We start from the raw sequence: 230,215 nt of genomic DNA, 5'->3' as shown, positions 1-230,215 counted from the left end.
CCCCAAGCGCGGCTTCGGCCCGCCGATGGCCCGCTGGCTGGCCGGTCCGTTGCGCGACTGGGCGGAGGCCCTGCTGGATCCGCAGCTGCTGCGCAACCAGGGCTGCTTCGATGTGGCACGCGTGCGTGGTGTCTGGGAGGCGTTCCTGCGGGGCGAGCGCAAGTGGCACACACACCTGTGGAACGTGCTGATGTTCCAGGCGTGGCACCAGCACTGGCACGGTGGTCGCGGGCGCTGAGCCGTTCCTGCATCGCGTGCGGCGGGTTCAATCTGCGCGGCGCAGGGCGGATGCCCTTGCGTACGAATGTCCTCCGGCGCCGGCCGTTGGCCGTCACCTCCCCCTTTACTTCGTACGCAAGGGCCTCCGCCCTGCGTTCGGAGTTCGTCGGCGCCTCATTGAAGGCAGATTGTTCGCAGCCTTACCCACCGCAAGCCGAGCCTCGTCGGGGCGGGCAGGGGGTTGGGCAAAGTAAAGGAGGAGGGGACGGCCAACGGCCGGCGCCGGGGGACATTTGCCCAGGCCCCTGCCTGTCTCGGCGGGGCCCGTCAGTTCGCGGGGAATCGGGACGAAGACATGCGTGCGGCGGGTTCAATCTGCGCGGCGCAGGGCGGATGCCCTTGCGTACGAATGTCCCCCGGCGCCGGCCGTTGGCCGTCACCTCCTCCTTTACTTCGTACGCAAGGGCCTCCGCCCTGCGTTCGGAGTTTGTCGGCGCTTCCTTGAAAGGCGGCCGCGCGTGCTGCGCTCTCCTCACCGCACGCCGAGCCTCGTCGGGGCGGGCAGGGGTCTGGGCAAAGTAAAGGAGGAGGGGACGGCCAACGGCCGGCGCCGGGGGACATTTGCCCAGGCCCCTGCCTGTCCCGGCGGGGCCCTTCAGTTCGCGGCGAATCAGGACGAAGACACGCTTGTGGCGGATGCATTCTGCGCGGCGCAGGACGGATGCCCTTGCGTACGAATGTCCTCCGGCGCCTCGTTGAGAGGCTGCCGCGCGTGCTGCGCTCTCCTCACCGCACGCCGAGCCTCGTCGGGGCGGGCAGGGGTCTGGGCAAAGTAAAGGAGGAGGGGACGGCCAACGGCCGGCGCCGGGGGACATTTGCCCAGACCCCTGCCCGCCCCGGCGGGGCCCTTCAGCCTGCAGAGACGTCGCACGAAGACGCGCTTCGGTATCGAAACGACAAGCAAAAAAAGACCCGGCAGAGGGAGGGATCTGCCGGGTCCGGATTGCGTGGGGGGAGGGACCCACGCAATGAGCGTTGCGTCGCGTCAGTGGTTGTTCGCGTCCGCCGTTGATTCGTTGTAGCCCTGCACCAGCTCGGACCAGGCCTTGCTGGCCTGCAGGCCGAGACCGACCACGTCCTGCTGGGCCTGGCCCAGCCGCTGCAGGTTGTCCTGCCACAGCTGCGCGCCCTTGGAGAGCGTCCCGGCCGCATCCTCGCCGCGGGCCAGTTCACCCAGCCAGCCGCCGGTCGCAGTCAGGTTGCGCTCCATCACCTTCAGCTGCACGCCGAACATGCTTTCCGCGTTCTCCAACGCCAACCGGTTCGCACGCGTTGCCGCGGCGGCGAGCTGGCGGGTGGCATCACTGAAGCGATCGCTGAAGGCGGCGGCCATGGGGGCGTCAGGGAGTGGCTTGATGCATTGCAGCATACGCCCTTGATGCGGCAATGCAACAAAAATAACAAAGGCGCCCAGGGCGCCTTTGAAACACCTTTCAGATCAATGGGTTGATCAGGCAGTTGGGCCGCGGTAACGGCACCCCGACGTGCAGGTTTCGTGCACAGTGATCTCGCTCAGCGCGGGCAGGCCGGGCTTGAGCTCGTTCCAGATCCACACCGCCAGGTTCTCGCTGGTCGGGTTCTCCAGGCCGGGGATGTCGTTGAGGTAGTGATGGTCCAGGCGGTCGTAGATCGGCTGGAAGGCCGCCTTCACGTCACCGAAATCCATGATCCAGCCGGTCTGCGCACCCGGCTCGCCCTCGACCTTCAGTTCCACCCGGAACGAGTGGCCGTGCAGGCGCGCGCACTTGTGCCCCGGCGGTACGTTGGGGAGGCGGTGCGCCGCCTCGAGCATGAAGACTTTGAAGATTTCCATGGCGCAATTGTACGCCGCAGGTGGCCGGCCATCCTGAGCGGATGCCGGGCTTTCGTGAAGAAACTCTTTCCATCCGGATGAAGAGATGATAGTTTCTCTTATATCCGTATGAAGAGATGTTATTGGCCGGACCCGGGCCAGGCATGGACTACTGCGGAACTTCATCGCCCTTACCACCTCCCCCACATCGTCATGCCCAAGCACACCCTGCTCGTGGCGGCCCTGGCCGTCGCTCTGGCCGCGCCTTTGTCTGCCGCCGCCGAAACCTCCGCCGACGCCAGTGGCGAAGCCAGCACCCTGGCCGCCGTGCGTGTCACCGGTTCCAACATCAAGCGCACCGATACCGAGGCCTCCAACCCGGTGCAGGTGATCGGCCGCCAGCAGCTGGAACAGACCGGCAAGGCTACCGTGGCAGATGTGCTGCGTTCGATCTCGGCCAACACCGGCAACGCCAGCAACGAAACCACCAACAACGGCTGGGCCTCCGGCTCGGCCGGCATCGGTCTGCGCGGCCTGTCGCAGAAGAACACGCTGGTGCTGCTCAACGGCCGCCGCCTGGCCAACTACGGCTTCCCGGCCGGTGGCCTGTCCGATACGTTCGTTGATCTCAACGCGCTGCCGCTGGTCGCGGTCGAGCGCATCGAAGTGCTCAAGGACGGCGCCTCGGCGGTGTACGGTTCCGACGCCGTGGCCGGCGTGGTCAACATCATCACCCGGCAGAACTTCGAAGGCGCCGAGATCGGCGGCAGCTTCGGCGGTGCCGACCAGGGCGGCCTGCACGAGCAGAACCTGAAGTTCGTCGGCGGCCTTGGTGATCTCGACACCGATGGCTACAACATCCTCTTCAGCCTGCAGGGTTACAACCGCGAACGTCTGGACCAGGACGAACGCAACCTGACCAGGAGCGGCATCTACACCGACAAGCCCGGTGGCCGCTGGAACGGCTGGTCGGCCAAGGGCGCGCGCTACCTGGTCAACGGCGTGTCGGTGCCGATGCTCGACGCCAACGGCAACTGCCCGGTCGGTACCACCCGCGTCGCCAGCGCGCCGATCGACGGCCTGGCCGGCGACACCTGCGGCTTCAACCAGGCCCCGTTCACCACGCTGATCCCCTCGACCAAGCGCTACCAGGCCTATGCCAACGGTACCTTCCGCCTGAACGACAACGTCGAAGCCTTCGGCGAAGTGCTGTACAGCCAGATCAAGAGTGCCGCATGGTTCGGCAGCAGCCCGTTCTTCACCCTGGAGAGCGGCCGCTTCGCATTGAACGCAAACAGTGGCCTGGCCGAACCGGTGTCGTCGCTGCTGCCGGCCAACAATCCGTACAACCCGTACGGCCGTGCGATCCCGATCGAATACACCTTCTTCGACCTCGGCGGCACGATCAAGACCAACCGTTCCACCGCCTATCGCGGCGTGTTCGGCCTGCGTGGCACCACTGCGAACTGGGACTGGGAAGTGGCTGCATTCGGCGCACGCAGCAGCGAGCGTGAGAGCGTGTCCGGCGGCTTCGCCAATCGCTGGGCGCTGGCCGATGCGCTGGCCACCGGCAGCTACAACCTGCTGAATCCGGCGGCCACGCCGCAGCCGGTACGTGATTCGATCAACATCGCCACGCTGCGTCCGGCCGAGTCCAAGCTGCAGGGCGTCGACGCCAAGATTTCCGGCAGCCTGGGCCACACCTGGGCTGGCGAGATCGGCTTCGCCGCCGGTGCCGAGTGGCGCCGCGAGAAGCTCGATTCCAACAACCCGTGGCAGATCGATGCCGGCCTGCAGGTGCGCCCGGCCATCGCCGAAGTACATGGCCAGCGCCAGGTCAGTGCCGCCTACGCCGAAGTGAACGTGCCGCTGGCCTCGACCCTGGAACTGTCCGCCGCCGCGCGTGCCGATCACTACGATGATTTCGGCGATGCGTTCTCGCCGAAGATCGGCCTGCGCTGGCAGCCGCTCGATTTCCTGCTGGTGCGTGCCTCGGCGTCGAAGGGCTTCCGTGCACCGTCGCTGTCGGAGAACTCCAACAGCACCAGCATCGCTTACGGCAGCGTGGCCGACCCGCGTGATCCGGACGTGCCGGGCTCGCGCCAGAATCCGACCTTCTTCACCGTTGGCAACAACGCACTGAAGCCCGAGCGCACCAAGAGCGTGAACTTCGGCGTGGTGCTGTCGCCATGGGCCAACACCAACCTGAGCGTGGACTACTACCGCATCCAGCTGGACAACCTGGTCGGCACCAACAACACCCAGACTCTGGTCAACGACAACGTGGCCGGCGCCGTGCAGCGCGACGAGCGCGGCAAGCTGCAGGCCGTCTACAACCGCTACCAGAACCTGAGCGAGCTGAAGACATCAGGCATCGACGTCGAGCTGCGCCAGCGCATCCCGACCGCTGCGCTCGGCGACTTCACCGTGTCCTCCGCCTACACCCACGTGCGCGACTACCGTCGCCCGACCGTGGTCGGCGGCCCGCTGGTCGACTACGCCGGCAGCAACCTCGGCGCGACCCTGCCCAAGGACAAGGCCACCACCACCCTGGACTGGAAATACGGCGACTTCAACGCCGCGGTGACCTGGTACTACACCAGCAGCTACCGCCAGGAGGCCAGCACCGCCGCCAAGGCCGTGCAGCAGCGCGTCGGCAGCTACAGCCAGTACGACCTGTACCTGGCCTACACCGGCATCGACAAGCTGACGGTGTACGCCAAGGTGCAGAACCTGGCCGACAAGACGCCGCCGTACGATGCCTCGTTCCCGGGCATCCGCGCGCCGTACGACTTCAGCCAGTACGACCTGCGCGGCCGCTACTTCACGCTGGGCTTCGACTACCGCTTCTGATCCACCCGCTGCGACCGGTCTCCCCAAGGGACCGGTCGCGCGACCGCCTGCCGTTGTGTTCCAGGGGAGTCACTGTGTCCTTGCATCGTCGTGCCGTTCTTCCGTTGCTGCTTGCCGCCGCCACCGCACTGTTCCAGCCGCAGCCGGTACAGGCACAGAGCACCTACTTCTTTCCGCAGGCTGCCGATGCAGCGGCGTTCGATACCGCCGTGCCCACGCCGGAGCAGTTCCTCGGCTATCCGATCGGCAGCCGTTACACCCGGCACGACCAGCTGGTGGCGTACTTCCAGGAACTGGCCCGGCGCTCGGACAGGATCAGCGTGCGCGAGATCGGCCGCAGCTATGAGGGCCGCCCGCTGTTGATCGCCACTGTCACTGCCGCAGGCAACCACGCGCGGTTGGAACAGATCCGCCAGCAGCACGCGACCCTGGCCGATCCGGCGCAGCCGCGCAGTGCGGCGGGCGACAGCCCGGTGGTGGTGTGGCTGGGATACAGCGTGCATGGCAACGAGACCTCCAGTGCCGAGGCGGCGATGCTGACGGCTTACTACCTGGTGGCCAACCGCAGCGCCGAAACCCAGCAGTGGCTGCAGCAGGCGGTGGTGCTGTTCGACCCGGCGCAGAATCCGGACGGTCGCGATCGTGCCGCCAACTGGCACAACGCGTGGGCCTCCGATCCGGCCTCGGCCGACCCGGCCGACAAGGAACACGTTGAGCCGTTCCCGCAGGGCCGCACCAACCACTACTTCACCGATCTCAACCGCGACTGGCTGGCGCTGACCCAGCAGGACTCGCGGCCGAAGGTGGAGGTGTTCCACCAGTGGTACCCGAACGTGCAGATCGACTTCCACGAAATGGGCAAGGACAGCACCTACTACTTCGAGCCCTCGCCGAAGAGCATGCACAGTCCGCTGATTCCCGCGGCGTCGTACGAATTCAACAAGACCCTGGCCAGGTACCACGCGCAGGCGCTGGATGCGCTGGGCTCGCTGTACTACACCGGCGAGAACTTCGACAACTTCTCGCCGGTATACGGCTCGACCTACCCGGACTTCCATGGTGCCGTCGGCGTGACCGTCGAACAGGCCAGCTCGCGCGGCCGCGTGCAGGAATCGGTGAATGGCCTGCTGACGTTCCCGTTCACCATCCGCAACCAGGTCGCCACCGGGCTGGGCACGGTGCGTGGCGCAGTGACCGAGCGCAGCGGCCTGTTCGACCTGCAGAAGCAGTTCTTCCAGAGCGCGCTGAAGCAGGCCGCACAGCAGCCGGTGAAGAGCTTCGTGTTCGGTGATGCGCATGACCCGGCCCTGACCCGTCGCCTGCTGGAACTGTTGCTGCTGCATCGCGTCGAGGTGCGCGCGCTGGATCGTGCCGTCACTGTCGATGGCCAGCGCTTCGATGCCGGCAGCGCCTACGTTGTGCCGGTCCAACAGGCGCAGTTCCGCCTGGTGCATTCGATCTTTGCCGAGACGCCGCCGATCAAGGGTGATGTGTTCTACGGCAGCACCAGCTATGCAATCGCACCGGCCTACGGCGTGGCCTTCGCCGGTAGCCGCAGCCGTATCGAAGGCGGTGCACGCGTGACCGCGCTGCCGGCGGCTCAGGGCGCGGTGCTGGGTAGCCAGGCCGGATTTGCCTACGCGATCGACTGGCGCGACTACAACGCCGGGCGCGCGCTGGCTGCACTGCAGGGCAAGGGCGTGAGCGCACGTGCGGCATTCCGGCCGTTCACCACCGCGACCGCGCAGGGCGAGGTCAGCTTCGCCGCCGGCAGCCTGGTGATTCCGGTGATCGGGCAATCGCTGCAGGGCGCAGCGCTGCTTGAGGCAGTGACGTCGGCCGCGCGCGAGGCGGGTGTGCAGGTGCACGCATTGCCCAGCGGCCGCAGCCGCGAAGGCATCGACCTCGGCAGTGACGGCGTCAAGGCGCTGCGCAAGCCCACGGTCGCGCTGGTGATGGGCGAGGGCGTGGCTGCCACCGAGATCGGTTCGGCGTGGTTCCTGCTCGACCAGCAGCTGCACCTGCCTGCCAGCAAGCTGGACCCGCAGCAGCTGGGCAAGGTGCCGCTGGACCGCTACACCACGATCGTGCTGTCCGGCGGCACCTACACCGGCATCGATGCCACGGCGGTGGCCGCACTGAAGCGCTGGGTGCAGGCCGGAGGTTCACTGGTGACCTACGGCAGCGCCTCGAAGTGGGCGATCGAACAGAAGCTGGCCGACGGCGAGAAGCTCGGAAAGGAAGAAGAGACTGCCGACGAGAGCCGCCGTGCGTTCGGCGACCAGCGCGACATCGCCGCGATCGAGCGGGTCAGCGGCAACATCCTCAGTGCCGACGTGGATACCAGCCATCCGTTGGCGTTCGGCGTGCCGCGCCGGCAACTGGCGATCAACAAGGAAAACACGGTGACGCTGCAGCCGAGTGCGAACCCGTTCTCGACGGTGGTACGCATCGACGCGCCGCCGCGGGTGAACGGTTACTTGTCCGAGCGCAACCGCACGCGGGTGGCGGGCAGCGCGTGGCTGCTGGTGTCGGCGCAGGGGCAGGGTAACGTGGTGCTGTTCGCCGATGATCCGGCGCATCGCAAGTACTGGCATGGCACGGACCGGCTGCTGATCAACGCGATCTTCTTCGGGAATCTGGTGAATCCGAGTAAAGCGCGGGGTTGAGGGTTTGCGCGCCTTGATTGATGCGTGTGGGGGAGGCGGGGCGGGCTGCGCAGGACACGCCGTAAAGCCGTCCTTGGGGGCTCGATGGCGCCATCCTTGGCGCCAACGGTCCTGCGCAGCCCGCCCGGCCTCCCCAAGACAGTTTCCAGCGGGCGCGGACGCGTCAGACCCCAAGGCGGGAGCGAGGGCAAAAGCAAAAGCAAAGCCAGGAATTGCGACTTCGGCTTTTGCCTTTGAATTTGAATTTGAATTTGAATTTGATCTTTCTTCTCCCGGCTACCCGGCGGGAGAAGAAGGCGCAGGCAATGCTTGAAGCGGATGGGCATGGGGCCAGCGCAAAACCGTGAGGCGCATGGATGCGCCGACCGAGCCCCCATGGATGGGTTTACGGCGTGTTTTGCGCTGGCCCCATGCCCATCCGCCCTCAGCGCAACACACCGCCAGCTTCTACTCACGGTAGCCAGCAACAAAAAAAGGACGGCGCGTCAGCGCCGTCCCTCGGTAAGAAGCCCCGCGCAGCGGGAAGCGCCATCCATGTCAGCTGGGATCAGCCGGCGCGACCGCCGCCGTTGCCACCCTGGCCGCGGCCACGGCCGCCACCATTGCCGCCACCGCCACGACGCTGGCCCTGACCCGCGCCCGCACCGGCACGCTGCTGGCCATTGCCACCGCCCTCGCGGCGGCCACCACCGGCCTTCTTCGGGCCAGCATGCGCATGGCGCGGCGCATCGCCGTGCGGACGGCGCGCGTGGCTCTTGCGCGGTGCGCGCTCACCGGTATCGTGCTCGGCCTTGCCCGGCGCACTGTTGCCCCAGCGGATCGGCGTCTGCAGCTCGAAGCCCGGCACATCGCGGATGTCCATGTCGCGGCCCAGCAGGCGCACGATCGCGCGCAGCAGCTTCACTTCATCCTGCGCCACCAGCGAAATCGCCTGGCCGGTCGCGCCGTTGCGGCCGGTGCGGCCGATGCGGTGCACGTAGTCCTCGGCCACCATCGGCAGGTCGAAGTTGATCACCTTCGGCAGCTCGTTGATGTCGATGCCGCGCGCGGCGATGTCGGTGGCCACCAGCACGGTCACGCGGCCGGCCTTGAAGTCACCCAGCGCACGCAGGCGCTGGCCCTGGCTCTTGTTGCCGTGGATGGCCGCCGTCTTGATGCCCGACTTTTCCAGGAACGTGGCCAGCTTGTCGCTGCCATGCTTGGTGCGGGCGAACACCAGGGTCTGTTCGCGGCTGTCCTGCGCCAGCAGGTGCAGCAGCAGGTCGCGCTTGCGGCCGGCGTCGACCGGATGCACGCGGTGGGTGATGGTTTCGGCCACGGTGTTCTTCGGCGTTACCTGGATCTGTTCCGGGTTGCGCATGAACTCCAGCGCCAGCTGGCGGATGTTGTCCTCGAAGGTGGCCGAGAACAGCAGGGTCTGGCGGTTCTGCTTCGGCAGCTTGGCCAGGATGCGCTTGATCGACGGCAGGAAGCCCATGTCGAGCATGCGGTCGGCTTCGTCCAGGATCAGCACTTCAATGCCGGACAGGTCGACGCTGCGACGCTCAAGGTGGTCGATCAGGCGGCCCGGGCAGGCCACCAGCAGGTCCACGCCACGGCGCAGGATGTCCAGCTGGTTGCCCATGCCGACGCCGCCGTAGATGCAGGCGCTGGGGATGCGCAGGTACTTGCTGTAGCCACGCAGGCTGTCATGCACCTGGGTGGCCAGCTCGCGGGTGGGGGCCAGGATCAGCGCGCGTGGCTTGCGCGGGCCGGCACGTACCTCCTGCGAGGCGGTGCCCAGGTGCTGCAGCAGCGGCAGGCCGAACGCGGCGGTCTTGCCGGTGCCGGTCTGTGCGCCGGCCAGCAGGTCGCGACCGGCCAGCGCCAGCGGGATCGCCTGCTGCTGGATCGGGGTCGGGTTTTCGTAGCCCTGCTCGGCGAGCGCGCGCAGCAGGAAGGGCGCCAGGCCCAGCGATTCAAAAGACATTGAGTTTGCTCCAAGTACAAGAAACGCCTGTCCGAGCGGACAGACGGGGGCAGATCAAACTGATCGGCTGACTCGGAGCGTTCCCGTGAACCGCGCTGCGAGAATTGGGTGCAGCCGGCACGAAGCGCAGGCTGGAATGCGTGACGAACGGCGTCGGAGTGGGGGCGGGCGAAGAGGGCGGACCCTGGTCGCCGGCGATCCCGGAGGGAAACGGACGGCCGCTGCAGACTCTGCAAGTCTAAACGATGTTCGAGACTTCGCGCAAAAAGGCCTGTTCAGGTAGGGGGTGTCTGCAGGGCTTGCAGCCCTGCACCCGCGGGGCCAGAGCCACGTCAACGTCAAAAGCTGGCTTCCTGAGGGTTGGCGGGGGGGGGGGGCCGGTTGAGGGGGGCGCCGTAAACCCATCCATGGGGGCTTGGTCGCGGCATCCATGCCGCTCACACCCCCTCAACCGGACCCACCCCGCCTTCGACAGTTTGCTGCGGTCTGTCGGAAATGCTCTTGGGGCCAGATCCGTTTTCCGGAGGAAAACGGATCTGGCCCCGGAATTTCATTCGATATCTGACAGATGTGCCGACCAACGGTCGGCACCCACCAACAGCCGCCGCGGGGATCTGTCGGGGGTGGGGCGGTGTGGGCGGGCAGGACCGTTGGCGCCATGGGCCCGAGGCATGCCTCGGGCGGGTTGGGCAGGACGCCCAACCCCGGTCTTGCCGTGTGCGCAGGACAGCGCACACGAGCAAGGCGCCATCGAGCCCCCATGGACGGGTTTACGGCGTGTCCTGCCCACCCACACCGCCCCGCCCAACCAGTAGAAAGCCAGAGCCGCTTTTGACGTTGCCGTTGCTGTTGCATTGAGCAGGTGCAGGGCTGCAAGCCCTGCCGAACCCCCCACTACGGTAGGGTGGGCCGATGCCGCGCTGCAGCTTGGCGTCGCCGCAGATTTGATTACACTTGAAACTTGTTTGCCCACGACTCCGGACACCCACCCATGAAGCTTGGTTCTTTGAAGGAAGGCGGCCGCGACGGCACCCTGATCGTCGTCTCGCGTGACCTGCGCCACGGCGTGCGCGCCACCGGCATTGCCGCCACCCTGCAGCAGGCCCTGGAGGACTGGAGCCACATCGCACCGCGCCTGAACGCCCTGTACGAATCGCTCAATGCCGGCGATGCCGATGGCGTGTTCGACCTCGACCCGCAGGCACTGGCCGCGCCGATGCCGCGCGCCTATGAGTTCGTCGATGGCAGCGCCTACCTGCCGCACGTCGAGCGCGTGCGCCGTGCCCGTGGCGCCGAGGTGCCGGAGAGCTTCTACACCGATCCACTGATGTACCAGGCCACCAGCGCCGGCTTCTACGGCCCGCGCGATGCGGTCAAGGTGGTCAGCGAGGACTACGGCATCGACCTGGAAGCGGAGATCGTGGTGATCACCGACGACGTGCCGATGGCGGCGACCCCGGAACAGGCAGCCGGTCATATCCAGTTGGTCGGCCTGGTCAACGATGTCTCGCTGCGCAACCTGATCCCGGGCGAGCTGGCCAAGGGTTTCGGCTTCCTGCAGTCCAAGCCGCGCTCGGCGCTGTCGCCAGTGTTCGTCACCCCTGACGAGCTGGGCGCCGCGTGGCAGGACAGCAAGGTGCACCTGCCGCTGCTGACCCACATCAACGGCCAGTGGTTCGGTGCGCCGGAAGCGGGCGTGGACATGCAGTTCAATTTCGCCCAGCTGGTTTCGCATGCGGCCAAGACCCGTCCGCTGGTCGCCGGCACCATCGTCGGCTCGGGCACCATCGCCAACGAGGACACCAGCAAGGGTGCGTCGTGCTTCGCCGAGCAGCGCGTGGTCGAAACCCTGCGCGACGGCAAGCCGAGCACGCCGTTCATGTCGTTCGGCGACGTGGTCCGCATCGAGATGCTCGATGCCGCCGGTAACAGCATCTTCGGTGCGATCGAGCAGCGCATCGAACAGGCGGCCAGGCCCTGAGCATGGAGGCGGCCATGGAGATCCCGGTCGACGACGGCATCGTGCTGTACACCTACTGGCGATCCAGCGCCGCCTACCGCGTGCGCATCGGCCTGGAGCTGAAGGGCCTGGCCTGGGAGGCCCGGCCGGTGCATCTGGTGCGCGACGGTGGCGAGCAGCACCGGGATGCCTATCGGGCGCTCAACCCGCAGCAGCAGGTGCCAACCCTGCTGCATGAGGGGCATGTGCTGACCCAGTCGCTGGCGATCCTCGAATACCTGGACGAGCGCTTTCCGCAGGTACCGCTGCTGCCGGCCGACGCCGCCGGCCGCGCGCGGGTGCGGGCGCTGGCCCAGCTGGTGGCCTGCGACATCCACCCGATCAACAACCTGCGGGTGATGCAGTACCTGGAGCGCGATCTGCAGGTGCCGGCCGATGCGCGCACGCAGTGGACCCTGCACTGGATCGCCGAGGGCTTCGCGGCGATGGAAGCCCTGCTGGTCAACAGCCGTGACACCGGCGCCTTCTGCCATGGTGACCGTCCCGGCCTGGCCGATATCTGCCTGCTGCCGCAGCTGTACAACGCCCACCGCTTCGGCCTGGACCTGGCACCGTACCCGACCCTGCGCCGCATCGAAGCGGCCTGCCAGGCAGTGGATGCCTTCGACCGCGCACGCCCGGAAAACCAGCCCGACGCCGCCTGAAAAAAAGGGGACGGAGGGGATTAAGTCGTATATGCACTTACGACTTAATCCCCTCCGTCCCCTTTCTGCCGCAAGCGGGCCAGGTCATCGCGGAACACCCGGTAGGCTTCCTCGCGGCGCGCATCGTCGGTCTGCCGCAACACCCATGCCGGGTGCACCGTGGCGTAGCCGCGCGTGCCGTCCTCGAGGGTGTGCCAGCGTCCGCGGTCGCGCGAGAGGTCGAAACCACGACCGAATACCGAGGCTGCGGCTGTCGCGCCCAGGCACACGATCACCTGGGGCCGCACGCGTGCGATCTCACCCATCAGCCAGGGGCGGCAGGCCTGGATGTGGCGGCTTTCCGGCCGCTTGTGCAGCCGCACCTTGCCGCGCCGCTCATGGTGGAAGTGCTTCACCGCGTTGGTGAGGTACAGCTGGGCGCGATCGATTCCCAGTTCCGCCAGTGCGCGGTCCAGCACCTGGCCGGCAGGTCCTGCGAACGGCTGCCCGCGCAGATCCTCGGTATCACCGGGCTGCTCGCCGATCACCATCACCCGCGCATCGGCAGGCCCCTGCCCGAACACGGTCTGCGTGGCCTGCTCCCATAGCGGGCACTGGCGGCAGGCACTGGCCTGTCCGCGCAGATTGTCCAGGCTGCTGGCATCGGCTGCCGGCGCCGCAGCGTTCGCACGCGGGGAAATCCTGCGTTGCGGTGCCTGTGCCGGCCGGTCATGCATTTCCTGCACGCGGTCGGCCGCGTCGCGCACCAGGCGTGGCAGCAACTGTGCTTCAGGCAGGTGGCGCCAGTACTTTGCCGGCATCTCCTGCATCATCATCCGTGTGTTGAGCCGCGCCGGATTGAAGATGCTGGCGTAGTAGGTCTGCCACAGCGACTCGCGTGCATCCTCGGCCGGGGCATCTTCGCGCCGTGCACCGGGGCCGAAGGCAAGCGCCTGCCCATCCCAGGCGACGCTGCGCGAAGGGGTCAGGATCGCCCAGCGCATGCCGGTGAAGCGGCGCGCGAAGAACGGCGCGACCCGGTCGACGATGTGGTGCTGCGGCTCGAACCAGGCGATGAACGCATCAGGCTGGCCAGGTACCTCGCGGAAGCGCACGAATGCCTTCATCTTGTGCGTGTCACGGCGGACGGCCTGGGCGAGGGCTGTCGCGCGCAGGACATCGGCGTCGGCGGGGTTGCCCAGCACTGATCGTTCGCCATGGGCGATGCGCCACAGCAGGCGATACAGCACGGCCAGGCGCTGGGGATCGCGATGGCACAGGCAGGTGGCCGCCAGCTCCAGGAAGTCACGTGGAACGTTGGGTGCACCGGCCTCGGCAAGCATCGGCGCCTGCTGCACGGCCGGCGCATCCAGCAGCGATGTGTCGCTCCCTTCCAGCCAGTCCAGCTGCGGCGGGGCAACGCCGCGCAGCAACGCTTCGCGCGCAGCATCGCGCCAGGCCTGCAGCGACCACGGCGGATCCACCAGCAGCGACCAGCGCTGCGCGTCAGGACGCAGACGGGGCATCGAAAAGCGAACCCTGGCGCGGCGGCGGGGCCAGCTGCGCGCGCAGCGCCGCCGGATCATCCAGTGCTTTGCGCGGGTGATGGTCGGCCAGCAGCACGAACGGCAGCAGCTTGCTCATCGGTGCCTTCAGGCGCGCGATGTCGGCCACGCGCAGCCGCCCGTGGCGGCGTGCCATCAGCACGCGCTTGACGTTGCGCACGCCAAGGCCGGGCACGCGCAGCAGCATTTCCTTCGGTGCCCGGTTCAGATCGACCGGAAAGCGCTCGGGATGGCGGATCGCCCAGGCCATCTTGGGGTCGATATCCAGGTCGAGCATGCCGTCCTGGGTGGTATCGGTAATCTCCTCCACACCGTAACCGTAGAAGCGCAGCAGCCAGTCTGCCTGGTAAAGGCGATGTTCGCGCTGCAGCGGTGGCGGCTGCAGTGGCAGCTGCCGGCTGGCGTCCGGAATCGGGCTGAACGCGGAGTAGTAGACCCGGCGCATGCGGTAGTTGCCGTACAGACTGTCGGCGCTGGCCAGGATCTGCTGGTCGTTTGCCCCGTCCGCGCCGACGATCATCTGGGTGCTCTGCCCGGCCGGGGCGAAACGGGGAGGGCGCGGGCGAGCGCTGCGGCTGGCCGTCGGCGCCACCGCTGCGGGGGACTTGCGAGCCTCCTTGGCTTCCTCGATGCGCCAGCGCAGTTCGCCCATCGCGCCACGGATCGAGTGCACCGTCTTCTCTGGTGCCAAGGCGCTCAGGCCGGCTTCGGTCGGCAGTTCCACGTTGATGGACAGGCGGTCCGCATAGCGCCCGGCACTGGCCAGCAGTTCCGGCGAGGCCTCGGGAATGGTCTTGAGGTGGATGTAGCCGGCGTAGCGGTGTTCTTCGCGCAGCTGCCGGGCCACTTCCACCATCTGCTCCATGGTGTAGTCCGCATTGCGGATGATGCCGCTGGACAGGAACAGGCCCTCGATGTAGTTGCGCTTGTAGAAGTCCAGGGTGAGCGTGACCACCTCGTCCACGCTGAAACGCGCGCGGGCCACGTTGCTGGAGACCCGGTTCACGCAATAGGCGCAGTCGTAAATGCAGAAGTTGGTCAGCAGGATCTTCAGCAACGAAACGCAGCGGCCATCGGGCGTGTAGCTGTGGCAGATGCCCATGCCCTCGGTACTGCCGATACCGCCACTGGCGCGCGAATCGCGTTTGCCCGAGCCGCTGGAGGCGCAGGACGCGTCGTATTTGGCGGCGTCGGCCAGAATGGCCAGCTTGCGGATGGTTTCCATTGAGGAAACCTACGGATGAGGGGTCTCATTGGATGAGACCGCCCATGAACGCTTCAGAAAAAAGGGGACGGAGGGGATTAAGTCGCAAATGCACTTACGACTTAATCCCCTCCGTCCCCTTTTTCGTGGGGTCAGAAGCCGTGGGTGATGCTGGGTGCGCCGGCCGAGAAATCGGCGTACGGGTCGTGCTCGCCGCTGCTGCCTTCGGACAAACGGAACTTCAGGGCCAGGCCATCGCGCGAGTCGGCCGCGCGCAGCGCTTCCTCCTGCTCGATGATGCCCGCCTTGGCCAGCCGGAACAGGCACTGGTCGAAGCTCTCCATGCCTTCTTCCAGCGAGCCTTCCATCGCCGCCTTGATCTCGTGCACCTGGCCGCGACGCAGCAGGTCGCGGATCATCGGCGTGTTGATCAGCACCTCGGTGGCCGGCAGGCGACGGCCCTCCTTGTTCTTCACCAGGCGCTGGCTGATCACCGCACGCAGGTTCAGCGCCAGGTTCATCAGCACGTTCTTGTGCGCGCTTTCCGGGAAGAAGTTGAGGATGCGCTCGATGGTCTGGTCGGCGTTGTTGGAGTGCAGGGTGGCCAGGCACAGGTGCCCGGTCTCGGCGAAGGCGATCGCCGCCTCCATCGTTTCCGCATCCAGGATTTCGCCGATCAGGATCACGTCCGGCGCTTCACGCATCGCGTTCTTCAGCGCGTTGTGGAAGGCGTGGGTGTCCAGGCCGACCTCGCGCTGGTTGACGATCGACATCTTGTGCTTGTGCAGGTACTCGATCGGATCCTCGATGGTGAGGATGTGACCGGTGGTGGTGCTGTTGCGGTGGTCGATCATCGACGCCAGCGAGGTGGACTTGCCGGAACCGGTGGACCCCACCACCAGCACCAGCCCGCGCGGGGTCATGATGACGTCCTTCAGCACCTGCGGCAGGTTCAGCTCCTCGATGCTCGGGATACGGCTGCGGATGGCGCGGATGACCATGCCGACCTCGCCCCGCTGCTTGAACACGTTGACGCGGAAGCGCCCGGCATCGGGCAGGGCGATGGCCATGTTGAGCTCCAGCTCGCGCTCGAACTGCGGCACCTGGCCTTCGTCCATCAGCGAGTAGGCGATTTTCTTGACCATGCCCGGCGGCAGGCCGGTGTTGCCCAGCGGATAGAGCTTCCCCTCGATCTTGATGTAGACCGGTGCCCCGGTGGTCAGAAACATGTCCGAAGCGTTCTTTTCGGTCATCAGCTTCAGGAAGTAGCCGATATCCATTGCGAATTTTCCCCAACGAAACGGCCGACGCCCGTTGCCAGCACGGTGTCGGCTTGACGACAATGGCCGTGAACCGACAACCGGTACGGCCTCCCCAATGAAACGACTTAGCTTCGCACGAATGCGCCATGGCCTGTATGTGATGGCGTTTGCATTCGCACTGTCTGCCCCCGCCTGGGCGCAGGACGCCGCCCTGGAACTGGCGCAGGCCCGGCAGGCGGTCGACAAGGCCACCCAGGCCGACGCCGACCAGTACGCCCCGGACCTGATCGGTCTGGCCCGGCAGGGGCTGGAGCAGGCCCAGCGCGCCGCCGGCGACCGCCGCGAACGGAAGAACGCCCCGGCGATGGCCCTGCGCGCCGCCGCCGATGCCGACCTGGCACGCGTCCGCAGCGAGGAAGCCACCGTCACCGCGCAGCTGCAGCTGCGCCGCAACGAGGTCAACCAGCTGCAACGCCAGCTGTCGACCGGGGAGGACCGCCGGTGAAGCCGATGACCGCCGCAACCCTGGCCGCGCTGCTGGCGCTGCCGACCCTGGCCGTGGCCGCCGACAACCCGATGGTGGCGCAGCTGAGCCAGCGCCTGATGGCCATCCAGGCCAACCCGGACACCGCTGAGCTGGGCGCCTTCGAGCGCATGCAGGCCCAGCAGGCCATCGCGACCCTGGACAAGGCCAAGCGCCGTGACCAGGAGCTGGCCACCTACCTGGCCGAGCGCCGGGTGGAGATTGCCGAGACGGCCGTGCGCACGGCGATGGCCGCGCGCGAGGTCGACCGCCTGGAGCGCACCCGCAGCGACCTGCTGATCGAGGCCAGCCGCCGCGACGCTGCCCGCGCCCGTCAGGAAGCCGAGCAGCTGCGCATGCAGGCGCAGATGCAGGCCGAGGAGGCCGAACGCCTGCGCCAGGCCGCCGAGGCCGAAACCCTGGCCCGCCAGGACGCCGAAAACGCCCTGACCAGCGTGGCCGGCAAGCAGCAGCAGCGGCTCAGCGCTGCCCAGCAGAACGCCGCCAAGCTGGCCCGTGAGGAGGCCGAGCTGGTCTCCGGGCAGAAACTGCCGGGTTCGAAGTTCGATGGGCGAGGCGAAGTCTTCACCTTCAATGGCGACGCGTTCGCTGCAGGTGCCTCCAGCCTGTCCGGTGGGGCCCGCAACCAGGCCAAGGCGCTGGCCGAGTACCTGAACATCGGCAAGAAGGGCCGCCTGCGCATCGAGGCCTACGACAATGCCAACGGCGTGGGTCAGAAGCGGGCCGAAGCGCTGCGCGACGCCCTGGTCGCGGCTGGTGTCGCCAGCAACCGGATCCAGGTCAGCGGCAAGAAGGCAGCCTCCACCCGGGCCCGTTCGGCCGAGGTCATCATCGCCCCGTAATGCATTGATATTGTTTGTTTTTCGTTGCAATGAGCATTCAGCCTGAACCCCGCCCCGGCGGGGTTCGGTCTTTTTGACGCAGGGGTCTTGTACCCCGCCCTGAGCAGGCGTAGGGTCAATCGTCCGGGACGCAATGCCGCGGACCGGACGATGGGAGGGCCGGGCCGATGCAAGCAGGGCGCGAACCGCAGCAGATCGACGTGCGCAGGCCAGTGCCGCAGGTCGTTGCAGGCGTCCAGGTGGCCATCGGCCGGCGCTCCTCCATGAACAACGCCCCGTGCCTTGTGGCCGGGGCGTTCGTGTATCTGTCGAAGGAGGTCCATCATGTTTGAAGATCAGCCCCAGAGCGAGATCGACGCCCGTCGCGCGCGTGATCCGGAGTTCAGGGCACTCCATGACCAGCACCGCAAATTGAACAAGAAGTGCATGGACGCGGAGTTGGGTGTACTCCCGATCGATGATGTCACCCTGGGTCGCATGAAGCGTGAGAAGCTGCTGGCCAAGCAACGCCTTCTGCGAATGTACAAAACACCGCTCCCAACGACGTCCCCCACGCTTTGACGCACCCCGTCGCGCCCGGAACGGCGTGACCCGGCCATCGATGGCCCCGCCGGGCGACCCCGCCCCGGCATCGCGGCACCGCCGATGAGGCGGCCGCGCCAAGGCACCACAGGCGGTGGTGCCTTGGCCAGCAGGCACAACTCACCGATGCGGGCGGTACCGGTCTCCTCGTCGATCCGGGGCCGCCCGCATCCCTTCATGGGGCAGGCGGGCGGCATGCCTGCACCGACCTGACATTCAGCGCCATCCGTCGGATAATCATCGGTCCGGCCCTGCGTGGCGCGAATCGAAAGTCCTCCGAATGCCCATCCATTCTTCCGTCCTCGAACTCATCGGCCAGACCCCGATCGTCAAGGCCCAGCGCCTGGACACCGGCGTCTGCGAGCTCTACCTGAAGCTGGAGAGCGCCAACCCGGGCGGATCGATCAAGGATCGCATCGGCCTGTCGATGATCGAGGCGGCGGAGCAGCGTGGCGACCTGAAGCCGGGCGCGACCCTGGTTGAAGGTACCGCCGGCAACACCGGCCTGGGCCTGGCGCTGGTGGCACAGCAGAAGGGCTACAAGCTGATCCTCGTCGTTCCCGACAAGATGAGCCGCGAGAAAATCTTCAACCTGAAGGCGATGGGCGCTGAAGTGCGCCTGACCCGTTCAGACGTCGCCAAGGGCCATCCGGAGTACTACCAGGACCTGGCCAAGACCATCGCCGAGCAGACCCCGGGCGCCTACTTCATCAACCAGTTCGGCAACCCGGACAACCCGGCCGCGCATGAGTTCGGCACCGGCCCGGAAATCCTCGAGCAGATGGGCGGTGACCTCGACGCCATCGTGTTCGGCTGCGGCAGCTCCGGCACCATGACCGGCCTGTCGCGCGCGTTCGCCAAGCTGTCGCCGAAGACCGAGCTGGTGCTGGCCGATCCGGTCGGCTCGATCCTGGCCGAATACATCAACGACGGCGTGCTCAACGACAAGTCGGGCAGCTGGCTGGTGGAAGGCATCGGCGAGGACTTCCTGCCCTCGATCTCCGACTTCAGCCGCGTCAAGAAGGCTTATGCGATCAGCGATGCCGAGAGCTTCCACACCGCGCGCGAGCTGCTGGGCAAGGAAGGCATCCTGGGCGGTTCGTCCACCGGCACCCTGCTGGCGGCGGCGCTGAAGTACTGCAAGGAGCAGACCACGCCGAAGAGGGTGCTGGTGCTGGTCTGCGATACCGGCAACAAGTACCTGTCGAAGATGTACAACGACTACTGGATGCTGGACAACGGCTTCCTGCAGCGCCCGCAGCACGGCGACCTGCGCGACCTGATCCTGCGCCCGTACGGCCAGCGCGACACCGTGGTGATCGGCCCGAACGACCTGCTGACCACCGCCTACCAGCGCATGAAGCTGTACGACGTCTCGCAGCTGCCGGTGATGGACGGCGAGAAGCTGGTCGGCATCGTCGACGAAAGCGACGTGCTGCTGCATGTCTATGGCGACGAGGCGCGCTTCCGCGACACCGTGGCCACCGCGATGGTCAGCAAGCTGGACCGGCTGGACGTGAAGTCGCCGATCGAGGCCCTGCTGCCAGTGTTCGACCGCGGCCAGGTGGCGATCGTGATGGACGGCGACGCCTTCCTCGGCCTGATCACCCGCATCGACCTGCTGAATTATCTGCGTCGGCGCGTTCAGTAAGGCGTTTATCGCCGCAGATCGCTGCTGAATCCCGGTTTATCCGCGTCAAAGCTCGTTAAGGCCGCGCTGATAGACTCCCGCTCCTTCGACGGCGCCGGTCATCGGCGCCAATCAGGAAACGACATGTCCAACGCTTCTTCCCCGGACCGCGCGCTGGCCCTGGCCACGCTGGCCATCCACGGCGGCCAGTCGCCCGACCCCAGCACCGGCGCGGTGATGCCACCGATCTACGCCACTTCGACCTATGCCCAGTCCAGCCCGGGCGAGCATCAGGGCTTCGAGTACTCGCGTACCCACAACCCGACCCGGTTCGCCTATGAGCGCTGCGTGGCCTCGCTGGAAGGCGGTACCCGCGGCTTTGCCTTCGCTTCGGGCATGGCGGCCAGCTCGACCGTGATCGAGCTGCTCGACGCTGGCAGCCACGTGGTGGCGATGGACGACATCTACGGCGGCAGCTTCCGCCTGTTCGAGCGCGTGCGTCGCCGCACCGCCGGGCTGGACTTCAGCTTCGTCGACCTCACCGATCTGGCGGCATTCGAAGCCTCCATCACGTCGAAGACGAAGATGGTCTGGATCGAGACCCCGACCAACCCGATGCTGAAGATCGTCGACATCGCCGCGGTCGCCGCCATCGCCAAGCGCCATGGCCTGATCGTAGTGGTCGACAACACCTTCGCCTCGCCGATGCTGCAGCGTCCGCTGGAACTGGGTGCGGACCTGGTCCTGCATTCGGCCACCAAGTATCTCAATGGCCACTCGGACATGGTCGGTGGCATGGTCGTGGTCGGCGACAACGCCGAACTGGCCGAGCAGATGGCCTTCCTGCAGAACTCGGTGGGGGGCGTGCAGGGCCCCTTCGACAGCTTCCTGGCCCTGCGCGGCCTGAAGACCCTGCCGCTGCGCATGAAGGCACACTGCGCCAACGCGCTGGCGCTGGCCCAATGGCTGGAAAAGCACCCGGCGGTGGAGAAGGTGATCTACCCGGGCCTGGCCTCGCACCCGCAGCATGAACTGGCCGGCAAGCAGATGGCCGGCTACGGCGGCATCGTCTCGATCGTGCTCAAGGGCGGGTTCGAGGCGGCCAAGCGCTTCTGCGAGAAGACCGAACTGTTCACCCTGGCCGAGTCGCTGGGCGGTGTTGAAAGCCTGGTCAACCATCCGGCGGTGATGACCCATGCCTCGATTCCGGTCGCGCGCCGCGAACAGCTGGGCATCAGCGATGCGCTGGTGCGGCTGAGCGTGGGCGTGGAGGAGCTGGGGGATCTGCAGGTGGATCTGGAGAGGGCGCTGGCGTGAGCAGTCGCTTGGAAAAGAGATCTTCCGGGCTGACGCCCTATGCAACTGCCCGGCGGCGGCCATTGGCGGGCTTCCTGCGTTCGCCCTTGGAGCACCGTCAACTCATCTTCCGTCTGATCCAGCGTGAGATCGTGGGCCGCTATCGCGGTTCCTTCGCCGGCCTGGCCTGGTCGTTCATCACGCCATTGATCATGCTGGTCCTGTACACGTTCGTGTTCTCCATCGTGTTCAAGGCAAAGTGGAAGGACTTTGATACCAGCGGTGGCTTTGCCTTGATCCTCTTTTCCGGACTGATCGTGCACGGCGTGGTAGCCGAATGCATCAATCGCTCCCCGGCATTGATCACGAGCAATGCCAACTACGTGAAGAAGGTTGTGTTTCCGCTGGAAGTCTACGCGTGGGTGACGCTCGGTTCGGCGGTTTTCCATGCGTTCGTCAGTTGGATCGTGCTGACCATTGCCCAGTTGTGCATGGGCGTTGCGCTGCCCTGGACCGTGATCCTGTTCCCCGTGGTGATGCTGCCGCTGTTGCTCGGTTGCCTTGGCGTTTCCTGGTTCCTTGCCGCGATCGGCGTCTACTTCCGAGACGTGGCACAGATTACCGGCACGCTTGCGACGCTGCTGCTGTTCCTTTCTCCCGTGTTCTACGCGCTTGATTCGATTCCTGAACGCTATCGTCCCCTGATCCAGGCCAATCCCCTGACGGGTGTCCTGGAGGCGGCACGCAAGGTATTGATGTTCGGTGACATCCCGTCTCCTGCGTACTTCGGGATCGGCCTGCTGGTGGGCCTGCTCATGGCCATGGCTGGTTACGCTTTCTTCCAGAAATCTAGAGATGGATTTGCCGATGTCATCTGATCCGGTCGTTCTCAAGATCGACGGCGTTTCCAAGCACTATCAGGTCTACGGCTCGCCCCAGGACCGGTTGAAGGACGCCCTTTTTTCGCGCGCTGCGCGTGTCGTGGGAAGCCGAGGCAAATCCTATGGCCGCCAGTTCAGTGCGCTGAAGGATGTTTCATTCGAGATTCGCAAGGGTGAAACGGTCGGCATCATCGGACGCAACGGGTCGGGCAAGTCCACGCTGCTGCAGCTGCTGAGCGGTACGCTGGCGCCATCGGAAGGCCAGATCCTGGTCGACGGAAGGGTTGCGGCACTGCTGGAGCTTGGGGCGGGCTTCAATCCTGATTTCACCGGCCGCGAGAACGTGTTCTTCAACGGTGCCCTGCTGGGACTTTCGGACGAGCAGCTGCGCAGCAAGTACGACTCCATTGTCGAATTCGCCGATATCGGCGAGTTCATCGACCAGCCGGTGAAGACATACTCCAGCGGCATGTTCGTGCGGCTGGCCTTCGCCGTGATCGCGCACGTGGAAGCTGACATTCTGGTCATCGACGAGGCACTGAGTGTCGGCGACGCGTTCTTCGTGCAGAAGTGCATGCGATTCCTCCGTTCCTTCATGCAGAACGGCACGGTGGTCTTTGTATCCCATGACACCGCCGCCGTCATCAATCTCTGCGACCGAGTGGTCTGGTTGTCGCACGGGAAGATCGTTGCAGATGGCGCCCCCAAGGAAGTCACCGCCAAGTATCTGGAAGATCTCTACGCGGTGGAGATGGCCGCTGCTGGTCCTGCTGCGGTGGCCGTTGACGCTCCCGAAAGTGACGCGCAACCGGCAGCTGCTGGTGCGACCGCCATCGAACCGGACCACGCAGGCATGGCGCCCCGTGATTTCCGCCAGGATCTGATCAACGCCAGTGAGCATCGGCAGGAAATCCGGGTCTTTGAGTTCAATGCAAACAAGGGGTTCGGACAAGGCGGGGCGCAGGTCGAGTTCGCTGCCTTTGTTGACGTGGATGGCAACCCGCTGTCCTGGGTGGTGGGTGGAGAGCCGGTCCGGCTGCAGATCCGCTGCCGTGTGAACCAGGTGTTGAGCTCGCCCATCATCGGTTTTGAGGTGTACGACCGCCTGGGGCAGACCCTGTTCGCGGACAACACGTATGTCGCCTCCATCGATCCCCCTCCCGGCGCTCAAGCGGGGCAGGTACTGGTGGCTTCCTTTGATTTCCGGATGCCTGTCCTGCGCGAGGGTGACTACACCATGAGTGCAGCCATCGCAGACGGCAATCAGCATCACCATGTCCAGCACCATTGGCTGCATGACGCGCTTGCCTTCCATGTTCATGCACGTGGCATCTGCCTTGGATTGTTCGGCGCACCCATGCAGCGCGTGCGCCTTGTAGTCGAGCAACAAGATCTGGTATCCGGGTGACCGGCTTCAGCAGCAATCATGTATTGAGGTGACCCATGGCAACCCAGCTTGACGAGCACGTAGAAGATCTCGCATTCACCGGCGAACGGTTCATGCCCGAAGTGGCCGGTCAGATCGCCTTCGAACATCTCCATCGCTATCACTTCGCCGCCAGGTTCTGTGCCGGCAAGCAGGTGGTGGACGTGGCCTGTGGCGAAGGTTATGGCAGCCAGATCCTGTCTGGCGTTGCGGACTCGGTGACCGGCATAGATATCTCGGCCGAGGCCGTCGCCCATGCGGCTGGCCGCTACGGGTCCGATCGCTTGCGCTTCGTCGAGGCGTCTGCTGCCTTGCTGCCATTGGAGGACGACTCCGTTGACGTGGTGGTGAGTTTCGAGACCATCGAGCACCACGACCAGCATGAGGAAATGCTGTCGGAGATCCGGCGCGTTCTACGTCCGGGTGGGATGCTGATCATGTCCAGTCCGAACAAGCAGCACTATTCGATCGACCCGGGCTACGAAAACCCCTATCACGTGAAGGAGTTGTTCCGTCACGAGTTGATCGAACTCATCCAGCGCTACTTCCCGCAGCAGCAGGTGTATTCGCAGCGCGTCGTCTACGGTTCCCTGTTGGTCGCTGACGGTCCGGCGGCCTTCGATTCAATCCTGGGCACCGGCCCTGAAACCAGTGAATGGGCCGAAGGCCTCAGCCGCCCGCTCTACGACCTGGTGGTTGCGACGGATGGGGTGCTGCCTGTGCAGTCGTCCTCGTTCTTCGAACTGAAGGTTCATGGAATGGATGCCGGCGCCTTCTACGGGGTGCACTTGCCTGAGCGCGTCCAGAACGCGGATATCGAAGTCCTGCAGCTTCGCGCCAAGGTCGAGGAACTCGAGGCCCAGGCCCAGTCCCATCTTTCCCATCGGGAAGCCGCTTCCCTGGAGGCGGCGGAGGAACTGCGGCGGACGCGCGAAGCGCATCTGGCCGAGATCGAGCGGCTTCGTGACAGCCGCAACGAGGTGCTGTCCTCGATCTCCGTGCTGGGTTCGCTGGTCGATGATGTTCGCCGCGAAGGCGGTCATGATCGGCTGGCCCAGGAACGCAGGCTGGAAAGCCTGCAGAATGCGCTGGATCAGAATCGAGCGCTGGTTGCTGAAGCAGCCAGCAGCCAGTCGATCGACAACGGTCAATTCAAGGCTCAGCTGGCCGAACTCCGCCAGCAGTTGATTCAGGCCGTTGCCACCGAGGAAAGGGTCCGCTCCCTCGAGCGCATGCTTTCCGAGTCCCAGGAGATGGTGTTGGGGCATATCAATGCCAACGGCAGCCTGCGCGAAGAAATGTCCGCTCTGCGTGCGGAAATCGACCGGACCATGGCCGAACGGGATGAGGCAAGGCAGTCCGTGCAGCAGCTGCAGTTGGCCGTAACCGAGCAGCGCGTCATCAGCGAGCACCGCGAACGGGATGTGGAACTGCTTAAGGCGTCACGGAGTTGGCGTTACACTGCATGGCTCAGGAAACTGTCAGGAAGTGCCAGGAGGCACCTGTAAGCGATGCATCAGGGTCAGAAGATGGGAAAACTGGGGGCAGTTGCACGCCGCATGTACATGGCGGTGCCGGGCTGGAATGCGCGGCTTGCACTGAAGGATTTCCTGTTCCGGAACTTCAGCTTCGCCTTTGCCAATACAAATGCCTACCGCCGATGGAAAACCTTCGGCGCAGGGCAGGAATTTGCTGTTGTCACGGCGGGCGCGCAGCAGCCGCCAGCCGCTGCCGCTCCGATCGTTGCCGAAGGCGTGAAGGTGTCCTCCGTGGCGCGTATCTACGCAGACGCCTTCGACGTCGCTGCAGGCGTGCGCGGGTCTGAGTACGTGGAGCTGGCGCCTGCGCTACAGCCACCGACCAGCCTCCGCTTCAAGACGATCGCGTTCTACCTGCCGCAGTTTCACCCCTTCGCCGAAAACGACGCATGGTGGGGCAGGGGCTTCACCGAGTGGACCAATGTGAGCAAGGCCGTGCCACAGTTCCAGGGGCATCGCCAGCCGCACCTGCCCGGTGAACTGGGTTTCTATGACCTGCGCTTGATCGATGTGCTCAAGCGCCAGGCCGAGCTTGCCAAGCTGTACGGCGTTCACGGCTTCTGCTTCCACCATTACTGGTTCTCCGGTCATCGACTGATGGAGCGGCCGGTGGACCAGCTGCTCGCGCATCCGGAGATTGACCTGCCGTTCTGCATCTGCTGGGCCAACGAGAATTGGACCCGGCGCTGGGATGGGCATGAAAACGATGTGCTGATTGGTCAGAACTACACGGCTGACAACGACATCGCGTTCATTCGTGATGCGATGCCGTACCTGTCTGATCCGCGGTATATCCGCATCGATGGTCGGCCGTTGCTCATCATCTACCGGCCATCGCTGCTTCCCGATGCCCGCAAGTCGCTGGATGTCTGGCGCGGCTATGCGCGTGAGCAGGGCCTTGGCGAGCTGTTCATCGCCATGGTCCAGTTCGACGTCGATGATCCGCGCACGTACGGCTTCGATGCAGCCCTCGAGTTCCCGCCGCACAAGGTGGCGCGTGGCCTGTCCAGCATCAACCACACGCTGGACATCGCCAACCCGCGTTATGAAGGCTACGTGGTCGACTACCGCGAGATGGCCGAACGTTCCAGGAACTGGCCGGAAGAAGACTATCCGCTGTTCAAGGGGGTTACGCCACGCTGGGACAATGAAGCGCGAAAGCCGGGGCGCGGCTACACGTTCGCCCATTCCTCGCCGAGCGAGTACCAGCGCTGGCTGGAATCGGCGGGCGAGTTCGCACTGGCCAAACCTGTGCGTGGCGAGAGCGTGGTCTTCATCAACGCCTGGAACGAGTGGGCCGAAGGCGCCCATCTGGAACCGGACCGTTACTACGGTTATGCCTTCCTGCAGGCGACGCGCAATGTCACCGCCGGCACGGCGAAGCCGCGTGTCGCACTGATTTCCCATGATGCGCACCCGCATGGCGCGCAGTACCTCGCGCTCAACATGGCACGCAAGATGACGGCCGGCCTGGGACTGGACGTGCATGTCGTGCTGCTCGAAGACGGCCGCCTGCACAGCCAGTTCGCCGAGTGCTCCACGGTCCACCTGCTGGGCGACCGGGATCCAGCGGTGCTGGCCAATGAACTACGCCAGCTGGGCGTGCGCTCGGTGCTTGCCAATACGGCGGTCAGCGGCCGCATCGTGCAGGCGTTGGGTGATGCAGGTCTTACCGTGGTGTCGATGATCCACGAGCTGCCGGGTGTCATCCAGAGCTACGGCCTGCAGCCTGCACTGGCGGACATTTCCCGTGTGGCCAAGCGCATCGTCGTCGCCTCGGACGCAGTACGCGAAGGTTTGCAGCCCTTCCTCGACCCGGCAGGGCAGGCCAAGGTAACCAAGCTGCCGCAGGGGCTGTTTGCAGCCAACCGCCATCGCGGGAAGCGCAATCGAGACGCTGCGCGCGCAGCGCTGCGGCAGCGCTTGGGTCTCAAATCCACGGACAGGATCGTGTTGTCGGTGGGCTACGCCGATGCGCGTAAGGGTGTCGACCTGCTGGCCGAGGCGTTCACCAGCGCATTCGCCCAGCGACCTGATGTCCACGTCGTTTGGGTCGGTCACCGTGAAGAGGCTGCGTGTGAGGCCGCGGAAAAGGTGCTCCGCCGCCATGGCATGCTGGAGCGGTTCCACTTCGCCGGTCTCGACTTTGACACCGATGACTACTACGCAGGCGCTGACATCTACGCGCTCGCGTCGCGGGAAGATCCTTTCCCATCCGTCGTGCTGGAGGCCTTGTCTGTCGAGCTGCCGGTCGTCGCATTCGCAGGCACGGGGGGCGGTGCGGACCTCGTGGCCCAGCACCAGGCGGGCGTGGTCGTGCCGGCACTGGACGCCGTCGCCTATGGCGGCGCCTTGGCGCGTCTGATCGATGAGGATTCGGTGCGAGCAACGGCAGGCGAAGCCGGACGACGCCTTGTCAATGCCGACTTCTCCTTCCGCAGCTACCTGCTGGACTTGCTGGATCTGGCCGGGCATCGCATTCCGCGTGTCTCGGTGGTAGTGCCGAACTACAACTACGCCCACTACCTGGAAGAGCGTCTGGCGTCGGTGTACGGGCAGGACTTCCCCCTGTATGAGGTCATCATCCTGGATGACGCCTCATCGGATGGGAGCCTGGCAGAACTCGAACGCCTCTGGCCAACATTTGATCCGGAGCCGCGCCTTGAGGCGTCGTCGGACAACAGCGGGTCGGTCTTCCGCCAGTGGATGAAGGGCGTGAGCCTGGCGCGCGGCGAGTACGTCTGGATCGCCGAGGCCGACGATCTTTCCAAGCCAGCATTCCTGCGCTCGCTGGTGGACCTGCTCGAGTCCAACCCCCGCTCGGTGATGGCGTTCTCGCAGTCGGAACAGATCGACGAGTTCGGCGAGGTGATGGCTGGCGACTATCTGGAATACACCAATGATCTCTCGCGTGATCGCTGGCGCAGCAGCTATTCGGCGATGGGTTCCGAAGAAGTTGAAGCCGGTCTGGCTGTTAAGAACACCCTGCCCAACGTCAGCGCGGTGCTGTTCCGTCGCGAGGCGCTGCTGCGCGTGATGCAGGAGCACATCGAAGAGATCACTCAGTATCGGATCGCGGGCGACTGGCTGGTCTACCTGCTATTGCTGCGCGATGGCGGCCTCAGCTTCAATGCGGAATCGCTCAACCAGCACCGCCGCCATGGCAACAGCGTGACCATCGGCTCCAAAGCGCAGGGTCACCTGGATGAAATCCGCAGCCTGCATGCCCACGCCCAGCGGCTTTTCCCGTTGAGCGCAGCCACGCGGAGCGCGGCCGCGGCATACGAAGACAAGCTGCGCACCCACTTCGGGTTGCGGAACCATTCAGCTGGGACGGAGTGATTGCATGAGCGCGTTGGTCATCGGTGGCAATGGTTTCATCGGTTCACGACTCGTCGCCGCGCTGCGTACGCGTGGTGAAGAGACGGCGGTGCTGGATCGCTTCCCTGCCCGCACGGACATGGACTGGGCTGGTGTGCGCTACTTTCAGGGCGATTTCCACGACGCTGATGTACTGGAGCAGGCGCTGCAGGATGTCGATTCCGTGTACCACCTCGCCAGCTGCACTGTGCCGAGCACTGCTGATGCTGATCCGATCGCTGATATCGAAGGCAATCTAATCGGTACCCACCGTTTGCTGGAGGCAATGCGCGTACGGGGCGTGCGTAGGCTCTGCTACTTTTCCTCTGGAGGAACGGTGTATGGCAACCCCGACACCCTTCCCGTTCCCGAAACGCACGCGCTGCGACCGATTTCCTCCTACGGCATCGTAAAGGTCGCCATCGAGCACTATCTGACGATGTTCCAACGTCAGGGTTGGCTGGATCCGGTGATCATCCGTCCCTCAAATCCCTACGGGCCAGGGCAGTCCACGCGCGGGATCCAGGGCGCAGTGGCTGTATTCCTGGGACGCGCGCTGGCAGGATTGCCAGTCGAGATATGGGGTGACGGGGAAACCGTCCGAGACTACGTGTTCATCGACGACCTCATCGATCTTGCGCTGTTGGCAACGGAGTCCGGAAGGACAGGAGTATTCAACGCGGCCTCTGGTAATGGCATCAGTCTGAACGAGCTCTGCGCGGCAATTCGGGTAGCTTCGGGCAGGGCATTGCCTGTGCAGTACAAGCCTGGTCGCACGTTTGATGTGCGATCCATTGTTCTCGACGTCCAGCGCGCCAAGCAGTTGCTGGGCTGGACACCAAAGATCGCGCTGGCGGAGGGGTTGATCCTCGCCTGGCGAAGCATGCAGGACGCGACGGGCAGCTAGATTCGCTTGAATCTCCGCGACGGCGTCGCACGGAGACGCAGGTGAATGTGCCCAGCAAGCAGTCGTGTGGCTTCATCGAACACAACTCAGTGTGAACTGAATCTGGCCTCCAGTCCTCGTATCGCTCGTCTGCAAGTGCGATTCCCTCCCCAACTGCAGTCTTGACGAGCGAGTCTGCGGAATTTTTCGAGTATCGGCACAAAGGAATGAGCAGAACAGCGTCCTCCCAAACGAGTCACTTCCCGCTGATAGTGGCTATCTGCGCCGCCCTCGGACTATTCGTGTACGTGGCGACTGCCATGATTTCACCTCTCAACGGCGAGGATTTCGCATTGACGCGGGATATGGCCGGCGTTGCGCCGATGGATCGTTTCGGCTGGATCATTGAACGTTCGTCGGCACAGATTACGCAGTGGAACGCACGGCTTGGAGAACAGCTCGCAATCCTCTGGCTGAGCGTACCTCGAATCTACTTCGTCCTGGCGACGACAGCCTCGCTGCTGTTCTTCTGTGCCGTGGTTGCCGTGTATGGGCGCAGGCAAACGGATCGCGATTCGTTCCTGCATGGCTCAATCTACGCGCTGGCGATGCTCTGGTTGTTCTGGCCGGGTTACGAAGTTTTTTTCTGGACGACGGCCCAAGCGGCCTACTTCCAGCCGATGATTCTCACCCTTCTGTTGATGTCCTTTTACTTTACCGCCGAGGCGACGCAGAAGCTTGGTGAATCGAACCTCCGCTGTCTTGTTGCGGTCGTACTGGCGTGCCTTGTTGGCCTTTCGTTCGAGAACGTACCGCCTGCGCTGGGTGCGGGAATGGGGCTGGTACTTCTGCTGAGCGGAAGGGCTCGCTGGCGAATACGCGCAATTGTTCCCATCATCGCACTCGCCGCTGCGTGGGGAGTGTTGATGCTGGCGCCCTCCACAGCAATCCGTCGTGCCGCATACGCAGCCATGTATCCAGCCAACCTCGGTGTTGGTCACGTGCTTGAGCGGTCCCATAGTGTTTTTGGCACGTTGGTGAGTACAGGCTGGCTGCTCGTGTTGGCAGGGACGGCGGCTAGCGTTTACCTGTGGCGCGTGCACGCATGGCGGCAGCAGGTGGTGCTGGCGTGGACGGTGTCCTCTCTCACTGTGCTCAGTGTCATTGCCGCGCCCTACACGGAGCCTCGTGCCTTTATTGTTCCGTGGGCAATCTGGTACATGCTCGTTGTCGCCGCTGTCATTCGACTGGTGTCGATCAGTTGGTTCCGCTCGGGTGCAGCGATTGTAGCCGTTGCCAGTCTTTACCTTCCGCTGCAGGCGAATCTCTCATATGTTGAGTTTGCGCGCAGCCTGGAAGAGCGAGATTCCTACATACGAATCATGTCTAGGACCGAGCGCTGCCAGCAAGGCATTGATGTCGGGCATGCTACTAAAGCATATTCTTATAAGTATCTGAACAGTCGCGAAGCCTGGTTCGTCGCAAATCCTGCTTACGTAAGCGCCTACTACGGTTGCAAGGTGCTGCCGCAATGAGCAGTCGCCGATGGATGCCATTCCTGCGATATGCGGTCACTGGTGGCCTGAATACTGCCGTGCACTGGATGATATTTGTGCTTCTGGTATGGCTGGGTAACCCACAGTCCATCTCCAACCTCTGCGCGTTCCTGGTGGCGGTCACATTGTCTTTCTTCCTGAATGCTCAGTGGACATTCAAGACCCGGACCAGCATCAAGCGATATGTGGTGATGGTTCTGACAATGGGGACGCTCAGCTTCGTTCTGGGTGCCGTCGCAGATGCGCTCTCACTGCATCCGATCGTTACAATGGTCGGGTTTTCTGCCGTAAGCTTGGTGATTGGTTACCTTATTGCAAAGTTCATTGTTTTCCGGGAGGTCCCTTGAAAATCAGTCTTGTCATACCGGTCTTCAATGAACAAGAGGCCATCCCCATCTTTTACCGGGCGGTGCAGATGCTGCCTGGACTTGAGGGGCATGATCTCGAGCTTGTTTTTGTAAATGACGGCAGCTCCGATGGAACCGAGTCGGTCATCACTGCGCTGGCGGCGGCGGATCCCAAAGTCACGCTGATCAATTTCTCGCGTAATTTCGGTAAAGAACCAGCATTGCTGGCTGGCATACACGCAGCGCGTGGCGATGTCGTCATCCCGATGGATGTCGATCTCCAGGATCCACTGGAGTTGCTTCCCGCCATGGTCGAAAAGTTCAAGGCAGGTGCCGATGTTGTACTCGCACGGCGCGTTGATCGCGGTAGCGATGGCTTCCTCAAGCGAAACAGTGCCAACTGGTTCTACAAATTGATCAATGCGATTTCAGAAAGTCCTGTAGAGGCAAACGTTGGTGACTTCCGCCTGATGTCCAGGCCTGTCGTTGAAGCGATCAAGCAACTGCCCGAGAACCGGCTGTTCATGAAGGGCTTGTTGAGTTGGGTTGGCTTTTCAACCGACTTTGTCGACTACTCACGACCCGAGCGCTCTGCCGGTGTCTCGAAGTTCAATGGTTGGAAGCTGTGGAATTTTGCGCTTGAGGGAATCACCTCGTTCAGTAGCGCGCCGTTGCGCGTGTGGACGTACGTCGGCAGCACGATTGGATTTTTCTCGATTGCCTACGGGGTCTGGATTGTGATCGACAAGCTGCTGCATGGGAACGCAGTGCAGGGTTACTCCTCTTTGATTGCAGCCATTCTCTTTCTCGGTGCCGTCCAGTTGATTGGAATTGGCGTCCTCGGTGAGTACATCGGGCGTATCTATTCCGAGGTGAAGCGTCGTCCCCGCTACATCGTCCGCAGCACAGTGCAGCATGAGAAGAAGGACTGAACGGATGGAGGCTGGCGCGTACCGTATGTGGGTAGCGGGACTGTTGGTGAGCCTGGTCGGAATAGCCGGGTGCTCAGAACAGGTGCCCGAGGTGACAGTTCCGGCCGGGATGGTCCACGGCGAGCGGGCAAGCCCCTCCGCCGTCATCCAAAAGCCGCATGTCGCGCAGGGCTGCAATCTTGAGACCGTCAATGGGCAGCCCGTCGCCTCGTTACCGGTCCAGGCGTCAAACGGTCAGATTGCATTGAGTGGTTGGGTCGCGGGCCAGATCGATGATCGTGGCGAGCTGGTCGGCGAGACTTCGCTGGTGTTTTCTGCGGGTCCCGGAACCACGGAAATTAACGTCGCCGGAGCAGATGTTCATCACCGTGAGGATGTTGCGCGTTCTCTCGGAGAGCCTGCGTTGTCCGCGGCAGGATTCGAAGCTCTCCTAGATGGATCAAAGCTGTCGCCGGGCACATACGCCCTCACGCTGAAGCGAGGCTCTTACGTATGTGCCCAACCATTCAGTCTGCAGAGGGGCAATTGAAGTCTGATCCTGCACGCTCCGCGGGCCACTTCCTGCACAGCGGATTCACTTGTTTTATGAGGTTCGCGTGAGCCTGCCCCCGCGCAGCTTGTCGTACAGACGTTGGCCAGGTACTTCCACGAAGTAATATGTGAAAGCTGCCGTCACTACCACGCAGGCGAGCGTGACCAAAGCTGCAGTGGCAAATGCGAGTCCACCGTGTCCGATGTGCGCATCTATTTGCGCGTAGATGCCATGCATCTGCAGGAGTTGGATCAGCGGGAACTGCACCAGATAGGTGCTGTAGCTTACAAGGCCAAGCCAGCGGGTTACCTTGTTGTCGAGCCATCGCGGGAAACCCGCTATCGACATGCCGACCATCAAGGGCGCTGCAATCGAAAGCAGAACTTCTTCTGGCAGGCCGAACGGTGCGTGCAAGGAATAGATGGTGCATGCCAGCAGCGCCAGGAAAGCAACACCTACGGCTTGGCGCTGCATTGCATTGCGTGCTGTCGGCATGCCGGCACGGCTGAGATGTAGGATAAGGAGGCCGAGAACGAAATATTGGCTGTGGACCAGTACGTTGAGTGATGCGAACTCGTTCAGTTGGCCATCAAAGCTGTCCTGCAGGTAGCGCTTTGAAAGTACTGCAATCGGGCATAGCACTACCCACGCGAGTGCTGCCGACTTGACTGTCCTGATGGTCGAAAGCAGCAGCGGGAACATGAAGTAGAAAAGCCATTCGATACCGATGGACCAACCGCCGCCGACGAGGCCGCTCTGCTTGCCTGGTACAAGCGTAAACAGGAAGCTTCCTGACAGCATGAAGTCGAGCAGAGGTGGCATCGGTTGATCCATGGCCAGCCGAAAAGCCACGCCTGTGAGGATCATGAAGTAAAACAGCGGAGCGATTCGGAAGAATCTTTTCTGGTAGAAGACCTTGATCGCATGCGTGAATAGTAGGCATGACCGATAGCAAACGCGCTCAGCACGAAGAACACGCGGACGAAGAAGTCCATCCTTCCGGTAATGGCCGCAGCCGTCTCATTGATCGGGATGCCCGAAAGATAGAGGACATGAAACATGACCACGCCGAGCGCCGCCAATCCGCGGAGGACGTCCGGCCCGTGGATGCGGTCTTGCATCTGATTGTTCATAGTAAGAAGTGAACCCGTGAAGGAGAAAAGGGCCGGCTGAACTTCAGCCGGCCCTTGGATGGCGAAAGGCCTCTGCGCTGAGTCGTCAGAGCGCCTTTTCCAGCTCCGGCAGGATCCCAAACAGATCGCCCACCAGACCGATATCGGCGATCTCGAAGATTGGCGAATCCGGATCCTTGTTGATCGCCACGATCGTGCCGGCATCCTTGATGCCGGTCAGGTGCTGGATGGCGCCACTGATGCCGACGGCCACGTAAAGTTCCGGCGCGATGATCTTGCCGGTCTGGCCGACCTGCAGGTCGCTGGGCACGTAGCCGGCATCAACCGCAGCGCGCGAGGCACCGACGGCGGCACCGAGCTTGTCGGCCAGCTGGAAGATGACCTTGAAGTTCTCTTCCGAACCGACACCACGGCCACCGGAGACCACGCGCTTGGCGCTCTGCAGGTCCGGGCGGTCGCTGGCACCAGCGGCGAGGCCGACGAAGCGGGTGTGGGTCGGCAGGGCAGCATCGACGCTGGCCGCTTCGATGGTGGCGCTGCCGCCCTGGGCGGCTTCCGGCCACGAGGCGGCACGCACGGTGGCGACCACGATCTGGTCGGCCGGGGCTTCCACGGTGATGATCGCGTTGCCGGCGTAGATCGGGCGCTTGAAGGTGTGGCTGCCTTCAACGCTCATCAGGTCGGAAACCTGGTTGACGCCCAGCAGGGCGGCCACGCACGGCATGAGGTCCTTGCCGAAGGTGGTCGACGGGCCGAACACGTGGGTGTAACCCTTGGCCAGCTGCGCGATCTGCGGTGCCAGCACCTGGGCGATGGCCTGCGCGTTGGCAGCGTTGGCCAAGGTCAGGACCTTGGCGACGCCAGCGATCTTCGCGGCCTCCGCAGCCACGGCAGCCGGATCGGCGGCCAGCACCAGCACGTCGATGCTGGCACCGCTGATGGCGGCGGCAGCGCTGACGGTCTTGGCGGTAGCGGCGTTGAGCTTGCCGTCGTGGTGCTCGGCGATGACGAGAATCCTGCTCATTACAGCAACCCCTTCTGCTTGAGTGCGGCAACCAGTTCGGCCGCGTCCTTGACCATCACACCCTTGCTGCGCTTGGACGGCGCGGCGTACTGGGTGGTCTTGAAGGTGTCGGCGGCTTCAACGCCGAGGTCGGCCAGCTGCAGGGTCTCCAGCGGCTTGGCCTTGGCCTTCATGATGTCCGGCAGCTTGATGAAGCGCGGCTCGTTCAGGCGCAGGTCGGTGGTGACCACGGCCGGCAGATCGACTTCCAGCGTTTCCAGGCCGGCGTCGACTTCGCGGGTCACCGTGGCCTTGCCGTCGGCAATGTCCAGCTTGCTGGCGAAGGTCGCCTGCGGGCGCCCCCACAGCGTGGCCAGCATCTGGCCGGTCTGGTTGGCGTCGTCGTCGATCGCCTGCTTGCCCAGGATCACCAGGTCCGGCTGTTCCTTCTCGATCAGCTTGAGCAGGGTGCGCGCGGCGGTCAGCGGCTGGATGGCCTGGTCGGTGACCACATGGACGGCGCGGTTGGCGCCCATGGCCAGGCCGTTGCGCAGGTGCGCCTGGGCATCGGCCGGGGCGATGGTGGCGACCACGACCTCGCTGGCGATGCCCTTGTCGCGCAGGCGCAGGGCCTCTTCCAGGGCGATTTCATCGAAGGGGTTGGGGGACAGCTTGACGCCGTCGGTGACCACGCCGGAACCGTCCGGCTTGACCTGAATGCGGACGTTGTAGTCCACCACGCGCTTGTACGCGACGAGGATTTTCATCTGGTACGGGGTCCTTCAATAACGGAGAGAACGTCCGGTCCTCGCACAGCAACCGGTTCGGGGGTGGGACCCCGATTCTAGCTGGCTTGAGGGGACCATGCGAATGCGTATGGTCTTGTAGTGATGCTGCGCCGCCGCATAGCTTTGGCGTGAAGGCAGCTTTCTGATGTCATGTTCACGTCATGCAGGCAGTCGTGAAGGTTTCCCCGATGTATCCTGTCCCGCTATGTCGGGCACCGTGGGTGCCTGTGGACGTCATCATTGAACAGGAGATCAGGTAGTGCCCACATGGCTTGTCACCGGCGGTGCCGGCTTTATCGGCGGAAATTTCGTCCTCGAGGCAGTTGCCCGTGGCATCAAGGTCATCAACCTCGACGCCCTGACCTACGCCGGCAACCTGAAGACCCTGTCCAGCCTGGACGGCAACCCGAACCACGTGTTCGTGCAGGGTGACATCGGCGACAGTGCGCTGGTTGCCCGCCTGCTGGCCGAGCACCAGCCCGATGCGGTGCTGAACTTCGCCGCCGAAAGCCACGTCGACCGTTCGATCGATGGCCCTGGCGCCTTCATCCAGACCAATGTCGTCGGCACCCTCGGCCTGCTTGAGGCAGTGCGCGAATACTGGAAGGCGTTGCCGCCCGAGCAGGGCGCGGCGTTCCGCTTCCTGCATGTCTCCACCGACGAGGTGTACGGCACCTTGGGCGAGACCGGCAAGTTCAGCGAAACCACCCCGTATGCCCCGAATTCGCCGTACTCGGCGTCGAAAGCGGCTTCGGACCACTTGGTGCGTGCGTTCCACCACACCTACGGGCTGCCGGTGCTGACCACCAACTGCTCCAACAACTACGGTCCGTACCACTTCCCCGAGAAGCTGATCCCGCTGGTGATCGCCAAGGCGCTGGCTGGCGAACCGCTGCCGGTGTACGGCGATGGCAAGCAGGTGCGCGACTGGCTGTTCGTGTCCGACCACTGCGAAGCGATCCGCACCGTGTTGGCCAAGGGCCAGGTGGGCGAGACCTATAACGTCGGCGGCAATTCGGAAAAGCAGAACATTGAAGTGGTGCAGGCGATCTGCGCACTGCTGGACCAGCGCCGTCCGCGCGAAGACGGCCAGCCGCGCAGCAGCCAGATTACCTACGTCACCGACCGCCCCGGTCATGACCGCCGCTATGCGATCGATGCCTCGAAGCTGAAGAACGATCTGGGCTGGGAACCGGCCTACACCTTCGAACAGGGCATCACCTTCACCGTTGACTGGTACCTGGACAACCAGGAATGGGTCAACGGCGTGCTGGACGGCAGCTACCGTCTGCAGCGCATCGGCACCGCAGCCTGAATCCAGGAGATTTCATGACCCAGCGTAAAGGCATCATCCTGGCCGGGGGCTCCGGCACCCGGCTGTATCCGATCACCAAGGGCGTCAGCAAGCAGCTGCTGCCGGTGTACGACAAGCCGATGATCTATTACCCGCTCAGCGTGCTGATGCTGGCGGGCATCCGCGAGGTGCTGATCATCAACACCCCGCACGAGCAGGCGCTGTTCCAGCAGCTGCTGGGCGACGGCTCGCAGTGGGGCATGGACATCCAGTACGCGGTGCAGCCGAGCCCCGATGGCCTGGCCCAGGCCTACCTGATCGGCCGTGATTTCGTCGCCGGCAAGCCGAGCTGCCTGGTGCTGGGCGACAACATCTTCCACGGCCACGGTCTGCGAGAAGTGCTGCGCAACGCCGACCAGCGCGAGCAGGGCGCGACCGTATTCGGCTACTGGGTCAACGACCCGGAGCGCTACGGCGTGGCCGAGTTCGACAAGGACGGCAAGGTCATCGATCTTGTCGAGAAGCCGGAGAATCCGCGGTCGAACTATGCGGTTACCGGCCTGTATTTCTATGACGGCAATGCCAGCGACTATGCGGCCGAGCTCAAGCCGTCGCCGCGTGGCGAGCTGGAGATCACCGATCTGAACCAGCGCTACCTGCGCGAGGGCCATCTGCATCTTGAGGCGCTCGGCCGTGGTTACGCCTGGCTCGATACCGGCACCCATCAGTCGCTGCTTGAGGCGTCCAACTTCATCGAGACCATCCAGACCCGTCAGGGCCTGCAGGTGTGCTGCCCGGAAGAAATCGCGTTCGGCAAGGGCTGGATCAACGCCGAGCAGCTGGAAGCACTGGCTGCGCCGCTGATCAAGAATGGCTACGGCCAGTACCTGCACAAGCTCGCCCTGCGTGGAGTCGTTCCGTGAAAGTGATTGAAACCAAGTTGCCCGGCTGCGTGGTGATCGAGCCGGCGGTGTTCGGCGATGCCCGCGGTTATTTCTTCGAAACCTGGAACGCCGAGCGCTTCGCCGCGCTGGGCCTGCCGGACCGTTTCGTGCAGAGCAACGTGTCGACCTCTGCGCAGGGCGTGCTGCGCGGCCTGCATTACCAATGGCCGCGGCCGCAGGGCAAGCTGGTCAGCGTGCTGGAAGGTGAGGTCTATGACGTGGCCGTGGATATCCGCCGCGGTTCGCCGACCTTCGGCCAGTGGGAAGCGGTGGTGCTGAGCGCGGAGAACAAGAAGCAGTTCTGGATTCCGGAGGGCTTTGCCCATGGCTTTGCCGTGTTGTCCGAGCGTGCGGTGTTCAGCTACCTGTGCACCGAGGTTTATCTGAAGGACTTCGATGCCGGCGTGCGCTGGAATGACGCAGGCATTGCCGTGGACTGGCCGGTCAGCGCACCGACCCTGTCAGCCAAGGACGAGAATGCACCGTTCCTGAAGGACATTGCTGAAGATCGCCTGCCGGTCTACGTGCCATGACCGTGCTGGTGTTCGGTGGCAACGGGCAGGTGGGCCAGGAGTTGCTGCGCGCGCTGGCGCCGCTGGGGAAGGTGATTGCAACCACGCGCAGCGGCCAACTGCCCGACGGAAGTAGCTGCGAAACGGCCGATTTCGGCCAGCCCGACAGCCTGCCGCCATTGCTGGACCGCGTGCAGCCGTCGCTGGTGGTCAATGCGGCCGCCTATACCGCAGTTGATCGTGCGGAGCAGGAGGTCGAAGCTGCCTTCGCTGCCAATGCGCAGGCGCCGGGCGTGATCGCGCGCTGGTGTGCGGCGCATGGCGTGCCGTTCGTGCATTACTCCACCGACTACGTGTTCGACGGCCAGGGCAGCGCGCCCTACCGCGAGGACGAGCCGACCGCACCGCTGGGCGTGTATGGCACCAGCAAGCGCGATGGCGAGGACGCGGTGCGTGCGGCCGGTGGCCGCCATCTGATTTTCCGCACGGCGTGGGTGTATGCATCGCACGGCGCGAACTTCCTGCGCACGATGTTGCGTGTGGGTGCAGAGCGTGACGTATTGCGTGTGGTGGCTGACCAGATCGGTACGCCGACGCCGGCGGCGCTGATCGCCGATGTCACCGCGCAGGCACTGCAGCATCCTGGACAGTTGTCGGGTACCTGGCACCTGACCGCCAGCGGCCAGACCAGCTGGCATGGCTTTGCCGAGGCCATATTTGCCGAGGCGTTGGCCAGCGGCGTGTTGGCCAAGGTGCCGACGGTCGAGGCGATTCCCACTTCCGAGTATCCGACCCCGGCCAAGCGCCCGGCCTGGTCGGTGCTGGACAACCGCAAGCTGCAGCAGGATTTCGGCGTCGTGCTGCCGAGCTGGCAGGATGGCCTGAAGCGGGTGATGGCGGAGCTGGCCTGACGGCCGTAGCGCCGGGCCATGCCCGGCGACGCAGCGCTGCCGGGCCGATCAGGGACGGGTCAGAGCCCGCTGCGCAGCAACGGGATCCGACCCCGGGCAAACCTCAGCGGCGCCCGTAGGTATCCTCGAAGCGCACGATGTCATCCTCGCCCAGGTAGCTGCCGGACTGCACTTCGATCAGTTCCAGCGGCAGCTTGCCCGGGTTGCGCAGGCGGTGGGTCACGCCCAGCGGAATATAGGTGCTCTGGTTCTCGCTGAGCAGGATCACCTCGTCACCACGGGTCACTTCAGCGGTGCCGCTGACCACGATCCAGTGTTCGGCGCGATGGTGATGCATCTGCAGGCTCAGCGTGCCGCCGGGCTTGACCGTGATCCGCTTGACCTGGAAGCGCTCGCCGTTGTCGATCGAATCGTAGGCACCCCACGGGCGATAGACCTTGCGGTGCCAGGTGGCCTCGCTGCGGCCCTCGGCCTTCAGCTGCGCCACTACGGTCTTGACCTCCTGCATGCGATCGGCCTTGCCGACCAGCACCGCGTCGTCGGTTTCCACCACCACCACGTCATCCAGCCCGACCAGCGCCACCAGGCGCTGTGCGTAGGCATAGGTGTTGCGGCAGTCGATGGCGATAACGTCGCCCTGGTGGGCGTTGCCATCGCCGTCCTGCTGCGAGACATCGCGCAGCGCGGTCCACGAGCCGACATCGTTCCAGCCGGCATCCAGTGGAATCACCACGGCATCGGCGGTCTTCTCCATCACCGCATAGTCGATCGAATCGGACGGAACGGCAGTGAAGGCCTCCTTGTCCAGGCGGGTGAAATCGGCATCGCGACGCGCCTGCTGCCAGGCCTGGCGGCTGCCGGCGAGCATGGCGGGCTGGAAGCGTTCCAGCTCCTGCAGGTAGCGCGAGGCCTTGAACAGGAACATGCCGCTGTTCCAGTAGTACTGGCCGCTGCTGACGTAGCGGGTGGCGGTGCCCAGGTCGGGCTTCTCGACGAAGCGCTCGACCGCGCGCAGGCCCTGGCCATCGGCGGCCTTGATATAGCCGTAGCCGGTTTCCGGGCCGGTCGGCACGATGCCGAAGGTCACCAGCTTTCCGGCTTCGGCGGCAGCGGCGGCGGCCTGGACGGCGCTGCGGAATGCAGTCTCGTTGTTGATCACATGATCGGAGGGCAGCACCAGCAGCAGCGCGTCGCCGCCGTCGCGGGTGGCTTCCAGCGCGGCCACCGCGATCGCCGGTGCCGTGTTGCGGCCGACCGGCTCAAGGATGATCGCGGCTGGCTCGGCGCCAACCTGCTGCAGCTGCTCGGCGGCTACGAAGCGATGCTCTTCGTTGGCGATCACCAGCGGTCCACGCGCGGCGATCGGCGCCACGCGCTTCCAGGTGGCCTGCAGCATCGTCAGTTCGCCCGCCAACGACAGGAACTGCTTTGGGTACGCCTCGCGCGACAGCGGCCACAGGCGGGTACCGGATCCACCGGACAGGATGACGGGCTGGATGCTGCTCATGCGTTCCTCGGTTACTGCTGGATGAGGCGGGAGATGTCGTCGGTACGTGCCTGCATCAGTGCGGCATCGCCCCGGGCTTCAACATTCAGGCGCAGCAGCGGCTCGGTGTTGGAGCTGCGCAGGTTGAAGCGCCAGTCGCCGAAGTCGGCGCTGATGCCATCGGTGTGGTCCAGCGTGGGCGACTGCGCTGCGAAGTGCTCCATCACGCGTGCGACGGCGGCCTTGGCATCGCTGACCTTGAAATTGATTTCGCCGCTGCACGGGTAGGCAGCCATGCGGTCTTCGACCCAGTCGGCCAGCGAGCGCCCGCTTTCGGAAACCAGCTGGGCGATCAGCAGCCACGGAATCATGCCCGAGTCGGCATAGGCGAACTCGCGGAAATAGTGGTGGGCGCTCATCTCGCCACCGTACACCGCGTCTTCGGCGCGCATCTTTTCCTTGATGAAAGCGTGGCCGCTCTTGCACTGCACCGGTACGCCGCCGGCCTGTTCGACCATGTCCACGGTGTTCCAGACCAGGCGCGGGTCGTGCACGACCTTGCCGCCGGGATTGCGCGCCAGGATTGCCTTGGCCAGCAGGCCGACCAGGTAGTAGCCCTCGATGAAGCGGCCGGTATGGTCGAAGAAGAAGCAACGGTCGAAGTCACCGTCCCAGGCAATGCCGAAATCGGCACCGTGTTCGCGCACGGCGTCGGCGGTGGCGGCGCGGTTCTCCGGCAGCAGCGGGTTGGGAATGCCGTTGGGGAAGCTGCCGTCCGGCTCGTGGCAGATGCGGATGAACTCGAACGGCAGGTGCGGCGACAGCAGGTCGACGATGGCCCCGGCACCGCCGTTGCCAGCGTTGACCACCAGCTTCAGCGGTCGCAGCTTGCCAGCGTCGACATAGCTCAGCAGGTGCTGGATGTACGCGCTCTTGTCGTGCTGCGCGCTCTGCGCGGCACGCGGCGGCTGTGCCGCGGACGTATCGGCGGCAACCGCATCGGAAATCGCGAACAGGCCAGTATCGGAGCTGATCGGTCGTGCGTTTTCCTTGACCAGCTTCATGCCGTTGTAGTCCATCGGATTATGGCTGGCGGTGACCATCACACCGCCGGCCGCGCCCAGGTGGTCGGTCTGGAAATACACCTCTTCCGTGCCACACAGGCCGATGTCGATCACCTCGCGCCCGGTACCGCGCAGACCTGCGGCCAGTGCATCCTGCAGCGCGGGGCTGGTCAGGCGCACGTCATGGCCCAGCACCACCGGGCCCGGCGCAAGCTGCGCCGCCAGGGCAACGCCGATGCGGCGGGCCAGATCTTCGTTCAGTTCTTCCGGCACGCGGCCGCGGATGTCATAGGCCTTGAAGGCGGGCAGGGGCATTGATCAGGATCCTTGGGTGGCTCAGCACGCGATTGTAGTACCTGTCTTGTATGGGAAGCGTTTCCATGCCGCAACGCCACGTGACCGCCTGCCCTGCTGGCCTAGAATGGTGTGATTACATCAACGAAGTGAGGGCGTAGATGAGCAATCCGGCAACGACCGGCGGAAAGCGCGGCAAGCGCTTCGCCAGTGCGACGGAGGCCCTGCAGGGGGTGGTCGCCGATGGGCAGACCCTGGCCGTGGGCGGCTTTGGCCTGTGTGGCATTCCCGAGGCGCTGATCGCTGCGCTGCGCGACAGTGGCGTCAAGGGCCTGACCGTGATCTCCAACAATGCCGGTGTCGATGGCTTCGGACTGGGCCAGCTGCTGGAAACCCGGCAGATCAAGAAAATGATTTCGTCCTACGTGGGCGAGAACAAGGAATTCGAACGGCAGTTTCTGGCTGGTGAGCTGGAGCTGGAGTTCAACCCGCAGGGCACACTGGCCGAGCGCCTGCGTGCCGGTGGTGCGGGTATTCCGGCATTCTTCACTGCCACCGGCTATGGCACGGTGGTTGCCGAGGGCAAGGAAACCCGCGAGTTCGACGGCAAGCACTACGTGATGGAGACGGCGCTGCGCGCCGATGTGGCACTGGTCAAGGCCTGGAAGGCCGACGAGGCCGGCAACCTGGTGTTCCGCAAGACCGCACGCAACTTCAACCCGGCCTGTGCGATGGCCGGCAAGGTCTGCATCGTGGAAGTGGAGGAGGTGGTGCCGGTCGGTGCCATCGACCCGGACCAGGTGCACCTGCCAGGCATCTATGTGCACCGCATCGTGCACAACGCGCATCCTGAGAAGCGAATCGAACAGCGCACCATCCGCGCGGAGGGCAACTGACATGGCGTGGACCCGTGACGAGATGGCGGCACGCGCCGCCCAGGAGCTGATCGATGGCGCCTACGTCAACCTGGGCATCGGCCTGCCGACGCTGGTTGCCAATCACATTCCCGAAGGCGTGGATGTGTGGCTGCAGTCGGAGAACGGCCTGCTCGGCATCGGCCCGTTCCCGACCGACGCTGAAGTCGACGCGGACCTGATCAATGCCGGCAAGCAGACGGTTACGGCGCGTGCCGGTGCCAGCTACTTCGGCAGCCACGACAGCTTCGCGATGATCCGCGGTGGCCATGTGAACCTGGCCATCCTTGGCGCCATGCAGGTCACCGACAAGGGTGACCTGGCCAACTGGATGGTGCCCGGCAAGATGGTCAAGGGCATGGGCGGGGCAATGGACCTGGTCGCCGGCGTGCAGCGCGTTGTGGTGCTGATGGAGCACACTGCCAAGAACGGCGAGCACAAGATCCTGGCCGAATGCACGCTGCCGTTGACCGGCGTGGGCGTGGTCGACCGCATCATCACCGATCTGGCGGTGTTCGACGTGACCGAAAAGGGCCTGTTGCTGGTGGAGGCCGCGCCGGGTGTCAGCGATGAAGAGCTGAAGGAAAAGACCGGCGTCGCGTTCCGGCGTTGAGGACAACGATGTTGCCGCGCAGCGCCAGCCTCAGGGTTGGCGTTGTGGGCCTCCGACGACGTAGCCGGCGTTGGCAACAAGGTCCGGCAGCAACTGCATGACCGGATCAAGTGCATCGTCGTTGTCCAGCTCACTGGGATAGCAGTGCGCATCCAGCAGTGACCGCAACGCCGACGCCCGCAGCCACATCGTGCCTGCTGTCTGCGGCGTAGGGGTGTCGGCCATCCCCAGCCGCGCCGCCCAGCGGAGATGACGGCGTGTAACGGCGACGGCCTCCGGAGTGGATGCCGCGAACATGCCCAGCGCAGGTTGCTCATCGAACTGTTGAAGCACAGCGTCGAGATCCGCCGTTCCTGGTAGCTGCGGTCTTGCCTCGCCGCTTCCGCGGAGGTCCAGCCAGCAGGCCAGCAACGATGGATCCGGACCAAAAGCCTCCAGGACCTGCACGATGCTGGACAGGGCATTGCCCGCATGGCCGATGATATCGACCGCAGCGTCATGAGGGCGCTGCGCCATTGGAATGAAAACACGGTAGCTCACGCCCAGGCCGCTGGCGGCCTCGCAAGCTGTAGCGATCAGCCCGGGATCATCAATGAGAATCAGCAGGCAGGCCCGCAGGGGGCCGGCGGGCGAAGCCGGGGACAGCGCTTGGCGCGTCGCGTCAAGCCAGGCATGCCCAAGCCGGGCATCCGGTTCCAGCACCGCGCCTTCGGCCCATTCGTTCCAGGCATTGATGAAGACCATGCGTTGGCGCGCAGGCGCCAGGGCCAGGCGTTCATGGATCGTGGTGCGCAACCAGTCGCGGTAGCCACGGGGTGAGGCGTGCAGGTACACGCGGCCGCGGCCGGAACGACGCGCCTCGTTGTCCCAGCCCGGGTTCACGCCAGGATAGAGCGGATAATCCGGCAGTGGCCGCGCTGCGATTTCTGCAGCCAGTTCGCGCCAGTCGCGTACATCGCCATTGAAGGCAGGATTGAGCAGCCACTGCTGTGCCGACAACGAGCGCGGGTTACTCATGTTCGGCGGGAATTCGACGGCGGCATCAAAGCCGATATCGCGCGGATCCGGTCGCTCGAAGCCTTGGACGTAGGCCAGGTGGATCTCGCCCACGCCGTTGTCGCGGCACCAGCGGCGCCAGCGCTCGGCAGTCGCCCGGGCGTCGGGCAGCAGGTTCGGGCGATAGACCAGCAGCATCGGCCGACCCTCGACCTTCAATGCACGGCGGTCGCGCAGGTAGGGCGCGACATGTGCGATGAAGGCCAGATCGTCCTCTGCGCTGTGCTGCTGGCCGATCAGGATGTCGTCGTCGCGGCCGTCCCAGCGTCGTGCCCAGTTCTCGTTGGCCCAGCACAGGCAGAACGGCAGGTCGATGCTGTCATCGGCCAGCCATTGACGCAGCGGGTCCTCCATCAGGGTGCGGCCGCTGAACCAATAGTAGTAGAAGCAGAATGCGCCGATGCCGTACTCCGCAGCCAAGCGTGCCTGGTCACGCATCACCTGCGGGTTGCGCAGGTCATAAAAGCCGAGGTCGGCCGGCAGGCGGGGTTGGATGTGACCCTCGAACTGCGGCAGGGCGCGGGTGACGTTGCGCCACTCGGTAAAGCCCTTGCCCCACCAGGCGTCGTTCTCCGGGAAGGTATGGAACTGCGGCAGGTAGAAAGCGACCAGCGTCGCCGGCATGGGTGACGGCAATGCTCCCTCACGCCATGGCACGTGGCCGATCGCCGGTTCATCGGCACGCCAGCGCAGCTGGGCACTGGCGCGCGCGCCCCCCTCATCCTGCTGCCCCTTGGGGGGCGGCGGCACCCAGTCGCCATGCCGTGCCAACAGCCGGGTGCGCAACCGGTCGCGCTGCGCCTGCGGCAACGGCAAGGCCCGGAACACGGCGCGCAGCAACGGGAACAGCGACTGGCGCAGGCTCATCGGGCGAGGCCTCGCGACAGCGGGCGGTAGGACGGAATCAGCATCTGGGCAACGGTCATGGCGCCATTTTCGGTGCTGGCGGCCATGACGGCAAACGGCGGCGTGCTAGCGTGTGACCATGCTGTTCCCCCACGACCTGCCCGATGCCGATGTCCTGCACCTGCCGGGATGGCTGGCTGCGGCCGAGGCCGACCAGCTCCTGTATTCGCTGCAGGCCGAAGTGCCCTGGGAAACCCATCGCATCCGCATGTTCGGCAACTGGGCGGACTCGCCGCGGCTGAGCTGCTGGATCGGCGACCCGCAGGCCCGCTATCGCTATTCCGGTGCCGAGTTCGTGCCGCGCCCCTGGCCGCCGGTGTTGCAGGCCATGCGCGGGCGCCTGGAAGCCGAAGGCCACGGCCGCTTCAACAGCGTGCTGCTGAACCGCTACCGCGGTGGCGGTGACTACATGGGCTGGCACAGCGATGACGAGCCGGAGCTGGGTCCGGCCCCGGTGATCGCTTCGCTGAGCCTGGGCGCGGCGCGCCGATTCCTGCTGCGACGCCGCGACGACCCGGCACGCAAGGCTGAATTCGTGCTGGGCCACGGCGACCTGCTGCTGATGGCCGGACAGACCCAGCGCTTCTACCAGCACGCGCTGCCGAAGATGGCGCGGGTGCACGGCGAGCGGATCAACCTGACCTTCCGTTGGATTTCGCCGCGTTGACGAAGAAGGGGTCAGGTCCCTTTCCGGCCGGAAAGGGACCTGACCCCGTAACCACATGCCCGGCGAATGCTGCGATCAGCGCGCAACGGTCGGCTGGTCGGCCTGCCCGCTCTGCAGCGTCCAGCCCACCACGTCCTGCGCCAGCTGCTGCAGGCCACGCTCGAACGCGGCGGTCACCGCCGGTACGTCGGTGCTGCCGACCGGCTGCGCCTGGCGGAAGGTGCGGTCAGCGACCACACGCTGGTCGGCGACATGGATCAGCTTGGCGTTGACCTCAATCACCACGGTCGGCGTGGCCTGGCCCTGGTAATCCGATTCGAAGCGGCGCACATCGGTGGACAGCTTGTAGTCGGCGCGGATGCCGGCGGTGCTGCGGGCCACGCCGCGGATGCGGCCGGAATCCTCGAAGCCACGCAGCAGGGTGTCTTCGATCATGTCGGTGGCCGGTTGCGCCCAGCTGGCACCCTTGTAGATCTCAAGCTGCGACGGTGTCGGCCGCACATTGATGCGCGGGCTGTCGACCATGCGCGCGGCGCTGGGCTTGGCCAGTACCAGCTGCCAGCTGGCCTGCGGCCACGCCGGGTCCGCCTTGACCTGCACGGACGGCGAGTACAGCGTCACCGCGGTTTTCTCGCTGCTGCCGAGGATGGAGCAGCCCCCCAGCAGGGTGACCATCGAAGCGGCCAGCAGCAGGCGCGGAAGGGTGGTCGGGCTCATTTGGGTTCGAACTCCTTCGGTGCGTCGCGGCCCAGCAGGTAGCGCGCGGGGTTGTTCTCGAGGCGGTCGCTGACCCGGCGCAGGTCGCGGATCAGGCCGCGCAGTTCGGTCAGCGTCGGGCCCAGCTGGCCGAGGCCATCGTTGGCGAAGCTGTTGATCGCGGCGCGGTTCTCGCCAAGGATCGAATCGGCGTTGCCGGCGGCCGAGTCGAGCTTGGCCAGGGTCGCGTCGAGCTTGTCGATGATGCCGGGCAGCTGCTGCACCAGGTTCCTGTCCAGGCGCTCGATGGTGCCGTTGGTGGTCTTCAGCGTGGTGTCCAGGCTGCGGGCGGCATCGCGCGCGCTGAGCAGCAGCGCCTGCGTGCCCTGGTCACGGTCGGCCAGGCCGCCGCTGATCGTCTCCAGGTTGGCCAGCGTCGCGTTGATCGAGGCCACGTTGCGGTCGCTGAGGATCTGGTCCATGCGCTCGACGATGCGGTTGGCGACGTCGGTGATGTTCTGCAGCGCAGAGGGCGTGGTCGGGATGATCGGTGCCGGGTCCTTGTTGACCGTGGTCAGCGCCGGCGACTGCGGCGTGCCGCCGCTGAGCTGGATGATCGACGGGCCGGTCAGGCTGGTGATCGCCAGCTTGGCGCGGGTATCGGTCTTGACCGGCGTGTTGGAGTTCAGGCGGATGCGCGCGACTACCTGGCGCGGGTCGTCCGGCACCAGGTTCAGTTCGGTGATCGAGCCCACCGCGATGCCGTTGTACTGCACCGGGCTGCCCACCGACAGGCCGGTCACCGCTTCGCGGAACACCACGCGGTACTCCTGCCAGGTACGGTCGGAGGAGTATTTGGCGGCCCACAGGCCGAAGGCCAGCAGGGCCAGGCCGGTGATCAGGGTGAACGCGCCGATCAGCACGTAGTTGGCTTTGGTTTCCATGGCTCAGGCACTCTCGATCTGTTCGCCACGCGCGGCGCGCGCGCGGGGTCCGTGGAAGTATTCCTGGATCCACGGATGATCCAGTTTCTCGATGTCAGGCAAGGGTGCGTTGGCCACCACCCTGCGGTCGGCGATCACCGCGACCCGGTCGCAGATCGCGTACAGCGTGTCCAGGTCGTGGGTGATCAGGAACACGGTCAGCCCCAGCGCTTCCTGCAGGGTCTTGATCAGGCGGTCGAACGCGGCCGCGCCGATCGGGTCGAGCCCGGCGGTGGGTTCGTCCAGGAACAGCAGCGGTGGATCCAGCGCCAGCGCACGGGCCAGGCCGGCGCGCTTGCGCATGCCGCCGGACAGCTGCGAGGGCAGCTTGTTGATCGCATCGGCGGGCAGGCCGGCCAGTTTCACTTTCAGCAGCGCCAGTTCGTAGTGCCAGCGCTCGGGCAGCTCGCGATGGTGTTCCTTCAGCGGCACCTGCACGTTCTCGCCCACGGTCAGCGAGGAGAACAGGGCGCCGTCCTGGAACAACACGCCGGTGTTGCGCTCGATGTGCAGCCGGCTCTCGGCGTCGTCGGCACGCGCGTCGCGGCCGAGTACTTCGATCTGCCCGGCATCGGGCACGCGCAGGCCGAGGATCGAGCGCATCAGCACCGATTTGCCGGTACCGGAGCCGCCGACCACGCCCAGGATTTCGCCGCGGCGCACATCCAGATCCAGGTCTTCGTGCACGGTCTGGCTGCCGAAGCGGTTGACCAGGCCACGCACGCGGATGGCCAGTTCGTGGCCCTGGTCGTCGCGCATGTCGATGGAGTCGGGGAGGGCGGATGTGCTCATGTCACCAGTCCATGTGCATGAACCACAACGCCGCGAAGGCGTCGATGATGATCACCAGCGAGATCGTCTGCACCACGCTGGAGGTGGTGCGCTCGCCGACCGACTGCGCGGTGCCCTCGACCTTCAGTCCTTCCAGGCAGCCGATCAGGCCGATCACCAGCGCGAACACGGGTGCCTTGGACAGGCCGACCAGCAGGTGCCGCACTTCCATCGTCTCGTGCATGCGCGCGATGTACATCTGCGGCGGGATGTCGAGGTCGAACGCGCCGACGGTGATGCCGCCGGCCAGGCCCGCGATCATCGCGATGAAGGTCAGCAAGGGCAGGGTGACCAGCAGCGCCAGCAGTCGCGGCAGCACCAGCAGGTCGACCGGGTCCAGGCCCAGCGTGCGCATTGCATCGATCTCCTCGCGTGCCTTCATCGCACCAATCTGCGCGGTGAACGCACTGGCGGTGCGGCCGGCCAGCACGATCGCGGTCAGCAGTACCGCGAACTCGCGCAGGAAGGCGATGTTGACCAGCTCGACCACGTAGATCTCGGCGCCGAAGTCGCGCAGGATGGTCGAGCCGAGGAATGCGATCACCGCACCCACCAGGTAGGACAGCAGCGCCACCAGCGGTACCGCATCCAGCCCCACCTGCTCCATCTGGTGCACGGTGGCGGTCAGCCGGAAGCGGCGGGGTTCCTTGACCAGCCGGGCCGCCTTGACCAGGTTCTCGCCGAGGAAACTGCACAGCGCCTTGATGTTGTGGCCAGTGGCGTGGACGCTGACACCCAGCCGTTCCAGCGCGGCCAGCACGCCGAAATCCCGCTTGGGCTTGGGGCGGTCGTCGGCCACTTCCTCGATGGTGCACACCAGCGCCTGGTGGTCCGCGCGGAACTGCAGTGCGTCTTCGTGCAGATCGGCACGGTGGGCCACGCGCAGCACCTGCAGCACGCCGGCCGAATCCAGCTGCTCGATGCCGGTGGCATCGATGCCGGTCAGCTTGTCGGGAACGCCGTGCAGGACCTCGGCCGCGGCCAGCGCGGTCTTCAAGGTCCAGGTGCCGGACAGGTGGATCAGGCCCGGGTCATGGGCATCCTGTTCGAGCTGGGGGGCGAGGTTCGGGGTGACGTGGGCCATTCGGGTCGCAGCATAACCGTTCTGTATCGGGCTTCGCGTCGAACTCGGATGAATTTCTCCGGTGGGCCCCAGCGTAGGTAATACTACGGCGCATGTCCGCAGACGCTCACACGATCCCCACGCCCCAGGCCACCTACGCACAGCGCGTGGCCTTTGTTTCCGAGATCGCCGGACGCCTGCACAGCTATGGCACCACGGCCCAGCGCCTGGAAACGGCGGTGGTGGCACTGGCCCGCCAGCTCGATCTGGATTGTGAACCGTGGTCGAATCCCACCGGTATCATCCTCAGCTTCAGCGATCCGGCGCAGGCGATCGGCTCCAGCGACATCACCCGCGTGATCCGCCTGGCGCCCGGTGAGAACGACCTGCACAAGCTCAGCGTCGCCGACCATATCGCCGAAGAAGTGTCCAACGGGCGGATGAGCATCGCCCAAGGCCATACCGCGCTGCGCCAGCTGGACAAGGATCCGGGCCGGCGCGGCAAGCTGCGCACCATCCTGTCATTCACCCTCGGCGCGGCCGGCGTGGCCGGCATGTGGAAGCTGCCGTGGCTGGACATCGCCACCGCCGGTGTCATCGGCCTGATGATCGGCCTGCTCGGCATGGTCACCGACCGCCGCCCGGCCACCCGCGAAGCGGCCGAGGCGCTGGCGGCGCTGCTGGCCGGCATGGTCGCCACCCTGGTGGCGTCCTTCATTGGCGCGCTCAACCTCAATACGGTGATCATCGCCTCGCTGGTGGTGCTGCTGCCCGGCATGTCACTGACCAATGCGGTCAATGAGCTGGCCAGCCAGCACTGGGTGTCGGGCACCGCGCGCTTTGCCGGCGCGCTGACCACCATCATGAAGCTCAGCGTCGGCGCGATGATCGCGGTGACCCTGGCCGACGTGCTCGGGCTGGATCCGGTGATCCGCGCCACGCGGCCGCAGGGGCCGTGGGTGGAGTGGGGTTCGCTGCTGACCGCGGCCTTTGCGTTCGCGATGCTGTTCAAGGCCAACCGGCGCGATTACCCGTGGGTGATCGCCGCCTCGGTGGCCGGTTATGCGATCTCCAAGTTCGGCGGCCATGCCTGGGGGGCGCCGGCCGGCATCTTCCTGTCGGCGATGCTGCTGACCGCGGGCGGCAATCTGTTCGGTCGCCTGGTCGGGCGTCCGGGCGCGATCATCCGCCTGCCCGGCATCATCATGATGGTGCCCGGCAGCACCAGCCTGCGCGGCGTGCTGACCCTGGTCCAGCAACAGGATGTCGGCGCCGGCCAGAGCGTGTTCCTCACCGTGCTCAACGTGGTGATGGCGCTGGTCGCCGGCCTGCTGTTCGGCAACCTGCTGATGCCCGCTCGCAAGACCCTGTGATGATGTCGGTGTGTGTGGACCCCGGTCCACACACCGGAGAATGAAAAACGCCGGCGTCCGCCGGCGTTTTCATTCCAACCTGATCCCGGCCTCAGGCCTTCTTGATCAGGAAATCTTCCGGCTTCTTGTTGCCCTTGGCGGTCAGTTCAGCCATCCAGCGCGGCTGCTTGCCACGGCCAGTCCAGGTTTCCTTCGGATTGGCCGGATTGCGGTACTTCGGTGCAACCTTGCCCAGCTTGCGGCCGGCGGTCTTCGACGGGGCCTTGGCGGCCGGGGCGGCCTTGCGGGCACGCGTGGCCGGGGCGCTGCCGAACAGTTCTTCGATGGTGTAACCCTCGGTCTTGGCCAGCTTGGTCAGCTGGGCCCGGACCTTGGTGATCGGCCGGCGCTTGGCGACGATGGTCTGCTGCTTCTTGGCGGTACGGATCAGGGCGCCCAGCTCGCGTGCTGACAGGCCGGTCAGGTCAATGCTCATTTACGGTTACTCCGGAAACTAATGTGTGGACGGGACAAGCCAGTCCATGGCGTCGGCGGACAGAATAGAGATGAATTAATCACAGCACAAATGCAGGCGGGTCATGGCGTGGCGGCATGCAGACGCCGTCGCGGTGATTTTGACCGGATTATGTCCGCTGCAATATCGGGGAAGGGCGCGGGCAAAAAAAAAGACCGGGGCAGGCCCCGGTCTTTTCCTGATCAGCCCTGCAGACGCTGCAGCAGGGAGGCCTTGTCCAGGTTCTCCGCGTCGCTGGCGCGGCGCGAGCGGTACTCGTAGGTGCCAGCGGCCAGGCCGCGTTCGCTGACCACCACGCGATGCGGAATACCGATCAGCTCCATGTCGGCGAACATCGCGCCCGGGCGCAGGCCGCGGTCGTCGAGTGCAGCGTCCAGGCCCGCGTCGCGCAGCTCCTGCAGCAGGTTGGCAGCGGCGTCGGCCACGGCCGCATCGCCCTTCGGGTTGATCACACACACCACCACCTGCCACGGCGCCATCGCGTCCGGCCAGATGATGCCGGCATCGTCATGGTTCTGTTCGATCGCGGCAGCCACCACGCGCGAGATGCCGATGCCGTAGCACCCCATCGCCATCACCGCGGCCTTGCCGTTCTCGTCCAGCACGGTGGCATCCAGCGCTTCGGCGTACTTGCGGCCGAGCTGGAACACATGGCCGACTTCGATGCCACGTGCGATCTTCAGTTCACCGCCGTCCACGGCACGGTCGCCGGCACGCACATTGCGGATGTCGGCCACTTCCGGTTCCGGCAGGTCGCGGCCCCAGTTGACGCCGGCCAGGTGGAAACCGGCTTCGTTGGCGCCGACGACGAAGTCGGCCATCGCCGCCACTTCGCGATCGGCGACCACGCGGATGGCCTTGGCCGGGGCGACCGGGCCAAGGAAGCCCGGCACGCTGCCCAGGTGCTCGGCGATTTCCGCCTCGCTGGCGAAGCGCTGCTCGTCCAGGCCGGCGACCTTGGCCAGCTTGATCTCGTTGACCTCATGGTCGCCACGCACCAGCGCCAGCACGAACTGCTGTGCCTTGCCTTCGCCGGCGATCAGCGCCACCGACTTCACCGTGCGCTGCAGGTCGATGCCGAGCAGCGCCGCGACGTCCTCGCAGGTCTTCTGGGTGGGGGTATCCACCTTGCGCATCGTTTCGGTGGCGGCCGCACGCGGCGCCGGATCGGCGGCAATCGCCGCTTCCATGTTGGCTGCGTAGTCCGAGCCGGTGGAGAACACCAGCGCGTCCTCGCCGGAATCGGCGATGACGTGGAATTCCTGCGACGCATCACCGCCGATGGCACCGGAGTCCGCCTGCACCATGCGGAAATCCAGGCCGAGGCGGGTGAAGATGCGGCTGTAGGCCGACTTCATGTTCTCGTATTCGCGCACCAGGCACTCATCGTGCAGGTGGAACGAATAGGCGTCCTTCATCAGGAACTCGCGCGAACGCATCACGCCGAAGCGCGGGCGGATCTCGTCGCGGAACTTGGTCTGCACCTGGTAGAAGTTCACCGGCAGCTGCTTGTAGCTGGACAGCTCGCTGCGCGCGAAGTCGCAGGCGGCTTCTTCGGCGGTCGGGCTGTAGCAGAACACCTGGTCCTTGCGGTCCTTGATCTTCAGCAGCTGCGGGCCGAACTTCTGCCAGCGGCCGGTCTGCTCCCACAGTTCCTTCGGCTGGATGGTCGGGATCTGGAATTCCACGGCACCGGCCCGGTCCATTTCCTCGCGCACGATGCGCTCGACCTTGCGCAGCACGCGCAGGCCCAGCGGCGACCAGGTATACAGGCCCGATGCCAGCTTGCGGATCATGCCCGCGCGCAGCATCAGCCGATGGCTGGTCAGCTCGGCGTCGCTGGGGGTTTCCTTGGTGGTGTGCAGATGGAACTGGGAGAGGCGCATCGTCGGCTTCGGATAACGGCAGAGACCTCTATTCTGCCAGCCCGGCCGGGGGGAGGGGTATCGGCAGGGCTGCGCCCTGCACCTGCGGGTAGTGCCGGCCGCTGGCCGGCAACAGCAACAGCAAAAACGGGTTTCCTGGGAGATGGCGGGGTGGGTCCGGCGGCAGGGGACGCCGTAAACCCATCCCTGGGGGCTTGGTCGCGGCATCCATGCCGCTCACACCCCTGCCGCCGGACCCACCCCGCCTTCGACAGTTTCCTGCGAGCTGTCGGAATGGCTCCTGGGGTCAGATCCGTTTTCCGCAGGAAAACGGATCTGACCCCGAATTCAATTCGAGATCTGACAGATTTCATCCACGTATGGCGTGGATCTACCACCGTCACCGGGAAACTGTCGAAGGCGGGGCGGTGTCGGATTGCGGGGTGTCCGCGGCATGGATGCCGCGGCCAAGCCCCCATGGACGGGTTTACGGCGTCCCCGCAATCCGACACCGCCCCGCCATTCCACGGAATGCCCGCTTTTGACGTTGCCGTTGCTTGCAGCCTCTGCAGGTGCAGGGCGCAGCCCTGCCGATACCCTTAACCGGCCGGTGGGCAGTACGCCTTGATGGCGGCCTCCGCCAATCCCCTCTGCGCGGTGTGCTGCTCCGGAGTCAACGGGGTATCGGCCTTGCCATCACCATCGGTGTCCTGCATCACCTGGCCACCACCGTCCAGCAGGGCCAGGTTGGCCCGGGCCGTGCTGCACTGCCCGGGGACCGGCGCGGCCGGGGTCTCGGTGCTGGCTGCGGCCTGCGGGGTGCGGGCCTGCTCGCGGGTCTCGAACTTCTTGCCCGCCGGCGGGGTCTCCGAATACTGGGTTACGCCATGGGCGTCCTTCCATTTGTAGACGGGGCCGGCCAAGGCGTTGGCACTGGCCAACAGCAGCAGGCATCCAAGGCAGGACAGGGCACGCATGGCAGACTCCACGGAATGGGCGCAGAACGCCGATTGCAGCATTGGCGCCGACCGCTGGCAAGTCGATTAAACTGGATTCCATGGACCCGATCACACCGCCGCCGCGCTCGCGCACGATTTACCTGCTGCCCAACCTGTTCACCACCGCCGGCCTGTTCGCCGGTTTCTACGCGATCATCGCCGCGGCCAACGGGGATTTCGTCAATGCCAGCATCGCCGTGTTCGTGGCGGCGGTGATGGATGGCCTGGACGGGCGCGTGGCGCGCCTGACCGGTACCAGCAGCGAATTCGGCGTGCAGTACGACTCGCTGGCCGACCTGGTCAGCTTCGGCATGGCCCCGGCGCTGGTGATGTACCACTGGTCGCTGTCGTGGCTGAAGTTCGACGATCCGCTGCTCGGCCGCGTCGGCTGGGCCGTGGCCTTCCTGTATGCGGCCTGCGCGGCGCTGCGCCTGGCCCGCTTCAATACCCAGGTGGCGGTGGTCGACAAGCGCTGGTTCGTCGGCCTGGCCAGCCCGGCAGCAGCGGGCCTGATGATGTCCTTCGTCTGGGCGTTCGCCGATGGCAACCTGGGCTGGGACGGCAACCAGCTGCGGTACGTGGCGCTGGCGGTGACGATCATCGCTGCGCTGCTGATGGTCAGCCGCATCCGCTTCTGGAGCTTCAAGGGGGGCGCTGCCAAAGGCACCCGTTCGGACCGCGTGCCGTTCCTGGTGCTGGCACTGGTGCCGGTGGCGATCGCGATTGCGGTCATCGACCTGCCGCGCGTGCTGTTCGCGGTCGGCATCCTGTACGCCTTGTCCGGCCCGGTGATGTGGGCCGTGCAGCGCCTGCGCAAGAAGCCCGAGGCCGCGTGAGCCAGGACCTGCCCGTGCTGTGGTCACCGGCCCAGCAGGCCTGGCTGCAGGCCATGGGCTACACCGTCTATCACGATGGCCAGCTGGCTGCCGAGCTGGATGCCGCGCTGCAGTTGAGCGTGGCCGAAGCCGAGGCCAGCGTCGCCCTGCCGGAACCGGTGCGGGCCCCCGTGCCGTCGCGCGAACAGCATGCCGGGGTGGCGCCCGCAGCCCGCCCGGAACGCCCGGCACCGCCGCGCCGCGAAACGCCGGTCAGTGCCCCGGATACCGTGCCGGCGGCCGAGCGCCCGATGCCCAGCGGCAACGCGCGCCAGCCGGTGGTCCGCCTGCCGGATCGCCTGCAGATCGCGCTGCTGCGTGCGTCCGGCTGCAACCCAAACGACCCGGCTACGCAGCGGTTGATGGACAGCTGGCCGCTGGACCAGCTGCGCCACGACCCGGCCGCCAAGCGTGCGCTGTGGCCGCAGCTGCGTGCCCTGCGCAAGCGGGGCACGCCATGAGCGCGGTCACCCGGCCCGGCCCGGTCAGCCTGCGTGCGCTGCGCGAGAGCGACCTCAATGCGGTGATGGCGATCGAACTGCGCGGCTACCCTTTTCCCTGGACCCGCGGCATCTTCATCGACTGCCTGCGTGCCGGCTATCCCGGCCTGGCGATGGAGCGCGATGGCCTGCTGGTCGGCTATGGCGTGCTCAGCATCGCCGCCGATGAAGCGCACGTGCTGAACATCTGCATCGATCCGCTGGCACAGTCGCGCGGGCTGGGTCGCCAGCTTCTGCGCGCGCTGGTGCAGCTGGCTGCCGACCGTGGCGCACAGCGCGTCTTCCTGGAAGTGCGTCCGTCCAATACGCCGGCGCTGGCGCTGTATCACAGCGAAGGATTCAACGAGATCGGCCGCCGCCCGCGCTACTACCCGGCTGCACAGGGCCGCGAGGATGCGGTCGTGATGGCGATCGAACTGGTCGACGGCGATCTGCAGGAAATGCCGCCGCTGTAACGCAGACGGGTTGCCGGCCAGCGGCCGGCACTACCGATGCGTCGCTCACGCCAGCCGCAACGCCAGCACACCGCCGACGATGAGCACCGCTGCCAGCCAGCGCGTGCGCGGAACCCGCTCGCGCAGCAGGAACACCGAGATCAGCAGCGCGAACAGGATCGAGGATTCGCGCAGCGCCGAGATCATTGCCACCGGCGCCTGGGTCATGGCCCACAACGCCATCGCATACGAGGCGGTGGTGCCGACGCCACCGGCCAGTCCCAGCGGCCAATGCTGCCGCGCATAGTCCAGTACCGCGCCGCCGCGCGTATACAACGCCCACAGCGGCAGCGGGATGCCCGACAGCAGGAACAACCACAACGTGTAGCTGAGCGCGCTGCCGGACTGGCGCGCACCCTGCGCATCGACCAGCGTGTAGGTGGCGATCATCGCCGCAGTCAGCAGCGGCAGGCGCAGCTGGCCGCCACGCGCCCCCAGTGCCATGCACAGGATGCCGGTGCTCACCAGCACCACGCCCAGCCACGCTGCGGCGGGCAATGGCTCACCGAGCAGGGTGCCGGCCAGTGCGACCAGGATCGGCGCGCTGCCACGCATCAGCGGGTAGGCCAGGCTCATGTCGACCTGCTGGTAACAACGCGCGACCAGCCCGTAGTAGGTCACCTGCAGCAGCACCGACGCAGCCAGCCAGGGCCAGCTGTGCGCGGCCGGGAAGGGCAGGAAGGGCAGGGCGGCGGCCGACAGCAACGCGGCACTGCCGGTCACCAGCACGGTACCGAGGAACTTGTCCGGGCCGCGCTTGACGATCGCATTCCAGCTGGCATGCAGCGCCGCGGCAGCGAGGACGAGCAGGAAGATGGAAAGCGGCATCCGCCGATGATGCCATGCGGGGCAAATGGAAACGCCGGGCATCGCCCGGCGTTTCCGATTCCGCTTCGGTGGGTGCCAACCTCTCCCGCCGCGGCAGGTGCCAACCCCCCCCTGCCGTGGCAGGTGCCAACCTCCCCTGTCGTGGTAGGTGCCAACCTTGGTTGGCACGCACCAGAGCGCGGCGTTACAGCTTCGCGCGCTGCTCGCGCAGGCCGGCCAGCTGGGTGTTCCAGTCGACCAGGCGCACGCGCTCCTGATCGACCACCGCCGGTGGCACCTTGTCGGTGAACCTGGCCAGCTTGGTTTCGCTCTTTTCCTGCTCGCCTTCCACGCGCTTGATCTCCTTGTCCAGGCGCGCGCGCTCGGCATCGAGATCGACCAGGCCTTCCAGCGGCACCAGCAGCTTCAGCTCGCCCACGATCGCGGCGGCCGCCGGCGGTGCGCTTTCGCCCTCGGCCAGCCACTGGATGCTGTCCAGCTTCAGCAGGAACGACAGCGAGGCGCTGAAGCGTTCGATGCGCACGCGGTCCTGCTCCAGGCCGGCCTGCAGGCGCAGCGGCACCTGCCTGGACGGCGCGACGTTCAATTCGCTGCGCACGCGACGCACCGCACTGATCACCGCCTTCAGCCATTCCACGTCGGCCTCGGCCTGGGCGAAATCACCGGCGAATTCGGCGGCGGTCGGATACGGGCGCAGCGACAGCGTGGTTTCGGCCAGGCCCAGGCGCGGGGCCAGCTGCTGCCACAGCTGTTCGGTGATGAACGGGGTGAGTGGGTGCAGCAGGCGCAGCAGCGCTTCCAGCACGTACAGCAGGGTGTGGCGGGTGCTTTCGGCATCAGCCGCGTCGGCACCGTTCAGTGCCGGCTTGCTCAGCTCCAGGAACCAGTCGCAGAACGCGTTCCAGGCGAACTCGTACAGGCACTGCGCCAGCAGGTCGAAGCGGTACGCGGCGAAATGGCCCTGCGCTTCGGCGGTGGTGGCGGCCAGGCGCGAAAGGATCCAGCGCTCGGCATCGGTGCGCGGGGTCGGCACGCCGGTGAACGCCGCACCTTCGGTGTTCATCAGCGCGAAGCGGCTGGCGTTCCACAGCTTGTTGCAGAAGTTCTTGTAGCCCTCGGCGCGGTTCATGTCGAACTTGATGTCGCGGCCGTGGGTGGCCAGCGCGGCGATGGTGAAGCGCAGCGCATCGGCACCGTGGGCAGCAATGCCGTCCGGGAATTCCTTGCGGGTGGCCTTCTCGATCTTCTCCACCATCTTCGGCTGCATCAGGCCGCCGGTGCGCTTGGCGACCAGGTCGTCGATGGTGATGCCGTCGATGATGTCCAGCGGGTCGAGCACGTTGCCCTTGCTCTTGGACATCTTCTGGCCCTGGCCGTCGCGGATCAGGCCGGTGAAGTACACGTCCTTGAACGGGATCTTCCCGACCAGGTTGTCGGTGGCCATGATCATGCGCGCCACCCAGAAGAAGATGATGTCGAAGCCGGTGATCAGCACCGACGACGGCAGGTAACGGTCGAAGCCGCGCTCGGCCATGGCCTGTTCGTTCGGCCAGCCCAGGGTGGAGAACGGCCACAGCTGCGAGGAGAACCAGGTCTCCAGCACGTCGCTTTCCTGGTTCAGCACCACCTCGCTGCCCAGGTTGTGCTTGGCCCGCACTTCCTCTTCGCTGCGACCGACGTAGCAGCTGCCGGTGGCGGCATCGAACCACGCCGGGATGCGGTGGCCCCACCACAGCTGGCGGCTGATGCACCAGTCCTGGATGTTGTTCATCCAGTGGCGGTAGGTGTTGATCCAGTTCGGCGGCACGAAGGCAATGCTTCCGTCCTCGACCAGGTCCAGGCCACGCTTGGCCAGGTCGTCCATCTTCACGAACCACTGGTCGGTCAGGTACGGCTCGATCACCTGGCCGGTTCGGTCGCCACGCGGCACCTGCAGCTTGTGCGCCTTGGTCTCGACCAGGATGCCCAGGTCTTCCAGCTCGGCCAGCACGGCCTTGCGTGCTTCATAGCGGTCCAGGCCCCGGAAGCGTTCCGGCGCGTTCTCGTTCAGCGCCGCCACCGGGGTGAACAGGTTGATCATCGGCAGGCTGTGGCGCACGCCCACTTCATAGTCGTTGAAGTCGTGCGCCGGGGTGACCTTGACCACGCCGGTGCCGAACGCGCGGTCCACGTAGTCGTCGGCGATCACCGGCACGCGCCGGCCGGTCAACGGCAGCACCACGTTCCTGCCGATCAGGTGCGCGTAACGCTCGTCTTCCGGGTGCACCATCACCGCGGTATCGCCCAGCAGGGTTTCCGGGCGGGTGGTGGCAACGACCAGGTAGTCGCGGGTTTCGCGCAGGGTTTCCACGCCGTCGGCATCGCGCTCGACGTGTTCGTAGCTCAGGCCGTCATCCAGCGTGTAGGCGATCGACCACAGGAAGCCGTCCTCCTCGGCGCTCTCCACTTCCAGGTCGGAAATGGCGGTCTTCAGCACCGGGTCCCAGTTGACCAGGCGCTGGCCGCGGTAGATCAGGCCCTGCTCGTACCAGCGCACGAAGGCCTCGTTGACCGCCGCCGATGGCTGCGGGTCCATGGTGAAAGTGCTGCGCGACCAGTCGGCGGAGGTGCCGAGGCGGCGCATCTGGCGTTCGATGGTGTCGCCGGACTGCTGCTTCCACTCCCAGACCTTGCCGATGAAGCCTTCGCGGCCCAGCGAATCGCGGGTCTCGCCCTTGCCTTCCAGCGCCAGGTTGCGGCTGACCACCATTTCGGTGGCGATGCCGGCATGGTCGGTACCGACCTGCCACAGCGTGTCGTAGCCGCGCATGCGGTGGTAGCGCACCAGCGCATCCATCAGGGTCTGCTGGAAGGCATGGCCCATGTGCAGGGTGCCGGTCACGTTCGGCGGTGGCAGCAGGATGGTGTACGGCTCGCCCGTGCCGGACGGCTTGAAGTGGCCGGCCTTCTCCCAGGCCTCGTAGAGGTCGGTCTCGAAGGACGTCGGGTCGTAGCTGGAGGCGAGTTGGGTCATGCGGGGGAACCGGTAATCAAGGCGGAAGGGAGATCAGCGCGACCCGAGGGCGCGGCGGATCTTCTGGTCGGTGTGGTACTGGCTGACCGCGTAGGCGGCCCAGATGGCGGCGGGCAGCCAGCCGATCAGGGTGATCTGCAGGATCAGGCAGACGATCCCGGCCAGCGGCCGGCCGATGGTGAAGAAGGACAGCCAGGGAAGAATCAGGGCGATCAGCAGGCGCATCAAGGGGTCCTCGCCGGGCTCACATGTCGTGCTTGTTGAGGTCGTAACCGGCGGCCTTGTACTGGCGCCAGCGCTCGCGCAGCGGTTCGCGCGCTTCCGGATCGGCCGGGACCACTTCCAGCACACGCTCGCACTGGCCCAGCCAGGGCTCATCGCGCAGGTTGATCACCAGCGGGCGTGCCGGCGCGTCGGTGCCGGGTACGGCGATCAGCACCAGGGCCTCTTCCTCGTCCATGTCTTCGCCGGCAATCTGGTGCGGGATGTAGGCATCGTTGTCGAACGCCCACAGCAGCTCGTCCAGTTCCTCGGCCTGGGCCTGGTCACGGGCCAGCACCAGGGTGAACAGCCCGGCGTCGTTGGCCTTGCGCGCCAGTTCGCAGACCAGGCGCAACGGCTCGGTCAGGAAGCGGGGCTTGGCGATCAGGTAGAAGTCGGCGCGGGGCATGGCAGGGTCCGGGTCAGGCAAGGGCCCGGCAGTGCCGGGCGAGGCCCCGGCCGGCGTCTGCCGGCCAGGGTCGGGTACGGCATCAGGCGCGGGCGACCTGGTCCAGCAGCCACTGGCTCAGCAGGCCGACCGGGCGGCCGGTGGCCATGCCACGCTTGCCTTCATCGCTGGCGACGCCGGCGATGTCCAGGTGGGCCCAGCGCTGGCCTTCGGTGAAGCGCGACAGGAAGCAGCCGGCGGTGATCGCGCCGGCCCAGCGGCCGCCGATGTTGTAGACGTCGGCGAAGGTCGAATCCAGCATCGGCTGGTACTCGTCCCACAGCGGCAGGCGCCAGGCGCGGTCGAACACGTGCTCGCCGGCGGCCAGCAGCTCGTTGGCCAGGTCGTCGTGCTTGCTCATCAGGCCGGCGGTCTGGTGGCCCAGGGCGACCATGCAGGCACCGGTCAGGGTGGCGACGTCGACCAGCGCGGCCGGCTCGAAGCGCTGTGCGTAGGTCAGCGCGTCGCACAGGATCAGGCGGCCTTCGGCGTCGGTGTTGCCGACTTCGATGGTCTTGCCCGACATCGAGGTGATCACGTCGGAAGGACGGTAGGCGTTGCCGTCGATGGCGTTTTCCACCGCCGGCACCACCACCACCAGGTTCAGCGGCAGCTTGGCCTTGACCGCCGCGACGAAGGTGCCGATGACGTTGGCGCCGCCGCACATGTCGTACTTCATCTCTTCGATGCCGCCCTGGGTCTTCAGGTTGACGCCACCGGTATCGAAGGTGATGCCCTTGCCGACCAGCACGTAGGGCTTGGCGTCGCCGCCATTGTTCCACTTCAGCACGACCAGGCGCGGGCGGTTGGCCGAACCGCGGGCCACGGCCAGCAGCGAGCCCATGCCCAGCGCTTCCATCTGGTGCTCGTCGAGGATCTCGGCTTCGGCACCCTCGTGCTCGCCGGCGAACTTCACGCCCACGTCGGCCAGATAGGCCGGGGTGCAATAGTTCGGCGGCAGGTTGCCCAGCTCGCGGGCGAACTCGACACCGGCGGCGATGGCCTGGCCCTGGGCCAGGGCCTGGGCGTCGTCACCGGCGATGGCCAGCTGGGCCAGGCCGGCGTCGTCGGCCTTCTTCTTGCCCAGGGTGGCGGTGTAGCGGTAGGCAGCGTGATCGGCGGCGATCACCGCCTGGCGGATCGCCCAGGCCGCGTCGCGGTCCTTGATGGCCACTTCGGACAGGGTGAACAGCGCGCTGCGGGCGGCGCCGGCCTTCAGCGCGCGCACCGCGTCGCCCACGGCCTTCAGGTACTGCGGCACGCCGAAGCGGGCGGCGTCGCCGAGGCCGACCACCAGCACGCGCGGCGCGGTCGCGCCCGGCAGGTCGTGCAGCAGGGTGGTCGCGCCGGTCTTGCCGGACAGGTCGCCACGCTGGGCCAGGGCGGCCAGGCGGCCACCGCTGGCGGCGTCCAGGGCCTGCGCGGCCGGGGTCAGGGTATGGTCGGCATACGCGCCGACCACCAGGCAATCAACGGTGGCGGCGGCCGGAGCAACGTGGTTCAGGGTGAATTCGAGGGCCATTGAGCAGATTCCATTGGCGAGTCCGTACAATCGCAGGCCGTTTACGCCCAGACAGTAGACTGGGCGGCACCGCGAACGAACCCCAGAGTTTAAACCACCGCCCCATGTTGAAGCTCGACCGATACCTGCTGGGCGATTTCGTCCAGAGTTTCCTGGCTACCCTGATCGTCCTGCTGGTGGTCAGCGTGGGCGGCGTGCTGGTGGACATCCTCGGCAACATCGCCGACGGACGCCTGCCGGCCAAGCTGCTGTTCTCCCAGCTGGGCCTGCAGTTCATCGCCTACCTGCCGCTGATCCTGCCGCTGGCGCTGATGCTGGGCCTGCTGCTGGCCGTGGCCCGGCTCTACCGCGACTCGGAGATGGCGGTCATCACCGCCATTGGCGTGGGGCCCAAGCGGCTGCTGCGGCCACTGCTGATGCTGGTGGTGCCGGTGGTGCTGCTGGTCGGCGCCTGCTCGCTGTGGCTGGGCCCGTGGGCCGGCCGGATGGCCGAGCAGATGATCATCGAGGCCAACCGCAGCGTGCTGATGGCCGGCCTGGAGCCGGGCCGCTTCACCCCGCTGCCCAATGGCGGCGTGGTGTACCTGTCCTCGATCTCGCCCGATGGCACCCAGCTGGGCAAGGTGTTCCTGCAGCGCCAGAAGGATGACCGCCTGGAAGTGGTGTCCGCCAATGGTGGCCGCATGTTCTTCGAGGGCACCCGCCAGCGCTTCCTGGAGCTGGATGATGGCCACCAGGTGGAAGGCCCGGTGGCCGGCGCGCTGGATTACCGGCTGGCGACCTTTGCCCGCAACGACGTGGCCCTGCCCGACGGTGCACAGACCCGCACCGAGGACGACCCGGAACTGATGCCGACCCTGCAGCTGATCGGCGATGAGCGCCCCCGGGCGCAGGCGCAGCTGCACCGCCGCCTGGCACCGCCGCTGATCGCGCTGGCCTTCGCCCTGCTGACCGTGCCGCTGGGTCGCAGCTCGCCGCGCCAGCAGCGCTACGGCCGCATGATGCTGGCCCTGATGGCCTACATGGTGGGCACCAACCTGATGTTCATCGGCAGTGGCTGGATCGCCAACGGCAAGATTCCGGCCGCGCTCGGCCTGTGGTGGTTGACCGTGCCGCTGCTGGCGCTGGCGATCTGGATGTATGCACGTGATGGCCGCCTGGGCCGCTCGAAGGGAGCCCGCGCATGAGGCTGCGCCCGATGCGTTTCGATCTGTACCTGGGCCAGTCGGTGTTCACCACGGTGCTGCTGACCTGGGCGGTGCTGGTCGGCCTGGACGTGGTGATGGCGTTCTCCGGCGAGTTCAAGGACATCGGCAAGAACGGCTACACCCTGGGCCATGCCGCCGCCTGGGTGCTGTACACGGTGCCGCGCCGCGCCTACACGATGTTCCCGACCGCCGCGGTGATCGGCGCGCTGATGGGCCTGGGCCAGCTGGCCGCGACCTCGGAGCTGACCGCCCTGCGTGCGCTGGGCCTGTCGCGCAAGCGCCTGAGCGTGTCGGTGGCGATCGCGCTGTCGCTGCTGACCGCAGTGATGGTGCTCAGCGCCGAGACGCTGGGCCCGTGGGGACAGGACCGTGCCGATGCATTGAAGGCCAGTGCCAAGTGGGGGCGGGACATCTCCACCACCCGCTACTCCGGCCTATGGGCACGCGAAGGCGACACCTTCCTCAACGCCCAGAGCGGCGAGGAACAGCTGGTGGGCGACAAGGGCACGCGGCTGATCCTGCGTGACGTGCGGCTGTACCGGATCGCCGAAGACGGCAATATCGCCTCGTTGACCCATGCCGCCACCGCCGAGCACGACAAGGACGGTTGGGTGCTGACCGGGGTGCGTCGCGACACCTTCGGCGAGCGCTCGGCCACCCGCCAGGAAGTGGCGCGTGAGCCGTGGAACTCGAAGCTGGATCCGGCGGCGCTGGCCACCGGCATCGCCAAGCCGCGAAACCTCAGCGTGGCCGAGCTGAGCACCAGCATTGCCTACCGCCATCGCAACGGGCTGGATGCGCGTGATTTCGAGGATGTGTACTGGAGCCGCTGGTTCTACCCGGTGAACGTGCTGGCGCTGTGCTTGGCCGCGGTGCCGTTCGCGTTCGGGTCGCTGCGTAGCGGCGGCATGGGCAAGCGCCTGTTCCTGGGCATCCTGTTTGCACTGGGCTTCTGGCTGCTGCAGCTGTTCTTCGGCCGCATGGCCGGTGCGCTGAAGTTCGATTACCGCATTGCCTATGCGCTGCCGCCGATCGTGATGCTGGCCGTGTCCGGACTGTTGTTCCGGCGCAAGTCGGGCTGATTCTGGTAGCGCGGGGCCATGCCCGGCGCTACCGGGGCAATCCACCGCTTCGGCATCCGTGCCAGGACCACCAGCATCCCGGCCCAGCGTGCTGGATTCTGTAGAGCCGAGCCCATGCTCGGCTGCTTTTTGCGCACCGCCTGCCAGCCGAGCATGGGCTCGGCTCTACAGATCGTGCATCACCGCTTGGGCATGCGCACCAGGCGGGTGCCGCTGGCGCGGTCGTGCCAGGTCAGGCGTTGGCGGTCGACCCAGGCCCACCAGAATCCCAGGCCGCCCAGCAGCAGCGACAGCGTCCCCACCGCGAAGCGCAGCCACAGCTGGCCGTGCCGCAACGGCGTGCCATCGCGCGACTGCAGTTTCAGCCGCCACGGCCGCATGCCCAGCGTCTGTCCGCCACGGCGCCAGCTGGCCGTGGCATACCACCCCGTGATCGCCCAGCACACCGCCCACAGCAGCCACTGCCAAGCGCTGAACGGTGCGATGTTCTCGCGCTGCGCGTGGCCGCTGAAGGTGTAGGCGAGGGTGAACAGCGTGCCGGCCAGCATCCACAGCGCCAGCACCGGCAGCGCGTCGTAGGCCATCGCCAGCATGCGCCAGGGCAGCAGCGCGCGCGGACGGGGCGTTTCGGTAGCGGCCGCAGGGGCCGTGTCGGTGGCAGGGCGGGACATGCGCCGAGCATACGCAAAGCTGGCCGTGCCCGCAGTGGCCCTCGTATCCTGCATGCATGGCCCTTGTTTCCACCCCCGCCGAACGCCGCCAGCTGGTCCAGCAACTGCCCGAGCTGCGCGCCGACGACAGTGTGCGCATCCAGCGCTTCCTCGATGCGATCTGGGCCGAGAACGGCCTGGCCCGCGCCACCCTGGACAGCTACCGGCGCGACCTGGAAGGGCTGGCGCGCTGGATGGATGGACGCGACGGTGGCCTGGCCGGCATCGAACGTCCCGGGCTGTTCGACTACCTGGCCTGGCGCACCCGCCACGGCTGGTCGCCGCGCAGCAACGCGCGCCTGCTGTCGGCGCTGCGGGCGTTCTTCGCCGATGGCGTGCGCCGTGGCGAACGCAGCGAAGACCCCAGTGCGCTGCTCGACCCCCCGAAGCTGCCGCGGCTGTTGCCCAAGGCGCTGGCCGAGAGCCAGATCGATGCGCTGCTGGCGGCACCGGACATCGACAGCCCGCTGGGCCTGCGCGACCGCGCCATGCTGGAACTGATGTATGCCGCCGGCCTGCGCGTGAGCGAGCTGGTGCTGCTGCCGGCCACGGCGGTCAACCTGCGCCAGGGCGTGTTGCGGGTCACCGGCAAGGGCAGCAAGGAACGGCTGGTGCCGCTGGGCGAGGAATCGCAGCACTGGCTGGAGCGTTACCTGCAGCAGTCGCGCCCGCTGCTGGTCGGCAAGGGCAAGGTGCATGCCCTGGCGGATGGTCAGACCCCGTTGTTCATCGAGCCGACGTTGCATGCGCTGACCCGGCAGGCGTTCTGGCACCTGGTCAAGCGCCATGCGCAGGTGGCCGGCATCGACGCGGCGCGGATCAGCCCGCATGGCTTGCGCCACAGCTTCGCCACCCATCTGCTCAACCGCGGTGCCGACCTGCGCGCGCTGCAGATGCTGCTCGGCCACAGTTCCTTGTCGACCACCCAGATCTACACCCTGGTAGCGCGCGAGCATCTGCAGAAGCTGCACGCCCGCCACCATCCGCGCGGCTGAGCGCCGGGCTGAATCGCTGCCCGGGGCCGTGCCGGGCGTCGCGGCCCGGTACCGGCGGCTGTGTCAGAATCCGGGGTCTTCTTCTGCTGCGGATCGCTCCATGCTCCGATTTGCCATCGCCGCCGTGTTCGGTGCGCTCAGCCTGACCGCCTGCGCCCAGCCGGCTCCGCCGGCCGCCAAGGCGCCTGTTGCCGCTGCGGCCAAGGCCAGCCCGGCCGCCAACGCGCCGGCCGACCAGGCGGTACGTGCCGCGTTGACCGCGCTCAATCCGGGTTTCCAGGTCGATTACATCGGTGCCGCGCCGTTCCCCGGCTTCCGCGAGGTCGTCGTTTCCGGCCAGCTGCTGTACGTGTCCGATGACGGTCGCTACCTGTTCCAGTCGCAGCCTTACGACACCCGCGCCAAGGGTCCGGCCAACAGCGAGGGCCTGCTTGGTTACCGCCGCGGCCTGCTGGCCAAGGCCAACCACGGCGATCGCATCGTGTTCGCCGCGCCGAACGCCAAGTACACCATCAGCGTGTTCACCGACATCGAGTGTGGTTACTGCCGCAAGCTGCACCAGGACATCGCCGAACTCAACCGCAACGGCATCACCGTCGAGTACCTGGCGTTTCCGCGCATGGGCCTGGGCAGCAAGGACTACACCGACATGATCTCGGTCTGGTGTGCAGCGGATCGTCGCCAGGCCCTGACCAACGCCAAGCGCGGTGGCAGCGTGCCGGCCAGGAACTGCACCAACCCGGTGGCGATGCAGTACGCGCTGGGCCAGCAGCTGGGCGTGAATGGAACGCCGGCGATCTTCGCGCCGGATGGCACCCAGCTGGGCGGCTACCTGCCGCCGGCGCAGCTGCGTGCCGCGCTGGAGAAGCTGTCGGCCAAGCGCTGATCGCCGCTGGTCTTTTTCTGTAGAGCCGAGCCCATGCTCGGCTGCGGAAACAGCAGCCGAGCATGGGCTCGGCTCTACAGGCAGGAAGCCGGGGATGCGTGTCGCATCCCCGGCTTTTTGCTTACTTCAGGCCATCACTGACCGCCTTGGTCAGCGTGCCCTGCGCATCGTCACCGCTGAACTCCCAGACGAACGCGCCGCCCAGGCCCTGGGTCTTCACGTAACCCATCTTGCGGGTGATGTTGGCCGGGGTGTCGAAGCTCCACAGCGTGCTGCCGTTGTAGATCCAGGTGGCACCGGCGGTGTTGTCGGTGTAGCCCGGCCACGCCAGGTTCTTCAGCACCTTCCAGTCCTCGATGCCGGCTTCATACGTACCCGGGGCGGCGCCGGTCGCGGTCTGGTACAGGCCGTTGTTGGCGTTGGCCACACCCGTCCAGCCACGCCCGTAGTAGCCAATGCCCAGGTTGAGCTTGGCGGCGGGCACGCCACGGCTGATGAAGGCCTCGATGGCGTCGTTGCTGTTGTACAGCTTCTGGTCGCCGGTGGACGGATCATTCGGCGAATCGAACAGCGCCGACTGGTGATTGGTCTTCGCATCCCACGCGCCGTGGAAGTCGTAGGTCATCACGTTGATGTAGTCCAGGTACGGGTGGTATGCGGCCGGATCGGTGACACGGATCTTGTCGATGCCGGCACCCACCGCCACCGTCAGCAACAGGCCCGGACGCACCGCATCGAGTTGGCGGCGGAACTCGGCCATCAGCGCGGTGAAGTTGGCGTTGTCTTCCGGCTTGCCGCATTCGATGCCACAGGCCACCGGGTATTCCCAGTCGATGTCGATGCCGTCGAACACGCCCAGCGCGGCACCGGCACCGCCGGCACCGTCGGTCACCGGCAGGTTGCCCTTGATGTAGGCGTCGATGCACGAGGCGACGAAGGCCTGGCGGTTTTCCGGGCGCGCTGCGCTGGAGAAGCCGCGCGACCAGGTCCAGCCACCCAGCGAGATCAGCACCTTCATGCCCGGGTATTTGGCCTTGAGCTGCTTGAGCTGGTTCCAGTTGCCGCGCAGCGGCTGGTCCCAGGTATCAGCGCTGCCGCTGACACTCTCGGCGGCACTGAAGGCCTTGGTGTAGTCGGCGAAAGCATCGCCACCGGCACCGCTGTTCGGATCCGACGGCTGGGTGATGCCGACTTCGCATCGGTTGTTGCGCACGTTGCCGAACGCGTAGTTGATGTGGGTCAGGCGTGCGGCCGAGCCGCTGCTGTCGATGTTCTTGACCCGGTAGTTGCGGCCGTAGATGCCCCACTGGGTGAAGTAACCGATGACCCGCTTGCCGGTGGTGCCGCCGTCACCGGCCAGCGTGGTGGCGCTGATTTCGGTGCCCTGCGCCGACGTGTTGCCGGCGTTGTCGCGCGCCCGCACGCGGTAACGGTAGGTGGTCGATGCGGTCAGCCCGCCATCCACATAGCTGGCGCTGGACGGCGAACCGACCAGGCTGCCGTTGCGGTACACGTCATAGCCGGCCAGGCCACTGCCGCCGGTGTTGTCGGTGGACGGGCTCCAGCTGAGCGCGATGCTGTTGGCGGTACGGGTGCCGACCGCCAGCCCGCCCGGCACGCTCGGTGCGGTGGTGTCGCCACCGGCGGCGTTGACGGTGATGGTGATGGTCGGGGTGCTGGTGGTGGCGTTGTTGTTGTCGGTCGCGACCGCACGCAGGGTATGGCTGCCGGCGCTGGCATTGGCCCAGCTGGCCGCATACGGCGCACCGGTGGCCACGCCCAGCGAGCTGCCGTCGCGGAAGAACTCGACCTTGGCGACGCTGCCGTCCGGGTCACTGGCGGTAGCGGTCACGTTGACCGTGCTGCCGGCGCTGAAGGTGGCGCCGTTGGCCGGCGAGGTCAGGCTGACCACCGGCGGCTGGTTGCTGCCGCTGCCATCGCAGGCACCAAGGTTGGTGTAGTAGGGCGCACCGGCCGGATGGTCCGGCGGCGCGTTCCAGATGTCCTGGTTCGCCCGATAGAGGACGCCTCCTTTCTGCAGGGTATCGCCGGCCCGGTAGATCCTGGCCTGGTCCCACTGGGCCACGCCGGCACAGCTGGCAGCCTGCGCCAGGCCGGGCAGGGCGGCGGTACCGGCGGCCAGGGCAAGCAGCCAGGCCAGGTGGCGGGGACGACAGCTTCGGGTCGAACGTTCGGCACTGCGCACAATCGGGTCGTACATGGGTAAGTCTCCGATCAAAGGGCGCGCGGGCCCCGATGGCGCCGCGCGTGACGCAGGTCCGGGCGTCGCCCGGGAAGGCGACGGAGGGGGCGGACGGGGTACCTGGGGGGCCGGGGAGAGAGTCCGGCGCCAGGTGGGGACAACGTTGTCATCAATCGCGTGGTCAATCCGTGAGCAAGCGCATGGTTCCGGGATTCGGGCGGAGAGCGGCGCTGCGCGCGGTCGGCGGCCATCGGCGGAGCCCCTCGTGGCTGGTCGGGCGCGAATTCATGGGTTTGGCCGGGTGGGTGGGGTCAGGCGGGGACGCCGTGAACCCGTCCCTGGGGGCTTGGCCGCGGCATCCATGCCGCGGACACCCCGCCTGACCCCACCCACCCGGCCTCTGACAGGTTCCTGCGCAGCCAGCCACGAAAGACAGAACAAAAAATCAAAATCAAAAGCAGAAGCCGGTCGCTGCGCTCTCCAATGCCTGATTTCTGATGTTCCCTGGTTGCCGGCCAGCGGCCGGCACTACCGCAGAGCCTCCACGCATGGCGTGGATCCACCGCACATCGCGGGAAACTGTCGGGGGCGGGGTGGTGGGGGCCAGCAGGACCGTTGGCGCCATGGATGGCGCCATCGAGCCCCCATGGACGGGTTTACGGCGTGTCCTGCTGGCCCCCACCACCCCGCCATCCCACGGGAACCCAGCTTTTGCTTGGGCCATTGCCGTTGCCATTGCCGTTGCCGCTGCCCTGGCCTCGGCGGGTGCCGGGCGCCGCCCGGCCAGAGCCCATCCCCCGCTTCCGGTACAATGTCGGGCCCGTTTCCCAACTACGGTTCCCCGGACATGATGGTCCTCGAGGGCGCGCCCGCCCTGTCGCCGTTCCGCCGCGAACGTCTTGAATCCCGCCTGCAGTCCATCGCTCCCTCCCTGCGCATCAGCGGTGCCTGGCACGTCTACTTCGTGCAGCCCGAAGGCAGCGCCGCCCCCGACCTGACCACCCTGTGCCGCATCCTCGAAGCGGCGCCGCAGGCCGAAGCCGTGGCCGACGGCGCGGTCAGCCGCATCGTGGTGCCGCGCCTGGGCACGCTGTCGCCATGGTCGAGCAAGGCCACCGAACTGGTCCGCGGTGCCGGCCAGCCGGTCAGCCGGGTCGAGCGTGGCCTGCGCATCGACGTGCAGGGCTGGCCGGCCGATGCCGCCGCCCAGCAGGCGCTGGTCAAGGCGCTGCACGACCCGATGACGCAGTCGGTGCTGGAGACCGTGGAACAGGGCCAGGCGCTGTTCTCGGCACCGGCCCGGGGTGAACTGGAGCGCGTGCCGGTGGACCAGCTGGAGGCCGCCAACCAGCGCCTCGGCCTGGCCATGGCCCAGGACGAGATCGACTACCTGCGCGAGCGTTTCACTGCGCTGGGCCGGTCGCCGTCGGACGTGGAACTGATGATGTTCGCGCAGGCCAATTCCGAGCACTGCCGCCACAAGATCTTCAACGCCAGCTGGACCATCGACGGCCAGGAGCAGGACCGCTCGCTGTTCCGGATGATCAAGAACACCCACCAGCAGACCCCGCAGCACACGCTCAGCGCGTACAGCGACAACGCTGCGGTGATCGAAGGCCATCCGGCCTCGCGCTATCGCCCCGATCCGGCCAGTGGCGAATACCGCCGCGAGCCGCAGGTGCCCAGCGCGTTCCAGATCAAGGTGGAAACGCACAACCATCCGACCGCGATCGCGCCGTTCCCGGGTGCCTCGACCGGTGCCGGTGGCGAGATCCGCGACGAGGGCGCGACCGGCCGTGGCGGCAAGCCGAAGGCGGGCCTGACCGGCTTCTCGGTCTCGCACCTGCGCATCCCCGAGCTGCCGCAGCCGTGGGAAGCGCCGCGCGCGCTGAACCCGCGCATGGCGCCGGCGCTGGAAATCATGACTGATGGCCCGCTCGGCGGCGCTGCGTTCAACAACGAATTCGGCCGCCCGAACCTGCTCGGTTACTTCCGCAGCTTCGAGCTGCCCGAAGGCGCCGATCTGGTGCGGGCGTACGACAAGCCGATCATGCTGGCCGGCGGCCTCGGCGCGATCGATCGCGTGCAGGTCGACAAGATCCCGCTGCAGGCCGGTGATGCGGTCATCGTGCTCGGCGGGCCGGCGATGCTGATCGGCCTGGGCGGTGGCGCCGCCAGTTCAGTGGCGTCCGGCGAGAGTGCCGAGGACCTGGACTTCGCCAGCGTGCAGCGCGACAACCCGGAAATGGAGCGCCGCTGCCAGGAGGTCATCGACCGCTGCGTGGCGATGGGCGCCAACAACCCGATCAAGTTCTTCCACGACGTCGGCGCCGGTGGCCTGTCCAACGCCATCCCCGAACTGCTGCACGACTCGAACGTCGGTGGTGTCATCGACCTGGGCAAGGTGCCCACCGATGATCCGTCGCTGTCGCCGATGCAGCTGTGGTGCAACGAGTCGCAGGAACGCTACGTGCTGGGCGTGGCCCAGGAGCGCCTGGCCGAGTTCGCCGCGCTGTGTGCCCGCGAGCGCTGCCCGTTCGCCGCCGTTGGCGTGGCCACCGCCGAGGAACATCTGGTGGTGGCCTACGGTGCCGCGCCGGGCCACACCCCGCCCGATGCACCGATCGACCTGCCGATGGACGTGCTGTTCGGCAAGCCGCCGAAGATGCACCGCGACACAGCGCACCCGCCGGCGCCGCGCTGGCCGGCGCTGAAGACCGGCGGCCTGGACCTGCAGGAAGCGGGCCTGCGCGTGCTCGCGCACCCGACCGTCGCCTCGAAGAACTTCCTGGTCACCATCGGTGATCGCAGCGTCGGCGGCCTGACCGCGCGCGAACAGATGGTCGGACCGTGGCAGCTGCCGGTGGCTGACGTGGCGATCACCCTGGCCGACTTCGATGGCGTGGCCGGCGAAGCGATGTCGATCGGCGAGCGCACCCCGCTGGCCCTGCTCGACGCCGCTGCGTCGGCACGCATGGCGGTGGGCGAAGCGCTGACCAACCTGTGTGCGGCCCCGGTCGATGCGCTGGATGAAATCAAGCTGTCGGCGAACTGGATGGCCGCGGCCGGCCATCCGGGCGAAGACGCACTGCTGTACGACGCGGTGAAGGCGGTGGGCATGGAACTGTGCCCGCAGCTGGACATCAGCATCCCGGTGGGCAAGGACTCGCTGTCGATGCAGGCGCAGTGGCACGACCAGGGCGAAGCGCACAAGAGCGTGTCGCCGGTGTCGCTGGTGATCTCGGCGTTCGCGCCGGTCGCCGACGTGCGCAAGCAGCTGACCCCGCTGCTCGACCGCGACGTGGACAGCGAGCTGTGGCTGATCGGCCTGGGTGCCGGCAAGCAGCGCCTGGGCGGTTCGATCCTGGCCCAGGTGCACGCCGACCATGGCGACCTGCCGGCCTTCGCCGGTGCCGCTCCGGACCTGGACGATCCGCAGCGCCTGCGTGGCTTCTTCGAGCTGATCCGCGATGCGCGCCAGTCCGGCCTGCTGCTGGCCTACCACGACCGCAGCGACGGTGGTGCCTTCGCCGCGCTGTGCGAAATGGCCTTCACTTCGCGCCTTGGCCTGGACATCACGCTCGATGCCTGGGGCGATGATCCGTTCCGCAGCCTGTTCAACGAAGAACTGGGTGCGGTGGTGCAGATCGCGCGCGAAGACCGCGCTGCGTTCGCCGACCTGGTCGAACGCCACGCACTGACCGAATGCGCACAGCGCATCGCCAAGCCGACCACCGCGCCGGTGGTGCGCGTGTCGCTGGGTGGCGAGAACCTGGCCGAATGGCGTTGGGACGCACTGTTCGACGCCTGGTGGTCGGTCACCCACGCGATGCAGAAGCGCCGCGACAACCCGGCCAACGCCGATGCCGAGCGCGAGGTCGCCCGTGCCTTCAACGCACCGGGCCTGAAGCCCAAGCTCAGCTTCGACCTGAACGAGGATGTGGCGGCACCGTTCATCAGCACCGGTGCGCGTCCGCGCGTGGCGGTGCTGCGCGAGCAGGGCGTCAACGGCCAGATCGAAATGGCCAACGCCTTCGAACGTGCCGGCTTCCGCGCCTTCGACGTGCACATGAGCGACCTGATCGAAGGCCGCGTGGTGCTGCAGGACTTCACCGGCCTGGTCGCCTGCGGCGGCTTCAGCTACGGCGATGTGCTCGGTGCCGGCCGTGGCTGGGCCACCTCGATCCTGGAGCGCAGTGCGCTGCGTGATGCCTTCGCCGCGTTCTTCGCGCGCGAAGACAGCTTCGCGCTGGGCGTGTGCAACGGCTGCCAGATGATGAGCCAGCTCAAGGGCATCATCCCGGGTGCCGGGCACTGGCCGCAGTTCCGCCGCAATGCCAGCGAGCAGTTCGAAGCCCGCACCGCGCTGCTGGAAGTGGTGGAATCGCCGTCGATCCTGCTGCGTGGCATGGCCGGCTCGCGCCTGCCGGTAGCGGTAGCGCACGGCGAAGGCCAGGCCGTGTTCGACAACGCCGTCGACCAGGCTGCCGCCCGCGTCTCGCTGCGCTACATCGATGGCCATGGCAACGTCGCCAGCCAGTACCCGCTGAACCCGAACGGTTCGCCGGACGGCATCACCGGCCTGACCAGCACCGACGGTCGCGTCACCATCATGATGCCGCACCCGGAGCGCACCCCGCGCGCGCTCAACCTGAGCTGGGCACCGGCTGAATGGCAGGGTGATTCGCCGTGGATGCGCATGTTCCGCAACGCGCGGGTGTGGTGCGGCTGATCGCATCGTTCCGCGCAGGCCGCAATGCCATCGCGTATGGAAAAACCCGCCGCCTTGTCGGCGGGTTTTCTTTGTGTGCGTGAAATTGCTGATCTGGCCGCTAGTTACATCCGTTTTCATGCGCCAGCAGTTCGTCACGTATGTCTAACAAAATGCCTTTATAAACACGTGAAATAGTGAACTGCTTCACGGCAATAGGATTTGTCGTGTCAAAGTCTTGACGATCTGCAAAGTTGCCGTTAACACTTGAACCCCGTTTCAGAATCATTCATTTCGCAGTAACCGGTTGGCGCACGCGCTCGGTTTTCTGTCGCTGCGCGCCGTTCGGCAATACCCCGCAGTAAATCACGCGAATAAACGCCCCTAGGGGACGTTGGGCCGGAAAGCCCAGCGGTGGCGTTGCTTTGCCCAAAACCAGTCCAATCAGGAGCCGTACCGATGAATCGGATTTATCGCAAGGTCTGGAACAAAGCACTGGGTCAGTTGGTGGTGGCCTCGGAACTGGCCTCCTCCGACAGCAGCAGTGGCGGGGTCGTCGACCAGCGCCGCGATGCGACACAGGCCACGCCCGCACTGCTGGCGGTGGCACTGGGCCTGGTATTGGGGTTGGGCATGAGCGGCAGCGCGACGGCACAGTCGGTGCAGATCGGCGGCAGCGCCACCTGCGTTGCATTCAGCGGCAAGCTGCTGGAAAAGTGCCTGATCGAAGGCTCGGCCACGGCCAAGGGCAGCAACGCGGTGGCGATCGGCAGCAACAGCAATGCCAGCGCCGCCAACAGCGTGGCGCTGGGCGCTGGCTCCAAGGCCACGCGGGCCAATACCGTGTCCATCGGCGATGCTGGCAAGGAGCGCCAGATCACCAACGTGGCTGCTGGTACGCAGGGCACCGATGCGGTGAACAAGGCGCAACTGGACGCGCAGGCGCGCGCCACGCAGGCCGCGCTGGCTGATGTCGCCGCCGATGGAAACCGCTATTTCAAGGCCGACGGCGCAGGCGATGACAGCGACGCGGCGAAGATCGAGGGGGAGGGCGCAGTCGCGGCCGGCGCCGGTGCACAGGCGCTGGCCAACGCCACCACCGCCATCGGGACCCAGGCCATTGCCGCCGGTCTCGGCGCCAGTGCCTTCGGCCAGGGCGCCCTGGCCATCGGCGATGCCAGCGTGGTGGTCGGGCAGAGCGCGGCCGCGTTCGGGCTTGGCGATACGGCCGTCGGCGCCAGCGCGTACGCAGCCAGCGAGAACGGCGCGGCCACCGCACTCGGTGCGTTGTCCGAAGCCACTGCCGATGGCGCAACGGCCGTCGGCGGTGGTGCCGTGGCGATGGGCCCGGGCAGCACCGCACTGGGCCGCGGCGCTACCGCCGCCAACGAAGCGTCGATCGCGGTGGGTGCGTTCAGCACCGCCGTCGGTGAATACAGCACCGCGCTGGGTTCGAACGCCGCTGCGGTTGCCACCGGCAGCGTGGCGCTGGGCGCCGGCTCGCTGGCCGACCGCGTCGATACCGTCTCTGTCGGCGCCGCCGACTACGGCCTGACCCGGCAGATCACCAGCGTCGCTGCGGGTACTGAAGATACCGACGCGGTCAACGTCGGCCAGTTGAAGGGCGTCGCCGCCGTGGCCGATGCCACCGCCAAGCGTTTCCAGGCCACTGGCAGCAGCAACAGTGATGCGGGTGCATTGGCCGAGGGCGACGAGGCGCTGGCGGCTGGCGAGGCCGCCAATGCGATCGGCAAGGGTGCGACGGCCGTGGGCGCCGGTGCGACCGCCGTCGCGCAGAACGCCACCGCCGTTGGCAACAACGCGCTGGCCTCGGGCCAGAACAGTGCCGCGTTCGGCAACAACGCGCAGGCCAACGGCCCAGGCAGTGTCGCCGTGGGGGGGGCTGCGGTGGATGCCGATGGCAATCCGCTGATCACCAGTGGCGGCGTGCCGGTGGAAACCGGCGCCACCAGTGCCGGTGTCGGTGGTACTGCGGTGGGTGCGAGTGCCGAGGCCGGCGGTTTCGCCGCGTCTGCCTTTGGCGTGGGCGCATATGCCGCCGGCGCGCAGTCGTCCGCGTTCGGTGCGGTTGCCAATGCCATCGGTGATTACTCCACCGCGCTGGGTACGCAGAGCAATGCCACCGGCACCAGCAGCGTGGCCATCGGCGGCCCGGCCGATCTGATTCCAGGCCTGGGCTTCTTCGTGCAGACCCAGGCCAGCGGCGAAGCGTCGACCGCCGTCGGCGCCGGCGCCATCGCCAGCGGTGATCGTGCGGTGGCCAACGGCAGCCTGACCGAAGCGTCCGGCGCCGAAGCGACTGCGGTCGGCTACTTCGCCTACGCACCGGGCGAGAACGCCAGCGCGCTCGGCGCGCAGACCTGGGCCAGCGGCGCGCAGAGCACCGCCGTGGGCTACTACGCCACCGCACGCGGAGCCAACAGCGTTGCGCTCGGCGCCAACTCCGAAGCGGTGCGTGCCAACAGCGTGGCCGTGGGCAGTGCCGGCAACGAACGGCAGATCACCAGCGTCGCCGCGGGCAGTGAAGCCACCGATGCAGTGAACAAGGCGCAGCTCGACGCGGTGGCCAGCACCGCCGACAGCACCGCGCGCTTCTTCCAGGCCCAGCCGGAAGCAGGCAGCGATGCCGGTGCATTGGCCGAGGGCGAAGGTGCGGTTGCGGCGGGTTCGTCGAGCAATGCGATCGGCGCTGGCGCGATTGCACAGGGCGCAGCAGCCTCGGCCATCGGTGACGACGCCGTGGCGGTGGGTCGCAACAGCAACGCCACCGGCAACGGCGGTGTTGCCATCGGTGGCCTCGGCCAGGCCTACGACGAGTACAACCAGCCGATCATCGGTGCCGACGGTACGGCACAGCAGGTCGGCACCACTGCCGTTGCCGACGCCACGGCGGTCGGCAGTGGTGCGCAGGCGACCGGCGCTGCCAGCAGTGCGTTCGGCAACGCCGCCAGGGCCAGCGGAGACAACAGCTTCGCGGCTGGCGGCAAGTCGCGTGCGGCCGGCAGCTACGCGGTTGCGGTTGGCGACAGCGCCTTCGCCAGCAGTGACGACAGCACCGCCGTCGGTGGCTACAGCTGGGCTACCGCAAGCGGGGCGAGTGCGTTCGGTTCCGGCGCCTGGGCAACGGCCACCAATGCCTCGGCATTCGGCAACGCGGCCTGGGCCAGTGGCAGTGGTGCGACCTCCATCGGTTACAACAGCTGGGCCAACGGCACCAGCTCCACCGCCGTCGGTCGCGGCGCATTCGGTTATGGCGACAACAGCGTGGCGCTGGGCTTCCAGGCGCTGGGCAACAGCCTCAACAGCATCGCCATCGGCACCAACACGGTGGCCGGTGGTGAAAGCGCGATCGCGCTCGGTGCCGGCAGCAACGCCAGCGCCAGCAACGCCGTCGCACTGGGCGCCGGCTCGGTCGCCAACCGCGCCCGCAGCGTTTCGGTCGGCAGCACCGGTAACGAACGCCAGGTGACCAACGTCGCCGCCGGTACCCAGGCCACCGACGCGGTGAACAAGGCGCAGCTGGATGCCGTGGCGGGCGCGGCAGCCACCACCAGCCGCTTCTTCCAGGCCAGCGGCAACGGCGGTGATGTGGCCGGTGCACTGGTGGACGGTGACAACGCGCTGGCCGCCGGTGATGCGGCCAACGCCATCGGCAACGGGGCCACCGCACTCGGCAGTGGCGCCAACGCGCTGGCCAGCAATGCGCAGGCACTGGGCGTCAACGCCCTGGCCAGCGCCGCCAACGCCAGCGCGGTCGGTGCAAATGCACAGGCGACCGCTGAATACGCAACCGCGCAGGGTGCGGAAAGCGAGGCCAGTGGCGAGCAGAGTGCGGCGTTCGGTGCGGCCAGCATCGCCAGCGGTGCTGGCAGCACCGCCACCGGCGTGCTGTCCGAAGCCTCCGGCGAGGAGGCAGTGGCGGTGGGGTACTTCAGCAATGCCAGTGGCAGCGGCGCCACCGCGGTCGGCAGCGAGAGTGTCGCCAGTGGCACCGCGTCGGCAGCGTTCGGCATCGGTGCCGAGGCGACCGGCGGCTACAGCACCGCCATCGGTGGCTATGCACAGGCCTCGGCCTTCAATGCCACGGCCTTCGGCAACTTCGCCAATGCCTCCGGCTCCAACAGCGTGGCGCTGGGCGGTGATTCGGAAGCCTCCGGTGCCTACAGCACCGCCACTGGCCAGGGCAGCCTGGCCACCGGCACCAACAGCGTCGCCGTCGGCGGATCGCTGTTCGGCGTGCTGGCCACCGAAGCATCGGGCAACTACTCCACCGCCGTCGGTGGCGGCGCCTGGTCCGGTGGCATCAACAGCACCGCGCTGGGCAACGCCGCCGAATCGCGCGCTGCCAACAGCGTGGCGCTGGGTGCCGATTCGATCGCCGACCGCGACAACACCGTGTCGGTCGGCGGCGGTGGCAACACCCGCCAGATCACCAACGTGGCTGATGGCACGCAGGGCAATGATGCGGTCAACAAGAACCAGCTCGACGCCGTAGCCGCCGCAGCGGAAAAGACCAGCAGGCAGTTCCAGGCCAGCGGCAACGCCGATGGCGAAACAGGGGCACTGGTCGAGGGCGACAACGCGCTGGCGGCCGGCGATGCGGCCAACGCCATCGGCAACGGGGCCACCGCGCTGGGCAGCGGTGCCAACGCGCTGGCGGCCAACGCCACGGCCGTGGGCATCGATGCATTGGCCACCGGCAACAATGCGGCGGCGCTGGGCAGCACAGCGCAGGCCAGCGGTGAAGACAGCCTTGCGCTCGGTACCGGTGCCAGCGCCAGCGAGCTCGGCGCCAGCGCGGTCGGTGCGCGTGCACAGGCCAGTGGTGCGTACAGCACGGCAACCGGCACCGAATCCAACGCCAGCGGCACGCAGGCACTGGCCAGCGGTTTCCGTAGTGCCGCCTCTGCCGATGGCACCACTGCCGTCGGTGGCTATGCCGAGGCCAGTGGACGCCTCGGCACCGCATTGGGCTACGGCTCGGCGGCCAGTGGTGCCAACACGACCGCCGTCGGCTTCGGTGCTGCTGCGGCCGGTACCGGTGCCGTGGCGGTGGGTCAGTCCAGCGAGGCCAGCGGCGAGGAGAGCGTGGCCATCGGTGGCAGCACCTTCTTCGGCCTGATCCCGTCGCGTGCCAGTGGCACCGGTGCGGCGGCGTTCGGCGCCGGCGCATGGGCGACCGAAGACTACGCCACGGCAATCGGCTGGAACTCGTGGGCCGCCGGCAGCAATGCCACGGCCCTGGGCGCCAACGCCACCGCCAACGGCAGCAACAGTGTCGCCCTCGGTGCCGGCTCCAAGGCCGACCGTGACAATACCGTGGCCGTCGGCAAGGCCGGTGGCGAACGCCAGGTGACCCATGTGGCAGCCGGTACCGAAGCCACCGACGCGGTGAACAAGGGCCAGCTGGATGCCGTTGCCAGCGTCGCCGACAAGACCAGCCGCCAGTTCCAGGCCAGCGGCAACGCCGATGGCGAGGCCGGTGCCCTGGTGGGCGGTGACAACGCCTTGGCCGCCGGCAACGCGTCCAACGCCATCGGCAACGGTGCCACCGCGCTGGGCAGTGGCGCCAACGCGATGGCCGCCAACGCCACGGCGGTAGGCGCCGACGCCCTGGCGACCGGCAGCAACGCGGCGGCACTGGGTACCAACGCACAGGCCAGTGGTGTCGACAGCGTGGCCGTGGGCAGCGCTGCCAGCGCCAGTGAACTCGGCGCCAGCGCTACCGGCGCCGGCGCCCAGGCCAAGGGCGCCTACAGCACCGCCAGCGGCGCGCAGGCCACGGCCAGCGGCACGCAGTCGCAGGCCAGCGGTTTCCGCGCCACTGCCTCGGCCGATGGCGCCTCGGCGCTGGGCAGCTACGCCGAAGCCAGTGGTCGACTGGGTACTGCGGTGGGTTACGGCAGCAAGGCCACCGGTGCGAACGCTACCGCGGTGGGTGTCAGTGCCAACGCTTCGGCCGCCGGCAGCATCGCACTGGGCGCAGGCTCGGTGGCTGATCGTGCCAACACCGTGTCGGTCGGCAGTGCCAGCAGTGATCGACAGATCACCCGTGTCGCCGCCGGTACCGAGCGCACCGATGCAGTCAATCGTGGCCAGCTCGATGCGGTCGCGGCGACCGCCGATGGCACCGCACGCTACGTCAAGGCCAGCGGCGCGGGTACCGCCAGTGCCAGCGGCAGCGATGCCGCAGCGATCGGTTCGGCCGCCAGCGCCAGCGGCGCACGCAGCAATGCGCTGGGTGCCAATGCGATGGCCATCGGCAACGGTGCGCTTGCACTGGGCAACAGTGCCGGCGCGTCCGGTGCGAACTCGGTGGCACTGGGTGCGGGCTCGCGTGCGCTCGATGCCAACGTGGTGTCGGTCGGTGGTGGCAACGGCACCGATGGCCCGGCCGCGCGCCGCATCGTCAATGTGGCCGACGGCCGCATCGCCGCCGGCAGCAGCGACGCGGTCACCGGCTCGCAGCTCAACGTCACCAACCAGCGCGTGGGCGCCGTGGAAACCCGTGTCGGTGATTTCGACTCGCGCATCGCCACGGTCGAGACCACGGCGGCCAGCGCCGTCGGCTATGACGACGCCAGCCGTGACCGCCTGACCCTGTCCGGCTTCCAGGGCACCACCATCGACAACGTCGGCGCGGGCAACATCGCCGCCGGCAGCCGCCAGGCGATCAATGGCGGTCAGCTGTTCCAGTCGCTCAGTGATGCCGCCAGCTTCCTCGGCGGTGGTGCCAGCGTCGGCATGCAGGGCGTGTTCGTGGCACCGAACTACGTGATCCAGGGCGCCACCTACAGCAACGTCGGCGATGCGCTGGGCGCGCTGGACCGCAAGGTCAGTGAGATTGACCGTCGTACTGCCGGTGGCACGCGAGCAGGCGCGTCCAGCCTGCGCGCAATGAGTGCTTCGCTGGATGAAAGCCCGCTGGCCAGCGTGGCCGACGCACCGGCAACGGCCGATGCCGCGCCGGCCAGTACCGCACGCGTGCAGGGCACGCCGACGGTGGCCGCGGCGGGGGCGGGCATTCCGGTCGGCACCCCGGCTACCGGCTTCAACGCCGTGGCCATGGGCGATGGCGCGGTAGCCAGCGGCGCTTCGTCCACGGCCATCGGCCAGGGCGCCAGTGCCACGGCGGCAAATGCCGTGGCGCTGGGCCAGGGCTCGGTTGCCGATCGTGCCAACACGGTCTCGGTGGGCAGCGAAGGCAACGAACGCCAGGTCACCAACGTCGCCGCGGGCACCACCGCCACCGACGCCGTCAACAAGGGCCAGCTGGATCGTGGCATGGCGACGGCGAACAGCTACACCGACAGTCGCGTCCAGGCCGTTGTCGACAGCTTCGACGTGTTCAAGGGCGAGATCGACGGACGCCTGCGCCACATGGACCGCCGCATCGACCGCCAGGGCGCGATGAGCGCAGCGATGCTCAACATGGCTACCAGTGCCGCCGGTATCCGCACCCAGAACCGTGTCGGCGTCGGCATCGGTTTCCAGGGTGGCGAGTCGGCGTTGTCGCTGGGTTACCAGCGTGCGATCAGCGATCGCGCCACGGTCACCTTCGGCGGCGCCTTCAGCAGTGACGACAGTTCGGTCGGCGTCGGTGCCGGCTTCGGCTGGTAAGCCACTCCATCGCGCCGGCGGCCACCCACGCCGGCGCCGTACCTGCAGTGAGGGCCTGGGGGGAGGTCACGGCAATCCCGGCTGGGCCGGCCGGGAGTCGTCAAGGAATGATGGCCGCAGTGTTGGTTCGATCCATGACCCAGAAGAGGAATTCGACGTGATCAAGAAGCAGAACCTTCGCATCAATGTGCTTGCCGCCGCCGTGCTGTCGATGACGGCGGTCGGTGCCGTCCACGCCGCCGGGTTGCCGACCCGTGAACCGGTGCGCCAGGCCAGCACCGCCCAGCCGGGTACCGAGCGCATCATCGTCAAGTACCGGGCCGGCGCTGCTGCCGCCACCGACCGCTCGGCGAAGCTGTCCACCGTGCAGTCCGCACTGACCCGTGCCAGTCTCTCCGGCGGCACGTCACGCGCCAGCACGCTCGGCCCGCAGGTGGTCCGCAAGCTGTCTACCGGTGCGGACCTCATCCGTGTGCAGGGCCGCCTGGCACCGGCCGAACTGCAGCGCGTGCTGAAGGAACTGAAGGCCGATCCGTCGGTGCAGTACGCCGAAGCCGACGTGAAGCTGCGCCGCAGCGAACTGCGTGCCGGCAACGTGCAGCCGGCGCTGGTGCCGAACGATCCCTTCTACCAGCAGAACCAGTGGCATCTGCACAATGCGGTCGGCGGCATCAACGCACCGGCGGCGTGGGATGTCTCGCAGGGCGAGGGCATCGTGGTGGCAGTGATCGACACCGGCGTCCTGCCGCAGCATCCGGACCTGGTCGGAAACCTGCTGGAAGGCTACGACTTCATCAGCGATGCGGAGACCTCGCGGCGCCCGACCAACGATCGCGTGCCGGGTGCGCAGGACTACGGTGATTGGGTCGAGAACGACAACGAGTGCTATGACGGCTCGCTGGCCGACGACAGTTCCTGGCACGGCACCCACGTCGCCGGCACCGTGGCCGAGCAGACCAACAACGGCGTCGGCATGGCCGGTGTCGCCTACAAGGCCAAGGTGCTGCCGGTCCGCGTGCTGGGCAAGTGCGGCGGCTACCTGTCCGACATCGCTGATGCGGTGACCTGGGCCTCCGGCGGTACCGTCACCGGCATCCCGGCCAACACCAATCCGGCCGAGATCATCAACATGAGCCTGGGGGGCGGTGGTTCCTGCGCCAGCACCTACCAGGACGCGATCAACGGCGCGATCTCGCGCGGTACCACGGTGGTGGTGGCTGCCGGCAATGAAGCCGACAACGCGTCCAAGTACCAGCCGGCCAGCTGCGAAGGCGTGGTGACCGTGGGTGCCACCCGCATCACCGGTGGCATCACCTACTACTCCAACTATGGAGCCCGCGTGGACCTGTCCGGTCCGGGCGGTGGCGGCAGTGTCGACGGCAACCCGGGCGGCTACATCTGGCAGACCGGCTCCAATGCGGCCACCACGCCGGAATCGGGCACGCCGGGCTACATGGGCATGGGCGGTACCTCGATGGCCTCGCCGCATGTGGCCGCCGTTGCGGCACTGGTGCAGAGCGCACTGATCGCCAAGGGCAAGGATCCGTTGACCCCGGCCGCGATGCGTACCCTGCTGAAGGAAACGGCGCGTCCGTTCCCGGTCGCCATCCCGGCGGCGACCCCGATCGGTACCGGCATCCTCGATGCCAAGGCCGCGCTGGCCAAGGCACTGGAAGAACCGTGCACCGAGAACTGCGGGCCGGTGGCCACGCCGCTGACCAACAAGGCCGCAGTCGGCGGCCTGAACGGTGCTGCCGGCAGCAGCAAGCTGTACAGCTTCGAAGCCGTCGCCGGAAAGCAGCTCAGCGTGATCACCTACGGTGGCACCGGCAACGTCTCGGTCTACATTGCCCAGGGGCGTGAGCCGAGCGCCAGCGACAACGACGGCAAGTCGACCCGTCCCGGCACGTCCGAAACGGTGCGGGTGAACAAGCCGGTGGCGGGCACCTACTACATCAAGGTGGTGGGCGAAGCGGCATACAACGGCGTGAGCATTCTCGCCACGCAGTAATCACCTCGTGTCGTAGTTGAACGGCCGACGCCCGTCACCCTGTGTGACGGGCTTCGTCTTTTTACGAAAGGTGGCCGCAGGGCGGCGGAAATCACGGCTTAACTGCTAAAGTCGGGCCGATTGACAGGAGAGTCACGTGAACGCGCTCGCTGCAACCGTTACCGACGACGCCGAAGGCCGCATCCTGGATGCGTTGCTGGCGCGCGGCCGGCTCAAGGAAGGAGACCTGGCACGCGCGCGGCCGTTGCATGCCGAGGCCGGCGGCAGTCTGCTGGGCCTGCTGGTGCGCCTGGGCCTGGTGTCTGAACGCGACCAGGCACAGGCCAGCGCTGAGGTGCTGGGCCTGCCGCTGCTGGAGGGCAAGCAGGTGCCGGAGGCCCCGCCGCAGGCGCTGGCCGAGGGACTTCCGCTGTCGCTGCGCTTCCTGAAGCAGTTCCATGTGTGCCCGCTGGAGTTGGATGAACACGGGGTGCGGCTGTGGCTGGCCGATGCCCACGACGCCTATCCACAGCAGGCCGTGCAGTTGGCCCTTGGGGTCCCGGTGACACCGGTGCTGGGCATGCGCGCGGAGATCGATGACCTGGTCGAGCGCTGGTTCGGCCAGGGCCGCAGCGCGATGGGCGCGATCGTGGAAACCGCGGATGGCGAGGGCGGTGCGGTCGACGACATCGAGCACCTGCGCGACCTTGCGTCGGAAGCACCGGTGATCCGCCTGGTCAACCTGGTGATCCAGCGTGCGGTGGAGCTGCGCGCTTCGGATATCCATGTCGAACCGTTCGAGAGCCGGTTGAAGGTCCGCTACCGCGTCGATGGCGTGCTGGTGGAGGGCGAAAGCCCGCCGGCCAACCTCACCGCCGCGGTGATCAGCCGCATCAAGATCATGGCCCGGCTCAACATCGCCGAGCGCCGCCTGCCGCAGGACGGCCGCATCATGCTGCGCGTGCAGGGCAAGGAGCTGGACCTGCGCGTGAGCACGGTACCGACCGCGCATGGCGAAAGCGTGGTGATGCGCCTGCTGGACCGCGAAACGGTGGTGTTCGATTTCCACCGGCTCGGCTTCACCGATGCCTTCCTGCCGCAGTTCCGCAAGGTGCTGGAACAGCCGCATGGCATCCTGCTGGTCACCGGCCCGACCGGCTCGGGCAAGACCACCACGCTGTACACCGCGCTGAGCCAGCTCAACACCGCCGACGTCAAGATCATCACGGTCGAAGACCCGGTGGAATACCAGATAGAAGGCATCAACCAGATCCAGGCCAAGCCGCAGATCGGCCTCGACTTCGCCAATGCCCTGCGCAGCATCGTGCGCCAGGATCCGGACATCATCATGATCGGTGAAATGCGCGACCTGGAAACCGCGCGCATCGCCATCCAGTCGGCGCTGACCGGCCACCTGGTGCTGTCCACCCTGCATACCAACAACGCAGCCGGTGGCATCACCCGCCTGCTCGACATGGGCGTGGAGGACTACCTGCTCACGTCCACCATCAACGGCATCCTGGCCCAGCGCCTGGTACGCCGGCTGGAGCCGACCCACGCCGAGCGCTACGAAGCCTCGCCGGAAGAGATCGAGCGGTTCGAACTGCGCCGCCTGCAGCCGGAAGGGCCGATCCACCTGTACCGCCCGAAGCCGTCTGCGCTGGCGCCGACCGGCTACCTGGGGCGTACCACCATCATGGAATTCCTGGTGATGAACGATGCGCTGCGCCGTGCGGTGATGCGCCGCGATGGCATGGGCGAGATCGAGCGCATCGCCCGCGAGGCCGGCATGCGCACCATGTACGAGGATGGCCTGTCCAAGGCGTTGAGCGGGCAGACCACCATCGAGGAAGTGCTGCGCGTGACCGAGGAAAGCTGATGCGTGCAGGACGCCGGGGCTGACATGCCGAACTATCGCTACAAGGCGCTCAATCCGCATGGCGAGGTCTTCGATGGGCAGATGGAAGCGGCCAGCGAGGCCGAGCTGATCGCGCGCCTGCAGGACCAGGGCCACCTGCCGATGGAGACGCAGCTGGCCGACGCCGGCGCGATCGGCGGCAGCAGCTGGCGCAACCTGCTGCAGCAGCGCCCGCTGCAGGGGGCCGCGCTGCTGCAGTTCACCCAGCAGTTGGCGACCCTGCTCGGTGCTGGCCAGCCGCTGGACCGCGCGCTGTCGATCCTGCTGGGGTTGCCCGAGGACGAACGATCGCGCCGCGCGATCACCGACATCCGCGACGTGGTGCGCGGTGGCGCACCGCTGTCCACCGCGCTGGAGCGCCAGCATGGGCTGTTCTCGCGCCTGTACGTGAACATGGTGCGCGCCGGCGAAGCCGGTGGCAGCCTGCATGAAACCCTGCAACGCCTGGCCGACTACCTCGAGCGCAGCCGCGCGCTGCAGGGCAAGGTCATCAACGCGCTGGTCTACCCGGCGATCCTGCTGGTGGTGGTCGGTGGCGCGCTTTTGTTCCTGCTCGGCTACGTGGTGCCGCAGTTCGCGCAGATGTACGAAAGCCTGGACGTGGCGCTGCCGTGGTTCACCAACGCGGTACTGCAGCTGGGCCTGTTCGTGCGTGACTGGTGGGTGCTGCTGCTGGTGGTGCCCGGCGTGCTGGTGCTGTTCTTCGAGCGCAAGGCGCGGCAACCGGCGTTCCGGTTGGCGCTGGATGGCTGGCTGCTGCAGCGGCGTGGCATCGGTCGCCTCATCGGCGAGCTGGAAACCGCCCGGCTGGCGCGCACGCTGGGCACACTGCTGCGCAACGGCGTCCCCTTGCTGGGGGCACTGGGCATCGCGCGCAACGTGCTGGGCAACCGCGCCCTGGCCGCTGACGTCGAAACGGCCGCCGATGAAGTGAAGAACGGCGCCGGCCTGTCGCTGGCCCTGTCGCGCGGCAAGCGGTTCCCGCGCCTGGCGCTGCAGATGATCCAGGTCGGCGAGGAATCCGGCGCACTCGATACCATGCTGCTCAAGGCCGCCGACACCTTCGAACAGGACAGCGCCCGGCGCATCGACCGCATGCTGGCGGCGATGGTGCCGGCGATCACCCTGGTGCTGGCCTCGGTGGTCGGCGCGGTGATCGTGGCCGTGCTGGTGCCGCTGTATGACCTGACCAATGCCATCGGTTGACGATGGCACTCCCTGCAACCCCGACACTCCGCAACTGAAAGGACCGTCCATGATTGCCCGTCGCCGACCGATCCGCCTTTCCTTCACCGCCGCGCGCAACCAGTCGGGCATGAGCCTGCTGGAAATCATCATCGTCATCGTGCTGATCGGCGCGGTGCTGACCCTGGTCGCCAGCCGCGTGCTGGGCGGCGCCGACCGTGGCAAGGCCAACATCGCCAAGGCGCAGGTGCAGACCGTCGCCTCCAAGATCGACAACTACCAGATCGACACCGGCAAGCTGCCGGCCACGCTCAACGACCTGGTGACGGCGCCGGCCGGTGTCGGCGGCTGGCTCGGCCCGTACGCCAAGCCCGCCGACCTGAATGACCCGTGGGGCCACGCACTGGAGTACCGGACGCCGGGCGAAGGCCAGCCGTATGAGCTGGTCAGCCTGGGCAAGGATGGCAAGGCTGGCGGCAGCAGCGTCGACGCTGACATCCGCTACCAGCCGTAACCGCGCATGACGCACTTCCTGCCGCGCCGGTTGCCACGCCCGCGCCTGCACGGCAGGCGCGCGGCTGGACTGTCGTTGCTGGAAATGCTGCTGGTGATCGCATTGATCGCGGCGATCGGCCTGATCACCGCCGCCGGCCTGTCGCGCGGGTTCGCCGGCATGCAGCTGCGCAGCGCCGGCAAGGACATCGCCAGCCAGCTGCGCATGGTGCGCGCGCAGGCGATCGCCCGCGGCGAACCGCAGCGCTTCGTGATCGAACCGGCACGGCGCCGCTGGGAGGGGGCCAACCAGCGCCACGGTGAGGTGCCGGCACAGCTGCAGGTGCAGTTCGAAGGTGCCGCACAGCTGGCCACCGCGGCGGGGCAGGGCGTGATCGAGTTCCATCCCGATGGTGGCTCCAGCGGCGGCCGTATCCGGTTGCAGCGCGACGGTGCCGAATGGCGCGTCGACGTCGGCTGGCTGACCGGCGAGGTCCGCTCCGGCCCCTGGCGGGCGCAATGAAGCGGCGCGCGCGTGGCTTCACCCTGCTGGAAGTGATCATCGCTTTCGCCCTGCTGGGCCTGGTGTTGACCCTGCTGCTGGGCAGCCTGTCCGGTGGCGCGAAGCAGGTACGTGACGCCGAGCTGCGCACGCGTGCGGTGCTGCATGCACAGTCGTTGCTGGCCCAGGCCGGTGTCGACGCGCCGCTGCAGGTGGGCAGCCAGCAGGGTGACTGGGAACAGGGGCGCTATCACTGGGAGCTGCAGGTCCAGCCGTGGGTCGAGCCACGCGCCGGCAACGTCGTGCAGGCCACGTCAGCGGGCACCCCATGGCTGGCCGAGCTGCAGCTGCGGGTGCGCTGGGGCGACAGCGAGCGCGAACAACTGCACTGGCGCAGCCTGCGCCTGTTGCCGCCCGACCTGGAGAACGCGCGATGAAGCGGCGCGCCGCGGGCTTCACCTTGGTCGAAGTGATGCTGGCCACCGTGCTGCTGGCCGGCGGCCTGGCACTGGCCTTTGCCAGCGTGCGCTCGGCGATGGCGGTCAGCCAGCGCGGCGAGCAGATCGCCGCTGAAAGCGAACGCATGCGCGCGGTCGAGTCGTTGCTGCGCAGGCAGCTGGCGGGTGCACTGCGCACCCCGCTGGAGGCCCCGGACCCCACCCGCGAACCCATCTTCTTCCAGGGCGAGGAGCAACGCATGCTGTTCGCCGCCGACCTGCCCGGTTACCTCGGCCGTGGCGGCCCCTACCTGCACGCGCTGCAGGTGGACGGACGCGGTGGCCAACAGCGCCTGCTACTGGACCTCGTGCTGCTGCAGGAAGGCGAGCGCATCGCCGAGAATCCGCCGCGCCCGCCGGAGGTGCTGGTGGACAACCTGAAGTCGGTGCAGCTGCGCTATCGCGGCATCGATGCCGGCACCGGGCAGGTGACCGACTGGCTGCCGCGCTGGGATGACACCCGCCGCCTGCCGATGCTGGTGGAAATCCAGATCGTGCCATCCCGGGGCGCGCCGTGGCCGCCACTGGTGGTGGCGCTGCGTGCCGGTGGCAGTGGAGGCACGCGATGAGCCGTCAGCGCGGGGCGGCATTGGTGCTGGTGCTGTGGCTGATCGCATTGATGACGGCGCTGGTCGGTGCGTTCGCGCTGAGCGCACGGGTCGAGCACCTGCAGCAGCGCGTGCTGGATGACGATGCACGCGGGCAGGAACGTGCGCGCGCCGGCCTCGAATATGCCCTCCTGCGTCTGTCAGCCGATCCGCAACGGGCGCCCTGGCGTGCCGATGGCCGTACCTACCGCTGGCAGTTCGACGACGCCAGCATCGAGATCAAGGTGCTGGACGAGAACGGCAAGATCAACCTGAACCTGGCCGACGCCGCACTGCTGACCGCCTTCCTCAAGGCGCTGGGCGAAGACGATGCACAGGCCCGGCAGTTGGCCGGCGCCATCATCGACTGGCGCGACGAGGACAGCCTGCTGCAACCGGGCGGTGGCGCCGAAGCGCCGGACTACGCCGCAGCCGGATTGCCCTACGGCCCACGCAACAAGCGCTTCGAGACCCTGGGCGAGCTGCAGCGGGTCCTGGGCATGCGCGGACCCCTGTACCGGGCGATGCTGCCGCACCTGACCCTCTACAGCCGCCAGGCACGGCCGGATCCGCAGTTCGCCAGCGCGCCGGTGCTGACCGCGCTGGGCCTGGATGCGGACAGCGTGATGGCGCAGCGCGCACAGCAGGAGCGTGATGCAGATTCCGCTGGCGGCACGACAACGCTTGCCAGCAGCAGCGGCACCTATAGTATCGAGTCCGGTGCCATCGACGGCAGTGGACGCAGGTCGGTGTTGCAGGCAGTGGTACGCAGTGGCTCGGGCGGGGTTCCCGGGCGGACTTACACAGTGCTTCGCTGGGAGCAGGGAATGACAGCAAGATGACGGCGTGGCAGGACAGTCTGCGGCAGGTGCAGGGCCGGATCGGCCCGGGCGCCGGCCGTTTCCTGCGCTGGTGGCGGCAGTCGCTGCTGGCCTGGGTGCCGGTGCGCTGGCAATGGGCATTGGGCTGGGGCCAGGCACGCCTGCTGCTGCAGCACGAGGGCGACCAGCTGCAGGTCTGGCGTGAAGCCGGCGAACGCCGCGAAGCGGTGGCGCGCCTGCCGTGGCCGCTGTCGCCGGTGGAGCTGGACCGCGTGCTGGAGCCTCGCCTGCGTACTCTGCCGCGGGTGTGGCTGCTGCCGGCGACGGACGTCCTGCGGCGTAGCCTGCGCCTGCCCGCTGCAGCGGCCGACCGCCTGCGCGCCGTGGTCGGTTTCGAGATCGACCGGCAGACCCCGTTCGAATCATCCCAGGTCAGTTATGACGTGCGTGAGCTCGGCGCGGGCGGCGAAGGCCAGCTGCAGGTCGAACTGGTGGCGTGGCCATTGCGGCAGCTGGACGCATGGCGCACCAGTGTGGGCCCATGGGCCGATGCGCTGGCGGGCGTCGATGCCATCGATGCGCAGGGCAACGTGCTGCAGGTGAACCTGCTGCCGCCCGCACAGCGCCAACTGCGGCCAGACCCGATGCGACGCTGGAACCTGCTGCTGGCAGTGGCTGCCGTCGTGATGCTGGTACTGGCCGCGGTGCAGCTGCTCGACAACCGCCAGGCCGCCGCCGATGAGCTGCGTGCACAGGTCGAGCGCAGCGCGCGCAGTGCGCGAGGTGTGGCCAGCGAACGCGCGCAGCTGCAGGCGCTGATCGATGGCGCCGCATTCCTGGAGAAGCAGCGCAGCCAGCGCGCCGGCACCGTTGAAATCTGGAACGAACTGACCCGGCGCCTGCCGGAAGGTACCTACCTGGAAAAGCTGGCGATCGAGAACAACAACCTGCAGCTGATCGGCCTGAGCCGCGAGGCGTCGCAGCTGGTGCAGCTGCTGCAGGACGCACCGCAGTGGCGCAAGGTCAACCTGACCGGGGTGCTGCAGGCCGATGGCGCGGCCAGTGGCCGCGACCGCTTCACCATGACCGCCGAACTGCAGCCGTTGCCGGCCGCCGCACCAACCCCGGAGGCGGCCGATGCCGATGCCAAGCGCACGCCGTGACCGCTGGCTGGCGCTGGCACTGCTGCTGGCAGTGCTGGGCCTGGCCTATCTGCTGCTGGTGCACCCCTGGTTCACCCAGCCGCTGCGTGCGATCGATGCCGATGTCGCCGCCCTGCGCGAACGCGAGTCGCGCGTGCAGGCGCAGCTGCAGCAGCAGCCGCAGATCGAACAGCGCCTTCGCGCTACCCGCGAGGCACTGCAGCAGCGGCCAGGCTTCCTGCGCGAAGCCACTGCCGAAGCTGCCGCCGCTGCATTGGGCGCCCGGCTGCAGGATGCGGTGGCGATGGCCAGCCCGGGCAACCGCAGCTGCACCATCAGCAACCGCACGCCGCTGACCGACAACCGGCGCGACGCCGAGTTCGTGCGCGTCGCCATGCAGGTGCGCCTGCGCTGCGGGGTGGCCGAACTGGCCACCGTGCTGCACAGCCTGGAAACCGGCAGCCCACGCCTGTTCGTCGACAACCTCAACCTGATCGCGCAGCGCTTCCAGCAATCACCGAACGAATCGGGGCTGGGCCTGGACGTGTCCTTCGAGCTGGCCGGCTATCTGCTGCCGGGCGCTGCCGCCGATGGCACGGTTCCGGCGCCCGCTGCGACACCGGCACCGTCCGCGTCGCCGGCCGAGGCCGCACCTGCGCCGCAGCCGGCGCCCCCGTCCGAAGGGCAGGAGGTGGCCGATGAAGCTTGAGCAGATCAGCCTGCCTACCGGCTTCCTGCTGGCGCTGGCCGGTTGGGCGGCCGCCGTCTGGCTGGCGACCGGCTTCGGGCTGGGCAGCCAGCTGCCGGGTGCCGGCGGTGATGCCGACGCCGCGCCATCGCTGCCATCGCTGCCGCCGCTGGCGGCCGAGCGCATGGCCAGCGCCGACAGCTACAGCGCGATCGGTGAGCGCCCGTTGTTCGCCGAAGACCGCAGGCCGCGGCCTTATCTGCTGGGTGGCAGCGAACCGGCGGCCAGCGCCGCGTTGCGCCTCACCGGTGTGCTGCTGACCGGCGATTTCGGCATGGCCACGTTCACCACCGAACAGAACCGCTCGCTGCGCCTGCGCCTCAACGGCGAAGCCGTGGATGGCTGGCAGCTGGTGGCGCTGCAGCCGCGCCAGGCGACGGTGATCGGCCCCGGTGGCAACCAGGTCCTGGAACTGGCGGTGTTCAACGGCCAGGGCGGTGAGCCGCCGACGGTGCTGCGCGGTGCCAACGGCGCACCGCCTGCAGGTGCGATCGTGGTGCCGCCCTCGGCGGGCGCTCCGCCGGCGCCGCCACCGGCCGCGGCAATCCCATCGCCGTCGCCCGCTGGCAATGCACCAGCGCCTGCGGCGGCCGCTGCAACAACCCCACCGGCCAACAACAACGGTCCCAGTGAAGCGCAGATGCAGGCCATCCGCGAACGCATCCAGGCCCGCCGCCGCCAGCTGCAGCAACAGCAGCAACAACCGTCGCCGCCCCCGGGCGATGGCACCAACCGATAGAGTGAATGCATGAACCTGCGTTTTCTTCCCTGGTCCTTTGCCCTCGCGCTGCTGGTCGGCTGCAGTACGGTGTCCGCGCCGCACGTGCAGCGCAACGGCAATCTGTCGCCCAGCGCCGACGCCGGCCAGGCGGCCGATGTCGCTGCCGATGCCGCCCGTGAAAGCCAGGGGGCACCGCAGGCGGTGATCCGCCGCGGCACCGGCACCATGATCAACCGCGAGGCCGCGCGTGCGCCGGCACCGGCGCTGCACGGTGCCAGTACCGGCGAGGCGACCTTCAACTTCGAAGGCGAATCGCTGCATGCGGTGGTCAAGGCCATCCTTGGTGACATGCTTGGCCAGAACTACGTGATCGCGCCAGGCGTGCAGGGCACGGTCACCCTTGCCACGCCCAAGCCGGTATCGCCGGCGCAGGCACTGAACCTGCTGGAGATGGTGCTGGGCTGGAACAACGCGCGGATGGTCTACAGCGGTGGGCGCTACAACATCGTCGCCGCCGACCAGGCGCTGGCCGGCACGGTCGCGCCAAGCACGGCACCCGCGGCCAGCGCGCGCGGCTTCGAAGTCCGCGTGGTCCCGCTGCAGTTCATCTCCGCCACCGAAATGAAGAAGGTGCTGGAGCCGTACGCGCGCCCCAACGCCATCGTCAACGTGGACAGTGGCCGCAACGTGATCACCCTGGGGGGTACCCGCGCGGAACTGGAAAACTACCTGCGCACCGTCGAGATCTTCGACGTCGACTGGTTGTCGGGCATGTCGGTGGGCGTGTTCCCGATCCAGTCGGGCAAGGCCGAGCAGGTCGCGGCCGACCTGGAAAAGGTGTTCGGCGAAGAGAGCAAGACGCCCAGCGCCGGCATGTTCCGTTTCCTGCCGCTGGAGAATGCCAACGCCGTGTTGGTGATCACGCCGCAGGTGCGCTACCTGGACCAGATCCAGCAGTGGCTGGATCGTATCGACACCGCTGGTGGCAGCGCCCGCCTGTTCTCCTACGAGCTGCGCTACATCAAGGCGCGCGACCTGGCCGAGCGCCTCAGCGAGGCCTTCGCCAGCAGTGGCAACCGCGGCGGCTCCAGCCCGGCCTCGCTGGCACCGGGCGCCATTCCGTCGCAGCTAGGCGGCGACGGCGACCGTGGCATGGACAACAGCAGCAGCAACCTGGGTTCGACGCTGGGCGGAACCAGTGGTAGTGGCAGTGGCAGCAGCAATGGCAGCCTGAACCTGCCGCAGCGCCAGCCCGGCAACGTCAGTGTCAGCCTGGAAGTGGAGGGCGACCGCGTCGGCGTGTCGGCGGTGGAGGAAACCAACACCCTGCTGGTGCGCTCGACGCCGCAGGCGTGGCGCTCGATCCGCGAGGTGATCGAGAAGCTGGACGTGATGCCGCTGCAGGTACACATCGAAGCCCAGGTGGCCGAGGTCTCGCTGGATGGCGACCTGAAGTACGGCGTGAACTGGTTCTTTGACAATGCCGTGGCCGGGCGTGCCCTGACGGGCGCATTGGGCGGCGTGACCCTGCCGGCGGCAGCGGGTGGCTCGTGGAGCAGCTTCGCCGGTGCCGCAACGGGCGGCGAAGGCCTGGGCTGGGCATTCACCGGCCACAATGGCGCGGCGGTGGTAAGTGCGCTGGACAAGGTCACGGATGTACGCCTGCTGCAGACGCCTTCGGTGTTCGTGCGCAACAACGCCGAGGCCACGCTCAACGTGGGCGACAAGGTGCCGATCAACACCACCACGGTGAACACCGGCGTGGGCACCAGCACCTACAGCTCGGTGCAGTACATCGACACCGGCGTGATCCTGAAGGTGCGCCCGCGCGTGACCCGCGATGGCACGGTGTTCCTGGATATCGTGCAGGAAGTGAGCAGCGCCTCGAACGTGCCCGACAACTGCAATCCGACCGAGCGCAACTGCAACCCGCGAATTTCCACAAAGAAGCTGTCGACCGAAGCGGCGGTGCAGAGCGGCGACACCATCATGCTGGCTGGCCTGATCACGGATTCGGGCACCGATGGCAGCAGCGGCATTCCCGGCCTGAGCCGTATTCCGGTAGTTGGCGCGCTGTTCGGGCAGAAGAGCCGCTCCAGCCGCCGTTCCGAGGTGATCGTGCTGCTGACCCCGAGCATCGTGCGCAACAGCCTGGAATCGCGCAACCTGACCGACGAGTACAGCAAGCGCTTCCGCGCGATGGAGCCGCTGAACCAGCCGCGCGCGAAGAAGTAAGGGGTTACGGCCGGGCGGCGCCCGGCACCCGCCGAGGCCGGAGCAACGGCAACGGCCAAAGCGAAAGCAACAGCAACAGCAACAGCAGCAGCGGGTTTACTGAGGGAGGGTGGGTCGGGGTGGGGTGGCAGGACACGCCGTAAACCCGTCCCTGGGGGCTCGATGGCGCCATCCATGGCGCCAACGGTCCTGCCACCCCACGCCGACCCACCTCTGACAGACTCCCGCGGCTGTTGGTAGGTGTCGACCTTGGTCGACACGGTGGATCCGCGCCATGCGTGGATGACTGTCTGTCAGATTTCGAAATCAGAAAATGGGGTCAGATCCGTTTTCCTCTGGAAAACGGATCTGACCCCAGGCTTTGCCGACAGATCGCAGAAATCTGTCGAAGGCGGGGTGGGTCTGGTTGCGGGGGCGTGAGCCGCATGGATGCGGCGACCGAGCTTACATGGACGTACTTGCAACGTCCCCCGCAACCGGACCCACCCCGCCATCCCACGGATAGCCGGCTTCTGCTGTTGCTTCGGCTTCGGCTCCAGCTCCAGCCTCCGCGGGTGCCGGGTGCAACCCGGCCGATACCCTCCCGGTGCTACGCTGTGGCCACCGACAACCACGGAGGCGGGATGGGGGCGATCGTGTTGTTGCCGCTGTGCGTGGACGATGCCGCACTCGACCGCTGCCTGGCCGCGCTGGATGCCGGCACGGCGCCAGGGACCGCGGTCTGGTTGGCCGATGACGCACAGACCGGGCCACGCGCGCAGGCGGTGGTGGAACACTGGCTGGCGCATACGCCGCTGCAGGCCGAGTACACCCGGCGCGCGCGGCCACTGGGCGAAGTCGCCCATCTGGACGAGATGCTGCGCGCCTGCGATGGCCTGGACGTGGCCGTGCTGGCGCCGGACAGCGTGCCATCACCCGGCTGGTTGCAGCAGTTGCAGGATGCCTTCGCCCGCGATGCCGCGATCGCCACCGCAACCCCCTGGTGCAATGCCGGCGAGACCGCCGCGTGGCCACGGCTGGGCGAGATCAATCCCGAGCCGCAGGACCCGGTCCTGCTGGCGCACACCTGCGCGACGCTGCCGACGCTGCACCCGGAGCTGCCATCGGCGGTCACCCACGCGGTGCTGGTGCGCGGCAACGCGCGCCGTCGCGCCGGCGGCCTGGACGTGGACAGCTACGCTGGCTGGAACGCGGCACTGGTCGACCTCAGCCTGCGCATGGCCGGCCTTGGCTGGCGCAACGTGCTGTGCGAGACCGCCTTCGTCAGCCGGGCAGGGGAGGCGGTCAGCCGCGATGGCGATCTGGAGGCCCTGGCCGCGCGCTGGCCGGCCTGGGTACCGCGGCTGGCCGATTTCCTGATGCACGACCCGCTGCACGGGCTGCGCGCCGACCTGCAGCAGCGCATGCGGCAGGCGATAATGCCGAAGGAACAGGGCGACCTGTTCGTCCCGTCCGCGCCGGAGCCACCCGTTTGAATGTTGCCATCGCCGCCATCGTCGTCACTTACCAGAGTGGGAGCACCATCGATGCCTGCCTCTCGCGCCTGCGCCAGGCGCAGGATGTGGCCGAGATCCGGGTGATCGACAATGGTTCGCTGGATGGCACCCTAGACATCGTGCAGCGGCATGCCAGCCACGATCCACGCGTGCGCTTCGTCGGCAACCCGGACAATCCCGGCTTCGCCGCCGCCAACAACCAGGGCGTGGCCGACTCGCACAGCCCGTGGCTGGCCTTCATCAACCCGGACCTGATGGTCGAGCCGGACACGCTGGCCGAACTGCGCTCCCGCGCCGAAGCGCTGGGCGACTGCCTGCTGGGCGTTGAACAGGTGGACGAGCATGGCCATGCCGACGAGGCGGTGCGCCGCCGCGACCCGGATTTCCTGAGGATGCTGCGTTCGCCCGGCAAGGGCTCGAAGCTGGCGGTTCCGCGTGAGCCGCACCAGGCACTGCAGCGGGTGCCGGCACTATCCGGCGCACTGCTGATGATGCCGCGCGCGCTGTTCGACCGTATCGGTGGCTGGGACGCGGGCTATCGCCTGCACGCCGAGGACCTGGACCTGTGCCGGCGCGCGCGCGAAGCCGGCGCGGTGGTAGCGATCGCCAACGACCTGCAGGTTACCCATGTGCGCGGTGTCTCCAGCCGCTCGCGGCCGTTCTTCGTGGAATGGCACAAGCACAGGGGGCTGTGGCGCTACTTCCAGAAGTTCGAGGCCAGGCAGCGTTCGCTGCCGGTGCGCGCGGCGGTATGGGCTGCGATCTGGGCGCATGCGCTGATGCTGGTGCCGCGCCTGCTGCGCAGGTCGTTGTAGAGCCGAGCCCACGCTCGGCTGCATGGATAGGGGCATCCACGCGTGGTGTGGCTCCACTCGCCGCGCCCACGGTTCACTCCGCCGGGCGCATAATCCGCCCCATGCCTATCATCCAGTCCCTGCTCGACACCGACCTGTACAAGTTCACCATGATGCAGGCGGTGCTCCACCAGCACCCCGGCGCCCAGGTGCAGTACCGGTTCAAGTGCCGCACCCCCGGCATCGACCTGGCAAGCTACATCGCCCAGATCGATGAGGAAATCGACCACCTGTGCAGCCTGCGTTTCAGCGACGCGGAACTGGACTACATGCGCGGCCTGCGCTTCGTGAAGCCGGACTTCGCCGATTTCCTAGGCCTGTTCCATCTGGACCGCAAGTACATCCAGCTGCGTGCGTCGACGGCCGTGCCCGGTGAGATCGAGCTGGACATCACCGGCCCGTGGCTGCACACCATCCTGTTCGAAGTGCCGCTGCTGGCGATCATCAACGAAGTCTGGTTCCGCAACACCACCACGGCCGACTTCGCCGAAGGCGAGCGCCGCCTGCAGGCCAAGGCCGCGCTGCTGCGCGATACCCCCGGTTTCGAGCACTGCCGCATCGCCGACTACGGCAGCCGCCGCCGCTACTCGCGTGACTGGCATGCCCGCCTGCTGCCGCTGCTGCGCGACGCGCTCGGCCCGCAGCTGGTCGGTACCAGCAACGTCCACTTCGCGCGCCTGTATGGCATGACCCCGCACGGCACCATGGCCCACGAGTACCTGCAGGCGTTCCAGGCGCTCGGCCCGCGCCTGCGTGATTCGCAGGTGGCAGCACTGGAATCGTGGGCGCGCGAGTACCGCGGCGATCTTGGCATCGCGCTGTCCGACGTGGTCGGCCTGGACGCGTTCCTGCGCGACTTCGACATGTATTTCTGCAAGCTGTTCGACGGTGTGCGCCATGACTCCGGCGATCCGTTCGACTGGGGCGACCGCATGCTGGCGCATTTCCAGCAGCGCCGGGTCGATCCGCGCAGCAAGGTGCTGGTGTTCAGCGATGGGCTCGACATCGCCAAGGTGATGCGGCTGTACGACTACTTCCGCGGTCGCTGCCAGGTCGCGTTCGGCGTTGGCACCCACCTGACCAATGACCTAGGCCCGACGCCGCTCAACATCGTCATCAAGATGGTCCGCTGCAACGGCCAGCCGGTGGCCAAGCTCAGCGATTCGCCGGGCAAGAGCATGTGCGACGACCCGGGTTACCTGGCCTACCTGCGCCAGGTGTTCGAATTGCCGCAGCCGGAGTAATACCGGCCTGCAGGGCTTACAGGTAGTCGACGACCACCAGGTAGGCGCCCTGCAGCGGCTGCTGCTTCGAAGCCTGCACGCTGTAGCGCTCGGAGAAGGCGATATCGCCGGCGCGCATCGCGCTGGCCGACACCGACAGCTTCTGGCCCTGGCGCTTGCCGTCACGCAGCGTCGCCGCCTGGCCATCGGCCAGTGCCGTCACGGCCACCGTCGAGCCCTTGGCCGACGGTGGGCAGGCCGCCAGGCTCAGCTCACCCTGGGACAGGTTCGTCGTGCAGCCCGGCTCGGCGATACGGCCGCTGAAACGGATGCTGCCGCTGCTGGCCTGGGCCAGCGCACTGACGGACATCAGGGCCACGCACAGCAGAATGGAGTTCCTCATGACACGTTCTCTGGTTCGGTGTGTCCTAGTTAGCGACAGGATCGATCAACCTTTAATAGGACGATTCCGAATCTGCTAGGGCCATCACCAAGAAAGAGTGATGCGCATCAAAGAAGCCAAATTCCCCCTGAAAAATGCCTGTTTCCGCGCGTGCCGAACGCGTCGCGCAATGCGACATCCCCAGTCGTTTGTAGCGTGACCGCGCCCCGCGTCAAAACCCCCGCACCCCGAGGCTGTGATTCGCCTAACACGTCACATTTAAGGCGTCAATGAATTGGCGTTCAGAAAAATAATGAGACTTTCATCACAGTTGTGCCTATACTTGCGTCACGGATTCAGGGAGAGGTATGTCCGAGTCCGGCCACAGGTGAGACGCAAGGATGGGTCTTGTTAGCCCGGCAGTGCTCCTTGCTTCCTCCTCTACTTCTCATCTCTTCAGTAGGGTTAGGTAAAAGCGAATGCACAAGATGAACCTCATTGCCGCTCTGATGCTGGCCGCCGCTCCGCTGGCCGCCAACGCCGCCGACGGCACCATCACCTTCAATGGCAAGGTGACCGACAAGACCTGCACCATCTCGACCCCGGGCGGCAAGGACTTCGCCGTGACCCTGCCGACCGTGTCCAAGAACACCCTGGCCACCGCCGGTGCCGTTGCGGGCCGTACCCCGTTCGCCATCAACCTGACCAAGTGCAGCGCCGGCAACGTCGCCACCTACTTCGAGCCGGGTTCGACCGTCGACTTCAACAGCGGCCGCCTGGTCAACCAGGCCTCGGCCAACGCTGCCACCAACGTGCAGCTGCAGCTGCTGGGCTCGAACAACCAGTTCCTGCCGATCAAGGCTGCCGGCGCTGGCCTGGCGCAGACCAACTCGCAGTGGGTCACCGTCGGCACCGACGGCTCGGCCGATCTGAACTACTACGCTGAGTACTACGCCACTGCCGCCGCCACCCCGGGCGACGTCACCAGCAGCGTCAAGTACACGATCATCTACAACTGATCGTCGTCGTACCCGCACTGGCCGGCGTACGCGCCGGCCAGTGCTTCGCGGCCCCTGGCCACACCCCTCGAGCGTAGTACTTCCGATGAAAGCAATCTTTCCCCGGGCGCTGCTGCTGGCAGCGTTCACGCTGCCCTTCTGCCAGAACGCTCTGGCCGGCGTGGTGGTCAACGGCACGCGAGTGATCTATCCGGCGCAGGCGCGCGAAGTGACCGTGCAGGTCGACAACGTGGGCGATTCGCCGGCGCTGGTCCAGGCCTGGATCGACAGCGGCGACGCCAACCAGACCGCCGACAACAGCGACGCCCCGTTTGTACTGACGCCGCCGATCGCGCGTGTCGAGCCGGGCCGCAGCCAGGCGCTGCGCGTGATCTTCTCCGGTGCGCAGCTGCCGACCGACCGTGAGTCGGTGTTCTGGCTCAACGTGCTGGATGTGCCGCCGTCGCCCGACAACGCCGACAGCGGCGACCAGAATTACCTGCAGGTCGCGTTCCGTTCGCGCCTGAAACTGTTCTACCGGCCGCAGGGCCTGAAGGGCGTCGCCAACGACGCGCCGGCAGCGTTGCGCTGGACCCGCACGGGCGATCGCCTGCGGGTGGAAAACCCCAGCCCCTTCCACGTCACGCTGGCCGAAGTGCATGCCGTGACCGGCAGCAGCGAGAAGACCGTCGAGGACAAGGGCGCCATGGTCGCGCCGAAGCAGAGCCTGGAGTTCACCGCACCGGCGGGCTCCGACCAGGTGCGCTTCATCACCATCAACGATTACGGCGGTCGGGTGGAGCACACGGTCCGCCTCGGCAGTACCGGGGGCTGAACGCGCCGCGCCGGCCATGGGCCTGCGCATCCCGCCACCGCCGCCGTGCGGCGAATTGAAGGAATGTCAGTGTGATCGGAAACAGATTGACATTGTCGATCCACCAGGCGATCTGCCTGCTGGTTGCTGGCGTGGCCTGCCCAGGATGGGCGATGGCTGCGCCGGCCAATCTCGGCGAACAGGCGCTGATGGCGCAGAGCGGTGCGGCCAATGCGCGTGCACCCGAGTCGGCCCAGTTCAACTCCAGCTTCCTCTCCGGCCAGGCCAAGCAGGTCGACCTGGCCTCCTTCACCAATGGCAACCCGATGGTGGCTGGCACCTACCGTGTCGACGTCTACGTCAACGGTGGCTGGCAGGGCCGTCGCGATCTGCAGTTCAAGGCCGATGAGCAGGGCCGCGTCGACGCCTGCCTGCCGCTGCCGATGCTGGAAGAAATGGGTGTGGACAGCGAGGCCGTGCTGCTGCAGCAGGACCCGACGCTGCCGACCGACACGAACAGCTGCGTGCCGGTACAGCGGCGCATGGCCAATGCCTATGGCATCTATGACAGCGGCAACCTGCGCTACGACCTCAGCATCCCGCAGGTGTTCCTGCGCCGTGAGGCGCGCGGCTACGTCAATCCGTCGCTGTGGGACCGCGGCATCAACGCTGGCTTCGTCGGCTACAGCTTCAACGCCATCGACAGCGACAGCCGTGTTGAAGGGGGGCAGCGCAATCGCAGCGCCTACCTCGGCCTCAACGCCGGCCTGAACTTGGGAGGCTGGCAGTTCCGCCACGATTCCAACCTGACCTGGTCCGAAGGCAACGGCCGCCACTGGCAGAGCATTGCCACCTATGCGCAGCGCGGCATCCCGCAGGTGCGCGGCATGCTCACCATTGGTGAGGCCTACACCACGGGCGAGCTGTTCGATTCGATCGGCTACCGGGGTGCCAGCCTGGCCAGCGACGACCGCATGCTGCCCGATTCGCTGCGCGGTTACGCGCCGGTCGTGCGCGGTATTGCCGAAACCAACGCGCGCATCGAAGTGCGCCAGAACCAGCAGCTGATCTACTCCTCCACCGTATCGCCGGGCAGCTTCGTCATCGACGACCTGTACCCGACCGGCTACGGCGGCGACCTGGAAGTGAGCGTGATCGAGGCCGACGGCCGCCGCCGCGAATTCAAGGTGCCGTTCGGTTCTGTGCCGCAGATGCTGCGCGAAGGCGTGTCGCGCTACTCGCTGACCGCCGGCCAGGTGCGCAACAAGCTGCTGGCCGATGAGCCGTGGCTGGTGCAGGGTACCTACCAGCGTGGCATCGGCAACCAGTTGACCCTGTACGGCGGCAGCGCGCTGAGCGAAGGCTACCTGTCGCTGCTGTACGGTGTCGGCCTGTCCACGCGCGTCGGTGCCTTCGCTGCCGACGTCACCCATGCACGGACCTCGTTCGACCACTACGGCAGCCATACCGGCGCCAGTGTGCGGCTGAGCTACAGCAACATGATCGGCGAGACCGGGACCAACCTGACCCTGGCCGCCTACCGCTACTCCACTGAAGGCTTCTACAGCCTGCAGGACGCGCTGTATGGCCGTGATTCGGACAAGCGCGGCATCGATCCGACCACCCGTGGCCGTCAGCGCAGCCAGTTCCAGGTAACGCTGAACCAGCCGCTGGGCCGACGTGGCGGTGCGCTGTACGTGACCGGCTCGGTGCGTGACTTCTACGACCGTTCCGGCACCTCCAAGCAGTACCAGGTGGGCTACAACAACGCCTGGCGCTCGGTGAACTACGGCTTCTCGGCGCTGCGCACCGAAGAAGGCGTGCTCGGCCGTTCCGATACCCAGTACCTGCTGTCGATGAGCGTGCCGCTGGGCCGGGGCACCCACCCGGTGTCGTTCAGCGCCGACCTTGGCGCGCGCGACCGCGGTGGCTACGACAACAGCCGCGTCGGCATCACCGGTTCGGCCGGCGTCGACAACAACTTCAGCTACGGCGTGGCCCTGTCCGATTCCCGCGAGGGTGGCACCACTGCGGTCGGCAATGCCGAGTACCGCAGCCGCTACTCGGCGTTGAACGCCACCTACAGCCACTCGCGTGATTTCCGCCAGGCGTCGGTCGGTGCCAACGGCAGCGTGGTCGTGCATCCGGGCGGCTTCACCTTCACCCCGCAGCGCGGCGACACCATGGTGCTGGTCGAAGCGCCGGGCGCGCGCGATGCGATCGTCAGCAACGCGCCGGGCCTGCGCGTCGATGGCCGCGGCTACGCCGTGGTGCCGTACGTGTCGCCGTACCGCCTCAACACCGTCACCCTCGATCCGCAGGGCATGGCCCACGACGTCGAACTGGAAAGCACCAGCCAGTCCATCGCGCCGTTCGCCGGTGCCATCAGCTACCTGCGCTTCGACACCCGCAAGGGCAACGCGCTGCTGATCCAGGTGCGCAACGCCGATGGCCGCAGCATGCCGTTCGGTGCGCAGGTCAAGGACGAACAGGGCCAGCCGGTCGGCATGGTCAGCCAGGGCGGCCGCCTGTACGTGCGCAGCGAGAAGAACCAGGGCCAGTTGCAGGTCGAGTGGGGCGCCGGTGCCGACCAGCGCTGCACCATTGATTACCAGGTACCGGCGGGCGCCGATGCGTCCAAGACCGGCTTCATCCCGCTGGAGGCAGCATGCCGATGATTTCTTCCCGTGGCCGCCAGGCGCTGGCCGCGCTGGCCGTACTGGGCGGCGTGCTGCTGGCGCAGCAGGCCAGCGCCGCCTGCCGCATCCAGAACAGCTGGTTCATCGCCCAGGACGTGACCATGGACATGGGCCAGATCGTGATCCTGCCCAGCACCCCGGTCGGCGGCGTGATCAAGGAAATCAGTGAACCGATCACCCAGCAGAACAGCGTTGCCCGCTGCGATTCCTGGACTGGCGGTCGTTCGATCGGTGAGTACGTCAACGCAGCGCAGAAGCGCCCCGTGGCCGGCTTCTCGAACGTCTATGAAACCGATGTGGCAGGCGTCGGCATCCGCCTGTACCGCGATTCGGGTGCGATCCAGACCTACTACCCGCACTCGATCAACTTCGGTGGCGGTTCCGTGGTCAGCCTCATCGGTGGCCAGTTCCGCATCCAGCTGATCAAGACCGCTGCGCAGACCGGTTCGGGCGTGATCGCGCCGAACGGCCGCTTCACCAACTACTACTTCGACGGCGATGGCCCCGGGCGCCCGGTACTGACCTCGACGTTCAAGGGCTCGGGCACCACCGTGGTCAGTCCGACCTGTGAAGTGCAGGCCGGCAGCCGCAACATTGCCGTCGATTTCGGCAGCGTGCCCAACACCACCTTCACTGGTGTCGGCTCCAAGGCCGTTGATCGCGACTTCGAGATCCGCCTGAACTGCCAGGGCAGCAACGTTGCCGCCTACCAGAGCAAGATCGGCATCCGCCTCGATGCCGACCAGGACAGCTCGAACATGCCGGGCGTGCTGAAGCTGAGCGCGGCCAGCAACAGTGCCACCCGCATCGGCATCCAGATGGTCCAGCGCGATGGCAGCACCGAGCGTGAAGTGCGCTTCGGCCAGACCATCAACGTTGGCACCACCGCGCCGGGTACCAGCGTCATGGCGCTGCCGCTGCGCGCGCGCTACGTGCAGACCCAGGCCGGTACGGTGGGCGCGGGTGTCGCAAACGGCCAGGCCACGTTCACCATCCAGTACGAGTAAGGCCGCCCCGGCGGCTGCCCCTGCTGCGTTCCGCCGCAACGTCGCCCGGCTCACGGGCGGCGTTGACTGCGTCTTGATCCTGCAACGATGAAGATCGATGCCACGACGCGCATACAGACGCCTTAGTGTGATGTATGTCGCGAATTTGGAGTTTCCTCATGAGGTGACCGTCTCCTGCCTGCGGGTGCTGGACGGCAACGCCGAAAGGATCCAGACGTGGCTACTGCTGCTTGCCCCCTTCCGCGCCGGCTTTCGGGAGCGCTCCGGTGAAGGTCCTGTCGGTGTTCGGCACGCGACCGGAAGCCATCAAGATGGGGCCGCTGGTGCGCGCCCTGGCACACGCTGCGGATATCGAATCGGTGGTCTGCATCACCGGGCAGCACCGGGCGATGCTCGACCAGGTGATGGCGCTGTTCGAGATCACCGCCGACCATGACCTCGATGTCATGGTGCCCAACCAGACCCTCAATGGCCTGTGTTCCAGGCTGTTCGAACGGCTTGACGCGCTCTACACGCAGGTCCGGCCCGACTACGTGCTGGTGCATGGCGATACCACCACGGCGATGACCGCGGCCCTGGCCGCGTTCCATCACCGCATCCCGATCGGCCATGTCGAGGCCGGCCTGCGCACCGGCGACATCCACCGGCCGTGGCCGGAGGAGATGAACCGGCGGGTGATCGATGTGGTCGGCCATCAGTTGTATGCACCCACTCCCGGCTCGCGCGCCAACCTGGCCCGTGAGCACCTGGGCGGGCAGATCCTGGTCACCGGCAACACCGTCATCGATGCCCTGCAGCAGACCGTGCAGCGGCTGGATGCCGATCCGGCACTGCGTGCGCAGGCCGACGAACCCTTCCATATGCTCGACCCCGGCCGCCGGCTGCTGCTGGTCACCGGCCATCGCCGCGAGAGTTTCGGCCAGGGCTTCGAGGACATCTGCCGTGCGCTGGCCGAGCTGGCACGGCGGCCGGACCTGCAGGTGCTGTACCCGGTGCACCTCAACCCGAACGTGCAGGGCCCGGTCAATGCCCACCTCGGCAACCTCGACAACGTGCACCTGGTGCCACCGCAGGATTACCTGCGCTTCGTGCGCCTGATGCAGCGCGCCGACGTCATCCTCACCGACTCCGGTGGCGTGCAGGAAGAAGCCCCGGCGCTGGCCAAACCGGTGCTGGTGATGCGCGATGTCACCGAACGGCCGGAGGCGGTCGAAGCCGGTGTGGTCACGCTGGTCGGCACCACGCCCTCGCGCATCGTCGATGCGGTCAACGCGGTGTTGGCACGCCCCCCGCAGCCGGCCCGCTTCGACCCCGATGCCAGCCCCTACGGGGATGGCCGCGCCAGCGCCCGCATCGTCGCCGCCCTGCGCGGTGCGCCCCTTCCCGAATTCTCGCCCGGCGTCCGCAGCAGCGGCGCCGTCCACCCCATCCACGCGAAGTGACGCCATGACCCAGACCGGCCGCTCTTCCCTGTTTGCATCCGCCGCTGCGTTCGTCCTGTCGGGCGTGGTTGGCAGTGCCCATGCCGCCGACAGCGTCGCCGGCCAGTTCACCGAATGGAGCAGCGACAGCACGGTGAACCGGCAGATGACCCTGCGCGAACTCGGTTTCCGCCAGCCACTGGTGCTGAGCGGGCAGGAGAGCCAGCGCGAGGTCTACCTGCCGGTGCCGGCCGGTGTGGCCACCCGCGACGCGCAGCTGCAGCTGGATGGGCGCTATGTGCGCGGCCACGCCGGGCGCACCTCGGGCCTGTGGTCGGTCGATGGCGACCCGATCGCGGCGCGTTCGATCACCGATGCCCAGGGCGATGCCAGCCAGCTGCTGGCCATCGATGGCGAACCCCGCCAGAGCGGCTTCGTACGGGTCGGCGTCGGCTGGTGGTCGATCGTGTCCGATTACCAGTGCGCCGACCAGAGCGCGCCGGCCAATGTGCTGCGGCTGTCGCCGGACTCGCGTTTCAGCTACCGCTTCGACGGCCGCGCCGTGGATACCGTTGCCAAGGCGTGGGGGGCGCTGCCACCGCGGGTGCGCCTGCTGGTGGATGGCAAGGCGCTGCAGGCACCGGCCTACGATGCGGCCTGGCGCATCGGTACCGCGTTGCAGGCCGGGGGCAAACAGGTGCAGGTGGTGGCCCTGCCCAAGGTCGGTGACAGCGTTGACCTCGCCGGTATCAGCATCCCGGCCAGCCTGCAGGGCGTGCCGGCCTACGCCGCGCTGGCCACGGGTGAGCGCGCGCATGCGATCAGGGATCTGGCCGAAGTCGGCGCGCTGCTGTCATTGCGGGACAGCGGGCCGTTGGCCGCCGATGTGATGATCGGCAGCGATGCACTGCGCGCCGGCGTGCGTGCGGCGCTGGATGCGCTGGCCGTACAGGTCGGTGCGGCGGGGGCCGATGCGGGCACCGCGTTCGCCGCGTGGCGCGGTACCGACATGGGCGGCCTGGAAAAGCCCGCCGCCAACGCGTCGGTCAGCGTGGTGGCCGTGGCCGGGCGTCCGACGCTGGTGGTCGACCCGGCGGCGGCGGGCAAGGTCGCCGGGCTGCTCGCCGAGCAGTGGCGCAGCTATGCACTGGGCCGCAGCCTGCAGGTCAGCGCAGCGGGCACGCCCAGACTGGATGGTGACCAGGTACTGCTGAGCCGGCTCGGCAACATCGCCGGCACCATGGATGTGGTGACCCGCGCCGACCGCAGCGCCAGCTTCGACCTCGGCGCACTGTCGGCCGATGGCCGCCTGCCCGAGCAGGTGGTGATCGATGTCTCGGCGGCCCCCAACGCGGCCGGGCAGGGCGCGGTCGCCACGATCTACCTCAACGATTACCTGCTGGGTGGCAAGGTGCTGTCGGCCAACGGCCAGCCGCAACGGCTGGTGGCCAAGGTGCCGGCCTACGCGCTGTCGGCACGCAACGAGATCCGTGTCAGCTTCCTGCGCCAGCCGGCGCGTCCCTACTGCCACGATCCGGCCACGGGCTATCCGGTCTCGATCCTGCCCAGCAGCCACCTGACCCTGGCCAAGCGTTCGCTGGGCAGTGACTTCGTGGGTGCCAGCAGCCAGCTGTCGCGCGGCAACCAGGTGTTCGTGCCCGGCACCTGGCTGCAGGATGCGCCGGCCTCGCTGGGCAAGGTCATCGCGGTGACCAGCGCAGTGGGCGCATCGCCGGAGGCATCGGAACTGAAGGTGGTCGAAGCCGGTGCCGTGGTCAGCCCGGGCGCGCCGTGGCTGGCGTTCGGCGTGGCGCCATCCGGTGTCGATATGGCCGGCCTGAAGGATGGCCACCTGCTGATCGGCGGCAAGCCGCAACCGCTGTTGGATGTGAGCGGGCTGGATCGTGCCGCGGTGGTGCAGGTGGGGTCGTCCGGTGGCCAGCTGGGCGTTGTTTACAGCGACCTCGGTGCGCAGTCACCGCCGTTCGGCGCCCCATTCCGTTTGCTGCGGGGCGATCTCGCCGTGCTCGACGGCAGTGATGCCGTGCGCGAATTCGACCGCCAGGATCCCTACGGCACGCGTATCGCGCAGGACGGCAACCCGCAATCGAAGTGGGAACGGCACATGGTCTGGCTGCTGCTGGTCGGCGTGATCGTGTTCGCGCTGCTGGCCGCCCGCGTCACCCAGGTGCGTCGCCGCAAGTCCGCCAACACAGGGCACTGATCCACCGTGGACGGTCTGTTCTGGAACATCCAGCTGGCCAACTACTACGCCGCCCTGGAAACCACGGCGGCGGCGGTGGCCGTGCTGATCCTGATCTCCAGCCTCGATGACCTGTTCATCGATGTCTGGTACTGGGTACGCGAGAGCTGGCGCGCGCTCACGATCAAGCGCCGCGATGCCTACCGGCCGCTGACCCAGGACGACCTGCTGCAGCGCCCGCAGCAGCCGCTGGCGATCATGGTGCCGGCGTGGATGGAGTACGACGTCATCGCGCAGATGGTGGAGAACATGATCAACGTGCTCGATTACCGCGAGTACGTCGTGTTCGTCGGCACCTATCCCAACGACCAGCAGACCATCGATGAGGTCGAGCGCATGCGCCGCCGCTACAAGCGCCTGCGCCGCGTGGAAGTGCCGCACGACGGGCCGACCAGCAAGGCCGACTGCCTGAACTGGCTGATCCTGGCGATCTTCGACTACGAGAAGCGCCACGACATCGAGTTCGCCGGGGTGATCCTGCACGATAGCGAGGACGTGCTGCATCCGATGGAACTGCGCTTCTACAACTACCTGCTGCCGCGCAAGGACATGATCCAGCTGCCGGTCACCTCGCTGGACCGCGAGTGGTATGAGCTGGTTGCCGGTGTCTACATGGACGAATTCGCCGAATGGCACGCCAAGGATTTGGTCGTGCGTGAAAGTGTTTCCGGCATGGTGCCATCGGCGGGCGTCGGTACCTGCTTCTCGCGGCGCGCGCTGCTGGCGCTGAGCGCGCAGACCGACAACCAGCCCTTCAACACCGACAGCCTCACCGAGGATTATGACGTCGGTGCGCGGCTGGCGGCGATGGGCATGCAGTCGATCTTCGCCCGCTTCCCGGTGCAGTTCCGCGTGCGTCGCCCGTCCTGGTTCGGCTGGGGGCCGGTGCGCGAGCGCACCCAGCAGATGGCGCTGTGCGTGCGCGAGTACTTCCCCGACAACTTCCGTGCCTCGTACCGGCAGAAGGCGCGCTGGGTGCTGGGCATCGGCCTGCAGAGCTGGGAGTCGCTGGGCTGGCGCGGCTCGCTGGCCACCAAGTACCTGCTGGCGCGCGACCGCAAGGGCATCATCACCTCGTTCGTCAGCATCATTGCCTACCTCATCTTCCTGCAGCTGCTGCTGTTCTGGCTGCTGAAGATGTCCGGGGTGTGGACGATGCAGTTTCCCAGCGTGTTCCAGGCCGGCACCTGGCAGATGACGGTGGCGCTGCTGACCACCGCAGCGCTGGCCACCCGCGTCGTGCAGCGCTTCTATTTCGTCAACCGGCTGTACGGCTGGGAGCATGCCTTGATGTCGATCCCGCGGATGGTGGTCGGCAACATGATCAACTTCATGGCCACCGCCCGCGCGTGGAAGGTGTTCCTGGCCTACCTGCTGTTCGGCAAGCGCATGGTCTGGGACAAGACCATGCACGACTTCCCGGACGCGGCGCAGCTGGTGCAGACGCGCAAGCAGCTCGGCGAACTGTTGACCACCTGGCAGGCGGTGGAGCCGGAGCGCCTGCAGCAGGCACTGGAGCAGCAGCAGGACGGCCGGCAGCAGCCGCTGGGCCGCATCCTGCTCACCCAGGGGTGGCTGGATGATGAAACGCTGGCCGAGGCGATCGCCTTCCAGGGCGACCTGCCTCGTGCGGTGATTGACGTGGACTACCTGCGCGCCTGCCACTTCCCGGTCAGTGCCGATGCCTGCGTGCAATGGCGCATGTTGCCGCTGCCACCGCGCCAGCAGGGCACCCTGCGGCTGGCCGTGGCCAGCCCATTGCCCGAAGAAGCGTTGGCACTGCTGAAGCAGGAAACCCGCAGCGAGCACATCGAACAGAGCATTGCCCGCGAAAGCGAAATCAACGCAGGCCTGCGCCTGATCGGCGGCGACCGGCACTGGCAGCTGGACAACGTGCCCCTGCTGGGCGACCTGCTGGTGGAGATGCGCCTGATCGACCACGCGCGCTTCGAGATCGCATTGGACGCGTACAAGCCGCAGCGCGACGGCCGCATCGGCGATTACCTGGTCAAGCAGGGCATCACCACCGAAGACGCCGTGGCCCAGGCCATGCAGGAACAGCGCCGGCGTGCGGCGGCGCTGCAGTCGCCGCCTCCCGGAGCCTTGCCAGCATGAAGACCACGCTGCTGTCCTCCGTCATTGCCGTGGCACTGGCCACGGCGGCCGCGCCGGTGCTGGCCCAGGCCGATGCAGCACTGCCGTTGTCCGGTGCGGCCTACCGCGTCGCCGAGCAGGCGTTTGCCGCCTATGAGCGCGGTGACTACCCGGCGGCTTACCGGCAGTCCACCGAAGCGATCCGGCTGCGCCCGGACGTGGTGCGGCTGCGCCTGTTGCAGATCTATGCGCTGCAGAAACTGGGGCGGGGTGCCGAGGCCGAGCAGCAGGCACGTCGTGCACTGGATGCGGGATTGAAGGATCCGGCGTTGCCGGCGCTGGCCGCTGCCACCGCTGCGCGCAGCACGCCTCCGGATGCCAGGAGCGGGCGCGCACCCTCCCCACCGCGCGTGGCTGGCAGCGGCGCAGACCGCGCCAGGCAGCAGGCCTACGCGCTGGCCACCGAGGCCTACGCCGCTTATGACGCCGGGCGGATGGGAGAGGCAGCCAGCAAGGCCGAGCAGGCCTTCCGGCAGCAGCCAACGCAGGGCGCCTGGGCGATGCTGTGGGTGGCCGCGCTGGAAGCACAGCAGCAGCCCGAACAGGCCGACGCCGCCATTGCCACCGCGCTGCAGCTGGGCGCGCCGAATGTCGAGGCATTGCGCGCACGGCGCGTGGCGCTGGATCGACAGCGCGCGCTGCTGCAGGCCCAGCAGGCGTACCGGTCGCTGTCCACGCAGGATGATGCCGCGGCCGTTGCGCAGGCACGTGCCGCTGTCGAGCTGGCACCGGAGGTGGCGACGTACCGGTTGCTGCTGATTACCGCGCAGCTGCAGCAGGGGCAGCTGGCCGACGCCGAGCGCAGTGCCGACCAGGCGTTGCAGGCCGACGGCCAGGATCTCAATGCGCGGGTGATGCGCGGCTACCTGCGCCAGCGCCAGGGCAACAGCCTGCTCGCCAACGAGGACTTCGACGCCGCGCTCGCCATGCCGGGCTCAACGACGCAGCAGCGCAACGTGCGCCTGCTGGCGGTGGATGCGGCCCTGGCCGCTGGGGATCGCGCACGTGCGGCTGCACTGCTGGCGCCGCTGCGTGCGGCATTGCCAGCAGATGCCAGCGATGCACGCGCGCAGCAGCTGCTGCAGCAGGGCATCGAGCAGCGCGCCAAGGCGGTCCGTTCCAGTCGCGAGCGTCCGCGTTTGAGCGCGCAGACCTATCCGGCGCCGTTCCAGCACTGCCAGTCTGGCGACAGCGGCAACCGTTGCGAGTTGATGCCGGCCGACCTGCAGGGCGACGGTGGTGCCGCACAGCGTGCCTACGCGGCCTACGCGCGCCGGGACTATGCCGAGGCCATCGGTGAGGCGCGGCAGGCCGTGCAGCTCGCACCGGACGACGCGAGCCTGCACGGCCTGCTGACCACCACGCTGGCGGCAGGCAACCGCAGCCAGCAGGACGAAGCACGGCAGCGCCTGGATGCGGCGCTGGCACAGCGCCCTGACGATGCGGAGGCGCTGATGCAGCGCGGCTACCTCAACCAGAAGGCGCACGAGCCGGCGCGCGCACTGGCCGACTTCCGTGCCGCCGAGGCCACTGGCAGGGCACCAAAGGGCGTGGTGCTTGACCAGGCCTACGCCAGCGCGGCCAACGGCGATCACCCGCAGGCGGTGACCCTGCTGCGGACGGCCATTGATCGTGCCGATGCCGGCGAGCTGCCACTGGATGCGCACCAGCGCTACAACGTGCGCAATGCCATCGCCAACTATTCGCGCGAGTGGGGCGTGATCGCCTCGGCCGGCTTCCGTGGCGCGCGCCAGGCGGCGACCAATGTCGGCGGCGCGGCGATCAGTACGCCGGGTGATTCGGTGTTCAGCACGCTTGAAGCGTTCTGGCGCCCGCCGGCTTTCAATGACCAGCACGGCACGCTGGAGCTTTACGCGCGGCTGCTCAACACCCTGTACGACGAGGGTGGCACCTACGAGTCGATCCGCGCCGTGGACCCGTGCACCGGCGAATCGACGCCCGATGCACGCGCGCGCGCCGAACGGCTCAGCCGCTCGCGTTCCACCACCGGCTGGCCGTCCACCATCGCCTCGTTCGGCCTGCGCTACGCCTTCGGCCAGACCGGCCTGAGCGCCGGCATCGAGCGTCGCCAGTTCCTCGGCAGCGCCACCCGCACGGGCGATGTCTACCCCGCTTCGGCGGCCGTGCAATGCAGCCTGCAGCTGGCCCGCAACCCGCCACTGGAAGCCAGCACACTGGCCCGCTACCGCCTGGCCAGCGGTTCCGGTGGCTGGATGTCCTACCTGACCTACGGCTATTACCAGGGCACCGACCTGCGCACCGACGTGAATCAGTGGTGGATGGTCAGTGGCTACGCGCAGGGCGGTTACACGTGGGATGACAACAGCGCGCATTTCACCCTCGACGCACTCGATGCCAATGGCACGCCGGTGCGCCGGGTGGGCGATGCCAACGGGCGCCTGCATCGCGAACAGTGGTTCGCTGCCGGTGAACTGCGTGCCGGCCGCAGCTTCCGCTTTGGTGCCGGGCAGACCCACTGGGTGGTCACGCCGTATGTGGTGGTGGGGGCGGACTGGCTCGACCAGCGCTCGCGCGTGCGCGACATCCGCTACCCGCTGTTCCCGGCGCAGTCGTTCGCGCTCAACGATACGCAGCGCAGCTGGTCACTCGGCGCAGGGCCGGGCGTGGGCGTGCGCTACTGGTTCCGCGAAGACCACTACAACACGCCGCGTTCCTACCTGGACCTGACCGTGCAGTACCGCTTCGCGATCGGCGGCGGTGATACGCAGCGCGCCAAGGGCCTGTTCGCCACCGCCATCCTCTCCTACTGAGGCAGGCCCCAACGTCGTCGCAGCGCCGCGGCCTGCGGCGTGTCCTGGGTCAGCCACGGCTCCAGTGCATAGACCAGCACGTGCTGCGCACCGCTGTCGTGCGCCCACGCCAGCTGCCGCTGGATGCGCGCGGCATCTGCGGTTTCGCCCTTGAACGCGCTGCCGTCGGCGGGGCCGCCGGGCAGTTCGCGGAACAGTTCGACGATCGCATCGAAACCGATGCCCTGTGCCCGGAAATGGCCGAGCAGCGGTTGCAGCTGCTGCACGTTGCCGGCGCCGGCCACCCCCACGCCGTCCTGCACCATCGGCCGCAGCGCGGCCCGTGCCAGCACCGCCTGCCACAGCGCGACCAGGTCGCCGTCGGTCTGCAGACGGCTGAAGTAGCAGGAGATCGCACAGTCACCGCCGCGCGCGCTGGCGGCCTGCGCCAGCCCGTGCAGCCACTGCGCCAGCCATTGCTGGCGGGCCGGATCGGCCCAGTGGAACTGCTCCAGCTCGTAGGGCAGGTACCAGCCGCCGAAGGCGGGCTGCTGCGCCCACGGCGCCTGTGCCAACCAGCTGCGCGCGTGCGCCAGGCTGTCGGCCAGGAACGCCTGCAGCGTGGCGTCGTCGGCGCCGATGGCCTGCCACCAGCGTTGCTGGAAGGGCAGGCCAACGCGGATGCGGATGTCGTTCTCGCTGGCCGCGGTGAACAGCTGCTGCAGGCTGCTGTCCGGCAGCGACCAGTCGCCATCGCTGCCACCGACGATGCCGGTCCACTGCAGCACCAGCTGCCGGCAGCCCAGCGCGTGGGCAAGCTTCAACGAACGTTGCCAGTCGGCCGGGCCCCACTGCAGATGGCTGCGCCAGGGCTGCAGGAAGGTGCCATCCACCTGCACCGGCAGCGAACAGCCGGGCAGGGTGGCGAGCGTAGCGGCCAACGGCGCCAGCACTGCCGCGCGCAGCAACCGGCGGCGCAACGGCGAAGACGGATCCGTGGGAAGGTCGGGCCGAACCATGCCCGCATCATCCCAGAGCACCGTGGGTGGGAGGTGAACCCCGCGCCGGGTGGTGCCGGCCGCTGGCCGGCATCGTGCCCCGGGTGGCAGGTGAATCACCATCCGGTAGTGCCGGCCGCTGGCCGGCATCGCGCCCCGATTATTCCAACGCGTAGCGCAGCGCGAACAGCACCGCCACCAGCCACACCGCCGGATGCACTTCGCGCCAGCGGCCGGTGCCGGCCTTCAGCGCCGCATACGCGATGAAGCCAAACGCCAGGCCATTAGCGATGGAGTAGGTGAACGGCATCGCCAGGGCACACAGTGCGGCCGGCACCGATTCGGTCAGGTCGCTCCAGTCCACGTCCACCAGTTCGCGCAGCATCAGGCCGGCCACGAACAGCAGCGCCGGTGCGGTGGCATAGCCGGGCACCATCGCCGCCAGCGGCGAGAACAGCAGTGCGGCCAGGAACAGTGCCGACACCACCAGTGCAGTCAGGCCGGTGCGGCCGCCCACCTGCACGCCCGAGGCGCTTTCAGCGAACGCGGTAGTGCTGCTGGTGCCCAGCAGCGAACCGGCCACGATCGCCGTGCTGTCGGCCAGCAGCGCGCGGCCGAAACGCTTCTGCGCGCCCGGCAGTTTCAGCAGTCCGGCGCGACCGACCACGCCATACAGGGTGCCGGTGGCATCGAACACTTCCACCAGCACGAACACCAGCACCACCTGCAGCAACACGGCGATCGGCGCGCCACCGTTGTGGTGCAGCAGGCCCGGCAGGTCCAGCTGCAGGAAGGTCGGCGCCAGGCTCGGCGGCAGCGAGACCAGGCCCTGGTACTGCACGTCGCCCAATGCCCAGCCCGCGCCGGTCACCGCCAGGATCCCGATCAGGATCGCGCCACGGATACGGCGCGCTTCCAGCACCGCGATCAGCAGGAAGCCGGCCAGTGCCAGCAGCGGCGGCGCCGTATTCAACGGGCCCAGCGCCACCAGCGTGTCTTCATTGCCGACGATCACGCCGGACTTCTGCAGCGCGATGATCGCCAGGAACAGGCCGATGCCGGCCACGATCGCCGAGCGCAGCGACGAAGGAATGCCCGACACCAGCCACGCCCGCACACCGGTCAGCGACAGCACCAGGAACACCAGGCCGGAGATGAATACCGCGCCCAGTGCCTGCTGCCACGGCAGGCCGGCGGCACCGACCACGGTGAAGGCGAAGAACGCGTTCAGGCCCATGCCCGGTGCCATGCCGACCGGGAAGTTGGCCGCCAGTGCCATCACCGCCGAACCCAGCGCCGCGGCCAGGCAGGTGGCCACGAACACCGCACCCGCATCCATGCCGGTGGTGCCGAGGATTTCCGGGTTGACGAAGACGATGTAGGACATCGTCAGGAAGGTGGTGACACCGGCCAGCAGCTCGGTACGCACGGTGGTGCCGTGCTGCTGCAGCTGGAACAGGCGCTCGAACAGGGACATGGGGCTTCTCGCGACAATAAGGTGTCACGACCAACGGTCGTGACCTACCCGAATGCAGAACGGCCGCGCAGAGCGCGGCCGTTCTTCCTTTCTTACTTCAGCGCCTTGAAGCGCAGGCGCTTCGGCGCGGCATCGTCGCCCATGCGACGCTTCTTGTCTTCCTCGTACTCGCGGTAGTTGCCCTGGAAGAACTCCACGTGCGAGTCGCCTTCGAAAGCGATGATGTGCGTGGCGATGCGGTCCAGGAACCAGCGGTCGTGCGAGATCACGAAGGTGTTGCCCGGGAACTCCAGCAGCGCGTCTTCCAGCGCACGCAGCGTTTCGATGTCCAGGTCGTTGGACGGTTCGTCGAGCAGCAGCACGTTGCCGCCCTGCAGCAGGGTCTTGGCCATGTGCAGGCGGCCACGCTCACCACCGGACAGCGAGCCGACCATCTTCTGCTGGTCCTGGCCCTTGAAGTTGAAGCGGCCGATGTAGGCGCGCGACTGGATCTCGATGCCGTTGATGTTGAGGATGTCCAGGCCACCGGCGATTTCCTGGAAGACGTTGTGGTTGCCTTCCAGCTTGTCGCGGCTCTGGTCCACGTAGGACAGCTGCACGGTCGGGCCGATCACGATCTCGCCCGAATCCGGCTTCTCCTGGCCGGTGATCATCTTGAACAGCGTCGACTTGCCGGCGCCGTTCGGGCCGATGATGCCGACGATCGCGCCCGGCGGAATCAGCATCGACAGGTTGTCGATCAGCAGGCGGTCGCCGAACTTCTTGGAGACGTTCTTGAACTCCATCACCATGTTGCCCAGGCGCTCGCCCGGCGGGATGAAGATTTCGTTGGTCTCGTTGCGCTTCTGGTAATCCTGCGACTGCAGCTCTTCCAGGCGGGCCAGACGGGCCTTGCCCTTGGAGCGGCCGCCCTTGGCGTTCTGGCGCGACCACTCCAGTTCCTTCTGGATCGCCTTCTGGCGGGCCTTTTCCTGGTTCTCTTCCTGCTTCAGGCGCTCATCCTTCTGCACCAGCCATTCGGTGTAGTTGCCCTTCCACGGAATGCCGCGGCCGCGGTCCAGTTCCAGGATCCACTCGGCGGCGTTGTCCAGGAAGTAGCGATCGTGGGTGACCGCCACCACGGTGCCGGTATAGCGCGCCAGGAACTGTTCCAGCCATTCCACCGACTCGGCGTCGAGGTGGTTGGTCGGTTCGTCGAGCAGCAGCATGTCCGGCTTCTGCAGCAGCAGGCGGCACAGTGCGACGCGGCGCTTTTCACCGCCGGACAGGTTGGCGATCTTGGCATCCCACGGCGGCAGGCGCAGCGCATCGGCAGCCACGTCCAGCTGGTTTTCCAGGGTGTGCGCGTCGCCGGCGGCCAGGATCGCCTCGAGGCGCTCCTGTTCCTTGGCCAGCGCGTCGAAGTCGGCGCCTTCCTCGGCGTAGGCGGCGTACACCGCCTCCAGCGCGGCCTGGGCCTGCAGCACTTCGCCCACGCCTTCCTCGACCGACTCGCGCACGGTCTTGTTCGGGTCCAGTTCCGGTTCCTGCGCCAGGTAACCGACCTTGATGCCGGGCTGCGGGCGGGCTTCACCCTCGAAATCGGTGTCCACGCCGGCCATGATCTTCAGCACGGTGGACTTGCCGGCGCCGTTCAGGCCCAGCAGGCCGATCTTCGCGCCCGGGAAGAAGGACAGGGAAATGTCCTTGATGATCTGCCGCTTGGGCGGGACCACCTTGGACACGCGGTTCATGGTGTAGATGTATTGCGAGGACATGCGGTCTCCGTAGGCGCGGCCCTGCGCCCGACCCGTCACGGGAACATCCCGTTGCGGCAGCGGGCACAGACTGGAATGGAATACCGCCAATTATAGCCGGAACCGGTTCCGGCCCGCGCCCGGCCGGAGCCGCGCAGGCTGGCCGTGGCCTGAATACTCCGTCACAGTCCTGCAGCGGGAAGCGTTTCCAGCCGGAAACGGTTCAGATCGGTTGCGCAATATGGGCTCACCACCCACCCAAGCAGAGGTCTGACATGCGCATCAATCGAGTAATGGCCGGCGCCGTGGCCTCTGTGCTGGCGCTGGGCGCCGTGACCCCGGCCTTCGCCGACAACGACCATCGCCGCGACCACGACCGCCGCGAGTGGCGCGAGGATCGCCGTGAGTGGCGCCAGGACCGCCGCGACTGGGAGCGCGACCGCCGCGAGGCCCGGCGCGACTGGGAACGCGACCGCCGCGACTGGCACCGTGACCATGATCGCTACTACCGCCCGGCACCGCCGCGCGTGGTCTATCGCCCGGCCTATGGCCCGGGCTATGGCTGGAAGGTCGGCCACCGCTACCGCGACTACTACCGCGGCCCGGTCTACGTGGTGAACGACTACCCGCGCTACAACCTGCGCCGCCCGCCGTACGGCCATCAGTGGATCCGGGATGATCGCGGCAACATGCTGCTGGTGGCCATCGCCACCGGTGTGATCGCCCAGTACGTGCTCAGTCGCTGAGGATCGCGGCCGGGGTCGGATCCCTTTCCAACGGAAAGGACTCTGACCCCACAACTATCGATCGAAACCATACGGGGCCGGATTCCTTCGGGGATGCCGGCCCCGTCCGTTTCGGCCCCAGCGGGCCAGTGCGGAGCTACAATCGAGGGCTGAGCCGTACCCCTTTTCCCTGCCTGCTGGAGTACCCGATGTTCCCGCGTGACGTCCGCATCGAATCCTACGATCCCGAACTGGCCAAGGCCATCGCCGCTGAGACCCAGCGCCAGGAAGACCACGTCGAGCTGATCGCCAGCGAGAACTACACCAGCCCGGCGGTGATGGAAGCCCAGGGCAGCCAGCTGACCAACAAGTACGCCGAAGGCTACCCGGGCAAGCGCTACTACGGTGGCTGCGAATACGTGGACATCGCCGAGCAGCTGGCGATCGACCGCCTGAAGCAGCTGTTCGATGCGGACTATGCCAACGTGCAGCCGCACAGCGGTTCGCAGGCCAACCAGGCCGTGTACTTCGCCCTGCTGCAGCCGGGTGACACCATCCTCGGCATGAGCCTGGCCCACGGTGGCCACCTCACCCACGGCGCCAAGGTCAATGCCTCGGGCAAGCTGTTCAACGCCGTGCAGTACGGCGTCAACGACCAGGGCCTGATCGATTACGACGAAGTCGAGCGCCTGGCCCTGGAGCACAAGCCGAAGATGGTCGTGGCCGGCTTCTCGGCCTACTCGCAGGTGATCGACTGGGCGCGCTTCCGCGCCATCGCCGACAAGGTCGGCGCCTACCTGTTCGTCGACATGGCCCACGTCGCCGGCCTGGTCGCCGCAGGCGTCTACCCGAGCCCGCTGGAACACGCCCACGTGGTCACCTCCACCACCCACAAGACCCTGCGCGGCCCGCGCGGCGGCATCATCATCGCCAAGGGCGCCGACGAAGACCTGGTCAAGAAGCTGCAGTCGATCGTGTTCCCGGGCATCCAGGGCGGTCCGCTGATGCACGTCATCGCCGGCAAGGCCGTGGCCTTCAAGGAAGCGCTGGAGCCGGGCTTCAAGGCCTACCAGCAGCAGGTGGTGAAGAACGCCCAGGCGATGGCCAGCACGCTGATCGCGCGTGGCTACAAGATCGTCTCCGGCGGCACCCAGAACCACCTGATGCTGGTGGACATGATCGGCAAGGACGTGTCCGGCAAGGACGCGGAAGCCGCGCTGGGCAAGGCCCACATCACCGTCAACAAGAACTCGGTGCCGAACGACCCGCGTTCGCCGTTCGTGACCTCGGGCCTGCGCCTGGGCACCCCGGCGGTGACCACCCGCGGTTACGTCGAGCAGGATTGCGTCGACCTGGCCAACTGGATCGCCGACGTGCTCGACGCACCGAACGATGACGCGGTCATCGCCCGCGTGCGCGACGCCGTCAGCGCGCAGTGCCGCAAGTACCCGGTCTACGGCTGATCGGAGAGTGGGGTCGGAGCCCTTCCTGGCGGAAAGGGATCCGACCCCGCCACCCAGTCGACGCCGGGGTCCGATCCCTTCCCGCAGGGAAGGGCTCTGACCCCGGCATCGGAGTAACCGCGCATGGATGAGCGCCACCTCAAGTACCTGTACACCGCGCTGGCGGTGCTGTTTGGCCTGCCCAGCCTGGTGATGGGCGGCGCGGCGGCGACGATGCTGCTGCTGATGGGGCTGGGCCAGTTCGGTCATGGCACGCTGGCCTCGGTGACGGTGATGCCGCTGTGGGGCCTGGCCGGCATTGCCGGCTGCCTGGCCTGGTTGTGGCTCAGCGCGGGTTTTCTGCTGCAGGGGCGTGCCGGGCTGCACGTGCACCGCCTCTGGTGGTGGATGCTGCTGGCGGGCGGTCTCGCCGCCTTGCCCCCGCTGGGGCTGGCGCTGTGGTGGGGCATCGCCGTGCATGCCGAAGGCATCGGCTTGTTGCTGCTGGGCCCGTCGATGCTGGTGCCGGCTGCGATGCTGGTGTGGATCAAACGCCGCGCATGACGTGGCCCATGGAAGGAAATCGAACGCATGGATGAGCGTCTGCACAAACGCTGGATGGCGATCGCCGGCCTGCTGGTGGGCCTGCCCACCGTGGCAGCAGGCGGCACGGGTGCCGTGCTGGGGCTGATGGTCGTATGGGACGGCAAGTACCTGACGGGCGACGAGCACACGTGGTTGCTGCTGTGGTCGTCGGCTGGAATCATCGGCCTGCTGTCGTGGTTGTGGCTGAGCGGCCTGTTCCTGTGGCGCGGTGTTGCCGGCCTGCGCCAATCACCGGTTGTCGCCTGGGTCGGCCTTGCGCTGGGGGTGCTGGCCGCGTTGGCCGTGGTCGCCGCCGCGTTGTACTTCACCTTCAAGCATGGGGAAATCTCGACCCTGGCCTTCCTTGGGTTCGGCCCGCCGCTGCTGGTGATGGCCGGGCACCTGGCGTGGCTGCGCTGGGCACGCGCGGCCCCGGTGCCGTCGGCACCTGGTTGAACGTCTGGTCCTGCTGACCTCACTGGACGCTCTGGTTGGCCGAAATGCAGGTACTTCCGCGCAGGCAGCATTTGCCGCTGCGCCCTTTCTCAGGTACCTTTGCGACGCTGCCATGACCGTGGCAATAGGTACTTTCCTGAGCCAGGCGTTCCATGCACTGCCCCTTCTGCCAACATGCCGATACCCGGGTCATCGACTCGCGCGTCTCTGAAGACGGCGCGACGATCCGTCGTCGGCGTGAATGTGAAGCCTGCGGCGAGCGCTTCAGCACCCTGGAAACGGTCGAACTGAAGCTGCCGGCCATCGTCAAGAGCGATGGCACCCGCGAGGCGTTCGACCAGCGCAAGGTCCGCGCTGGCTTCGACCGCGCGCTGCAGAAGCGTGCGGTGGCCGAAGACAAGATCGAAGCAGCGGTGCGTGCGGTGGTTCACCAGCTGCGCATCAGCGGCGAGCGCGAAGTGCCCTCGATCAAGGTCGGCGAGTTCGTGATGAACGAACTGCGCAAGCTCGATCATGTCGGCTACGTGCGCTTCGCTTCGGTCTACCGCAGCTTCGAGGACGTGGCCGATTTCCGCGAGGAGATCGAGAAGCTCGAGCGCGACCTGCCGTCCAGTACCGAACAGCTGCAGCTGCTGGGCGATGTGATCGCCCTGACCAAGAAGAAGAAGGGCTGACTGCCTCTGCCTTGGGGGTGCCAACCTTGGTTGGCACCGATGGCCGCATTCACTGGTGGGTGCCAACCGTTGGTTGGCACTGACGGCATGGATCAACACCGGCGGCGTTACCATGGCTGCATGACCACTTCGTTCTCCGTCCTCGACCACCTGCACATGGCCAACGCGCTGCGCCTGGCCGAGCGTGCCGCCTATACCACCCGCCCCAACCCGATGGTCGGCTGCGTGATCGCCCACGGCGAACGCGTGGTCGGGCAGGGCTGGCACCAGCGCGCCGGTGGCCCGCATGCGGAAGTGTTCGCCCTGCGCGAGGCCGGCAGCGAAGCACGCGGTGCCACCGCCTACGTCACCCTGGAACCCTGCGCCCACTACGGGCGCACGCCACCGTGTGCGCTGGCCTTGATCGAAGCCGGCGTGTCGCGCGTGGTCGCGGCGATGCGTGATCCGTTCCCGAAGGTCGATGGCGGTGGGTTCGATCTGCTGCGCAATGCCGGCATCGAGGTCGCCGAAGGGCTGATGGCGGCGCAGGCGCGGGAGCTCAACAAGGGCTTCCTGTCGCGCGTGGAGCGCAATCGGCCGTGGTTGCGGGTGAAGCTGGCCGCCAGCCTGGATGGCCGTACCGCGATGGCCGATGGCAGCTCCAAGTGGATCACCGGGCCGGCCGCGCGCGAGGATGTGCAGCACTGGCGCGCGCGCGCCGGTGCGATCCTGACCGGCGCCGACACGGTGCTGGCCGACGACCCGATGCTGACCGTGCGCCTGGCCGATACCGAAGTGATGGCACCACTGCGTGTGGTGCTGGATTCGCGCCTGCGCTCGCTCGAATGCAGCCGCGTGCGCGAGGGCGGGGCACCGACGCTGTACCTGCACGCTGCGGCGGTGAGCGCACCGGACGCGGCCGACGCCGAATTCGCCAGCGTGCCCAGCGCAGAGGGGCGGTTGGACCTGGGCGCGGTGCTGGCGCTGCTGGCCGAGCGCGGCATCAACGAAGTGCACACCGAAGCCGGCGCGACACTGGCCGGTGCGCTGCTGCGCGGTGGCTGGGTCGATGAGCTTCTGCTCTATCAGGCGCCCACGCTGCTGGGCGACAACGGCCGCCCGCTGCTGGCTGGCCTCGGCATTGATGCCATGGACCAGCAGCGTCGCCTGCGCGTGGTTGACCAGCGCCAGGTCGGCGAGGACAACAGGCTGCTGCTGCGCCCATGAAGGAATGACGCAGAGCAGGGGCTACGCCCATGGCGTCAGGCCGCTTCGTCGTCTTCTTCGCCGACCGGGCACTGGCCCTTCCACTGCTGCTTCCACAGCACATGCAGGTCGCGGCAGTACGCGCCGAGCGCCTCGCCCGGCAGTTGCCTCGCCTTGAACCGCAACTGGCGACGCGTAAAACCGTCGTCGTACTCATCCGGCAGTACCAGCACGGCACACTGATCGTGGTACATCGGGAAATCGCGGCAGTGGTCGTCATTGCTCATCCACGCATCCAGGTGCCTGTCGCTCAGCTGGGTTGACTCGAAGGCGACCGAGGGTTGGACGACGATGATCTTCGTGGCTTTGAACTTGGACGCTTCGGCCTGCCAGCACACCATCAGCGCCAGCAACATGAGCGCGGTCGACGTCATACGGTATTTCATGCGGTTGCCCCCGGGGGAAGAGGGCAACAGCATTGACCATGCAGGCCGCGCAGGGCCATGCAAGGGTTCTGAAAATGCAGTTGCCCTTGCCGTCGGCAACGCTGGGCAGCGCGTAGGCTCGGCGTTACATCCCGCTCACGCGCATTCGTCGGTCCACATCATCTCGGCGATCGGGCGCAGTGCCTTGCATTCCTGCGTCATGTCTTCGGCTGACTTCACCTTCGCCTTGGCCTTCAGTTCCTCGGTCATGGCATCCACGCCACTGATCTGGTCCGGCGCGATCTTCGCCACGCAGGCGCGGTGCTGCTGCAGCAGCAGGTCACAGCCGGGTACGCCGGTCACCTTCGGTGCGCTGGCCGCCTGCGCGTCCTGCATCCAGTCCTCGAACGGTGCCAGCGCGCCGGTCACGGTACCCACCAGATCGTCGAAGTTGCCGCTGTACCAGTAGCCGTTGTCCTTGGCCGGGTACAGGGTGAAGGTGCCGCTGACCGGCACGCGCGCACCGCTCTGCAGCGCCTGGGTGTAGGCGTCGGTGAACTGCTTGCGCGCGGCCGGGCTGGCGTCGGCTGCAAGGCTGGCGGCGAACAGCGGGCGCACCTTGCCGAGGTCGGGCACCTGGCAGCTGAAAGTGATGCGCGCCAGCTTCTGGTCTTCCACGTACTCGTTGTCTTCAATCACGCTCTTGCTGGCGCGGCACTTCGAATCACGCAGGGCCTTGGCATACAGCGCTTCGGTGGCGGCCGCGTCGGCCTTTGCGCCGGTGCTGGCTAGTACGACCTGCCACGGTTCGGCCAGCGCCTTGGCCAGCGCACCCGGGTTCGGGGTCACCGCGTCCTGGCCTTCGAACGCCGGCTTCAGCGCATCGTTGAGCGCGCGGGTCGCCGCGGCGTCATCTTCCAGCAGCACGCGTGCGTACAGGTCGAAAGCCTGTTCGGGCGTCAGCGTGGCGGGGGCTGCGCCGGCCAGCAGCGGGGCCGCCAGCAGGGCGCTGGCCAGCAGGGTACGCAAGGGAGTCTTCATGACGGTGTTTCCTGTTCCAGAGGCGCGCAAGCGTAGCGCATCTTTGCGCAGGCCCGATGGTGCCCTGTGGCCGCCTGCCGGCGCGCGCGGGCCCAAAAAAAAACGGGCCCCTTGCGGGGCCCGTTCGATCGCACGACGAGGAGCGATCGGTAAATCAGAAGCTGGCGCGGACGCCGACCGAGTACTGGGTGACGTCGCGGTAGCCGGCGATCTCGCCCACTACACCCCAGGTCTTGGTGAAGTTGACCTGGCCGCCGACGGTACCGACCCAGGTGCCCTTGTAGTTGTTGCCGCCATCCATGTAACCGGCCTTGGCCCAGGCTTCGGTCATGCGCGACGGCTTGCCACGGATACCCATGGTGACGCGGCCCAGGTTGGTGTGGTCCTTGCCGTGGTAACGCACGCCGTCGTAGCGCAGGGTCGATTCGGCGTTCTGGCGCACCCAGGCGGCATCGGCGGTGAAGTCCAGGCGGTCGGTCCACGGCATGTGGTAGCCGATACCCAGCTCCGGCTGGTTCAGTTCCAGCTTCAGCGAGTCTTCGCCGTAGTGGCGGGTCTTGCTGGTGCGCGACCAGCCACCGAACACGTAAACCTGCTCGGCCAGCGCGACCGAGCCGCGCAGGTAGCCGCCGTCGACCTTCGGGTCGTCCAGCACGTTGTCGTCAACCTGGACCTGGGTCCAGCCGCCTTCCACGTAGGTGTAGCTCAGGGCGTCGGCCGAAGCCGAGAACGGAGCAGCGGCCAGCAGGGCGGCCACGATCAGGATCTTGCGCATGGGAATTCCTGTGAATTTCAGTCCATTGGCGGGCCTGCCCTCGCGGCTGCCCGTGGCGACCTCATGTCGTCCGCTGCGGATTTTAATGAAAGTTTTACAAAATGCGAGAGACGGCCGTCACAAGCTGGTCTGGCTTGGCCGGGGTCAGAGCCCTTTCCTGCGGAAAGGGATCCGAACCCGGTCATCAGAATGCGAGCCGGCCGAGCCGGCCTGCATCGGGGTCGGATCCGTTTTCCGTCGGAAAACGGCTCTGACCCGTAGCGATTTCGAGAGGGCCGGGGCCAGAGCCCTTGCCTGCGGAAAGGGATCCGACCCCGGTCATCCCCACCCCGTTCAGCACGGGCTGGTACACTAGCCACGCCGGTTTGCCGGTACACAAACGTCTTCAGGGCGGGGTGCAATTCCCCACCGGCGGTAGGTGCGCAAGCACGAGCCCGCGAGCGCCCCGGCCCACGGCCGGGGGTCAGCAGATCCGGTCCAATGCCGGAGCCGACGGTCATAGTCCGGATGAAAGAAGACGGTGCCACAGGGCCTTCGCGGCCCTGCGCCCGCCTGTTTGCCTTGCGGCGTTTTTCGCTCACTTTTCGCGGAGAACGTTACTTGTTTACTGGAATCATCGAGGGCGTCGGCCGTCTGGCCGCACGCGAATCCATCGGCGGCGATGTCCGCTTCACCTTCCATGTCGGGAATCTGCCGTTCGACCACGTGCAGATGGGCGAGAGCATCGCCATCAACGGCGTCTGCCTCACCGTCATCGCGTTCGACGCCAGCAGCTTCCAGGCCGATGCCTCCACCGAGACCCTGGGCCTGACCACGCTGGGCCAGTTGGGCGAAGGGGCGGTCATCAACCTGGAGCGCGCCATGCGCCCGACCGACCGCCTGGGCGGCCATCTGGTCAGCGGCCACGTCGACGGCCTCGGCCAGGTGCTGTCCATCCATGACGACGCGCGGGCCCAGCGCTGGCGTTTCGCCGCGCCGGCCTCGCTGCGCCGCTATATCGCCAAGAAGGGCTCGATCTGCGTTGACGGCGTCAGCCTCACCGTCAACGAAGTGGACGACGACGGTTTTGAAGTCGCCCTGATCCCGCACACCGTGGCCAACACCGCCTTCTCCGCCACCGGCGTGGGCAGCGCGGTCAATCTGGAAATCGATCTGGTGGCCCGTTACGTCGAGCGATTGATGGGTGTGCCGAGCAACGGTCAGCACCCACAGGGAGACGCAGCATGAACTTCGCCCCGATTCCGGAAATCCTGGAAGACATCCGCCTGGGCCGCATGGTGGTCATCGTCGATGACGAAGACCGCGAGAACGAAGGCGACCTGATCATGGCCGCCGAGCTGGTCAAGCCGTCGGACATCAACTTCATGGTCACCCACGGCCGCGGCCTGGTGTGCCTGCCGCTGACCCGCAGCCGCGCCGCCGACCTCGGCCTGGCGCCGATGGTGCAGGCCAATACCGCCCAGTTCCAGACCAACTTCACGGTCAGCATCGAGGCCGCCGAGGGCGTCACCACCGGCATTTCGGCGCATGACCGCGCGCATACCATCCGCACCGCGGTAAAGCCCAATGCCAAGCCGTCGGACCTGCACCAGCCGGGCCACATCTTCCCGCTGATCGCCCAGCCGGGCGGCGTGCTGACCCGCGCCGGCCACACCGAAGCCGGCGTCGACCTGGCCATGCTGGCCGGGCTGGAACCGGCCGGCGTGCTGGTGGAGATCCTGAACCCGGATGGCAGCATGGCGCGCCGCCCGGAGCTGGAAGTGTTCGCCCGCGAGCACGGCCTGAAAATGGGCTCCATCGCCGATCTGATCGCCTATCGCCTGGCCACCGAAAAGACCGTCGAGCGCGTGGACGAGCGCGAGATCGACACCGAATTCGGTCCGTTCAAGCTGGTGACCTACCGCGACCGCATCGCCCACGACCTGCACTTCGCGCTGGTTCGTGGCACGCCGGATGCGGACACCCCGACCCTGGTGCGCGTGCAGGTGGAAAACCCGCTGGCCGACCTGCTGCACTGGCGCCGCGACGACTTCGGCGTGGCGGCCACCGATGCCCTGCGCGCGATCGATGCCGAAGGCGCCGGCGTGATGGTGGTGCTGTCGGCCCCGCGCGACGGTGAAGCCCTGCTGGCCCGCCTGCGTCAGCAGCCGGCGCCGGTGGTGCCGGGCAAGGACAAGGATGTGGGCCAGTGGCGCCGCAACGGTGCCGGTGCACAGATCCTGTCTGACCTGGGCCTGGGCAAGCTGCGGGTGCTGGGCACCCCGCGCCGCCAGGTTGGCCTGGCCGGTTACGGCCTGGAAGTGGTGGAGACGGTCACCCTGTAATGGGGATTGCCGGCCAGCGGCCGGCACTACCGGTGGGTGCCGACCGTTGGTCGGCACGCCCTTGCGCCCCCGCCAGCCACGGCCGGGGCCCATCCACGCTAGAATTACCCCCTTATCGAGTCCCCCAAGCCGCATATGAGCCACTTCGAAGGCGATCTTCGCACTCCCGAATCGGCGCGCTTCGCCATCCTGGCCAGCCGCTGGAATGCCCGCATCACCGACACGCTGGTCGCTGGCGCTCGCCAGAGCCTGGCCGGCAACGGCATCACCGAAGCCAACATCGACGTGATCCGCGTGCCGGGTGCCTGGGAACTGCCGCTGGTGGCCGCGCGCCTGGCCGCCGCCCATGAACACGCCGCCATCCTCACCCTGGGCTGCGTGATCCGTGGCGATACCCGTCATTACGAGCACGTGGCCGACCGCTGCGCCGAGGGCCTGATGCGCGTGCAGCTGGACTTCGGCGTGCCGGTGCTGAACGGCGTGCTGGCGGTGGAACGCGTGGAAGACGCCGAGGCCCGCGCAGGCGGCAGCCACGGCAACAAGGGCGAGGAAGTCGCACTCGCCGCACTGGAAATGGTCAATCTGCTGGAGCAACTGCCATGAACAAGAACACCCAGGGCAAGCCCTCCGGTAAACCCGTCCGCCGCGATGGCGTCGATCCGGTGCTGCGCTCGCGCGCCCGCCGTCGTGCCGTGCAGGCCATCTACGCCTGGCAGATCTCCGGCGGCAACGCCCAGTCGCTGATCGCCCAGTTTGCCCACGAGCAGGCCCGCGAAATTGCCGACCTGGCGTACTTCGAGGCGCTGGTGCACGGCGTGCTCGACAACCGTCGCGACATCGACGAAGCGCTCGGCCCGTACCTGGACCGCGGCATCGAGGAAGTGGACGCGATCGAACGCGCAGTGCTGCGCCTGGCCGCCTACGAGCTGCGCTACCGCCTGGACGTGCCGTACCGCGTGGTGATCAACGAAGCGATCGAATCGGCCAAGCGTTTCGGTTCCGAACACGGCCACACCTACGTCAACGGCGTGCTGGATCGTGCCGCCGTGGAATGGCGCAAGGTCGAATCGGGTCACTGACCCGCCTGTGGTAGTGCCGGCCGCTGGCCGGCAACTGCAGGGATTCTGAGGTTGCCGGCCTGCGGCCGGCACTACCGCCCACCGCGCACGGCGCGGCACGTACAAACGCGGGAGCGCCCCATGTCCCTGGCCGAATTCGCCCTCATCGACCGCATCCGCGCCCGCACCGTCGAGCGCGACGACATCGTGCTCGGCATCGGCGATGACGCCGCGCTGCTGCAGCCGCGCCCGAACGAGCAACTGGTGGTCACCGCCGACACGCTCAACAGCGGCGTGCATTTCCCGGCCGAGACCCCGGCGTTCGACGTCGGCTGGAAGACGCTGGCCGTCAACCTGTCCGACCTCGCCGCGATGGGCGCGCGCCCGGCCTGGTGCACGCTGGCGCTGTCGCTGCCCGAGGCCAGCGAAGACTGGATCGATGCCTTCGCCGATGGCTTTTTCGCCCTGGCCGACCAGCACGACATCGCCCTGATCGGCGGTGACACCACGCGTGGCCCGCTGTCGCTGTCGGTGACCGCGATGGGCCAGGTCTCCCGCGGCCAGGCCCTGCGTCGTGATCGCGCACAGATTGGCGATGACATCTGGGTCAGTGGCACCCTCGGCGATGCTGCCGGTGCGCTGCGCCTGTGGCAGCAGGGCGCATTGAACGTCACCGCCGCCACCCTGCTGGCCGACTACGAAGCCCTGCGCCTGCGCCTGCTGCGTCCCACCCCGCGCGTTACCCTTGGCCTGCGCCTGCGTGCATTCGCGCATGCCGCCGTGGACATCTCCGATGGCCTGCTGGCCGACCTGGGCCACATCGCCGCACGCAGCGGTGTGCGCGCCGAAGTCGACGCCGATGCATTGCCGATGTCGTCGGCACTGCGCGAACTGCTCGGCCGTGATGGCGCCCGTGACTGCGCGCTGCACGGCGGCGACGACTACGAACTGTGCTTCACCGCCGCCGCCGACCAGCGCGACGCGCTGCACTACGTGGCCGAGTCGCTGGACGTGCCGATCACCCGCATTGGCCGCATCATGGAAGGGCAGGGCGTGCACACCGAAGGCCACGACGGCCCGAGCGGATACGAGCACTTCGCCTGACCATGGCCCGGCGCTACCGTGTTGCTCTGGTAGGTGCCAACCTTGGCTGGCACGGATGTGTCAGGCCTTCGTGCCGACACTGCGTCGACCAAGGTCGACGGCTACCAAAGCGGGGCATGGCCCGGGGCTAACGCGTTGCTCTGGTAGGTGCCAACCATGGTTGGCACGGATGTGTCAGGCCTTCGTGCCGACACTGCGTCGACCAAGGTCGACGCCTACCCAAACGCTGGGCATGGCCCGGCGCTACCGTGTTGTCCTGGTAGGTGCCAACCTTGGTTGGCACGGATGTGTCAGGCCTTCGTGCCGACGCTGCGTCGACCAAGGTCGACGCCTACCCAAACGCCGGGCATGGCTCGGGGCTAACGCGTTGCTCTGGTAGGTGCCAACCTTGGTTGGCACGGATGTAACAGCTCTGCGCGCCACCTCTCCGGCGTAACCCTTATACGTGCGGAACAGGCGTGCCACTACGTCGCCGAATCGCTGGGCGTGCCGATCACCCGCATCGGCCGCACCATGGAAGGGCAGGGCGTGCATACGGAAGTGCACGACGGCCCGAGCGGAGACGAGCACTTCGCCCGAGTGCGGCAGGGATTTGTGTCCTGCCGGTACGCGGCTGCGGGCAGGGGGCCATGCTGGCAGCACGGGCGATGAGCATTTAGGAGTCCTCCGAATTCGACGCTGCGCGCTTCGGCTTACAACTATTTTCATAGCGGGGCGTTTGACGCGACGACACACTTCACGCTCCTGAAAACGAGCGGTCCCATGTCACGTGTCGTCCATGTCCTGCTGCTGTGTGCGCTGGCGTTCCCCAGCCACGCCAGCGCACCGCAGATCAATGTCGGCGTCCTCTTCGACTACCTGCAGCCCGGCAGCAGCAACCTGCTCAAACGCATCCGCAATACCGGCGCCAGCACCGCCTACGTCCGGGTGGAAGTGGCAGAGATCGTTTTCGATGCCGATGACAAGCCCGTCGAAGTTCCGGTGGATGCGCCATCGCTGGTGCGCAACGCGCCTGGGGCGCATGGGGTCATCGCCAGCCCCAGTCGCCTGATCATCGCAGGCAACGGCCAGCAGGCCACACGTCTGGTGTATCGGGGCCTGCGCGACGAGGAACGCTACTACCGCCTGCGCTTCGTGCCGGTGGCGCCCAGTGCCGAGGAATTCTCGCTCAGCGAGGAACAGGCACAGCAGGCCGCAGAGCTTTCCTCGGCCATCCGCGTGTTCACCGGCTTCGGCACCGTGCTGTTCATCGCGCCACAACACCCGCGCTATGACACCCGCATCGAGTCCGGCCAGATCCACAACCACGGCAACGCCACCATTGTTCTGGAAAACCTGCGCCAGTGCGAGCGGGCCAAGGTCGACGCCTGTACGCCCGGAATCATCGTGCACGTACGCCCCGGTCGCTCTCACGTGCTGGCGTCTGACGATACGCATTTCATCCGTTACGACCTGAAGGAGGGCGAACGCCAGCGCAGCATAGACAGTCGCCGCTGACCGTTCGTCCCCCACCAACGCCATTGTCCCGCCCGGGCCCGCCAGGAGTCCGATGGGACAGCTTTGCCCTTGTCCTGGCTTTTGTACCCACTCACCCAGGAGTATCTGAATGTCCTTCTTGAAACACGCGATGGCGGCTGCGGCAGTCCTGCTCATCACCCCGGCCGTCAGCTTTGCGGCTACCGAAACCAAATCGATCACCGTCAATGTGTCGGCTGACGTGCCCAACGTTGCCGGCCTGCAGGTGTCCACGCCGGACGGCTGGGAAGGCCTGCCGCAGAATCTGCCGTGGGATACCGCACGCCAGGTGCTCGGCGAACTGACCGGTCGCGTGATCAACGTGAAGTCGCCGGCTGCCATCACCGCCTATCTGTCTGCCCCGGCGCAGATGGCATCGGCCGCGGACGTCGTGGATCTGGCAGTGAAACTGGACAACGTGGTCGTGCCGGCAACGGCCGCCGCCAAGATCACCGTTGCCAACGCTGCCCAGGCCGCATCCGGCAAGTCTCTGGCCTTCGCCATCGCGCCTACCGAACCGGGCGGCGGTTACAAGCAGGGTACTTACGGCGGTCAGTTCCACATGATCTTCGAAAGCGACATCTGACGCCTGCCGAGCTCTGTGCCTTCCTGCCCCACCGCGCGTGCGGCAGGAGGGCCAATGTCATCTATGCGCCTTTCACACCTACCTCCGCGACCGGTTCCGCTGCGACTGGCTGTTGCCATTGCCGCCATGCTTGCTGCTGCCTCGGCGCAGGCGACCGCAGGCGTGCCAGACGCACAGGTCAGCCTGCTGGAGCAGCGCGACCGCATGCCTGCGGAGTTCCGCGAGCATCTGTTCGGCAATCCGCTGACCGTGCGCGTGGAACTGGACGGGCAGTACCTGGGCGACGCCGAAGTACTGCTGCATGAAGACAACCGCGTACAGCTGATCGGCTTCGTCGAAAGCATCGACAGCCCATGGCCGCAGAGCGAGCGCACGCGCTGGGCCGAGCAGCTGGCCGAACCGCTGCCGCTTGGCATATGCGCGCCGCAGTGCCGTGGCCTGGCCGCGCTGCACTACAGTCTGGCCAATTCGCTGCTGAGCCTGTTGACGCCGGCAACTGCCAGTGCGGAACAACGCAACATTGCCCTGCCGGCGTCCGGCAGCCATGGCTTGATCGTACGTAACAGCCTGGCCGTGCATGGCGGCCAGGACCAGCCGGCCAGCGCACGCTACAGCGCTGAACTGAGTGGCAGCATCGGTCTGTGGAGCACGGTTGGCAGCTACCAGTACTACGCCCAACCCGGCAGCACGGAGCACTATCTCAGTGCGTTGCATGCACAACGCGAGCTCGGCGATCATTTCGTCCGCGCGGGCTATTTCCTGCCCACGTTCGAGGGCATCATCCGCCAGCCACGCGCGCCGGGTACGCAGAATGACACCGCACTGGGAGTGATGTTCGGTTCGTCGGATGTACTGCTGGCCGACACCCGCAGCGCCAGCGTCTATCCGGTCTATGTCACCGCCAACCGCGACGGTGTGGCGGAGATTCTGCGCGACGGCAACCTGCTGGCCACACAGGCCGTGAAGCCCGGCGTGCAGGAGATCGACACACGTCGCCTGCCAGGCGGCATCTACGACGTGGTACTGCGGGTCATTGAAGACGGCCAGGAGGCCTCGCGCGAAACCGCCTCGATCCACAAACCCAGCCGTTGGCGTGATCCCACCCGGCGCTGGCGCTACAGCGCGTTCGCCGGCCAGCAGCGCAGCCTGCTCGACAGCGATCGTTCAATGCAGGAGGGCGAGATCGCCGCCGGTGCGGTGGTCAACTACCTGTTGCACCCGCGCGCAGTGGCCGGTGCCACCGTTCAGCAGATCGGCACGCGCCGCGCCACCGGCCTGTCGATGGACTGGCAGGCCAGTGATCGCTTCAGCGCCTACACCAATTTCTACACCTCCAGCGATGCCGGGCGCGGCGTGGACCTGCAGGGACTGTATCGCTACCGTGCCGGCTCGGTGGTCGCCAACCACGCGCGCAGCTGGGCAGAGCAGCGTCATCGGCTGCCCGCCAGCGAGGGTGCGCCGCCACGTTGGGAAACCCGGGGAGGCTGGCAGGACACCACGGCCGTATCGATCACCCATCGCTTCAGTCACCGCGACAATGCGAGCCTGCGCGTGGCCCGCAGTTCCGGCTTCACCCGTGGCACCGGCATCGACGTTTCCTACGGTCGCCGCGAGACCCTGTTCGGCAGGCATGACGTCAACTGGCGTGTCTCGGCCTACGACCGTCCGGGCAGCCGCTTCACCCACTATCGCCGCCAGCGCGGCATCGATCTGACCGTCAGTGTGTCACTCGGCAGCGAGCGCCGCAGCTACAGCGGCAGCCTGGGCAGCCGGACCGGCGAAGCCGGCCAGCGCGACGGCTACGTCACCGCGGTCGCCACCCAGCGTGTGGATGGGAAGATCCTGCGCAGCGTCAATGGCATGGTCACAGCTGAACGCAGCGGCATTGGCGCCGGCGCGGGCGCCTATCTGCAGAGCCCACTGCTGGAAGGCGATGTGCAGCTGTATCGCGGTGCCGGTTCCGGCCACGTTGGCGGCAGCGCCAACCTGGACAGCACCGTGGTGATCGGGGGAGGACATGCTGCCGTGCTGGGCCAGGGGCGCAGCGGCAGCGTGGACACCGGCATCATCGTCGACGTGCGCAGTGACTTCCCCGATGTCACGTTGCGTGCCGACGACAGTCGTGGCGGTGGCGTGCAGCTGCGCCCGGGACGCAACTTCGTTCCGGTCACCGCCTATCGTGCGGGACAGGTGCAGTTCGACTTCCACGGCCGGCACGCACCTGCGGCGGCGCTGCAGCCGTCGACCATCAGCTACCACCTCAACAAGGGCGGCGTGGTGCACACCACGGTGGATGTACTGCGCACCTTCACCGTGATGGGTCAGGTACTGGATGCCGATGGCAACGGCATGCGCGGTGTGCAGGTGATCAACCACGCCGGCCGCAGCGTCAGCCAGGAAGAAGGCTTCTTCACCCTTGAACTCAGCGCACGCGCGCCGGTGGTGGAGCTGCGCTACCCGAACCGGATCAGCTGTGTGCTGACCATGGAGGAGGGCCGCTACCCGCGCGAAGGCGATGTACTGATGGTGGGCGGCATCGGTTGCCCGCCGTCGGTGGTCGCGCACTAGCCCATTGTTCCGACGAACCAGGCAGGTCTAAAGCATGACTATTGGCATCCGGCTGTTCCCGTTGCTGGCCGTAATGGCGGCGTTGCCTGCCACCGCACAGGTGGTGGACGTCAATGTCACCGGTGAATTCAGGCCCAACGCCCTGGATCCGGGCGATACCGCATTCCGCAACACGACACCCCGGGGCACCTTCTGCAACTGGAGGCCGGCCGAATGCGATAGAAACGGAGCCTATATCTTCGATCTCGGCAACCGCGAGTACTGGCGCAAGGAAGGGCCGAGCGACGACACATCAAGGCGTGATACCACCTACATCCGCTTCCCGCCGCCGCGTACGATCACCCTGCAGGAGGTGTCGAGCGGACGCACCTTCGAGGCGACCATCAGCTTTGCGGCGCTGTCCATGCGCATCGACTTCGGTGGTGGCGCCGATCCCTGGTACTACGGCGTCAGTGGAGGTTGCACGACCATCCGCGGCGCCGGTGGGCGTGGATGGTCGCTGGGCGGTTGGGCGGCGCGGACGCCAGCCAGCCCCACCGAGTGCTACAGCACCAACACGCGGTATGCCCGCACCTACTCCTACAGGAACGTGGGGCTCGGCATCCACGTCACCCTGCCCAATGCAATGACGCTGCAGGACGGCCGTTACATGGCCCAGGAAACCTGGACCACCGGCGGCGCCGGGGCCGACATCGATCTGGGCGACAACATCACCGGTGTCGAGGCCGTGCGCATGAACTTCGTGTTCGATGTGATCCACGACTTCCAGGTGCGCTTCGCCACCGAGGCGCCGCGCGTACAGTTGGCGCCCGAAGGGGGCTGGTCGCCCTGGATCGATCATGGCACTGCTCCGGCGAGGCTGCGCCAGGAGCTGCCGTTTCATCTGACCACGTCGATGGACTTCAGCATGAAGCTGCGCTGCCAGCACCACGTCGGCGACCAGTGCGGCATTCATGATCCGCAGGCGGACAAGCAGGTGCCGGTGGAGGTGGACGTCACCCTTCCGGGCATGAACAACCTGCGCGATGGTCGTCCGGCGCAGAACACCGTACTGCTGGCCGATGACGGTCAGGCACCGCGCTTCACGCCCGATGGCTACCTGATGCAGCGCCGTTCGACCCTGCGCTTCACCGCCGGGCGTGACGCGGTGCTGGAGATGGTGAAGACACCGGGCTCGCGCTGGGAAGGAGACATGACCGTGCTGTTCGACGCCAATCCCTGAGCCAGGGACAGGGATTGGCGTGGTCGAGGTGCCGCGGAAGCTGGCTACGCTACCCGCAACTGCACATCCACATACTCGGCCAGCCCACGGCAGGCCAGCAGCAAGCCTTCGCGCACCTCATCGCCCACCTGCTGGTCGGCATCGCCGTCCACGCGTACGCGCTCGATGGCGTGCAGCAGTTCCAGCAGCAAGGTCAGCCCGGCATTGGCGCGGTCGATGCGTGCCATCGCGAAGCCGAAGCACTTGCGACCTTTGTCCGGCCACGGTTGGCCGTCGGCAGCGTCCACCTGGCGGATGCGCTGCAGGCAGCCGAGCAGGGTGATGCCTTCGTCGGCGTGGGCGCGCATCGTGCTGCCCAACGTGGTTTCGAGTGCTTTGGCCAGATCATCCGGCAGGCGTTCGACGGCGTCGCCCAATGTGGCGAGCAGATAGGGATAGAGCGAAGAAGTCATGGCGGCGTCCTTGAGTGCGGAGCAAGGGGCCGCCCTCGCGCTGGGCGAGGGCGGCGGAGGGTGCGTGGTTGCAATACCGGTGGCAAAAGCGCGAAACGCCGGCGGGTACGAGACCCCCACGCACCGCCCGCCATAGGGCACGGACGGATTGCCTGCCGACGCCGCCCAACAAGGAAAGAGCGACGCCGACAGGCAAGCGTAAACAACGCCTTTGCCAAACGGGATTGCAAGCCCGTGCCACCCGTTGTCGGTGGCGCGCCATGATGTGCACGCAGATGCTGCTATACCAATCAGAAAAGTTTCAATTTCGAAAACATTGCAGACGCATATCGAACGCGCTGCGCGAAACCGGAGCACGCCTGCGCGTGCCAGTTGCGACACTTGTTGTAGAAAGCAGATCACCACTTGTAAGCCACGCTCAGGTTCGCCGTCTTGGCGGTGGGGGCATTGGTAGGCTCAAAGGTAATGTTACCCGCCAATCGGGCGTCATCCACATTGAAGTTGACGTCGGTGCGCGTGTTGACCAGACCGATGTCGCGGCCCACCAGCGGCAGGTTGCCATCGCCGCCGATCAGCTGCGCCCCATTGGCCACGGTGATGTCGCAGGTGTTGTCAGCGGCTGCATTGACCCGGATGGCAGCGCCGCGACCAGATTGCAGGGTGGAGTTATCGATGTTCAGACGGATGCGTTGATCCGGATTGACTTCGCCCCAGAGCACCGCGCCGATATTGGATGCATCAACACGCGAGCCGTTGACGATATCCATCTGCCCGAACTGGATCCGCACGCCAACGCCGTTGCCGACATCGCGGCTGGCGACTGGGGCGTCTTCCACGTAGATGGTGGTGACGTTGATGGTCGCCCTGGGGCTGGCAACACCGAAGCCTGCTGCCGAGCCTGCCAAGTCGACGCCGACCGAAAGGCGCTCGCCAGGTGCCAACCCGGCAGTGGTCACTGAGATCGAGCTCTGCGCCAGGATGGCCGGCGTGGTGCCACCATTCAATCCGATGCCCCCCAAAGATCCGGCTTCGGGCCAGAGCGAGATACGCCGAGTCGTTCAGCGTAATGGCTCTCTGACTGGTTCCACTACGGGTTACCACGGCGTCCCAGATGTTTAGCTCGGAGTCGTCATTAGCCACGATCTGCAGCGTCTGCCTACCGTCCACATTCAGGATCGAGCCGATGACGAGGGTCCAGGCCTCGACCGGGTCGCCTGCAGATACGTCGGCGCGCTGGTCGTCCAGATCACCGGCCAGCGCCATGCCGGCTGGGAAGGTTCCCAGGGCCAGCAGCAGGCCGCGTGCTCACCCGCGGTGGACTCGGGCATGGGCTGTCGGTACGCGGTGGCGATGTGCAGCTGCGTGACAGCGTGATCGAGACGCACAACAGTGCCAGCGGACTGGTCGTCAGCGACGGTACCCTGCTGGCCGAGCTGGGCCTGCGCATGGCCTGGTAAACAGCGACACCAGGCCGACGCCGGGGTCGGATCCCAGTGCCCGTGGCAGTGGGATCTGACCCCAAGCGCTCTGGCTGCAGAACCTCCGAGCATGGCTCGGCTCCACCATCGTGCTGAGTTGGGATCGGACATGAACGATGTCCAGGTCTGTCGCGATTGTCCATTGAATGACTACGCCAGCGCTGGCCATGCTGCCCGATCGCTCGCTGACGGTCGCCCGCATGCTTCACCCCGAACGCTCCCACAACGCTGCCATCGATGGCCTGCGTGCCCTGGCCGTGCTGGCCGTCATCGTCTTCCATGCGAACGCGGCGTGGCTGCCCGGTGGTTTCACCGGCGTGGACCTGTTCTTCGTGGTCTCCGGCTTCGTGATCAGCCAGTCGCTGGCATCGCGTGCAGGCATGCCACTGGGCGCGCTGCTGCTCGATTTCTACCGGCGCCGCGTGCTGCGCCTGTTGCCGGCGCTGCTGGTGATGCTGATGGCCACCTTCGTGCTGTCAGCGCTGTTCATTCCCCGCGCCTGGCGCAACGAGCAGTTCGACCAGACCGGCTGGGCGGCGCTGGTGGGTTTCAGCAACGTGGTACTGGCCGGCCAGCAGGATGACTACTTCTCGCCCGGCGCGGACCTCAATCCGTTCCTGCACACCTGGACACTGGGCGTGGAGGAGCAGTTCTACCTGGTGTTCCCGCTGCTGTTCTTCGTCTGGTTGCGCGGCCGCGACCGCTGGCCGTGGTCGCGTGTGCTGTTGCCGGCGCTCACGGTGCTGTCGCTGGCGTGGGCGGCCTGGCAGGCGCAGACGGCCCCGGCGGCGGCGTTCTACCTGCTGCCGTCGCGGTTCTGGGAACTGGCGGCCGGTGCGCTGTTGTACCAGTGGATGAGCGCGCGCGGTCCCGGCAAGCGCAGGGACGCGCTCGCACTGCCCGGCCTGGCGCTGCTGCTGGCGGGCGTACTTGTCGCGCCGCAACTGGCGATGCCGGTGCCGGGTGTGCTGGCCACGGTGGTCGGCACCCTGCTGCTGTTGGCGGCGGTAGCCGGGCATGGCCAATCGCGGGTCGGCCGCGCCCTGGGCTGGGCACCGCTGTCGTACCTGGGGCGACTGTCGTATTCGCTGTACCTGTGGCATTGGCCACTGCTGGTGCTGCTGCGCTGGACCTACGGGCTGCAGGGCGCTGCGCTGTGGCTGTATCCGGTACTGCTGCTGGCCGTGTCGGCCGCGTCCTACCACTGCGTGGAACGTCCGCTGCGCAGCGCGCTGCCGCTGTTGCGGCTGGCGCCGGCGAAGGTGCTGGCGATGGCGCTGCCGGTGTTGGGGCTGTGCGGCGCCGGCGCCTGGGCGACGGTGGAGTACCACGAGCAGATCTCGCTCAGCGTCACCCGCGATGGCTACGCATGGCAGGCGCGTCGCTACCCGGCGTGGCGACCGCTGGAACCGGTGAGCGCACCTGCCCTCGAAGGGCGACGCCTGTTTGTTGTCGGCGACTCGCATGCGGCGGCCTACCGCACGATGACCAGCATGGTCGCGCGACAGACCGGGATGGAGATCCGCCAGGAGGATCGCGGTGGCTGCAGCTTCGTCAATCTGCTGCGGGCCAGCCCGGCCGACTGCCAGGACTTCATCGAGGACAGCCTGTCGGCCATCGAACGCGACGCGCGCCCGGGTGACATCGTGTTGCTGGCGGCGCTGCGCATGCCGGAGCTGCGAGGGTTCGATTGGCAACAACAGGACGCACAGCAGATTTATCGGCAGTTGCGGGCCGAACGCACGCCCGCGCATGCGCAGGCGGCACATGATGAAGCCGAGCGTGTGCTGGGCCGCCTGCAGCGGTTGGGCGTGCACGTGGTCATCGATGCACCGCTGCCGCTGTTCAAGGCCGGGGCCTATCGCTGCTCGGACTGGTTCAACCGTAGCAATCCGGCGTGCGCCGGTGGCCTGAGCATGTCGCGCGCGGATCTGCAGCGGCTGCGTGCGCCGCAGATGGCACTGCTGGCCGAGCTGGCCGCGCGTTACCCGTCATTGACCGTGTGGGATCCGCTGCCGCTGCTGTGCGGACCGGATACCTGCTCGGCCGTGCAGGACGGTGAACCGCTGTTCTTCGACAACGATCACCTGAGCGGCCATGGCAACCGCGTGCTGTTGCCCAGCTTCCGGCAGACCCTGATCGATGTTGCGGGCGACAATCCACTGTAGCGCCGGGCCCGCGCTTGGCTGCTCTCCGTTCCGCTCGGGGAAGCCCGCGCGTCGCGTTGCGAGCCGCGCATGGCTCGGCTCTACCGCCTTCCGCGGCCTATGCCGGCGGCAGCACCTTGCCCGGGTTGAGGATGCCATCCGGGTCCAGCGCGACCTTGATCGCGCGCATCGCCGCCAGCGTTTCCGCGGTGAACGCCTTCGCCATGAAATCACGCTTGGCCAGGCCGATGCCGTGTTCGCCCGACAGCGTGCCACCCAGCGCCAGCGTCAGTTCGAAGATCTTCGGCAGCGCGGCATGCGCGCGCGCGTTCTCGTCGGCATCATCGGGGTGGTAGAGGATGTTGACGTGCAGGTTGCCGTTGCCGGCATGGCCGAAGGTGACGATGGTCAGCGAATAGTCGTGGGCCAGTACCTGCACGCCAGCCACCAGATCGGGGATGCGCGATACCGGTACCACTACGTCTTCGTTGATCTTGCCCGGGGCGACGCTGCGCAGCGCGGGTGACAAGGCCTTGCGTGCGGCCCACAGCTGGTCACGCGCGCGGCCTTCCATTGCCACGTCCAGTGCGATCATGCCGTCACCTTCGGCGGCGGTCGCCAATGCCTGCAGCAGGTAGGGCAAGGTGTCGTGGTCGCCGTCGGCTTCCACCAGCAGCATCGCGCCAGCGTCGGGTACGTCGGCACCGTTGAGGCGCAGCAGCTCCAGGCTGCGTGCGTCCATGAATTCCAAGCGCGTGGGAACGACCGGCTGCGACATCAGCCGCGACACCGCAGCGGCGGCCGCGTCGGCATCGCGGTACAGCACGCGCAGCCCGGCTTGGCTGACCGGCAACGGGGTCAGCTTCAGCGTGGCTTCCACGATCAGTGCCAGCGTGCCTTCGCTGCCCACCAGCAGATGGGTGAGGTCGTAGCCGGTGGCATCCTTGGTATAGGCACCACCGCAACGGATCACCTCGCCGGTGCCGGTCACCGCCACCAGGCCCAGCACGTTGTCGCGGCTGGTGCCGTACTTCACCGCGCGCGGGCCGCCCGCATTGCAGGCCAGGTTGCCGCCGATGCTGCAGATCTCGGCGCTGGAAGGATCCGGTGCCCAGAACAGGCCGTGCGGGGCCAGGGCCTGCTGCAGGGTGCCGTTGAGCACGCCCGGCTGCACGACTGCGCAGCGATCACCGGCGCGGATCTCGATGATGCGGTCCATGCGGGTGAACGACAGCACGATGCTGCCCGGTTGTGGGACGGCGGCGCCGGTGGTGCCGGTGCCGGCACCGCGCGCGACCAGCGCCACGCCATGTGCGCGACAGGCGCGCACCAGTGCCTGCACCTGTTCGATGTCGGCCGGCAGCGCGACCGCCGCCGGGCGCTGGCGGCGCCATGAGTTGTCCTGCGCGTTGGCCTCCAGCGCGCTGTCATCCATGCGCCAGCCCTCCGTGCCCAGCAGGGCGGACAGTTCGGCAACCAGGGCAGCAGGCAGTGCGGTACTCATGACGGATCTCGCGGGGCAGCAGGAGCGGGTTGGATCAGTTTCCAGGCGACAACGGCGCCGGCCAGCGGCAGCCACACCCAGCGCAGTTCGGAGAGCAGCGTGGCCAGGCCGCGCGCGCTGAAGAATTGCGGTGCAAACGGTGAAACCCGGATCGGTCGCCACGGTGCGAAGAAGCGTTGTTCACTCCACGGCCAGGCCAGCGCGACGCCGAGGCCGCCGGAGGTCATCGCATCCAGCAGTGGATGGCTGGCGGCGCAGACGAAGACGAATACAGCGGCTTGTACGGTCGATGCCACCGTTGGCCCTGCCTTGGTAGGTGCCAACCTTGGTTGGCACGAAACCGCCGACCAAGGTCGGCGACTACCGGAGCTGTGCTGCTCCGACCAAGGTCGGCGACTACCGGGGCTGTGTGGGGCCGACCAAGGTCGGCGACTACCAAAGAACGCCAACGCCGCCGCCAATGCCGCCAGCACTCCGGCAAACAGCAGCGAATGGCTGGCACCGCGATGGCCGAAGGCATCCGCATAGGGAATGTGCAGCGCAAAGGCCAGTACATCGGCATCGGGCAGCATCGCGGCGATCACGCCTGCAACCAGCAGGCGCGGCGGGATGCGGCCGCGATCAGCGGCGCACCACAGCGCCAGCGGCACAGCAGCATGGGTGATGATCGAAGGCATCAGTCACACACCATGGTAGTGCCGGCCAGGCTGCGCTCTGGCGGGGGCCAACCTTGGTTGGCACAGACGCGCCGACCAAGGTCGGCTTCTACCAAGGCGGACAGCACACATCAGCAATCATCCAGCCGGAATGCGTCACGCAGCCAATGCAGCTGCGGCGGTTCGCCACTGGCTTCCACCACGTCGAAGCGGCAGGGCGCATTGGCCAGCGCGGGGTGGTCCTGCAGGTACAGCTGCGCGGCGTGCGCCAGGCGTCGGCACTTGCGCACATCCACCGAAGCGGCACCGCCACCGAAATCCGATCGCGCGCGATAGCGCACCTCCACGAACACCACGATGCCGGCATCGTCCATCACCAGGTCCAGTTCACCGCCGCGATAGCGCACGTTGCGTGCACGCGGCTGCAGTCCGGCCAGTTGCAGGTGCTGCTCGGCGGCGGCTTCCACCGCCGAGCCCCGTTGGCTGCGCTCAGCGACCACCGACGATCGGCATCGGCCGGCCGCCACTGAAGGTCGACCATGCCGGCTGGCGCAGGATGTTGCCATTGCTGTCCAGGAACAGGGTGCCGGTGGCACCGTCCAGGCCGCCTTCGTTGGACAGCTTGTCCAGGTAGGCGGTGATCTTCCAGGCGTCGGCACCGAAGGCGAACAGGCGGCCGGCCGCACCGCGTGCGCTCGGCAGGGTGCTGGCCACCTGGCTGGCCGATGGCAGGCCGGACACGCTGCGCACGTTCCAGGCTTCGTTCGGGTAGACGATGCCGTCCAGCGCCACGTCTTCTTCCACCTTGCCGCTGCCGACGGTCAGCTGCGAGGTGCCGACGCGGGTCGCGCTACCGGCACCGGCCAGCGCCAGCTGCGGCGCCAGCAGGCGGGCCTGCGGCGCACGCACGGCGAGGAACACGGCATCGACCTGGCCGGCGTTGCGCACCTGGGCGCTGACGTCGCCCACCGCATCGCTGACGCCGACCGTGGCCATGACCTGGCCACCGCGCTGGGCGAAACGCTGGGCGAAGGCGGCGGCGGCACGGCGGCCGGTGTCGTCGGCGCTGTTGATCACCAGCGCCTTGCCGCGCTCGCGGCCGCGCAGGTACTCGGCCGCGACGATGCCATCGTCTTCCGGTGCCAGCGAGAAGCCGGCGCTGCCGGCAGGCGGTGCGTCCTTGCCGCGGTTCAGGGCCAGCACCGGCACCTGCAGCTGCTGGCGGCCGTACACCGCGTCCACTTCGTCGCGGCCCAGCGGGCCGACCACGAAGTCGGCACCGGAGGCAACGGCCTTGTCGTAGGCGGCGAGGGCGCCGGCCGGGGTGCCGGCGGTGTCGAAGAAGTTGATGTCCGGGCGGCGGCGGCTTTCACCGTAGTAGGCGCTCAACAGGCCATCGCGCACCGGCTGCGCGGCGGTGGCCAGGCGGCCGCTGAGCGGCAGCAGCACGGCCAGCTTGGCCGGCGGGCGGTAGCCGTCGCTCATTGCCGGCGGGCGCTTGCTGGTGTCGAACTGGGCCGCGCCATCGCGGTCGAACGGGCGCGGCAGCGGCAGGCCACGCGCGATCAGTGCGCGGCCGGCGAAGTTGTAGAGCGGGTCGTTGGCCGGCAGGGCGGCGGCGCGGCTGCGCAGGGTGGCGTCGTCGAGGGTGCCGAGCAGGCCGGCAATGGCGGCCTGGTTATCGCTGCGCGCACTGCCGGTCAGGCTGGCATGGGCGCGGGCGCGCTCGGTGGCGGCGCCGAAGGCATCGCCGGTGCCCTGCAGGGCGCCGGCACGGGCCAGGTACCAGCGCGTACGCAGGGCTGGCAGCACGTTGTCGCCATGGTCCTTCAGCAGGGCCAGCGCCTGCGCCGGCTGCTTGTCGGCCAGGGCCAGCTCGGCACTGGTCAGCTGGTAGCGCTGCAGGCTGGCGCCGGACAGCTGGCGGGCGGTGAGCTGGCCGAGCAGGCTGCGCGCGCGGGCACTGTCACCGGCGAGGTGCCAGGCCCAGGCCGCATCGGCCAGTGCGTTGCTGCGGGCACCGCCACGCAGCGTGGCAGCCAGGCCTTCCAGCTGCAGTGCGGCGTCGCGCGGCTTGCCCTGTTCGATCAGCGCCAGCGCCTGGCCCTGGGCCGGCGAATCGGGGGTGCTGGTCAGGCTGGTGGTGGCACAACCGGCCAGCAGCATCAGCGACAACGACAGGGCGGAGATCCGTGCGGCGGGCTTGTTCATGTTCGGGTCCATGCGATGAGGGCAGCGGCCTTGGCCGGGTACACGCTACGATTCTACCCTTGCCCCGTGAGTACCGCTGAAATGAGTGTCCCAACCCTGTACGTCGTCGCCACCCCGATCGGCAACCTGGCCGATCTGAGCCCGCGCGCGCAGGAGGTGCTGCGCTCGGTGGCGGCCATCTGTGCCGAGGACACCCGCCGCAGCGGCCAGCTGCTGTCCCATTTCGGCATCCAGCAGCCGCTGGTGGCCCTGCACGAACACAACGAGGAGGCGCTGGCGCAGCGCCTGGTCTCGCGCCTGCAGGCCGGCGAGTCGCTGGCGCTGGTCAGTGACGCCGGTACGCCGCTGGTCAGCGATCCCGGGTTCCGCCTGGTGCGTGCCGCGCGCGCGGCGGGGATCAAGGTCAGCCCGGTGCCCGGCGCCTGCGCCGCCATCGCCGCGCTGAGCGTGGCCGGCCTGCCCAGCGACCGTTTCAGTTTCGAGGGCTTCCTGCCGGCCAAGGCCAGCGGCCGCCGCGACCGCCTGCAGGCGCTGGCCGGCGAAGTGCGCACGATGGTGTTCTACGAATCCTCGCACCGCATCGCCGAATCGCTGGCCGACATGGCGGCGATCTTCGGCGGCGAACGCCCGGCGGTACTGGCCCGCGAGCTGACCAAGCTGTTCGAGACCGTGCTCGATGGTGACCTGGCGGGCCTGCTGGCGAAGGTCGAGGCCGACGACAACCAGCGCAAGGGCGAGTTCGTGGTGATGGTGCAGGGCGCGGGTGATGACGAACAAGCGCAGCTGGCGCATGGCCGCCGCGTCTACGCGAAGCTGAGCGAGCACCTGCCGCCGTCGACCGCCGCCAAACTGGCCGCGGAACTGACCGGCGCGCCGCGCAAGGCGTTGTACGGTAGTTGATGGATTGCTGCAGCCACGCATGGCGTGGCGCTACTGCAGTAGATCCACGCCATGCGTGGATGGATGAACCGGACGCCGCGATCAGCACGGCAGGAAGGACCTGCGTACGCTAGAATATGCGCTGGCGGAGCCGGCCAGACAGTCGCGTCATCCCTTCGGGGGTGCCGAGGAAAGTCCGGGCTCCATAGGGCAAGGTGCCAGGTAACGCCTGGGCGGCGCAAGCCGACGGAAAGTGCAACAGAAAGATACCGCCTACGTCTTCTTCGGAAGGCCGGTAAGGGTGAAATGGTGCGGTAAGAGCGCACCGCGAGTCTGGCAACAGACCGGCACGGCAAACCCCACCTGGAGCAAGACCAAATAGGGATCCTTTGGCGCGGCCCGCGTTGGATCCGGGTAGGTTGCTTGAGCGTTGCGGTGACGTAACGCCTAGAGGAATGACTGTCCACGACAGAACCCGGCTTATCGGCCGGCTCCGCCTCCTTCTTCTTCCACGCATGGCGTGGAGCTACCGTGATTGCGGGGTCGGATCCCTTTCCGGAGGAAAGGGATCCGACCCCATGCTGTCCTCAGCCCGGCGTGCGGTACTGCCCGGCGGAAATGAACTGCGAGAAGCGCTCGCACCACACCACCACCGTGGTGTAGTCGTCCACGTCCACGTTCGCGGGCACATCCACCAGGAAGCGGTTGAAGGTCTTCACCTCGCCGATGCGCTGGGCCTGCGCCTTGATCTTCAGGAAGTCGGCCTTGTTGTCGACGAAGTCGCGGACCAGGTAGACCTTGTAGTCCGGGCCCGGTCCCATCTTGCCGTCGAAGGCAACCTGGGTGGCGCTGACGCTGACCTTGCCTTCGGCCCAGTGCACCGCGTCGCTGCCTTTGAGGTCGCGACGGAAGGTGGTGCGATAGGTGGCGTCGTTCATCGCGGCCTGCACCTGCGTGACCGGCGGGTCATCGGGGGCGATCAGGATCGGCAGCAGATAGATGCCCAGGCCGAAGCCCAGGCCGAGAGCAAGCAGGTGGGTGGCGAACAGGATGAGAATGCGACGCATGGGGCCTCCTTGAGGGTTGTGGTCGATTGCGCGGCGCGATGCCGGGCGCGACCACCCTGGGAGGTCAGGGGCGACATTTATAGACACAGTGTCGATTGCGAAAAGGGCACAGTCGGCTGGCTGTGATGCTGAAACCGCTGTGGCGCGGACGGATCGCGGTCGCGGCTGGAAGCTGAATGACGTTTCAGGCCCGCTGCGATGACGACTGCCGTCGCGTGGATCGCGACAGCACGCTGCGGGTAGTGCCGGCCGCTGGCTGGCAACTTCATGCTGCATCCGAAGATCCAGAGGTTGCCGGCCAGCGGCCGGCACTACCCCCCCCGCCAAGAGCATCCGGCCAAGGGCCGTCATGACCGGGTCAGAAAATGACGTGGCTCTGGCCGCTGGGAGCGCCCTGCGGGCCGAAGCGGCGTTCGTGGATCTCGCCATGGCCGTCGGCGTCGATCAGCAGCACGGTGCTGGCGCGGGTGCCGTAGTCATCGCCACGGATGAAGGCCGGGCTCAGCCAGCGCTCGCGTTCCAGGCCGATGCCGGTGTCGGGCAGGTCGCTGTCGGCAGGGCGGTGTTCGTCGGCCAGGGCATTCCAGAGTGGGGTCAGGTCCGGGGTCAGATCCCTTTCGCCGTGCGAAAGGGATCTGACCCCGTCCTTTTGCAGCCAGGCTTCAAGGGCCGCCATCAGCCGCCGGGTCTTCGGCCAGGGCGCGTCCAGCGCGCCGTTGGACATGCCGTGCACGCCCGGGCCGAGGGTCTGCCGTTCGGCGGGATGGTTGCCGAGGTACTCCAGGCTGTCGCTATCGGCCAGCAACAGATTGAACGGGGCATAGGCGCCAGCCACGGTCGCCAATCGGTCGATATGCACAGCGGCCGGGTCGCGGCCGCGCAGGAAGTCGGCCACCAGCGCGCCCCGCGACGGGCCGGTCTGGGCCGCCAGCGGGTCGCGGACGTTGGTGACCACCGCCATCCGGCCCGAGGCGCCAACCCCGGCCCAGCCACCGCCGGAGCGCAGGTCGCGCCCGCCGATGACGAACGTCTCATCCTGCCAGGGGGCCAGCGCCGCCGTCGGGCGGGCGTGGAACTCATCACGGTTGCCGGTCATCACCAGCCGCCAGCGCGGGTGGTGCATCCAGCCAAGAGCGAGCAGGCACATGGCCTCATTGTGCACGGTTTGCGCAGTCCGGCGCCGTTTCCGGCCCGTTCCGGATGAATGCGCGGCCGATGTTTCACGCCCTCTCCACGCCCCTGAACTTCCGTTCAATCTCAAAAATTGAGACGGATCAGCAACTTGTGGATAAGCCTTGAACAATTCTCTAAAGGTTGTTGCAAGCCATTGATGCGGCTGGCGATTTCCCCGCTGAAAAGTTGTTGACAACCCTCGGCCCGCTGCTAAGGTGGGCATCAGAGGGAAATCCGGGTGTTTTGTGGGTTTTCGTGGTTCAATGTTTCACCGGGCGAAGGACAAGGTGCAGGCGTCGTGTTCCAGGGCGAGACGGCCATCACAGTTGACGACAAAGGGCGCATGGCGGTTCCCACCGCTTACCGCGACCTCGTCGCGCGCGCCAGCAACAACCGTCTCGTGCTGACCTACAACCCGTTCGAAGCCGGCTGCCTGTGGCTGTATGCAGAGTCGGAATGGGAGCGGGTCCGCGACGATGTGATGTCCAAGCCCAACACCCAGCGCGTCGTGCGCCTGTTGCAGCAGAAGCTGGTCGGCTCGGCCGCCCATCTGGAACTGGACGGCAACGGTCGCATCAGCATCCCCGCCAGCCACCGCGGTGCGGTGGGCATTGAGAAGAAGGCGGTATTGCTCGGTATGGGCGACAAGTTCGAATTGTGGAGCGAGCAGGCGCATCGGGCCCTGATCCAGCAGACGTTGTCTGACGAGGATCTGGGTGATGGGTTGCTCGACCTGAAGTTGTGAGCCGGGGTGCCCGGATGCGCCCAGAAGCGCAGGCCGGTCACCTTCCGGTGTCGCAGTCGCCGGCGGTGCACCTGCCGGTCCTGTACACCCAGGTCCTTGAAGGCCTGAGGGTGATCGAAAACGGACGTTATCTGGATGGCACGTTCGGTCGTGGCGGTCATGCGCGTGGCGTGCTCACCCAGCTCGGTCCCGAGGGGCGCCTGCTGGTCATGGACAAGGATCCGGAAGCCATCGCCGTTGCCGAGCGCGATTTCGCGCCGGACCCGCGCGTGTCCATTTTCCGGGGCAGCTTCGCCCAGCTGCTGCAGTGGAACGCGACGGCCGAAGGCCTGGACGGCGTGCTGTTCGACCTCGGCGTGTCGTCGCCGCAGCTGGACGTGGCCGCACGTGGCTTCAGCTTCGGCAAGGACGGCCCGCTGGACATGCGCATGGATCCGGACAGCGGTGAAAGCGCTGCGCAGTGGATCAACCGCGTCGAAGAGCGCGAGATCGCTGATGTGCTGTGGACCTACGGCGAAGAGCGCCAGAGCCGGCGCATCGCCCGCGCCATCGTGGCCCGCCGCGAGAAGCAGCCGTTCTCCCGCACCGCCGAACTGGCCGAGCTGATCGCCTCGGTGATGCCGCGTGGGAAGGACAAGATCCACCCGGCCACGCGCAGCTTCCAGGCCATCCGCATCCACATCAACCGCGAGCTGGCCGATCTGGAAGCCGGGCTCGATGCGGCGGTGGAACGGCTCAAGCCCGGTGGCCGCCTGGCGGTGATCAGCTTCCACTCGCTGGAAGACCGCATCGTCAAGCAGTACATGAACCGCCTGGCCAAGGCGCCGCCGGCCAACCGCCGGCTGCCCGAGGCGGTTGCGTTCGTGCCGACGCTGGACCTGATCGGCGGCGCCATCAAGGCCACGGACGAAGAGCTGGCCGCCAACCCGCGTGCCCGCAGCGCCGTGCTGCGCGTGGCACAGAAGCGGGGGGGCGATGCATGAGCCGGCTGCTGCTGATCATCCTGCTGGCCTGCACCGTCGCCTCGGCGATCGGCGTGGTGTTCGTGCGCCACCGCCACCGGCAGACCTTCATCGAGCTGTCGCGTGCCGAGCGCAAGCGCGATGACATCAACCTTGAGTTCGGCCGCCTGCAGCTGGAACAGGCCACCCTGGCCGAAGCCAACCGCGTGGACCGCATTGCCCGCGAGAAGCTGGGCATGAAGTTCCCCGAGGCCGCTGACATCGTGGTGGTGCGCCCATGAGCAAGACCGGCCGCAACCGCCCGCGCAACGCCTTCAACCTGCGCCAGCGCCTGCGCTGGGTCGCGCTGGCGCTTGGCCTGTGCTCGGTGTCGCTGGTGGGTCGCGCGGCCTACGTGCAGATCATCAACAGCGATTTCTACCAGCGCCAGGGCGAGGCCCGCTACCTGCGCGAGCTGCCGATCAAGACCTCGCGCGGCATGATCACCGACCGCAACGGCGAGCCGCTGGCGGTGTCCACCCCGGTCGCCTCGATCTGGGTCAACCCGCAGGACCTGCTGCGTTCGCCCGAGCGCATCCCGGAGCTGGCCCAGGCGATCGGCATGTCGGTGGATGAGCTGAGCAGCCGCCTGTCGCAGAAGTCGGACAAGGAATTCATGTACCTGCGCCGCCGGATCAATCCGGACGAGGCAGAGAAGGTGGTCGCGCTGAAGATTCCGGGCGTGGCCGCGCAGCGCGAGTTCCGCCGCTTCTACCCACAGGGCGAAGCGATGGCGCACGTGCTGGGCTTCACCAACATCGACGACCGCGGCCAGGAAGGCCTGGAACTGGCGTTCGACGAATGGCTGCGCGGCAAGGCCGGTGCCAAGCGGGTGATCCGCAACCGCAAGGGCGAGACCGTCGAAAGCGATCTGCTGCGCGCCGCCGAGCCGGGCAAGGACCTGACCCTCAGCATCGACCGCCGCATCCAGTACCTGGCCTTCAAGGAACTGCGCAACGCGCTGGTGGCCAACAAGGCGGCCGGTGGTTCGATGGTGATCATGGACGTGACCACCGGCGAGATCCTGGCCATGGTCAACCTGCCGACCTACAACCCGAACTCGCTGACCGGCGCGATCCCCGATACGCGCCGCAACCGCGCGGTGACCGACCTGGTCGAGCCGGGTTCGACGATGAAGCCGCTGACCATCGCCACCGCGCTGCAGGCCGGTGCGGTGACCAAGGACACCATCATCGACACCAACCCGGGCTACATGACCCTGGGCCGCTTCACCATCCGCGACGTGCCGCGCAACAACGGTGTGCTCAACGTGACCGGCGTGATCACCCGCAGTTCGAACGTGGGTGCGGCCAAGGTTGCGGCGAAGATGCCGGACCAGACCTTCTACGACGGCGTGCGCCGCTTCGGCTATGGCTCGGCGCCGCACAGCGGTTTCCCGGGCGAATCGGCCGGCGTGGTGATGCGTCCGGCACGCTGGTCGGGTACCACCAAGACCACCATGTCCTATGGCTACGGCCTGTCGGTCACGCCGCTGCAGATTGCCACCGCGTACTCGGCGCTGGCCAACGGCGGGCGCCTGATCGCGCCGACCTTCGTCAAGGGCCAGCGCAATGAAGGCCAGCAGATCATCGACGAGAACGTCGCCCGGCAGGTGGTGGCGATGATGGAAACGGTGGTCACCCAGGGCGGCGCCAAGCAGGCGGCGGTGCTGGGTTACCGCGTGGCCGGCAAGACCGGCACCGCGCGCAAGGCCGGCCCGGGCGGTTATGAGCGCGGCCATTACAACGCGCTGTTCGCCGGCGTGGTGCCGGCCACCAACCCGCGTTTCGCTACCGTCATCGTCATCAACGACCCGCAGGCCGGCAAGTTCTACGGCGGCCTGGTGTCGGCGCCGGTCTACCACAACGTGATGGAAGGCACCCTGCGCCTGATGGACGTGCCGCTGGACGACCTGCAGTCGTGGCTGGCCGCACAGCAGTCGGGCAAGGTCGGCCATTCGGCCTCGATCCTGCCTGCGCCGCCGGCCGAGACCGCGCTGCCGGTCGATGCCGCCGCTGAATTCGACGCTGCGCTGCCAAGCGCGCAAGCCCAGACGCCGCCCGCTACGGGAGGCACGCAATGAGTCCTTCGATGTTGCTTTCGCAGTTGCTTCCGGACGTGGCCTTGGCGGGTCATGATCCCGTTCTGACCGGCCTGGTGCTGGACAGCCGTGCCGTGCGCCCCGGTAACGCCTTCGTCGCCATCGCCGGTTTCGGCGCGCATGGCCTGGGCTTTGTCGAGCAGGCGCGCGCTGCCGGTGCCAGTGCCATCCTGTTCGAACCGCCGGCACCGGCCGATCTGCCGGCCCCGGCTGATGCGATCGCCGTGCCGGGCCTGCGCGCGCGCATGGGCGCGATGGCCGACCAGTTCCATGGCGCGCCATCGCGGGCGATGGCGATGGTCGGCGTGACCGGCACCAACGGCAAGACCTCCACCGTGCAGCTGCTGGCCCAGGCCTGGCATCTGCTCGGAACGCCCAGTGGCAGTATCGGCACGCTGGGTGCCGGACTTTATGGTGCGGTCGAGCCGACCGGCTTCACCACGCCGCTGGTGCTGCAGATGCACGCGCTTCTGGCGCAGCTGCGCGACGCCGGTGCGCGCGCGGTGGCGATGGAAGTCAGCTCGCATGCGCTGGACCAGGGCCGCGTGGACGCCGTGCACTACGACGTGGCGGTGTTCACCAACCTCACCCGCGACCATCTGGACTACCACGGTGACATGGCCAGCTACGGCGCGGCCAAGGCGCGGCTGTTCCATCGCCCGGGCCTGAAGGCCGCGGTGATCAATCTGGACGATGCCTTCGGCCGGCAGCTGTTCGCGGGCCTGCCGGCCGGCGTGCAGGCGATCGGGCTGAGCTCGCGTGGTGCCACCGACGCCAGCGTGCGCGCCGAGGCACTGCAGCTGGACGGTCGTGGCATCGCCTTCGAGCTGGTCATCGACGGCCAGTGCGCGACGGTGCAGTCGCCGCTGCTGGGCCGCTTCAACGTGGACAACCTGCTGGCCGTGGCCGGTACCCTGCACGCGCAGGGCCAGCCGCTGCCGCGTATTGCCGAGGTGCTGTCGGCGCTGCAGCCGATCCGTGGCCGCATGAACCGCCTGGGCGGTGAAGACGGCCTGCCGACGGTGGTGGTCGACTACGCGCACACCCCGGATGCGCTGGAACAGGCGCTGGACAGCCTCCACGGGCACCTGCAGGGCACGCTGTTCTGCGTGTTCGGCTGCGGCGGCGAGCGCGACACCGGCAAGCGCCCGCAGATGGCGGCGATTGCCGAGCGCCTGGCCAACCAGGTCATCGTCACCGACGACAACCCGCGTGGCGAGGATGGCGACGTGATCGTGGCCGACATCCTGGCCGGCTTCCAGAACGCCGATGCCGTGACCGTGCAGCGCAGCCGCGCGCGTGCGATCGGCCTGGCGGTGAAGCGTGCCGGTGCCGGCGACATCATCCTGATCGCCGGCAAGGGCCACGAGCCGTACCAGGAAGTGAATGGCGTGCGCCATGACTTCGACGACACCGAAGTGGCCGCCGCCGCACTGGCGGCCAAGGCCGGTGTGCTCAGCGCGCAGGCCGGGGAGGGCGCCGCATGAAGCGCACCCTGCTTTCGCTGATCGCACACTGGGCCGGCGGCGAGATCCACGGCGACGACGTGGCCATCGATGCGGTCAGCAATGACACCCGCAATCTCGGTCCGGGCAGTCTGTATGTGGCGCTGCGCGGCGAGCGGTTCGACGGCCATGACTTCGCGGCCGACGCGCAGGCGCGCGGTGCCAGTGCGCTGCTGGTCGAGCGCCTGCTGCCGGTCGAACTGCCGCAGGTGCTGGTGGCCGACAGCGAACTGGCGCTGGCGAAGATCGCCACAGGCATGCAGCGTGACCGTGGCACCGAGGTGTTCGCGATCACCGGCAGCAATGGCAAGACCAGCGTGAAGAGCCTGCTGCTGTCGATCCTGCAGCAGGTGGCCCAGCACGCGCACAAGGTGGTCTACGCCAACCCGGGCAACCGCAACAACGAGATCGGCCTGCCGCTGGCGGTGATCGATGCGCCGGAAGATGCCGACTACGCCGTCTACGAGATGGGCGCCGGCAAGCCGGGCGACATCGCCTACCTGACCGACATCGCCCGCCCGCGTTATGCGCTGGTCAACAACATCGCCCCGGCGCACCTGGAACGTATGGGCAGCCTGCTCGGCGTGGCGGTGACCAAGGGCGCGATCTACGCCGCGCTGCCGGCCGATGGCGTGGCGGTGATCAACGCCGACGATGCCTATGGCCGCTGGTTCGAACAGCATTTCATCAGCACCCCGGCGCGTTGCCGCGTGCTGCGCTATGGCCTGGAACACTCGGCGGACGTGACCGCGCGCGATATCCGCGCCGGTGCGCAGGGCAGCCAGTTCACTCTGGTCGCACCGGCCGGCGAAGCCCGCGTGGTGCTGGGCCTGCCGGGTCGCCACAACGTCAGCAATGCGCTGGCCGCCGCCAGCCTGGCGCTGGCCGCCGGTGTCGATCTGGCGCTGATTGCCGCCGGCCTGGCCGAAGCGCAGCCGGTGCCGGGTCGCCAGATCGCCCATCAGCTGCGCAATGGCGCGGTGCTGGTGGATGACAGCTACAACGCCAACCCCGGGTCGCTGGCCGCGGCCATCGATGCCCTGGCCGCGGCGCCGGAAGAGGGCTGGCTGGTGCTGGGCGACATGCGCGAGCTGGGCCCGGACGCGGAAGCGCTGCATGCGCAGGCCGGCCTCCGCGCACGTGCTGCCGGCCTGAAGCGCCTGTATGCACTGGGCCCGCTCAGCGCCGCTGCCGCCTCCGCCTTCGGCGAAGGCGGCCGCCATTTCGCCACCCACGACGCGCTGTCGCAGGCGCTGAAGGACGAGCTGCACGCCGGCGTGCGCTGCCTGGTCAAGGGTTCCCGTGGCAGCGCCATGGACACGATTGTCAAAGCGCTGCTGGCGCAAGGAGAGGAATCCCCGCATGTTGTATGAACTGGCTCGATGGTTGCAGCAGTTGGAGAGCCTGTTCGGGCTGTTCAACTACCAGACGTTCCGCGCCATCCTTGCCGCGCTGACGGCCCTGTTCCTGTCGCTGTGGCTGGGCCCGGCGATGATCCGCAAGCTTGCCCAGTTCAAGGGCGGCCAGCCGATCCGCAAGGACGGTCCGCAGACCCATTTCTCCAAGGCCGGCACGCCGACCATGGGCGGTTCGCTGATCCTGCTCACCATCACCCTGTCGGTGCTGATGTGGGCCGACCTGCGCAACCGCTACGTGTGGCTGGTGCTGGCGGTGATGCTGTGCTTCGGCGCCATCGGCTGGTATGACGACTGGATCAAGATCGTCCGCCGTGACCCGAACGGCCTGAAGTCGCGCTGGAAGTACCTGCTGCAGTCGATCTTCGGCCTGGCTGCGGGCCTGTTCCTGTTCTACACGGCCGACGTGCCGGCAGCGCTGACCTTCTACATCCCGATGTTCAAGTCGGTCGCGCTGCCGCTGGCCGGCATCGGCTTCGTGGCCATCGCCTACTTCTGGATCGTCGGCTTCTCCAACGCGGTGAACCTGACCGACGGCCTTGACGGCCTGGCGATCATGCCGACCGTGCTGGTGGCCTGCGCGCTGGGCGTGTTCGCCTACGCCTCGGGCAACGTGGTGTTCGCCAACTACCTGCAGATCCCGCAGATCCCGGGCGCCGGCGAGCTGGTCATCATCTGTGCGGCCATCGCCGGCGCGGGCCTGGGCTTCCTCTGGTTCAACACCTACCCGGCCATGGTCTTCATGGGCGACATCGGCGCACTGGCACTGGGTGCGGTGCTGGGCACGATCGCGGTGATCACCCGCCAGGAGCTGGTGCTGGTGATCATGGGCGGCGTGTTCGTCATCGAAACGCTGTCGGTGATGATCCAGGTCGCCTCGTTCAAGCTGACCGGCAAGCGCGTGTTCCGCATGGCGCCGATCCACCACCATTTCGAACTGAAGGGCTGGCCGGAGCCGCGCGTGATCGTGCGTTTCTGGATCATCTCCGTCGTGCTCGTGCTGATCGGCCTGGCCACGTTGAAGGTGCGCTGAGATGAACGACCTGTCCCGCCAGGCAACACGCCTTGAAGCCATCGAGGGCAGCTACGACAAGTGGCTGCTGGGCGCGATCATCGCGCTCACCGGTGTCGGCGTGGTGATGGTGGCCTCCAGCTCGATCGCGCTGATGAGCAGCCCGTTCTATTACCTCAACCGCCACCTGATCTTCCTGGCGGTGGGTATCGTGCTGGCGGTCATTGCCGCCCGCACCGAGCTGAAGTCGATCGAGCAGTACAACCAGATGCTGCTGCTGGGCTGCTTCGTACTGCTGCTGGCGGTGTTCGCACCGGGACTGGGCAGCACGGTCAACGGTGCGCGCCGCTGGATCAACCTGGGCATTTCCAAGTTCCAGACGGTCGAAGCGGTGAAAGTGCTCTACATCGTCTGGCTGTCGAGCTACCTGGTGCGTTTCCGCGACGAGGTCAATGCGACCTGGCCGGCAATGCTCAAGCCGCTGGGCGTGGCCGGTGCGCTGGTGGTGCTGCTGTTGCTGCAGCCGGACTTCGGTTCCTCGACCCTGCTGCTGGCGATCACCGCCGGCATGCTGGTGCTGGGCGGGGTGAACATGCCGCGCATGTCGATGCCGGTGATCATCGGCCTGGTCGGCATGAGCGCGCTGGCGATCATCGAGCCGTACCGCATGCGCCGCATCACCTCCTTCCTGGACCCGTGGGCCGACCAGCAGGGCGACGGCTACCAGCTGTCCAACGCGCTGATGGCGGTGGGCCGTGGTGAATGGACCGGCGTCGGCCTGGGCAACTCCGTGCAGAAGCTGTACTACCTGCCCGAAGCGCACACCGACTTCATCTTCTCGGTCACCGCCGAGGAATTCGGTTTCCTGGGTACCTGCGTGATCGTGGCGCTGTATGCGCTGCTGGTCGGCCGCACCTTCTGGCTGGGCATGCGCTGCGTGGAAATGAAGCGCCACTTCTCCGGCTACATCGCCTTCGGCATCGGCCTGTGGATCAGCATGCAGACCTTCGTCTCGATCGGCGTGAACCTGGGCATCCTGCCGACCAAGGGCCTGACCCTGCCGCTGATCTCCTCCGGCGGTTCGTCGGTGCTGATGACCTGCGTGGCGATGGGCCTGCTGCTGCGCGTGTCGTATGAACTCAAGCGCGCCGAGCGCCGCCAGGCCGTGCGCATCGGTGGCGCCGAAGACGCCGCGGCCGAACCGATGGACAAGCCCGCCGCAGCGGTGGACGCCAGCGTGCCGATGCGTGCCGAGCCGGTCGCACCCGCGTCCGCTGCAGCGAGCGCCGCACGTGGCACCAGCCGCCTGCAGTCGCGCATCGAACCGACCTTCGGGAGGCTGTCATGAGTGCAGCCACCGAGAGTGGGCGCCCGGTGATGATCCTGGCCGGAGGCACCGGCGGTCACATCTTCCCCGGCCTGGCCGTGGCCCGCGTGCTGCGCCAGCGCGGCGTGCCGGTGACCTGGATGGGCGCCGACGGTGCGATGGAAACCCGCCTGGTGCCGCAGCACGACATCGCCATCGATACGCTGGCCATCACTGGCCTGCGCGGCAAGGGCAAGCTGGCCCTGCTGGCGGCGCCGTGGCGGCTGATGCGCGCGCTGCGCGCGGCCGGGCTCATCATCCGCCAGCGCCAGCCGCGCGCGGTGGTCGCCTTCGGTGGCTTTGCCTCCGGCCCCGGTGGCATGGCCACGCGTCTGCATGGCCTGCCGCTGATCGTGCATGAGCAGAACCGTGCGCCGGGCCTGACCAACCGCATCCTGTCACGTTATGCGCGCCGCCTGCTGACCGGTTTCCCGGGCACCTTCGCCAAGGGCGAGGAGTTCGTCGGTAACCCGGTGCGCGCGGAAATCGCTGCCATCGCGCCGCCGGAACAGCGCTTCGCCGACCGGCAGGGCCCGCTGCGGGTGCTGGTGGTGGGCGGCAGCCAGGGCGCGCGTGCCCTCAATACCGGCGTGCCGCAGGCGATTGCCGCGCTGGGCGCCGGCCTGCCGGTGCAGGTGCGCCACCAGAGCGGCGAGAAGATGCATGCCGAAGCGGTGGAGGCTTACGCCAAGGCCGGTGTGCAGGCGGAAATCACGCCGTTCATCGCCGACATGGCCGAGGCCTTTGCCTGGGCTGACCTGGTTGTCTGCCGCGCCGGCGCGTCCACGCTGGCCGAGCTGTGCGCGGTCGGTGTCGGCAGCGTGCTGGTGCCATTCCCCGCTGCCGTCGACGATCACCAGACCCGCAACGCGGAGTACCTGGTCGAGCGCGGCGCGGCGGTGTTGCTGAAGCAGGACGGAACGCTGGCCGACGGCATTGCCGCACTGCTGCGCGATCTGTCCGAAAATCCCGCCCGCCGCATGCAGATGGCGCAAGCCGCGCGTGCCCTGGCCAAGGTCGATGCCGCCGAGCGCATCGCCGATATCATTCTCGAGGAAGCTGTATGAAGAAGGCATGCCACCGCGCCTGCCCTGCGCGAGGCCGCGCATGATCCGCCGCCTGCACGACACCAACGACCTGGTGCGCGCGTTCCCGCGCGTGCATTTCGTCGGCATCGGCGGCACCGGCATGAGCGGTATCGCCGAAGTGATGCTGACGCTGGGCTATGAAGTGTCCGGCTCGGACAACGCCGACAACGTGGCGACCCGCCGCCTGGCCAGCCTGGGGGCGCGCATCATGCGCGGCCACTCCGCGGCCAACGTGCTGGGCACCGACTGCGTGGTGGTCTCCAGTGCCATCCGCGAAGACAACCCGGAACTGATGGAAGCACGCAGCCAGCGCATTCCGATCATGCCGCGTGCGGCGATGCTGGCCGAGCTGATGCGCTTCCGCCGCGGCATCGCCGTGGCCGGTACCCATGGCAAGACCACCACCACCAGCCTGACCGCTGCGGTGCTGAGCGAAGGTGGCCTGGACCCGACGTTCGTGATCGGTGGCCAGCTGCTGGCCGCCGGTGCCAACGCCAAGCTGGGTGGCGGGCAGTGGCTGGTGGCCGAGGCCGATGAAAGCGATGGCAGCTTCCTGCGCCTGAACCCGCTGATGTCGATCATCACGAACATCGATGCCGACCACCTGGAAAACTACGGCAACGATTTCGCCCGCGTGCAGGCGGCGTTTGCCGAGTTCCTGCAGCGCCTGCCGTTCTACGGCCTGGCGGTACTGTGCATCGATGATCCGGAAGTCGCCGCGCTGGCCGCCAGGACCCCGCGCCACGTGATGAGCTACGGCATGAGCCCGCAGGCCGACGTGCGCGCCGAGAACGTGGTGCAGGAAGGGGCGCGCATGCGCTTCACCCTGCGCCTGCCGCAGGGCACCAGCCAGGAAGTGGTGCTGGCGCTGCCGGGCAGGCACAACGTGCTCAACGCGCTGGCCGCCGCTGCGGTGGGCTGGCAGCTGGGCGTGGCCCCGGACGCGATCGCACGCGCGCTGGAGGGCTTCGCCGGTGTCGGCCGTCGCTTCAACGATCTGGGCGAGGTGACCACCGCCAGTGGCGCCAAGGTCCGCATCATCGACGACTATGGCCATCACCCGAGCGAGCTGGAGGCAGTGTTCGCCGCCGCTCGTGGTGGCTGGGCCGACAAGCGCCTGGTGGTGGCCTTCCAGCCGCACCGCTACAGCCGTACCCGCGACCAGTTCGACAAGTTCGCCGCCGTGCTGTCGAGCGTTGATGCGCTGGTGCTGAGCGAGGTCTACCCGGCCGGTGAAGAACCGATTGCCGGCGCCGACTCGCACGCGCTGGCCCGTGCCATCCGCGCGCGTGGCCGCAGTGAGCCGGTGGTGGTGGGCAAGGCCGCCGAGCTGGCCAGCGTGCTGCCGGACGTGCTGCAGGACGGTGACCTGCTGCTGATGATGGGCGCCGGCGACATCGGTGCCGTGGCCACCCATATCGCGGTGGAAGGTTTCAAGGGGGAGGGCCAGGCGTGAGCACGCTGACCTTCCCGCCGCTGCGCGTGACCGACCCGGCCGAGTTCGGCCGCGTCGCCGTGCTGCTGGGCGGCAGTTCCAGCGAACGCGAGGTGTCGCTGGATTCGGGCCGCAACGTGCTCGAAGCCCTGCAGTCGCGTGGCGTCGATGCGTTCGCGGTGGACGGCATTCCGGCGCTCGCCAGCGCGCTCGCCGCCGGTGGCATCGATCGCGTCTTCAACATCCTGCACGGCCACAACGGTGGCGGCGAGGACGGCATCGTGCAGGGCCTGATGGACGCCTTCGGCGTGCCGTACACCGGCTCGAACGTGCTGGGTTCGGCGCTGAGCATGGACAAGATCCGCACCAAGCAGGTGTGGCTGTCGCTGGGCCTGCCGACCCCGCAGTACCGCAAGGTCACTGCCGAGGACGTGCACGCCAATGCCGCCGAACTCGGCCTGCCGGTGGTGGTGAAGCCGGCCAACGAAGGCTCCAGCGTGGGCATCAGCCGGGTCACCGATGACGCCGGGCTGGATGAAGCGGTGGCCCTGGCCGCGCGCTACGACGGCCAGCTGCTGATGGAGCAGATGGTGGTCGGCGACGAATTGACCGTGGCCATCCTTGGCGACGTCGCACTGCCGTCGATCCGCATCGTGCCCAAGGGCCAGTGGTACGACTACAACGCCAAGTACATCGCCGAGGACACCCAGTACCTGTGCCCGGGCCTGGACGGTGGCGACGAAGAGGACATCCGGCGCATCGCGCTGGCCGCGTTCCGTGCCGCCGGGTGCCGTGGCTGGGGCCGCGTGGACGTGATGCGCGATCGCGACAGCGGCCGTTTCTTCCTGCTGGAAGTGAACACCGCGCCGGGCATGACCAGCCATTCGCTGGTGCCCAAGGCGGCCCGCCAGGCCGGCATCGGTTTCGAGGAACTGGTGTGGCGCGTGCTGGAACAGACCCTGGAGGCCTCGCACGCATGAACGCGGTGCTGCGCATCTTCGTCTGGCTGTTGGCGCTGTCGGTGGTTGCACTGCCGGTGGTGGCCGTGGTCAATGGCTGGGTCGGCGCCGAGCGCTGGCCACTGGCGAAGCTGCGCGTGCATGGTGAGTTCAAGCGGGTGCCGGCCGAACAGCTGCAGCAGGTGCTGCTGCCGTATGCGCGCGCCGGTTTCTTCGCGGTCAAGCTGCAGGACGCGCAGGACGCCCTGGAGAAGCTGCCGTGGGTGGAAAGCGCGCAGGTCCGCAAGCAGTGGCCGGACGTGCTGGAAGTGACCCTGGTCGAGCACAAGCCGTTCGCCCGCTGGGGTACCGACCGCCTGGTGTCCGAGCAGGGCAAGCTGTTCCCCACGCCGAAGAAGCTGTCCGACCTGGCGCTGCCGGAGCTGGATGGCCCGGACAGCCAGACCGCGGAAGTGATGAAGCTGTACAGCGACTCGCGTGCATTGTTCGCACCGGCCGGCGTCGATGTGCGCCGGGTGACGATGGACGCACGCGGCAGCTGGTCGCTGGTGCTGAGCAACGGCACCGAAGTGGTGGTCGGCCGCGACGACGCGCGCTCGCGCATGCAGCGCTTCGTCAAGGTACTGCCGCAGCTCAACCGTCAGGACGCGCCGATCGAGCGCGCCGACCTCCGTTACACCAATGGTTTCACGCTGAGCTGGGGTACCCCGGCCACGCCGGCGAAAACGCCGGCGACCCCGGCCAGAAGCACGCAGGAAAGGACATGAATCGCAAGGGTGACAAATCGCTGATCGTTGGCCTGGACATCGGCACCTCCAAGGTGGTGGCGCTGGTGGGCGAGTATTCGCCGGGCAACCCGATCGAAGTGATCGGCATCGGCTCGCACGAATCGCGCGGGCTGAAGCGCGGCGTGGTGGTGGACATCGAATCGACCGTGCAGTCGATCCAGCGCGCGGTGGAAGAAGCCGAGCTGATGGCCGGCTGCGAGATCCGTTCGGTGTACGCCTCGATTTCCGGCAACCACGTGCAGTGCAAGAACTCGCCGGGCATCGTGCCGATCCGCGACGGTGAAGTGACCTGGGGCGACCTGGATCGCGTGCTCGACGCGGCCAAGGCGGTGGCGATCCCGGCCGACCAGAAGATCCTCCACGCGATCCCGCGCGAGTACGTGCTGGACGATTCGCAGGAAGGCATCCGCAACCCGGTCGGCATGACCGGCGTGCGCCTGGAAGTGCATGCGCACCTGGTGGTGTGCGCGCAGTCGGCGGCGGCCAACATCAGCAAGTGCGTGCAGCGCTGCGGCCTGCAGGTGGACGACCTGGTGCTGTCCTCGCTGGCCTCCAGCGTGGCAGTGCTGACCGCCGACGAGCGCGAGCTGGGCGTGGTGCTGGTCGACATGGGCGCCGGCACCACCGACATCGCGGTGTTCGTGCAGGGTGCGATCTGCCACACCGCCTCGCTGCCGATCGCCGGCGACCACGTGACCAACGACATCGCGCACATGCTGCGCACGCCGACCCCGGAAGCCGAGCAGATCAAGGTGCGCTATGCCTGCGCCCTGGCCCAGCTGGCCACGGCCGAGGAGAGCATCCAGGTGCCGTCGGTGGGCGACCGCCCGCCGCGCCGCATGCCGCGCCATTCGCTGGCGCAGGCCGTGCAGGGCCGCTACGAGGAAATCTTCGAGATGGTGCAGGCCGAACTGCGCCGCTCCGGCTTCGAGGAGCTGGTGCGCGCCGGCATGGTGCTGACCGGTGGCGCGTCGAAGATGGAAGGCGTGGTCGAACTGGCCGAGGAAATGCTGCAGATGCCGGTGCGCGTGGGTATCCCGCAGCACGTCACCGGCCTGGGCGAAGTGGTCGGCAACCCGGTACACGCCACCGGCGTGGGCCTGCTGCTGATGGGTAGCCAGATCGAGCACCCGCGGCGGCCGTCGCTGCCCACCGGGCGCGCCGGAAGCATGTTCAAGAAACTCAAGACCTGGTTCCGCGGCGAGTTCTGACGCGGAACCCGTAAACCCGGGCCTCGCCCGGGCGCAACACCCGCAGTACCCGCATCACAACGCAGTACCGGCTACACACAACCCACACAGCCGCAACGTCGGCATGCAGCAGGACGGCAGGACGCCCGAATGCCCATGCCAGCCAAAGCGGATACAACGAGGACACGGACATGGCGCATTTTGAACTGATCGAAAAGATGGCACCCAATGCGGTGATCAAGGTGGTTGGCGTGGGCGGCGGCGGCGGCAATGCCGTGGCGCACATGGTCAACTCGGCAGTGGATGGCGTGGAATTCATCACTGCCAACACCGACTCGCAGGCCATCAAGAATTGTGGTGCCAAGCTGCAGCTGCAGCTGGGTACCAACGTGACCAAGGGCCTGGGCGCAGGCGCGAACCCGGAAGTCGGCCGCCAGGCCGCGCTGGAAGACCGTGAGCGCATCATGGACGCGCTGCAGGGCGCCGACATGGTGTTCATCACCGCCGGCATGGGCGGCGGCACCGGTACCGGCGCTGCGCCGGTGGTGGCACAGCTGGCCAAGGAAATGGGCATCCTGACCGTGGCCGTGGTCACCAAGCCGTTCCCGTTCGAAGGCCGTCGCCGCATGCAGGTGGCGCTGAAGGGCATCGAGGAACTGAGCCAGCACTGCGACTCGCTGATCACCATCCCGAACGAGAAGCTGATCACCGTGCTGGGTCGCAACGCGACCATGATCCAGGCCTTCCGCGCTGCCAACGACGTGCTGCAGGGCGCCGTGCAGGGCATCGCCGACCTGATCGTGCGTCCGGGCCTGATCAACGTCGACTTCGCCGACGTGCGCACCGTCATGTCCGAAATGGGCCTGGCGATGATGGGTACCGGCACCGCCCGTGGCGATGACCGCGCCCAGGCCGCTGCCGAATCGGCGATCCAGAACCCGCTGCTGGACGATGTGAACCTGGCTGGTGCCAACGGCATCCTGGTCAACATCACCGCCGGCGCCGATTTCACCATGGCCGAGTTCGACGAGATCGGCCGCACCATCGATGGCTTCGCTTCCGAAGATGCCACCGTGGTGGTCGGCACCGTGCTCGATCCGGACATGCAGGACGAAGTGCGCGTGACCGTGGTGGCCACCGGCCTGAACCGCGTCTCGGCCAGCAAGACCCAGCGTCCGGGCGAGCGTGCGCCGATCAAGCTGGTCCGCAACGCCACCACCGGCCAGCCGGAGTTCGGCGAGTTCGACAACGGCGGCGATGCCGTCTCCAAGGCGGTGGGTGGCATGGGCCTGGGCCTGCGTCGCGCCAGCAGCGATACCGCAGCGGCCTCCGCCCCTTCGGCCCCGGCCGCTTCGGCCCCGGCGGCGGCGGAACTGCCGAACGATTACCTGGACATCCCGGCGTTCCTGCGCCGCCAGGCGGACTAAGCGGGGCGGCCCGGGGTTGTCCTCCCCGGGTTGCGCCACCATGTCCTGAAAACGCGGGCGCCGGGCCAGGATGGGCCCGGCCGCCCTGCTTCACGCGCTTTCCAGCGGCGTGCCGGTGGATCCTGCCGGTGGCTGCAACTGGCGTTTCAGCCGGGGTAGGGGAGTGCGCGTGTTAATCTAATGTGTCACTTCCGGTCCATCCCCCATGATCCAGCAACGCACCCTCAAGAACACGATCCGCGCCACCGGCGTTGGCCTGCACAGTGGTGACAAGGTCTACATGACCCTGCGCCCGGCACCGGTCAACCATGGCATCGTGTTCCGCCGCGTGGACCTGGACCCGGTGGTGGAGGTGCCGGCCAAGGCCGAACTGGTCACCGAAGTGACCCTGTGCACCGGCCTGACCTGCAACGACGCAAAGATCCAGACCGTCGAACACCTGATGTCGGCGCTGGCCGGCCTGGGTGTCGACAACATCATCGTCGAACTGTCCTCGGCCGAGCTGCCGATCATGGACGGTTCGGCCGGCCCGTTCGTGTTCCTGCTGCAGTCGGCGGGCATCGTCGAACAGGATGCGCCCAAGCGCTTCATCCGCGTGCTCAAGACCGTGGAGGTGACCGAGGGCGACAAGGTGGCCCGTTTCACCCCGTACGAGGGCTACAAGCTGGGCTTCACCATCCAGTTCGACCACCCGATGATCCCGGCCAAGCAGTCGCGGCAGGAAATCGAGTTCTCGACGCTGGCCTACACCAAGGAAATCTCCCGCGCGCGCACCTTCGGTTTCATGCGCGACCTGGAATACATGCGCGAGCGCAACCTGGGCCTGGGCGGTTCGATGGACAACGCCATCGTGCTGGACGAGTTCCGCGTGCTCAACGAAGACGGCCTGCGCTACGCCGACGAATTCGTGCGCCACAAGATCCTTGACGCCATTGGCGACCTCTACCTGGCCGGTGGCCAGGTGCTGGGCGCCTACGAGGGCTTCAAGTCCGGCCACGCGCTCAACAACAAGCTGGTGCGGGCCCTGATGGCCGACGCCAGCGCCTGGGAATGGGTCAGCTTCGACTCGCCGACCAGCCCGGATCCGGTGGAATATGCCACCCCGGCCTACGCCTGATTCCATAGATCGTTGAATTTCAAGATAAAAACGCCGCCTTCCAGGGCGGCGTCGTTGTTTCCGGCGCTGGCGACGCATTCAGCGTGCTTGAAAGGCGTCAAGGCCGGTTCAAGGTCACGGTTTTGTGAACCTGTTGGATCGGAAGCCTGAATTTAACGAAGTTTTAACTTCAATCTAACGACAGGCCCCCGGTTGGCCGCTAGGATGCGACCCGGCCCCCGAAATGTTTCACGCCGTGGTGACACGCGCGACGGGGAGCGGAGCCGGATGCTCCGTTGCCATCAGGACCGCTTCTTCGGCTTCGAGGGAACGTCCTGCAGGCAAGCCAAGGCGTCGCGTAGCCCTTTGTGCGTGGCGGCTGAAACTGCGTGGGGGCCATTCCGGTTGTCGATCGCTGGGGAGCGTGAGGGAGTGGTGGACGCAGTCTTGATGGTCACCCTGGTGGCCTTCAGCCCGATGGAACGGGCCGCGTCGAGCAACTGGGCTTCGGCAAGCCGCAACTTGGCATGCCAGACCGGGGACTCGACGAGAAAAACGAGGTGTTCCCCGTCCACATTGGCCAGCCGGCAGCGGCTGCGCAGAGGTGGCGGCAACTGGGGGCGCAACTGCCGGTCCAGCGCGTCGAGCCACAAGGCCCGACGCAGCGGGTTCCCGCTTTTGTCCGCCATTACCGCATCCAGCGCCGGTTTCGGCACTGACGCGGGGCGAACGCTGGATTTCGGCTCAGACATGAAAACTCACTGATGGCATTCAAAAAGATCGTAATCAAAACGCGTGAAGGACAGGCCAAGGCGTCGCCGATCACGCGTTTGCGGTTCTATTTCGAGGACCGCCCCCGCGCCCTGCTGGGCAGCGTGCTCGGGGTAGGCTGCATTATCGGCCTTGCCGGCGGCATTGGCGCCAGTGCGCTGAATGATTCGCGCCTGCAGGCCAAGGTCGAGCGCCAGGATGCGGAGCTGGCCAAGGTCAAGCGCGATGCGCAGACCCAGGTCAACGCGCTGGCTGCCCGCCTCGGCGAGCTGCAGGCGCAGGCCACCCGCCTGAACGCCCTCGGCGAACGGCTGACCCAGATGGGCAAGCTGGAAGATGGCGAATTCGACTTCAACGAGACCCCCGGCCTCGGTGATGGCGACGCCGGCGGCCCGACCAGCGACATCCCGGTCAAGGACGTCAACGCCGACTTACAGGTGCTGGAGCAGCGCTTTGCTGCTTCAGGCCGCCAGTTGTCGGTGATGGAATCGCTGATGTTCGACCACCAGCTGCAGCAGAACGCCGTGCCGTCGCGCATGCCGATCCGCAACAGCTACGTGACCTCCGGCTTCGGCACCCGTGCCGACCCGTTCGGCCGCGGCGCCGCCACCCACAAGGGCATGGACTTCCACGCCAAGGTCGGTGACCCGGTGATGGCCGTGGCCGAAGGCGTGGTCAGCTTCGCCGGTGTGAAGGGCGGCTATGGCAACGTCGTCGATGTCGACCACGGTAACGGCTATGTCACCCGCTACGCGCACAATTCGCGCCTGGTGGTGAAGGCCGGTGACCTGGTCCGCGCCGGCCAGGAAGTGGCCAAGGCCGGTTCCACCGGCCGTTCGACCGGTGCCCACGTGCACTTCGAGGTGTGGGAGAACGGCAACGTGGTCAACCCGCGCAAGTTCCTCGGCGACGGCGGCAACACGCCGGTCGGCCGCGTCAGCCGCGGCTGATGCCCGGGTCGGATTCCTTCCGCGCCGCGGAAGGGCTCTGACCCGATTCGGTTGAGGGCTGGGGTCAGAGCCCTTTCGCCATGGCGAAAGGGGTCCGACCCCGCATCCGTGTTTCTTTGCCGAATCCGGGGCGATTGCGACCGGATTGGCGCTTGAAACCTCAGCCGCCCGTCCCAAGCTACAATGGGTGTTGCCATCGACAGGGCGCCAGGCGCCCTGTTTCGTTTGCGGCGGACGGATCCCAAGGGGGAGGCCGGGCGTCGTGTCCATCCAACCCGGTTCCTTCAATGATCAACAGCCTGCTTACCCGCGTATTTGGCAGTCGTAACGAACGACAGCTGCGCCAGCTCAACCGCATCGTCGCCAAGATCAATGCGCTGGAGCCGGAGATCGAGAAGCTTTCCGACGAGCAGCTTCAGGCCAAGACGCCGGAGTTCAAGCAGCGCATCGCCGGCGGTGAAGCCCTGGACAAGGTGCTGCCGGAAGCGTTCGCGGTCTGCCGCGAAGCCGGCCGCCGCGTGCTGGGCATGCGCCACTACGACGTGCAGCTGATCGGCGGCATGGTGCTTCACCTGGGCAAGATCGCAGAAATGCGCACCGGTGAAGGCAAGACCCTCGTGGCGACCCTGCCGGTGTACCTCAACGCGCTGGAAGGCAAGGGCGTGCACGTGGTCACCGTGAACGACTACCTGGCCCGCCGCGACGCCGCGCAGATGGGCAAGCTGTACAACTGGCTGGGCCTGAGCGTGGGCGTGGTGTACCCGGGCATGCCGCACAGCGACAAGCGCGAAGCCTACGCGGCCGACATCACCTACGGCACCAACAACGAATTCGGCTTCGACTACCTGCGCGACAACATGGCGCTGTCCAAGGCCGACCGTTACCAGCGCGGCCTGCACTACGCCATCGTCGACGAAGTCGACTCCATCCTGATCGACGAAGCGCGTACCCCGCTGATCATCTCCGGTCCGGCCGATGATTCCCCGGAGCTGTACATCCGCGTCAACCGCGTCGTGCCGCACCTGGTCAAGCAGGAAGCGGAAGACGGCGAGGGCGATTTCTGGGTCGACGAGAAGGGCAAGCAGGTGCACCTGTCCGAAGCGGGCATGGAGCACGCCGAGCAGCTGCTGGTTGAAGCCGGCATCCTCGACGGCGAGACCGAAGGCCTGTACGCGGCGCAGAACCTGACCGTGGTCCACCACCTCAACGCCGCCCTGCGCGCGCACGCGATCTACCAGCGTGACGTGGACTACATCGTGCGCGACGGCGAAGTGGTCATCGTCGATGAGTTCACCGGCCGTACCCTGGCCGGCCGCCGCTGGTCCGACGGCCTGCACCAGGCGGTGGAAGCGAAGGAAGGCGTGCCGGTCCAGCGCGAAAACCAGACGCTGGCCAGCATCACCTTCCAGAACCTGTTCCGCATGTACAAGAAGCTGTCCGGCATGACCGGTACGGCCGACACTGAAGCATTCGAGTTCCAGAGCATCTACGGCCTGGAAGTGGTGGTGATCCCGACCAACCGCCCGACCATCCGCAAGGACAGCCCGGACCAGGTGTTCCTCAACCGCAAGGGCAAGTTCAATGCGGTGCTGGCCGACATCGAAGAGTGCGCCAAGCGCGGCCAGCCGGTGCTGGTGGGTACCACCTCGATCGAAACCTCGGAAATGCTGTCCGAGCACCTGAGCAAGGCCGGCGTGAAGCACGAAGTGCTCAACGCCAAGCAGCATGACCGCGAAGCGACCATCGTCGCCAACGCTGGCCGCCCGGGCGCAGTGACCATCGCCACCAACATGGCCGGCCGCGGTACCGACATCGTGCTGGGCGGTTCGCTGGAAGCCGAGATCCACGCCCTGGGCGAGGACGCGACCGACGAGCAGAAGGCAGCGGTCAAGGCCGAATGGCAGAAGCGCCACGAGGCAGTGAAGGCGGCGGGCGGCCTGCACATCGTCGGCACCGAGCGCCACGAATCGCGTCGTATCGACAACCAGCTGCGCGGCCGTTCGGGCCGCCAGGGTGACCCGGGTTCGTCCCGCTTCTACCTGTCGCTGGAAGACAACCTGATGCGCATCTTCGCCTCCGACTGGGTGCAGAAGGCCATGCGCATGATGGGCATGAAGGAAGACGACGTCATCGAGGACCGCCTGGTCAGCCGCCAGATCGAAAAGGCGCAGCGCAAGGTCGAGGCCCACAACTTCGACATCCGCAAGAACCTGCTGGACTTCGACGACGTCAACAACGACCAGCGCAAGGTGATCTACGCCCAGCGCGACGAGCTGCTGGATGCCGAGTCGGTGAAGGCGAATGTCGATGGCATCCGCGACGACGTGATCTTCGACATCGTGGCGCGCTTCGTGCCGCCGAACTCGATCGACGAGCAGTGGGACCTGCGCGGCCTGGAAGCGACCCTGGAGTCGGACTTCGGCCTGCAGATGTCGCTGACCGACCTGGTCAAGGAACACGAAGAGCTGGACGCCGAGGCCATCGCCACCAAGGTCCAGGAGCGCGTCAACCAGCACTTCGCCGAGAAGGAAGCCGGCCTGGGCGAAGAAACCATGCGCGCGCTGGAGAAGCACGTGATGCTGACCGTGCTGGACCAGAGCTGGAAGGAGCACCTGGCGCGCATGGATTACCTGCGCCAGGGCATCTACCTGCGTGGTTACGCGCAGAAGCAGCCGAAGCAGGAATACAAGAAGGAAGCCTTCGAGCTGTTCTCGGACATGCTGGAGAACGTCAAGCGCGAAGTGGTGACCCTGCTGGCCCGCGTGCGCATCCGCAGCGACGAGGAAGTGCAGGCGCTGGAAGCGGCCGAGCGCCAGCAGGCGCAGGCGCGCCTGAGCCAGTCGCAGTTCCAGCACCAGGATGCCGGCGGTTACAGCGCCGACGAGGAAGCCGCGCAGGTCGAAGCCGCCCAGCAGGGCGTGGCCACGCTGCAGCGCGACGAGCCGAAGATCGGCCGCAATGATCCGTGCCCGTGCGGCAGTGGCAAGAAGTACAAGCACTGCCACGGCCAGCTGAGCTGACCCCGGAAGGCCCCGCGCAAGCGGGGCCTTCTGCTTTGGCGCGGGCGATCCGGCGCGGATTCGTGATTGCGCTGGCCGCCCTGTTCTGGGCATGCTGGCCCCATGGTTTCTCCCACCCGATCGATCCATGTCGTGGCCGCCGTCATCACCGACGCCCGTGGCCGCGTGCTGCTCAACCGCCGTACCGAGAACCGCGACATGGCTGGCCTGTGGGAGTTCCCCGGCGGCAAGCGCGAATCCGGCGAGACCTCCGAACAGGCGCTGGTGCGTGAACTGCGCGAAGAGCTGGGCATCGAGGCCGATGTCGGGCCCTGGCTGATGGATGTGCCGCAGCGCTATCCGGACAAGCACCTGACCCTGGAAGTGCGCCACGTGCGCAGCTGGAAGGGCACACCGCGCGGGCGCGAGGGCCAGGCGATCACCTGGGTGGCGCAGGACAAGCTGGGCCGCTATTCCATGCCGCCGGCCGACCTGCCGGTGGTGGCCGCACTGCGCCAACCGGATCGCTACCTCATCACGCCGGCGCCGGCCGAAGATGCCGGCGGCGTGCAGCACTGGCATGAACGGCTGCAGCAGGCAGTGGCGGCGGGCCAGCAGCGCATCCAGCTGCGCCTGCCGCCGGAGCATCCGCAACGGCAGGCGATGATCGAACAGGCCGTGCGCGCGCATCGTCGCGGCGTGCAGTGGCTGCTCAACCGCGATGTCGCGTTGGCCCGCACACTGGGCGTGGGCGTGCACCTGGGCAGCGAGCAGTTGCTGGCCCTGCAGGAGCGGCCCTTGCCGGAAGGACAGCTGGTCGCCGCGTCCTGCCACGACCTGGAGCAGCTGCAGGCGGCGCAGCAGTTGGGCTGCGACTTCGCGGTGCTCGGCCCGGTGCAGGCCACGGCCAGCCATCCCGGGGCAGTGCCGCTGGGCTGGGAGGCCTTCGCTGCGCTGCGCGCGCAGGTATCGCTCCCGATCTACGCGTTGGGCGGCATGGCCGCCGGCCATATCGCCGAAGCGCGTCGGCATGGCGGGCAGGGCATCGCTGCGATTCGTGGGCTGTGGCCGGCGTGAGCCGGCATGCAGGGTCAGATCCCTGCGCAGCAGGGCTCTGACCCCATCGCGGCAATCCGGGGTCGGAGCCCTTTTCGCTGGGAAGGGATCCGACCCCTCCCGATCACAACGTGATCCAGAAGCATCCGTATTGCCGCCGCAATCCCAGCACCGTGGACGCTCGCGACGCGCTGCCGGGCAGCGTCTGCTCCAGGCGCAGGCCGACCGGATGCCGTGGCGCTGGCGGCTCAGGGTCGGATTCCTGCGCCGCAGGGCTCTGACCCTCTTCCTGCGAGGACGCCAGCCCCTGTGGCGGATACACCGGCACCACGTCCACCAGTGGCCGCCGTGCCAAGGATTCCAACTGGCCGAGGATGCGCTGCGCGCCGGCATCGGAGACCGCACCCCACAGGTACAGCGAGGACAGCCGGTTCACATCGTTGCTGACGATGCCGGTGCGCAGTGCGTCCACCAGCTCGCTCAGGCGTCGTGGGCAGCGCGCACCCAGGGTGTCGCGTGGCAGGGTGCTGCCGGTGGGCGCGGGCGGTGGCAATCGCGACCGGGCGCCAACGCTGTCGCAGGGGCGGTCGGTATACACGCTCTGCCCCTGCGCATCGGTGCAGCGGTTCAAGCGCGGGGACTGCGCATGGACAATGCTCGATACCGAACACAACGACAGCAGCAACAGCAGGAAGGAAAACCGGTTCATCGGCGCAGGGTAGCGCCGATCGCGGTGGCATGGCGTGCTTTCAGCCGTGCAGCAGCTTCAACACCGACGTGGTCGGCTTGGCCAGGTTCAAGGTGTAGAAGTGCAGGCCCGGCGCGCCGCCCTCGATCAGGCGCTGGCACAGTTTGGCCACCACTTCGGTACCGAACGCCCGCACCGATTCGGCGTCATCGCCATAGGCCTGCATCTTGCGGCTGATCCAGCGCGGGATCTCCGCACCGCATTGCTCGGAGAAGCGGCGCAGCTGGCTGAAGTTGGCGATCGGCATGATGCCGGGCGTGATCGGCACCTGCACGCCGAGCCGGCGCACGGCATCGACGAAGTGGAAGTACGCATCCGGGTTGTAGAAATACTGGGTGATCGCCGCGTCGGCGCCGGCATCGATCTTGGCCTTGAAGTGCTTCAGGTCGGCCAGTGCATCGGAGGCCTGTGGATGGGTCTCCGGATAGGCACCGACTTCGATGCGGAAGGCGGTGCCGTGTTCGGCGCGGATGAAGTCGATCAGCTCGGCGGCGTAGCGCATGTCACCGGGGAAGCCCATGCCGGAGGGCAGGTCGCCACGCAGCGCGACCAGGCGATGGCAGCCGATGGCGCGGTACAGCTTGAGCAGTTCGCGGATTTCCTGGCGGGTGCCGCCGACACAGGACAGGTGCGGTGCAGCCTCGAAGCCGTGGTGCTGGTTGAGGTGGCGCACGGTCTCGGAGGTATAGCTCAGGGTCGAGCCACCGGCGCCGAAGGTACAGGACACGTACTCGGGGCCGTAGTCCTTCAGCCTGGCCGCGGCGCGGTCCAGCTGGCTGCGCTGTTCGTCGGTCTTGGGCGGATAGAACTCGAAGCTGATGGCGGTCATGGCACGGGCGGCAGCGGCGGGTGCGGGTCAGTATATCGCTTCATCAAGATGGATGTTAGTTGGGTGCATGGACTGGCACCGTCCGCCGCCGGCGACCGTTTGCCCGGGTCTGCGGCCGTTGCTCCGGAATCGCAACCTGGCTGCCGTAGCCGGGCGCACGCTGCTCCCATCCCGGCACCCCCCACCTGATGAAGGAGCACACGATGAAGATCTTCCTGGCACTCTGGTACGCGATGAAGGCCCTGGCCCGGCTGGCGATGATCGGCATGGCGATGGCCGTGCTCGGCTCCGGTTCCGCGCATGCCGCCACCGGCTCGACCGCTGGCAAGGTACAGGTCGAGGTGGTCGGCATGGGGCGACCGCTGCTGATGATCCCCGGCCTCAACAGCAGCGCCGAGGCCTGGCGCGAGACCTGCCTGGCCCTGAAGGACGTGCAGTGCCACCTGGTGCAGTTGCCGGGCTTTGCTGGCGCGGCACCGGCCGACCCGCGCCCGGCCGGCTTCCTGCCGGCGATGCGCGGGCAGCTGCTGGCCTACCTGCATGACCAGCACCTGGGGCCGGTGGTGGTGGTCGGCCACAGCCTCGGTGGCGTGCTGGGCCTGCAGATGGCGCAGGCCGAGCCGAAGGCGATCAGCGCACTGGTGGTGGTCGATGCCCTGCCGTTCCTGCCGGCGGCGCGCGACCCGAGTGCCACCGCTGACAGCGTGCGGCCGATGGCCGACCAGCTGCGCAAGGGCATGCTGGCCGCCGATGCCGTGCAATGGCAGGCGCAGTTGAAGGCGGGCCTGCCGGGCATGACCCGCGATCCGCGGCGCCAGGCCGAGCTGGGCCGCTGGGGCGAAGCCAGCGACCGCCAGACCACGGCCGATGCGATGCATGCGGTGATGACCACCGACCTGCGCGACAGCATCGCTTCGATCACCGCGCCGACGCTGGTGCTCGGCAGCTGGGCCGGCTACCAGCCGATGGGCGGCACCGAGGACGGCACGCGTGCGGTGTTCCAGGCCCAGTACGCGAACCTGCAGGGCGTGCAGATCGCGATGAGCGCGCAGGGTTTCCACTTCCTGATGTGGGATGATCCGCGCTGGTTGCAAGAACAGGTGCAGCGATTCCTCGCCGCGCATCCCTGACCCTTGTCCGCCCTCCTGCCACCGCCGAGAGCCCGCATGGACGCCACCACGCCTTCCCGCCGTTTCTGGACGCTCAATGCACTGGCATGGGCCGGCTATGCGCTGTACGGGCTGTGGGTCGGCATGCGGATCGGTGGCGGCATCGTGTTCAGTGGCATCGTGCTGATCACCGTCAGCGTCGCGGTCTCACTCTGGCTGTGCAGCGGCGCATTGCGTTCGGTTGCACTGCGCCAGCGCTGGTGGGAGGGCAGCCTGGGCAGCCTGGTGCTGAAACTGGCTGCCGGCGTGGTGCTCGGGGCCAGCGTCGCACAGGCGGTAACGGCGGCGCTGCTGCTGCCGGCGCTGGCGCTGGGTTGGGTGCAGCTGCCTGGCGGCCATGCGGATTACCAGTGGTCTTCGGTGCTGCTGTACTGGATGAACACCGCGTTGTTCCTGCTGGTGTGGACCGGTTTGTGGGCGGGCCTGCACGGCCTGCGGCGGGCACGCTACAGCGAGCTGGCACGCCTGCGCGCCGAAGCCGAACGCAGTGCGCTGGAACGTGACGCACTGCGTGCGCGGCTCAATCCGCATTTCATGTTCAATGCGCTGAACAACCTGCGTGCGCTGATCCTGGAAGACCCGGAACGGGCCCGTGACATGGTCACCCGCCTGTCGCGCACGCTGCGCCAGGCGCTCGCCCACAACCGCAGCGAGCAGGTCACGCTGGCCGAGGAACTGGCGGTGGTCGATGATTACCTGGCCATCGAGGCGGTCCATTTCGAACAGCGCCTGCAGGTGCGGCAGCAGATCGATGCCGATGCCACGCAGGCGCAGCTGCCGGCGATGGCGTTGCAGTTGCTGGTGGAGAACGCGATCAAGCACGGTATCGCCAGCCGACCCGGCGGCGGCGAGGTGCAGATCCGCGCCACGCTGGACAATGACGTGCTGCGGTTGCAGGTGGACAATCCACTTCCAACCGGCAGCGAACCCACCCATGGCCATGGCGTCGGCCTGGCCTACCTGCGTGCGCAGCTGGGCATGCGTGGCCGATTCGTGCTGCAACCGGCCGGTGACCGCATGCAGGCCCTGCTGGAGATTCCGCAATGACTGGCATGCTGCGCGTGTTGATCGTCGATGACGCACGGCTGGCCCGGCAGGAGCTGCGCACGCTGCTGTCGGCGCTGCCGTGGGTGCAGTGCGTGGGCGAGGCCGACGACGTGCCCGCCGCACGCGAGGCGATCACCACGCTGGCACCGGACCTGGTGCTGCTGGATGTGCAGATGCCCTCCGGCAGTGGTTTCGACGTGCTGGACGGCCTGGACACGGTGCCGGCCGTGGTCTTCGTCACCGCCTACGACACCTATGCGGTGCGTGCGTTCCAGGCCAACGCGCTGGACTATCTGGTGAAGCCGGTGGAGGCGCCGCGGCTGCTGGAAGCGCTCGAGCGGGCGCGGCAGTGCGAGGCGGTTGCGGCCGACGTGCCGGAATCGCGCGGCACGCTGGGTGCGCACGACCAGGTGTTCGTGCGCGAGGGTGAACGCTGCTGGTTCGTGGCAGTCTCCGAGATCCGTCGGCTGGTGGTGGATGGCAACTACACGCGGCTGTGGTTCCGCGACCAGAACGCACTGCTGACCCGCAGCCTGAGCGCGCTGGAAGCACGTCTGCCGCCGGATCTTTTCTTCCGCGCCAACCGCAACACACTGGTCAACCTGCGCCGTATCCGTGGGGTGTCGCCCAGCATCGGCGACGGCTATGACCTGACGCTGGATGATGGCAGCGAGGTGGAGGTATCGCGGCGGCAGGCACGCGAGCTGCGCGAGCGGATGGCGTTGTAGGTGCTGCCAGCGGTTACCCTGTGCAGCGGATTCCCAGATCACGCCGCGCCATGTCCATCGTCCTCACCGATTTCGCCCGTCCCCGCCTGTTCCCGCGCGTGCCACGCGGCAATACCATCCAGGACTGCACTGCCGAGCAGTTCGAGGCACACCTCAATGCGCACGCGCCGCTGAAGGTGCTCGACGGCTACGCCCCGTTCTGCAAGTTGTTCGTCTACGAGAACTGGACCAGCACGCGCTGCCTGACGGTGCCGGTCACCGAGGCCAACCGCCACCAGCTGCGCAGCGGCTACGAAGCGCGCAACCGCGAGGAACTGCCGGTACTGGTGCGCTGGTTCGAGGGCGTGGAGTCGCCGCGCGCGAACTACCTGGTGGTGATCCTGTACAACGCCGAGCAGCTGGCCAGGGAAGGCTCACCGATCGAAGCCGACTGGGGCATCGTCGGCTGCATCTATACCGCCGAACCGGAAGAAGTGCCGATGGCGCCGATCACCATGATGCGCAATGCGCTGGGCGTGGAGGAGGGCGGTTCCGGCGTGCCATTGGACAAGGAGGCCTACCGGCGCTCGGTGGAGTTCTGGGAGAACAACGCCAACTGGCGGCCGGGGTCGGATCCCCGCATCGCAGGGCTCTGACCCGATCATTCGAGCCCCCGGTCGAAGCCTTTTCCTGAGGACGGGATCCGACCCCAGGCGCGCGCTATGATCGGGCCAGGCAAACCCAAGGAGGGCAGGGCATGGCGGTCTGGGCAAGGATGATCCTGATGTTGCTGGCGGGCACGCTGCCCGCCACCCAGGTACTGGCCGCGAAGCCCTCTGCCGGGATGGCCTGCGAACCCATGGCACGCCTTCCCGGGCTGCGCGATGCAGGCGTGACCGCGCTGTCGATGCAGCCGCAGGACGGCCGCTGCGTGATTGAAGTGGCGGCGGCCAATGGCAACGCGCTGCGTCGGCAGCAACGAATGCTGGAGGCGCTGGTGCAGCATGCCTGCGCCGCGCCGGCGCACGTGACCGTGAATGAGGTGCAGGTATCCCTGCAGCTGCGCCTGCCGACGTCCTGCGCGGCACGCAGCAAACGGGATCTGTTCGCGGGTGAAGGTATTCCCTGGCTGCCTCCACACGGCGTGTCGCCGCGCTATCCGGTGGAGGCCATGCGGCAGGGGCTGTCCGGCCGCAGCATGCTGAAGGCGTTGGTCGATGCGCGGGGGCGCGTTGCGGCCGTGATCGTGGAGACCTCCAGCGGTCATGCGTTGCTGGATGACGCTGCAGCGGAGGAGCTGCAGGGCTGGCGTTTCAGCCGCGCCGATGCGAAGGGTACGGTGCCGGCGTTGACCCTCGTGCGCATGCCGATGCGGTATGAATTCGTGGAGTGAGCGTCATCCACGCATGGCATGGATCTAGACGTACCGCAGCGGAGCCACGCCGTGCGTGGCTGCATCACTGTCAGAGGCGCTTCCACTCCCACCACGGGTAGTGGTATTCACGCTCGGTGGCGCTCCACGGCTGCGTGCAGGACGTGCACGTCACCCGGTAGCACTCACCCCAGCCATCCTCGGCCTCGCCTCGTCCGAGCAGCAGCACGTGGCCCTGTTCCAGCAGCGGTGCCGGGTTGAAGAACACATAAGAAGGATAGAGTGCGCACAGGCACCCCTCACGCGCCCGCCAGTAGCGCAGCCGTTGCAGGGCCGCCTTCAGGTGCGCCTGGTTGCTGATCAGCATGCCGCCAAGGGCGATGCCCTCGCAGCTGCGTTCGATCGTATCCGCATGTGCGACCAACGCGTCCAACGACGCGGTGCTGAACAGCCGTGCCACCGTGCGTGCGGCATCGGTGATGCGCGTGGCATCGCGCGACAGCAGGTCCTGCAGCAGCACGTCGGCCTGTGCATCTTCGAGCCGGGGTACCGGCGCTGCAGACCACGGCCAGCGCATCAGCGTGACTTGCCGATGGCAGCGTAGTGGCCGGCGGTGAGGCGCAGAAGGTCGGCCGGTGCCAGTTCTACCTCGAGGCCGCGGCGCCCGGCGCTGACATGCAGCGCGGGCAGCGCTTCGGCACTGGCGTCCAGGAACGTGCGCAGGCGTTTCTTCTGCCCCAGCGGGCTGATGCCACCGACCAGGTAGCCGGTCGCGCGCTGTGCGGCATCGGCGGCGGCCATCTCGCACTTCTTGCAGCCGGCGGCTTCGGCCAGCGCCTTCAGGTCGAGCTGGCCGGCGACCGGCACGATCGCCACCAGCAGTTCGTGTGCTTCCGTGCTGGCCAGCAGGGTCTTGAACACCTGGGCCGGGTCGAGGCCGAGCTTGTCGACGGCTTCGCCGCCATACGATTCGGCGTGGGCGTCGTGCACGTAGCTGCGCACGGTGTGGGCGATCTTCTCGCGCTTGAGCAGGTTGATGGCCGGGGTCATGGGCGCATCCTAGCGCGAGGTAGGGATATTGCCTTGACCGAAACTCGCGCATCAACGCAGGACGGGCCCCCGAAGGGCCCGTCCCGGCTGTGATCGTCGGCATCCCGCGTCAGCGCGACATCGACTGCTGCGTCTGAATCTGTTCCTGGGTCTGTCGCTGCGACAGTTCGTTGTCCAGCGCCTGGCTATGCCGCGTGCTGTCCTGCAGCGTGTGGTTCGCCGCCTGCGACAGGTCGACGTAAGTGCGGTGCATGGCGGGATCGCCAAGCTGGCCCTGCACGGCGAACACGCCCTGGTTGTCCGGCCGCGCCAGCACGGTATCGACCTGGCTCATGCCAGCCAGCTTGGACTCGTAAGCCACCAGGCCCGCGGCGTTCTCGAGCTGGCTGCGGTCATTGAACAGTGGCGCCAGGCCACCCTGGCGGCGTTGTTCTTCCAGCGTTTCCAGCTTTTCCACGACCTGCTGGTAACGTGGGTTGTCGGCATGGCCGGGGGTGGCCATGGTCGGTTCGGCGGCCTGCTGTTGCTGTTGCGCGATGGCCTTGTCGAGCGCACCCAGGGTGGTGGCACCGACCTTGCCATCGACGGTGAGCTGGTGCTCACGCTGGAACTGCTTGACCGCTTCCAGGGTGCCGGGCCCGAAATCGCCATCGGCTACCAATGGCTTGCCGTCCTTGCCCAGGTAGCCCAGGTCGGCCAGCTTCTGCTGCATCGCCTTTACCTCATCGCCCCTGGCGCCGCTGACCAGTACGCCGTTGCCGCCGGGCGCGCCGGGCGACCCGTGCGAGGGGGCATGGGTGGGGGTGATGCCCAGCTGGGTCATGGCCCGGTCGAAGCGCTCATCGCGGCTGGTCACCGCGGCCGGCGACTGGATGCCGTACTTGGTGGCATCGACGAAGTTCTGCACGTCGCTGCGGGTCGGCGGATTGCCGGCCTGGACCGTACCGCCCAGCAGCTTTTCCGCGTTGCCGGCCAGATAGCTGATGAACTGCGGGCCCATGCCGCCGAACTGGTTGTCATAGTCGGCCATGGCCAGCTGCAGTTCGGGGTTGGCCGCGATGGCATCGGCGGCGGCCGGGTTGGTGGCACGCACCTTGGCGATGGCTTCATCGACGCGCTCGATGGCGCTGTCCAGCTTGTCGTTGGTGAGCTGGTCCATCTTCGCCTGCGGAATGGCCTGCAACTTGGCGTCAAGCGCCGCCAGCTGCCGGGTGCTCAATCCGCCCTGCTGGGACAGCAGTTCGATGTCAGCGGCGGTGAAGCCGTTGTCGCGCAGGAAACGCCTGGCCTGTGGATTGCCGCCGACATCGAACTGCACCAGTCCGAACGAGTAGGTGCTTGCGCCTTTCTGCGCGTATGAGAAGTGGTCCAGGTGGCGGGTGTTGCCGCCCAGCTCCGTGTTGAGGAACAGCGTGGACAGTTGTTCGCGGGTAAGGGTGGAATCCTTTGCCATGGTCATCGTCCTTCAATGTGGGAAAAAGCGCCGGGCGCACCCAGCGGATGTCAGCCGGCGCAGTGCTGCTGCGTGAAGCCGAGCAGCTGGCGGACGGCCTGGGTGCCGTAGGCGGCCGATGCCGGTTCGAGGGCGAACTGGCCGATCATCTGGTTACTGCACAGCTGCACGTTGCGCTTGCCGGCGGTGGTTTCCTGGATGCAGTTGGCCGCCAGCACGGCGTTGGGGCCACCGCCCACGTTGGTGGCGGCCGTACAGCCCAGCAGGCGGCCTTCCTGGCCGTTTTCTCCCAGCAGCGTGTTGAAGTTCGCCAACTGGCTGTTGGGGTCGCGCAGCACCAGCAGGTCCACGCACTGCTGCTGGCCGTCGGGCACTTCGCAGGCGTCCTGGTCGACCAGGCCGTCGCGCGTGGCCGAGAGCACCTTGAGGCGATCGGCAAATACCTGTTGCAGGCAGTGCGCGTCACCGCACAGGTCGCGCGTATGCTGGATCCAGCGCTGCTGCTCGGCCTGCAGCTTGTCCTTGCCGGCGGCATCGAGGGTGTCGCGTGCGGAGGCTTCAGCCTTGGCCAGCTCGCCTTCCTGCTGCAACAGGGCGGGGTCGTTGCAGATCAGGGTCTGCACCTGTGATGCCCCCTCGGCGCAGGCAGCGCTGCTGCCCGTGGCCGCTGCCGGGGTGCTGGTTGCCTTGCCGTCGGTGCTTGCCTGGCCGGTGTTCGCTGCCGGCGCGCTGGCACCGGCATCGCTGCCAGGCGGGCTGCAGGCGGCCAGCAGGGCCACCCAGCACAGGATCATCAGGGGCTTCATCGCCCGGGTCACTCGGTCATTGTTGCGCGGCATGTCCTGTCCTTTGCTGTCTGCGTCCCGGCGCATGGCCTGCAGTTGGCAGTCCATGGGGGCATAGAGACTAGCAAGCGGCTTCTTAGGGCACTGTGACAGGGCGCGCGGATCTGCTGCGGGGCGACGCAACGCAGAACGGGCGCCCGAAGGCGCCCGTTCTGTCTGCATCTGTTGCCGGGGTCAGCGCCCTTTCCTGCGGAAAGGGATCCGACCCCGCCTGCGCCGGTAGTGCCGGCCGCTGGCCGGCACCGCGCACGATCAGTAGCGGTAGTGGTCCGGCTTGAACGGGCCTTCCACCGGCACGCCGATGTAGTCGGCCTGTTCCTGGCTCAGGGTGGTCAGCTTCACGCCGATCTTTTCCAGGTGCAGGCGAGCCACTTCTTCGTCCAGCTTCTTCGGCAGCAGGTACACCTTCTTCTCGTAGCTGTCCTTGTTCGCCCACAGGTCGATCTGTGCCAGGGTCTGGTTGGCGAAGCTGTTGGACATCACGAAGCTCGGGTGGCCGGTGGCGCAGCCCAGGTTCACCAGGCGGCCTTCGGCCAGCAGGAAGATCGCATTGCCGTTCGGGAAGATGTACTTGTCGACCTGCGGCTTGATGTTGACGTGCTTGATGCCGGCGAAGGACACCAGTGCGTCGACCTGGATCTCGTTGTCGAAGTGGCCGATGTTGCAGACAATGGCCTGGTCCTTCATCGCGCGCAGGTGCTCGATGCGGATGATGTCCCTGTTGCCGGTGGTGGTGACGTACAGGTCGGCACGGCCCAGGGTCGATTCGATGGTGTTGACTTCATAGCCTTCCATCGCCGCCTGCAGGGCGCAGATCGGGTCGATCTCGGTGACGATCACGCGCGCGCCGTAGGCACGCAGCGACGCGGCGCAGCCCTTGCCGACATCGCCGTAGCCACAGACCACGGCTACCTTGCCGGCCAGCATCACGTCCATCGCGCGCTTCAGGCCGTCGGCCAGCGACTCGCGGCAGCCATACAGGTTGTCGAACTTGCTCTTGGTGACCGAGTCGTTGACGTTGATCGCCGGGATCAGCAGGGTGCCGGCCTGGGCCAGCTGGTACAGGCGATGCACGCCGGTGGTGGTCTCTTCGGAGACGCCCTTCCAGTCCTTGACCACGCGGCCCCAGTAACCCGGGCGCTCCTTGGCGACGCGCTTGAGCAGGTTCTTGATGACCTGTTCTTCGTGCGAGGCGGACGCGGTGTTGACCCAGTCGCTGCCGTTTTCCAGTTCGTAGCCCTTGTGGATCAGCAGGGTCACGTCACCGCCGTCGTCCACCACCAGTTCCGGGCCGGTCAGGGTGCCGTCGGCCAGGGTGAAGGTCAGCGCGTCCAGGGTGCAGTCCCAGTACTCTTCCAGGGTCTCGCCCTTCCAGGCGAACACCGGGGTGCCGGTGGCGGCGATGGCGGCAGCCGCGTGGTCCTGGGTCGAGAAGATGTTGCACGAGGCCCAGCGCACGTCGGCGCCGATGTCCTTCAGGGTCTCGATCAGCACCGCTGTCTGGATGGTCATGTGCAGCGAGCCGGTCACGCGCACGCCCTTCAGCGGCAGCTCGGCCTGGTACTTGCGGCGGATCGACATCAGGCCCGGCATTTCGTGCTCGGCGATGTCCAGTTCCTTGCGGCCCCAGTCGGCCAGCGTGATGTCGCGGATCTTGTAATCACCTTCGGTGGAGAAGGTCTTGGCAACAGCGTTCATTCGTGTGCTCCGGTTGTGGGCGAGCGGGTGCTCGCATCTAGCCGGGCGCCGTTGTTACAAAGCCACCTTACCGAGCCTGGCCGGGCCTCATCGGATCCGGTCGCAGCGCCCCTCGGCAGGGGAGAACCCCCATTATATCGCGGCCCCGGCATGACATCCGGATGACCCAACCATCGGCAGATGGGGGCGCGTGCACGGCCTGTTAAGGTCGGTGCTTTCACGCATCACGCAGGTAGAACGATGAGCATGCACGCGCGCCGTACGCGGCGCTGGACCGGCCTGGTCCTGTCGATGGGACTGCTGGCCGTGGCCCCGCTGGCCTGGGCGGTGGCCCCACAGCCCGCTGCAGCACAGGCGCAGGGTGCCAATGGCTACGAACTGCCCTCGGCGGCGCTGCAGGCGGTGGTCGACGCACCGCGCGCGCCGTCGCTGCACCTGTCGCCTCGCCGCGACATGGCCGCGTTGATGCAGGTGCCGTCGCTGCCGCCGATCCGGGTGGTGGCGCAGCCGGAACTGAAGCTGGCCGGCCTGCGCATCAACCCGCGCACGTTCTCCGACAGCCGTTTCAGCTTCGGCGAGAAGGTGTGGCTGATGAACGTGGCCGATGGCAAGGAACGGCAGATCAGCGGCCTGCCGGCCACGCTGTCGATCGCCAGCCTGATGTGGTCTCCGGATCAGAAGTGGCTCGCTTTCAACCAGGTCGACGCCATCAGCGGCGCCAACGAACTGTGGCTGGTGGACGTGGCCGCCGGCAGCGCCCGCCGCCTGGTTGCCGGCTTGAACACGGTGATCGGCAGCGGTTACCAGTGGCTGCCGGACAGCCGCGGGCTGGTGGTGTTCACCCGCCCGGCCAACCTCGGTGCGGCCCCGGCCACCGACGGCATCCCGACCGGCCCGGCCGTGCAGCAGACCCGCCAGGGCGATGGCGTGGTGTCGATCCGTACCTACCAGGACCTGCTGAAGAACGAGGCTGACGCGCGCCAGTTCGACTACTACGCCACCACACAGCCGGTGGAAGTCAGCCTGGATGGCAGCACCCGCCCGATCGGCGCGGCCGGCATCTTCATGGGCTTCTCCGTGTCGCCGGATGGCCGCTTCGTGCTGCGCCAGCCGGTGCAGCGCCCGTATTCCTACGTGGTGCCGGTGAGCAGTTTCCCGCGCCGCATTGAAGTGATCGACCGTGCCAGCGGCAAGCTGGTGCATACCGTGGCCGTGCGTCCGCTGGTGGAAGGCCTGCCGACCGGCAACGACGCCGAAGTGACCGGCGTGCGTGACATCGGCTGGCGTGGTGATGCCGACGCGACCCTGGTCTGGGCCGAAGCGCAGGATGGTGGCGACCCGAACAGGGATGCCAAGGTGCGCGATGCGGTGCTGATGCAGGCCGCGCCGTTCGACACGCCGCCGGTGACGCTGGCCCAGCTGGGTAGCCGCCTGGCCGGTATCAGCTGGGGCCGTGGCGACCTGGCCCTGCTGACCGAATCGTGGTGGAAGACCCGCAGGACCAAGACCTGGCTGATCGCCCCGGACAATGCCAGCGCCGAACCGCGCCTGCTGTGGGATCGCGATGCGCAGGACCGCTACGCCGATCCGGGCCGGCCGCTGCGGGCCAGCGACGAGCGCGGCCGTTCGCTGCTGCAGACCAGCGCCGATGGCGGCAGCCTGTACCTGGCCGGCGCCGGTGCTTCGCCGGAAGGCGACCGTCCGTTCGTGGACCGCTTCGACATCGCCACGGGCAAGGCAACGCGCCTGTTCCACTCGCAGGCACCGAGCTATGCGCTGCCGGTGGCATTGCTGGACAAGCAGGGCAGTTCGCTGCTGCTGAGCCGCGAGAGCCCGGACGAGCCGGCCAACTTCTACGTGCAGTCGCTGGCCGATGCTGGGAGCGCACCGCGCGCGCTGACCCATTTCGCGCATCCGCTGCCGCAGCTGAAGGGTGTGCAGAAGGAGCAGATCCGCTACAAGCGCAAGGACGGCGTCGACCTGACCGCGACCCTGCTGCTGCCGCCGGGATACGACCCGAAGCGCGACGGCCCGCGCCCGCTGCTGATGTGGGCCTACCCGGGCGAGTTCAAGAGCGCGGCCGCGGCCAGCCAGGTGACCGATTCGCCGTATCGCTTCAATGCGGTCAGCTACTGGGGTCCGCAGGCGTTCCTGGCCAAGGGTTACGTGGTGCTGGCCAGCCCGTCGATGCCGATCATCGGCGAGGGCGACAAGGAGCCGAACGACACCTACATCGAACAGCTGGTGGCCAATGCGCAGGCGGCCGTGGATGAAGTGGTGCGGCGTGGCGTGACCGACCGCGATCACATCGCCATTGGTGGCCATTCGTACGGTGCGTTCATGACGGCCAACCTGCTGGCACACACCCGCCTGTTCAAGGCGGGCATTGCGCGCAGCGGCGCCTACAACCGCACGCTCACGCCGTTCGGCTTCCAGGCCGAGGAGCGCAACTACTGGCAGGCGCAGGACGTCTACCAGAAGATGGCGCCGTTCAATTACGCCGACAGGATCAAGGATCCGATCCTGTTCATCCACGGCGTGGACGACAACAACTCCGGCACGTTCCCGATCCAGAGCGAGCGCATGTTCGCGGCGGTGAAGGGCCTGGGTGGCACCGCGCGGCTGGTGATGCTGCCCAACGAATCGCATGCCTACCGCGCACGCGAATCGATCATGACCATGCTGGCCGAGAGCGAGCGCTGGCTGGAGCAGACCATCGGCCCGGCCGAGCAGGGCACGGCGAAAAAGAAGCGCTGATACGTGCATGAGGGTGGCCGCTGCAACAGCGGCCGCCTGTGCGGCTGCGCCGCCGCCCGAGCATGGGCTCGGGCGCTACACGGTGTCACGCGCCATGACGCTTGTAGAGCCGAGCCCATGCTCGGCTGCGTCCGCCATGGATACGTGCAGATGAAACCATTCTTGCATCGCAGCACGACGCCCGATCTGGGATAGGCTTGGGGTCTGGATCCGTTGACCGAGGCCTGTGCGTCGCCGATGAACGAGTACCGCAGCAGCATCGAGTTTGCTTCCCCCGATCTTCCGCTTCGCGATGACGTGCGCCGGCTCGGCGCACTGGTGGGTGACCTGCTGGTCGAACAGGTTTCGGCCGCGTTTCTCGACGATGTCGAGGACGTGCGCACCCGCGCCATTGCCCGCCGCGAGAACCAGGCGCCGCTGTCGGAGCTGGCCGAAGGGCTGGCCGGGCGCACGCCGCAGCAGGCCGAGACCATGGTGCGGGCCTTCAGCACCTACTTCCAGGTGGTCAACATCGCCGAGCGCGTGCATCGCATCCGCCGCCGCCGTGATTACCAGCGTGCCGGTACCGCCGGGGCGCAGCCCGACGGCCTGCAGGATGCGCTGCAGCACCTGAAGGCGCAGGGCGTGGGCCTGGATGAGCTGGCGCAGTGGCTGCCGCGCATCGACATCGAACCGGTGTTCACCGCGCACCCGACCGAAGCGGTGCGCCGCGCGCTGCTGGAGAAAGAGCAGCTGATGGTGGCCAGCCTGGTCGACAACCTCGACGGCCAGCGCACGCCGGGGGAAGCGGCCGCCGATGCTGCGCGCTTCCGCATGGCGCTGACCGCTTCGTGGCAAACCACCGATTCCTCGCCGGTGCGGCCTACCGTCGATGACGAGCGCGAGCACGTCGGCTTCTATCTGGTGCAGGTGCTGTACCGGGTGATCCCGGTGCTGTACGAATCGCTGCAGCAGGCGCTGCGCGATACCTACGGCGAAGAACTGCCGCTGCCGCGCCTGCTGCGCTTCGGTACGTGGGTGGGCGGCGACATGGACGGCAACCCGAACGTGGATGCCCACACCATCCGCACTACGCTGGACGCGCAGCGGCAGGCCGTGCTGGGTCGCTACCAGAAGGAACTGCTGCAGCTGGCCAGCCTGCTCAGCCAGTCCACCGAGCGGGTGGGCGTGAGCGAGGCGCTGCAGGCGCGCGTGGCGCACTACCAGCAGCTGCTGCCGCAGGTGCAGTCGCGCCCGCGCCATGCCGACATGCCGTACCGCCTGCTCAACGACCGCATGCGTGCACGCCTGCAGGCCACGTTGGATGACGGCGAAGGCGCCTACGCCGGTCCGGACGAACTGATCGACGACCTGCAGCTGATCCTCGACAGCCTGCGCGCCAACCGCGGCGAACATGCCGGTGGCTTCGCCGTGCAGCGCCTGCTGTGGCGGGTGAAGACCTTCGGCTTCCACCTGGCGCGGTTGGACGTGCGCCAGGAATCGAGCGTGCACGCGCGCGCGCTGGCCACGGTGCTGGGCGGCGACGCAGCGTGGGACGGTCTGGATGCCTTGGGCCGCGCACGCCTGCTGGCGCCGCATGCCAGTGGTGACGCGCCGTTGCCGAAGGGCGACGACGAAGGCAACCGGCGACTGGACGCCGTGTTCGCCGCACTGGCCGATGCCCGTGCGCGGCATGGTGGCGATGCACTGGGCAGCTACATCATCTCGATGGCACATGACCGCAGCGACGTGCTGGCGGTGCTGGCGCTGGCGCGCCGTGGCGGCCTGGTGGAAGAGAACGGATCAGTACCGCTGGATATCGCGCCGCTGTTCGAGACGGTGGAGGACCTCAAGCGCGGCACCGCGACCCTGCGTGATCTGCTGGCCGACCCGATCTATCGCGCGCACCTGCAAGCGCGCGATGACGTGCAGATGGTGATGCTGGGCTATTCGGACAGCAGCAAGGACGGTGGCATCGCCGCATCGCGCTGGGGCCTGCAGCGTGCACAGGTGGAGCTGCTGGAGGTGGCGGCCGAGGCCGGCATCCGCCTGACCTTCTTCCATGGCCGTGGCGGCTCGATCAGCCGCGGTGGCGGCAAGACCACGCACGCGGTGGACGCATCGCCGCGCGGCAGCATCGATGGCCGCCTGCGGGTGACCGAGCAGGGCGAGGTGATCCATCGCAAGTACGGCATCCGTGCGCTGGCCCTGCGCTCGCTGGAGCAGGCCACCGGTGCGGTGCTGCGTGCCAGCCTGCGCCCGCGTGCCGCCGAGCCGCGCGAGGATGAGTGGCGACCGGTGATGGACGCGGTGGCATCGGCCAGCAGCGAGGTGTATCGCGCGTTCGTTGGCCAGGCCGGCTTCATGGACTACTTCCGCACCGCCACGCCGATCGACGTGATCGAACGCATGACGCTGGGCTCGCGGCCATCGCGCCGGCTCGGCCAGGACGCCGCGCTGGGCAACCTGCGTGCGATTCCCTGGGTGTTCGCCTGGAGCCAGGCGCGCGCGGTGATTCCCGGTTGGTACGGCGTGGGCAGTGGCCTGCAGGCGGCGGTTGCTGCCGGCCACGAACAGACCCTGCGCGAGATGGCGCGGGACTGGCCGTTCTTCCGCACCTTCCTGGACGACATCGCGATGGTGCTGTCCAAGGGCGATATCACCATCGCCGAGCAGTTTTCGCTGTTGTCGGGTGAACGGCACGGGCACTTCTTCCCGCAGGTGCAGCGCGAACTGGAACTCACCGGGCACTGGCTGCTGGCGCTGATGGGCCAGCGGACGCTGCTCGACCACGATGCGCGGCTGGCGCTGTCGATCCGCCTGCGCAATCCCTACGTCGATCCGATCAGCGTGCTGCAGGTGGACCTGTTGCAGCGCTGGCGGGCCAGCTGGCGCGAGGATGACGGGTTGCTGCGCGCGCTGGTGGCCTGCGTGAACGGTGTTGCGCAGGGCGTGCAGAACACCGGTTGATCCGCACCCGCCGGGCATGGCCCGGCGAATTCGCAATGGTAGTGCCGGCCGCTGGCCGGCAACCTCATGATGTCCGGCAGCACACGCGAGGTTGCCGGCCAGCGGCCGGCACTACCTCATTCCTCCGGTGACGGCGGATTCGATGCCAGCAGTTCCAGATGGCGCTGTTCCATTTCCTGGCGCAGCTGGCGGCGGATCTGCGCGGCGGCCTGGCGGCGCTTCTCGTCGGACGTCGCCGGCTGCAGGGGCGGGACGGGCGTCGGCCGGCCTTCCTCATCCACGGCCACCATGGTGAAGAAGCAGCTGTTGGCGTGGCGCACGCTGCGCTTGAGGATGTCCTCGGCCACCACCTTGATGCCGATCTCCATCGACGAGGTGCCGGTATGGTTCACCGAGGCCAGGAAGGTGACCAGCTCGCCCACCGCGATCGGCTGGCGGAACATCACCTGGTCCACCGACAGGGTGACCACGTAGCTGCCGGCGTAACGGCTGGCGCAGGCGTAGGCAACCTGGTCGAGCAGGCGCAGGATGGCGCCGCCGTGGACCTTGCCGGAGAAATTGGCCATCTCCGGCGACATCAGCACGGTCATGGACAGCTGGTGGGTTTTCAGTTCGGTCGACATGCGGCGATTGTATCGGCAACCGGGTAGTGCCGGCCGCTGGCCGGCAATCACGCGATTGTTTCCGGAGGCCATGAAAAAGCCGGCCAGCGGCCGGCTCTACCAGAAAGCAGAAGGGCCGCGTGAGCGGCCCTTCGTGTTTCTTACTTCAGCTTCGCATCGGCGCGCAGGGCGGCGGCGCGGTCGGTCTTCTCCCAGGAGAAGGCCGTGGCGTTGACGGTCTCGCCTTCGCCGTTGAGGTAGCTGAACTCCTTCGGCTTGCGGCCGAAGTGGCCGTAGGCCGCGGTCTGCTGGTACATCGGGTGCACCAGGTCCAGCATCTTGATGATGCCGTACGGGCGCAGGTCGAAGTGCTTGCGGATCAGCTTCTCGATCTTGTCGTCGCTGATCTTGCCGGTGCCGAAGGTGGTGACCGAGATCGAGGTCGGCTCAGCCACGCCGATGGCGTAGGAGACCTGCACTTCGCAACGGTCGGCCAGGCCGGCGGCCACCACGTTCTTGGCGACGTAGCGGGCCGCGTAGGCTGCCGAACGGTCGACCTTGGACGGGTCCTTGCCGGAGAAGGCACCACCACCGTGACGGGCCCAGCCGCCGTAAGTGTCGACGATGATCTTGCGGCCGGTCAGGCCGCAGTCGCCCACCGGGCCACCGATCTCGAACTTGCCGGTCGGGTTGATGTGGAACTTGGTGCCCTTGTGCAGCCACTTGGCCGGCAGCACCGGCTTGATGATCTCTTCGCGGACGGCCTCGATGAGGTCCTTCTGCTTGATGCCGGGGGCGTGCTGGGTCGACAGGACCACGGCGTCGATGGCCGAGACCACGCCGTTTTCATAGCGCAGGGTGACCTGGCTCTTGGCGTCCGGACGCAGCCACGACAGCGGCGAGTTCTTCTTCTTGCGGATCTTGGCCTGCTGCTCGACCAGGCGGTGCGACAGGTGGATCGCGGCCGGCATGTAGCTGTCGGTCTCGTTGGTGGCATAGCCGAACATCAGGCCCTGGTCGCCAGCGCCCATTTCTTCCGGCTTCTTGCGATCCACGCCCTGGGCGATGTGCGGCGACTGCTTGCCGATCAGGTTCAGCACGCCGCAGGTGGCGCCGTCGAAACCGACGTCGGAGCTGTCGTAGCCGATGTCCGTGATGACCTTGCGGGTCAGCGCTTCCAGGTCGATCCAGGCGCTGGTGGTGATTTCACCGGCCACGATGGCAACGCCGGTCTTGACCATGGTCTCGCAGGCCACGCGGGCGCGCTGGTCCTGGGTCAGGATCGCGTCCAGCACCGCATCGGAGATCTGGTCGGCAACCTTGTCCGGATGGCCTTCGGAGACCGACTCGGAGGTGAAGAGATAGCTGGACATCAGGCGTAATATCCCTTGATTCGGATGGAAAGATGGGCGCGCATGATACACGGGGTGCGCCGCCTGTGCATTGTGAACCTGTACCGGTTGCCGGTGGTTAAGCCCGCGTAGGCCCGACAGGGGCCGCCCGGCCGTGATTGGGGCCCAGCCCCGAGGCCCAGTGTTCCACCAGCGTGACAACAGACGGGACGGCTGCCGGCCCCGACCGCGCAGGCAGCGACCTCGCCGCGAAGGCGGGCCGGCCGTCATCGTTCTGCCCCGAAACCGCCATCTGGCTGCCGCCTGCCGGGCGCAGGCTGTCGGCCAATCCGGCCGCCGGGCATCAGTGGATCCGCCATGCAGGAACTCGAACAGCGTCTCCAGCAACGTTTCCCCGATTGGTTCCATGGCCGTCGCGGCCAACTGGCGCGGCCGCTGCTGCGCAGCGTCGGGCGCTGGTCGCGCCTGGACCAGATTGAAGCCTTCCTGCAGCGCAGCTCAGGACTGCGCGGCTTCGGTTTCGTCGCCGCCGGCCTGGAATTCATCGGCGGCCAGTACCAGGTGGATCCGGCCGCGCTGGCCAGGATCCCGGCCACCGGCCGCCTGCTGATCGTCGCCAACCACCCCTCCGGGGCACTGGATGCCCTCGCACTGCTGGATGCGGTTGGCCGTATCCGCCGCGACGTGCGGATCGTGGCCAACGATCTGCTGGGGGCGATCGCGCCGCTGCAGGACCTGCTGCTGCCGGTGCGCATCCTCGGCGGCAAGGCGCAGCGCGGCAGCCTGCATGCGGTGGAGGAAGCATTGGCCGCCGAGCAGTGCGTGATCGTGTTCCCGGCCGGCGAGGTCTCGCGGCTGTCGCTGCGCGGCATCCGTGATGGCCGCTGGCAGCGCGGGTTCGTCCGCTTTGCCCGCGCAGCCGGCGCGCCGGTGCTGCCGGTGCGGGTGGAAGCGCGCAACTCGGCGCTGTTCTACGGCGCCTCGACCCTGTTCAAGCCGGCCGGCACCGCGCTGCTGGCGCGCGAAATGTTCGCCCGTCGTGGCCGACCGCTGCGGCTGAGCATCGGCGAGCCGATGCAGCTGGGCAAGGGCGGTGACCCGGGCGCACAGCTGCTGGCGGTGCGCCGCGCGCTGTACGCGCTGGGCCGCAACGGCGCGGCCTGCAATACCGCTGCGTGCGCAGGCCCCGAGCCATTGGCGTCTCCGGTGCCGCCTTCGCAGGTCGCCGCCGGCATTGCCGCGGCCACCCAGCTGGGCCAGACCGCCGATGGCAAGCAGATCCTGTTGGCGATCTGTACCGCCGATTCACCGCTGCTGCTGGAACTGGGCCGCCTGCGCGAGCTGACCTTCCGCCAGGTGGGCGAGGGCACCGGGCGCAGCCGCGACCTGGACGCCTACGATCCGCAGTACGAGCACATCGTGATCTGGGACGCGGCGGCGCAGCGCATTGCCGGTGCCTACCGCATCATGCGCGGCGCCCAGGCCCTGGCCCGGCACGGCCTGTCCGGGCTCTACAGCGCGTCGCTGTTCCGCTATTCCGACGATGCCATCACCCACATTGCCGAGGGCCTGGAGCTGGGCCGCAGCTTCGTGGTGCCCGATTACTGGGGCAGCCGCAGCCTGGACTACCTGTGGCAGGGCATCGGCGCCTACCTGCAGTGCCGGCCGGGCATCCGCTACCTGTTCGGCGCGGTCTCGATCAGCGCAGCGCTGCCGCGCGATGCGCGCGAGCAGCTGGTGGCCTACTACCAGCGCTACTACGGCGGAACCGCCGGGCTGGCCGAATCGAACCGCCCCTTCCAGTACTTCGCCGCACCGCCAAGTTTCGGCGAGCTGGATGCGGGTGCCGCGTTCGATGTGCTCAAGGCCAACCTGGCCGCACTGGGTACCGGCGTGCCGACGCTGTACCGCCAGTACACCGATCTGTGCGAACCCGGCGGCGCGCGCTTCCTCGCCTTCGGCGTGGACCCGGACTTCAGCGATTCGATCGACGGCCTGATCGAAGTGGACCTGTGCGCGATCCGGCCGAACAAGCGCAAACGCTATCTGCGCGACGCGGGTGCGCCGGCATGAGCACGCTGGCGAACCTGTCGCCGCACCGGCGCGCAGTGTTCGTCTCCGACGTGCACCTGGGCTCACGTCATTGCCACGCCACCGAACTGGCGCGGTTCCTCTCGCAGCTGCGCTGCGAGCGGTTGTACCTGGTCGGCGACATCATCGACCTGTGGTGGATGGCGCATCGCCGCGCCAACTGGCGGCAGTCGCACAGCGAAGTCATCCAGGCCCTGCACGCGCTGCGCCGTGCAGGGACCGAGATCATCTACATTCCCGGCAACCACGATGCCTCGCTGCGCCAGGTGTGCGGGCTGATGTTGCCGGCCATGCAGGTGCGCCGCCGTGCCATCCACGTGACCGCCGATGGCCGCCGGCTGCTGGTCGCGCATGGCGACGACTACGACGGCGTGACCCATTTCGGTGGCCTGCAGGAAAAGTTCGGCGACTGGCTGTACTACCGCATCCTGACCGGCAACCAGGCGCTGAACGCGGTGCGGCGCCGGCTTGGCATGCGCTACTGGTCGCTGTCGGAGTTCCTGAAGAAGCGCAGCGGGGCCGCCGAACGCTACATCGAGCGCTTCGTGCAGGCCGGGCTGGACGACGTGCGCCGGCGCGGCCTGGATGGCATCGTCTGCGGCCACATCCACCGCGCGGCGCTGGACGAACGCGATGGCCTGGTCTACGCCAACGACGGCGACTGGGTGGAGAGCCTGACCGCACTGGCCGAGGACCATGATGGTGCGCTGCGCCTGCTCGACCACAACGGCCAGACCCTGGTGGAACTGCCAGGCGCGCGGTTGTCGCAGGCGGCATAACGCGCGTCTGTCCTACTGTAGAGCCGAGCCCATGCTCGGCTGACGTGGCGCCGAACGAAGCGCAGCCGAGCATGGGCTCGGCTCTACATGCACCGCCCGCAAGCCGCTAGCATCGGCCCATGGACTCCCTGACCCAGATCGTGCTCGGTGGCGCCGTCGCCGCTGCCATCGCCCCGCCCGGACATCGCCGCGCGGCCCTGCTCGCTGGTGCCGCGCTTGGCACCCTGCCGGACCTCGACGCGCTGTGGCTCGGTTTCACCGCAGCCGATCCGGTGGCGAACATGATCGAGCACCGCAGTTTCAGTCATTCGCTGCTGGTACTGCCATGGGTGGCGGCATTGATCTGGTGGCTGTTCAAGCGCTTCGGCAATGGCCGCGTCGCGCAGTCACCGCTGCGCTGGTTCTGGGCGATCCAGCTGGCGCTGGTCACCCATCCGGTGCTGGATGCGTTCACCGTGTATGGCACCCAGTTGTGGTGGCCGCTGCGCCCGCATCCGACCATGGGATCCAGTGTCTTCATCATCGACCCGGGGTATACGGTGTGGCTTCTGCTGGGCTGCGTGCTGGCCTGGTTCGGCCGCGCCCGGCCCTGGGCGGGCAAGGTGCTGGGCGTGGCCCTGCTGCTCAGCAGTGGCTACCTGGGCTGGGGCCTGATCGCCAAGTCACAGGTCGACCGTGCCGCACAGCAGAGCCTGGCCGCGATGGGCCTGGGCGATGCGCCGCGCTTCTCGGTACCGATGCCGTTCAACACCCTGCTGTGGCGGGTGGTGGCGATGACGCCCAATGGCTACGTGGTGGGTGACCGCTCGCTGGTGGCCGACCACGGGCCGATGCGGTTCGAAGGCCATGCGTCCAACGTACAGGCCTTGCGCGAAGCGCAGGCCATCCCGGCGGTGCAGCAGCTGACGTGGTTCAACCGCGGTTTCATGCGTGCGCAGGTGGTTGACGGCCGGTTGGTGCTGAGTGACCTGCGCATGGGGCTGGAGCCGGACTACACCTTCAACTTCGTCGTGGCCGGGCAGGCCGACGGGCAGTGGCGGGCGATCGTTCCCGAGCAGGTGCGGGTGGATTACAGCAGTCCCGCCGCGCGTGCCGACGCCGGTCGCCGCCTGGCGGCGATGTGGCAGCGGATCTGGCAGGAGCCGGCGGCGGCGCCGGGCGCGGCCGACCACACCGCCGTGCATTGATCACTGGATCCACGCATGGCGTGGCTCTACGCCCTTGATCGGCAGCAGAACACCGGATCAATACACCGTGGCGCGGCCCTGGACGAACGAGTAGAAGAACACGGCGTTCGGGTCGTTCTGCACCAGGCGGAACTCGCGGCGCATGCCTTCCACGGTTTCCTCGTCCACCGAGCCGGCCTGCAGCAGCTGGTCGGCGGCCGACAGCAGGAGCTGTTCCCAGAACGCGATCATCGTCTTGCGACGCGCCGGTTCGCGGTTGTCCAGGTGGATGGTCTTGATCTCGGTGTGCACGTCGCGGAAGCCGCCGGCCAGCAGCAGGTTGCCCAGCTTTGCACCGACGAACGGGTCACCGCCATGGTCGTACTGGAAGTCGTTGAAGGCCATCCAGTAGCGCCAGATGTGCGGCGAGTACGGGTCGAGCAGGAACGAGGCATTCATCACTTCGGTGATGTAGACCGGCGAACCCGGTGCCAGCACGCGGCGCACTTCGCTCAGCACCCGCGCCGGTGAAGGCACGTGTTCCAGCACCCAGCACAGGAACGCCGAGTCGAAGCTGCGTGCCTCGAACGGCAGCTCGCCGGCGTCGGCCTGCTGCAGGGTGTATCGGTCGCTGCACCACGGCGTGCGCGCCAGGTTCTCGCGCGCGGTGGCCAGCTGCGTTTCGCTCAGGTCCACGCCGGTCACGTGCAGCTCGGGGAAGCGGCGCAGCAGGATCTCGGTCTGCGCACCGACGCCACTGCCGACTTCCAGCAGGCGCCGCGCGCCGCTGTAGTCGATCTGGCCGAAGATGCTCGATTCCAGCAGCCGGGCCTGGGTCATCAGGCGCTGCTGTTCGGTGCCGGAAAATCCGTGCAGGTAGGTCGGAGAGGAGATCGGCGGGGTCATGGAGGCGGGCTCTCGGAGTTCAATTCGGTCGAGCAGGCTCGACGTTGCGACGCGGCGGGGGCGGTCAGGCGGCCGAAGACAGCGCCGGTTCCCCGGCGATCAGGCGGTCGAAGTACTCGGTGGTCAGCGCGATCTGGCCCTGCGGGTCTTCGGCACGGTTGACCACCGCGCGGAACGCGGCGTTCTCCGGCCGGTCCTTGGCATACCAGCCCAGGTGCTTGCGCGCGATGCGCACGCCCTGCGGCTCGCCATAGAACGCATGCAGCGCATGCAGGTGGCCGAGCAGGATGTCGCGCACTTCCGCCAGCGACGGCGGTGGCAGTTCCTCGCCGGTGGCCAGGTAGTGCGCCACTTCGCGGAAGATCCACGGCCGGCCCTGCGCGGAGCGGCCGATCATCACTGCATCCACCCCGGTCTGCTGCAGCACGTGGGCGGCCTTCTGCGGTGAATCGATGTCACCGTTGGCGATCACCGGGATGCGCAGCGCAGCCTTGATCTCGCCGATGGTGGCGTACTCGGCCTGGCCGGTGTAATGCTGGTCGCGGGTGCGGCCATGCACGGCCAGCGCGGCGATGCCACTCGCCTCGGCGATGCGGGCGATCACCGGGCCATTGCGATGGTCGCAGTCCCAACCGGTGCGGATCTTCAGCGTGACCGGCACGTCCACTGCGTTGACCACGGCTTCGAGGATGCGCGCCACCAGCTGCTCGTCGCGCATCAGCGCCGAGCCCGCCCAGGCGTTGCACACCTTCTTGGCCGGGCAGCCCATGTTGATGTCGATGATCTGCGCGCCGTGGTCGACGTTGTAGCGCGCGGCCTCGGCCAGCTGCTGCGGCTCGGTGCCGGCGATCTGCACGCTGATCGGGGCCGGCTCGCCGTCATGGTCCATGCGGTGGATCGACTTGCGCGTGTTCCAGAAGCGCGGGTCGCTGATGGTCATTTCCGAGGCGGCCAGTCCCGCACCCAGCCGTTTGCACAGCAGGCGGAAGGGCTTGTCGGTGACGCCGGCCATGGGTGCCAGCACGACGTTGGGGGCAATGGTGTACGGGCCGATCTGCATGCGCCCATTGTAGGGCGCGGGCGGCGGTACGGCCGTGCCGGGCGTGGTCCGGTTCAGGCCGATCGGCACCGACCTCATGCCGTACCGGCATCAGCAGATGCTTGACGGTTGCTTCCGCCGCCCCCACGGGCGGGCGATGGTGGGCGGCTAACCCAGGCTCTGCCAGGCCTGGCGGGTACCCAGCGCGAAGGCCAGCCCCAGGCCCAGGCAGACCAGCGAGCTGACCGCCCAGAAGCGCGTGCCGTTGTACCACGGCCGGAACAGCGCCAGGCCGAAGCCCATCGCGGCACGCAGCAACAGCAGCGCGGCGATGCCGGGCAGGACCAGGCGGCTGGCCGGCAGCGGCGAATGCCAGCCCGCGGCGGCCAGTGCGTACAGGGTCCAGGCCACCAGCACGGCAGTGATGACCGCAGTCATCAGCGGTGGCCACCAGTGCCCCGCATGCGCCAGCCGGACCACGCGCTGGCCGGCACCGAAGTACCTGTACCACGCGGCGCCGAAGGCGATGCAGCCGATATGCAGCAGCGCCGCCACGGCGCTGCCGGCGGCCGCGACCAGCAGCCAGGGGAATCCGTCCATGTCCTGCCCGTGCGAGGAAGCTGCGCGGATGGTGGGCGAGGGGCAGGATGTGGGCAATGCGACAGGCGGTCGCAGGGGCTGGGCAATGGGCAAAAGAAAGGCCCGGGTGTCTGCACACCCGGGCCTCGTCATCCACGCGTGGCGTGGAATTACTTGGTTTCAGCGTCGGCCGGGGTGAAGCGCGGCATCGCCGCAGCGGCGCCTTCCTTCTCGGTCGAACGGCCGGCGAACTGGTTGGCGAAGCGCACGTGGCGGGCGAACGGGGCGTCGGCCACCTGCGCCAGCGACGCGGCCAGCGCACCGTTGAAGGCGTCACCGGCACCGGTGGTGTCGATCGCCTGCACCTGTTCGGCACCCACGCGGTAGTACGGCTGGGTATCGCCGCGCAGGTTCTCGTCGGCATGCGACACGAACACGCCCACCGAACCCAGGGTCACCACCACGGTGCCGTTGCCGACCAGCTTGCGGCACAGCGCGTGCAGGCTGGCGCCATCCAGCGCGGCGACGTCGTTGGCATCCACGCGCTCACCGACATGGCGGCCGAGCAGGGCAGCGAACTCGGTTTCGTTCGGGGTGATCACATCGGCCAGCTTGAGCAGGCCGATGGTCGAGGGCGCGTCGGCCGGTGCGGTATTGAGCACGGTGGTGACACCGGCCTCGCGGGCCGTGGCCAGCGCCGCTTCGATGGTCTGCACCGGCGATTCCAGCTGCACCAGCACCACCTTGGCGCGGGTCAGCAGGGCCTGCTGCTGTTGCAGGAAATCGGTGCCCAGCGCGGCGTTGGCACCCGGGCCGATCACGATGGTGTTGCGGCCACGCGCGTCCACGTAGATGCCCGCGGTGCCGGTCGGTTCGCTGCTGGCCTCGGCGATCAGCGCGAAGCCATCCTGCGCAGCCAGTTCACGCGCGGTGGCGCCACCGGCGTCATCGCCCAACGCGCACACGAAGTGCGTGTCGGCACCGGCGCGGCAGGCCGCCACCGCCTGGTTGAAGCCCTTGCCCCCGGGGCCGGTGCTGTAGCGGCCGGCAATGGTCGCACCCGGTGCCGGCAGCGACTCACACCGCCACACGTGATCGACATTGAAGGAACCGACGACAACGACACTGCTGCTCATAGGGAATCTTTTCTCAACCAAGGGTTCAACTGAAGTGCGTCAGCACGCCGGCGATGGTCGCCGTCATGAAGGTGGCAATGGTACCGCCCAACACCGCGCGCAGGCCGAACTTGGCCAGGTCGTGGCGACGTTCCGGGGCCAGGCCGCCGATGCCGCCGATCTGGATCGCGATCGAGCTGAAGTTGGCAAAGCCGCACAGCGCGTAGGTGGCGATCAGGCGACCTTCCTCGGACAGGCTCACGCCGGCCACCTGGCCGTTCACGATCTGCGACAGTTCGGTGTAGGCGACGAATTCGTTGATCACGACCTTCTGGCCGATCAGCGAACCGACGGTGGTGGCATCAGCCCACGGGGTACCGATCACCCAGGCGATCGGGGCCAGCACGTAACCGAAGATGGTCGACAGGTTGGTCGGCTTGCCGATGGCAGCGGCCAGGCCGGTCACCTCGCCGATCCAGGTCAACGGGGCGTTCAGCAGCGCGATCAGGGCGATGAAGGCCAGCAGCATCGCGCCGATGTTCAGCGCCAGCTTCAGGCCGTCACCGGCACCGGCAGCGGCCGCGTCGATGATGTTGCTGGAGGTCTTTTCGACTTCCATCTTCACCGTGCCGCGGGTCAGCGGGGTGCCGGTTTCCGGAATCAGCAGCTTGGCCACGACCAGGGTGGCCGGTGCGGCCATGATGCTCGCTGCCAGCAGGTGCTTGGCGTAGAAGGCCTGCTGCGCCGGGTCGCCACCGCCGAGCATGCCCACATAGGCCGCCAGCACGCCGCCGGCGATGTGGGCCATGCCGCCGATCATCATGGTCAGCAGCTCGGACTGGGTCATCCTGGCGATGTACGGGCGCACGGTCAGCGGCGCCTCGGTCTGGCCGATGAAGACGCTGGCGCAGACGCTGGTGGTTTCCGCGCCGGACACGCGCATCACCTTGGTGATCGACCACGCCATCACGCGCACGATCGCCTGCATGACGTTGAGGTGGTACATCACCCCCATCAGCGCCGAGAAGAAGATGATGGTCGGCAGCACCTGGAAGGCGAAGATGAAGCCGTAGTTCTTGGTGTCCATCAACGAGCCGAAGATGAAGCCCGAGCCTTCATTGACGAAGCTGAGAACCTTGACGAAGCCCTTGCCCAGCGCATCGAACACGTCGCGGCCGCCCGGCACCAGGATCACCAGCGCCGCGAACGCGATCTGCAGGGTGATACCGGTGGCAACCAGCTTCCAATCAACCGCACGCTTGTTGTTGGAAAACAACCAGGTGATGCCGATCAGCACCGCCAACCCGAACAGGCCGAAGCCGATCCTGCCCAAACCTTCGACCATGTGAGTGACTCCCCTGGGGCGTCGCGAAAAACGGGAAGCCTAGTGCAGGGCAGGGGCCGGGGCAAGAAAAAGCAGCGTGCGCGCATCTATCGGTACCGATCAGGCCAGCAACGGCAAGGGCTTGCGGCCGGCGGCGGCAGGTAGAATGGGGCTCGATCCCGGCCCGGATGCGGGCCCGCAGCAGGAGATTCGCATGCAATACCGTCGCCTGGGCTCCACCGGCCTGCCGATTTCCGCCCTGTCCTTCGGCGCCTGGGTGACCTTCGGTGACCAGATCCCGCGCGACGAGGCCCGCAACCTGGTGGCCGCCGCCTGGGACCACGGCGTCAACTTCTTCGACAACGCCGAGGGCTATGCCAACGGCCGCGCCGAACAGGTGATGGGCGATGTGATCGCCGACCTGCGCCTGCCGCGCGACGGCATCTGCGTCTCCAGCAAGGTGTTCTTCGGCAGCGCCAAGGACCCACGGCCGACCCAGCGCGGCCTGTCGCGCAAGCATGTGACCGACGCCTGCCATGCGGCGCTCAAGCGCCTGCGGGTGGACTACCTGGACCTTTATTACTGCCATCGTCCGGATCCGGACGCGCCGGTCGCCGAGACCGTGCATGCCATGGATACCCTGGTGCGGCAAGGCAAGATCCTCTACTGGGGGACCTCGGAGTGGTCGGCGGTGCAGATCCAGCAGGCGCTGGACATCGCCGAGGCGCGCAACCTGCAGGGCCCGTCGATGGAGCAGCCGCAGTACAACCTGCTGCACCGCGAACGGGTCGAGGTCGAGTACGCGCCGCTGTATGCCGGTGCCGGCCTGGGCACCACCATCTTCTCGCCGCTGGCGTCGGGCCTGCTGAGCGGCAAGTACGACCAGGGCATTCCGGCCGATGCGCGGCTGGGCCGCGAGGGCATGGAATGGCTGCAGGCGCTGGTGCTGGGTGACGACGCCGAGGCCTGCCTGGCCCAGGTGCGCCGCTTCAGCGAGGTGGCGCGTGCGCTGGGGCAGGCGCCGGCCACGCTGGCCATCGCCTGGTGCCTGCGCAACCCGAACGTCTCCAGCGTGATCCTCGGTGCCAGCCGGGTCAGCCAGCTGCTGCAGAACCTGCAGGCGCTGGAGGTGCTGGAGCAGGTCGACGCCGCCGGCTGGGCCGACGTCGAAGCCGCCTTCGCCTGAACCCGGGGGCCGACCGGGCCTCGGGGGCCTCGGTAGAGTCGACTCCACACGGCTGCGTCGCCATTTGATTGACATGATCTATCGAATTTCAGAATTCGATCATTAATCTCATCAATCAAATTGAGAATGGTTGTTGATTGTCAACTGAGAATCATTATCATTTGACTCGTCCCTCGCACGAGTCCAGATGCTCATGAATGCTCAACCTGTACTGCTGCGCCCCGAAACGCTGACCCTCCGCGATCGTCCGGTCCGTGTCGTTCCGCCGGAAGAGGTCATCGACAGCGAAGCCCTGCTCAAGGGCCGTCGTGAAATCCTGATCCAGCACGGCGACCGCTTCTATCGCCTGCGGCACACCAGCAACGACAAGCTGATCCTGACCAAGTAATCGCGGCTTGGTCGCCCGCCCCCCTCCCTCCTGCCGGCCGCGCCGGCAAGGTGGGCGACCCGTCCGCTCCCGCTCTCTCCCCCTCGGTCTACCGCGTGCACCCTCCGGGTGTGCCGGTAACCGGGGGTTCCCCTGCCTGACCGAACGAACCCGATGACCCGCCCTACCGCCCTTTGCCTTGCCGTCTGGATGGCCCTGCCGCTGTCTGCCCATGCTGCTGCCGCGGCCACCGCCGCGCCCGATGCGCGCGAATTCGACCGTGTGCAGGTCACCGCCACCCGCACCGAGCGGGCGGTGAGCGATGTGGCGGCCACCGTGGACGTCATCGACCGCGAGCAGATGGACCGGCACCTGGTGCAGGACATCAAGGATCTGCTGCGCTACGAGCCGGGCCTGTCGGTCAGCCGCAGCGCCGCGCGCTTCGGCCTTGGCAGCATCCGCATCCGTGGCCTGGACGGCAACCGCGTGCGCGTGCAGACCGACGGCATCGCCATGCCCACCAGCTTCAACATCGGCTCGTTCTCCAACGCCAACCGCAACTTCACCGATCTGGATACGCTCAAGCGCGTGGAGATCGTGCGCGGCCCGGCCAGCTCGCTGTATGGGTCCGACGCGCTCGGGGGTGTGGTGGCCTTCGTCACCAAGGATCCGGCCGATTATCTGAAGGATGGCAAGGACAGCTACGTCGGCCTGAAGTTCGGCTACGACGGTGAGTGGAAGGGCCTGCTCGGCGGCGTGACCAGCGCGTTCGGCGGCGAACACTGGAGCGGCATGGTCAACATCAACCATCGCCAGGGCCAGGAAACCGGCAACAAGGGTGATGTACGCAGCCTCGACAATACCCGCACCGCGCCCAACCCGCAGGACCGCGATGGTCGCAGTGGCCTGGCCAAGCTGGTCTATGCGCCGAGCGAGGACCAGCGCTTCCGGCTGACCGTGGAAGGCAACGAAGACAACACCGATACCAACGTGCTGTCCTCGATCGACCGCACCACCACCACCGGCATGAAGGCGCGCGATACGCAGAACCGCACCCGCGTGTCGTTCGCCCATGAAATGGATGCGCTGGACAAGGGCTTCGCCGACAGCCTGCATTGGCAGCTGTATACCCAGCACAGCGAAACCACCCAGATCACGGATGAGGACCGCGCCAACCGCAGCCGCCGGCACCGCGCGTTCAACTTCGACCAGCGCGTCTACGGCCTGCAGGCGCAGTTCAACAAGGCGTTCAGCACCGGCAGCGTCGAACACGCGCTGACCTACGGTTTCGAGGGCGCGCATACCGAGATCCGCCAGAAGCGCGACGGTTACCAGGTGCTGGCCAATGGCCAGACCAGCACCACCATCCTGCCCGACGCCTTCCCGGTGCGCGATTTCCCGATCAGCAAGACCACCGAGCTGGGCCTGTACGCACAGGACGAAATGCGCATGGCCAACGGCAAGCTGTCGCTGGTGCCGGGCGTGCGCGTGGACCGCTACGAGCTGAAGCCGGAGGTGGACAGCATCTTCGCCGACGACAATCCCGGCGTTGCGGTGGCCAGGCTGACCAAGACCAGCGTCTCGCCGAAGCTGGGCATGGTCTATCGCTTCACCGACGAATGGTCGCTGTTTGCCGGCTATTCGCATGGCTTCCGCTCGCCGCCGTACAACGACGTCAACCTGGGCTTCACCAACTTCGCCTTCGGCTACACCGCCATTCCCAATCCGGACCTGAAGCCGGAAACCAGTGACGGCATGGAGCTGGGACTGCGCTTCCTGTCGCCAGCGGCCTACGTCAGCCTCAGCGGCTACTACAACGAGTACAAGGACTTCATCGAGTCGCAATCGCTGGTCGGCACCAACGCCCAGGGCCTGATGGTGTTCCAGTCGCGCAACATCGCGGATGCGCGCATCTACGGTGCCGAAATGAAGGCCGGCGTCGACTTCGGCCAGATCAGCCCGGCGCTGCAGGGCTGGGCGCTGCGCAGCTCGGTGGCCTGGTCGCGCGGCGACAACAGGACCGAAGACACCCCGCTGGATTCGGTCGACCCGCTGCGTGGCACCGTCGGCCTGATGTACGACACCGACACCTGGGGCGTCGAACTGGCCGGTACCTTCGTCAAGCGCAAGGACCGCGTCACCGCCGCCACGGTGTACCGCCCGGCCGGCTACGGCGTGGCCGACCTGATGGCGCACTGGAACTTCGCCCCGGGCGCCACCTTCAACGTCGGCGTGTTCAACCTGGGCGACAAGCGTTACATCGACTGGTCCAACGTGGGTTCGACGCTGTCGCCGGGCAGCCGCGTGCTGGACCGCTATACCAGCCCGGGCCGCACCCTCTCCGCCAGCCTTGCCGTTTCCTGGTGACCTCATGAGCCGAGCCTTGTCCGCACGCAGGAACGACGCCATCGCCGCGCAGGGCAGCGCGGCCTGGCCGACGCCGGCACAGCTGGCCACGCTCGGCACCGTGTTGTGCCTGTACCGCGCCGACGGCAACGAGCTCGGTGGCTGGCGCCAGGCAGTACGCGTGCATGCCTGCCAGGGCGTGGACAGCGAGGGCGTGCGCGAAAGCCTGTGTTTCCTCGATGGCCGCGGCCGCTGCGTGTGGCGGCTGTACCTGCTGCCCGACAGCGATTTCCTGGCCTGGGACCGGCTGGTCGCGGCGCTGCCGCCGGGCGCGGAGCATGACAGCGAGGGCAGTGTCGGCGAACGCCTGTGGCGGCGCCTGGCCGGCCATCTCGGTGGCCAGCGCTGGCGACTGTGTGCGCTGCGCCTGCATGCCGCCGACGACGGCCGCACCCTGGCTGCAAGCCTGTCGACGTTGTCCTCGCTGGGCGCAGCCACCGCGCGTCGCATCGCGCGGCTGGAAGGTGCCGAAGGCGAGCTGGCGATCGACGATTGCTGCTGCGCCGATGCTGCACGTCGCTCGGCGCCGCGGGTTCCCGGCGACCTGCCGCTGATCCGGCTGTAACCCTTTCCCGATGGAACGCCTGTCGGCCACGGACGGCCTCTCACTGCATCTGCAACCCCGAAGGAAGACCCCGATGAAGCTCCAGACAGCCAGCGTCCTGCTGCTGCTCGCCACCAGCGGCGTGGCCAGCGCGCAGCCCTCCGGCATCGCCCGCGACCACGACAGCATCCTTGCCATGCAGGGCGAGTACACCGTCGATTTCGCATTCGACGAGACCGTGCTGCTGAAGCCCGGCTACGAGCGCGCCCCGGCGATGCGCAGCGGCGGCAACGAGCTGGTGATCGTGGTCGAGGACACGCCGAAGCGCATCGTGCTGCAGCACCTGCTGCTGGACGAGAAGAGCGGCCACATCACCAAGCACTGGCGCCAGGACTGGGTGTACGAAGCACCGAACCGATTCGAGTTCAGCGCCGACCAGACCTGGCAGGTACGCCGCATTCCCGCAGCGGTGAACCAGGGCGCCTGGACCCAGTGCGTGTACGAAGTGAGCGACGCACCGCGCTACTGCGGCACCGGCAAATGGACCTACGCCAACAACGTGCCGAGCTGGACCAGCGACCTCAGCTGGCGCCCGTTGCCGCGCCGTGAGTACACCAAGCGCAGCGACTACAACGCGCTGGCCGTCGTCAACCGCCACACGCTCACGCCCAATGGCTGGACCCACGAGCAGTTCAACACCAAGGTGCAGCGCAACGCCGACGGCAGCCAGGTGGAGATCGCACGCGAGTTCGGCTTCAACGACTACGTGAAGACCACCGAGGTCGACTTCACCCCGGCGCGTGACTACTGGAAGGCCACTGCCGGCTACTGGGCCAAGGTGCGCCAGCGTTGGGACGGCTTCCTCGGCCAGGCCCCGGGCGTGCACCTGAAGACCAAGATCGATGGCATGGCGATGATCATTCCGCTGTTCACCCAGGCCGAAGCGATCCAGTCCGGCAAAAAGGTGAAGGACAAGCAGATCGACGAGGTGTTCGCCAAGTACGTGGAAAAGGCGCCGAAGGAAGGCTGATCGCCGCGATGGAGAGGGGTGCCGGGGGTACCCGGCACCGCATTCACCGGCTGCCGGTGGGGGCCGGGCTTGCTCGGCACGCCATCCGGAGGCGCAACCGATTCAGGCCTCGCGCAGCGCCAATGCCGGCGGCGTATGCAGGATCGCCCGCGTACCCCACCAGCCCGCCAGCAGGCTCAAGCCGATGCCGACCACGCCGCCGATCAGCAGGCCCGGCCACGGCGGCAGCAAGGGCAGCTCGAACACCTTCTGCGACACCGCCACGCCGATCGCTGCGGCCGCGCCCACCGCCAGCAACGCCGCCAGCGTGCCCAGCGCGCCGAACTCCACCAGCACCGCGCCGCGCAGCTGGCGCCGGGTCGCGCCCAGCGTGCGCAGCACCGCGCTGTCGTAGCGGCGCTCGCCGGCGGTGGCCTGCAGCGCCGCCAGCAGCACCAGCACGCCGGCCAGCAGGCTGAACACCATCACCAGCTGCACTGCCTGCGCCACGCGCTCCATCACATCGCGCACCTGCGAGATCACCGCGTCCACGTCCAGCAGCGACAGGTTCGGCTGCGCGCGCACCAGCTCGCCCAGCCCGGCCGCGTTGCCGGACGGCAGATGGAAGGCCGACAGCAGGTTGTGCGGGGTATCGCCCACCGCATTCGGGTTCAACAGCACGAAGAAATTCGGGCGGAATGTGTTCCAGTCCGCCTTGCGGATGCTGGTGACGGTGAACTCGCGCTGCTGCTCGCCTACGGAAATCGTAATGCGATCACCCAGGTGCGCGCCGTAGCGCCGCGCCCAGCTGGTTTCCACCGAGGCTTCCGCCGCGGTGCTGCCGGCCTGCCAGAAGCGGCCCTCCAGCAGCGCATTGGCGGGTGGGAAGCTGCTGCGCCAGCTGAAGTTCAGCGGCCGGTTCTCGTCGTCGTCCTCGCGCGGGCCGTTGTTCGCGCCGTTCCCCTCGGCGGCGGCCTGGTCCACGCGCAGCGGCGGCTTGCCGTTGATCGCGATCAGGCGGCCGGTCGCCATCGGCTCGATACTGGCGTCGCCGGCGCCCAGTCCACGCAATGCGGCCAGCACACCGTCGCGTTGTTCGGGCTGGATGTTGATCAGGAAGTAGTTCGGCGTATCCGCAGGCAGGCGCTCGCGCCACTGCTGCAGCAGGCCGGGTCCGGTCACCGCCAGCAGCAACAACGCGCACAGCGACAGCGACAGCCCCACCAGCTGCATCACCGCCAGCAGCCGGCGCCGGGTCAGCGCGGCCAGGCCCAACCGCCAGTTGCCATGCAGGCGGTGCTGCAGGCCGCGCAGCAGCTGCAGCAGCACGAAGCCGACCGCACCGGCCGCCAGCGCCAGCGCGGCCAGGCCGCCCAGCACCCACAGCGCCAGTTTCAGATCGCCGGTGACCTGCACCGCCAGCAGCAGGCTGGCCGCCAGCGCCGCCACATAGGCCAGCAGCGACGCCGGCGGCAGGGCGGCGAAGGAACGGTTGAGCACCCGCATCGGCGGCACCCCGCGCAGGCGCAGCAGCGGTGGCAGGCCGAAGCCGAACAGCAGCAGCAGGCCGATGCCGGCACCGGTCAGCGCCGGCATCGCTTCCGGCAGCGGCAGGCGCTGCGGCACCAGGCTGCCCAGCACCTGCACCAGGCCTTCCTGCGCGGCCATGCCCAGGCCGATGCCGAGCGCACAGGCTGGCACCGCCAGCATCAGCAGCTGCAGCGCCAGGCCCAGCAGGATGTCGCGCTGGCGTGCGCCCAGGCAGCGCAGGATCGCCACCTGGTCGATGCGACGCAGGGCGAAGCGGTTGGCCGCCAGCGCGGTGGCCACACCGGCCAGCAGTACCGCCAGCAGCGCGCTCAGGCCGAGGAAGCGCCCGGCCAGATCGAATGCCTGGCGCACGCCACGCTGGGTGTCGTCCACGCTCAGCAGGCGCAGGCCTTTCACCTGCGGCAGCAGCCACTGGCGCAGCGCCGCGATCGGCTCCGCTGCGCCGGCGAACATCAGCCGGTAGTTGATACGGCTGCCCGGGCCGAGCAGGCCGGTGCCCTCCACATCAGCGCGGTTGACCAGCAGGGTGGGCGAGAGTGTCAGCAGGTCGCCACCGCTGTCCGGCTCGGCCTCGATGATGCCGGCGATGCGCAGCGTGCCGGCGCCGAACTCGAGGTCATCGCCGGCCTTCAGCCCCAACCCCTGCAGCAGGCGTGGGTCGGCATAGGCCTGGCCCTTGGGCGGCATGCCGGCATCGGCGATCAACGCACCGCCGGGCGTGGCCCGGACCCGCAGCGTGCCGCGCAGCGGATAACCTGCCTGTACCGCCTTGATGCTGGCCATCTGGCTGGCATCGCCGTTGAACAGCACGCTGCCGAAGCTGGCGATGCGGGTATGCGCCAGGCCGCGCTGTTGCGCCTCGTCGGCGAATGCCTGCGGCGGATCATCGCGCCCGGCGATGCCGAGGTCGCCGCCGAGCATTTCCGCCGCGCTGCCGGTCAGCGCCAGGTTGACCCGGTTCACCAGCGTGCCCACCGCAGTCATCACCGCCACGCCCAGCACCAGCGCGGCGAACACGGTCAGCAGGTCGCCGGCCAGCGCCTCGCGGCGCAGCGCGCGCCACGCGTGGCGCAGCACGTTCATGCCTGTGCCCCACGCTCGACCGGCAGCAGGCGGCCGTCATCGATGCGGTGGATGTACTGGCAACGCTGGGCCAGGCGCAGGTCGTGGGTGACCAGGACCAGGGTGGTGCCGCTGCCGGCGTTGAGTTCGAACAGCAGGTCGCTGATGTGCTGGCCGGTGGCGTGGTCCAGCGAGCCGGTCGGTTCGTCGGCGAACAGGATGCGCGGGCGGGTGACGAAGGCACGTGCCAGCGCCACGCGCTGCTGCTCGCCGCCGGACAGCTGGCGCGGGTAGTGGCGGGCGCGATGGGCCAGGCCGACCTGCGCCAGCACCTCGTCCACCCGCGCGCGGTCCTCGCGTCCGGCCAGTTCCAACGGCAGCGCGACATTCTCGGCGGCAGTCAGCGCCGGCAGCAGATGAAAGCTCTGGAACACGAAGCCGACCGCGCGCGCGCGCAGCTGGGCCCGTGCTTCTTCATCCAGGTCGCCCAGGTTCTGGCCCGCCAGCGCGACGTGGCCGCGGCTGGGCAGGTCCAGTCCGGCCAGCAGGCCGAGCAGGGTGGTCTTGCCGGACCCCGAAGCGCCGACGATGGCCACACTGGTGCCTTCATGGACGGTCAGGGTGATGTTGTCCAGTATGTGGACTTCACCCTCCGGGCCCTGCACGGACTTGCCGACCTGGTCGACGGCGATGGCGACGGGCGTGCTGCGGGGGGACAGGCTGTCGATGAGGAGACTCCAATGCGCAAGACGGGATGGAGCCGGCGAGCCGGCGCGATGATGGTGCTGCTGCTGGGATTGCTGCTGCCCGGGCTGGCCGGAGCCAAAGACCCGGCAGGTACGGTGCTGGTGCTCGGCGACAGCCTCAGTGCTGCCCACAATATCCCTGCCGACGCCGGCTGGGTCAGCCTGTTGCAGCAGCGGGTCAGGCAACAGTCGAAAACACCGGCGCGCATCGTCAATGCCAGCATGAGCGGGGAAACCACGGCCGGCGCGCTGACCCGCCTGCCGGGCCTGTTGGCGAAGGAAAAGCCGACGGTGGTGGTGATCGCGCTGGGCGGCAACGACGCGCTGCGCGGGCTGACCCCGGCACAGGTGCAGGGCAACCTGAAAAAGATGGTACAGGCCAGCCAGAAGGCCGGCGCCAGGGTGCTGCTGCTGGGCATCGACGTGCCGCCCAACTATGGGCCCGCTTACCGCCAGCGCCTGGCGGCGGCCTACAAGGCGCTGGCCACGCAGTACAAGGTGCCGCTGCTGCCGTTCCTGCTGGAGGGCGTGGCCCTGCAGCCGGGCATGATGCAGGCCGATGGCCTGCACCCCACGGCGCAGGCGCAATCGAGGGTGCTGGACAACGTCTGGCCACTCCTGCGACCCCTGCTCTGAACGATTTACAACCCTCTTGACGGAACTTCACATCGCGTCCACCGTCGATCCGGCATGTTTCACAAAGCTGAAGTTAGAGGGAATCACATGCGTCAGACGAAGGAGACCTCCGGCTTGGTGCTGGTGGTCGAAGACAACCGCAACATCTCCGAGATGATCGGGGAATACCTGGAAGGTCGCGGCTTCGAAGTCGACTATGCACAGGACGGCCTGGATGGCTACCGCCTTGCGGCGGAGAACAGCTATGACGTCGTGGTGCTCGACCTCATGTTGCCGCGCCTGGATGGCATCGAAGTATGCCGTCGCCTGCGCAACGATGCGCGCAAGTCCACCCCGGTGCTGATGCTCACGGCACGCGACACGCTGGACGACAAGCTCACCGGCCTCGGTTTCGGCGCCGATGACTACCTGACCAAGCCGTTCGCGATCCAGGAGCTGGAAGCCCGCCTGCGCGCGCTGATCCGCCGCGAACGCCGCCAGGTGGGTTCGGAAGTGCTGAAGGTCGCCGACCTGGTGCTCGATCCGGTCAGCATGCGGGCCACCCGTGCCGGTACCGAACTACAGCTGTCGCCGATCGGCCTGCGCCTGCTGACCATCCTGATGCGCGAATCGCCGCGCGTGGTCACCCGCCAGGAGATCGAACGCGAGATCTGGGGCAATGGCCTGCCGGATTCGGACACCCTGCGCAGCCATCTGTACAACCTGCGCAAGATCATCGACAAGCCGTTCGACCGTCCGCTGCTGCACACCGTGCAGAGCGCCGGTTACCGCATTGCCGATATCGCCCAGCCGATGGCCTGATCGGGGCCAGGCCGGTGCAGCATCAGGCCCGGCCGGGCAACGACCCCGCACCGGGCACGGATGACCGGCCGGCACTGCCGCCGGTCATCCTCCGTGCACGACTACGGCGCAGCGCGCTGCCTATAATCGCAGCGCTCTGACCGGGACCCCGCAATGCCGCACGGCCTGCCGCGCAAGATCCGTATCGCCTTCATCCTGCAGGCAGTCCTGGCCAGCCTGGGCATCCTGCTCGGTGCCTGGCTGGTTTCGCTGGTGATCAAGCACAGCCTGGTCGGCGCCGCCCTGCGCGAGGAAGCGGCCTATTACTGGACGCTGCACGAGGCCTCGCCGGTGCAGCCACCGCCCAACACCCAGAACATCCGCGGCTACCTGCTGGAAAGCGGGCAGTCGGCGCTGTCGTTGCCGGCCAACCTGCGCAACCTGGAACCCGGTTTCCACGAGCTGCCCAAGGATGACCAGCTGGTACTGGTCGATGTGCGTCCGGCCGGCCGCCTGTACCTGGTGTTCCTGCGTTCGCGTGCGGAGATGCTGGCGTTCTGGTTCGGCATCGTGCCGGTGCTGCTGACCCTGTTGGCGGTGTATGGCGCCAGCTGGGTCACCTACCGGGCTTCCAAGCGCCTGGTGTCGCCGGTGAACTGGCTGGCACGGCGCGTCTCGCGCTGGGATCCGGGCCACCCGGAGGCGGCCGACCTGGAACCGAACAAGCTGCCCGCGGACATGCAGGGCGAGACCCGGCAGCTGGCGGCCGCGCTGCATTCGCTGGCCAACCGGGTCAGCGCGCATGTGGCGCGCGAGCGCAATTTCACCCGCGATGCGAGCCACGAGCTGCGCACGCCGTTGACCGTCATCCGTGTGGCCAGCGACATGGCCCTGGGCGATGAAACCCTGCAGCCGCGCCTGCGCCGCAGCCTGCAGCGCATCCAGCGCGCCGGCCGTGACATGGAAGCGGTGATCGACGCGTTCCTGATCCTGGCCCGCGAGGCCGACGTCGAACCCCAGATCGAGCTGTTCGACGTCAACGACATCGTCCGCTACGAGGTGGACAACGCCAACGAACTGCTGGGTACGCGTCTGGTGTCAGTGCACCTGCACAGCGAAGGCCCGGTGCAGCTGCACGCGCCGCCGCGGGTGCTGCAGGTGGTGGTCAGCAACCTGGTGCGCAACGCCTGCAGCTACACCGACGAAGGGCGTATCGACGTGCACGTGCTCAATGACCGGGTGGTGGTGCGCGACACCGGCATCGGCATGTCCGCCGAGGCGCTGTCGCGCGCGTTTGAACCCTTCTACCGCGCCGAGCCGAGCCGCCCGCAGGGCACCGGCCTGGGCCTGTCGATCGTGCGCCGGCTGTGCGACCGCTTCGGCTGGAAGGTCAGCCTGGCCAGCCAGCCGGGCAAGGGCACCGAGGCCACGGTGGTCTTCCGGTAACGCGGCGACCTGCCGGGGTCGGATCCCGTTGCGGCGCAACCGGCTCTGACCCCATCCCGCTGAAATGTCGGTAGATCCAGGCCATGCGTGGATGGGGTGCGGTAGCGCCGGGCCATGCCCGACGTCCACAGTGCCTCAGTTGCAGTTGACCTTCGGCGCCAGCGCCTTGGTCCAGATCGCATAGCCGGCCGGGGTCATGTGCAGCATGTCCTCGCGGAACAGCGTCGCGTCCGGCTGTCCATCGGCGCCGAGCATCGGCGTGTAGATGTCGGTGAAGCCGGTGTTGGGCAGCCTGGCCAGCGCAGCCTTGATCAGCGCGTTGGCTTCGTTGATCGCCGGCAGCAGGTGCGCACGCGACGGGCTCGGCTTGATCGACAGGTACTCGACCCTGGTCTTCGGCAGGTCGCGGTGCACGCGCTGCACGAAGGCGACCACGTCATCTCGCACCTGCATGGCGCTGCGGCCGCTGTTGAGGTCGTTGTCACCGGCGTAGAAGAACACCTTGCACGGCGCATACGGCACCACGATCTGGCCGGCATACCAGGTGCTGTCGCGCACTTCCGAACCGCCGAAGCCGCGGTTGAACACCGGCTGGCCGGGGAAGTCGGTGGCCAGGCTCTCCCAGAAGCGGATCGAGGAGCTGCCGATGAACTCGATGCCACCACGCGGCGGCGGGTTGGCCTGGTCGGCGCTGGCGAAGCGGGCCATGTCGCCGGCCCAAGCCACATTGGAGACCTGTTCGGGCACCTGCGGCGGCCTGGCCGGGCTCAGGGCCTGGGCAAGCGGTGCGGCAGTCAGCAGGCCCAGCATCAGCAGGCAGGTACGGCGACGGGACATCAGGCGCTCCAGCAGGCAAGGGGAGCTCCATCATAGAAGCACGGCCCAGCCCGGTGCTTGCCCCTGGCAGGCCGTTCAGCGGGCCGGTGCGGGGTGCGGTTGGCGGCCTTGTGGCAAAATGGCGGCCATCTGCCTATTCCTGTGCACCCATGATTCCCTGCCGTGCGTCTGAGCGGTCGCTGCGCCGCGCCCCTGTTGCTGGATGTTCCATCCGTGGCTGATCAGTTCGGCCATCTGCCCCGCGGCCCGCGCCGCATCTTCCAGGCCGCCCGCTGGTCCTGGCAGGGCCTGCGCGCCGCCTGGCTGCACGAGTCCTCGTTCCGGCTGGAGGTCTACCTGCTGATCCTGCTGACCCCGGTCGCGATCTGGCTGGGCCAGACCCCGGTCGAACGCGCGCTGCTGATCGGCTCGATGCTGCTGGTGCTGGCGATGGAGCTTGCCAACTCGGCCATCGAAGCGGTGATCGAACGCTACGGCAGCGAGATCCACGAGCTGGCTGGCCGCGCCAAGGACATGGGCTCGGCAGCGGTGTTCGTGCTGATGATGAACGTGCTGCTGTGCTGGGCGCTGGTCGTGGTTCCGCACGCGCTGGCCGGCAGCTACGGCTGAAACCCCATTCCCCCACTGCCTTGAAGAGTTTCCATGTCCTTTGAGTTCCTCGCCGACCCCAATGCCTGGGTGACCCTGTTCACGCTCAGCGCGCTGGAAATCGTGCTCGGCATCGACAACCTGGTGTTCATTTCCATCGCGGTCAGCAAGCTGCCGGAAGAGCGTCGTCCGTTCGCACGCAAGCTGGGCATCGCGGTGGCCTGCATCACCCGCATCGGCCTGCTGGTCTCGCTGGCCTACCTGGCGCACATGGCGGCCAACCTGTTCACCGTGGCCGGCATGGGCATTTCCATCCGCGACCTGGTACTGATCGTTGGTGGCCTGTTCCTGATCATCAAGGGCTGCATGGAGATCAAGGAACTGATCAGCGGTGGCGAGGACGAAGACCCCACCACCACCAAGGCGTCGGCCGTGTTCGGCTACGTGATCGCCCAGATCGCGGTGATCGACATCGTGTTCTCGCTTGACTCGGTGATCACCGCCGTGGGCATCGCCGACCACATCCCGGTGATGGTGGCTGCCATCCTGCTGTCGGTGCTGGTGATGCTGCTGGCCGCCAACCCGCTGGGCCGCTTCATCGACGCCAACCCGACCGTGAAGATGCTGGCCCTGGCCTTCATCCTGATGATCGGTGCGGTGCTGATCCTGGACGGCCTGGACGTGCACGTGCCCAAGCCCTACATCTACGCCGCGATGGGCTTCTCGGTGCTGGTGGAGTGGCTGAACCTGCTGATGCGCCGCCGCGCCCGCGAACACAACGTGCCGGGCGCCGGCAACTGGTAAGCGCGCCATTGGCACGTGTGTCACCCAGAACCCCCGGCCTGGCCGGGGGTTCTGCGTTGTGGGGCGCGGCTCTACAACGAACGGCGCTGCGGTTTTTGCACTTGCGGCGGCGTTCCGGCCTTCACTTGTGAATCAGGATCAACAGTGTTTTCCCGGGCCGAGGCTTAATCCGGCGCAGCAAAGCGCGCAGGCTACGCACTCCCGATTCCCGCCCCCCAGGAAACCCCCATGAATTCCAGAGCCGCCTTGCTGGCGCTTGCCGTTGGCGCCTTCGCCATTGGAACCACCGAATTTGCCCCGATGGGCCTGTTGCCGGTCATCGCCGACGGCGTGGGGGTTGGCATCCCCACCGCCGGCATGCTGATCACCGCCTACGCCGTGGGCGTGATGCTGGGCGCGCCGGTGATGACCCTGCTGATGGGCCGTTTCGGCAAGCGCACCGCGCTGATGCTGCTGATGTCCATCTTCGTGGTCGGCAACCTGCTGTCCGCGCTGGCGCCGAACTACGGGCTGCTGCTGCTGTCGCGCCTGGTCACCAGCCTCAACCACGGTGCCTTCTTCGGCATCGGTGCGGTGGTCGCCGCCAGCCTGGTGCCGAAGGAAAAGCAGGCTGCGGCCGTGGCCACCATGTTCATGGGCCTGACCATCGCCAACATCGGCGGCGTGCCGCTGGCGACCTGGGTCGGCCAGCAGCTGGGCTGGCGCCTGTCCTTTGCCGGTACTGCGGCGCTGGGCCTGATCGCAATCACCGCGCTGGGTTTCGCGCTGCCGGCATCTGCACCGGGGCCGCGCCCGGACGTGCGCCGCGAACTGAAGGCGATCCTGCAGCCGCCGGTGCTGCTGGCGATGGCCACCACCGTGCTTGGCGCAGGTGCGATGTTCACCCTCTATACCTACGTCGCACCGGTGCTGACCGAATTGACCGGCGCCTCCAATACCTTCATCGCGATCTCGCTGGCGCTGATCGGCATCGGCTTCACCCTCGGCAACGGCATCGGTGGGCGCATGGCCGACTGGTCGCTGGATGGCGCCACACGGATCCTGCTGGCCGTCCTGGCGGTGCTGATGTTCGTGCTGCCGCTGGCCTTCATGAGCCACGCCACCGCCGCCCTCGGTGTGCTGCTGTTCGGCGCGGCGACCTTCGCCCTCGTACCGCCGCTGCAGATCCGGGTGATGCAGGCGGCCAGCGAGGCGCCGGGCCTGGCGTCGTCGATCAACGTCGGTGCGTTCAACCTGGGCAATGCGGTGGGTGCGGCGCTGGGCGGTGCGGTGATCAGCTCGGGCCTGGGCTATGCCGCGATTCCGGTGGCCGGTGGCCTGCTGGCGGCATCGGGCCTGCTGCTGGCGTGGCTGGGGCGTCCCCGCACCGCGGTGGCTGAGGCCTGCTGAGGGGAGAGGGTTTACGGCAGGGCTTGCAGCCCTGCACCCGCTGAATCAACGTCAACGGCAAAAGCCTGCATTCCGTGGGTTGGCGGGGTGGGTCCGGTTGAGGGGGACGCTGCAAGTACGTCCATGTAAGCTCGGTCGCCGCATCCATGCGGCTCACGCCCCCTCAACCGGACCCACCCCGCCTTCGACAGATTCCCGCGATCTGTCGTAACGGCGCCCCGCTCTGGTAGGTGTCGACCTTGGTCGACACGAATGCCTGAAGAACCGGCTTTTGCTTTTGATTTTTCTCTTGATCTTCCCGCGGTGCGCAGGAAATTGTCCGTGGCCGGGAGGGTGGGTTGGCTGGGGGCGTGAGCCGCATGGATGCGGCGACCGAGCTTACACGGACGTACTGGCAGCGCCCCCCAGCCAACCCACCCTCCCGGCCGACCCCGATAACGCTTCCTCGCCACCCACCGCGGAGGGGGCGGTGCCCGATGGCCGGTCTTTCACCCGAACCGTGGCATGCTCGGTGCCAAGCCCACCCGGAACCTCCGCCATGCGCCTGTTTACCCGTGTCCTGCCCCTGATGCTGCTGGCCTCCCTGCTGTCCGGCTGCGGCTACAACGCCATCCAGCAGAAGGATGAGGCGGTCAAGGCCAGCTGGTCTGAGGTGCTCAACCAGTACAAGCGCCGCGCCGATCTGGTGCCCAACCTGGTGCAGACGGTGAAGGGCTTTGCCAGCCAGGAAGAGCGCGTGCTGACCGAAGTCACCAACGCCCGTTCGCGCGTCGGCCAGATCAACGTCAACGCCGACGACGAAGCCTCGCTCAAGCAGTTCCAGCAGGCCCAGGGTGAACTCGGCAGCGCACTGTCGCGGCTGCTGGTGGTCACCGAGAACTACCCGGTGCTGAAGTCCGACCAGAACTTCCGCGACCTGCAGGCCCAGCTGGAAGGCACCGAAAACCGCATCACGGTTGCGCGCGGCCGCTACATCCAGCAGGTGCAGGACTACAACACCTACATCCGTTCGTTCCCGCAGGTGATCACCGCCAAGATCTTCGGCTACAAGACCAAGCCGAACTTCACGGTGGACAACGAAGCGCAGATTTCCAACGCGCCAGCGGTCGATTTCGGCAACGCGCCGCAGCAGCAGCCGGCGCCGCAGCCGGGCCATTGACCGATGCGCCTGGCCACTGCGCTGCTGGCCCTGCTGCTGTGGCTGCCGTTGGCAGCGCAGGGACAGCCGCTGGCGCCGATTCCTGCGCTGGACTCGCCGGTGGTCGATACCACCGACACGCTGGACGCCACGCAGAAGCAGGCGCTGGTGCAGCAGGCGATCGAGCTGCAGCAGCGCAAGGGCAGCCTGCTGCAGGTGCTGGTGGTGCCCACCACCCAGCCGGAGGACATCGCGCAGTACACCACGCGGGTCTTCGATCAATGGCAGATCGGCCGCAAGGGCGTGGATGACGGCGTGCTGCTGGTGGTGGCCAAGGATGACCGGCGCGTGCGCATCGAGCCGGGCTACGGCCTTGAAGGCGCCATTCCCGATGCCATCGCCAACCGGGTCATCCAGGAATACCTGGTCCCGCGCTTCCGCAGCGGCGACTATGCCGGCGGCATCACCGATGCCACGGCGGTGCTGGTCAAGCTGATCGACGGCGAACCGCTGCCGGCACCGGTCAGCGGTCATCGCGGGCGCGAACCCGGTGGTGGTGGCGATACCTGGTTCCTGGCGCTGTTCATCGGCGTGTTCGCTGGCAGCATCCTGCGCGGGGTCTTCTCGCGCGTGCCGCGTCCGCTGCGCGGCCTGCTCGGCGGCGCGGGTGCGGCGCTGGCAGCATTCCTGTTCACCTCCACGCTGCTGGCCAGTGGCCTGGCCGGCGTGGTCGGCCTGATCGTGGCGATGCTGTCCGGCCACCCGGGCCGCTTTGCCGGCGGTGGCGGTTGGGGCGGTGGCAGCTGGGGTGGCGGAGGCGGTTTCGGCGGGGGCGGTGGATTCGGTGGTGGTGGTGGCTGGGGCGGTGGCGGCGGCCGTTCCGGTGGCGGTGGCGCTTCGGGAGGCTGGTGATGATCCAACGTCTGTTCCGCCATGTATTCTCGCCCTCGGTGCGGCGTGCGTTCCCACCTGCCACATTGCAGGCGATCACCGGGGCCATCGCGGCCGGTGAGCAGCGCCACGGCGGGCAGGTGATGTTCGCGGTGGAAGCGGACCTGCCGCTGGGGGCGCTGTGGCACAGGGTGACCCCGCGCCAGGCCGCCGAGCATGCCTTTGCGCGCCTGCGAACCTGGGATACCGCCCACAACAACGGCGTACTGATCTACCTGCTGCTGGCCGATCACGCGATCGAGATCGTTGCCGACCGTGGCCTGCACGGCCGGGTCAGCCCGGCGCAGTGGCAGCGGGTCTGCACCCACCTGCGCGAGGGCCTGCGCGGCGCCCATCCGGTCGAGGCATTGCAGGATGCCGTCGACGAGGTCTCCAGCCTGATCGAAGGGCACTTTCCGGCCTCGATGCGGTCCGAGCATGACGCGTTGCCTGACGCGCCCCAGATCCTGGACTGAACCCTGATCTGCGGCGTGGTCCTCCGCCCGTGCCGGCCCCGGCCCCGGGCGGGGCAGGGACGCTAAAATACCCGTACTCCCGCCAGGCGTTTCCCATGATCTATTTCCACGACATCGACCCCATCGCCCTTTCGCTGGGGCCGATCAAGGTGCACTGGTACGGCATCATGTACCTGCTCGGCTTCACCGCAGCGTGGCTGCTGGGCCGCACGCGCATTGCCGCGGGGCGCCTGCCGGGCGTCGATGCCAACGGCTTCTCCGACCTGCTGTTCTACGCCATGCTCGGCGTGGTGCTGGGCGGGCGCATCGGCTACATGCTGTTCTACGCGCTGGGCGATTTCCTGCACAACCCGCTGCTGCTGTTCAAGGTGTGGGACGGCGGCATGAGCTTCCACGGTGGCCTGCTCGGCGTGCTGGGCGCCTGCTGGTGGTGGTCGCGCAAGCACAAGCTGCATTTCTTCGACACCATGGATTTCATGGCGCCGCTGGTGCCACTGGGCCTGGGCTTCGGCCGCATCGGCAACTTCATCGGCGCCGAGCTGTGGGGCAAGTACACCGACGGGACCTGGGGCGTGGTGTTCCCGTCCGGCCTGCCGGCCCCGCTGAACCAGCTCGACCACGCGACGCTGCAGGCGCAGTTCGCCACCGGCGCATTGAACCCGTACGCCCGCCATCCGTCGCAGCTGTATGAAGCGTTCCTGGAAGGCCTGGTGATGTTCGTGGTGCTGTGGGCGGTGTCGGCCAAGCCGCGCCACCGCTACCTGGTGGGTGGCCTGTTCGCGTTGATGTACGGCCTGTTCCGCTTCGCGGTGGAGTTCGTGCGCATGCCGGACAACGGCGTCTACGTGGCCTTCGACTGGCTGACCCGTGGCCAGATCCTCAGCCTGCCGCTGATCGCCTTCGGCCTGGTGCTGCTGGTGATGTCGCGCCGCGCGCCGGTATTGCAGCCGCAGTTGCCGGTGGCTGCCGAGGGCAAGGCATGAAGCCCTACCTGGACCTGCTGGCGCACGTGCTCGAGCACGGCGCCGAGAAGAGTGATCGCACCGGTACCGGCACCCGCAGCGTGTTCGGCTGGCAGATGCGCTTCGACCTCAACGAAGGCTTCCCGCTGGTCACCACCAAGAAACTGCACCTGCGCTCGATCATCCACGAGCTGCTGTGGTTCCTGAAGGGCGACACCAACATCGGCTACCTGAAGGACAACCAGGTGCGCATCTGGGACGAGTGGGCCGACGAGAACGGCGACCTCGGCCCGGTCTACGGCAAGCAGTGGCGCAGCTGGGCCACCGCCGACGGCCGCCAGATCGACCAGATGCAGTGGCTTGTGGACGAGATCAAGCGCAACCCCGATTCGCGCCGGCTGGTGGTCAGTGCCTGGAACGTGGGCGAGCTTTCGCAGATGGCGCTGATGCCGTGCCACAACCTGTTCCAGTTCTACGTGGTGGACGGCAAGCTCAGCTGCCAGCTCTACCAGCGCAGCGGCGACATCTTCCTCGGCGTGCCGTTCAACATCGCCAGCTACGCGCTGCTGACCCACATGGTGGCGCAGGCCACCGGCCTGGGCGTGGGCGACTTCGTGCATACGCTGGGTGACGCGCACCTGTATTCGAACCACTTCGAGCAGGCCCGCGAGCAGCTGTCGCGCGCGCCGCGCGCGCTGCCGAAGCTGTGGTTGAACCCGGAGGTGACCGACCTGTTCGGCTTCCAGTTCGACGACATCCGCATCGACGGCTACGACCCGCACCCGGCGATCAAGGCGCCGGTGGCGGTATGAGCGCCCTGAAGCTGTCGATGATCGTGGCGCTGGACCGCAACCGTGGCATCGGCCAGGGCAATGCCATGCCCTGGCACCTGCCGGATGACTTCAAGCACTTCAAGGCGCTCACCCTGGGCAAGCCGATCCTGATGGGGCGCAAGACGGCCGAGTCGATCGGCCGCGTGCTGCCGGGGCGGACCAACCTCGTACTGACCCGCAGCGGCCAGGTGCCGTTCGAGGGCATGCGTGCGGTGGCGTCGCTGGACGAGGCGAAGGCGATTGCCGAAGGCGAGGGCGCCCGCGAGCTGTGCATCATCGGCGGCGGCGAGATCTTCCACCAGTTGCTGGACCAGGCCAGTGACCTGTACCTGACCTGGGTCGATGCCGAAGTCCCCGCCGATACCCATTTCCCCGAAGTGGACGTGCAGGACTGGCAGGAAGTGAGCAGCGAGCCGCACCCGGCCGACGAACGGCACGCCTACGCGTTCCGCTTCGTGCACTACGTGCGCCGCTGATCGCGGAAATACCAACGAAAACACCGACGGGGTAGAGTCGACTGTTAGTCGACTGCTCTCGGCGGTCACCCGAAAAACCCGCGCTGCGCGCGATAGTCGACTAACAGTCGACTCTACCGGGACTGTCGCAACGGCATCCGGTAATGCCCGATGATCGCGTGCTGGAACAGCAGGTTCTCTTCGCGCGTGCCGCGCGCGATGTTGTGCAGCACCAGCGGTGTGCCGTTGGCCAGGCGCCGGTCAGAAACGATGCCCACGTGCAGCAGGCCGTTGCCATTGAGCTTCCAGGCAACGATGTCGCCGGCCGCGTAGTCGGCGGCGAGGGCCGTGACCGGTTGCTGCCAGCCCTGGCGCTCGAACCAGCGCATCAGGTTCGGTACACGACGATGATCGATGTTGCGGTCCGGCCGTGACAGGCCCCAGATCGCCGGATAGGCACTGAAACTGCCGCGCATGTCCTCATGCACGCGTGCCTGCAGGTCCAGGCCCAGATCGCGCAGGGCGCGCACCACCACGTCCGTGCACACGCCGCGATCCAGTGGCACGTCGCCGCCAGGATAGGCCAGTACCTGGTAAGCAGGATCGTAACGGGTGGTGACGCCGACCTGCGCGCGGGCTGCGGCCACCAGTGGCGGCGAAGGGGCCTGCGGCTGCGTCGGCGCATGTGCAGCACCATCCGCAGCCGTGGGAGCAGGCGGCGAGCCGGGCTGGCAGCCGCTGGCCAGGGCCAGCGTCAGCAGCACCGTCCCTGGTGCCCAGCCGCGCCGCGTCACGCCTGCGGCGGGGGACTGTTGTGGGTGCCGCCACCCGCGCCACCCGCGCCGCCCCCTCCGCCACCACGACGGCGACGGCGGCGTGGGCCACGGTTGCCCGGGCTGGCAGCGGCGTTGCCGCCCTGTTCCTTGCCCTGCGTCGCGGCGCCGGGGCGCTCGTGCGCCGGTCGCGCCGGCGGGCGGGCGTTGGGCACGGGTGCCGGTACGTCGCGGCCCGGGACCTGCACCACGCGCAGCTCGTCGGTATCAAGCTGGAGCGCGGTCAGCTTGCCGCCCCAGACCGCACCGGTGTCGATGGCGTGCACGCCCTGGGTGATGGTCAGGCCCAGCGCCGACCAGTGGCCGCAGACGACCTTGAGGTCGCGCTCGACCCGGCCGGGCACTTCGAACCAGGGATAAAGCCCCTGTTCCTGCGTGCCCGGCGTGCCCTTGTCCTCGATGCCGATGCGCCCCCGCGGGGTGCAGTAGCGCATGCGGGTGAGCACGTTGATGATCGCGCGCGAGCGGTCGTAACCGGACAGGTTCGGGGCCCAGCTCGGCTTGTCGCCGTACATGTTGCGGAACAGCTTGCGGTAGCCGGCGCCATGCAGTTGCACCTCGACCTCGGCGGCATGCTTCTCGGCCATCTGCGTGGTCCACTTCGGCGCCAGGCCGGCGTGCACCATCATCCAGCCCAGCTCGCGGTCCACGTGCACCAGCTTCTGCAGGCGCAGCCAGTCCAGCAGTTCGTCGCGGTCCTCGGCCTGCACGATGCGCAGCAGGTCCGGGTTGACCTTGCGCTGTTCCTCTTCGGTACGCGAACCGACGGCCAGCAGCGAAAGATCATGGTTGCCCAGCACCACCACGCTGTGCTCGCGCAGCGAGTGCACCAGCCGCAGCGTTTCCAGCGACTGCCCGCCGCGGTTGACCAGGTCGCCGCAGAACCACAGGGTGTCCTGCGCCGGGTCGAAGCGGATCTTCTCCAGCAATCGCTGGGTGACGTCATAGCAGCCCTGCAGGTCGCCGATCGCCCACACACTCATCGTTCGGCCTCCGTGTCAGTGCAGGGTACGCGGCACGGCCAGCACGAAGGGTGCGACCGGCGCGGCAAATTCGGTGCCATCGTCGGCGACCATGTCGTAGTGCCCCTGCATGGTCCCGTGATCGGTCCCCAGCATGACACCGGACGTGTAACGGAAGTCTTCACCGGGGCGCAGCCGCGGCTGCTCGCCGATCACCCCGTCGCCATCGACATGCTCGACACGACCATTGGCATCGGTGATGCGCCAGTGGCGCGCGACCAGGCGTGCCGCGACCCGCCCCTGGTTGTGGATGCGGATCGTGTAGGCGAACGCAAAGCGACCGTCTTCCGGCGCGGATTGATCGTCGAGGAAGCGCGGCGCGACTTCGACGGAGATGGCATAAACGTCAGCGTCTTCCATACCGGCAGTGTAATCAGGAGGCATTGGCCAAAGCGATGAATTCGGCCACGTCCAGCTGTTCGGCGCGGGCATCGGGACGCACGCCGGCGGCGATGAACTGCTCGGCGGACACCACGTTGTTCAGGGCATTGCGCAGGGTCTTGCGGCGCTGCCCGAAGGCGGCCTTGACCACGTCGGCGAAGCGCTTGTGGTCGTTGATGTTGATCGCGGCCGGGTCACGCGGCACCAGACGCACCACGGCCGAATCGACCTTCGGCGGCGGCCGGAACGCGCCCGGCGGCACCACGAACAGCGAGGTCACCTGGCAGTAGGCCTGCAGCATCACGCTGAGGCGGCCATACACCTTGCTGCCGGGGCCGGCCGCCATGCGGTCGACCACTTCCTTCTGCAGCATGAAGTGCATGTCGCGGATGACCGCGGCATGCTCCAGCGCATGGAACAGGATCGGCGAGGAGATGTTGTAGGGCAGGTTGCCGACCAGGCGGATCGGCTGGCCGGCAGCCAGTTCGGTGAAGTCCACGCGCAGCACGTCGCGATGAACGATGGTCAGCTCGCCCAGCGGCTCGGCGGCGGCGGTCAGCGGCGCGATCAGGTCGCGGTCGAACTCGATCACCGTCAGCGTGGGGTGCACGCGCAGCAGCGGCAGGGTGATCGCGCCCTGGCCAGGGCCGATCTCGACCAGGCGGTCGCCGTCTTTCGGGTTGACCGCCATCACGATCTTGTCGATGTAGTGGCGGTCGGCCAGGAAATGCTGGCCAAGCTGCTTCTTGGCCGGTGCGGTGAACACCGGGCCGGAGGGGGAATGCGGGGAATTCATGCGCCCAGTGTACGTTGCCGCGCAAGCTGCGCACACAGCGTCGTTGCCGCCTGCAGGCTGGAGGGATCGGCGATGCCGCGGCCGGCCAGCTCCAGCGCGGTGCCATGGTCCACCGCCACGCGCGGATAGGGCAGGCCCAGGGTCAGGTTCACCGCCTGTTCGAAGCCGGAATATTTCAGTACCGGCAGGCCCTGGTCGTGGTACATCGCCAGCACGGTGTCGAAGCCGGCCAGCTTGGCGGGCAGGAAGGCGGTATCGGCCGGCAGCGGCCCGACCAGGTCCATGCCCTCCGCGCGCAGGCGCTGCAGCAGCGGGATGACCAGATCCAGTTCTTCGCGGCCCAGGTGGCCATCTTCGCCGGCGTGCGGGTTCAGGCCGAGCACGGCGATGCGCGGCGCAGGCAGGCCGAACTCACGGCGCAGTGCGGCGTGCACCGTGCGCAGCGCGTGCTCCAGGCCGGGCGCGGTGATCGCATCGGCCACCTCGCGCAGCGGCAGGTGGGTGGTGGCCAGGGCCACGCGCACGATGTGGTTGGCCAGCATCATCACCACCTTCACCCCGGCCTGGTCGGCCAGCAGTTCAGTGGTGCCGCTGTAGGCGATGCCGCCTTCATTGATGACCGCCTTGTGCACCGGGCCGGTGACAACACCGTGCAGTTCGCCGGACAGGCAGGCCTGGCCGGCGCCGAGCAGGGCGCCGATGACCGCGCCGGCATTGGCCGGATCGGCCTGGCCGAAGCGGCTGGGCGCAGCGTTGCGGACAGTGCGCAGGCGCAGATCGCCGGGGGCGCGTGCTTCGGCGTCCTCGGGCAGCAGCTGCAGGGGCAGGTTCAGCGCGGCCGCAGCCGCGTGCAGGGTGTCCGGGTCGGCGAAGGCCAGCAGCCGGCAATCTTCACGCGGCTGCTGGACGAGGCGGACACATAGCTCCGGGCCGATCCCGGCGGGCTCGCCCGGTACCAGAGCGAGCTCGGGGCGCATCGGTCAGGACTGCGGCGGGGTGGCGGTGTTTTCCGCGCGGTCGCCGCTGCGGAAGCTGACGTAGGCTTCGCCACGCAGTTCCTGCAGGAAGCGGTTGTACTCGTCTTCCAGCTTGCGGCGGCCGATGGTCTCGCGGACCTGGGCACGCTGGTTGTCGGTGGTCACGTCGGTCTGGCGGGTCGCCACGCGCTGCACGATGTGCCAACCGGCATCGGTACGGAACGGCTGGCTGACGCCACCGTCCTGGAGGCCTTCCACCTGCTGGCCGAAGGCCGGACCGAACGCGTCGGCCGGGAACCAGCCCAGGTCACCGCCCTGGCCCTTGCTGTTGTTGTCCTCGGAGGATTCCTTGGCAACGGTCTGGAACTCGGCACCACCGGCGATGCGGGCACGCAGGGTGTCGATCTTGGCCTTGGCGGCGGCGTCGGTCTGGTGGTCGTCCACGCGCACCAGGATATGGCGGCCGTGGAATTCGGTGACCGTATGCTCACCGGCGGCGGCGGAGCTGGCGTCACGCACTTCCACCAGCTTCAGCAGCTGGAAGCCGCTCGGGCCACGGATCGGGCCGACCACTTCGCCGGGCTTCATCTTTTCCATCATCTGGGCAAAGGCCTGCGGGATTTCATCCAGGCTGCGCCAGCCCAGGTCGCCGCCTTCCAGTGCATTCGGGCTATCCGAATAGCGCACGGCCGCTGCGTTGAAGTCCAGCTCGCCCTTGTCCAGCAGGGTCTTCACACCATCGGCCTTCTTCTGGCCGGTGGCGATCTGGTCAGCGTTGGCGCCGTCGGGCAGGGCGATCAGGATGTGCGCCAGGTGGTACTGGTTGCCCACCGTGGCCTGCTGCTTCAGCGCGGCGTCGACTTCACCCTCGCTGACGCTGATGCGGCTCTGCGCGAAGCTCTGGCGCAGGCGCTGCACGGTGATCTCGTCACGCACCGAGGCGCGGAAATCGTTGAAGTCGATGCCGTCATGGGCCAGGCGCTGGCGCAGGGCGTCCAGGTTCGAACCGTTCTGCTGGGCGATGGAGTTCATCGCCTGGTTCAGCTCCTGGTCGCTGACCCGGATGCCGCTGCCCTGGGCGCGGGCCACCTGCAGCTTGACCAGCACCAGGCGCTCCAGCACCTGGCGGCTGAGCACGTCTTCCGGCGGCAGCTGGTTTTCACGGCCGGCGTACTGCGCCTTGATGTTGGCGATCGCACGCTGGAGCTCGCTCTGCAGGATCACGTCCTCATCGACGACGGCGGCGATGCGGTCAAGCGGCTGCGCCTCCTGGGCAAGCACCTGCAGGGGGGCGGACACGCTGGACACCGCCAGCAGCGAGGCGAGAAGAACGGGGAAGCGCTTGGTCATGGGATCAGGTTCGGATCGTAGTCATCCCGGGTCGCCCCGGTGTTGCTCGGCGGCACGAGATAGAGGTCGTCGCGGTTGTAGCCGAGGATAGCACGGCGCAGGGTACGGTCCGTGTCCTGGCCCAGGGAGCTCAGGCCCTTGAGCACGAACTCCAGCTGGATGGCGTTGTTCATCTCGCCTTCGCGGTTGCGGACGTAGCGGCGGGCGACCGCACGCACGGCCAGGCAGCAGCTGTCCCACTGGACGCCGGCGATGATCTCCAGCGGTTCCTTGTCCTGCAGCGAGTAGTAGTAGCGGCCGACCAGGCTCCAGCGCGCATTCAGCGGGTACAGGAACGACAGGTCGGCCTGTTCCAGCAGCGTGCGGTCATGCTTGTTGGCGGTGGCCGGGGCGCCGGAGTTGATGCGGTAACGGTAGCTGAGGTTGATCACGCCATCGTTGGGCATCAGGTAGCGGGCGCGGACGCTGGCCAGATCCTCGCGCTTGTACTTGGGGTCCCACTGGTAGGTGGCACCCAGGGTCCAGCGGTCGTTGATCATGTAGTTGCCGTCAGCGATCCACGCCGACTTGCCCTTCTCCACCGGCGCGCCACCCGGGGTGACGGTCACCCGCGATTCGTCGAAGTACTGGATCTGGCCGATGGAGGCCGAGAAGCGTTCCTTGCCGGTGGTCTGGTCGATGAAGCGGGTGCTCAGCGCCATGGTCAGCTGGTTGGCGTCGTTCTGGCGATCGGCGCCGGTATAGCGAGAATCGCGGAACAGCTGGCCCCAGCTGAAGGTGAAGTCGCGGGTGTCGAAGATCGGCAGCTCGTCCTGATCGCGGTAGGGCGTGCGCAGGTAGAACAGGCGCGGTTCCAGGGTCTGCAGGAAGGACTTGCCACCGATGCGGGTCTCGCGATCGAAGAACAGGCCGGCGTCGATGCTGCCGATCGGCAGGCTGCGGCTGGGCGAGGTGTTGCCGCGCAGCTGTTCCGGTGTGGCGGTGTTCGGGTCGATGCCCTGCGAACGCAGGATCTGGCCGCGGATGCCGTTCACGCCATCAACCAGGCCACGGTCCAGCTGGTAACCGGTATAGCGGTAGGCCAGGGTCGGCGTGACATACCAGGCCGCGCCGCTGATCGGGAACGACACGTAGGGTTTGACATCCAGCCGCGAGCCGCCGCTGACACCGATGCCGTCGGTCTGACGGCTGCCGTTGCGGGTGTACTGCAGGTCCGGTCCCGCATCAGCGCCGTACTTGAAGTTGATGTCGTCGTGGGTGAAACGCACGGCTTCGGCGTAGATGCCGGTTTCCAGCCACGGCAGGACCGGCTTGTCCCAGTTGAGATACAGGCGCGGCTGGCGGTTGTAGGCCAGCGCACCCTCGTTGAGGGTGTAGTCGGTCAGCTGCCAGCGGTCGGCCATGATGCCGGCCGTCCAGTTCCTGCCAGTGCCGTACAGGCCGATGGTGCTCTGCAGGTTCGACGCGGTGACCCCCACCAGGCGGTTGGCGAAGTCTTCCACATAGCGTTCGTCGCTGACCCAGGCCAGGTTGGCGCGGGCCTGCCAGTGGTCGTCGAGGTTGTGGTAGCCGCCGAACATCACCCGGCCGCGGTCGCGGTCGCGCAGTTTGTCATTGGGCATGAACGCGGTCAGCAGTTCGCCGCGGCCGCCGTTGTAGAGGTAGCGGAATTCGTTGTCGAGCATCAGGCCGCGCCGGCTCATGTAGCGCGGGGTCAACGTGTCGTCGTAGTTCGGCGCCAGGTTGAAGTAGATCGGCTGTGCGTAATCGAAACCGTTGCGGCCGGACATGCCCAGCTGCGGGAACAGCAGGCCGGTCTTGCGGCGGTCGTCGATCGGGAACTTGAAGTACGGCGCCCACAGCACCGGCACCTTGCCGATGCGCAGCACGGCGTTGCGGGCGGTACCGAAGCCTTCGTCGTTGTCCACTTCGATCTGCGGCGCCGACAGCTTCCACACCGGCTGCGACGGGTCGCAGGTGGTGTAGGTGGAGCGGTGCATCTGGCCGACCGCGCCCTGCAGGTCGACCGATTCGGCATCGCCGTTGCCGCGGCGCGACACCAGCTGGTACTTGATGTCGGTGATCTTGTGGGTGTCGCTTTCCTGGTTGCCCTCGGCGCGCTTGGCGACCATGCGGATTGAGGAGTCCTGGTAGCGGACATTGCCGTCGGCGATGTAGTTGCCGGTCTCGGTATCGAAGCTGAGCTTGTCGGTGCCGACGAACTGGTCGCCACGGCGCAGGGCCACGTTGCCTTCGTACTGCGGCACGGTGGTGGTGCCCAGCAGCTGGTCACCCTCGATGTCGGTCGGCTGCTGCTCGCGCGCGGCGCTGGCGGCGGCCTTGTCCTGTCCCGGGACCGGGACCGGGACCGGGACAGGGGCATCGGTGAACGCGGGAATCACGTCGGTAGCCGGGCACAGGCCCCAGTTGAGCGGCTTTTCATCGGCCATTGCCGGCAGGCAGATGGCGATGCTCAGAGGCAGGGGAAGCAGGCGGAGGGCTCGGCGCACGCGGTTCGGATTCGGGCGAAAACGGACGGTAGCTTGCCCCATCCCTTGCATAGGGGCAATGAAGGGCGTCGGATCCTGCCGGTTCGGGTTCATCCGGAGACGCTGCCCGGTGGGGGGGGCAGCAGGGCCCGGACATGGGCCACGCTGCACTCGGCAAGGGCCTGCAGGTCATAGCCGCCTTCCAGCATCGAGACCACCCGGCCGGCCGCATGGCGGCGCGCCAGCGCATGCAGTTCGCGGGTGATCCAGGCGAAATCGTCGGTTTCCAGCATCAGGTCGGCCTGCGGATCGCGCAGGTGGGCATCGAAGCCGGCCGAAATCAGCAGCAGCTGCGGCCGGAAGTCGTCGATGGCCGGCAGCATCTCGTCGGCCCACACATTGCGGAAGCGGAAACCGCCGCTGCCGGGGGGCAGCAGGATGTTCATCAGGTTGCCGGCACCGCGGTCGCGGCGCAGGCCGGAGTTGGGGAACAGCCCGGCCTGGTGGGTGCTGTAGTACGAGACCCGGGCGTCGTGCTGGAAGATGTCCTGGGTGCCGTTGCCATGGTGGACATCGAAATCGACCACCGCGATGCGCTCCAGGCCATGACGGTCACGGGCGTAGGCGGCGGCGATGGCGATGTTGTTCAGCAGGCAGAAGCCCATCGCAGTGCTGCTGGTGGCGTGGTGGCCCGGTGGCCGCACCGCGCAGAACGCCAGCGGGTCCTCGCCCAGCATCACCGCATCTACCGCCGCCACGCCGGCGCCGGCGGCATGCACGGCGGCACTGGCCGAGCCGGGCGAGGTCCAGGTGTCCATGTCCAGCTGTCGCAGCGGCGCGGTCTGCGGCTGCAGCACGAAGTCGAGCAGGGCGCTGTCGTGGACCCGGGTCAGTTCGCCGAACTTGGCCGGCGGCGCCTCGCGCCAGTCCAGCTGGCCAGGGAAGGCGGCGTGCAGGGCATCGAGCACATGCTGCAGGCGTTGCGGGCACTCCGGATGGCCAGGGCCGGGGTCATGCAGCAGGCAGGACGGATGGGTGAAGACCAGCATCGTGCCGACTCAGCGCTGGCGCTGCTGTGGCTGCCACAGCGCTTCGCCATGGCCATCGGCACGGGCCAGCACCCGGGCCAGCACGAACAACAGGTCCGACAGCCGGTTGAGGTACTGCAGCGCCTCGCTGCGCACGGCGTCGTGGCGGGCCAGGGTGACCGTCTCGCGCTCGGCCCGGCGGACGATGGTGCGCGCCAGGTGGCAGCGTGCGGCGGCCTCGCCACCGGCTGGCAGGATGAATTCCTTCAACATCGGCAGGCTGGCGTTGTAGTGATCCAACTGCTGTTCCAGTGCCGACACATCGGCGGCGTGGATCGCGGCGTGGCCGGGGATGCACAGTTCGGCGCCCAGGTCGAACAGCTGGTGCTGCAGATGCACCACCAGCGCGCGCACGTCTTCGGGCAGCGCCGTGGCCAGCAGCAGGCCGAGTGCGGCATTGGCTTCGTCGACAGTGCCGTAGGACGCCACGCGGGCATCATCCTTGGCCACGCGCTGGCCGTCGCCAAGGCCGGTACTGCCGTCGTCGCCGGTGCGGGTATAGATGCGCGAGAGGCGATGACCCATGGCGCGGCTCAGTGCCGGATGTCGCGGCGGGCCTGCTGGAGCTTCAGTACCTGCTCCACGGCCAGCTGCAGGGCGGCGGCCAGCGCCACGTAGATGGCGGTGGTGCGCAGGTACGGCCCGAACCACTGTGCGTAGTTCTGTGCCCAGCCGGCCAGCGTCGGTTCGGCCACGTTGCGGCTGGTCCAGTAGAAGCCGCCCTGCGCGAGCAGGTGACAGACCGCCACCGAGGCCACCAGCAGCAGCGCGCCCTTGGCCAGTACCGGCCAGCGTGCCCCCTGGTAGTTGCGGCCCAGCAGCATGCCGCCGGCCCACAGCGAGAAATACGCCGGCAGCAGCAGCCAGTAGCCCGGCGACACGCAGTAGTGCTGCCAGAAATCCAGGCCGCTGCTGCGGATCACGATCCAGTCCACCAGCACCGCGAACACCATCAGCAGCGGGAACGCCCAGCGGGTCCAGCCAGCCAGGTAGAAGCCGCCGATGAAGAACACCGCCCAGGAGGCATCCGGGATCGCCGCGAAGTGGTTGACCCGGGTCGCCGCCAGCAACAGCACGAGTACGGACAGGACGAAGGCACGGTTGGCGGTGGCGGACATGGCAGCGGGCCCGGAGCGGATTCAGGTTTCATTCTAGCCCGCCGCGCCGGTTGGCGCAGGTCGGGGGCTGTTGGGTGTTCGGGCGGGGCGAGCGCGTATCATGAACACCATGAGTGAACGACATGACGTGCTGATCGTCGGTGGCGGCCTGGTCGGTGCCAGCCTGGCCATTGCCCTGGACCGGTTGGGCCGCGACGTGGGCCTGCTCGAAGCCAGCCCGGCCGGCGAGCTGCCGGCGGTGTTCGACCAGCGCAACCTCAGTTTCGCCGCGGCGACCGTCAACGCGCTGACCGCGTTGGGGGTCATGCAGAAGCTGGCGATGGCGCCGGGCCCGATCCGCCGCATCCATGTCAGCCGCGCCGGCGATTTCGGCCGCGTGCAGCTGGAGGCTTCCGACTACGACCGGCCGTGGTTCGGCCAGGTGGTTGTCGCGCGTGACTTCGGCCAGGCGCTGGAAGCGCGCCTGCAGGAGCTGCCGCAGCTGCGGCGCTACCGGCCGATGCGGTTCCTGGGCCTGGGCGAGGTGGTCGACGGCTACCGCCAGGTGCGGGTGGCCGACGAGACCGGCGAGCGCGTACTGCTGGCACGGCTGGTGGTCGGTGCCGATGGCACGACCAGCGGTGTGCGTGGCGCGCTGGGCATCGAGGTCGACCGGCATGATTTCCAGCAGACCCTGTTCGTGGCCCGCGTGCGCAGCCAGCGCGCGCCGGATGGCACGGCCTGGGAGCGCTTCACCGATACCGGCCCGACCGCCCTGCTGCCGCGCGGCGACCGCCACTTCGGCACCGTGCACGGCGTGGCGCGGGACCAGGCCGATGCGGTGATGGCGCTGGACGATGCGGCCTGGCTGCAGCGCCTGCAGGATGCGATCGGCTGGCGTGCCGGTCGGCTGCTCGAATCCGGCCCGCGCAGCGCTTACCCGCTCATCCAGGTGCTGGCGCGCGCATTGGCCGGTGAACGCACGGTGCTGCTGGGCAATGCCGCGCAGACCATCCATCCGCTGGGTGCGCAGGGCTTCAACCTGGGCCTGCGCGATGCGCTGACCCTGGCCGAACTGCTGGAGGATGCGCACGAGGATGCCGGCAGCGATGTGCTGCTGCAGGCCTATGTTGCGCGCCGCCAGGAAGACCGACGGCAGACGGTGGCGTTCTCGGGTGGCCTGGCACGGCTGACCAGCAATCCGGCACCGCTGATGCGGCCGCTGCGCAGCCTCGGCCTGGTGGCCGCGCAACGCGCCTCGGTGCAGTCGATGCTGGTCGGTGGCGCGATGGGCTTCCGTGGCGAAGTGCCGCGGCTGTGCCGTGGAGAAGCGGCATGAGCCGGCGTGTGCGCCTGGACGTGGCCATCGTCGGAGGTGGCGTGGTCGGCGCTGCCTGTGCGCTGGCGTTGGCCGATGCCGGCCTGTCGGTTGCGCTGGTGGAAGGTCGTGAGCCCGCGCCGTGGCAGGCCGCACAGCCTGACCTGCGCGTGTTCGCCTTCGCTGCTGACAACGTACAACTGTTGAGCCGCCTGGGCGTGTGGCCGGCGATCGCCCAGGCCCGCGCCTGGCCCTACCGGCGCATGCAGGTGTGGGATGCGGCCGGTGGCGAAGATCTGCTGTTCGATGCTGATCGCTTCGGCCGTCGTGAACTGGGCTACATCGTCGAGAACGGCCTGCTGCAGGATCGCCTGTGGTCGGCACTGCCGGCGGCGGGTGTGCAGCTGCACTGCCCGGCACGGGTGGACGCGCTGGAGCAGGACGAGGAGGGCGTGCGCCTGCGCCTGGATGACGGGCGTCGCCTGGAAGCGGCGTTGGCCGTGGCCGCCGACGGCGCCGAGTCGACCCTGCGCCAGCTGGCCGGGATCGAGGTCGAGCGGCACGACTACCACCAGCGTGGCGTGGTGGCCTACGTGGACAGCGATCTTCCCAACCAGGCCACCGCCTGGCAGCGTTTCCTGCCGGGCGGGCCGCTGGCGCTGCTGCCGGTGGCCGAGCGCCGCAGCTCGATCGTCTGGACCCTGCCCGAGGACGAGGCGGCACGTGTGCTGGCCTTGGACGAGGACGCCTTCAACCGGGAACTGACCCGCGCCTTCGCGGCACGGCTGGGTGAGCTGCGACTGGCGTCACCGCGTGCGGCCTTCCCGCTGCGTCGCCAACTGGCCCGTCACTACGTGGCCGGCCGCGTACTGGCATTGGGTGATGCCGCGCATGTGGTGCATCCGCTGGCCGGGCAGGGCGTGAACCTGGGCCTGCGCGATGTCGCCGCCCTGCAGCAGTGGCTGGCGCCGTCGGCCGAGCGCCGTGGCCAGCCGCGGCTGTCGCCGCAGCGTCTGCAGCGCTGGGCACGCGAACGGCGCAGCGACAACCAGATCGCCGCCTACAGCTTCGATGCGATCAACCGCCTGTTCTCCAACGACGAGATGCACCTGACCCTGGCCCGTGGCCGCGCGCTGGGCTGTGTCGGCAAATGGCCGCCGCTGGTACAGGCGTTCTGGAAGCGCGCCGCCGGGGTGTAGCCGGAACGCAAACCGCACGATGCTGCGGGCACCGCTGGCGCGTTAGCAACCACGGGATCCCGCTCTGGTAGGTGCCAACCTTGGTTGGCACGTCTGCCAGGTCACGTCGGCCCAGATGGGGCGACGGCGTTCCGATGTTGTGCCAACCAAGGTTGGCACCTACCGAAAGCGGGCGCTGCTACCGCCGTTGATCCAGTGAATCCACGCCATGCGTGGATGAAGACCGCGGGTGGATTCAATCCACCAGCCAGCCGGCCAGGTCGGTGCGGTCCAGCTTGCCGCGGTGCCTGCGGTCCAGCGAATTGAATTCGTCGGCCAGCGCCGGATTGGCCTGTGCTTCCTCGCGGCTGATGAAGCCATCGCCGTTCACGTCGAGGTCGCTGAAGCGGATGCGGTACTGGCCGACCACGCTGCTCGGTTCCAGCGAACGCACGGTCACCTGCGCCTCGCCGGCCGGCTGCGGAATTTCGACGCTGCCGCTGACCCGGCCCGCATCCAGCGGTTGCTGGCGGATCGCGCCGCCGGTGGGGCCCAGCGGCTGGCTCTGCGCCGGCGTGGACGGGCCGTGCTGGGCGATGGCCGGTAGCGAGGCCAGCAGGATGGTCAACAGCAGGGCAGCACGCGGAAGGTTCATGACAGGCTCCTTGCCAGAGGGTACCGGGAGCGTACTCCCGGCAACCTGTGCCGCCGATGACGGATCAGCGCAGTGGCGAAGCCAGCACGGTGATCTCTTCACGATCGTGATAGAGCTGCTTGGCGCGGACCACCAGCGGCTTGCCGGCC

The 230,215-nt window shown here is 67.4% G+C and carries 191 protein-coding genes, 1 other RNA gene, 3 pseudogenes and 2 riboswitches (2 of these 197 running past the window's edge); of the genes and pseudogenes, 124 read left to right on the top strand and 71 right to left on the bottom strand.

Annotation, left to right across the window (positions count from 1 at the left end; all coding sequences use genetic code 11):
* Nucleotides 1-238, top strand: partial view of an asparagine synthase (glutamine-hydrolyzing) gene (gene asnB / locus AC5QAB_RS11865; RefSeq protein ID WP_049419261.1) — the 3' portion only. 1,664 nt of this gene lie to the left of the window's left edge; only the last 238 of its 1,902 coding nucleotides appear in the window; the start codon falls outside the window, past its left edge; it ends in the stop codon at nt 236-238.
* 1,026 nt (nt 239-1,264) lie between these two features.
* Here asnB and AC5QAB_RS11860 read toward each other — a convergent pair.
* Nucleotides 1,265-1,612, bottom strand: a complete 348-nt coding sequence (locus tag AC5QAB_RS11860; protein WP_014035870.1) for a phasin family protein — start codon at nt 1,610-1,612, stop codon at nt 1,265-1,267.
* A 117-nt stretch (nt 1,613-1,729) separates the two neighbouring features.
* Nucleotides 1,730-2,092, bottom strand: coding sequence for a 6-carboxytetrahydropterin synthase QueD (gene queD / locus AC5QAB_RS11855; protein ID WP_014645831.1), 363 nt, complete (start codon nt 2,090-2,092; stop codon nt 1,730-1,732).
* Nucleotides 2,093-2,284: 192 nt separating this feature from the next.
* Between queD and AC5QAB_RS11850 the strand changes: the two genes are divergently transcribed.
* Together AC5QAB_RS11850 and AC5QAB_RS11845 are read left to right on the top strand one after the other, a co-directional pair.
* The gene (locus AC5QAB_RS11850; protein ID WP_197562128.1) at nt 2,285-4,924 is read left to right on the top strand and encodes a TonB-dependent receptor domain-containing protein; all 2,640 of its coding nucleotides are present in this window, start codon (nt 2,285-2,287) and stop codon (nt 4,922-4,924) included.
* A 74-nt stretch (nt 4,925-4,998) separates the two neighbouring features.
* The gene (locus tag AC5QAB_RS11845) at nt 4,999-7,593 is read left to right on the top strand and encodes a M14 family zinc carboxypeptidase (RefSeq protein WP_197562129.1); all 2,595 of its coding nucleotides are present in this window, start codon (nt 4,999-5,001) and stop codon (nt 7,591-7,593) included.
* Between the two features lie 547 nt (nt 7,594-8,140).
* Here the strand turns inward: AC5QAB_RS11845 and AC5QAB_RS11840 are convergent.
* A complete protein-coding gene (locus tag AC5QAB_RS11840) occupies nt 8,141-9,562 on the bottom strand; it encodes a DEAD/DEAH box helicase (RefSeq protein ID WP_014035874.1) in 1,422 nt (473 codons plus the stop codon).
* A gap of 991 nt (nt 9,563-10,553) precedes the next feature.
* Between AC5QAB_RS11840 and AC5QAB_RS11835 the strand changes: the two genes are divergently transcribed.
* Together AC5QAB_RS11835 and maiA are read left to right on the top strand one after the other, a co-directional pair.
* A complete protein-coding gene (locus tag AC5QAB_RS11835) occupies nt 10,554-11,543 on the top strand; it encodes a fumarylacetoacetate hydrolase family protein (RefSeq protein WP_014645836.1) in 990 nt (329 codons plus the stop codon).
* A 14-nt stretch (nt 11,544-11,557) separates the two neighbouring features.
* Nucleotides 11,558-12,226 (top strand): maleylacetoacetate isomerase, encoded by a 669-nt coding sequence (gene maiA, locus AC5QAB_RS11830; RefSeq protein ID WP_032957926.1) that lies wholly within the window; start codon nt 11,558-11,560, stop codon nt 12,224-12,226.
* Nucleotides 12,227-12,270: 44 nt separating this feature from the next.
* Here the strand turns inward: maiA and AC5QAB_RS11825 are convergent, their stop codons facing one another.
* The 3 genes from AC5QAB_RS11825 to AC5QAB_RS11815 form a co-directional block, all read right to left on the bottom strand.
* A complete protein-coding gene (locus AC5QAB_RS11825) occupies nt 12,271-13,731 on the bottom strand; it encodes a UdgX family uracil-DNA binding protein (RefSeq protein WP_495233408.1) in 1,461 nt (486 codons plus the stop codon).
* Nucleotides 13,712-14,995: a putative DNA modification/repair radical SAM protein gene (locus tag AC5QAB_RS11820; protein ID WP_032957890.1), complete on the bottom strand. Its 1,284-nt coding sequence runs from the start codon at nt 14,993-14,995 to the stop codon at nt 13,712-13,714. Before AC5QAB_RS11820 ends, AC5QAB_RS11825 begins: the two co-directional genes overlap by 20 nt.
* Nucleotides 14,996-15,126: 131 nt before the next feature.
* The gene (locus AC5QAB_RS11815) at nt 15,127-16,254 is read right to left on the bottom strand and encodes a PilT/PilU family type 4a pilus ATPase (protein WP_014645840.1); all 1,128 of its coding nucleotides are present in this window, start codon (nt 16,252-16,254) and stop codon (nt 15,127-15,129) included.
* A gap of 121 nt (nt 16,255-16,375) precedes the next feature.
* On the opposite strand from AC5QAB_RS11815, the gene AC5QAB_RS11810 reads away from it, so the two are divergent.
* From AC5QAB_RS11810 to AC5QAB_RS11750, 13 genes are all read left to right on the top strand, one after another.
* Nucleotides 16,376-16,741 carry a DUF4398 domain-containing protein gene (locus tag AC5QAB_RS11810; protein ID WP_005415160.1) on the top strand — a complete coding sequence of 122 codons (366 nt, stop codon included), beginning with the start codon at nt 16,376-16,378 and terminating at the stop codon, nt 16,739-16,741.
* A complete protein-coding gene (locus AC5QAB_RS11805) occupies nt 16,738-17,622 on the top strand; it encodes an OmpA family protein (RefSeq protein ID WP_080281838.1) in 885 nt (294 codons plus the stop codon). The genes AC5QAB_RS11810 and AC5QAB_RS11805 overlap by 4 nt, the downstream gene beginning before the upstream one ends.
* 324 nt (nt 17,623-17,946) lie before the next feature.
* Nucleotides 17,947-18,183, top strand: a complete 237-nt coding sequence (locus AC5QAB_RS11800) for an HP1242/YdcH family protein (protein ID WP_495233407.1) — start codon at nt 17,947-17,949, stop codon at nt 18,181-18,183.
* A gap of 301 nt (nt 18,184-18,484) precedes the next feature.
* Nucleotides 18,485-19,855: a pyridoxal-phosphate dependent enzyme gene (locus AC5QAB_RS11795; RefSeq protein ID WP_014645842.1), complete on the top strand. Its 1,371-nt coding sequence runs from the start codon at nt 18,485-18,487 to the stop codon at nt 19,853-19,855.
* A gap of 123 nt (nt 19,856-19,978) precedes the next feature.
* Nucleotides 19,979-21,151, top strand: a complete 1,173-nt coding sequence (locus AC5QAB_RS11790) for a cystathionine gamma-synthase (RefSeq protein ID WP_032957893.1) — start codon at nt 19,979-19,981, stop codon at nt 21,149-21,151.
* Complete coding sequence (locus AC5QAB_RS11785) at nt 21,148-22,008, top strand: ABC transporter permease (RefSeq protein ID WP_099475629.1); 861 nt, start codon at nt 21,148-21,150, stop codon at nt 22,006-22,008. The genes AC5QAB_RS11790 and AC5QAB_RS11785 overlap by 4 nt, the downstream gene beginning before the upstream one ends.
* Nucleotides 21,998-23,419, top strand: a complete 1,422-nt coding sequence (locus AC5QAB_RS11780; protein ID WP_014645845.1) for an ABC transporter ATP-binding protein — start codon at nt 21,998-22,000, stop codon at nt 23,417-23,419. The genes AC5QAB_RS11785 and AC5QAB_RS11780 overlap by 11 nt, the downstream gene beginning before the upstream one ends.
* 35 nt (nt 23,420-23,454) lie before the next feature.
* Nucleotides 23,455-24,945, top strand: coding sequence for a methyltransferase domain-containing protein (locus AC5QAB_RS11775; protein WP_049406241.1), 1,491 nt, complete (start codon nt 23,455-23,457; stop codon nt 24,943-24,945).
* A gap of 3 nt (nt 24,946-24,948) precedes the next feature.
* A complete protein-coding gene (locus AC5QAB_RS11770) occupies nt 24,949-28,317 on the top strand; it encodes a glycoside hydrolase family 99-like domain-containing protein (protein ID WP_032957898.1) in 3,369 nt (1,122 codons plus the stop codon).
* A 4-nt stretch (nt 28,318-28,321) separates the two neighbouring features.
* Nucleotides 28,322-29,242 carry an NAD-dependent epimerase/dehydratase family protein gene (locus tag AC5QAB_RS11765; protein ID WP_014645848.1) on the top strand — a complete coding sequence of 307 codons (921 nt, stop codon included), beginning with the start codon at nt 28,322-28,324 and terminating at the stop codon, nt 29,240-29,242.
* 206 nt (nt 29,243-29,448) lie between these two features.
* Nucleotides 29,449-30,756: a DUF6056 family protein gene (locus AC5QAB_RS11760; RefSeq protein ID WP_262217460.1), complete on the top strand. Its 1,308-nt coding sequence runs from the start codon at nt 29,449-29,451 to the stop codon at nt 30,754-30,756.
* The gene (locus AC5QAB_RS11755; RefSeq protein ID WP_049405977.1) at nt 30,753-31,124 is read left to right on the top strand and encodes a GtrA family protein; all 372 of its coding nucleotides are present in this window, start codon (nt 30,753-30,755) and stop codon (nt 31,122-31,124) included. Before AC5QAB_RS11760 ends, AC5QAB_RS11755 begins: the two co-directional genes overlap by 4 nt.
* A complete protein-coding gene (locus tag AC5QAB_RS11750; protein ID WP_032957905.1) occupies nt 31,121-32,056 on the top strand; it encodes a glycosyltransferase family 2 protein in 936 nt (311 codons plus the stop codon). Before AC5QAB_RS11755 ends, AC5QAB_RS11750 begins: the two co-directional genes overlap by 4 nt.
* Nucleotides 32,057-32,639: 583 nt before the next feature.
* Here AC5QAB_RS11750 and AC5QAB_RS11745 read toward each other — a convergent pair.
* From AC5QAB_RS11745 to AC5QAB_RS11735, 3 genes and pseudogenes are all read right to left on the bottom strand, one after another.
* Nucleotides 32,640-33,649 (bottom strand): annotated as a pseudogene (locus AC5QAB_RS11745) (acyltransferase family protein).
* A 157-nt stretch (nt 33,650-33,806) separates the two neighbouring features.
* Nucleotides 33,807-34,745, bottom strand: a complete 939-nt coding sequence (locus AC5QAB_RS11740; protein WP_262217462.1) for an electron transfer flavoprotein subunit alpha/FixB family protein — start codon at nt 34,743-34,745, stop codon at nt 33,807-33,809.
* On the bottom strand, nt 34,745-35,491 hold the full coding sequence (locus AC5QAB_RS11735; RefSeq protein ID WP_014035896.1) for an electron transfer flavoprotein subunit beta/FixA family protein: 747 nt from the start codon (nt 35,489-35,491) through the stop codon (nt 34,745-34,747). The genes AC5QAB_RS11740 and AC5QAB_RS11735 overlap by 1 nt, the downstream gene beginning before the upstream one ends.
* 280 nt (nt 35,492-35,771) lie before the next feature.
* On the opposite strand from AC5QAB_RS11735, the gene rfbB reads away from it, so the two are divergent.
* Genes rfbB through rfbD form a run of 4 tightly spaced genes read left to right on the top strand, consistent with a single transcriptional unit; the run spans nt 35,772 to nt 39,173 of the window.
* The gene (rfbB, locus tag AC5QAB_RS11730) at nt 35,772-36,827 is read left to right on the top strand and encodes a dTDP-glucose 4,6-dehydratase (RefSeq protein WP_495233406.1); all 1,056 of its coding nucleotides are present in this window, start codon (nt 35,772-35,774) and stop codon (nt 36,825-36,827) included.
* Nucleotides 36,828-36,841: 14 nt separating this feature from the next.
* Nucleotides 36,842-37,729, top strand: coding sequence for a glucose-1-phosphate thymidylyltransferase RfbA (rfbA, locus tag AC5QAB_RS11725; protein WP_014645856.1), 888 nt, complete (start codon nt 36,842-36,844; stop codon nt 37,727-37,729).
* Nucleotides 37,726-38,283: a dTDP-4-dehydrorhamnose 3,5-epimerase gene (rfbC, locus tag AC5QAB_RS11720; protein ID WP_014645857.1), complete on the top strand. Its 558-nt coding sequence runs from the start codon at nt 37,726-37,728 to the stop codon at nt 38,281-38,283. The genes rfbA and rfbC overlap by 4 nt, the downstream gene beginning before the upstream one ends.
* A complete protein-coding gene (rfbD, locus tag AC5QAB_RS11715; protein WP_495233405.1) occupies nt 38,280-39,173 on the top strand; it encodes a dTDP-4-dehydrorhamnose reductase in 894 nt (297 codons plus the stop codon). The genes rfbC and rfbD overlap by 4 nt, the downstream gene beginning before the upstream one ends.
* A gap of 103 nt (nt 39,174-39,276) precedes the next feature.
* On the opposite strand, the gene AC5QAB_RS11710 is transcribed toward rfbD, so the two are convergent.
* Nucleotides 39,277-40,680, bottom strand: coding sequence for a mannose-1-phosphate guanylyltransferase/mannose-6-phosphate isomerase (locus tag AC5QAB_RS11710; protein ID WP_032957916.1), 1,404 nt, complete (start codon nt 40,678-40,680; stop codon nt 39,277-39,279).
* Nucleotides 40,681-40,691: 11 nt separating this feature from the next.
* A complete protein-coding gene (locus tag AC5QAB_RS11705) occupies nt 40,692-42,038 on the bottom strand; it encodes a phosphohexomutase domain-containing protein (protein ID WP_049405966.1) in 1,347 nt (448 codons plus the stop codon).
* A gap of 140 nt (nt 42,039-42,178) precedes the next feature.
* Between AC5QAB_RS11705 and AC5QAB_RS11700 the strand changes: the two genes are divergently transcribed.
* Both AC5QAB_RS11700 and AC5QAB_RS11695 read left to right on the top strand, forming a co-directional pair.
* A complete protein-coding gene (locus AC5QAB_RS11700) occupies nt 42,179-42,913 on the top strand; it encodes a CoA transferase subunit A (RefSeq protein ID WP_478444176.1) in 735 nt (244 codons plus the stop codon).
* Between the two features lies 1 nt (nt 42,914).
* Nucleotides 42,915-43,544, top strand: coding sequence for a CoA transferase subunit B (locus AC5QAB_RS11695; protein WP_053494810.1), 630 nt, complete (start codon nt 42,915-42,917; stop codon nt 43,542-43,544).
* 30 nt (nt 43,545-43,574) lie between these two features.
* Here the strand turns inward: AC5QAB_RS11695 and AC5QAB_RS11690 are convergent, their stop codons facing one another.
* Complete coding sequence (locus AC5QAB_RS11690; protein ID WP_069118018.1) at nt 43,575-45,467, bottom strand: glycoside hydrolase family 99-like domain-containing protein; 1,893 nt, start codon at nt 45,465-45,467, stop codon at nt 43,575-43,577.
* Between the two features lie 118 nt (nt 45,468-45,585).
* Between AC5QAB_RS11690 and AC5QAB_RS11685 the strand changes: the two genes are divergently transcribed.
* The gene (locus AC5QAB_RS11685; protein ID WP_495233404.1) at nt 45,586-46,173 is read left to right on the top strand and encodes an alpha-ketoglutarate-dependent dioxygenase AlkB family protein; all 588 of its coding nucleotides are present in this window, start codon (nt 45,586-45,588) and stop codon (nt 46,171-46,173) included.
* A 75-nt stretch (nt 46,174-46,248) separates the two neighbouring features.
* On the opposite strand, the gene AC5QAB_RS11680 is transcribed toward AC5QAB_RS11685, so the two are convergent.
* From AC5QAB_RS11680 to AC5QAB_RS11665, 4 genes are read right to left on the bottom strand one after another with little or no spacing between them, the layout of a single operon-like run.
* Nucleotides 46,249-46,890, bottom strand: a complete 642-nt coding sequence (locus tag AC5QAB_RS11680; protein WP_014645864.1) for an ABC-type transport auxiliary lipoprotein family protein — start codon at nt 46,888-46,890, stop codon at nt 46,249-46,251.
* The gene (locus tag AC5QAB_RS11675; protein ID WP_014645865.1) at nt 46,887-47,813 is read right to left on the bottom strand and encodes an MlaD family protein; all 927 of its coding nucleotides are present in this window, start codon (nt 47,811-47,813) and stop codon (nt 46,887-46,889) included. The genes AC5QAB_RS11680 and AC5QAB_RS11675 overlap by 4 nt, the downstream gene beginning before the upstream one ends.
* Nucleotides 47,814-47,816: 3 nt before the next feature.
* Nucleotides 47,817-48,644, bottom strand: a complete 828-nt coding sequence (locus AC5QAB_RS11670; protein ID WP_046428302.1) for an ABC transporter ATP-binding protein — start codon at nt 48,642-48,644, stop codon at nt 47,817-47,819.
* A gap of 1 nt (nt 48,645) precedes the next feature.
* A complete protein-coding gene (locus tag AC5QAB_RS11665) occupies nt 48,646-49,767 on the bottom strand; it encodes an MlaE family ABC transporter permease (RefSeq protein ID WP_014645867.1) in 1,122 nt (373 codons plus the stop codon).
* 92 nt (nt 49,768-49,859) lie between these two features.
* On the opposite strand from AC5QAB_RS11665, the gene AC5QAB_RS11660 reads away from it, so the two are divergent.
* Nucleotides 49,860-51,119, top strand: a complete 1,260-nt coding sequence (locus AC5QAB_RS11660) for a threonine/serine exporter family protein (protein WP_014645868.1) — start codon at nt 49,860-49,862, stop codon at nt 51,117-51,119.
* Between the two features lie 91 nt (nt 51,120-51,210).
* Here the strand turns inward: AC5QAB_RS11660 and AC5QAB_RS11655 are convergent, their stop codons facing one another.
* The 3 genes from AC5QAB_RS11655 to AC5QAB_RS11645 form a co-directional block, all read right to left on the bottom strand.
* Nucleotides 51,211-51,594 (bottom strand): H-NS histone family protein, encoded by a 384-nt coding sequence (locus AC5QAB_RS11655; RefSeq protein WP_010480700.1) that lies wholly within the window; start codon nt 51,592-51,594, stop codon nt 51,211-51,213.
* A 221-nt stretch (nt 51,595-51,815) separates the two neighbouring features.
* A complete protein-coding gene (locus AC5QAB_RS11650) occupies nt 51,816-53,519 on the bottom strand; it encodes a proline--tRNA ligase (protein ID WP_046428415.1) in 1,704 nt (567 codons plus the stop codon).
* 578 nt (nt 53,520-54,097) lie between these two features.
* Nucleotides 54,098-54,475: a DUF4124 domain-containing protein gene (locus AC5QAB_RS11645; protein ID WP_069118100.1), complete on the bottom strand. Its 378-nt coding sequence runs from the start codon at nt 54,473-54,475 to the stop codon at nt 54,098-54,100.
* An 80-nt stretch (nt 54,476-54,555) separates the two neighbouring features.
* On the opposite strand from AC5QAB_RS11645, the gene pssA reads away from it, so the two are divergent.
* Genes pssA through rimI form a run of 3 tightly spaced genes read left to right on the top strand, consistent with a single transcriptional unit; the run spans nt 54,556 to nt 56,326 of the window.
* Nucleotides 54,556-55,332, top strand: a complete 777-nt coding sequence (pssA, locus tag AC5QAB_RS11640; RefSeq protein ID WP_005415206.1) for a CDP-diacylglycerol--serine O-phosphatidyltransferase — start codon at nt 54,556-54,558, stop codon at nt 55,330-55,332.
* Nucleotides 55,329-55,832: a hypothetical protein gene (locus AC5QAB_RS11635; RefSeq protein ID WP_495233403.1), complete on the top strand. Its 504-nt coding sequence runs from the start codon at nt 55,329-55,331 to the stop codon at nt 55,830-55,832. The genes pssA and AC5QAB_RS11635 overlap by 4 nt, the downstream gene beginning before the upstream one ends.
* The gene (gene rimI, locus AC5QAB_RS11630; protein WP_014645873.1) at nt 55,829-56,326 is read left to right on the top strand and encodes a ribosomal protein S18-alanine N-acetyltransferase; all 498 of its coding nucleotides are present in this window, start codon (nt 55,829-55,831) and stop codon (nt 56,324-56,326) included. Before AC5QAB_RS11635 ends, rimI begins: the two co-directional genes overlap by 4 nt.
* 45 nt (nt 56,327-56,371) lie before the next feature.
* Here rimI and AC5QAB_RS11625 read toward each other — a convergent pair whose 3' ends face one another.
* The 5 genes from AC5QAB_RS11625 to AC5QAB_RS11605 form a co-directional block, all read right to left on the bottom strand.
* Complete coding sequence (locus AC5QAB_RS11625; protein WP_014645874.1) at nt 56,372-57,193, bottom strand: EamA family transporter; 822 nt, start codon at nt 57,191-57,193, stop codon at nt 56,372-56,374.
* Nucleotides 57,194-57,377: 184 nt separating this feature from the next.
* Entirely contained in the window at nt 57,378-60,206 is a 2,829-nt protein-coding gene (locus tag AC5QAB_RS11620; RefSeq protein WP_032962264.1) for a valine--tRNA ligase, read from the bottom strand.
* A 33-nt stretch (nt 60,207-60,239) separates the two neighbouring features.
* Nucleotides 60,240-60,431, bottom strand: coding sequence for a YqaE/Pmp3 family membrane protein (locus AC5QAB_RS11615; protein WP_014035920.1), 192 nt, complete (start codon nt 60,429-60,431; stop codon nt 60,240-60,242).
* A 19-nt stretch (nt 60,432-60,450) separates the two neighbouring features.
* Nucleotides 60,451-60,876 (bottom strand): DNA polymerase III subunit chi, encoded by a 426-nt coding sequence (locus AC5QAB_RS11610; RefSeq protein ID WP_014645876.1) that lies wholly within the window; start codon nt 60,874-60,876, stop codon nt 60,451-60,453.
* Between the two features lie 82 nt (nt 60,877-60,958).
* Nucleotides 60,959-62,437 (bottom strand): leucyl aminopeptidase, encoded by a 1,479-nt coding sequence (locus tag AC5QAB_RS11605; RefSeq protein WP_197561993.1) that lies wholly within the window; start codon nt 62,435-62,437, stop codon nt 60,959-60,961.
* A gap of 104 nt (nt 62,438-62,541) precedes the next feature.
* Between AC5QAB_RS11605 and lptF the strand changes: the two genes are divergently transcribed.
* Together lptF and lptG are read left to right on the top strand one after the other, a co-directional pair.
* Nucleotides 62,542-63,624 (top strand): LPS export ABC transporter permease LptF, encoded by a 1,083-nt coding sequence (gene lptF / locus AC5QAB_RS11600; protein ID WP_495233402.1) that lies wholly within the window; start codon nt 62,542-62,544, stop codon nt 63,622-63,624.
* Nucleotides 63,621-64,727: an LPS export ABC transporter permease LptG gene (gene lptG, locus AC5QAB_RS11595; protein ID WP_241884623.1), complete on the top strand. Its 1,107-nt coding sequence runs from the start codon at nt 63,621-63,623 to the stop codon at nt 64,725-64,727. Before lptF ends, lptG begins: the two co-directional genes overlap by 4 nt.
* Nucleotides 64,728-64,906: 179 nt before the next feature.
* Here lptG and AC5QAB_RS11590 read toward each other — a convergent pair whose 3' ends face one another.
* Nucleotides 64,907-65,398, bottom strand: a complete 492-nt coding sequence (locus tag AC5QAB_RS11590) for an RDD family protein (protein ID WP_241884624.1) — start codon at nt 65,396-65,398, stop codon at nt 64,907-64,909.
* 56 nt (nt 65,399-65,454) lie between these two features.
* On the opposite strand from AC5QAB_RS11590, the gene xerD reads away from it, so the two are divergent.
* Together xerD and AC5QAB_RS11580 are read left to right on the top strand one after the other, a co-directional pair.
* Nucleotides 65,455-66,432, top strand: coding sequence for a site-specific tyrosine recombinase XerD (gene xerD / locus AC5QAB_RS11585; RefSeq protein WP_053495973.1), 978 nt, complete (start codon nt 65,455-65,457; stop codon nt 66,430-66,432).
* 100 nt (nt 66,433-66,532) lie between these two features.
* Nucleotides 66,533-67,318: a thioredoxin fold domain-containing protein gene (locus AC5QAB_RS11580; RefSeq protein ID WP_329858413.1), complete on the top strand. Its 786-nt coding sequence runs from the start codon at nt 66,533-66,535 to the stop codon at nt 67,316-67,318.
* A gap of 121 nt (nt 67,319-67,439) precedes the next feature.
* On the opposite strand, the gene AC5QAB_RS11575 is transcribed toward AC5QAB_RS11580, so the two are convergent.
* A complete protein-coding gene (locus AC5QAB_RS11575) occupies nt 67,440-69,539 on the bottom strand; it encodes a glycosyl hydrolase family 18 protein (RefSeq protein WP_329858411.1) in 2,100 nt (699 codons plus the stop codon).
* Between the two features lie 829 nt (nt 69,540-70,368).
* Between AC5QAB_RS11575 and purL the strand changes: the two genes are divergently transcribed.
* The 17 genes from purL (at nt 70,369) to pncB (ending at nt 98,305) form a co-directional block, all read left to right on the top strand.
* Nucleotides 70,369-74,253 carry a phosphoribosylformylglycinamidine synthase gene (gene purL / locus AC5QAB_RS11570; protein ID WP_495233401.1) on the top strand — a complete coding sequence of 1,295 codons (3,885 nt, stop codon included), beginning with the start codon at nt 70,369-70,371 and terminating at the stop codon, nt 74,251-74,253.
* 438 nt (nt 74,254-74,691) lie between these two features.
* Nucleotides 74,692-81,873, top strand: a complete 7,182-nt coding sequence (locus tag AC5QAB_RS11565; protein ID WP_495233400.1) for an ESPR-type extended signal peptide-containing protein — start codon at nt 74,692-74,694, stop codon at nt 81,871-81,873.
* 157 nt (nt 81,874-82,030) lie between these two features.
* Nucleotides 82,031-83,884, top strand: coding sequence for a S8 family peptidase (locus AC5QAB_RS11560; RefSeq protein WP_014645887.1), 1,854 nt, complete (start codon nt 82,031-82,033; stop codon nt 83,882-83,884).
* Between the two features lie 136 nt (nt 83,885-84,020).
* Nucleotides 84,021-85,742, top strand: coding sequence for a type II secretion system ATPase GspE (gspE, locus tag AC5QAB_RS11555; RefSeq protein ID WP_014035931.1), 1,722 nt, complete (start codon nt 84,021-84,023; stop codon nt 85,740-85,742).
* 24 nt (nt 85,743-85,766) lie between these two features.
* Complete coding sequence (xpsF, locus tag AC5QAB_RS11550) at nt 85,767-86,987, top strand: type II secretion system protein XpsF (RefSeq protein ID WP_032956504.1); 1,221 nt, start codon at nt 85,767-85,769, stop codon at nt 86,985-86,987.
* Nucleotides 86,988-87,036: 49 nt separating this feature from the next.
* Nucleotides 87,037-87,480, top strand: coding sequence for a type II secretion system major pseudopilin GspG (gene gspG, locus AC5QAB_RS11545; protein WP_032956502.1), 444 nt, complete (start codon nt 87,037-87,039; stop codon nt 87,478-87,480).
* A 6-nt stretch (nt 87,481-87,486) separates the two neighbouring features.
* Nucleotides 87,487-87,981 carry a type II secretion system protein XpsH gene (gene xpsH / locus AC5QAB_RS11540; RefSeq protein WP_014645891.1) on the top strand — a complete coding sequence of 165 codons (495 nt, stop codon included), beginning with the start codon at nt 87,487-87,489 and terminating at the stop codon, nt 87,979-87,981.
* Nucleotides 87,978-88,397, top strand: a complete 420-nt coding sequence (xpsI, locus tag AC5QAB_RS11535; RefSeq protein ID WP_495233399.1) for a type II secretion system protein XpsI — start codon at nt 87,978-87,980, stop codon at nt 88,395-88,397. Before xpsH ends, xpsI begins: the two co-directional genes overlap by 4 nt.
* A complete protein-coding gene (locus AC5QAB_RS11530) occupies nt 88,394-89,026 on the top strand; it encodes a type II secretion system protein J (protein WP_100449328.1) in 633 nt (210 codons plus the stop codon). The genes xpsI and AC5QAB_RS11530 overlap by 4 nt, the downstream gene beginning before the upstream one ends.
* On the top strand, nt 89,023-89,886 hold the full coding sequence (locus AC5QAB_RS11525; protein ID WP_046428741.1) for a type II secretion system minor pseudopilin: 864 nt from the start codon (nt 89,023-89,025) through the stop codon (nt 89,884-89,886). Before AC5QAB_RS11530 ends, AC5QAB_RS11525 begins: the two co-directional genes overlap by 4 nt.
* A complete protein-coding gene (locus AC5QAB_RS11520) occupies nt 89,883-91,028 on the top strand; it encodes a PilN domain-containing protein (protein ID WP_014645895.1) in 1,146 nt (381 codons plus the stop codon). The genes AC5QAB_RS11525 and AC5QAB_RS11520 overlap by 4 nt, the downstream gene beginning before the upstream one ends.
* Entirely contained in the window at nt 91,003-91,716 is a 714-nt protein-coding gene (gene gspM, locus AC5QAB_RS11515) for a type II secretion system protein GspM (protein WP_032957951.1), read from the top strand. The genes AC5QAB_RS11520 and gspM overlap by 26 nt, the downstream gene beginning before the upstream one ends.
* Nucleotides 91,706-92,494, top strand: coding sequence for a type II secretion system protein, XpsN-like (locus tag AC5QAB_RS11510; RefSeq protein ID WP_197561706.1), 789 nt, complete (start codon nt 91,706-91,708; stop codon nt 92,492-92,494). The genes gspM and AC5QAB_RS11510 overlap by 11 nt, the downstream gene beginning before the upstream one ends.
* Nucleotides 92,495-92,503: 9 nt before the next feature.
* A complete protein-coding gene (gspD, locus tag AC5QAB_RS11505; RefSeq protein WP_049404733.1) occupies nt 92,504-94,711 on the top strand; it encodes a type II secretion system secretin GspD in 2,208 nt (735 codons plus the stop codon).
* A gap of 623 nt (nt 94,712-95,334) precedes the next feature.
* Complete coding sequence (locus tag AC5QAB_RS11500) at nt 95,335-96,186, top strand: glycosyltransferase family 2 protein (RefSeq protein ID WP_495233398.1); 852 nt, start codon at nt 95,335-95,337, stop codon at nt 96,184-96,186.
* Nucleotides 96,183-97,022 carry a glycosyltransferase family 2 protein gene (locus AC5QAB_RS11495; protein WP_014645900.1) on the top strand — a complete coding sequence of 280 codons (840 nt, stop codon included), beginning with the start codon at nt 96,183-96,185 and terminating at the stop codon, nt 97,020-97,022. Before AC5QAB_RS11500 ends, AC5QAB_RS11495 begins: the two co-directional genes overlap by 4 nt.
* A 101-nt stretch (nt 97,023-97,123) precedes the next feature.
* Nucleotides 97,124-98,305 carry a nicotinate phosphoribosyltransferase gene (pncB, locus tag AC5QAB_RS11490; protein WP_014645901.1) on the top strand — a complete coding sequence of 394 codons (1,182 nt, stop codon included), beginning with the start codon at nt 97,124-97,126 and terminating at the stop codon, nt 98,303-98,305.
* Between the two features lie 16 nt (nt 98,306-98,321).
* On the opposite strand, the gene AC5QAB_RS11485 is transcribed toward pncB, so the two are convergent.
* On the bottom strand, nt 98,322-98,687 hold the full coding sequence (locus tag AC5QAB_RS11485; protein WP_014645902.1) for a hypothetical protein: 366 nt from the start codon (nt 98,685-98,687) through the stop codon (nt 98,322-98,324).
* A 458-nt stretch (nt 98,688-99,145) separates the two neighbouring features.
* Between AC5QAB_RS11485 and AC5QAB_RS11480 the strand changes: the two genes are divergently transcribed.
* From AC5QAB_RS11480 to AC5QAB_RS11445, 8 genes and pseudogenes are all read left to right on the top strand, one after another.
* Entirely contained in the window at nt 99,146-99,685 is a 540-nt protein-coding gene (locus tag AC5QAB_RS11480; protein ID WP_014645903.1) for a fimbrial protein, read from the top strand.
* Between the two features lie 85 nt (nt 99,686-99,770).
* The gene (locus AC5QAB_RS11475) at nt 99,771-100,499 is read left to right on the top strand and encodes a fimbrial biogenesis chaperone (RefSeq protein ID WP_014645904.1); all 729 of its coding nucleotides are present in this window, start codon (nt 99,771-99,773) and stop codon (nt 100,497-100,499) included.
* Nucleotides 100,500-100,591: 92 nt separating this feature from the next.
* The gene (locus AC5QAB_RS11470) at nt 100,592-103,156 is read left to right on the top strand and encodes a fimbria/pilus outer membrane usher protein (RefSeq protein ID WP_197557177.1); all 2,565 of its coding nucleotides are present in this window, start codon (nt 100,592-100,594) and stop codon (nt 103,154-103,156) included.
* The gene (locus AC5QAB_RS11465; protein WP_032962457.1) at nt 103,147-104,184 is read left to right on the top strand and encodes a fimbrial protein; all 1,038 of its coding nucleotides are present in this window, start codon (nt 103,147-103,149) and stop codon (nt 104,182-104,184) included. The genes AC5QAB_RS11470 and AC5QAB_RS11465 overlap by 10 nt, the downstream gene beginning before the upstream one ends.
* Before the next feature lie 266 nt (nt 104,185-104,450).
* Nucleotides 104,451-105,634, top strand: a pseudogene (gene wecB / locus AC5QAB_RS11460) (non-hydrolyzing UDP-N-acetylglucosamine 2-epimerase).
* A complete protein-coding gene (locus AC5QAB_RS11455; protein ID WP_495233397.1) occupies nt 105,631-107,829 on the top strand; it encodes a hypothetical protein in 2,199 nt (732 codons plus the stop codon). The pseudogene wecB and the gene AC5QAB_RS11455 overlap by 4 nt, the downstream one beginning before the upstream one ends.
* A 6-nt stretch (nt 107,830-107,835) precedes the next feature.
* Entirely contained in the window at nt 107,836-109,983 is a 2,148-nt protein-coding gene (locus AC5QAB_RS11450; RefSeq protein WP_197561546.1) for a glycosyl transferase family protein, read from the top strand.
* Entirely contained in the window at nt 109,980-112,814 is a 2,835-nt protein-coding gene (locus tag AC5QAB_RS11445; protein WP_495233396.1) for an NfrA family protein, read from the top strand. Before AC5QAB_RS11450 ends, AC5QAB_RS11445 begins: the two co-directional genes overlap by 4 nt.
* On the opposite strand, the gene AC5QAB_RS11440 is transcribed toward AC5QAB_RS11445, so the two are convergent.
* From AC5QAB_RS11440 to ettA, 3 genes are all read right to left on the bottom strand, one after another.
* Nucleotides 112,808-113,773, bottom strand: coding sequence for a DUF4434 domain-containing protein (locus AC5QAB_RS11440; protein ID WP_495233395.1), 966 nt, complete (start codon nt 113,771-113,773; stop codon nt 112,808-112,810). The genes AC5QAB_RS11445 and AC5QAB_RS11440 overlap by 7 nt on opposite strands.
* 178 nt (nt 113,774-113,951) lie before the next feature.
* Nucleotides 113,952-115,268, bottom strand: coding sequence for an NCS2 family permease (locus AC5QAB_RS11435; RefSeq protein ID WP_032962452.1), 1,317 nt, complete (start codon nt 115,266-115,268; stop codon nt 113,952-113,954).
* 92 nt (nt 115,269-115,360) lie between these two features.
* Nucleotides 115,361-117,025, bottom strand: a complete 1,665-nt coding sequence (gene ettA, locus AC5QAB_RS11430; protein ID WP_005415249.1) for an energy-dependent translational throttle protein EttA — start codon at nt 117,023-117,025, stop codon at nt 115,361-115,363.
* A 254-nt stretch (nt 117,026-117,279) separates the two neighbouring features.
* On the opposite strand from ettA, the gene AC5QAB_RS11425 reads away from it, so the two are divergent.
* The 6 genes from AC5QAB_RS11425 to ribD all read left to right on the top strand — a co-directional run bounded on the left by AC5QAB_RS11425 (nt 117,280) and on the right by ribD (nt 122,092).
* The gene (locus AC5QAB_RS11425) at nt 117,280-117,750 is read left to right on the top strand and encodes an RcnB family protein (protein ID WP_049408719.1); all 471 of its coding nucleotides are present in this window, start codon (nt 117,280-117,282) and stop codon (nt 117,748-117,750) included.
* Between the two features lie 188 nt (nt 117,751-117,938).
* Complete coding sequence (gene glyA, locus AC5QAB_RS11420) at nt 117,939-119,192, top strand: serine hydroxymethyltransferase (protein WP_241884631.1); 1,254 nt, start codon at nt 117,939-117,941, stop codon at nt 119,190-119,192.
* Between the two features lie 123 nt (nt 119,193-119,315).
* Complete coding sequence (locus AC5QAB_RS11415) at nt 119,316-119,735, top strand: hypothetical protein (protein WP_014645915.1); 420 nt, start codon at nt 119,316-119,318, stop codon at nt 119,733-119,735.
* 27 nt (nt 119,736-119,762) lie between these two features.
* Nucleotides 119,763-120,212 carry a hypothetical protein gene (locus AC5QAB_RS11410; RefSeq protein WP_032962449.1) on the top strand — a complete coding sequence of 150 codons (450 nt, stop codon included), beginning with the start codon at nt 119,763-119,765 and terminating at the stop codon, nt 120,210-120,212.
* A 152-nt stretch (nt 120,213-120,364) separates the two neighbouring features.
* On the top strand, nt 120,365-120,886 hold the full coding sequence (gene nrdR, locus AC5QAB_RS11405; protein ID WP_010481984.1) for a transcriptional regulator NrdR: 522 nt from the start codon (nt 120,365-120,367) through the stop codon (nt 120,884-120,886).
* Nucleotides 120,887-121,006: 120 nt separating this feature from the next.
* Nucleotides 121,007-122,092, top strand: a complete 1,086-nt coding sequence (gene ribD / locus AC5QAB_RS11400) for a bifunctional diaminohydroxyphosphoribosylaminopyrimidine deaminase/5-amino-6-(5-phosphoribosylamino)uracil reductase RibD (RefSeq protein WP_197561548.1) — start codon at nt 121,007-121,009, stop codon at nt 122,090-122,092.
* A 35-nt stretch (nt 122,093-122,127) separates the two neighbouring features.
* Here the strand turns inward: ribD and AC5QAB_RS11395 are convergent, their stop codons facing one another.
* From AC5QAB_RS11395 to AC5QAB_RS11385, 3 genes are all read right to left on the bottom strand, one after another.
* Entirely contained in the window at nt 122,128-122,505 is a 378-nt protein-coding gene (locus AC5QAB_RS11395; protein ID WP_197561549.1) for a hypothetical protein, read from the bottom strand.
* 147 nt (nt 122,506-122,652) lie between these two features.
* Nucleotides 122,653-123,537, bottom strand: coding sequence for a hypothetical protein (locus AC5QAB_RS11390; RefSeq protein ID WP_049442183.1), 885 nt, complete (start codon nt 123,535-123,537; stop codon nt 122,653-122,655).
* Nucleotides 123,538-123,691: 154 nt separating this feature from the next.
* Nucleotides 123,692-124,312: a hypothetical protein gene (locus AC5QAB_RS11385; protein WP_014645920.1), complete on the bottom strand. Its 621-nt coding sequence runs from the start codon at nt 124,310-124,312 to the stop codon at nt 123,692-123,694.
* A 377-nt stretch (nt 124,313-124,689) separates the two neighbouring features.
* Nucleotides 124,690-124,835, top strand: a riboswitch (FMN riboswitch).
* Between the two features lie 77 nt (nt 124,836-124,912).
* Here AC5QAB_RS11385 and AC5QAB_RS11380 point away from each other — a divergent pair.
* From AC5QAB_RS11380 to AC5QAB_RS11340, 9 genes are all read left to right on the top strand, one after another.
* Nucleotides 124,913-125,539 (top strand): riboflavin synthase, encoded by a 627-nt coding sequence (locus AC5QAB_RS11380; protein WP_014645921.1) that lies wholly within the window; start codon nt 124,913-124,915, stop codon nt 125,537-125,539.
* The gene (gene ribB, locus AC5QAB_RS11375; RefSeq protein ID WP_014645922.1) at nt 125,536-126,636 is read left to right on the top strand and encodes a 3,4-dihydroxy-2-butanone-4-phosphate synthase; all 1,101 of its coding nucleotides are present in this window, start codon (nt 125,536-125,538) and stop codon (nt 126,634-126,636) included. The genes AC5QAB_RS11380 and ribB overlap by 4 nt, the downstream gene beginning before the upstream one ends.
* Before the next feature lie 135 nt (nt 126,637-126,771).
* Nucleotides 126,772-127,239: a 6,7-dimethyl-8-ribityllumazine synthase gene (ribH, locus tag AC5QAB_RS11370; protein ID WP_005408061.1), complete on the top strand. Its 468-nt coding sequence runs from the start codon at nt 126,772-126,774 to the stop codon at nt 127,237-127,239.
* Nucleotides 127,236-127,715 carry a transcription antitermination factor NusB gene (gene nusB, locus AC5QAB_RS11365; protein ID WP_005415268.1) on the top strand — a complete coding sequence of 160 codons (480 nt, stop codon included), beginning with the start codon at nt 127,236-127,238 and terminating at the stop codon, nt 127,713-127,715. The genes ribH and nusB overlap by 4 nt, the downstream gene beginning before the upstream one ends.
* A gap of 120 nt (nt 127,716-127,835) precedes the next feature.
* Nucleotides 127,836-128,798, top strand: coding sequence for a thiamine-phosphate kinase (gene thiL, locus AC5QAB_RS11360; RefSeq protein ID WP_197561895.1), 963 nt, complete (start codon nt 127,836-127,838; stop codon nt 128,796-128,798).
* A 762-nt stretch (nt 128,799-129,560) separates the two neighbouring features.
* Nucleotides 129,561-130,295, top strand: a complete 735-nt coding sequence (locus AC5QAB_RS11355; protein ID WP_099841901.1) for a CS1 fimbrial subunit B flags: Precursor — start codon at nt 129,561-129,563, stop codon at nt 130,293-130,295.
* A gap of 109 nt (nt 130,296-130,404) precedes the next feature.
* Nucleotides 130,405-130,899 carry a CS1 type fimbrial major subunit gene (locus tag AC5QAB_RS11350; protein ID WP_025876629.1) on the top strand — a complete coding sequence of 165 codons (495 nt, stop codon included), beginning with the start codon at nt 130,405-130,407 and terminating at the stop codon, nt 130,897-130,899.
* A gap of 126 nt (nt 130,900-131,025) precedes the next feature.
* Nucleotides 131,026-133,467 carry a TcfC E-set like domain-containing protein gene (locus tag AC5QAB_RS11345; RefSeq protein WP_495233394.1) on the top strand — a complete coding sequence of 814 codons (2,442 nt, stop codon included), beginning with the start codon at nt 131,026-131,028 and terminating at the stop codon, nt 133,465-133,467.
* Between the two features lie 34 nt (nt 133,468-133,501).
* Entirely contained in the window at nt 133,502-134,689 is a 1,188-nt protein-coding gene (locus tag AC5QAB_RS11340; RefSeq protein ID WP_107379107.1) for a hypothetical protein, read from the top strand.
* 44 nt (nt 134,690-134,733) lie between these two features.
* Here AC5QAB_RS11340 and AC5QAB_RS11335 read toward each other — a convergent pair whose 3' ends face one another.
* Nucleotides 134,734-135,141, bottom strand: a complete 408-nt coding sequence (locus AC5QAB_RS11335) for a hypothetical protein (protein ID WP_495233393.1) — start codon at nt 135,139-135,141, stop codon at nt 134,734-134,736.
* A gap of 398 nt (nt 135,142-135,539) precedes the next feature.
* Complete coding sequence (locus AC5QAB_RS11330; RefSeq protein WP_197561897.1) at nt 135,540-136,145, bottom strand: hypothetical protein; 606 nt, start codon at nt 136,143-136,145, stop codon at nt 135,540-135,542.
* A gap of 297 nt (nt 136,146-136,442) precedes the next feature.
* Between AC5QAB_RS11330 and AC5QAB_RS11325 the strand changes: the two genes are divergently transcribed.
* A complete protein-coding gene (locus AC5QAB_RS11325; RefSeq protein WP_157804317.1) occupies nt 136,443-136,598 on the top strand; it encodes a hypothetical protein in 156 nt (51 codons plus the stop codon).
* A gap of 167 nt (nt 136,599-136,765) precedes the next feature.
* Nucleotides 136,766-138,787, top strand: a complete 2,022-nt coding sequence (locus tag AC5QAB_RS11320; protein ID WP_197561898.1) for an SGNH hydrolase domain-containing protein — start codon at nt 136,766-136,768, stop codon at nt 138,785-138,787.
* Between the two features lie 97 nt (nt 138,788-138,884).
* On the opposite strand, the gene AC5QAB_RS11315 is transcribed toward AC5QAB_RS11320, so the two are convergent.
* The 4 genes from AC5QAB_RS11315 to AC5QAB_RS11300 form a co-directional block, all read right to left on the bottom strand.
* Complete coding sequence (locus AC5QAB_RS11315; protein ID WP_197561899.1) at nt 138,885-140,270, bottom strand: FAD-linked oxidase C-terminal domain-containing protein; 1,386 nt, start codon at nt 140,268-140,270, stop codon at nt 138,885-138,887.
* A complete protein-coding gene (locus AC5QAB_RS11310; protein ID WP_495233392.1) occupies nt 140,267-140,947 on the bottom strand; it encodes a metal-dependent hydrolase in 681 nt (226 codons plus the stop codon). The genes AC5QAB_RS11315 and AC5QAB_RS11310 overlap by 4 nt, the downstream gene beginning before the upstream one ends.
* A gap of 110 nt (nt 140,948-141,057) precedes the next feature.
* Entirely contained in the window at nt 141,058-141,426 is a 369-nt protein-coding gene (locus AC5QAB_RS11305; RefSeq protein ID WP_495233391.1) for a YraN family protein, read from the bottom strand.
* On the bottom strand, nt 141,416-143,137 hold the full coding sequence (locus AC5QAB_RS11300) for a penicillin-binding protein activator (protein WP_197561901.1): 1,722 nt from the start codon (nt 143,135-143,137) through the stop codon (nt 141,416-141,418). Before AC5QAB_RS11300 ends, AC5QAB_RS11305 begins: the two co-directional genes overlap by 11 nt.
* Nucleotides 143,138-143,218: 81 nt before the next feature.
* Between AC5QAB_RS11300 and rsmI the strand changes: the two genes are divergently transcribed.
* Both rsmI and rnpB read left to right on the top strand, forming a co-directional pair.
* The gene (rsmI, locus tag AC5QAB_RS11295; protein WP_014645933.1) at nt 143,219-144,037 is read left to right on the top strand and encodes a 16S rRNA (cytidine(1402)-2'-O)-methyltransferase; all 819 of its coding nucleotides are present in this window, start codon (nt 143,219-143,221) and stop codon (nt 144,035-144,037) included.
* Nucleotides 144,038-144,163: 126 nt separating this feature from the next.
* Nucleotides 144,164-144,515: RNase P RNA component class A (gene rnpB, locus AC5QAB_RS11290), an RNA gene on the top strand.
* Nucleotides 144,516-144,603: 88 nt separating this feature from the next.
* Here the strand turns inward: rnpB and AC5QAB_RS11285 are convergent.
* Together AC5QAB_RS11285 and AC5QAB_RS11280 are read right to left on the bottom strand one after the other, a co-directional pair.
* On the bottom strand, nt 144,604-145,083 hold the full coding sequence (locus tag AC5QAB_RS11285) for a DM13 domain-containing protein (RefSeq protein WP_049405822.1): 480 nt from the start codon (nt 145,081-145,083) through the stop codon (nt 144,604-144,606).
* 358 nt (nt 145,084-145,441) lie between these two features.
* Nucleotides 145,442-146,230, bottom strand: coding sequence for an NRDE family protein (locus tag AC5QAB_RS11280; protein ID WP_495233390.1), 789 nt, complete (start codon nt 146,228-146,230; stop codon nt 145,442-145,444).
* Between the two features lie 324 nt (nt 146,231-146,554).
* On the opposite strand from AC5QAB_RS11280, the gene mraZ reads away from it, so the two are divergent.
* From mraZ to lpxC, 15 genes and pseudogenes are all read left to right on the top strand, one after another.
* Complete coding sequence (gene mraZ, locus AC5QAB_RS11275) at nt 146,555-147,001, top strand: division/cell wall cluster transcriptional repressor MraZ (RefSeq protein ID WP_004143635.1); 447 nt, start codon at nt 146,555-146,557, stop codon at nt 146,999-147,001.
* A gap of 14 nt (nt 147,002-147,015) precedes the next feature.
* The gene (gene rsmH / locus AC5QAB_RS11270; RefSeq protein ID WP_197561950.1) at nt 147,016-147,984 is read left to right on the top strand and encodes a 16S rRNA (cytosine(1402)-N(4))-methyltransferase RsmH; all 969 of its coding nucleotides are present in this window, start codon (nt 147,016-147,018) and stop codon (nt 147,982-147,984) included.
* Nucleotides 147,981-148,244, top strand: a complete 264-nt coding sequence (gene ftsL, locus AC5QAB_RS11265) for a cell division protein FtsL (protein WP_005415286.1) — start codon at nt 147,981-147,983, stop codon at nt 148,242-148,244. Before rsmH ends, ftsL begins: the two co-directional genes overlap by 4 nt.
* Nucleotides 148,241-150,085 carry a penicillin-binding transpeptidase domain-containing protein gene (locus AC5QAB_RS11260; RefSeq protein WP_197561951.1) on the top strand — a complete coding sequence of 615 codons (1,845 nt, stop codon included), beginning with the start codon at nt 148,241-148,243 and terminating at the stop codon, nt 150,083-150,085. The genes ftsL and AC5QAB_RS11260 overlap by 4 nt, the downstream gene beginning before the upstream one ends.
* A complete protein-coding gene (locus AC5QAB_RS11255) occupies nt 150,082-151,590 on the top strand; it encodes a UDP-N-acetylmuramoyl-L-alanyl-D-glutamate--2,6-diaminopimelate ligase (protein ID WP_164109597.1) in 1,509 nt (502 codons plus the stop codon). Before AC5QAB_RS11260 ends, AC5QAB_RS11255 begins: the two co-directional genes overlap by 4 nt.
* Complete coding sequence (locus AC5QAB_RS11250; protein WP_046428819.1) at nt 151,587-152,981, top strand: UDP-N-acetylmuramoyl-tripeptide--D-alanyl-D-alanine ligase; 1,395 nt, start codon at nt 151,587-151,589, stop codon at nt 152,979-152,981. Before AC5QAB_RS11255 ends, AC5QAB_RS11250 begins: the two co-directional genes overlap by 4 nt.
* Nucleotides 152,971-154,056 carry a phospho-N-acetylmuramoyl-pentapeptide-transferase gene (gene mraY, locus AC5QAB_RS11245; protein WP_004154219.1) on the top strand — a complete coding sequence of 362 codons (1,086 nt, stop codon included), beginning with the start codon at nt 152,971-152,973 and terminating at the stop codon, nt 154,054-154,056. Before AC5QAB_RS11250 ends, mraY begins: the two co-directional genes overlap by 11 nt.
* 1 nt (nt 154,057) lies before the next feature.
* Nucleotides 154,058-155,383 carry a putative lipid II flippase FtsW gene (gene ftsW / locus AC5QAB_RS11240; protein ID WP_014645940.1) on the top strand — a complete coding sequence of 442 codons (1,326 nt, stop codon included), beginning with the start codon at nt 154,058-154,060 and terminating at the stop codon, nt 155,381-155,383.
* The gene (gene murG / locus AC5QAB_RS11235; protein ID WP_049406067.1) at nt 155,380-156,468 is read left to right on the top strand and encodes an undecaprenyldiphospho-muramoylpentapeptide beta-N-acetylglucosaminyltransferase; all 1,089 of its coding nucleotides are present in this window, start codon (nt 155,380-155,382) and stop codon (nt 156,466-156,468) included. The genes ftsW and murG overlap by 4 nt, the downstream gene beginning before the upstream one ends.
* 40 nt (nt 156,469-156,508) lie before the next feature.
* The gene (gene murC, locus AC5QAB_RS11230; RefSeq protein WP_197561952.1) at nt 156,509-157,945 is read left to right on the top strand and encodes a UDP-N-acetylmuramate--L-alanine ligase; all 1,437 of its coding nucleotides are present in this window, start codon (nt 156,509-156,511) and stop codon (nt 157,943-157,945) included.
* Nucleotides 157,942-158,904: a D-alanine--D-alanine ligase gene (locus AC5QAB_RS11225; protein ID WP_014645943.1), complete on the top strand. Its 963-nt coding sequence runs from the start codon at nt 157,942-157,944 to the stop codon at nt 158,902-158,904. The genes murC and AC5QAB_RS11225 overlap by 4 nt, the downstream gene beginning before the upstream one ends.
* Nucleotides 158,901-159,578: pseudogene (locus AC5QAB_RS11220) on the top strand (cell division protein FtsQ/DivIB); the annotation flags it as partial. The gene AC5QAB_RS11225 and the pseudogene AC5QAB_RS11220, both read left to right, overlap by 4 nt.
* Nucleotides 159,579-159,646: 68 nt before the next feature.
* Nucleotides 159,647-160,882: a cell division protein FtsA gene (ftsA, locus tag AC5QAB_RS11215; protein WP_005408083.1), complete on the top strand. Its 1,236-nt coding sequence runs from the start codon at nt 159,647-159,649 to the stop codon at nt 160,880-160,882.
* 170 nt (nt 160,883-161,052) lie between these two features.
* The gene (ftsZ, locus tag AC5QAB_RS11210) at nt 161,053-162,288 is read left to right on the top strand and encodes a cell division protein FtsZ (RefSeq protein WP_005415297.1); all 1,236 of its coding nucleotides are present in this window, start codon (nt 161,053-161,055) and stop codon (nt 162,286-162,288) included.
* Nucleotides 162,289-162,493: 205 nt separating this feature from the next.
* A complete protein-coding gene (lpxC, locus tag AC5QAB_RS11205; RefSeq protein WP_032956680.1) occupies nt 162,494-163,405 on the top strand; it encodes a UDP-3-O-acyl-N-acetylglucosamine deacetylase in 912 nt (303 codons plus the stop codon).
* Nucleotides 163,406-163,686: 281 nt separating this feature from the next.
* Here lpxC and AC5QAB_RS11200 read toward each other — a convergent pair whose 3' ends face one another.
* Nucleotides 163,687-164,136, bottom strand: coding sequence for a DciA family protein (locus AC5QAB_RS11200; protein WP_032956682.1), 450 nt, complete (start codon nt 164,134-164,136; stop codon nt 163,687-163,689).
* Nucleotides 164,137-164,148: 12 nt separating this feature from the next.
* Here AC5QAB_RS11200 and AC5QAB_RS11195 point away from each other — a divergent pair, with 12 nt between their 5' ends.
* From AC5QAB_RS11195 to AC5QAB_RS11185, 3 genes are all read left to right on the top strand, one after another.
* A complete protein-coding gene (locus tag AC5QAB_RS11195; RefSeq protein WP_014645946.1) occupies nt 164,149-165,105 on the top strand; it encodes a M23 family metallopeptidase in 957 nt (318 codons plus the stop codon).
* A gap of 287 nt (nt 165,106-165,392) precedes the next feature.
* On the top strand, nt 165,393-168,125 hold the full coding sequence (gene secA / locus AC5QAB_RS11190) for a preprotein translocase subunit SecA (RefSeq protein ID WP_014645947.1): 2,733 nt from the start codon (nt 165,393-165,395) through the stop codon (nt 168,123-168,125).
* A 102-nt stretch (nt 168,126-168,227) separates the two neighbouring features.
* Nucleotides 168,228-169,181 carry a Nudix family hydrolase gene (locus AC5QAB_RS11185; RefSeq protein WP_049406070.1) on the top strand — a complete coding sequence of 318 codons (954 nt, stop codon included), beginning with the start codon at nt 168,228-168,230 and terminating at the stop codon, nt 169,179-169,181.
* 103 nt (nt 169,182-169,284) lie between these two features.
* Here AC5QAB_RS11185 and AC5QAB_RS11180 read toward each other — a convergent pair whose 3' ends face one another.
* Nucleotides 169,285-169,869: a DUF4124 domain-containing protein gene (locus tag AC5QAB_RS11180; RefSeq protein WP_075076538.1), complete on the bottom strand. Its 585-nt coding sequence runs from the start codon at nt 169,867-169,869 to the stop codon at nt 169,285-169,287.
* Nucleotides 169,870-169,909: 40 nt separating this feature from the next.
* On the bottom strand, nt 169,910-170,737 hold the full coding sequence (gene metF, locus AC5QAB_RS11175; protein ID WP_032956691.1) for a methylenetetrahydrofolate reductase [NAD(P)H]: 828 nt from the start codon (nt 170,735-170,737) through the stop codon (nt 169,910-169,912).
* A 203-nt stretch (nt 170,738-170,940) separates the two neighbouring features.
* Between metF and AC5QAB_RS11170 the strand changes: the two genes are divergently transcribed.
* The 5 genes from AC5QAB_RS11170 to AC5QAB_RS11150 all read left to right on the top strand — a co-directional run bounded on the left by AC5QAB_RS11170 (nt 170,941) and on the right by AC5QAB_RS11150 (nt 175,053).
* On the top strand, nt 170,941-171,867 hold the full coding sequence (locus AC5QAB_RS11170; RefSeq protein ID WP_164077298.1) for an alpha/beta fold hydrolase: 927 nt from the start codon (nt 170,941-170,943) through the stop codon (nt 171,865-171,867).
* 36 nt (nt 171,868-171,903) lie between these two features.
* On the top strand, nt 171,904-172,953 hold the full coding sequence (locus tag AC5QAB_RS11165; protein ID WP_014645952.1) for a sensor histidine kinase: 1,050 nt from the start codon (nt 171,904-171,906) through the stop codon (nt 172,951-172,953).
* Nucleotides 172,950-173,681: a LytR/AlgR family response regulator transcription factor gene (locus AC5QAB_RS11160; protein WP_014645953.1), complete on the top strand. Its 732-nt coding sequence runs from the start codon at nt 172,950-172,952 to the stop codon at nt 173,679-173,681. Before AC5QAB_RS11165 ends, AC5QAB_RS11160 begins: the two co-directional genes overlap by 4 nt.
* Nucleotides 173,682-173,731: 50 nt before the next feature.
* Nucleotides 173,732-174,316, top strand: coding sequence for a DUF3228 family protein (locus tag AC5QAB_RS11155; protein ID WP_014645954.1), 585 nt, complete (start codon nt 173,732-173,734; stop codon nt 174,314-174,316).
* 101 nt (nt 174,317-174,417) lie between these two features.
* On the top strand, nt 174,418-175,053 hold the full coding sequence (locus tag AC5QAB_RS11150; protein WP_134967123.1) for an energy transducer TonB: 636 nt from the start codon (nt 174,418-174,420) through the stop codon (nt 175,051-175,053).
* Nucleotides 175,054-175,123: 70 nt separating this feature from the next.
* Here the strand turns inward: AC5QAB_RS11150 and AC5QAB_RS11145 are convergent, their stop codons facing one another.
* The 5 genes from AC5QAB_RS11145 to ahcY all read right to left on the bottom strand — a co-directional run bounded on the left by AC5QAB_RS11145 (nt 175,124) and on the right by ahcY (nt 180,078).
* The gene (locus AC5QAB_RS11145) at nt 175,124-175,609 is read right to left on the bottom strand and encodes a hypothetical protein (RefSeq protein WP_197561680.1); all 486 of its coding nucleotides are present in this window, start codon (nt 175,607-175,609) and stop codon (nt 175,124-175,126) included.
* Nucleotides 175,609-176,082, bottom strand: coding sequence for a Cys-tRNA(Pro) deacylase (ybaK, locus tag AC5QAB_RS11140; RefSeq protein ID WP_014645957.1), 474 nt, complete (start codon nt 176,080-176,082; stop codon nt 175,609-175,611). The genes AC5QAB_RS11145 and ybaK overlap by 1 nt, the downstream gene beginning before the upstream one ends.
* Before the next feature lie 109 nt (nt 176,083-176,191).
* Nucleotides 176,192-177,535, bottom strand: a complete 1,344-nt coding sequence (locus tag AC5QAB_RS11135; protein ID WP_495233389.1) for a peptidoglycan-binding protein — start codon at nt 177,533-177,535, stop codon at nt 176,192-176,194.
* A gap of 50 nt (nt 177,536-177,585) precedes the next feature.
* Nucleotides 177,586-178,374 carry a lysozyme inhibitor LprI family protein gene (locus AC5QAB_RS11130; RefSeq protein ID WP_197561678.1) on the bottom strand — a complete coding sequence of 263 codons (789 nt, stop codon included), beginning with the start codon at nt 178,372-178,374 and terminating at the stop codon, nt 177,586-177,588.
* Nucleotides 178,375-178,632: 258 nt separating this feature from the next.
* Entirely contained in the window at nt 178,633-180,078 is a 1,446-nt protein-coding gene (gene ahcY, locus AC5QAB_RS11125) for an adenosylhomocysteinase (protein ID WP_197561677.1), read from the bottom strand.
* 36 nt (nt 180,079-180,114) lie between these two features.
* Nucleotides 180,115-180,198, bottom strand: a riboswitch (S-adenosyl-L-homocysteine riboswitch).
* A 120-nt stretch (nt 180,199-180,318) separates the two neighbouring features.
* On the opposite strand from ahcY, the gene AC5QAB_RS11120 reads away from it, so the two are divergent.
* Nucleotides 180,319-182,835: a S9 family peptidase gene (locus AC5QAB_RS11120; RefSeq protein ID WP_197561676.1), complete on the top strand. Its 2,517-nt coding sequence runs from the start codon at nt 180,319-180,321 to the stop codon at nt 182,833-182,835.
* A 237-nt stretch (nt 182,836-183,072) separates the two neighbouring features.
* On the top strand, nt 183,073-185,784 hold the full coding sequence (ppc, locus tag AC5QAB_RS11115; RefSeq protein WP_197561675.1) for a phosphoenolpyruvate carboxylase: 2,712 nt from the start codon (nt 183,073-183,075) through the stop codon (nt 185,782-185,784).
* 116 nt (nt 185,785-185,900) lie between these two features.
* On the opposite strand, the gene AC5QAB_RS11110 is transcribed toward ppc, so the two are convergent.
* Both AC5QAB_RS11110 and metK read right to left on the bottom strand, forming a co-directional pair.
* Nucleotides 185,901-186,407 carry an acyl-CoA thioesterase gene (locus tag AC5QAB_RS11110; RefSeq protein WP_010481883.1) on the bottom strand — a complete coding sequence of 169 codons (507 nt, stop codon included), beginning with the start codon at nt 186,405-186,407 and terminating at the stop codon, nt 185,901-185,903.
* Between the two features lie 140 nt (nt 186,408-186,547).
* Nucleotides 186,548-187,759, bottom strand: coding sequence for a methionine adenosyltransferase (gene metK, locus AC5QAB_RS11105; RefSeq protein WP_010481882.1), 1,212 nt, complete (start codon nt 187,757-187,759; stop codon nt 186,548-186,550).
* Nucleotides 187,760-188,095: 336 nt separating this feature from the next.
* On the opposite strand from metK, the gene olsF reads away from it, so the two are divergent.
* The 3 genes from olsF to AC5QAB_RS11090 all read left to right on the top strand — a co-directional run bounded on the left by olsF (nt 188,096) and on the right by AC5QAB_RS11090 (nt 191,795).
* On the top strand, nt 188,096-189,811 hold the full coding sequence (olsF, locus tag AC5QAB_RS11100; protein WP_197561649.1) for a bifunctional ornithine lipid synthase OlsF: 1,716 nt from the start codon (nt 188,096-188,098) through the stop codon (nt 189,809-189,811).
* Nucleotides 189,808-190,608 carry a metallophosphoesterase gene (locus tag AC5QAB_RS11095; RefSeq protein ID WP_197561648.1) on the top strand — a complete coding sequence of 267 codons (801 nt, stop codon included), beginning with the start codon at nt 189,808-189,810 and terminating at the stop codon, nt 190,606-190,608. The genes olsF and AC5QAB_RS11095 overlap by 4 nt, the downstream gene beginning before the upstream one ends.
* Before the next feature lie 119 nt (nt 190,609-190,727).
* Nucleotides 190,728-191,795: a metal-dependent hydrolase gene (locus tag AC5QAB_RS11090; protein ID WP_014645964.1), complete on the top strand. Its 1,068-nt coding sequence runs from the start codon at nt 190,728-190,730 to the stop codon at nt 191,793-191,795.
* 57 nt (nt 191,796-191,852) lie between these two features.
* On the opposite strand, the gene AC5QAB_RS11085 is transcribed toward AC5QAB_RS11090, so the two are convergent.
* The 5 genes from AC5QAB_RS11085 to AC5QAB_RS11065 all read right to left on the bottom strand — a co-directional run bounded on the left by AC5QAB_RS11085 (nt 191,853) and on the right by AC5QAB_RS11065 (nt 196,758).
* A complete protein-coding gene (locus tag AC5QAB_RS11085; RefSeq protein WP_005415318.1) occupies nt 191,853-192,680 on the bottom strand; it encodes a class I SAM-dependent methyltransferase in 828 nt (275 codons plus the stop codon).
* Nucleotides 192,681-192,744: 64 nt separating this feature from the next.
* Nucleotides 192,745-193,740, bottom strand: a complete 996-nt coding sequence (gene dusB, locus AC5QAB_RS11080; RefSeq protein ID WP_046428891.1) for a tRNA dihydrouridine synthase DusB — start codon at nt 193,738-193,740, stop codon at nt 192,745-192,747.
* 147 nt (nt 193,741-193,887) lie between these two features.
* On the bottom strand, nt 193,888-194,319 hold the full coding sequence (locus AC5QAB_RS11075) for a hypothetical protein (RefSeq protein WP_197561647.1): 432 nt from the start codon (nt 194,317-194,319) through the stop codon (nt 193,888-193,890).
* Between the two features lie 149 nt (nt 194,320-194,468).
* The gene (locus AC5QAB_RS11070; RefSeq protein ID WP_049406099.1) at nt 194,469-195,434 is read right to left on the bottom strand and encodes a ribokinase; all 966 of its coding nucleotides are present in this window, start codon (nt 195,432-195,434) and stop codon (nt 194,469-194,471) included.
* A 25-nt stretch (nt 195,435-195,459) separates the two neighbouring features.
* A complete protein-coding gene (locus tag AC5QAB_RS11065) occupies nt 195,460-196,758 on the bottom strand; it encodes a NupC/NupG family nucleoside CNT transporter (protein WP_014645968.1) in 1,299 nt (432 codons plus the stop codon).
* A 193-nt stretch (nt 196,759-196,951) separates the two neighbouring features.
* Here AC5QAB_RS11065 and AC5QAB_RS11060 point away from each other — a divergent pair, with 193 nt between their 5' ends.
* The 5 genes from AC5QAB_RS11060 to AC5QAB_RS11040 all read left to right on the top strand — a co-directional run bounded on the left by AC5QAB_RS11060 (nt 196,952) and on the right by AC5QAB_RS11040 (nt 202,270).
* Nucleotides 196,952-197,923 (top strand): aldo/keto reductase, encoded by a 972-nt coding sequence (locus AC5QAB_RS11060; protein WP_134966066.1) that lies wholly within the window; start codon nt 196,952-196,954, stop codon nt 197,921-197,923.
* 193 nt (nt 197,924-198,116) lie between these two features.
* Nucleotides 198,117-198,311: a hemin uptake protein HemP gene (hemP, locus tag AC5QAB_RS11055; protein WP_005412278.1), complete on the top strand. Its 195-nt coding sequence runs from the start codon at nt 198,117-198,119 to the stop codon at nt 198,309-198,311.
* 153 nt (nt 198,312-198,464) lie between these two features.
* Nucleotides 198,465-200,657, top strand: a complete 2,193-nt coding sequence (locus AC5QAB_RS11050) for a TonB-dependent hemoglobin/transferrin/lactoferrin family receptor (RefSeq protein ID WP_495233388.1) — start codon at nt 198,465-198,467, stop codon at nt 200,655-200,657.
* A 4-nt stretch (nt 200,658-200,661) separates the two neighbouring features.
* A complete protein-coding gene (locus AC5QAB_RS11045; protein ID WP_134966113.1) occupies nt 200,662-201,261 on the top strand; it encodes a Hemin transport protein in 600 nt (199 codons plus the stop codon).
* Between the two features lie 73 nt (nt 201,262-201,334).
* Nucleotides 201,335-202,270 carry a DUF6607 family protein gene (locus tag AC5QAB_RS11040; RefSeq protein ID WP_134966114.1) on the top strand — a complete coding sequence of 312 codons (936 nt, stop codon included), beginning with the start codon at nt 201,335-201,337 and terminating at the stop codon, nt 202,268-202,270.
* A 102-nt stretch (nt 202,271-202,372) separates the two neighbouring features.
* Here AC5QAB_RS11040 and AC5QAB_RS11035 read toward each other — a convergent pair whose 3' ends face one another.
* A complete protein-coding gene (locus tag AC5QAB_RS11035; protein ID WP_478444219.1) occupies nt 202,373-204,883 on the bottom strand; it encodes an ABC transporter permease in 2,511 nt (836 codons plus the stop codon).
* Nucleotides 204,880-205,527 carry an ABC transporter ATP-binding protein gene (locus AC5QAB_RS11030; RefSeq protein ID WP_075076551.1) on the bottom strand — a complete coding sequence of 216 codons (648 nt, stop codon included), beginning with the start codon at nt 205,525-205,527 and terminating at the stop codon, nt 204,880-204,882. Before AC5QAB_RS11030 ends, AC5QAB_RS11035 begins: the two co-directional genes overlap by 4 nt.
* Nucleotides 205,528-205,602: 75 nt before the next feature.
* On the opposite strand from AC5QAB_RS11030, the gene AC5QAB_RS11025 reads away from it, so the two are divergent.
* The 3 genes from AC5QAB_RS11025 (at nt 205,603) to AC5QAB_RS11015 (ending at nt 208,470) form a co-directional block, all read left to right on the top strand.
* Entirely contained in the window at nt 205,603-206,244 is a 642-nt protein-coding gene (locus AC5QAB_RS11025) for an arylesterase (RefSeq protein WP_134966115.1), read from the top strand.
* Nucleotides 206,245-206,331: 87 nt separating this feature from the next.
* Nucleotides 206,332-207,045 carry a response regulator transcription factor gene (locus tag AC5QAB_RS11020; protein ID WP_002811889.1) on the top strand — a complete coding sequence of 238 codons (714 nt, stop codon included), beginning with the start codon at nt 206,332-206,334 and terminating at the stop codon, nt 207,043-207,045.
* 153 nt (nt 207,046-207,198) lie between these two features.
* Complete coding sequence (locus AC5QAB_RS11015; protein WP_014645975.1) at nt 207,199-208,470, top strand: sensor histidine kinase; 1,272 nt, start codon at nt 207,199-207,201, stop codon at nt 208,468-208,470.
* A 135-nt stretch (nt 208,471-208,605) separates the two neighbouring features.
* Here the strand turns inward: AC5QAB_RS11015 and AC5QAB_RS11010 are convergent, their stop codons facing one another.
* Nucleotides 208,606-209,307, bottom strand: a complete 702-nt coding sequence (locus AC5QAB_RS11010) for an SGNH/GDSL hydrolase family protein (RefSeq protein WP_014645976.1) — start codon at nt 209,305-209,307, stop codon at nt 208,606-208,608.
* A gap of 213 nt (nt 209,308-209,520) precedes the next feature.
* Between AC5QAB_RS11010 and AC5QAB_RS11005 the strand changes: the two genes are divergently transcribed.
* From AC5QAB_RS11005 to AC5QAB_RS10965, 9 genes are all read left to right on the top strand, one after another.
* Nucleotides 209,521-209,916 (top strand): diacylglycerol kinase, encoded by a 396-nt coding sequence (locus AC5QAB_RS11005; RefSeq protein WP_049406112.1) that lies wholly within the window; start codon nt 209,521-209,523, stop codon nt 209,914-209,916.
* Between the two features lie 33 nt (nt 209,917-209,949).
* Nucleotides 209,950-210,699, top strand: coding sequence for a TerC family protein (locus tag AC5QAB_RS11000; protein WP_049406113.1), 750 nt, complete (start codon nt 209,950-209,952; stop codon nt 210,697-210,699).
* A gap of 228 nt (nt 210,700-210,927) precedes the next feature.
* A complete protein-coding gene (locus AC5QAB_RS10995) occupies nt 210,928-212,088 on the top strand; it encodes an MFS transporter (RefSeq protein WP_014645977.1) in 1,161 nt (386 codons plus the stop codon).
* Between the two features lie 538 nt (nt 212,089-212,626).
* A complete protein-coding gene (locus AC5QAB_RS10990; protein WP_005415338.1) occupies nt 212,627-213,247 on the top strand; it encodes a LemA family protein in 621 nt (206 codons plus the stop codon).
* Nucleotides 213,248-213,250: 3 nt separating this feature from the next.
* On the top strand, nt 213,251-214,138 hold the full coding sequence (locus AC5QAB_RS10985) for a TPM domain-containing protein (protein ID WP_495233387.1): 888 nt from the start codon (nt 213,251-213,253) through the stop codon (nt 214,136-214,138).
* On the top strand, nt 214,138-214,632 hold the full coding sequence (locus AC5QAB_RS10980) for a TPM domain-containing protein (protein ID WP_049404137.1): 495 nt from the start codon (nt 214,138-214,140) through the stop codon (nt 214,630-214,632). Before AC5QAB_RS10985 ends, AC5QAB_RS10980 begins: the two co-directional genes overlap by 1 nt.
* 95 nt (nt 214,633-214,727) lie before the next feature.
* Entirely contained in the window at nt 214,728-215,615 is an 888-nt protein-coding gene (gene lgt / locus AC5QAB_RS10975; RefSeq protein ID WP_014645981.1) for a prolipoprotein diacylglyceryl transferase, read from the top strand.
* On the top strand, nt 215,612-216,406 hold the full coding sequence (locus tag AC5QAB_RS10970; RefSeq protein ID WP_014645982.1) for a thymidylate synthase: 795 nt from the start codon (nt 215,612-215,614) through the stop codon (nt 216,404-216,406). Before lgt ends, AC5QAB_RS10970 begins: the two co-directional genes overlap by 4 nt.
* 5 nt (nt 216,407-216,411) lie before the next feature.
* Nucleotides 216,412-216,903, top strand: a complete 492-nt coding sequence (locus AC5QAB_RS10965) for a dihydrofolate reductase (protein ID WP_032955921.1) — start codon at nt 216,412-216,414, stop codon at nt 216,901-216,903.
* 113 nt (nt 216,904-217,016) lie between these two features.
* On the opposite strand, the gene AC5QAB_RS10960 is transcribed toward AC5QAB_RS10965, so the two are convergent.
* The 10 genes from AC5QAB_RS10960 to AC5QAB_RS10915 all read right to left on the bottom strand — a co-directional run bounded on the left by AC5QAB_RS10960 (nt 217,017) and on the right by AC5QAB_RS10915 (nt 226,936).
* The gene (locus AC5QAB_RS10960; RefSeq protein ID WP_049404140.1) at nt 217,017-217,676 is read right to left on the bottom strand and encodes a DUF1287 domain-containing protein; all 660 of its coding nucleotides are present in this window, start codon (nt 217,674-217,676) and stop codon (nt 217,017-217,019) included.
* The gene (locus AC5QAB_RS10955; protein WP_049404141.1) at nt 217,673-218,698 is read right to left on the bottom strand and encodes a symmetrical bis(5'-nucleosyl)-tetraphosphatase; all 1,026 of its coding nucleotides are present in this window, start codon (nt 218,696-218,698) and stop codon (nt 217,673-217,675) included. The genes AC5QAB_RS10960 and AC5QAB_RS10955 overlap by 4 nt, the downstream gene beginning before the upstream one ends.
* Nucleotides 218,699-218,713: 15 nt before the next feature.
* Entirely contained in the window at nt 218,714-219,097 is a 384-nt protein-coding gene (apaG, locus tag AC5QAB_RS10950) for a Co2+/Mg2+ efflux facilitator ApaG/CorD (RefSeq protein ID WP_008268668.1), read from the bottom strand.
* Between the two features lie 13 nt (nt 219,098-219,110).
* Nucleotides 219,111-219,914 carry a 16S rRNA (adenine(1518)-N(6)/adenine(1519)-N(6))-dimethyltransferase RsmA gene (rsmA, locus tag AC5QAB_RS10945; RefSeq protein WP_197561806.1) on the bottom strand — a complete coding sequence of 268 codons (804 nt, stop codon included), beginning with the start codon at nt 219,912-219,914 and terminating at the stop codon, nt 219,111-219,113.
* Complete coding sequence (pdxA, locus tag AC5QAB_RS10940) at nt 219,911-220,891, bottom strand: 4-hydroxythreonine-4-phosphate dehydrogenase PdxA (RefSeq protein WP_049440154.1); 981 nt, start codon at nt 220,889-220,891, stop codon at nt 219,911-219,913. The genes rsmA and pdxA overlap by 4 nt, the downstream gene beginning before the upstream one ends.
* Nucleotides 220,892-220,894: 3 nt before the next feature.
* On the bottom strand, nt 220,895-222,241 hold the full coding sequence (locus AC5QAB_RS10935; RefSeq protein WP_032959016.1) for a peptidylprolyl isomerase: 1,347 nt from the start codon (nt 222,239-222,241) through the stop codon (nt 220,895-220,897).
* Nucleotides 222,238-224,751, bottom strand: coding sequence for an LPS-assembly protein LptD (gene lptD, locus AC5QAB_RS10930; RefSeq protein WP_172412077.1), 2,514 nt, complete (start codon nt 224,749-224,751; stop codon nt 222,238-222,240). Before lptD ends, AC5QAB_RS10935 begins: the two co-directional genes overlap by 4 nt.
* Before the next feature lie 89 nt (nt 224,752-224,840).
* The gene (locus AC5QAB_RS10925; RefSeq protein ID WP_014645990.1) at nt 224,841-225,779 is read right to left on the bottom strand and encodes a histone deacetylase family protein; all 939 of its coding nucleotides are present in this window, start codon (nt 225,777-225,779) and stop codon (nt 224,841-224,843) included.
* Nucleotides 225,780-225,788: 9 nt separating this feature from the next.
* Nucleotides 225,789-226,343: a cob(I)yrinic acid a,c-diamide adenosyltransferase gene (locus AC5QAB_RS10920; RefSeq protein ID WP_049404150.1), complete on the bottom strand. Its 555-nt coding sequence runs from the start codon at nt 226,341-226,343 to the stop codon at nt 225,789-225,791.
* A gap of 8 nt (nt 226,344-226,351) precedes the next feature.
* A complete protein-coding gene (locus AC5QAB_RS10915; RefSeq protein ID WP_014645992.1) occupies nt 226,352-226,936 on the bottom strand; it encodes a hypothetical protein in 585 nt (194 codons plus the stop codon).
* A 109-nt stretch (nt 226,937-227,045) separates the two neighbouring features.
* Between AC5QAB_RS10915 and ubiH the strand changes: the two genes are divergently transcribed.
* Both ubiH and AC5QAB_RS10905 read left to right on the top strand, forming a co-directional pair.
* On the top strand, nt 227,046-228,254 hold the full coding sequence (ubiH, locus tag AC5QAB_RS10910) for a 2-octaprenyl-6-methoxyphenyl hydroxylase (protein ID WP_014645993.1): 1,209 nt from the start codon (nt 227,046-227,048) through the stop codon (nt 228,252-228,254).
* On the top strand, nt 228,251-229,432 hold the full coding sequence (locus tag AC5QAB_RS10905) for a UbiH/UbiF family hydroxylase (RefSeq protein WP_197561805.1): 1,182 nt from the start codon (nt 228,251-228,253) through the stop codon (nt 229,430-229,432). Before ubiH ends, AC5QAB_RS10905 begins: the two co-directional genes overlap by 4 nt.
* A gap of 235 nt (nt 229,433-229,667) precedes the next feature.
* On the opposite strand, the gene AC5QAB_RS10900 is transcribed toward AC5QAB_RS10905, so the two are convergent.
* Both AC5QAB_RS10900 and rlmM read right to left on the bottom strand, forming a co-directional pair.
* Nucleotides 229,668-230,066 carry an EF-hand domain-containing protein gene (locus tag AC5QAB_RS10900; protein WP_134808529.1) on the bottom strand — a complete coding sequence of 133 codons (399 nt, stop codon included), beginning with the start codon at nt 230,064-230,066 and terminating at the stop codon, nt 229,668-229,670.
* 64 nt (nt 230,067-230,130) lie between these two features.
* On the bottom strand, nt 230,131-230,215 hold the 3' portion of the coding sequence (gene rlmM / locus AC5QAB_RS10895) for a 23S rRNA (cytidine(2498)-2'-O)-methyltransferase RlmM (RefSeq protein WP_046428937.1). 983 nt of this gene lie beyond the right edge of the window; the window shows 85 of its 1,068 coding nt (coding positions 984-1,068); its start codon lies off the right edge, out of view; the stop codon is at nt 230,131-230,133.

This window comes from Stenotrophomonas sp. YJH_SMC_127 (assembly GCF_059372445.1).
Note: the sequence above shows the minus strand (reverse complement) of the source record. Positions and strands in the feature narration are given on the sequence as shown.

Bases quoted from the DNA above. Each gene is read 5' to 3' on its own strand.
- AC5QAB_RS11670 (WP_046428302.1), bottom strand. From the start codon at position 48,644: ATGAGCACATCCGCCCTCCCCGACTCCATCGACATGCGCGACGACCAG.
- mraY (WP_004154219.1), top strand. From the start codon at position 152,971: ATGTTGTATGAACTGGCTCGATGGTTGCAGCAGTTGGAGAGCCTGTTC.
- AC5QAB_RS11085 (WP_005415318.1), bottom strand. From the start codon at position 192,680: ATGACCCCGCCGATCTCCTCTCCGACCTACCTGCACGGATTTTCCGGC.
- ribH (WP_005408061.1), top strand. From the start codon at position 126,772: ATGAGCCACTTCGAAGGCGATCTTCGCACTCCCGAATCGGCGCGCTTC.
- pssA (WP_005415206.1), top strand. From the start codon at position 54,556: ATGGACCCGATCACACCGCCGCCGCGCTCGCGCACGATTTACCTGCTG.
- lgt (WP_014645981.1), top strand. From the start codon at position 214,728: ATGATCTATTTCCACGACATCGACCCCATCGCCCTTTCGCTGGGGCCG.
- AC5QAB_RS11530 (WP_100449328.1), top strand. From the start codon at position 88,394: ATGAAGCGGCGCGCCGCGGGCTTCACCTTGGTCGAAGTGATGCTGGCC.
- xerD (WP_053495973.1), top strand. From the start codon at position 65,455: ATGGCCCTTGTTTCCACCCCCGCCGAACGCCGCCAGCTGGTCCAGCAA.
- rfbA (WP_014645856.1), top strand. From the start codon at position 36,842: ATGACCCAGCGTAAAGGCATCATCCTGGCCGGGGGCTCCGGCACCCGG.
- AC5QAB_RS11685 (WP_495233404.1), top strand. From the start codon at position 45,586: ATGCTGTTCCCCCACGACCTGCCCGATGCCGATGTCCTGCACCTGCCG.
- murC (WP_197561952.1), top strand. From the start codon at position 156,509: ATGATCCGCCGCCTGCACGACACCAACGACCTGGTGCGCGCGTTCCCG.
- AC5QAB_RS11425 (WP_049408719.1), top strand. From the start codon at position 117,280: ATGCGCATCAATCGAGTAATGGCCGGCGCCGTGGCCTCTGTGCTGGCG.
- AC5QAB_RS11445 (WP_495233396.1), top strand. From the start codon at position 109,980: ATGAAGACCACGCTGCTGTCCTCCGTCATTGCCGTGGCACTGGCCACG.
- gspM (WP_032957951.1), top strand. From the start codon at position 91,003: ATGCCGATGCCAAGCGCACGCCGTGACCGCTGGCTGGCGCTGGCACTG.
- AC5QAB_RS11385 (WP_014645920.1), bottom strand. From the start codon at position 124,312: ATGCGCAAGATCCTGATCGTGGCCGCCCTGCTGGCCGCTGCTCCGTTC.
- AC5QAB_RS11060 (WP_134966066.1), top strand. From the start codon at position 196,952: ATGCAATACCGTCGCCTGGGCTCCACCGGCCTGCCGATTTCCGCCCTG.
- AC5QAB_RS11500 (WP_495233398.1), top strand. From the start codon at position 95,335: ATGGGGGCGATCGTGTTGTTGCCGCTGTGCGTGGACGATGCCGCACTC.
- AC5QAB_RS11050 (WP_495233388.1), top strand. From the start codon at position 198,465: ATGACCCGCCCTACCGCCCTTTGCCTTGCCGTCTGGATGGCCCTGCCG.
- rfbD (WP_495233405.1), top strand. From the start codon at position 38,280: ATGACCGTGCTGGTGTTCGGTGGCAACGGGCAGGTGGGCCAGGAGTTG.
- ribD (WP_197561548.1), top strand. From the start codon at position 121,007: ATGACCACTTCGTTCTCCGTCCTCGACCACCTGCACATGGCCAACGCG.
- AC5QAB_RS11660 (WP_014645868.1), top strand. From the start codon at position 49,860: ATGTCCGCAGACGCTCACACGATCCCCACGCCCCAGGCCACCTACGCA.
- rimI (WP_014645873.1), top strand. From the start codon at position 55,829: ATGAGCGCGGTCACCCGGCCCGGCCCGGTCAGCCTGCGTGCGCTGCGC.
- AC5QAB_RS11020 (WP_002811889.1), top strand. From the start codon at position 206,332: ATGCGTCAGACGAAGGAGACCTCCGGCTTGGTGCTGGTGGTCGAAGAC.
- AC5QAB_RS11525 (WP_046428741.1), top strand. From the start codon at position 89,023: ATGAGCCGTCAGCGCGGGGCGGCATTGGTGCTGGTGCTGTGGCTGATC.
- AC5QAB_RS11145 (WP_197561680.1), bottom strand. From the start codon at position 175,609: ATGCGCTGGCCGTGGTCTGCAGCGCCGGTACCCCGGCTCGAAGATGCA.
- pncB (WP_014645901.1), top strand. From the start codon at position 97,124: ATGCCTATCATCCAGTCCCTGCTCGACACCGACCTGTACAAGTTCACC.
- AC5QAB_RS11110 (WP_010481883.1), bottom strand. From the start codon at position 186,407: ATGTCGACCGAACTGAAAACCCACCAGCTGTCCATGACCGTGCTGATG.
- ettA (WP_005415249.1), bottom strand. From the start codon at position 117,025: ATGTCCTCGCAATACATCTACACCATGAACCGCGTGTCCAAGGTGGTC.
- nusB (WP_005415268.1), top strand. From the start codon at position 127,236: ATGAACAAGAACACCCAGGGCAAGCCCTCCGGTAAACCCGTCCGCCGC.
- AC5QAB_RS11155 (WP_014645954.1), top strand. From the start codon at position 173,732: ATGTCCATCGTCCTCACCGATTTCGCCCGTCCCCGCCTGTTCCCGCGC.
- AC5QAB_RS11625 (WP_014645874.1), bottom strand. From the start codon at position 57,193: ATGCCGCTTTCCATCTTCCTGCTCGTCCTCGCTGCCGCGGCGCTGCAT.
- ribB (WP_014645922.1), top strand. From the start codon at position 125,536: ATGAACTTCGCCCCGATTCCGGAAATCCTGGAAGACATCCGCCTGGGC.
- AC5QAB_RS11820 (WP_032957890.1), bottom strand. From the start codon at position 14,995: ATGGAAACCATCCGCAAGCTGGCCATTCTGGCCGACGCCGCCAAATAC.
- AC5QAB_RS11645 (WP_069118100.1), bottom strand. From the start codon at position 54,475: ATGCGTGCCCTGTCCTGCCTTGGATGCCTGCTGCTGTTGGCCAGTGCC.
- olsF (WP_197561649.1), top strand. From the start codon at position 188,096: ATGCAGGAACTCGAACAGCGTCTCCAGCAACGTTTCCCCGATTGGTTC.
- AC5QAB_RS11520 (WP_014645895.1), top strand. From the start codon at position 89,883: ATGACGGCGTGGCAGGACAGTCTGCGGCAGGTGCAGGGCCGGATCGGC.
- AC5QAB_RS11160 (WP_014645953.1), top strand. From the start codon at position 172,950: ATGACTGGCATGCTGCGCGTGTTGATCGTCGATGACGCACGGCTGGCC.
- AC5QAB_RS10955 (WP_049404141.1), bottom strand. From the start codon at position 218,698: ATGAGTGTGTGGGCGATCGGCGACCTGCAGGGCTGCTATGACGTCACC.
- AC5QAB_RS10915 (WP_014645992.1), bottom strand. From the start codon at position 226,936: ATGTCCGCCACCGCCAACCGTGCCTTCGTCCTGTCCGTACTCGTGCTG.
- AC5QAB_RS11580 (WP_329858413.1), top strand. From the start codon at position 66,533: ATGCTCCGATTTGCCATCGCCGCCGTGTTCGGTGCGCTCAGCCTGACC.
- AC5QAB_RS11770 (WP_032957898.1), top strand. From the start codon at position 24,949: ATGCATCAGGGTCAGAAGATGGGAAAACTGGGGGCAGTTGCACGCCGC.
- AC5QAB_RS11485 (WP_014645902.1), bottom strand. From the start codon at position 98,687: ATGAGGAACTCCATTCTGCTGTGCGTGGCCCTGATGTCCGTCAGTGCG.
- AC5QAB_RS11025 (WP_134966115.1), top strand. From the start codon at position 205,603: ATGCGCAAGACGGGATGGAGCCGGCGAGCCGGCGCGATGATGGTGCTG.
- secA (WP_014645947.1), top strand. From the start codon at position 165,393: ATGATCAACAGCCTGCTTACCCGCGTATTTGGCAGTCGTAACGAACGA.
- AC5QAB_RS11690 (WP_069118018.1), bottom strand. From the start codon at position 45,467: ATGAGCCTGCGCCAGTCGCTGTTCCCGTTGCTGCGCGCCGTGTTCCGG.
- AC5QAB_RS11415 (WP_014645915.1), top strand. From the start codon at position 119,316: ATGGATGAGCGCCACCTCAAGTACCTGTACACCGCGCTGGCGGTGCTG.
- AC5QAB_RS11090 (WP_014645964.1), top strand. From the start codon at position 190,728: ATGGACTCCCTGACCCAGATCGTGCTCGGTGGCGCCGTCGCCGCTGCC.
- AC5QAB_RS11285 (WP_049405822.1), bottom strand. From the start codon at position 145,083: ATGCGTCGCATTCTCATCCTGTTCGCCACCCACCTGCTTGCTCTCGGC.
- AC5QAB_RS10935 (WP_032959016.1), bottom strand. From the start codon at position 222,241: ATGACCAAGCGCTTCCCCGTTCTTCTCGCCTCGCTGCTGGCGGTGTCC.
- maiA (WP_032957926.1), top strand. From the start codon at position 11,558: ATGGAGATCCCGGTCGACGACGGCATCGTGCTGTACACCTACTGGCGA.
- AC5QAB_RS11260 (WP_197561951.1), top strand. From the start codon at position 148,241: ATGAGCAAGACCGGCCGCAACCGCCCGCGCAACGCCTTCAACCTGCGC.
- AC5QAB_RS11000 (WP_049406113.1), top strand. From the start codon at position 209,950: ATGTCCTTTGAGTTCCTCGCCGACCCCAATGCCTGGGTGACCCTGTTC.
- AC5QAB_RS11755 (WP_049405977.1), top strand. From the start codon at position 30,753: ATGAGCAGTCGCCGATGGATGCCATTCCTGCGATATGCGGTCACTGGT.
- AC5QAB_RS11765 (WP_014645848.1), top strand. From the start codon at position 28,322: ATGAGCGCGTTGGTCATCGGTGGCAATGGTTTCATCGGTTCACGACTC.
- AC5QAB_RS11610 (WP_014645876.1), bottom strand. From the start codon at position 60,876: ATGCCCCGCGCCGACTTCTACCTGATCGCCAAGCCCCGCTTCCTGACC.
- AC5QAB_RS11710 (WP_032957916.1), bottom strand. From the start codon at position 40,680: ATGAGCAGCATCCAGCCCGTCATCCTGTCCGGTGGATCCGGTACCCGC.
- purL (WP_495233401.1), top strand. From the start codon at position 70,369: ATGATGGTCCTCGAGGGCGCGCCCGCCCTGTCGCCGTTCCGCCGCGAA.
- AC5QAB_RS10905 (WP_197561805.1), top strand. From the start codon at position 228,251: ATGAGCCGGCGTGTGCGCCTGGACGTGGCCATCGTCGGAGGTGGCGTG.
- AC5QAB_RS10995 (WP_014645977.1), top strand. From the start codon at position 210,928: ATGAATTCCAGAGCCGCCTTGCTGGCGCTTGCCGTTGGCGCCTTCGCC.
- ftsW (WP_014645940.1), top strand. From the start codon at position 154,058: ATGAACGACCTGTCCCGCCAGGCAACACGCCTTGAAGCCATCGAGGGC.
- AC5QAB_RS11665 (WP_014645867.1), bottom strand. From the start codon at position 49,767: ATGGCCCACGTCACCCCGAACCTCGCCCCCCAGCTCGAACAGGATGCC.
- AC5QAB_RS11040 (WP_134966114.1), top strand. From the start codon at position 201,335: ATGAAGCTCCAGACAGCCAGCGTCCTGCTGCTGCTCGCCACCAGCGGC.
- apaG (WP_008268668.1), bottom strand. From the start codon at position 219,097: ATGGAAGACGCTGACGTTTATGCCATCTCCGTCGAAGTCGCGCCGCGC.
- AC5QAB_RS11650 (WP_046428415.1), bottom strand. From the start codon at position 53,519: ATGCGCCTCTCCCAGTTCCATCTGCACACCACCAAGGAAACCCCCAGC.
- AC5QAB_RS11075 (WP_197561647.1), bottom strand. From the start codon at position 194,319: ATGGACGGATTCCCCTGGCTGCTGGTCGCGGCCGCCGGCAGCGCCGTG.
- AC5QAB_RS11510 (WP_197561706.1), top strand. From the start codon at position 91,706: ATGAAGCTTGAGCAGATCAGCCTGCCTACCGGCTTCCTGCTGGCGCTG.
- AC5QAB_RS11480 (WP_014645903.1), top strand. From the start codon at position 99,146: ATGCACAAGATGAACCTCATTGCCGCTCTGATGCTGGCCGCCGCTCCG.
- AC5QAB_RS11130 (WP_197561678.1), bottom strand. From the start codon at position 178,374: ATGCCGCGCAACAATGACCGAGTGACCCGGGCGATGAAGCCCCTGATG.
- AC5QAB_RS11335 (WP_495233393.1), bottom strand. From the start codon at position 135,141: ATGACTTCTTCGCTCTATCCCTATCTGCTCGCCACATTGGGCGACGCC.
- AC5QAB_RS11705 (WP_049405966.1), bottom strand. From the start codon at position 42,038: ATGCCCCTGCCCGCCTTCAAGGCCTATGACATCCGCGGCCGCGTGCCG.
- AC5QAB_RS11010 (WP_014645976.1), bottom strand. From the start codon at position 209,307: ATGTCCCGTCGCCGTACCTGCCTGCTGATGCTGGGCCTGCTGACTGCC.
- AC5QAB_RS11475 (WP_014645904.1), top strand. From the start codon at position 99,771: ATGAAAGCAATCTTTCCCCGGGCGCTGCTGCTGGCAGCGTTCACGCTG.
- pdxA (WP_049440154.1), bottom strand. From the start codon at position 220,891: ATGCGCCCCGAGCTCGCTCTGGTACCGGGCGAGCCCGCCGGGATCGGC.
- AC5QAB_RS10980 (WP_049404137.1), top strand. From the start codon at position 214,138: ATGATCCAACGTCTGTTCCGCCATGTATTCTCGCCCTCGGTGCGGCGT.
- thiL (WP_197561895.1), top strand. From the start codon at position 127,836: ATGTCCCTGGCCGAATTCGCCCTCATCGACCGCATCCGCGCCCGCACC.
- AC5QAB_RS11200 (WP_032956682.1), bottom strand. From the start codon at position 164,136: ATGTCTGAGCCGAAATCCAGCGTTCGCCCCGCGTCAGTGCCGAAACCG.
- AC5QAB_RS11780 (WP_014645845.1), top strand. From the start codon at position 21,998: ATGTCATCTGATCCGGTCGTTCTCAAGATCGACGGCGTTTCCAAGCAC.
- AC5QAB_RS11320 (WP_197561898.1), top strand. From the start codon at position 136,766: ATGACTACGCCAGCGCTGGCCATGCTGCCCGATCGCTCGCTGACGGTC.
- AC5QAB_RS11455 (WP_495233397.1), top strand. From the start codon at position 105,631: ATGACCCAGACCGGCCGCTCTTCCCTGTTTGCATCCGCCGCTGCGTTC.
- AC5QAB_RS11015 (WP_014645975.1), top strand. From the start codon at position 207,199: ATGCCGCACGGCCTGCCGCGCAAGATCCGTATCGCCTTCATCCTGCAG.
- metF (WP_032956691.1), bottom strand. From the start codon at position 170,737: ATGACCGCCATCAGCTTCGAGTTCTATCCGCCCAAGACCGACGAACAG.
- ftsA (WP_005408083.1), top strand. From the start codon at position 159,647: ATGAATCGCAAGGGTGACAAATCGCTGATCGTTGGCCTGGACATCGGC.
- AC5QAB_RS11045 (WP_134966113.1), top strand. From the start codon at position 200,662: ATGAGCCGAGCCTTGTCCGCACGCAGGAACGACGCCATCGCCGCGCAG.
- AC5QAB_RS11760 (WP_262217460.1), top strand. From the start codon at position 29,449: ATGAGCAGAACAGCGTCCTCCCAAACGAGTCACTTCCCGCTGATAGTG.
- AC5QAB_RS11620 (WP_032962264.1), bottom strand. From the start codon at position 60,206: ATGACCCAACTCGCCTCCAGCTACGACCCGACGTCCTTCGAGACCGAC.
- ftsZ (WP_005415297.1), top strand. From the start codon at position 161,053: ATGGCGCATTTTGAACTGATCGAAAAGATGGCACCCAATGCGGTGATC.
- AC5QAB_RS11300 (WP_197561901.1), bottom strand. From the start codon at position 143,137: ATGAACAAGCCCGCCGCACGGATCTCCGCCCTGTCGTTGTCGCTGATG.
- AC5QAB_RS11795 (WP_014645842.1), top strand. From the start codon at position 18,485: ATGCCCATCCATTCTTCCGTCCTCGAACTCATCGGCCAGACCCCGATC.
- AC5QAB_RS11825 (WP_495233408.1), bottom strand. From the start codon at position 13,731: ATGCCCCGTCTGCGTCCTGACGCGCAGCGCTGGTCGCTGCTGGTGGAT.
- gspG (WP_032956502.1), top strand. From the start codon at position 87,037: ATGATTGCCCGTCGCCGACCGATCCGCCTTTCCTTCACCGCCGCGCGC.
- AC5QAB_RS11565 (WP_495233400.1), top strand. From the start codon at position 74,692: ATGAATCGGATTTATCGCAAGGTCTGGAACAAAGCACTGGGTCAGTTG.
- AC5QAB_RS11150 (WP_134967123.1), top strand. From the start codon at position 174,418: ATGGCGGTCTGGGCAAGGATGATCCTGATGTTGCTGGCGGGCACGCTG.
- AC5QAB_RS11135 (WP_495233389.1), bottom strand. From the start codon at position 177,535: ATGGCAAAGGATTCCACCCTTACCCGCGAACAACTGTCCACGCTGTTC.
- AC5QAB_RS11850 (WP_197562128.1), top strand. From the start codon at position 2,285: ATGCCCAAGCACACCCTGCTCGTGGCGGCCCTGGCCGTCGCTCTGGCC.
- AC5QAB_RS10925 (WP_014645990.1), bottom strand. From the start codon at position 225,779: ATGCTGGTCTTCACCCATCCGTCCTGCCTGCTGCATGACCCCGGCCCT.
- AC5QAB_RS11740 (WP_262217462.1), bottom strand. From the start codon at position 34,745: ATGAGCAGGATTCTCGTCATCGCCGAGCACCACGACGGCAAGCTCAAC.
- AC5QAB_RS11435 (WP_032962452.1), bottom strand. From the start codon at position 115,268: ATGTCCCTGTTCGAGCGCCTGTTCCAGCTGCAGCAGCACGGCACCACC.
- AC5QAB_RS11835 (WP_014645836.1), top strand. From the start codon at position 10,554: ATGAAGCTTGGTTCTTTGAAGGAAGGCGGCCGCGACGGCACCCTGATC.
- gspD (WP_049404733.1), top strand. From the start codon at position 92,504: ATGAACCTGCGTTTTCTTCCCTGGTCCTTTGCCCTCGCGCTGCTGGTC.
- AC5QAB_RS11680 (WP_014645864.1), bottom strand. From the start codon at position 46,890: ATGAGCCCGACCACCCTTCCGCGCCTGCTGCTGGCCGCTTCGATGGTC.
- queD (WP_014645831.1), bottom strand. From the start codon at position 2,092: ATGGAAATCTTCAAAGTCTTCATGCTCGAGGCGGCGCACCGCCTCCCC.
- metK (WP_010481882.1), bottom strand. From the start codon at position 187,759: ATGTCCAGCTATCTCTTCACCTCCGAGTCGGTCTCCGAAGGCCATCCG.
- lptF (WP_495233402.1), top strand. From the start codon at position 62,542: ATGTTGAAGCTCGACCGATACCTGCTGGGCGATTTCGTCCAGAGTTTC.
- AC5QAB_RS11410 (WP_032962449.1), top strand. From the start codon at position 119,763: ATGGATGAGCGTCTGCACAAACGCTGGATGGCGATCGCCGGCCTGCTG.
- AC5QAB_RS11675 (WP_014645865.1), bottom strand. From the start codon at position 47,813: ATGGAAACCAAAGCCAACTACGTGCTGATCGGCGCGTTCACCCTGATC.
- AC5QAB_RS11345 (WP_495233394.1), top strand. From the start codon at position 131,026: ATGCTTGCTGCTGCCTCGGCGCAGGCGACCGCAGGCGTGCCAGACGCA.
- nrdR (WP_010481984.1), top strand. From the start codon at position 120,365: ATGCACTGCCCCTTCTGCCAACATGCCGATACCCGGGTCATCGACTCG.
- AC5QAB_RS11065 (WP_014645968.1), bottom strand. From the start codon at position 196,758: ATGGTCGAAGGTTTGGGCAGGATCGGCTTCGGCCTGTTCGGGTTGGCG.
- AC5QAB_RS11355 (WP_099841901.1), top strand. From the start codon at position 129,561: ATGTCACGTGTCGTCCATGTCCTGCTGCTGTGTGCGCTGGCGTTCCCC.
- AC5QAB_RS10900 (WP_134808529.1), bottom strand. From the start codon at position 230,066: ATGAACCTTCCGCGTGCTGCCCTGCTGTTGACCATCCTGCTGGCCTCG.
- lpxC (WP_032956680.1), top strand. From the start codon at position 162,494: ATGATCCAGCAACGCACCCTCAAGAACACGATCCGCGCCACCGGCGTT.
- glyA (WP_241884631.1), top strand. From the start codon at position 117,939: ATGTTCCCGCGTGACGTCCGCATCGAATCCTACGATCCCGAACTGGCC.
- AC5QAB_RS11810 (WP_005415160.1), top strand. From the start codon at position 16,376: ATGCGCCATGGCCTGTATGTGATGGCGTTTGCATTCGCACTGTCTGCC.
- AC5QAB_RS10985 (WP_495233387.1), top strand. From the start codon at position 213,251: ATGCGCCTGGCCACTGCGCTGCTGGCCCTGCTGCTGTGGCTGCCGTTG.
- AC5QAB_RS11185 (WP_049406070.1), top strand. From the start codon at position 168,228: ATGGTTTCTCCCACCCGATCGATCCATGTCGTGGCCGCCGTCATCACC.
- AC5QAB_RS11615 (WP_014035920.1), bottom strand. From the start codon at position 60,431: ATGCGCCTGCTGATCGCCCTGATTCTTCCCTGGCTGTCCTTCTTCACC.
- AC5QAB_RS11095 (WP_197561648.1), top strand. From the start codon at position 189,808: ATGAGCACGCTGGCGAACCTGTCGCCGCACCGGCGCGCAGTGTTCGTC.
- AC5QAB_RS11165 (WP_014645952.1), top strand. From the start codon at position 171,904: ATGGACGCCACCACGCCTTCCCGCCGTTTCTGGACGCTCAATGCACTG.
- AC5QAB_RS11390 (WP_049442183.1), bottom strand. From the start codon at position 123,537: ATGAAGACTCCCTTGCGTACCCTGCTGGCCAGCGCCCTGCTGGCGGCC.
- AC5QAB_RS11790 (WP_032957893.1), top strand. From the start codon at position 19,979: ATGTCCAACGCTTCTTCCCCGGACCGCGCGCTGGCCCTGGCCACGCTG.
- AC5QAB_RS11315 (WP_197561899.1), bottom strand. From the start codon at position 140,270: ATGAGTACCGCACTGCCTGCTGCCCTGGTTGCCGAACTGTCCGCCCTG.
- AC5QAB_RS11815 (WP_014645840.1), bottom strand. From the start codon at position 16,254: ATGGATATCGGCTACTTCCTGAAGCTGATGACCGAAAAGAACGCTTCG.
- AC5QAB_RS10990 (WP_005415338.1), top strand. From the start codon at position 212,627: ATGCGCCTGTTTACCCGTGTCCTGCCCCTGATGCTGCTGGCCTCCCTG.
- AC5QAB_RS11340 (WP_107379107.1), top strand. From the start codon at position 133,502: ATGACTATTGGCATCCGGCTGTTCCCGTTGCTGGCCGTAATGGCGGCG.
- AC5QAB_RS11280 (WP_495233390.1), bottom strand. From the start codon at position 146,230: ATGTGCCTGCTCGCTCTTGGCTGGATGCACCACCCGCGCTGGCGGCTG.
- AC5QAB_RS11195 (WP_014645946.1), top strand. From the start codon at position 164,149: ATGGCATTCAAAAAGATCGTAATCAAAACGCGTGAAGGACAGGCCAAG.
- AC5QAB_RS11590 (WP_241884624.1), bottom strand. From the start codon at position 65,398: ATGTCCCGCCCTGCCACCGACACGGCCCCTGCGGCCGCTACCGAAACG.
- AC5QAB_RS11350 (WP_025876629.1), top strand. From the start codon at position 130,405: ATGTCCTTCTTGAAACACGCGATGGCGGCTGCGGCAGTCCTGCTCATC.
- xpsH (WP_014645891.1), top strand. From the start codon at position 87,487: ATGACGCACTTCCTGCCGCGCCGGTTGCCACGCCCGCGCCTGCACGGC.
- rsmA (WP_197561806.1), bottom strand. From the start codon at position 219,914: ATGAATTCCCCGCATTCCCCCTCCGGCCCGGTGTTCACCGCACCGGCC.
- AC5QAB_RS10920 (WP_049404150.1), bottom strand. From the start codon at position 226,343: ATGGGTCATCGCCTCTCGCGCATCTATACCCGCACCGGCGACGACGGC.
- lptG (WP_241884623.1), top strand. From the start codon at position 63,621: ATGAGGCTGCGCCCGATGCGTTTCGATCTGTACCTGGGCCAGTCGGTG.
- AC5QAB_RS11695 (WP_053494810.1), top strand. From the start codon at position 42,915: ATGGCGTGGACCCGTGACGAGATGGCGGCACGCGCCGCCCAGGAGCTG.
- AC5QAB_RS11180 (WP_075076538.1), bottom strand. From the start codon at position 169,869: ATGAACCGGTTTTCCTTCCTGCTGTTGCTGCTGTCGTTGTGTTCGGTA.
- AC5QAB_RS11735 (WP_014035896.1), bottom strand. From the start codon at position 35,491: ATGAAAATCCTCGTCGCGTACAAGCGCGTGGTGGACTACAACGTCCGC.
- AC5QAB_RS11395 (WP_197561549.1), bottom strand. From the start codon at position 122,505: ATGACGTCGACCGCGCTCATGTTGCTGGCGCTGATGGTGTGCTGGCAG.
- AC5QAB_RS11860 (WP_014035870.1), bottom strand. From the start codon at position 1,612: ATGGCCGCCGCCTTCAGCGATCGCTTCAGTGATGCCACCCGCCAGCTC.
- ppc (WP_197561675.1), top strand. From the start codon at position 183,073: ATGAACGAGTACCGCAGCAGCATCGAGTTTGCTTCCCCCGATCTTCCG.
- AC5QAB_RS11310 (WP_495233392.1), bottom strand. From the start codon at position 140,947: ATGCCTTCGATCATCACCCATGCTGCTGTGCCGCTGGCGCTGTGGTGC.
- AC5QAB_RS11800 (WP_495233407.1), top strand. From the start codon at position 17,947: ATGTTTGAAGATCAGCCCCAGAGCGAGATCGACGCCCGTCGCGCGCGT.
- AC5QAB_RS11575 (WP_329858411.1), bottom strand. From the start codon at position 69,539: ATGTACGACCCGATTGTGCGCAGTGCCGAACGTTCGACCCGAAGCTGT.
- AC5QAB_RS11170 (WP_164077298.1), top strand. From the start codon at position 170,941: ATGAAGATCTTCCTGGCACTCTGGTACGCGATGAAGGCCCTGGCCCGG.
- AC5QAB_RS11255 (WP_164109597.1), top strand. From the start codon at position 150,082: ATGAGTCCTTCGATGTTGCTTTCGCAGTTGCTTCCGGACGTGGCCTTG.
- ahcY (WP_197561677.1), bottom strand. From the start codon at position 180,078: ATGAACGCTGTTGCCAAGACCTTCTCCACCGAAGGTGATTACAAGATC.
- rsmI (WP_014645933.1), top strand. From the start codon at position 143,219: ATGAGTGTCCCAACCCTGTACGTCGTCGCCACCCCGATCGGCAACCTG.
- xpsF (WP_032956504.1), top strand. From the start codon at position 85,767: ATGCCGAACTATCGCTACAAGGCGCTCAATCCGCATGGCGAGGTCTTC.
- xpsI (WP_495233399.1), top strand. From the start codon at position 87,978: ATGAAGCGGCGCGCGCGTGGCTTCACCCTGCTGGAAGTGATCATCGCT.
- AC5QAB_RS11465 (WP_032962457.1), top strand. From the start codon at position 103,147: ATGCCGATGATTTCTTCCCGTGGCCGCCAGGCGCTGGCCGCGCTGGCC.
- AC5QAB_RS11605 (WP_197561993.1), bottom strand. From the start codon at position 62,437: ATGGCCCTCGAATTCACCCTGAACCACGTTGCTCCGGCCGCCGCCACC.
- AC5QAB_RS11070 (WP_049406099.1), bottom strand. From the start codon at position 195,434: ATGAGCAGCAGTGTCGTTGTCGTCGGTTCCTTCAATGTCGATCACGTG.
- ybaK (WP_014645957.1), bottom strand. From the start codon at position 176,082: ATGACCCCGGCCATCAACCTGCTCAAGCGCGAGAAGATCGCCCACACC.
- murG (WP_049406067.1), top strand. From the start codon at position 155,380: ATGAGTGCAGCCACCGAGAGTGGGCGCCCGGTGATGATCCTGGCCGGA.
- AC5QAB_RS11700 (WP_478444176.1), top strand. From the start codon at position 42,179: ATGAGCAATCCGGCAACGACCGGCGGAAAGCGCGGCAAGCGCTTCGCC.
- hemP (WP_005412278.1), top strand. From the start codon at position 198,117: ATGAATGCTCAACCTGTACTGCTGCGCCCCGAAACGCTGACCCTCCGC.
- rsmH (WP_197561950.1), top strand. From the start codon at position 147,016: ATGCGCCCAGAAGCGCAGGCCGGTCACCTTCCGGTGTCGCAGTCGCCG.
- AC5QAB_RS11655 (WP_010480700.1), bottom strand. From the start codon at position 51,594: ATGAGCATTGACCTGACCGGCCTGTCAGCACGCGAGCTGGGCGCCCTG.
- AC5QAB_RS10970 (WP_014645982.1), top strand. From the start codon at position 215,612: ATGAAGCCCTACCTGGACCTGCTGGCGCACGTGCTCGAGCACGGCGCC.
- AC5QAB_RS11035 (WP_478444219.1), bottom strand. From the start codon at position 204,883: ATGAACGTGCTGCGCCACGCGTGGCGCGCGCTGCGCCGCGAGGCGCTG.
- AC5QAB_RS11840 (WP_014035874.1), bottom strand. From the start codon at position 9,562: ATGTCTTTTGAATCGCTGGGCCTGGCGCCCTTCCTGCTGCGCGCGCTC.
- AC5QAB_RS11775 (WP_049406241.1), top strand. From the start codon at position 23,455: ATGGCAACCCAGCTTGACGAGCACGTAGAAGATCTCGCATTCACCGGC.
- AC5QAB_RS11120 (WP_197561676.1), top strand. From the start codon at position 180,319: ATGAGCATGCACGCGCGCCGTACGCGGCGCTGGACCGGCCTGGTCCTG.
- ubiH (WP_014645993.1), top strand. From the start codon at position 227,046: ATGAGTGAACGACATGACGTGCTGATCGTCGGTGGCGGCCTGGTCGGT.
- AC5QAB_RS11250 (WP_046428819.1), top strand. From the start codon at position 151,587: ATGAAGCGCACCCTGCTTTCGCTGATCGCACACTGGGCCGGCGGCGAG.
- dusB (WP_046428891.1), bottom strand. From the start codon at position 193,740: ATGCAGATCGGCCCGTACACCATTGCCCCCAACGTCGTGCTGGCACCC.
- ftsL (WP_005415286.1), top strand. From the start codon at position 147,981: ATGAGCCGGCTGCTGCTGATCATCCTGCTGGCCTGCACCGTCGCCTCG.